This is a genomic window from Stenotrophomonas genospecies 5 (assembly GCF_054473825.1).
The window spans coordinates 2,630,990-2,851,633 of record NZ_JBTMUW010000001.1 but is presented as its reverse complement, the minus strand read 5'-3'; the positions used below and the strand labels follow the sequence as shown (position 1 = coordinate 2,851,633).

The 220,644-nt window shown below is 66.9% G+C and carries 209 protein-coding genes, 1 tRNA gene, 1 pseudogene and 2 riboswitches (2 of these 213 only partly in view); of the genes and pseudogenes, 125 read left to right on the top strand and 86 right to left on the bottom strand.

The genetic code is table 11. From position 1 onward, the window contains the following. Positions 1-506, bottom strand: partial view of a serine hydrolase domain-containing protein gene (locus tag ACX9OW_RS13115; RefSeq protein WP_459062367.1) — the beginning only. Its footprint begins 652 nt before the window's first position; the window shows 506 of its 1,158 coding nt (coding positions 1-506); it begins with the start codon at positions 504-506; its stop codon lies beyond the left edge, outside the window. A 166-nt stretch (positions 507-672) separates the two neighbouring features. Between ACX9OW_RS13115 and ACX9OW_RS13110 the strand changes: the two genes are divergently transcribed. Both ACX9OW_RS13110 and ACX9OW_RS13105 read left to right on the top strand, forming a co-directional pair. Then, positions 673-1,173 (top strand): MarR family winged helix-turn-helix transcriptional regulator, encoded by a 501-nt coding sequence (locus ACX9OW_RS13110; protein WP_128987723.1) that lies wholly within the window; start codon positions 673-675, stop codon positions 1,171-1,173. Further along, positions 1,170-1,904 (top strand): DNA alkylation repair protein, encoded by a 735-nt coding sequence (locus tag ACX9OW_RS13105; RefSeq protein WP_459062366.1) that lies wholly within the window; start codon positions 1,170-1,172, stop codon positions 1,902-1,904. The genes ACX9OW_RS13110 and ACX9OW_RS13105 overlap by 4 nt, the downstream gene beginning before the upstream one ends. A 59-nt stretch (positions 1,905-1,963) precedes the next feature. Here the strand turns inward: ACX9OW_RS13105 and ACX9OW_RS13100 are convergent, their stop codons facing one another. Further along, on the bottom strand, positions 1,964-2,320 hold the full coding sequence (locus tag ACX9OW_RS13100; protein ID WP_065174435.1) for a hypothetical protein: 357 nt from the start codon (positions 2,318-2,320) through the stop codon (positions 1,964-1,966). Positions 2,321-2,777: 457 nt separating this feature from the next. Here ACX9OW_RS13100 and ACX9OW_RS13095 point away from each other — a divergent pair, with 457 nt between their 5' ends. Both ACX9OW_RS13095 and ACX9OW_RS13090 read left to right on the top strand, forming a co-directional pair. Then, positions 2,778-3,038, top strand: a complete 261-nt coding sequence (locus tag ACX9OW_RS13095) for a hypothetical protein (protein ID WP_053515725.1) — start codon at positions 2,778-2,780, stop codon at positions 3,036-3,038. Positions 3,039-3,295: 257 nt separating this feature from the next. After that, positions 3,296-4,369, top strand: coding sequence for a 3-deoxy-7-phosphoheptulonate synthase (locus ACX9OW_RS13090; protein ID WP_053515727.1), 1,074 nt, complete (start codon positions 3,296-3,298; stop codon positions 4,367-4,369). A 197-nt stretch (positions 4,370-4,566) separates the two neighbouring features. Here the strand turns inward: ACX9OW_RS13090 and ACX9OW_RS13085 are convergent, their stop codons facing one another. Continuing rightward, the gene (locus ACX9OW_RS13085; RefSeq protein ID WP_053515730.1) at positions 4,567-5,184 is read right to left on the bottom strand and encodes a trimeric intracellular cation channel family protein; all 618 of its coding nucleotides are present in this window, start codon (positions 5,182-5,184) and stop codon (positions 4,567-4,569) included. A gap of 82 nt (positions 5,185-5,266) precedes the next feature. Next, positions 5,267-5,372: riboswitch (glycine riboswitch) on the bottom strand. A 13-nt stretch (positions 5,373-5,385) separates the two neighbouring features. Continuing rightward, a riboswitch (glycine riboswitch) is annotated at positions 5,386-5,475 on the bottom strand. A 39-nt stretch (positions 5,476-5,514) separates the two neighbouring features. Between ACX9OW_RS13085 and ACX9OW_RS13080 the strand changes: the two genes are divergently transcribed. After that, the gene (locus tag ACX9OW_RS13080) at positions 5,515-5,790 is read left to right on the top strand and encodes a GIY-YIG nuclease family protein (protein WP_053515731.1); all 276 of its coding nucleotides are present in this window, start codon (positions 5,515-5,517) and stop codon (positions 5,788-5,790) included. Between the two features lie 99 nt (positions 5,791-5,889). Here ACX9OW_RS13080 and ACX9OW_RS13075 read toward each other — a convergent pair whose 3' ends face one another. Next, on the bottom strand, positions 5,890-7,170 hold the full coding sequence (locus ACX9OW_RS13075) for an NAD(P)/FAD-dependent oxidoreductase (protein WP_065174438.1): 1,281 nt from the start codon (positions 7,168-7,170) through the stop codon (positions 5,890-5,892). Positions 7,171-7,289: 119 nt separating this feature from the next. Between ACX9OW_RS13075 and ACX9OW_RS13070 the strand changes: the two genes are divergently transcribed. Continuing rightward, positions 7,290-8,084 carry an NYN domain-containing protein gene (locus ACX9OW_RS13070; protein ID WP_253119249.1) on the top strand — a complete coding sequence of 265 codons (795 nt, stop codon included), beginning with the start codon at positions 7,290-7,292 and terminating at the stop codon, positions 8,082-8,084. Positions 8,085-8,191: 107 nt separating this feature from the next. Next, a complete protein-coding gene (locus ACX9OW_RS13065; protein WP_065174440.1) occupies positions 8,192-8,812 on the top strand; it encodes a glutathione S-transferase family protein in 621 nt (206 codons plus the stop codon). 59 nt (positions 8,813-8,871) lie between these two features. Here the strand turns inward: ACX9OW_RS13065 and ACX9OW_RS13060 are convergent, their stop codons facing one another. Continuing rightward, entirely contained in the window at positions 8,872-11,049 is a 2,178-nt protein-coding gene (locus ACX9OW_RS13060; RefSeq protein WP_459062365.1) for a primosomal protein N', read from the bottom strand. Positions 11,050-11,462: 413 nt separating this feature from the next. Between ACX9OW_RS13060 and ACX9OW_RS13055 the strand changes: the two genes are divergently transcribed. The 4 genes from ACX9OW_RS13055 to sppA all read left to right on the top strand — a co-directional run bounded on the left by ACX9OW_RS13055 (position 11,463) and on the right by sppA (position 16,554). After that, entirely contained in the window at positions 11,463-12,470 is a 1,008-nt protein-coding gene (locus ACX9OW_RS13055; RefSeq protein WP_128987728.1) for a hypothetical protein, read from the top strand. Further along, positions 12,463-13,032, top strand: a complete 570-nt coding sequence (locus tag ACX9OW_RS13050; protein WP_459062364.1) for a DUF3106 domain-containing protein — start codon at positions 12,463-12,465, stop codon at positions 13,030-13,032. Before ACX9OW_RS13055 ends, ACX9OW_RS13050 begins: the two co-directional genes overlap by 8 nt. A gap of 125 nt (positions 13,033-13,157) precedes the next feature. Continuing rightward, positions 13,158-14,522 (top strand): MATE family efflux transporter, encoded by a 1,365-nt coding sequence (locus ACX9OW_RS13045; RefSeq protein WP_053515745.1) that lies wholly within the window; start codon positions 13,158-13,160, stop codon positions 14,520-14,522. Between the two features lie 109 nt (positions 14,523-14,631). Next, positions 14,632-16,554, top strand: coding sequence for a signal peptide peptidase SppA (gene sppA, locus ACX9OW_RS13040; RefSeq protein ID WP_053515746.1), 1,923 nt, complete (start codon positions 14,632-14,634; stop codon positions 16,552-16,554). Between the two features lie 100 nt (positions 16,555-16,654). Here sppA and ACX9OW_RS13035 read toward each other — a convergent pair whose 3' ends face one another. After that, positions 16,655-16,867 carry a hypothetical protein gene (locus ACX9OW_RS13035; RefSeq protein WP_459062363.1) on the bottom strand — a complete coding sequence of 71 codons (213 nt, stop codon included), beginning with the start codon at positions 16,865-16,867 and terminating at the stop codon, positions 16,655-16,657. 111 nt (positions 16,868-16,978) lie between these two features. On the opposite strand from ACX9OW_RS13035, the gene ACX9OW_RS13030 reads away from it, so the two are divergent. Next, on the top strand, positions 16,979-17,755 hold the full coding sequence (locus ACX9OW_RS13030; protein WP_065181584.1) for an SDR family oxidoreductase: 777 nt from the start codon (positions 16,979-16,981) through the stop codon (positions 17,753-17,755). 38 nt (positions 17,756-17,793) lie between these two features. Here the strand turns inward: ACX9OW_RS13030 and ACX9OW_RS13025 are convergent, their stop codons facing one another. The 9 genes from ACX9OW_RS13025 to ACX9OW_RS12985 form a co-directional block, all read right to left on the bottom strand. Beyond that, the gene (locus tag ACX9OW_RS13025; RefSeq protein WP_065181585.1) at positions 17,794-18,516 is read right to left on the bottom strand and encodes a hypothetical protein; all 723 of its coding nucleotides are present in this window, start codon (positions 18,514-18,516) and stop codon (positions 17,794-17,796) included. A gap of 25 nt (positions 18,517-18,541) precedes the next feature. Continuing rightward, positions 18,542-19,216, bottom strand: a complete 675-nt coding sequence (locus ACX9OW_RS13020) for a DUF4124 domain-containing protein (protein ID WP_459062362.1) — start codon at positions 19,214-19,216, stop codon at positions 18,542-18,544. Positions 19,217-19,272: 56 nt separating this feature from the next. Beyond that, positions 19,273-19,863 carry a Sua5/YciO/YrdC/YwlC family protein gene (locus ACX9OW_RS13015; protein WP_080375246.1) on the bottom strand — a complete coding sequence of 197 codons (591 nt, stop codon included), beginning with the start codon at positions 19,861-19,863 and terminating at the stop codon, positions 19,273-19,275. Between the two features lie 105 nt (positions 19,864-19,968). Continuing rightward, positions 19,969-22,470, bottom strand: a complete 2,502-nt coding sequence (locus ACX9OW_RS13010; protein WP_180876531.1) for a DNA topoisomerase I — start codon at positions 22,468-22,470, stop codon at positions 19,969-19,971. Between the two features lie 191 nt (positions 22,471-22,661). Next, complete coding sequence (locus tag ACX9OW_RS13005) at positions 22,662-23,594, bottom strand: RDD family protein (protein WP_053517104.1); 933 nt, start codon at positions 23,592-23,594, stop codon at positions 22,662-22,664. 48 nt (positions 23,595-23,642) lie between these two features. After that, entirely contained in the window at positions 23,643-24,380 is a 738-nt protein-coding gene (locus tag ACX9OW_RS13000) for a pilin (protein ID WP_459062361.1), read from the bottom strand. A gap of 39 nt (positions 24,381-24,419) precedes the next feature. After that, complete coding sequence (locus ACX9OW_RS12995) at positions 24,420-24,893, bottom strand: DUF494 family protein (protein ID WP_053517108.1); 474 nt, start codon at positions 24,891-24,893, stop codon at positions 24,420-24,422. A gap of 43 nt (positions 24,894-24,936) precedes the next feature. Further along, positions 24,937-26,064 (bottom strand): DNA-processing protein DprA, encoded by a 1,128-nt coding sequence (gene dprA / locus ACX9OW_RS12990; RefSeq protein ID WP_111186260.1) that lies wholly within the window; start codon positions 26,062-26,064, stop codon positions 24,937-24,939. A gap of 79 nt (positions 26,065-26,143) precedes the next feature. Continuing rightward, positions 26,144-27,274: a LysM peptidoglycan-binding domain-containing protein gene (locus ACX9OW_RS12985; RefSeq protein ID WP_459062360.1), complete on the bottom strand. Its 1,131-nt coding sequence runs from the start codon at positions 27,272-27,274 to the stop codon at positions 26,144-26,146. Between the two features lie 126 nt (positions 27,275-27,400). Here ACX9OW_RS12985 and def point away from each other — a divergent pair, with 126 nt between their 5' ends. The 5 genes from def to ACX9OW_RS12960 all read left to right on the top strand — a co-directional run bounded on the left by def (position 27,401) and on the right by ACX9OW_RS12960 (position 33,437). Next, positions 27,401-27,913, top strand: coding sequence for a peptide deformylase (gene def / locus ACX9OW_RS12980; protein ID WP_053517114.1), 513 nt, complete (start codon positions 27,401-27,403; stop codon positions 27,911-27,913). 121 nt (positions 27,914-28,034) lie between these two features. Further along, a complete protein-coding gene (gene fmt / locus ACX9OW_RS12975) occupies positions 28,035-28,958 on the top strand; it encodes a methionyl-tRNA formyltransferase (RefSeq protein WP_459062359.1) in 924 nt (307 codons plus the stop codon). A 3-nt stretch (positions 28,959-28,961) separates the two neighbouring features. Further along, on the top strand, positions 28,962-30,293 hold the full coding sequence (rsmB, locus tag ACX9OW_RS12970; RefSeq protein WP_445394078.1) for a 16S rRNA (cytosine(967)-C(5))-methyltransferase RsmB: 1,332 nt from the start codon (positions 28,962-28,964) through the stop codon (positions 30,291-30,293). Between the two features lie 22 nt (positions 30,294-30,315). Beyond that, positions 30,316-32,028 carry an ArnT family glycosyltransferase gene (locus ACX9OW_RS12965; protein WP_445394079.1) on the top strand — a complete coding sequence of 571 codons (1,713 nt, stop codon included), beginning with the start codon at positions 30,316-30,318 and terminating at the stop codon, positions 32,026-32,028. Positions 32,029-32,171: 143 nt separating this feature from the next. Next, the gene (locus tag ACX9OW_RS12960; RefSeq protein WP_053517197.1) at positions 32,172-33,437 is read left to right on the top strand and encodes an O-antigen ligase family protein; all 1,266 of its coding nucleotides are present in this window, start codon (positions 32,172-32,174) and stop codon (positions 33,435-33,437) included. Positions 33,438-33,535: 98 nt separating this feature from the next. Here the strand turns inward: ACX9OW_RS12960 and ACX9OW_RS12955 are convergent, their stop codons facing one another. After that, on the bottom strand, positions 33,536-34,342 hold the full coding sequence (locus ACX9OW_RS12955; protein ID WP_053517120.1) for a glycosyltransferase family 2 protein: 807 nt from the start codon (positions 34,340-34,342) through the stop codon (positions 33,536-33,538). Here ACX9OW_RS12955 and ACX9OW_RS12950 point away from each other — a divergent pair. Beyond that, positions 34,341-35,399 carry a CDP-glycerol glycerophosphotransferase family protein gene (locus tag ACX9OW_RS12950; protein ID WP_277381805.1) on the top strand — a complete coding sequence of 353 codons (1,059 nt, stop codon included), beginning with the start codon at positions 34,341-34,343 and terminating at the stop codon, positions 35,397-35,399. The genes ACX9OW_RS12955 and ACX9OW_RS12950 overlap by 2 nt on opposite strands. Positions 35,400-35,499: 100 nt before the next feature. On the opposite strand, the gene ACX9OW_RS12945 is transcribed toward ACX9OW_RS12950, so the two are convergent. The 4 genes from ACX9OW_RS12945 to ACX9OW_RS12930 all read right to left on the bottom strand — a co-directional run bounded on the left by ACX9OW_RS12945 (position 35,500) and on the right by ACX9OW_RS12930 (position 39,726). Continuing rightward, entirely contained in the window at positions 35,500-37,023 is a 1,524-nt protein-coding gene (locus ACX9OW_RS12945; RefSeq protein WP_277381113.1) for a PH domain-containing protein, read from the bottom strand. Further along, positions 37,020-37,520, bottom strand: coding sequence for a PH domain-containing protein (locus tag ACX9OW_RS12940; protein WP_053517123.1), 501 nt, complete (start codon positions 37,518-37,520; stop codon positions 37,020-37,022). The genes ACX9OW_RS12945 and ACX9OW_RS12940 overlap by 4 nt, the downstream gene beginning before the upstream one ends. Before the next feature lie 74 nt (positions 37,521-37,594). After that, positions 37,595-38,731, bottom strand: coding sequence for a GTP cyclohydrolase II RibA (ribA, locus tag ACX9OW_RS12935; RefSeq protein WP_065174455.1), 1,137 nt, complete (start codon positions 38,729-38,731; stop codon positions 37,595-37,597). A gap of 74 nt (positions 38,732-38,805) precedes the next feature. After that, positions 38,806-39,726, bottom strand: coding sequence for a lauroyl acyltransferase (locus ACX9OW_RS12930; RefSeq protein ID WP_065174456.1), 921 nt, complete (start codon positions 39,724-39,726; stop codon positions 38,806-38,808). A gap of 61 nt (positions 39,727-39,787) precedes the next feature. Here ACX9OW_RS12930 and dtd point away from each other — a divergent pair, with 61 nt between their 5' ends. The 4 genes from dtd to ACX9OW_RS12910 all read left to right on the top strand — a co-directional run bounded on the left by dtd (position 39,788) and on the right by ACX9OW_RS12910 (position 43,912). After that, positions 39,788-40,228 carry a D-aminoacyl-tRNA deacylase gene (gene dtd, locus ACX9OW_RS12925; RefSeq protein ID WP_459062481.1) on the top strand — a complete coding sequence of 147 codons (441 nt, stop codon included), beginning with the start codon at positions 39,788-39,790 and terminating at the stop codon, positions 40,226-40,228. Positions 40,229-40,320: 92 nt separating this feature from the next. After that, positions 40,321-42,174 (top strand): RNA polymerase sigma factor RpoD, encoded by a 1,854-nt coding sequence (gene rpoD, locus ACX9OW_RS12920; protein WP_053517130.1) that lies wholly within the window; start codon positions 40,321-40,323, stop codon positions 42,172-42,174. Positions 42,175-42,370: 196 nt separating this feature from the next. Then, the gene (gene yjjJ / locus ACX9OW_RS12915) at positions 42,371-43,771 is read left to right on the top strand and encodes a type II toxin-antitoxin system HipA family toxin YjjJ (RefSeq protein WP_459062358.1); all 1,401 of its coding nucleotides are present in this window, start codon (positions 42,371-42,373) and stop codon (positions 43,769-43,771) included. A gap of 65 nt (positions 43,772-43,836) precedes the next feature. After that, positions 43,837-43,912 (top strand) — tRNA-Ile (locus ACX9OW_RS12910). A gap of 58 nt (positions 43,913-43,970) precedes the next feature. Here ACX9OW_RS12910 and ACX9OW_RS12905 read toward each other — a convergent pair. Next, a complete protein-coding gene (locus ACX9OW_RS12905) occupies positions 43,971-44,189 on the bottom strand; it encodes a hypothetical protein (protein WP_459062357.1) in 219 nt (72 codons plus the stop codon). A 537-nt stretch (positions 44,190-44,726) separates the two neighbouring features. Between ACX9OW_RS12905 and ACX9OW_RS12900 the strand changes: the two genes are divergently transcribed. The 3 genes from ACX9OW_RS12900 (at position 44,727) to ACX9OW_RS12890 (ending at position 47,346) form a co-directional block, all read left to right on the top strand. Beyond that, complete coding sequence (locus tag ACX9OW_RS12900; RefSeq protein WP_459062356.1) at positions 44,727-45,167, top strand: hypothetical protein; 441 nt, start codon at positions 44,727-44,729, stop codon at positions 45,165-45,167. Positions 45,168-45,661: 494 nt separating this feature from the next. Continuing rightward, complete coding sequence (locus ACX9OW_RS12895) at positions 45,662-46,576, top strand: AAA family ATPase (RefSeq protein WP_459062355.1); 915 nt, start codon at positions 45,662-45,664, stop codon at positions 46,574-46,576. Then, the gene (locus ACX9OW_RS12890; protein WP_459062354.1) at positions 46,510-47,346 is read left to right on the top strand and encodes an ATP-dependent nuclease; all 837 of its coding nucleotides are present in this window, start codon (positions 46,510-46,512) and stop codon (positions 47,344-47,346) included. Before ACX9OW_RS12895 ends, ACX9OW_RS12890 begins: the two co-directional genes overlap by 67 nt. Positions 47,347-47,553: 207 nt before the next feature. On the opposite strand, the gene ACX9OW_RS12885 is transcribed toward ACX9OW_RS12890, so the two are convergent. From ACX9OW_RS12885 to ACX9OW_RS12875, 3 genes are all read right to left on the bottom strand, one after another. Then, positions 47,554-48,222, bottom strand: a complete 669-nt coding sequence (locus ACX9OW_RS12885; protein ID WP_459062353.1) for an HAD family hydrolase — start codon at positions 48,220-48,222, stop codon at positions 47,554-47,556. 264 nt (positions 48,223-48,486) lie between these two features. Next, the gene (locus ACX9OW_RS12880; protein WP_196769920.1) at positions 48,487-49,290 is read right to left on the bottom strand and encodes a type I restriction enzyme HsdR N-terminal domain-containing protein; all 804 of its coding nucleotides are present in this window, start codon (positions 49,288-49,290) and stop codon (positions 48,487-48,489) included. 384 nt (positions 49,291-49,674) lie between these two features. After that, the gene (locus tag ACX9OW_RS12875) at positions 49,675-50,610 is read right to left on the bottom strand and encodes a LysR family transcriptional regulator (protein ID WP_459062352.1); all 936 of its coding nucleotides are present in this window, start codon (positions 50,608-50,610) and stop codon (positions 49,675-49,677) included. Positions 50,611-50,709: 99 nt separating this feature from the next. Between ACX9OW_RS12875 and ACX9OW_RS12870 the strand changes: the two genes are divergently transcribed. Both ACX9OW_RS12870 and ACX9OW_RS12865 read left to right on the top strand, forming a co-directional pair. Then, positions 50,710-51,036, top strand: coding sequence for a nuclear transport factor 2 family protein (locus ACX9OW_RS12870; RefSeq protein WP_065174462.1), 327 nt, complete (start codon positions 50,710-50,712; stop codon positions 51,034-51,036). Beyond that, positions 51,033-51,815 carry an SDR family oxidoreductase gene (locus tag ACX9OW_RS12865; RefSeq protein ID WP_414487718.1) on the top strand — a complete coding sequence of 261 codons (783 nt, stop codon included), beginning with the start codon at positions 51,033-51,035 and terminating at the stop codon, positions 51,813-51,815. The genes ACX9OW_RS12870 and ACX9OW_RS12865 overlap by 4 nt, the downstream gene beginning before the upstream one ends. 25 nt (positions 51,816-51,840) lie before the next feature. On the opposite strand, the gene ACX9OW_RS12860 is transcribed toward ACX9OW_RS12865, so the two are convergent. Then, positions 51,841-52,458, bottom strand: coding sequence for a hypothetical protein (locus ACX9OW_RS12860; RefSeq protein ID WP_414487719.1), 618 nt, complete (start codon positions 52,456-52,458; stop codon positions 51,841-51,843). A 178-nt stretch (positions 52,459-52,636) separates the two neighbouring features. Next, entirely contained in the window at positions 52,637-53,029 is a 393-nt protein-coding gene (locus ACX9OW_RS12855; RefSeq protein WP_065174465.1) for a DoxX family protein, read from the bottom strand. A gap of 183 nt (positions 53,030-53,212) precedes the next feature. On the opposite strand from ACX9OW_RS12855, the gene ACX9OW_RS12850 reads away from it, so the two are divergent. Next, complete coding sequence (locus ACX9OW_RS12850; RefSeq protein ID WP_065181602.1) at positions 53,213-53,620, top strand: hypothetical protein; 408 nt, start codon at positions 53,213-53,215, stop codon at positions 53,618-53,620. A 52-nt stretch (positions 53,621-53,672) separates the two neighbouring features. Here ACX9OW_RS12850 and ACX9OW_RS12845 read toward each other — a convergent pair whose 3' ends face one another. The 5 genes from ACX9OW_RS12845 to ACX9OW_RS12825 form a co-directional block, all read right to left on the bottom strand. Continuing rightward, on the bottom strand, positions 53,673-54,428 hold the full coding sequence (locus ACX9OW_RS12845; RefSeq protein ID WP_065181603.1) for an SDR family oxidoreductase: 756 nt from the start codon (positions 54,426-54,428) through the stop codon (positions 53,673-53,675). A gap of 252 nt (positions 54,429-54,680) precedes the next feature. Then, positions 54,681-55,322, bottom strand: a complete 642-nt coding sequence (locus tag ACX9OW_RS12840) for a glutathione S-transferase family protein (protein ID WP_065181604.1) — start codon at positions 55,320-55,322, stop codon at positions 54,681-54,683. Between the two features lie 74 nt (positions 55,323-55,396). Continuing rightward, positions 55,397-55,969 (bottom strand): cysteine hydrolase family protein, encoded by a 573-nt coding sequence (locus tag ACX9OW_RS12835; protein WP_065174468.1) that lies wholly within the window; start codon positions 55,967-55,969, stop codon positions 55,397-55,399. Positions 55,970-55,972: 3 nt separating this feature from the next. Continuing rightward, positions 55,973-56,611, bottom strand: coding sequence for a DUF6766 family protein (locus ACX9OW_RS12830; RefSeq protein WP_459062351.1), 639 nt, complete (start codon positions 56,609-56,611; stop codon positions 55,973-55,975). A 99-nt stretch (positions 56,612-56,710) separates the two neighbouring features. Further along, entirely contained in the window at positions 56,711-56,905 is a 195-nt protein-coding gene (locus tag ACX9OW_RS12825; protein ID WP_053517152.1) for a hypothetical protein, read from the bottom strand. Between the two features lie 157 nt (positions 56,906-57,062). Here ACX9OW_RS12825 and ACX9OW_RS12820 point away from each other — a divergent pair, with 157 nt between their 5' ends. The 3 genes from ACX9OW_RS12820 (at position 57,063) to ACX9OW_RS12810 (ending at position 59,282) form a co-directional block, all read left to right on the top strand. Continuing rightward, positions 57,063-58,226 (top strand): zinc-dependent alcohol dehydrogenase, encoded by a 1,164-nt coding sequence (locus tag ACX9OW_RS12820; protein ID WP_459062350.1) that lies wholly within the window; start codon positions 57,063-57,065, stop codon positions 58,224-58,226. Positions 58,227-58,233: 7 nt separating this feature from the next. Further along, complete coding sequence (locus ACX9OW_RS12815) at positions 58,234-58,728, top strand: hypothetical protein (protein ID WP_459062349.1); 495 nt, start codon at positions 58,234-58,236, stop codon at positions 58,726-58,728. Positions 58,729-58,853: 125 nt separating this feature from the next. Next, positions 58,854-59,282, top strand: a complete 429-nt coding sequence (locus ACX9OW_RS12810; RefSeq protein WP_111186234.1) for a BLUF domain-containing protein — start codon at positions 58,854-58,856, stop codon at positions 59,280-59,282. A gap of 42 nt (positions 59,283-59,324) precedes the next feature. Here ACX9OW_RS12810 and ACX9OW_RS12805 read toward each other — a convergent pair whose 3' ends face one another. Continuing rightward, a complete protein-coding gene (locus tag ACX9OW_RS12805) occupies positions 59,325-59,717 on the bottom strand; it encodes a response regulator (protein ID WP_053517160.1) in 393 nt (130 codons plus the stop codon). 191 nt (positions 59,718-59,908) lie between these two features. Here ACX9OW_RS12805 and ACX9OW_RS12800 point away from each other — a divergent pair, with 191 nt between their 5' ends. From ACX9OW_RS12800 to ACX9OW_RS12785, 4 genes are all read left to right on the top strand, one after another. Next, entirely contained in the window at positions 59,909-60,247 is a 339-nt protein-coding gene (locus ACX9OW_RS12800) for a hypothetical protein (protein WP_459062348.1), read from the top strand. A 252-nt stretch (positions 60,248-60,499) separates the two neighbouring features. Continuing rightward, positions 60,500-60,973, top strand: coding sequence for a BLUF domain-containing protein (locus ACX9OW_RS12795; RefSeq protein WP_459062347.1), 474 nt, complete (start codon positions 60,500-60,502; stop codon positions 60,971-60,973). Then, positions 60,970-61,740, top strand: coding sequence for a DUF72 domain-containing protein (locus ACX9OW_RS12790; RefSeq protein ID WP_164151271.1), 771 nt, complete (start codon positions 60,970-60,972; stop codon positions 61,738-61,740). Before ACX9OW_RS12795 ends, ACX9OW_RS12790 begins: the two co-directional genes overlap by 4 nt. After that, the gene (locus ACX9OW_RS12785) at positions 61,733-62,494 is read left to right on the top strand and encodes a DNA-formamidopyrimidine glycosylase family protein (RefSeq protein WP_164151269.1); all 762 of its coding nucleotides are present in this window, start codon (positions 61,733-61,735) and stop codon (positions 62,492-62,494) included. Before ACX9OW_RS12790 ends, ACX9OW_RS12785 begins: the two co-directional genes overlap by 8 nt. Here the strand turns inward: ACX9OW_RS12785 and ACX9OW_RS12780 are convergent, their stop codons facing one another. Both ACX9OW_RS12780 and ACX9OW_RS12775 read right to left on the bottom strand, forming a co-directional pair. Beyond that, on the bottom strand, positions 62,495-62,773 hold the full coding sequence (locus ACX9OW_RS12780) for a hypothetical protein (protein WP_053517173.1): 279 nt from the start codon (positions 62,771-62,773) through the stop codon (positions 62,495-62,497). It abuts the gene before it with no gap. Between the two features lie 50 nt (positions 62,774-62,823). Beyond that, a complete protein-coding gene (locus ACX9OW_RS12775) occupies positions 62,824-63,321 on the bottom strand; it encodes a YciE/YciF ferroxidase family protein (RefSeq protein WP_065181611.1) in 498 nt (165 codons plus the stop codon). Between the two features lie 458 nt (positions 63,322-63,779). Here ACX9OW_RS12775 and ACX9OW_RS12770 point away from each other — a divergent pair, with 458 nt between their 5' ends. Then, positions 63,780-64,232, top strand: coding sequence for a PA2169 family four-helix-bundle protein (locus ACX9OW_RS12770; RefSeq protein WP_053517176.1), 453 nt, complete (start codon positions 63,780-63,782; stop codon positions 64,230-64,232). A gap of 83 nt (positions 64,233-64,315) precedes the next feature. Here ACX9OW_RS12770 and ACX9OW_RS12765 read toward each other — a convergent pair whose 3' ends face one another. Then, positions 64,316-67,669, bottom strand: a complete 3,354-nt coding sequence (locus tag ACX9OW_RS12765; protein ID WP_459062346.1) for an autotransporter domain-containing protein — start codon at positions 67,667-67,669, stop codon at positions 64,316-64,318. 222 nt (positions 67,670-67,891) lie between these two features. Between ACX9OW_RS12765 and ACX9OW_RS12760 the strand changes: the two genes are divergently transcribed. Continuing rightward, entirely contained in the window at positions 67,892-68,242 is a 351-nt protein-coding gene (locus ACX9OW_RS12760) for a VOC family protein (protein ID WP_111186114.1), read from the top strand. A gap of 10 nt (positions 68,243-68,252) precedes the next feature. Here the strand turns inward: ACX9OW_RS12760 and ACX9OW_RS12755 are convergent, their stop codons facing one another. Continuing rightward, complete coding sequence (locus ACX9OW_RS12755; RefSeq protein ID WP_197572100.1) at positions 68,253-68,540, bottom strand: KGG domain-containing protein; 288 nt, start codon at positions 68,538-68,540, stop codon at positions 68,253-68,255. Positions 68,541-68,744: 204 nt separating this feature from the next. Here ACX9OW_RS12755 and ACX9OW_RS12750 point away from each other — a divergent pair, with 204 nt between their 5' ends. Continuing rightward, positions 68,745-69,638 carry an NAD-dependent epimerase/dehydratase family protein gene (locus tag ACX9OW_RS12750; RefSeq protein WP_053517184.1) on the top strand — a complete coding sequence of 298 codons (894 nt, stop codon included), beginning with the start codon at positions 68,745-68,747 and terminating at the stop codon, positions 69,636-69,638. A gap of 210 nt (positions 69,639-69,848) precedes the next feature. Then, the gene (locus tag ACX9OW_RS12745; protein WP_459062345.1) at positions 69,849-72,383 is read left to right on the top strand and encodes a methyl-accepting chemotaxis protein; all 2,535 of its coding nucleotides are present in this window, start codon (positions 69,849-69,851) and stop codon (positions 72,381-72,383) included. Positions 72,384-72,462: 79 nt separating this feature from the next. Here ACX9OW_RS12745 and ACX9OW_RS12740 read toward each other — a convergent pair whose 3' ends face one another. Further along, complete coding sequence (locus ACX9OW_RS12740; protein ID WP_065174483.1) at positions 72,463-72,849, bottom strand: DUF2628 domain-containing protein; 387 nt, start codon at positions 72,847-72,849, stop codon at positions 72,463-72,465. A 215-nt stretch (positions 72,850-73,064) separates the two neighbouring features. Between ACX9OW_RS12740 and ACX9OW_RS12735 the strand changes: the two genes are divergently transcribed. The 6 genes from ACX9OW_RS12735 (at position 73,065) to hemC (ending at position 79,505) form a co-directional block, all read left to right on the top strand. Next, entirely contained in the window at positions 73,065-73,235 is a 171-nt protein-coding gene (locus tag ACX9OW_RS12735; RefSeq protein ID WP_164972337.1) for a hypothetical protein, read from the top strand. A gap of 383 nt (positions 73,236-73,618) precedes the next feature. Then, the gene (mdoH, locus tag ACX9OW_RS12730) at positions 73,619-75,544 is read left to right on the top strand and encodes a glucans biosynthesis glucosyltransferase MdoH (protein ID WP_459062344.1); all 1,926 of its coding nucleotides are present in this window, start codon (positions 73,619-73,621) and stop codon (positions 75,542-75,544) included. A 50-nt stretch (positions 75,545-75,594) separates the two neighbouring features. Next, on the top strand, positions 75,595-76,254 hold the full coding sequence (locus ACX9OW_RS12725) for an alpha/beta hydrolase (RefSeq protein WP_065174484.1): 660 nt from the start codon (positions 75,595-75,597) through the stop codon (positions 76,252-76,254). 3 nt (positions 76,255-76,257) lie between these two features. After that, entirely contained in the window at positions 76,258-77,301 is a 1,044-nt protein-coding gene (locus ACX9OW_RS12720) for a sensor histidine kinase (RefSeq protein WP_065174485.1), read from the top strand. Positions 77,302-77,311: 10 nt separating this feature from the next. Beyond that, complete coding sequence (locus ACX9OW_RS12715) at positions 77,312-78,043, top strand: LytR/AlgR family response regulator transcription factor (RefSeq protein ID WP_053517196.1); 732 nt, start codon at positions 77,312-77,314, stop codon at positions 78,041-78,043. A 550-nt stretch (positions 78,044-78,593) separates the two neighbouring features. Beyond that, a complete protein-coding gene (gene hemC, locus ACX9OW_RS12710; RefSeq protein ID WP_053520328.1) occupies positions 78,594-79,505 on the top strand; it encodes a hydroxymethylbilane synthase in 912 nt (303 codons plus the stop codon). 68 nt (positions 79,506-79,573) lie between these two features. Here the strand turns inward: hemC and ACX9OW_RS12705 are convergent, their stop codons facing one another. Both ACX9OW_RS12705 and ACX9OW_RS12700 read right to left on the bottom strand, forming a co-directional pair. Beyond that, positions 79,574-80,350, bottom strand: coding sequence for a DUF481 domain-containing protein (locus ACX9OW_RS12705; RefSeq protein ID WP_065175204.1), 777 nt, complete (start codon positions 80,348-80,350; stop codon positions 79,574-79,576). Between the two features lie 106 nt (positions 80,351-80,456). Then, positions 80,457-81,059 (bottom strand): LolA family protein, encoded by a 603-nt coding sequence (locus tag ACX9OW_RS12700; protein ID WP_065175203.1) that lies wholly within the window; start codon positions 81,057-81,059, stop codon positions 80,457-80,459. A gap of 83 nt (positions 81,060-81,142) precedes the next feature. Between ACX9OW_RS12700 and ACX9OW_RS12695 the strand changes: the two genes are divergently transcribed. Together ACX9OW_RS12695 and ACX9OW_RS12690 are read left to right on the top strand one after the other, a co-directional pair. Continuing rightward, positions 81,143-82,114 carry a helix-turn-helix transcriptional regulator gene (locus tag ACX9OW_RS12695; RefSeq protein WP_053520325.1) on the top strand — a complete coding sequence of 324 codons (972 nt, stop codon included), beginning with the start codon at positions 81,143-81,145 and terminating at the stop codon, positions 82,112-82,114. A gap of 25 nt (positions 82,115-82,139) precedes the next feature. Further along, a complete protein-coding gene (locus tag ACX9OW_RS12690; RefSeq protein WP_065175202.1) occupies positions 82,140-82,934 on the top strand; it encodes a MetQ/NlpA family ABC transporter substrate-binding protein in 795 nt (264 codons plus the stop codon). 73 nt (positions 82,935-83,007) lie between these two features. Here ACX9OW_RS12690 and glpK read toward each other — a convergent pair whose 3' ends face one another. The 3 genes from glpK to ACX9OW_RS12675 form a co-directional block, all read right to left on the bottom strand. Further along, positions 83,008-84,504, bottom strand: coding sequence for a glycerol kinase GlpK (gene glpK, locus ACX9OW_RS12685; protein WP_459062343.1), 1,497 nt, complete (start codon positions 84,502-84,504; stop codon positions 83,008-83,010). Between the two features lie 63 nt (positions 84,505-84,567). After that, positions 84,568-86,079, bottom strand: a complete 1,512-nt coding sequence (gene glpD / locus ACX9OW_RS12680; RefSeq protein WP_459062342.1) for a glycerol-3-phosphate dehydrogenase — start codon at positions 86,077-86,079, stop codon at positions 84,568-84,570. A 158-nt stretch (positions 86,080-86,237) separates the two neighbouring features. After that, a complete protein-coding gene (locus ACX9OW_RS12675; RefSeq protein ID WP_053520322.1) occupies positions 86,238-86,873 on the bottom strand; it encodes an OmpW/AlkL family protein in 636 nt (211 codons plus the stop codon). Positions 86,874-87,060: 187 nt separating this feature from the next. Here ACX9OW_RS12675 and ACX9OW_RS12670 point away from each other — a divergent pair, with 187 nt between their 5' ends. The 3 genes from ACX9OW_RS12670 to lpdA all read left to right on the top strand — a co-directional run bounded on the left by ACX9OW_RS12670 (position 87,061) and on the right by lpdA (position 91,372). Further along, a complete protein-coding gene (locus ACX9OW_RS12670; RefSeq protein WP_262101438.1) occupies positions 87,061-87,576 on the top strand; it encodes a DNA-deoxyinosine glycosylase in 516 nt (171 codons plus the stop codon). Between the two features lie 167 nt (positions 87,577-87,743). Continuing rightward, a complete protein-coding gene (gene aceF, locus ACX9OW_RS12665) occupies positions 87,744-89,456 on the top strand; it encodes a dihydrolipoyllysine-residue acetyltransferase (protein ID WP_193396447.1) in 1,713 nt (570 codons plus the stop codon). 107 nt (positions 89,457-89,563) lie between these two features. Further along, positions 89,564-91,372 (top strand): dihydrolipoyl dehydrogenase, encoded by a 1,809-nt coding sequence (gene lpdA, locus ACX9OW_RS12660; RefSeq protein ID WP_459062341.1) that lies wholly within the window; start codon positions 89,564-89,566, stop codon positions 91,370-91,372. Between the two features lie 1,091 nt (positions 91,373-92,463). Here the strand turns inward: lpdA and ACX9OW_RS12655 are convergent. Then, on the bottom strand, positions 92,464-93,282 hold the full coding sequence (locus ACX9OW_RS12655) for a hypothetical protein (protein WP_053518741.1): 819 nt from the start codon (positions 93,280-93,282) through the stop codon (positions 92,464-92,466). Positions 93,283-93,742: 460 nt separating this feature from the next. Here ACX9OW_RS12655 and ACX9OW_RS12650 point away from each other — a divergent pair, with 460 nt between their 5' ends. The 9 genes from ACX9OW_RS12650 to ACX9OW_RS12610 all read left to right on the top strand — a co-directional run bounded on the left by ACX9OW_RS12650 (position 93,743) and on the right by ACX9OW_RS12610 (position 100,943). Continuing rightward, the gene (locus ACX9OW_RS12650) at positions 93,743-94,108 is read left to right on the top strand and encodes a hypothetical protein (protein ID WP_180876808.1); all 366 of its coding nucleotides are present in this window, start codon (positions 93,743-93,745) and stop codon (positions 94,106-94,108) included. Between the two features lie 30 nt (positions 94,109-94,138). Next, positions 94,139-94,939 (top strand): F0F1 ATP synthase subunit A, encoded by an 801-nt coding sequence (gene atpB, locus ACX9OW_RS12645; RefSeq protein ID WP_053518739.1) that lies wholly within the window; start codon positions 94,139-94,141, stop codon positions 94,937-94,939. A 73-nt stretch (positions 94,940-95,012) separates the two neighbouring features. Beyond that, complete coding sequence (gene atpE / locus ACX9OW_RS12640; protein ID WP_005411133.1) at positions 95,013-95,318, top strand: F0F1 ATP synthase subunit C; 306 nt, start codon at positions 95,013-95,015, stop codon at positions 95,316-95,318. 106 nt (positions 95,319-95,424) lie between these two features. Next, positions 95,425-95,895, top strand: coding sequence for a F0F1 ATP synthase subunit B (locus tag ACX9OW_RS12635; protein WP_053518738.1), 471 nt, complete (start codon positions 95,425-95,427; stop codon positions 95,893-95,895). Between the two features lie 2 nt (positions 95,896-95,897). Continuing rightward, positions 95,898-96,425: a F0F1 ATP synthase subunit delta gene (locus tag ACX9OW_RS12630; protein WP_053518737.1), complete on the top strand. Its 528-nt coding sequence runs from the start codon at positions 95,898-95,900 to the stop codon at positions 96,423-96,425. Between the two features lie 44 nt (positions 96,426-96,469). Next, positions 96,470-98,017 carry a F0F1 ATP synthase subunit alpha gene (gene atpA / locus ACX9OW_RS12625; RefSeq protein WP_053518735.1) on the top strand — a complete coding sequence of 516 codons (1,548 nt, stop codon included), beginning with the start codon at positions 96,470-96,472 and terminating at the stop codon, positions 98,015-98,017. Positions 98,018-98,098: 81 nt separating this feature from the next. Continuing rightward, a complete protein-coding gene (atpG, locus tag ACX9OW_RS12620; RefSeq protein ID WP_053518734.1) occupies positions 98,099-98,962 on the top strand; it encodes a F0F1 ATP synthase subunit gamma in 864 nt (287 codons plus the stop codon). Between the two features lie 38 nt (positions 98,963-99,000). After that, positions 99,001-100,407, top strand: coding sequence for a F0F1 ATP synthase subunit beta (atpD, locus tag ACX9OW_RS12615; RefSeq protein WP_049429233.1), 1,407 nt, complete (start codon positions 99,001-99,003; stop codon positions 100,405-100,407). Between the two features lie 113 nt (positions 100,408-100,520). After that, complete coding sequence (locus tag ACX9OW_RS12610) at positions 100,521-100,943, top strand: F0F1 ATP synthase subunit epsilon (protein ID WP_005419509.1); 423 nt, start codon at positions 100,521-100,523, stop codon at positions 100,941-100,943. Positions 100,944-101,010: 67 nt separating this feature from the next. Here ACX9OW_RS12610 and ACX9OW_RS12605 read toward each other — a convergent pair whose 3' ends face one another. Continuing rightward, positions 101,011-101,394 (bottom strand): GtrA family protein, encoded by a 384-nt coding sequence (locus ACX9OW_RS12605; RefSeq protein ID WP_053518733.1) that lies wholly within the window; start codon positions 101,392-101,394, stop codon positions 101,011-101,013. Positions 101,395-101,474: 80 nt separating this feature from the next. Here ACX9OW_RS12605 and glmU point away from each other — a divergent pair, with 80 nt between their 5' ends. Both glmU and ACX9OW_RS12595 read left to right on the top strand, forming a co-directional pair. Next, positions 101,475-102,842 carry a bifunctional UDP-N-acetylglucosamine diphosphorylase/glucosamine-1-phosphate N-acetyltransferase GlmU gene (gene glmU / locus ACX9OW_RS12600; protein ID WP_180876810.1) on the top strand — a complete coding sequence of 456 codons (1,368 nt, stop codon included), beginning with the start codon at positions 101,475-101,477 and terminating at the stop codon, positions 102,840-102,842. Next, positions 102,811-103,362, top strand: coding sequence for a GNAT family N-acetyltransferase (locus ACX9OW_RS12595; protein WP_193396448.1), 552 nt, complete (start codon positions 102,811-102,813; stop codon positions 103,360-103,362). Before glmU ends, ACX9OW_RS12595 begins: the two co-directional genes overlap by 32 nt. A 94-nt stretch (positions 103,363-103,456) precedes the next feature. Here ACX9OW_RS12595 and ACX9OW_RS12590 read toward each other — a convergent pair whose 3' ends face one another. From ACX9OW_RS12590 to ACX9OW_RS12560, 7 genes are all read right to left on the bottom strand, one after another. Beyond that, entirely contained in the window at positions 103,457-104,809 is a 1,353-nt protein-coding gene (locus ACX9OW_RS12590; protein ID WP_053518729.1) for a sensor histidine kinase, read from the bottom strand. Continuing rightward, positions 104,806-106,152 carry a sigma-54-dependent transcriptional regulator gene (locus tag ACX9OW_RS12585; protein ID WP_053518728.1) on the bottom strand — a complete coding sequence of 449 codons (1,347 nt, stop codon included), beginning with the start codon at positions 106,150-106,152 and terminating at the stop codon, positions 104,806-104,808. Before ACX9OW_RS12585 ends, ACX9OW_RS12590 begins: the two co-directional genes overlap by 4 nt. 123 nt (positions 106,153-106,275) lie before the next feature. After that, positions 106,276-106,668 (bottom strand): PDZ domain-containing protein, encoded by a 393-nt coding sequence (locus ACX9OW_RS12580; protein ID WP_459062340.1) that lies wholly within the window; start codon positions 106,666-106,668, stop codon positions 106,276-106,278. A 1-nt stretch (position 106,669) separates the two neighbouring features. Continuing rightward, positions 106,670-107,893, bottom strand: a complete 1,224-nt coding sequence (locus tag ACX9OW_RS12575) for an ABC transporter permease (protein WP_459062339.1) — start codon at positions 107,891-107,893, stop codon at positions 106,670-106,672. Between the two features lie 16 nt (positions 107,894-107,909). Further along, a complete protein-coding gene (locus ACX9OW_RS12570; RefSeq protein WP_053518747.1) occupies positions 107,910-109,214 on the bottom strand; it encodes an ABC transporter permease in 1,305 nt (434 codons plus the stop codon). A gap of 10 nt (positions 109,215-109,224) precedes the next feature. Continuing rightward, a complete protein-coding gene (locus ACX9OW_RS12565) occupies positions 109,225-109,947 on the bottom strand; it encodes an ABC transporter ATP-binding protein (RefSeq protein ID WP_053518723.1) in 723 nt (240 codons plus the stop codon). Between the two features lie 24 nt (positions 109,948-109,971). After that, positions 109,972-111,249: an efflux RND transporter periplasmic adaptor subunit gene (locus ACX9OW_RS12560; protein ID WP_053518722.1), complete on the bottom strand. Its 1,278-nt coding sequence runs from the start codon at positions 111,247-111,249 to the stop codon at positions 109,972-109,974. A gap of 203 nt (positions 111,250-111,452) precedes the next feature. Between ACX9OW_RS12560 and glmS the strand changes: the two genes are divergently transcribed. From glmS to ACX9OW_RS12540, 4 genes are all read left to right on the top strand, one after another. Next, positions 111,453-113,291 (top strand): glutamine--fructose-6-phosphate transaminase (isomerizing), encoded by a 1,839-nt coding sequence (gene glmS, locus ACX9OW_RS12555; protein ID WP_065181785.1) that lies wholly within the window; start codon positions 111,453-111,455, stop codon positions 113,289-113,291. A gap of 250 nt (positions 113,292-113,541) precedes the next feature. Continuing rightward, positions 113,542-114,003: a DUF2846 domain-containing protein gene (locus ACX9OW_RS12550; RefSeq protein ID WP_053518720.1), complete on the top strand. Its 462-nt coding sequence runs from the start codon at positions 113,542-113,544 to the stop codon at positions 114,001-114,003. A gap of 416 nt (positions 114,004-114,419) precedes the next feature. Continuing rightward, positions 114,420-114,851: a CBS domain-containing protein gene (locus tag ACX9OW_RS12545; RefSeq protein WP_053518718.1), complete on the top strand. Its 432-nt coding sequence runs from the start codon at positions 114,420-114,422 to the stop codon at positions 114,849-114,851. 137 nt (positions 114,852-114,988) lie between these two features. Further along, on the top strand, positions 114,989-116,683 hold the full coding sequence (locus ACX9OW_RS12540) for a hypothetical protein (protein ID WP_459062338.1): 1,695 nt from the start codon (positions 114,989-114,991) through the stop codon (positions 116,681-116,683). Between the two features lie 64 nt (positions 116,684-116,747). Here the strand turns inward: ACX9OW_RS12540 and ACX9OW_RS12535 are convergent, their stop codons facing one another. Beyond that, entirely contained in the window at positions 116,748-117,176 is a 429-nt protein-coding gene (locus tag ACX9OW_RS12535; RefSeq protein WP_065175190.1) for a VOC family protein, read from the bottom strand. A gap of 80 nt (positions 117,177-117,256) precedes the next feature. Next, the gene (gene gloA / locus ACX9OW_RS12530; protein ID WP_065175189.1) at positions 117,257-117,775 is read right to left on the bottom strand and encodes a lactoylglutathione lyase; all 519 of its coding nucleotides are present in this window, start codon (positions 117,773-117,775) and stop codon (positions 117,257-117,259) included. Between the two features lie 123 nt (positions 117,776-117,898). Here gloA and ACX9OW_RS12525 point away from each other — a divergent pair, with 123 nt between their 5' ends. After that, a complete protein-coding gene (locus tag ACX9OW_RS12525; RefSeq protein WP_065175188.1) occupies positions 117,899-119,011 on the top strand; it encodes a PLP-dependent cysteine synthase family protein in 1,113 nt (370 codons plus the stop codon). A 98-nt stretch (positions 119,012-119,109) separates the two neighbouring features. Here the strand turns inward: ACX9OW_RS12525 and ACX9OW_RS12520 are convergent, their stop codons facing one another. Continuing rightward, entirely contained in the window at positions 119,110-119,514 is a 405-nt protein-coding gene (locus ACX9OW_RS12520) for a hypothetical protein (RefSeq protein WP_459062337.1), read from the bottom strand. Between the two features lie 169 nt (positions 119,515-119,683). On the opposite strand from ACX9OW_RS12520, the gene ACX9OW_RS12515 reads away from it, so the two are divergent. After that, complete coding sequence (locus tag ACX9OW_RS12515; protein WP_459062336.1) at positions 119,684-121,714, top strand: M3 family metallopeptidase; 2,031 nt, start codon at positions 119,684-119,686, stop codon at positions 121,712-121,714. Between the two features lie 57 nt (positions 121,715-121,771). Here ACX9OW_RS12515 and ACX9OW_RS12510 read toward each other — a convergent pair whose 3' ends face one another. Beyond that, positions 121,772-122,575, bottom strand: coding sequence for an SDR family oxidoreductase (locus ACX9OW_RS12510; protein WP_277381097.1), 804 nt, complete (start codon positions 122,573-122,575; stop codon positions 121,772-121,774). Then, the gene (locus ACX9OW_RS12505) at positions 122,572-123,138 is read right to left on the bottom strand and encodes a DUF1415 domain-containing protein (protein ID WP_164150708.1); all 567 of its coding nucleotides are present in this window, start codon (positions 123,136-123,138) and stop codon (positions 122,572-122,574) included. Before ACX9OW_RS12505 ends, ACX9OW_RS12510 begins: the two co-directional genes overlap by 4 nt. A gap of 193 nt (positions 123,139-123,331) precedes the next feature. On the opposite strand from ACX9OW_RS12505, the gene ACX9OW_RS12500 reads away from it, so the two are divergent. The 3 genes from ACX9OW_RS12500 to ACX9OW_RS12490 all read left to right on the top strand — a co-directional run bounded on the left by ACX9OW_RS12500 (position 123,332) and on the right by ACX9OW_RS12490 (position 127,157). Next, positions 123,332-124,798, top strand: coding sequence for a benzaldehyde dehydrogenase (locus ACX9OW_RS12500; protein ID WP_459062335.1), 1,467 nt, complete (start codon positions 123,332-123,334; stop codon positions 124,796-124,798). Positions 124,799-124,815: 17 nt separating this feature from the next. Next, positions 124,816-125,943, top strand: a complete 1,128-nt coding sequence (locus tag ACX9OW_RS12495; RefSeq protein ID WP_053519821.1) for an NAD(P)-dependent alcohol dehydrogenase — start codon at positions 124,816-124,818, stop codon at positions 125,941-125,943. A gap of 116 nt (positions 125,944-126,059) precedes the next feature. Continuing rightward, positions 126,060-127,157, top strand: a complete 1,098-nt coding sequence (locus tag ACX9OW_RS12490; protein ID WP_459062334.1) for a helix-turn-helix domain-containing protein — start codon at positions 126,060-126,062, stop codon at positions 127,155-127,157. Positions 127,158-127,192: 35 nt separating this feature from the next. Here the strand turns inward: ACX9OW_RS12490 and ACX9OW_RS12485 are convergent, their stop codons facing one another. Next, the gene (locus ACX9OW_RS12485) at positions 127,193-127,675 is read right to left on the bottom strand and encodes a YajQ family cyclic di-GMP-binding protein (RefSeq protein WP_053519819.1); all 483 of its coding nucleotides are present in this window, start codon (positions 127,673-127,675) and stop codon (positions 127,193-127,195) included. 119 nt (positions 127,676-127,794) lie between these two features. On the opposite strand from ACX9OW_RS12485, the gene ACX9OW_RS12480 reads away from it, so the two are divergent. The 3 genes from ACX9OW_RS12480 (at position 127,795) to ACX9OW_RS12470 (ending at position 130,594) form a co-directional block, all read left to right on the top strand. Next, the gene (locus tag ACX9OW_RS12480; RefSeq protein ID WP_065175182.1) at positions 127,795-128,691 is read left to right on the top strand and encodes a DMT family transporter; all 897 of its coding nucleotides are present in this window, start codon (positions 127,795-127,797) and stop codon (positions 128,689-128,691) included. A 209-nt stretch (positions 128,692-128,900) separates the two neighbouring features. Next, a complete protein-coding gene (locus ACX9OW_RS12475; protein ID WP_065181774.1) occupies positions 128,901-129,908 on the top strand; it encodes a methionine ABC transporter ATP-binding protein in 1,008 nt (335 codons plus the stop codon). Next, entirely contained in the window at positions 129,905-130,594 is a 690-nt protein-coding gene (locus ACX9OW_RS12470) for a methionine ABC transporter permease (RefSeq protein ID WP_053519816.1), read from the top strand. The genes ACX9OW_RS12475 and ACX9OW_RS12470 overlap by 4 nt, the downstream gene beginning before the upstream one ends. 84 nt (positions 130,595-130,678) lie before the next feature. On the opposite strand, the gene ACX9OW_RS12465 is transcribed toward ACX9OW_RS12470, so the two are convergent. Further along, the gene (locus ACX9OW_RS12465; RefSeq protein ID WP_053519815.1) at positions 130,679-131,281 is read right to left on the bottom strand and encodes a lipocalin family protein; all 603 of its coding nucleotides are present in this window, start codon (positions 131,279-131,281) and stop codon (positions 130,679-130,681) included. A 128-nt stretch (positions 131,282-131,409) separates the two neighbouring features. Here ACX9OW_RS12465 and ACX9OW_RS12460 point away from each other — a divergent pair, with 128 nt between their 5' ends. Both ACX9OW_RS12460 and ACX9OW_RS12455 read left to right on the top strand, forming a co-directional pair. Further along, positions 131,410-131,730, top strand: coding sequence for a hypothetical protein (locus tag ACX9OW_RS12460; RefSeq protein ID WP_053519814.1), 321 nt, complete (start codon positions 131,410-131,412; stop codon positions 131,728-131,730). Positions 131,731-131,799: 69 nt separating this feature from the next. After that, a complete protein-coding gene (locus tag ACX9OW_RS12455; RefSeq protein ID WP_459062333.1) occupies positions 131,800-133,896 on the top strand; it encodes a prolyl oligopeptidase family serine peptidase in 2,097 nt (698 codons plus the stop codon). Positions 133,897-133,970: 74 nt separating this feature from the next. Here the strand turns inward: ACX9OW_RS12455 and ACX9OW_RS12450 are convergent, their stop codons facing one another. Next, entirely contained in the window at positions 133,971-135,155 is a 1,185-nt protein-coding gene (locus ACX9OW_RS12450) for a pyridoxal phosphate-dependent aminotransferase (RefSeq protein WP_459062332.1), read from the bottom strand. A 146-nt stretch (positions 135,156-135,301) separates the two neighbouring features. After that, positions 135,302-135,367: pseudogene (locus tag ACX9OW_RS12445) on the bottom strand (hypothetical protein); the annotation flags it as partial. On the opposite strand from ACX9OW_RS12445, the gene ACX9OW_RS12440 reads away from it, so the two are divergent. The 8 genes from ACX9OW_RS12440 to hslU all read left to right on the top strand — a co-directional run bounded on the left by ACX9OW_RS12440 (position 135,345) and on the right by hslU (position 142,798). Next, positions 135,345-137,420, top strand: coding sequence for a S9 family peptidase (locus ACX9OW_RS12440; RefSeq protein ID WP_428992939.1), 2,076 nt, complete (start codon positions 135,345-135,347; stop codon positions 137,418-137,420). The pseudogene ACX9OW_RS12445 and the gene ACX9OW_RS12440 overlap by 23 nt on opposite strands. Before the next feature lie 54 nt (positions 137,421-137,474). Further along, positions 137,475-137,897, top strand: coding sequence for a YbaN family protein (locus ACX9OW_RS12435; protein WP_053520181.1), 423 nt, complete (start codon positions 137,475-137,477; stop codon positions 137,895-137,897). A gap of 84 nt (positions 137,898-137,981) precedes the next feature. Beyond that, a complete protein-coding gene (gene lptM, locus ACX9OW_RS12430; RefSeq protein WP_053520180.1) occupies positions 137,982-138,227 on the top strand; it encodes an LPS translocon maturation chaperone LptM in 246 nt (81 codons plus the stop codon). Continuing rightward, positions 138,220-139,071, top strand: coding sequence for a diaminopimelate epimerase (gene dapF / locus ACX9OW_RS12425; protein ID WP_065175178.1), 852 nt, complete (start codon positions 138,220-138,222; stop codon positions 139,069-139,071). Before lptM ends, dapF begins: the two co-directional genes overlap by 8 nt. After that, a complete protein-coding gene (locus ACX9OW_RS12420; RefSeq protein WP_065175177.1) occupies positions 139,068-139,742 on the top strand; it encodes a DUF484 family protein in 675 nt (224 codons plus the stop codon). Before dapF ends, ACX9OW_RS12420 begins: the two co-directional genes overlap by 4 nt. Before the next feature lie 16 nt (positions 139,743-139,758). Continuing rightward, positions 139,759-140,631 (top strand): tyrosine recombinase XerC, encoded by an 873-nt coding sequence (xerC, locus tag ACX9OW_RS12415; RefSeq protein WP_193396463.1) that lies wholly within the window; start codon positions 139,759-139,761, stop codon positions 140,629-140,631. Positions 140,632-140,784: 153 nt separating this feature from the next. Then, positions 140,785-141,336 (top strand): ATP-dependent protease subunit HslV, encoded by a 552-nt coding sequence (gene hslV, locus ACX9OW_RS12410; protein ID WP_053520176.1) that lies wholly within the window; start codon positions 140,785-140,787, stop codon positions 141,334-141,336. An 88-nt stretch (positions 141,337-141,424) separates the two neighbouring features. Continuing rightward, the gene (gene hslU / locus ACX9OW_RS12405) at positions 141,425-142,798 is read left to right on the top strand and encodes an ATP-dependent protease ATPase subunit HslU (protein WP_053520175.1); all 1,374 of its coding nucleotides are present in this window, start codon (positions 141,425-141,427) and stop codon (positions 142,796-142,798) included. A gap of 56 nt (positions 142,799-142,854) precedes the next feature. Here the strand turns inward: hslU and ACX9OW_RS12400 are convergent, their stop codons facing one another. Next, positions 142,855-143,514, bottom strand: a complete 660-nt coding sequence (locus ACX9OW_RS12400; protein ID WP_065175175.1) for a TetR family transcriptional regulator — start codon at positions 143,512-143,514, stop codon at positions 142,855-142,857. 221 nt (positions 143,515-143,735) lie between these two features. Between ACX9OW_RS12400 and smeD the strand changes: the two genes are divergently transcribed. The 3 genes from smeD to smeF all read left to right on the top strand — a co-directional run bounded on the left by smeD (position 143,736) and on the right by smeF (position 149,535). After that, positions 143,736-144,917 carry a multidrug efflux RND transporter periplasmic adaptor subunit SmeD gene (smeD, locus tag ACX9OW_RS12395; RefSeq protein ID WP_065175174.1) on the top strand — a complete coding sequence of 394 codons (1,182 nt, stop codon included), beginning with the start codon at positions 143,736-143,738 and terminating at the stop codon, positions 144,915-144,917. A gap of 12 nt (positions 144,918-144,929) precedes the next feature. Next, a complete protein-coding gene (smeE, locus tag ACX9OW_RS12390; RefSeq protein ID WP_053520172.1) occupies positions 144,930-148,052 on the top strand; it encodes a multidrug efflux RND transporter permease subunit SmeE in 3,123 nt (1,040 codons plus the stop codon). A gap of 97 nt (positions 148,053-148,149) precedes the next feature. Continuing rightward, positions 148,150-149,535: a multidrug efflux RND transporter outer membrane subunit SmeF gene (gene smeF, locus ACX9OW_RS12385; protein WP_164150669.1), complete on the top strand. Its 1,386-nt coding sequence runs from the start codon at positions 148,150-148,152 to the stop codon at positions 149,533-149,535. Positions 149,536-149,631: 96 nt separating this feature from the next. On the opposite strand, the gene ACX9OW_RS12380 is transcribed toward smeF, so the two are convergent. From ACX9OW_RS12380 to ACX9OW_RS12365, 4 genes are all read right to left on the bottom strand, one after another. Next, positions 149,632-150,054 carry a low affinity iron permease family protein gene (locus ACX9OW_RS12380; protein ID WP_111186203.1) on the bottom strand — a complete coding sequence of 141 codons (423 nt, stop codon included), beginning with the start codon at positions 150,052-150,054 and terminating at the stop codon, positions 149,632-149,634. A 69-nt stretch (positions 150,055-150,123) separates the two neighbouring features. Next, a complete protein-coding gene (locus tag ACX9OW_RS12375; RefSeq protein WP_065175172.1) occupies positions 150,124-150,450 on the bottom strand; it encodes a hypothetical protein in 327 nt (108 codons plus the stop codon). Positions 150,451-150,523: 73 nt separating this feature from the next. Next, positions 150,524-150,784 (bottom strand): hypothetical protein, encoded by a 261-nt coding sequence (locus ACX9OW_RS12370; RefSeq protein ID WP_180876838.1) that lies wholly within the window; start codon positions 150,782-150,784, stop codon positions 150,524-150,526. Positions 150,785-150,981: 197 nt separating this feature from the next. Next, positions 150,982-151,434: a nucleoside deaminase gene (locus ACX9OW_RS12365; RefSeq protein WP_459062331.1), complete on the bottom strand. Its 453-nt coding sequence runs from the start codon at positions 151,432-151,434 to the stop codon at positions 150,982-150,984. An 80-nt stretch (positions 151,435-151,514) separates the two neighbouring features. Here ACX9OW_RS12365 and ubiE point away from each other — a divergent pair, with 80 nt between their 5' ends. The 4 genes from ubiE (at position 151,515) to ACX9OW_RS12345 (ending at position 155,896) form a co-directional block, all read left to right on the top strand. Then, positions 151,515-152,276, top strand: a complete 762-nt coding sequence (gene ubiE, locus ACX9OW_RS12360) for a bifunctional demethylmenaquinone methyltransferase/2-methoxy-6-polyprenyl-1,4-benzoquinol methylase UbiE (RefSeq protein WP_053520441.1) — start codon at positions 151,515-151,517, stop codon at positions 152,274-152,276. Positions 152,277-152,523: 247 nt separating this feature from the next. Beyond that, the gene (locus ACX9OW_RS12355) at positions 152,524-154,452 is read left to right on the top strand and encodes a M1 family metallopeptidase (protein WP_459062330.1); all 1,929 of its coding nucleotides are present in this window, start codon (positions 152,524-152,526) and stop codon (positions 154,450-154,452) included. Positions 154,453-154,544: 92 nt separating this feature from the next. Next, positions 154,545-155,276: a hypothetical protein gene (locus ACX9OW_RS12350; RefSeq protein WP_459062329.1), complete on the top strand. Its 732-nt coding sequence runs from the start codon at positions 154,545-154,547 to the stop codon at positions 155,274-155,276. Then, on the top strand, positions 155,276-155,896 hold the full coding sequence (locus ACX9OW_RS12345; protein WP_459062328.1) for an HAD family hydrolase: 621 nt from the start codon (positions 155,276-155,278) through the stop codon (positions 155,894-155,896). The genes ACX9OW_RS12350 and ACX9OW_RS12345 overlap by 1 nt, the downstream gene beginning before the upstream one ends. Before the next feature lie 188 nt (positions 155,897-156,084). Here ACX9OW_RS12345 and ACX9OW_RS12340 read toward each other — a convergent pair whose 3' ends face one another. After that, positions 156,085-157,023, bottom strand: a complete 939-nt coding sequence (locus ACX9OW_RS12340) for a carbohydrate kinase family protein (protein ID WP_053519641.1) — start codon at positions 157,021-157,023, stop codon at positions 156,085-156,087. A 283-nt stretch (positions 157,024-157,306) separates the two neighbouring features. Between ACX9OW_RS12340 and ACX9OW_RS12335 the strand changes: the two genes are divergently transcribed. From ACX9OW_RS12335 to ACX9OW_RS12295, 9 genes are all read left to right on the top strand, one after another. Then, positions 157,307-158,353, top strand: coding sequence for a rod shape-determining protein (locus tag ACX9OW_RS12335; RefSeq protein ID WP_005411077.1), 1,047 nt, complete (start codon positions 157,307-157,309; stop codon positions 158,351-158,353). Positions 158,354-158,474: 121 nt separating this feature from the next. Next, positions 158,475-159,542 (top strand): rod shape-determining protein MreC, encoded by a 1,068-nt coding sequence (gene mreC / locus ACX9OW_RS12330; RefSeq protein WP_065175166.1) that lies wholly within the window; start codon positions 158,475-158,477, stop codon positions 159,540-159,542. Next, positions 159,539-160,024 (top strand): rod shape-determining protein MreD, encoded by a 486-nt coding sequence (gene mreD / locus ACX9OW_RS12325; protein ID WP_053519639.1) that lies wholly within the window; start codon positions 159,539-159,541, stop codon positions 160,022-160,024. The genes mreC and mreD overlap by 4 nt, the downstream gene beginning before the upstream one ends. 3 nt (positions 160,025-160,027) lie before the next feature. After that, a complete protein-coding gene (gene mrdA / locus ACX9OW_RS12320) occupies positions 160,028-162,106 on the top strand; it encodes a penicillin-binding protein 2 (protein ID WP_065175165.1) in 2,079 nt (692 codons plus the stop codon). Continuing rightward, positions 162,103-163,215: a rod shape-determining protein RodA gene (gene rodA / locus ACX9OW_RS12315; RefSeq protein WP_053519637.1), complete on the top strand. Its 1,113-nt coding sequence runs from the start codon at positions 162,103-162,105 to the stop codon at positions 163,213-163,215. The genes mrdA and rodA overlap by 4 nt, the downstream gene beginning before the upstream one ends. 105 nt (positions 163,216-163,320) lie before the next feature. Then, on the top strand, positions 163,321-163,509 hold the full coding sequence (locus ACX9OW_RS12310; protein WP_154582383.1) for a hypothetical protein: 189 nt from the start codon (positions 163,321-163,323) through the stop codon (positions 163,507-163,509). A gap of 235 nt (positions 163,510-163,744) precedes the next feature. Beyond that, positions 163,745-164,890 (top strand): lytic murein transglycosylase B, encoded by a 1,146-nt coding sequence (gene mltB, locus ACX9OW_RS12305; RefSeq protein ID WP_065175164.1) that lies wholly within the window; start codon positions 163,745-163,747, stop codon positions 164,888-164,890. Further along, complete coding sequence (locus tag ACX9OW_RS12300; protein ID WP_253120110.1) at positions 164,887-166,149, top strand: septal ring lytic transglycosylase RlpA family protein; 1,263 nt, start codon at positions 164,887-164,889, stop codon at positions 166,147-166,149. The genes mltB and ACX9OW_RS12300 overlap by 4 nt, the downstream gene beginning before the upstream one ends. A gap of 98 nt (positions 166,150-166,247) precedes the next feature. Continuing rightward, positions 166,248-167,465: a D-alanyl-D-alanine carboxypeptidase family protein gene (locus tag ACX9OW_RS12295; protein WP_053519634.1), complete on the top strand. Its 1,218-nt coding sequence runs from the start codon at positions 166,248-166,250 to the stop codon at positions 167,463-167,465. 95 nt (positions 167,466-167,560) lie between these two features. On the opposite strand, the gene ACX9OW_RS12290 is transcribed toward ACX9OW_RS12295, so the two are convergent. Next, positions 167,561-168,619, bottom strand: coding sequence for a lipid A deacylase LpxR family protein (locus ACX9OW_RS12290; protein WP_262218921.1), 1,059 nt, complete (start codon positions 168,617-168,619; stop codon positions 167,561-167,563). Between the two features lie 277 nt (positions 168,620-168,896). Here ACX9OW_RS12290 and ACX9OW_RS12285 point away from each other — a divergent pair, with 277 nt between their 5' ends. From ACX9OW_RS12285 to gnd, 7 genes are all read left to right on the top strand, one after another. After that, entirely contained in the window at positions 168,897-169,175 is a 279-nt protein-coding gene (locus tag ACX9OW_RS12285; protein ID WP_053519645.1) for a YbeD family protein, read from the top strand. Further along, positions 169,163-169,873: a lipoyl(octanoyl) transferase LipB gene (gene lipB, locus ACX9OW_RS12280; protein ID WP_053519632.1), complete on the top strand. Its 711-nt coding sequence runs from the start codon at positions 169,163-169,165 to the stop codon at positions 169,871-169,873. The genes ACX9OW_RS12285 and lipB overlap by 13 nt, the downstream gene beginning before the upstream one ends. Positions 169,874-169,891: 18 nt before the next feature. Further along, positions 169,892-170,902: a lipoyl synthase gene (lipA, locus tag ACX9OW_RS12275; protein WP_065175161.1), complete on the top strand. Its 1,011-nt coding sequence runs from the start codon at positions 169,892-169,894 to the stop codon at positions 170,900-170,902. A gap of 269 nt (positions 170,903-171,171) precedes the next feature. After that, entirely contained in the window at positions 171,172-173,349 is a 2,178-nt protein-coding gene (locus ACX9OW_RS12270) for a carboxy terminal-processing peptidase (RefSeq protein WP_053519630.1), read from the top strand. A 194-nt stretch (positions 173,350-173,543) separates the two neighbouring features. Next, positions 173,544-174,146: a DUF2242 domain-containing protein gene (locus ACX9OW_RS12265; protein WP_053519316.1), complete on the top strand. Its 603-nt coding sequence runs from the start codon at positions 173,544-173,546 to the stop codon at positions 174,144-174,146. Between the two features lie 17 nt (positions 174,147-174,163). Further along, a complete protein-coding gene (locus ACX9OW_RS12260; protein WP_197600942.1) occupies positions 174,164-175,402 on the top strand; it encodes a hypothetical protein in 1,239 nt (412 codons plus the stop codon). Positions 175,403-175,412: 10 nt separating this feature from the next. Beyond that, positions 175,413-176,318, top strand: a complete 906-nt coding sequence (gene gnd, locus ACX9OW_RS12255; RefSeq protein ID WP_065175159.1) for a phosphogluconate dehydrogenase (NAD(+)-dependent, decarboxylating) — start codon at positions 175,413-175,415, stop codon at positions 176,316-176,318. 56 nt (positions 176,319-176,374) lie between these two features. Here gnd and ACX9OW_RS12250 read toward each other — a convergent pair whose 3' ends face one another. Continuing rightward, positions 176,375-177,418 (bottom strand): oxidoreductase, encoded by a 1,044-nt coding sequence (locus ACX9OW_RS12250; protein WP_459062327.1) that lies wholly within the window; start codon positions 177,416-177,418, stop codon positions 176,375-176,377. Positions 177,419-177,590: 172 nt separating this feature from the next. Between ACX9OW_RS12250 and ACX9OW_RS12245 the strand changes: the two genes are divergently transcribed. The 4 genes from ACX9OW_RS12245 (at position 177,591) to ACX9OW_RS12230 (ending at position 181,956) form a co-directional block, all read left to right on the top strand. After that, a complete protein-coding gene (locus ACX9OW_RS12245; RefSeq protein ID WP_053519307.1) occupies positions 177,591-177,977 on the top strand; it encodes a BON domain-containing protein in 387 nt (128 codons plus the stop codon). 208 nt (positions 177,978-178,185) lie between these two features. Then, on the top strand, positions 178,186-180,003 hold the full coding sequence (locus tag ACX9OW_RS12240) for a sensor histidine kinase (RefSeq protein WP_053519305.1): 1,818 nt from the start codon (positions 178,186-178,188) through the stop codon (positions 180,001-180,003). Beyond that, positions 180,000-180,440, top strand: coding sequence for a response regulator (locus tag ACX9OW_RS12235; protein ID WP_053519303.1), 441 nt, complete (start codon positions 180,000-180,002; stop codon positions 180,438-180,440). The genes ACX9OW_RS12240 and ACX9OW_RS12235 overlap by 4 nt, the downstream gene beginning before the upstream one ends. A gap of 4 nt (positions 180,441-180,444) precedes the next feature. Then, entirely contained in the window at positions 180,445-181,956 is a 1,512-nt protein-coding gene (locus ACX9OW_RS12230; protein ID WP_065175156.1) for an ATP-binding response regulator, read from the top strand. 32 nt (positions 181,957-181,988) lie between these two features. Here the strand turns inward: ACX9OW_RS12230 and ACX9OW_RS12225 are convergent, their stop codons facing one another. After that, complete coding sequence (locus tag ACX9OW_RS12225; RefSeq protein WP_053519299.1) at positions 181,989-182,738, bottom strand: 20S proteasome subunit A/B; 750 nt, start codon at positions 182,736-182,738, stop codon at positions 181,989-181,991. 90 nt (positions 182,739-182,828) lie between these two features. Here ACX9OW_RS12225 and folK point away from each other — a divergent pair, with 90 nt between their 5' ends. Next, entirely contained in the window at positions 182,829-183,314 is a 486-nt protein-coding gene (gene folK, locus ACX9OW_RS12220; protein ID WP_065175155.1) for a 2-amino-4-hydroxy-6-hydroxymethyldihydropteridine diphosphokinase, read from the top strand. Between the two features lie 55 nt (positions 183,315-183,369). Here the strand turns inward: folK and ACX9OW_RS12215 are convergent, their stop codons facing one another. Further along, entirely contained in the window at positions 183,370-184,107 is a 738-nt protein-coding gene (locus ACX9OW_RS12215; protein WP_053519294.1) for a pteridine reductase, read from the bottom strand. Between the two features lie 59 nt (positions 184,108-184,166). Here ACX9OW_RS12215 and ACX9OW_RS12210 point away from each other — a divergent pair, with 59 nt between their 5' ends. Together ACX9OW_RS12210 and ACX9OW_RS12205 are read left to right on the top strand one after the other, a co-directional pair. Continuing rightward, positions 184,167-185,351 carry a class I SAM-dependent methyltransferase gene (locus ACX9OW_RS12210; protein ID WP_128990003.1) on the top strand — a complete coding sequence of 395 codons (1,185 nt, stop codon included), beginning with the start codon at positions 184,167-184,169 and terminating at the stop codon, positions 185,349-185,351. Between the two features lie 11 nt (positions 185,352-185,362). Continuing rightward, positions 185,363-185,737 carry a VanZ family protein gene (locus ACX9OW_RS12205; protein WP_065175153.1) on the top strand — a complete coding sequence of 125 codons (375 nt, stop codon included), beginning with the start codon at positions 185,363-185,365 and terminating at the stop codon, positions 185,735-185,737. A 56-nt stretch (positions 185,738-185,793) separates the two neighbouring features. Here ACX9OW_RS12205 and ACX9OW_RS12200 read toward each other — a convergent pair whose 3' ends face one another. The 3 genes from ACX9OW_RS12200 to ACX9OW_RS12190 all read right to left on the bottom strand — a co-directional run bounded on the left by ACX9OW_RS12200 (position 185,794) and on the right by ACX9OW_RS12190 (position 192,084). Next, positions 185,794-188,151, bottom strand: a complete 2,358-nt coding sequence (locus ACX9OW_RS12200) for a family 20 glycosylhydrolase (RefSeq protein ID WP_459062326.1) — start codon at positions 188,149-188,151, stop codon at positions 185,794-185,796. A 111-nt stretch (positions 188,152-188,262) separates the two neighbouring features. Beyond that, complete coding sequence (locus tag ACX9OW_RS12195; RefSeq protein ID WP_053519286.1) at positions 188,263-190,923, bottom strand: TonB-dependent receptor; 2,661 nt, start codon at positions 190,921-190,923, stop codon at positions 188,263-188,265. 144 nt (positions 190,924-191,067) lie between these two features. Continuing rightward, entirely contained in the window at positions 191,068-192,084 is a 1,017-nt protein-coding gene (locus ACX9OW_RS12190; RefSeq protein ID WP_053519284.1) for a glucokinase family protein, read from the bottom strand. 375 nt (positions 192,085-192,459) lie between these two features. On the opposite strand from ACX9OW_RS12190, the gene ACX9OW_RS12185 reads away from it, so the two are divergent. The 5 genes from ACX9OW_RS12185 to ACX9OW_RS12165 are packed head-to-tail and all read left to right on the top strand — an operon-like array spanning position 192,460 to position 198,104. Continuing rightward, positions 192,460-193,746: a sugar MFS transporter gene (locus ACX9OW_RS12185; protein ID WP_459062325.1), complete on the top strand. Its 1,287-nt coding sequence runs from the start codon at positions 192,460-192,462 to the stop codon at positions 193,744-193,746. A gap of 39 nt (positions 193,747-193,785) precedes the next feature. Continuing rightward, positions 193,786-194,853, top strand: a complete 1,068-nt coding sequence (locus ACX9OW_RS12180) for a LacI family DNA-binding transcriptional regulator (RefSeq protein WP_049466708.1) — start codon at positions 193,786-193,788, stop codon at positions 194,851-194,853. A gap of 7 nt (positions 194,854-194,860) precedes the next feature. Beyond that, on the top strand, positions 194,861-195,889 hold the full coding sequence (locus ACX9OW_RS12175; protein ID WP_053519280.1) for an SIS domain-containing protein: 1,029 nt from the start codon (positions 194,861-194,863) through the stop codon (positions 195,887-195,889). Continuing rightward, positions 195,889-197,037, top strand: coding sequence for an N-acetylglucosamine-6-phosphate deacetylase (gene nagA / locus ACX9OW_RS12170; RefSeq protein ID WP_111186185.1), 1,149 nt, complete (start codon positions 195,889-195,891; stop codon positions 197,035-197,037). The genes ACX9OW_RS12175 and nagA overlap by 1 nt, the downstream gene beginning before the upstream one ends. Continuing rightward, the gene (locus ACX9OW_RS12165) at positions 197,037-198,104 is read left to right on the top strand and encodes an acyltransferase family protein (RefSeq protein WP_459062324.1); all 1,068 of its coding nucleotides are present in this window, start codon (positions 197,037-197,039) and stop codon (positions 198,102-198,104) included. The genes nagA and ACX9OW_RS12165 overlap by 1 nt, the downstream gene beginning before the upstream one ends. A 48-nt stretch (positions 198,105-198,152) precedes the next feature. Here the strand turns inward: ACX9OW_RS12165 and ACX9OW_RS12160 are convergent, their stop codons facing one another. After that, the gene (locus ACX9OW_RS12160) at positions 198,153-198,590 is read right to left on the bottom strand and encodes a hypothetical protein (protein ID WP_053519274.1); all 438 of its coding nucleotides are present in this window, start codon (positions 198,588-198,590) and stop codon (positions 198,153-198,155) included. Between the two features lie 448 nt (positions 198,591-199,038). Here ACX9OW_RS12160 and ACX9OW_RS12155 point away from each other — a divergent pair, with 448 nt between their 5' ends. Continuing rightward, a complete protein-coding gene (locus tag ACX9OW_RS12155) occupies positions 199,039-200,082 on the top strand; it encodes a S41 family peptidase (protein ID WP_459062323.1) in 1,044 nt (347 codons plus the stop codon). 106 nt (positions 200,083-200,188) lie between these two features. Next, positions 200,189-200,623: an SseB family protein gene (locus ACX9OW_RS12150; protein WP_005411035.1), complete on the top strand. Its 435-nt coding sequence runs from the start codon at positions 200,189-200,191 to the stop codon at positions 200,621-200,623. A 207-nt stretch (positions 200,624-200,830) separates the two neighbouring features. Here the strand turns inward: ACX9OW_RS12150 and ACX9OW_RS12145 are convergent, their stop codons facing one another. Both ACX9OW_RS12145 and ACX9OW_RS12140 read right to left on the bottom strand, forming a co-directional pair. Then, positions 200,831-202,051 carry a multifunctional CCA addition/repair protein gene (locus tag ACX9OW_RS12145; protein ID WP_253120440.1) on the bottom strand — a complete coding sequence of 407 codons (1,221 nt, stop codon included), beginning with the start codon at positions 202,049-202,051 and terminating at the stop codon, positions 200,831-200,833. Between the two features lie 37 nt (positions 202,052-202,088). Beyond that, positions 202,089-204,062, bottom strand: coding sequence for a transglycosylase SLT domain-containing protein (locus ACX9OW_RS12140; protein WP_065181802.1), 1,974 nt, complete (start codon positions 204,060-204,062; stop codon positions 202,089-202,091). Positions 204,063-204,225: 163 nt separating this feature from the next. Between ACX9OW_RS12140 and ACX9OW_RS12135 the strand changes: the two genes are divergently transcribed. Both ACX9OW_RS12135 and ACX9OW_RS12130 read left to right on the top strand, forming a co-directional pair. Further along, on the top strand, positions 204,226-204,633 hold the full coding sequence (locus tag ACX9OW_RS12135) for an ExbD/TolR family protein (RefSeq protein WP_053519873.1): 408 nt from the start codon (positions 204,226-204,228) through the stop codon (positions 204,631-204,633). A 296-nt stretch (positions 204,634-204,929) separates the two neighbouring features. After that, positions 204,930-207,791, top strand: coding sequence for a TonB-dependent receptor (locus tag ACX9OW_RS12130; RefSeq protein WP_459062322.1), 2,862 nt, complete (start codon positions 204,930-204,932; stop codon positions 207,789-207,791). Positions 207,792-207,876: 85 nt separating this feature from the next. On the opposite strand, the gene fhuE is transcribed toward ACX9OW_RS12130, so the two are convergent. The 3 genes from fhuE to ACX9OW_RS12115 all read right to left on the bottom strand — a co-directional run bounded on the left by fhuE (position 207,877) and on the right by ACX9OW_RS12115 (position 211,316). Further along, the gene (gene fhuE / locus ACX9OW_RS12125; protein WP_262219064.1) at positions 207,877-210,036 is read right to left on the bottom strand and encodes a ferric-rhodotorulic acid/ferric-coprogen receptor FhuE; all 2,160 of its coding nucleotides are present in this window, start codon (positions 210,034-210,036) and stop codon (positions 207,877-207,879) included. A 199-nt stretch (positions 210,037-210,235) separates the two neighbouring features. After that, positions 210,236-210,805 (bottom strand): M23 family metallopeptidase, encoded by a 570-nt coding sequence (locus ACX9OW_RS12120; protein ID WP_459062321.1) that lies wholly within the window; start codon positions 210,803-210,805, stop codon positions 210,236-210,238. 37 nt (positions 210,806-210,842) lie between these two features. Further along, positions 210,843-211,316 carry an Lrp/AsnC family transcriptional regulator gene (locus ACX9OW_RS12115; protein ID WP_180875850.1) on the bottom strand — a complete coding sequence of 158 codons (474 nt, stop codon included), beginning with the start codon at positions 211,314-211,316 and terminating at the stop codon, positions 210,843-210,845. 72 nt (positions 211,317-211,388) lie between these two features. Between ACX9OW_RS12115 and ACX9OW_RS12110 the strand changes: the two genes are divergently transcribed. Next, positions 211,389-212,264, top strand: coding sequence for an EamA family transporter (locus tag ACX9OW_RS12110; protein ID WP_111186177.1), 876 nt, complete (start codon positions 211,389-211,391; stop codon positions 212,262-212,264). Positions 212,265-212,323: 59 nt separating this feature from the next. Here the strand turns inward: ACX9OW_RS12110 and ACX9OW_RS12105 are convergent, their stop codons facing one another. The 4 genes from ACX9OW_RS12105 to ACX9OW_RS12090 all read right to left on the bottom strand — a co-directional run bounded on the left by ACX9OW_RS12105 (position 212,324) and on the right by ACX9OW_RS12090 (position 215,602). Further along, entirely contained in the window at positions 212,324-213,061 is a 738-nt protein-coding gene (locus tag ACX9OW_RS12105) for an endonuclease/exonuclease/phosphatase family protein (protein WP_180875876.1), read from the bottom strand. A 53-nt stretch (positions 213,062-213,114) separates the two neighbouring features. Continuing rightward, a complete protein-coding gene (locus ACX9OW_RS12100; RefSeq protein WP_180875851.1) occupies positions 213,115-213,942 on the bottom strand; it encodes a thiol:disulfide interchange protein DsbA/DsbL in 828 nt (275 codons plus the stop codon). Positions 213,943-214,048: 106 nt separating this feature from the next. Beyond that, the gene (locus ACX9OW_RS12095; RefSeq protein WP_053519865.1) at positions 214,049-214,696 is read right to left on the bottom strand and encodes a thiol:disulfide interchange protein DsbA/DsbL; all 648 of its coding nucleotides are present in this window, start codon (positions 214,694-214,696) and stop codon (positions 214,049-214,051) included. Positions 214,697-214,801: 105 nt separating this feature from the next. Further along, positions 214,802-215,602, bottom strand: a complete 801-nt coding sequence (locus tag ACX9OW_RS12090) for a c-type cytochrome (protein ID WP_065175142.1) — start codon at positions 215,600-215,602, stop codon at positions 214,802-214,804. A 156-nt stretch (positions 215,603-215,758) separates the two neighbouring features. On the opposite strand from ACX9OW_RS12090, the gene yihA reads away from it, so the two are divergent. Next, the gene (gene yihA / locus ACX9OW_RS12085) at positions 215,759-216,361 is read left to right on the top strand and encodes a ribosome biogenesis GTP-binding protein YihA/YsxC (RefSeq protein ID WP_053519877.1); all 603 of its coding nucleotides are present in this window, start codon (positions 215,759-215,761) and stop codon (positions 216,359-216,361) included. Between the two features lie 67 nt (positions 216,362-216,428). Here the strand turns inward: yihA and ACX9OW_RS12080 are convergent, their stop codons facing one another. From ACX9OW_RS12080 to ACX9OW_RS12070, 3 genes are all read right to left on the bottom strand, one after another. Continuing rightward, entirely contained in the window at positions 216,429-217,400 is a 972-nt protein-coding gene (locus ACX9OW_RS12080; protein WP_459062320.1) for an MBL fold metallo-hydrolase, read from the bottom strand. A gap of 446 nt (positions 217,401-217,846) precedes the next feature. Beyond that, complete coding sequence (locus ACX9OW_RS12075) at positions 217,847-218,671, bottom strand: helix-turn-helix transcriptional regulator (protein WP_065181741.1); 825 nt, start codon at positions 218,669-218,671, stop codon at positions 217,847-217,849. Continuing rightward, positions 218,668-219,372, bottom strand: coding sequence for a VIT1/CCC1 transporter family protein (locus tag ACX9OW_RS12070; RefSeq protein ID WP_065175139.1), 705 nt, complete (start codon positions 219,370-219,372; stop codon positions 218,668-218,670). Before ACX9OW_RS12070 ends, ACX9OW_RS12075 begins: the two co-directional genes overlap by 4 nt. Before the next feature lie 152 nt (positions 219,373-219,524). On the opposite strand from ACX9OW_RS12070, the gene ACX9OW_RS12065 reads away from it, so the two are divergent. Further along, a protein-coding gene (locus tag ACX9OW_RS12065; protein ID WP_065175138.1) for a glutamate--cysteine ligase crosses the window boundary here: on the top strand, positions 219,525-220,644 show its 5' portion. The gene runs 245 nt beyond the window's last position; 1,120 of the gene's 1,365 nt are visible here — the first part of the coding sequence; the start codon lies at positions 219,525-219,527; the stop codon falls past the right edge of the window.

The following is a 220,644-nucleotide window of genomic DNA, read 5'->3' as shown; positions in this document are numbered from 1 at the left end:
GGATCGAAGTGGAATTTCAGTTTTCCGTCCGGCTCCAGGAATGCAAAGTTGGCAAAGCCGCTGGCATGGTTGAGCAGCAGGCGCGGGGTCAGCCGGCGCCAACGTTCGTCGCCGGCCAGCACGGTGTAATCGGCGTACTTCTTCGGCTCGGCCGGATAGTCCGGTAGCGGTCTGTCCAGCGCGCTGGCGATGCTGGCATCCAGATCGATCACCTTGTCCTGTGCAAGCTGCGCGATCAGGTGGCCGAAGGCCATCTTGGTCAGCGATGCCGCATACATCACCGTGTCGGTCTGCAGCGGTTCGCCGGCAGCGTTGCGCTCGCCATAGGCGGCGACGTGCACGACCTTGCCACCGTCGACGACGGCCACTGCCATCCCTCGGGCGTGGGCGACCTGCATCAGGCGCTTGGCTTCGGCATCGATCCGGGCCGGGGAGGGCACGGGAGGGGGAGCGGCCATTACGGCGGCGGGGAACAGCGTCAGCAACAGCAGGACGGCACGGCGCATGCGTGGAACTCCTGGCGGGACGTGGCGCGATGCTACCGCAGCTTCGGCTGCTTGCAGCCCCCTGCGCGAGGAGTGCGCCCGGCCGGGCCCGGCGGCAGGCCCCGTAGGTGTTGCGCTCCATCCCGTCATGAATATGATTAGGCACCTAAACATATTGGAAATCACCGTGCTTGAGGCAAAACATGGCGCCCTTCTGGATGAGGCCCGGCGACGTGGCCACGCCAATGTCGCCCTCCTGCATCTGTGCTTCCAGCTGCTGTCGCTGTCCTCGGCGATCGATCGCGACTGCGCCAGCCGGCTGGCACCGCACGGGCTCAGTGAGGGCCGCTTCATCGTGCTGTTCCTGCTGCACGGTGCCGGCGGCACACTGTCGCCGCATGCGCTGGCCGAGCGCGCCGGCGTCACCCGCGCCACCATCAGCGGCCTGCTCGATGGCCTGCAGCGCGAAGGTCTGCTGCAGCGGCGCAGCGATGCGGACGATGGTCGTCGCCTGCAGATCGTGCTGACCGCGCAGGGCAAGCGCCTGGCCGAAGACCTCTTCAATCAGCACACGCAGTGGATCGCGGGCCTGTTCAACGGCCTGGACACTGCCGAGCAGGTGCAGCTCTCACAGCTGCTGGCCAAGGTGTGGCAGCACACCGGCGGCGGACGGAAGGACCTGCAGTGAGCGCAGCGATCAGCCCGGCGCGAAAGCATCAGCTGGATACCGGGGCAGCCGCCAGCACGCATCTGGCGGAATGTCTGGCCGTGGACTTCGCGGTGTTGCTGCAGACCGTTGCGGTGCTGCCGGAGACTGCCATTCAATGCATGCGCGATGCCGCCAGCAAAGGCATTACCCAGCGCATGATTCTGGCGGCAACGCTGTTGCGTGAGGCCAGGCAGGGTGATCCTGCACAGTGGCAGTCGCATGCATCCGACACCGTGCGCGGCTGGGCCTGCTACCTGATCGGTGGCGATGCCACCGCCTCCCTGCCGGTGAAGCTGGAGAAGATGCGCCCGTTGGCCGATGATCCGCATTTCGGCGTGCGCGAATGGGTGTGGCTGGCGCTGCGCACCGACATCGTTGCCGGGCCACTGCTGGCGCTTGAATGCCTGCAGCCGTGGACGCAGGAACCGTCCGCGCATCTGCGCCGGTTTGCCTGTGAAGCACTGCGTCCCCGTGGCGTCTGGGCGGCGCACATCGCTCTTTTCAAGCAGCATCCCGAACACGCGCATTCGCTGCTGGAGGCACTGGCTGATGATCCCGAACGCTATGTGCAGGATTCCGTCGGCAACTGGCTCAACGATGCCGGGAAGACCCAGCCGCAGTGGCTGCGTGACCTGTGCACACGCTGGCAACGCGAGCGCGACAGCCCTGCCAACGCCTACATCCGCAGGCGCGCACTGCGTTCACTGTGATCCGGCGGGGGCCGGCCCATGACCGGGCCATCGGGCCCGGTCACATTGCGCGGACGCGGCTAGTGGGGCTGCAGGCGTTCGGCCGCATGCGTGGCCAGCCCCAGGGATGCCAGCATCAACCCTTCCATCACCCGGTCGCTCACGTGATGTTCGGGCGCGGCATTCTGGCGGCAGCGTTCGGCGGCCAGCAGCACCTCCTGCACGATGCGCAGGCCGGCCAGTGCGCCATCGGCATCGGCCAGCATCATGCGTCGGCCGTTCGCTGGATGGCGCTCGGGCCAGGGTTGGCCATCGGCGGCCGCACCGCTGCCGATGCGTTGCAGGTGGGCGACCAGACCGTTGGGATCGAACGGCGCCTGATCGGCATTGGCCGGATCGGGGTGGGCACCGGGGAAGGGAACGTGTGGTGTGTTCATGGCGTGTGCTCCGTACAGGACAGACGACACCGCCACCGGAAGAGGTGGCGGACGGTACGTGGCGGCAAAGACCGGGTCACTGATCCGGCGGGCGCAAGCGCCCCCCCGCACCGCCCGCCATGGAACGCGGACGGATTGCCAGCCGGCGCCGCCCAAGGCGACGCCGGCTGACAAGCGTAAACAACATCTCCTCGGGCTTTGCCGACCCGGCCACCCTTTTCCGGTGGCAAACCATCTTGAGCACATGTATCGCATATGCCATTGCCCGTATAACCGCGCATCGATCGCCTGCACGCCCCTTCCGGGCCGAAGGGTGGGAAGCCTGGAAGGAAGATCTCAACGCGGTGGCACCATCGGTCCAGTCGCGACACGATCGATCCGTACACCGGCACATGCGCCGGTCATCCGAACGCGGTAAACAGTGCATTGCCCACGTCTACCCACAGGGAAGTCGATCATGCAGAGCACGCTCCAGGTCACGCTGTTCGGCCCTCCCGGCGACACCCCGGCGTTGCAGTTGCCGGATGTGGACGGGCCCTCGGTGGCGATACCGGAATCGACACTGCGGCGGCTGGTCTCCGATCTCTACACGGCGCGGTCCCTGCTCAACCCCGAGCAGCTGGAGGAGGCGAGGCGGGAGCTGGACCAGGTGCTGGAGCGCTGGGCCGATATCCACGAGGGCCTGCTGCTGGACGTGGAAGTGCATGGCAGCCGCTAGATCGCCGTGCTGCTGAACCGCTTCCCCAGTTGCGGATGAAACATTTTGTGCTGCGCAGAAGCTGTGCTATCAATACACCCCATGAACGCAGCCGCTACCCGCTTTTACTGGTATTACTTTCCGAAGCCACTGGCGGAGGAAGGACTGCGCTCACCCTGAAGAAAGCTTCAGACGCATTCCCGAAAGCCGCCAGCGAACCTGGCGGCTTTTTTCATGCCGCCTCGCTGGGGACCCCCAACGTACCGGAGACCTCCCCCATGCCCCCCCATACCGACGACCTGCGCATCCGCACCATCGAACCGCTCACACCGCCTGCCCAGCTGCTGGCGATGCTGCCGTGTGACGATGAAGCCTCCGACACCGTCAGTGCTTCGCGCGCGGCCCTGCACCAGATCCTGCATGGCCGCGACGATCGCCTGGCGGTCGTGGTCGGCCCGTGTTCGATCCACGATCCGAATGCGGCCATCGAGTACGCACAGCGCTTGAAGCCTCTGCGCGACGCGCTGGCCGGCGAGCTGGAGATCGTGATGCGCGTGTACTTCGAGAAGCCGCGCACCACGGTGGGCTGGAAGGGCCTGATCAATGACCCGGACCTGGACGGCAGCTTCCGGATCGACAAGGGCCTGCGCATTGCCCGCGGCCTGCTGCGCGACATCAACAAGCTGGGCCTGCCGGCCGGCGTTGAATTCCTTGACGTGATCTCGCCGCAGTACATCGCCGACCTGGTGGCATGGGGCGCGATCGGCGCACGCACCACCGAAAGCCAGGTGCACCGCGAACTGGCCTCCGGCCTGTCGTGCCCGGTGGGCTTCAAGAACGGCACCGATGGCAACGTCAAGATCGCGGCCGATGCGGTCGGCGCGGCCTCCAACCCGCATCACTTCCTGTCGGTGACCAAGCAGGGCGGCACCGCCATCGTTTCGACCACCGGCAACCCGGATTGCCATGTGATCCTGCGCGGCGGCAAGCAGCCGAACTATGACGCGGCCAGCGTGGCCGATGCCTGCCAGGCACTGGCCAAGGCCAGGCTGCCGACGCGGCTGATGATCGATGCCAGCCATGCCAACAGCCTGAAAAACCCGGAAAACCAGCCGAAGGTGATCGAAGACATCGCCGTTCAGCTGGAGGACGGCGAACAGCGCATCGTGGGCGTGATGATCGAGAGCCATCTGGTGGGAGGCCGGCAGGAACTGGTGGAAGGCCAGCCGCTGGTCTACGGACAGAGCATCACCGATGGCTGCATCGACTGGGACACCACCGTGACGGTGCTGGAGCGACTGGCTGCGGCCGTGCGCGCCCGTCGCGAAGTGACGGTGTCAGAAGCCGCCTGAGCGCGGCATGTGTGTGGATGGCGGCCTGCGCCTGCGGGGGTGCGGCCGCGATCAGGGCCGGTCGGAGTTGGAGACCGGCCCGTCCGCACCGGCGATGCGCCTGGCGCTGCGCATGAGCGACAGCGCCAGGTCCATCGCCGGGGTGGTGCAGGGCACGAAGGGGAGCGCCGGGCCACGCCCGGCGAACACGCCATCGTTCAATGCACTTCGTCGTGATACACGAACTTCGGCATTTCCCAGCGGTAATGGATCGCCAGCAGGCGCAGGGCGAAGCCGCCCGCCAGGCAGCACAGGATGGCCGTGGCATCGGACACGTTCCAGTGCAGCAGCAGCAGATAGGCGGCGCCGGTCAGCAGCGCGATGATCGCGTACAGCTCCTTCTGGAAGATCAGGGGCACTTCGTTGCACAGAATGTCGCGCAGCACGCCGCCGAACGCGCCGGTCAGCATGCCGGCGATCAGCACGATCGGCGTGGCATGACCGGCCTCGCGTGCGATCGAGCAACCGATCAGGGTGAAGGCGATCAGGCCCAGGCCGTCGAGCACCAGGAAGGTGCGGCGGAAGTGGTGCATCCAGCGTGCGACCCAAGTGGCGATCAGCGCCGCGCACACGGTGAAGCCGAGGTACTCGGGATGTTTGACCCAGCCCAGCGGATAGTGGCCAAGCAGGATGTCGCGCAATGAACCACCGCCGAGCGCGGTAACGCAGGCGATCATGACCACGCCGAACAGATCCATGCGGCGGCGTCCCGCGGACAGTGCGCCGGTCATGGCTTCGGCGGAAATGGCGATCAGGTAGATGATGGACAGCAACATGGAACAGGCTCCGGACGCGATGGGGCCGGCCATGCGCGGACGCCGCCATTGCCTGCGCAATGACGGGATGACGATGACCGGTGCCGCTCCCGCTGTCCTTTTGCCTGAGAGTTCAGTGGCGTAGGCCGCGTGCCCCTTCGGCGGATCGTACCGGGCATGCCCGGTGACCTCTCTCCAGCTCGGCGAGTCGAATGCATGGTTGGTGGGATTCCAGCCCACCGGCCTGAGCGATCATGGGAGCCTGCGCCTTCGGCGGGCGCCAACGCGGCGCCTCTCTCCTGCATTCGCGGGCAGTATATCCGCTGCGGTGCAGCACGGCATAATCCCGGCATGGCCCCGTCCCACCGCCCGTGGTTCCTGTACCTGCTCGAATGCCGCGATGGCAGCTACTACGCTGGCATCAGCACCGACGTGGACGCGCGTTTCGCCGCCCATCGCGCCGGTACGGGGGCGCGCTACACCCGGGCCCGCCCGCCGCTGCGCATCCTGGCCGTGCGCGAGTACCCGGACCGCTCCGCCGCCTCGCGCGCCGAATGGCAGCTCAAACAGCTGCCGCGCGAGCGCAAGCTGGCGTGGTTGCAGGCATTGGATTCCGCATCTTTGTAGCGCCGTGCCCAGGCACGGCGCATCGCAGTCAGTCGCGACGCGACGTGGGGTCAGATCCCTTTCCGCAGGAAGGGGATCAGACCCCGTTGCAGACCTGCGCTACCGTTTCGGCCGGCGGTCATCCTGGTCATCGCCGAAGATGATGCGTGCGCTGCGCTGGTAGCTCCAATACGCCACCGCCCAGTTCAGCAGCACCACGATGCGGTTGCGGAAGCCGATCAGGAAGAACACGTGCGCGGCCAGCCAGAACCACCAGGCCAGCACGCCCGACAGCTGCAGGCGCCCCAGGTGCACGATGGCGGCCATGCGGCCGATGGTGGCCAGGTTGCCGTAGTCCGCGTACTTGAAGGGCCCGGGCTCCGGCCTGCCGTGCAGGCGTGCACGGATGACCTCGGCCACGTACTTGCCCATCTGCTTGGCGGCGGGCGCTACGCCGGGCACGGGCTTGCCGTTGGCCTGGTTCACCGCGGCCAGATCGCCGGCCACGAACAGTTCCGGATGCCCGGGCAGGGTCAGGTCCGGCTGCACCTGCACGCGCCCGGCACGGTCCAGTGGCACGTCCAGCGTGCGCGCCAGCGGCGAGGCGGCCACGCCGGCCGCCCACACCACGGTGCGCGCCGGCACGAACTGGTCACCCAGCGTGAAGCCCTGGCTGTCGATGTTGCTCACCGGCGTTCCGGTCAGCACTTCCACACCCAGCTTTTCCAGCTGCCGGCGCGCCTTCAGCGAGAGCACTTCCGGGAACGAGGACAGCACGCGTGGACCGGCTTCCACCAGGCGCACCTTGGCGCTGGCCGGATCGATGTGGCGGAATTCATTGCGCAGCGTATGGCGTGCAATCTCGGCCAGGGTGCCCGCCAGTTCGACGCCGGTCGGGCCGCCGCCGACGACGGCAAAGCTGAGCCACGCCGCCTTCCTGGCCGGGTCCGGTTCGGCTTCGGCGCGCTCGAACGCCAGCAGCAGCTTGCGGCGCAGGGCAATGGCATCGTCGAGGGTCTTCAGGCCGGGCGCATCATCGGCCCACTGGTCGTTGCCGAAGTAGGCGTGAGTGGCGCCGGTAGCCAGCAGCAGGCTGTCGTAGTCCAGCGTGCTGCCGTCGGCCAGCCGCACCTGGCGGAGCTGCCTGTCGATGGCCACGACCTCACCGAGCCGCACTTCCACGTTGCGCTGGTGGCCGAGGATGTGGCGCAGCGGTGCGGCGATATCCGGCGCTGACAGGCCTGCAGTGGCGACCTGGTACAGCAGCGGCTGGAACAGGTGATGGTTGCGGCGGTCGACCAGGGTGATGCGGATGCGTTCGCGTGCCAGCGCACGGGTGGCCCAGAGGCCGGCAAAACCGCCGCCGACAACGACCAGGTGGGGAACGCGCTCACGACTCATCGACTCACTCCAGGGGGCATGGGGAACCGTCCGGCATCTTCGCACGGCGGCGGCCTGTCACGTCAGCGTGCGCGCGGATCGGCGATACTCGGATTCAGGCAACCGCCAGCGAGAGGCCCATGAGCGAACCGGAAAAGCGCATCGCCCTGTTGATCGACGCCGACAACGCGCCCGCATCGAAGATCGACGAAGTGCTGGCGGAGGTGGCCCGCTACGGCGTGGCCAATGTCCGCCGTGCCTACGGCAACTGGAAGAGCCCACGGCTGAAAGGCTGGGAGGCGGTGCTGCACGAGTACGCGATCCGGCCCATCCAGCAGTTCGCCTACAGCAAGGGCAAGAACGCCTCGGACATGGCCATGGTGATCGATGCGATGGACCTGCTGTACGCGCGCAACCTCGACGGCTTCGCCATCGTCTCCAGCGATGCTGATTTCACTCCAATGGTGATGCGCCTGTTGACCGACGGGGTGAAGGTGTATGGCTTCGGCGAAAAGAAGACGCCGGAACCCTTCGTCAATGCCTGTTCCAAATTCACCTATCTGGAAGCACTGGGCCAGGCCCATTCCAGCGTGCCGGAAGTGGAACAGGGCACGGCAGAGCCGGGAGCCATCGAGCCGGCCATCGGTGAAACGGGCAGCGGCGACGAAGTGCGCCCGCGCAAGAGCGGCGCGGAAATGCGCAGCGATACACGTCTGGTGAAGATGCTGCGCCGCGCTGTGTCCGCCGCGGAAGGCGAGGACGGCTGGTCGCACCTGGGGCCGGTGGGCAGCCAGATCGCCAACCAGGCCTCGTTCGATTCGCGCAACTATGGCTATGGAAAGCTGAGTGATCTGCTGGCGGCGATCGGTCTGTTCGAACTGAAGAAGGATGGCAAGTCGTCCTACGTGCGCGCGCTGCCGAAGAAGAACCGGTAGCGCCGGGCCATGCCCGGCCGACGCCCCCCGCGCATCATTCCGCACGCCCACATGTACGCCGATCGGGCGTATCGTTGCCGCTCGCATTGCCCGCAAGGAATACCCGCATGTTGAAGATCTGGGGCCGTCGCAATTCCAGCAACGTCCGCAAGGTGCTGTGGTGTGCCGAAGAGATCGGCCTGCCCTACGAGTCCATCGAAGTGGGCGGCAGCCACGGTGGCACACAGACGCCGGAATACCTGGCGATGAACCCCAACAGCCTGGTGCCGGTGATCGAGGACCAGGGCCTGCCGCTGTGGGAGTCCAACGCCATCGTGCGCTACCTGAGCGCGCGCTACGCGCTGGGGACACTGTACGCCGAGGATCCGATGGAACGCGCACAGGCCGAGAAATGGATGGACTGGAGCACTTCGCGGATGGCGCCGCTGTACAGCGATCTGATCTGGGGCATCATGCGCACCGCGCCGGCAGACCGCGACGAATCGCGGATCAATGCTGCCATCGTCCGCGCCGCCGATTACCTGGCGATGGCCGACGCGACGCTGGCCACGCAGCCGTGGCTGTCGGGCGCGACATTCGCGATGGGCGACATCCCGTTGGGTTCACTGGTGTACGCCTGGTATGAACTGCCGATCCAGCGTCCGGACCTGCCCCACCTGGCCGAGTGGTACGCCCGGCTGCGTGAGCGACCCGCTTACCAGCGCGGCGTGATGTCACCGCTGACGTAAGCGGGAATCGCGCGCGGTAACGGTAGCGCCGGGCCATGCCCGGCGGATTCTGCTTGCATTCAATACAGATCCGTCGGATCCACATCCAGCGACCAGCGCACCTTGCGGGCTTCCGGCAAGGCATACAGCTGCGGTACCAGCTGCGCCAGCATGCCGTGCAGAGGCGGGCGCTGTGCCGATGACAGCAGCAGCTGCGTGCGCTGGTAGCCGGCCCGGCGCGGCATCGGTGCCGGCATCGGTCCGTACGCCTCCACCAGCGCCTGTTCGCCCAGCAGTCGCCGTGCAGCCAGCAGGAACGCGTTGGCGTGCTCCACCTGCTGCGCTTCGGCACGCATCAGTGCCAGATGCGCGAATGGCGGGAAGCCGGCGGCCTGCCGCTGGTTCAGTTCGGCCTGCGCGAACGGGTGGTAGCCGCCGTTGACCAGCGTCTCCAGCAGGGGATGACCCGGATGGTGGGTCTGCAGCCACACCTCGCCCGGATCGCGGGCGCGCCCGGCGCGGCCGGCGACCTGGATCAACTGCTGCGCGAGTTTCTCGCTGGCGCGGAAATCGGCCGAGAACAGGCCCTCGTCGATGCCGACCACCACCACCAGCGTGAGTCTGGGCAGATCGTGGCCCTTGGCCAGGATCTGCGTGCCGACCAGGATGCCGGCCTGGTCCCCCAGCTTGGCCAGCTGCTGTTCCAGCGCATCGCGGCGGGCGGTGGTGCCGCGGTCGATGCGCACCACCGGGTACTCGGCGAAGGCGGCGGTGAGGTGCTCCTCCAGCCGCTCGGTGCCGATTCCCTGTGGCTGCAGGGCCAGGCTGCCGCAGGCGGGGCAGGCCAGTGGCGCCGGTTGCCGCGCACCGCAGTGATGACACTGCAGGCGACGGCCGCCGCCATGCACGGTCATCGGCGCATCACAGCGCTGGCACGGCGCCGTCCAGCCGCAGTCATGGCACAGCAGTACCGGTGCGTAACCACGCCGGTTCTTGAACACCAGCACCTGCTGGCCGCGCTGCAGGTGCTCGCCGATGCCGGCCAGCACTTCGGCCGAGAGACCGTCCTGCAGGGGACGCTTGCGCACATCCAGGATGCGCACGCGTGGCGGCCGAGCGTCGCCGGCGCGCTGCTTCAGGCGCAGGTGCAGGTAACGACCGGCATAGGCGTTGTGCAGGGTTTCCAGCGACGGTGTCGCGCTGCCCAGCAGCACCGGAACCCCCAGCGCCTTGGCACGCACCAGGGCGAAATCGCGCGCGTGGTAGCGGATGCCGTCCTGCTGCTTGTAGCTGCCGTCATGTTCCTCGTCCACGATCAGCAGGCCGGCCTGCGGCAGCGGCGTGAACACCGCCGAGCGGGTGCCGACGATCACCCGCGCTTCGCCGCGCGAGGCGGCTGCCCAGACGCGCGCGCGCTCGTTGTCGTTCAATCCCGAATGCAGCGCATGCACGGCGATGCCCAGGCGGCCGCGGAAACGCGCCAGGGTCTGCGGCGTCAGTCCGATTTCGGGCACCAGCACCAGCGCCTGCCGGCCTTGGGCCAGGCAGTGGATGATCGCCTGCAGGTAGACCTCGGTCTTGCCGCTGCCGGTCACCCCATCGAGCAGGAAGGGCTGGAACCCCTCCGCGGCGTTGATCGCGGCAACGGCTTCGGCCTGGTCCGGATTGAGGGTCGGGCCGGGCAGCGGTTGCGCGTGCTGTGGCGCCACGCTCAGTGCAACGCGCTCGGCCAGTGCGCGCTTGCCGAGACTGCGCGCCGCGCTGCGCCAGTCCTCCATGCGCGCCCCCAGCACGTCCTCGTCCACGACGGCGTCGGCCAGCAGTTCCGCCAACTGCCGCGGGCGGCTGCCTGCGCGCAGCGTGCCGCGCTGCGCGTGGCCTGCGGCGGTCAGCTGCCAGCCCCAATGATGGGTGTCGGGCAGGGCTTCGCCGTGCCGCAGCGGCCCCGGCAGGGCCGTGCTCAGCACTTCGCCCAGCGGCGCGTGGGTGTATCGGGCCAGCCATTGCAGGCTCTGCCACAGTTCGCCCTGCAGCAGGGGCGCGGGGTCGCACCACGCGAGCGCCTGACGCAGGCCCTGGCCGTCGTCGGCCTGGCCGTGGCCGGCCACCACGCCGATGAGTTCGCGGTTGCCGAACGGCACCTTCACCCGGCAGCCGACCGCCATGTCCGGGGCATCGCCCTGCGGCGACAGATAGTCGAACAGGCGGGGCAGGGGGACGGGCAGGGCGACCTGCAGGGTCGGAATCGGGTCGAGCATCGGGGCAGTGTAACGGGCCGTGTGCACCCGCATGCCGCCCGGAAGGCCCACACGGGGGACGTCGCCGAATCATAAATGTCACCTAAATATCGGTGTCCATTGGAGATTCAGTCTTATCCACACGTTCTGTGGATAACACTGTGCGTTACCGGTCAACGGCTGGGCAGGACGCCGATGGCGACGGCCTCGCCCTTGGGTTGGTCAAAAAATCGCCATACTTTAAAATGTATTAAAATCAATATGTTATGTGTGAAACATTGCTGAAACAGAGTGAATTCAGCGAGATGTCGCGGTTTTGCCGGGCGCCAGCGTGGTGCTGTGCACAACCTGCAGCATGAAGTGCCCACGGACGCAAGTCCTGCCGGGCGCCGATGGCCTGCCGCTATCATGCCGGCAGACCTCTGGAGTGACCGATGACCGCTGTGCCCGCCCCTGTTTCCTCGACCGCGGCCGGTGCGCTGTCGGCGTTTCTGCGTGGCGTAGAGCGCCGTGCCCTGGTAGTGGCGGAGCTGCAATGCGGCGACCCGGCCCGGGCCGAGCAGACCCTGGTGGCGGTGATGCGCGCCTTCTCGGCCGTTGCCAGCGATCTGCCGATGGCACAGTGGCCGACCCGCTTCTGGACCCTGCTGGGGCAGCGGCAGGCACTGCGCGAGCCGGCCCCGGGCCAGTGGCCGCCGGCACTCGCCGCACTGGGCGGCATGGCACCGCTGCCACGGCTGGCCCTGCTGCTGCGGGTGGGCGGCAGCCTGGATGAGAACATCGCCACGCGGGTACTCGATCGTGATGAGGCCGGCTACCAGCAGCTGCTGGCCGATGCCTGCCCGCGTGATGCCCAGGGTCAGCCGGATGCCGTTGCCTGGCGCGGCCTGGCCGAACAGGTGCAGCAGCGCATCCGCGACCTGCCGGCGCAGCGCCTGCAGCAGCTGCAGCAGCCGGCAGCTGCCACCAGCAGCAATCCGCAGGCGCCGACGTCCAGCTGGAGGGCACCGCAGCGCGATGAACGGAGCGCTGCCAGCCCCCGGCGCCGGCGCCCCGATGCCCGACCGCGCTGGCGCGGGCCGGCGATCCTGCTGCTGACGGTGGCAGTACTGCTGGCAGCCGCTCTGGGCTGGCGCCATTGGAGCGGTCGGTCGCTGGTGAGCGATGCGCCGCTGCCGGAGGGGGTGGTTGCCGAGGCCGGCCCGGTCACGGTCGAGGCGCTGCCGCCGAGCACGGTCGCTGCCACGCCGCAGGCGGACAGCGCCCCGGCCAGCGATGACGCAGCAATGCTGGCCGACCGCGATTATCCGTTGCTGGCCGAGGCCGATCTGTATGCCTGGACGGCCGCCGGTGGTCCGCTGCCGGTGGACGAGTCGCAGACCAAGCCGAGCCGGCCAGAGCCGGCCAGCGCAGTGCTGGAAACCGCCGCCGCCGATGAATAAGTCCGTGATCACCAGCCTGCTGCTGGCCATCCCGTTGTCGCTGTCCGCAACGCCCCAGACCCTGAATGTTCCACTGCCACCCGCGCCGGCGGCCACGCCCGCGGTCCCGCCATCGGCGGCACCCACCGCGTTCGTCCAGCTCGACGCGCAGCAGCAGCGGCAGCGCCGCGCCGACTACGCCGCTTGGCGCGCGCTGCCGGAAAGCGAGCGCGAACGCATCCGTCAGGCGGCCACGCGGTTCGCCGCACTGCCGGCCGCACAGCAGGAGCGCCTGCGCTCGCAATTCCAGGCACAGGACCAGGCGTTCCGCGATGGCTGGCGGCTGGGGCCGCAACTGGGCGCGGAGTTTCCCAAGCTGCATGGGCTGTTCGGCTTCCTGCCACCGCAGCAGCGCGACAGTGCACTGGCCGTGCTGCACCAGCTCAGCCCGGCACAGCTGGCGCAGTTGGCGCTGGTGGCCCAGCGCACGCCGCCGCAGGAACGCGATGCGGTGCGCAGCGCGTTCCTCGCCGTACCTGCTGCGGAACGAGACGCCTGGCTCAAGCGCCAGGCCGGCCAGTAAGCGCGCGGTCAAACCCAGCGTTCACGCCATGTCATGGGAATGAACGCACCGCGCGCGTAAGATGACGGCCCGCAACCCGGTGCCTGTGCCCTTCGCGCGCAACCGCAGTTCGCGTCCTGCATCCCATGTCCAACGCAACCTCCACGCCGCGCTTCAGCAAGGAAGTCGGCGCCACCGGTCTGCTCGCCCTGCCGCTCGTGCTCGGGCATGTCTCCACCGGCCTGATCTCCTTCGTCGACAACGTGATTGCCGGTCATCACGCCACCTCAACCCTGGCGGCCGTGACCATCGGCACGGCCCTGCTCTGGCTGCCGATGCTGATTCCGATCGGCACGCTGATCTCGCTGACCGCCTCGGTATCACAGCTGCACGGCGCCGGCCGCGAGCGCGAGATCGGTCCGCTGTTCCGGCAGGCGTTGTGGCTGGCGCTGGGCCTGGGCCTGATCATGTTCACCTTCCTCACGGTGGTGCCGCCGCTGCTGCCCGCCTTCGGCATCGCGCCGGACATCGTGCCCGGCGCAACAGCGTTCCTGCACGCGGTGCGCTGGGGCGGGCCGGCGCTGACGCTGTACTTCTGCATGCGCTATCTCAGCGAGGGCATGCACTGGACGCTGCCGACCATGTTGATCGGCTTCGGCGGCCTGGTGGTGCTGGCGCCGATGGGCTACGTGCTGGCCAACGGCAAGCTGGGCTTCCCGGAGCTGGGTGCCGAGGGCCTGGGCATCGCCTCGGCGGTGATGATGTGGTTGCAGGCAAGCGCATTTGCCCTCTATCTGTGGCGTACCCGGCGATTCGCCCATCTGCAGCTGTTCTCGCACTTCGAGTGGCCGCGCTGGAAGGCGATCTGGGACCTGCTGCGCACCGGTCTGCCGATCGGCATCACCGTGCTGATGGAAGGTGGGTTGTTCATCGTCACCGCGCTGCTGATCGGCCGCCTCGGCGCCAACGAGGCGGCAGCCCACCAGATCGCGATCAACGTGGCGCAGCTGTGCTTCATGATCCCGATGGGCGTGGCCGAGGCCACCACGGTGCGCGTGGGTCATGCAGTGGGGCGGGGTGATGGCTTCGGTGTGCGTCGTGCAGCCTGGGCCGGCTACGCGATCATCATGGGTACACAGACGTTGTCCGCGCTGGTGCTGCTGTTCGGCCACGATGCCATCGTCGGGGTGTACACCAACGATCTGGCGGTGGCCGGCCTGGCCTCCACGCTGCTGCTGTACGCGGCCACCTTCCAGTTCCCGGACGGCATCCAGGTGCTGTCGGCCGGTGCTCTGCGCGGCCTGAAGGACACCCGCGTGCCGATGTTCATCGCCATGTTCGCCTACTGGGGCCTGGGCATGCCGCTCGGCGCCGGGCTCGGCCTGGGGCTGGGCATGGGCCCGCAGGGCATGTGGATCGGCCTGATCGTCGGCCTCACTGCCGCCGCCATCCTGATGGGCTGGCGCCTGCGTCGCAGCAGCCAGCGCATCGGCCAGTCCGCGCTGTCCTGACCCTCCGCCCGTCACCCCGTGACGGGCGATCCCCTGACTTGTGTCCGATGCCGCCTCACACGGCACCGGCTATGCTGTTACCACGGCAAGAAGCCATCCGGAGCGCTCCATGAATCAACCCGTGCCCCCGCTGCCCCAGGCGCGTCGCAATCCCGTCGCCAGTTTCTTCATCGGGCTGTGGGACGTCATGAATTTCACCCGCCGGTTGATCCTCAACCTGGTGTTCTTCGGCCTGCTGTTCCTGCTGCTGGTGGTGTTCGTCATCGCTGCCGGCATGGGCGCCGGCGCCAGCAAATCGCTGCAGGACCGCACGACCCTGGTGATCGCACCGGAAGGGCGCCTGGTCGAGCAGTTCAGCGCCGATCCGGTCAGCCGCGCGCTGGCCAAGGCCGTGGGCGACAACAGCGCCGAAGAGGTCCAGCTGCGTGACCTGGTCCGGGTGATCGAGTCGGCGCGCGAGGACAAGAAGATCGAGCGCGTGGTGCTGGAACTGGACAAGCTGCAGCCCTCCGGCTTCGCCTCGCTGCGTGAAGTCGCCGCCGCGCTGCAGAGCCTGCGCGCGTCCGGCAAGCAGCTGGTGGCCTACAGCGAAAGCATGGGCCAGTCGCAGTACCTGCTGGCTGCGCAGGCCGACGAGGTCTACCTGGATCCGATGGGATCGGTGGTGCTCGAGGGTCTGGGCCGCTACCGCCAGTACTTCCGCTCCGGCCTGCAGGACAAGCTGGGCGTGGACGTGCACCTGTTCAAGGTGGGCGAGTACAAGTCCGCGGCCGAGCCCTATGTGCTTGATGCTGCTTCGCCGGCGGCCAAGGAAGCCGACCTGTACTGGATGAACGACGTGTGGCAGCGCTATCTGGGCGACATCGCCAAGGCGCGCCGGCTGGATCCGGCGCAACTGGCCGCCGGCATCGATACGCTGCCCGAAGGTGTGGCGGCTGCCGGTGGCGATCTGGCCAAGTTCGCCCTGCAGCAGAAGCTGGTGACCGCGCTGAAGACCCGCGAGGAGTTCGAAGACCTGATGATCGAACGCGGCGTGGCCGATGAAGACGCTGAGGGCGGCTTCCGCAATGTCGATTTCGGTCGCTACATGGCCCTGCTCGACGCCCGCCGCAGTCCGGTGGATGCACGCCCGCAGGTGGCCGTGGTGGTTGCCGCCGGCGAGATCAGTGGCGGTGACCTGCCGGCCGGCCGCATCGGTGGTGAGTCCACGTCGGCGCTGCTGCGCGCTGCGCGCGACGACGAGCAGGTCAAGGCCGTGGTGCTGCGCGTGAATTCGCCGGGTGGCGAAGTGTTCGCCTCCGAGCAGATCCGCCGTGAAGTGGTGGCCCTGCAGGCCGCCGGCAAGCCGGTGGTGGTGTCAATGGGTGACCTGGCCGCGTCCGGTGGTTACTGGATCAGCATGAATGCCGATCGCATCTACGCCGATCCCTCGACCATCACCGGTTCGATCGGCATCTTCGGCATGATCCCGAACTTCAGCCGCGCGCTGGACAAGATCGGCGTGCATACCGATGGTGTCGGCACCACGCGCTTCGCCGGTGCGTTCGACGTCACCCGTCCGATGGATCCGGCGGTGGGCCAGGTCATCCAGACGGTCATCAACAAGGGCTACGCCGACTTCACCGGACGTGTCGCCGAAGCACGCAAGAAGCCGGTCGAGGCCATTGATGAGGTGGCCCGTGGCCGTGTCTGGAGTGGCGCGCAGGCAAAGGAACGTGGTCTGGTCGATGCCTTCGGTGGCCTGAAAGACGCCGTGGCCGATGCCGCCAGCCGCGCCAAGCTGGGCGGCGAAGACAAGTTCCGCGTGCGTTACATCGAAAAGGCCGCGACCCCGTTCGCGCAGTTCGTCAGTGGGTTTGCCGGCAGCCGTACTGGTGCCTGGATGCTGTCCGATTCGGGCGTGGCGCGGATGATGCTGGCGCGCACGATGCCGGAAGTGGATACCCAGCTGCGCTTCGTCGAGAACGCCGCGCGCGAAAAGGGTAACGGCGCTCCGGTAAAGACCCTGGCGTACTGCTTCTGCGGGTTCTGAGCACAGCCAGCCACGCGTAGCGTGGATCGACGGAAAACGCCCGGCCCTTGGCCGGGCGTTTTCGTTTGGCGGCGCTCCGCTGACGGCGCCATCGCGGCGATCAGCGCGCTGCGTCGGCTTCCGCGCTGCGCTCGCGCTCGGCGCCATCATCGACGATCTTCTGCACGGCGCGCGCGCGATCGATCGGCTGCTGCGCTGCACGGGCCAGGGCTTGGGGTTCCGGCGGCCGTTCCGGGTCCGGTGCCGGTGGGCGTTGGCAGCCGGCCAGCAATACAGTCGCCGACAGCAGTACGGACAGGATCAGGATGCGCATGGCGGCTCTCCACGACGGGCGTGCGGCCAGTGTGGCACCGCCGGCAGGGGCGTGCCGTGAGCGCGTATCCTTTCTGCATCGGAACACAGCGGGCGCAGCCCGGGAGGACACATGACCCAGCAACGGTGGCGACTGGACGGGCAGACCGCACTGATCACCGGCGCCAGCGCCGGCATCGGCCTGGCCATCGCGCGTGAACTGGCCGGCTTCGGTGCCGACCTGATGATTGTCGGGCGCGACATCGACGCGCTGGAAACCGCGCGCGACGAGCTGGCCGACGCCTATCCCGACCAGCAGGTGCGCGCGCTTGCCGCCGACGTCTCCGACGACGAGGATCGCCGGCAGATCCTGGACTGGGTCGAGGACCATGCCGATGGCCTGCACGTGCTGGTCAACAATGCGGGTGGCAACATCACCCGCGCCGCCATCGACTATACCGAGGACGAGTGGCGCGGCATCTTCGAGACCAATCTGTTCTCGGCGTTTGAACTGTCGCGCTATGCGCATCCGCTGCTGGCACGTCACGCCTCGTCGGCCATCGTCAACGTCGGCAGCGTCTCCGGCCTGACCCATGTGCGCAGTGGCGTGGTGTACGGCATGAGCAAGGCGGCGATGCATCAGATGACCCGCAACCTGGCCGTGGAATGGGCCGAGGACGGCATCCGCGTGAACGCGGTGGCGCCGTGGTACATCCGCACGCGCCGCACCTCCGGGCCGTTGTCCGACCCTGACTACTACGAGGAAGTCATCGATCGCACGCCGATGCGCCGCATCGGTGAGCCGGAGGAAGTCGCCGCGGCCGTGGGCTTCCTGTGCCTGCCGGCGGCGAGTTATGTCACCGGCGAATGCATCGCCGTGGACGGCGGCTTCCTGCGCTACGGGTTCTGACCGTCACCGCGTTGGGCCCGCGCCACGCCGGCAGGTCCTCACCCCGGTACCGGGCAGTCGCTGGCCTCGAGCACGGCCTGCAGACGCTCGCGCTCGCTGCGCGCGGCGTCGAGGTTCTCCGGCGCGGCGAAGCGCTCACGCCCCCGGGCGTCGCGCAGGCGCTGCTGCCAGCTGCCGCAGCGCTGGATCTCGGGAACCTCCTCGCAGCGGTCGCGTACCACTTCGCAGCTGGCGGCATTGGCCGGGGTGACACCGCCAAGACCCTGTACGTCGAGCAGCACGCAGTGCGGTGGCGCCGCCTCGTACTCGTGCAGGTAGCGGCTTCCTTCCTCGCTGCTGCACTGGAAGATCGGCGGCAGCGGTGCCCGTGGCGCGGTGTCGCTGCGGCTTGCCGGGTCCGTCCGCAGCGGCAGCGCTGCGCTGTCCAGAATGGCGTCGCCGCCGCCAGCGGGTTCAACCATGCCCGCTTCCATGATGGTGCGCGCCTGGTCGAGCCGGCGCGGCGTGTCCGCCGCTGCCGGCGGCGGCGCTGACGACGGGGCGAGCTCCATTTCCTGGCCGGCGGGCGGCTCCACGCGCGGTGCCGGAGTCGCTGATGGCTCCGGTACCCGCTGGATCTGCTGCGTGCTGCCTTCGGGGCAGGGCGTGCGCTGCAGGGTAGGAACGTCGCTGCTGCTGAATGTGCAGCGGTAGATCACCATGTCCTCGGCGAACGCGTTTGCGGGCAGCAGCGCCAGAACCAGCCAGAGTGCTCTTCTCATGCGTGCAGCCTACACGGGCAGGGGCTCAACGCCCGCAGTCGCGCGACAGGCGCGCATCGATACCGCGCTGTTCGTTGCTGATCGCGGTGCGCTCGCTCTGCAGCGCGCTGTTGTAGCGGCGGTCCAGCTCCCAGCGGCGATCGCGCAGGCGCGAACAGACTTCCTGCGGCGGCAACGCATGGCAGGCGTCGCGGACCAGGATGTTGCCTGCCGGCACCTGCACGCCGACGCCGACCGCAGGTGGCCGGTAGATCGGTGGACCTCCGGCCGATGCGCCCGTGGCCGGGCGGGGCCCGGGATGGCCTGGCCCGAAATGGCCGCGCGGCGACCAGACCGTGGTCCACAGCGGGACCCAGCGTGGATTGCCTTCGTTGCTGTCGCTGGTGTAACGCTCGCCGTCGGCGGTAACGCATTCGTACATCGGTTGCGGAGGCTGGACGTAGACGTGCCGGACCTCGCGCTCGATCACGGCCGGCGGCGTGCTGGTTGCGGGCGCGGCGTCGCTGCGCACCACCTGCGGCGCCGGATCACGCGGCCGCTGCAGGTCGCGCACTTCCTGGCGGCCGCTGCTGCACGGCGTGTCCTGCAGTGCCACGGCGCCATTGCTGCCGACACAGCGGTAGACACGCACATCGTCGCCGGCGGTGGCGGTCAATGGCAGCAGCAGGCTCAGGCAGAGGGCGGCGCGCAGCGGGCTCATGGAGGCAGCGTGCGGGATCCGGCGGAGCGGCGCAATCCGCGCGTCCACAGGGCGGCTCAGGATCGCAGGACGTTGCCGCTGAGCGCATCGCGGATCGGCGTCGGCTGGGCCAGGCCGCCGGTCGGGCCGTCCAGGATGCCGTCCAGCAGGCGCAGCAGGCGCGGATCCAGTTCCTCGCGGCTGCGTGCCGGTGGCTCGCCGGCCAGGTTGGCGCTGGTGGAGACCAGGGGCCCGCCCCACGCGTGGCACAGTGCCGCCACCAGCGGGTGGGCGCTGATGCGCACCGCGATGCCGCTGTGTTCGCCGGTGATCCAGCCTGGCGCGCGTGACCCGGCAGGAAGAATCCAGGTGTTGGCGCCGGGCCAGCTGGCCAGCACTGCACGCTGACGCTCGTCGGGCAACGCCTGCAGGCGTACCCAGCCTTCCAGCTGCGCCAGCTCGGCGGCCACCAGGATCATGCCTTTCTCGATCGGCCGCTGCTTCAGCCGCAGCACCGTGTGCACCGCCGCTTCGTGCGACGGGTCGCATCCCAGGCCCCAGACCGCTTCGGTGGGATAGGCGATCACGCCGCCGGAGCGCAGCAGGGTGACGGCAGAATCCAGGGTGAGTTCTTTCATGGTGGCGACCGGCCCGGCATGGGCCTTCATTATCCTCCCACCGCGTGCAGATGGGGTGGACCGGCGCCATCGAGGCGGCGGCGGACCGGGTACTGCACTGCCTGCGCCCGGCCCATGGCCGGGCGCTGTCCCACATCAGGCCTTCTTGACGACCTTCTTGGCCGCTTTCTTCGCCGGTGCCTTCTTGGCGGCGACCTTCTTTGCCGGCGCCTTTTTCGCGGCCGCCTTCTTGGCCGGTGCCTTCTTGGCCACTGCCTTCTTCGGCGCGGCTTCCTTCTTCACCGCCGCCTTCTTCGCCGGTGCCTTCTTGGCAGCGGCTTTTTTCGCGCCGAAGCCCTTGCGCACCGGCTTGCCGGTTTCTTCCATCAGCTGCTGCACTTCGGCCAGCGTCAGCGAGGCGGGCTCGCGGTCCTTGGGAATCTTGCCGTTCATCCTGCCGTCGCTGATGTACGGGCCGAAGCGGCCATTCAGCACCTGGATGTCGCTGCCTTCGAATTCCTTGATGATCCGGTTGCGCGCGATCTCTTCCTTCTCTTCGATCAGGAAGACGGCGCGGGCCAAGTCGATGGTGTACGGGTCGTCTTCCTTCTTCAGCGAGGCATAGGTGCTGCCACGCTTGGCGAACGGGCCGAAGCGACCAATGCCGACGCTGACCGGTTCGCCCTTGTCCTCACCCAGCGCGCGCGGCATCAGGAACAGCTCCAGCGCGTCTTCCAGGGTGATGGTGTGCATCGACTGGCCCGGGCGCAGCGAAGCGAACTTCGGCTTCTCCTCGGCATCTTCGGCGGTGCTGCCGATGGCGGCGTACGGCCCGAAGCGACCCAGGCGCACGCTGACCGGCTTGCCGGTCTTCGGGTCGGTGCCAAGCTCGCGCGCACCACTGGCTTCGGCACGATCGACCGATTCCTTCTTGTCCTCGACCAGCTCCTTGAACGGCTCCCAGAAGCGTGACATCAGCGGGATCCACTCTTCCTCGCCGCGCGAGACGGCGTCCAGCTCGTCTTCAAGCCTGGCGGTGAAGTCGTAGTCCACGTACTGGGTGAAGTGGCTGGACAGGAACTTGGACACTGCACGACCGACGTCGGACGGACGGAAGCTGCGACCTTCCATCTCCACGTACTTGCGGAACAGCAGGGTCTGGATGATCGAGGCGTAGGTCGAGGGACGACCGATCCCGTACTCTTCCAGCGCCTTGACCAGTGCCGCCTCGGTGAAGCGGGGCGGCGGCTGGGTGAAGTGCTGCTCGGCCAGGATGCGTTCCAGCGGCACGCGGTCGCCGGGCTTCATCGCCGGCAGCTTGCGGCCTTCGTCCTCGTCTTCGGCGCTCTTGCTGTCCTTGCCTTCCTCATACACGGCCAGGAAGCCGGGCACGACCACGGTGGTGCCACTGGCACGGAAGACGTGTTCGCTGCCGGCCGACAGGTCGACACTGACGGTGTTGAGCGTGGCCGGAATCATCTGGCACGCTACCGCGCGCTTCCAGATCAGTTCGTACAGCCTGCGCTCGTCGTCGGTCAGGAACCGCGACACCTGCGCCGGCGTGCGCAGCGCCGAGGTCGGTCGCACCGCTTCGTGCGCTTCCTGGGCGTTCTTGGACTTGGTCTGGTAGGTGTTGGGCTGGTCCGGCAGCGAACCGATGCCGTAATCGCGGGCGATCACGTCGCGGATTTCCGCCAGCGCATCCTGAGACAGGTTGACCGAGTCGGTACGCATGTAGGAGATCAGGCCGACCGTGCCTTCATCGCCGATTGCCACGCCTTCGTACAGCTTCTGCGCCACCTGCATGGTCTTGCGGGTGGTGAAGCCGAGCTTGCGCGAGGCTTCCTGCTGCAGGGTGGAGGTGGTGAACGGCGGCGCCGGGCGGCGCTTGCGCTCCTTGCTGGCCACGTCGGTGACGTGCAGCGAGCCCTGCGCCGCCTGCTGGATGCGCAGGCGGGCGGCCTCGGCGGTATCGCCGTCGGTGATGGTGAACTGTTCGAACTTCTGTCCGTCCAGCTTCACCAGCTTGGCATTGAAGTGTTGCGACGGGTGCGCGCATTCGGCGGCGATGGACCAGTATTCGCGCGCGATGAAGGCTTCGATCTCTTCCTCGCGCTCGACGATCATGCGCAGTGCCGGGCTCTGCACGCGGCCGGCGGACAGGCCGCGCTGGACCTTGCGCCACAGCACCGGCGACAGGTTGAAGCCGACCAGGTAGTCCAGCGCACGGCGTGCCTGCTGGGCGTCCACCAGATCGCTGGCGATGGCCCGCGGCTGGTTGATCGCTTCCTTGATGGCGCGCGGGGTGATCTCGGTGAAGACCACGCGCTGCATCGGCTTGTCCTTGACCAGCCCGCGCTCCTTCAGGATCTCGGCGATGTGCCAGCTGATCGCCTCGCCTTCGCGGTCCGGGTCGGTCGCCAGCAGGATGTCATCGGCGCCCTTGGCCGCCTTGGCGATCGCATCGACGTGCTTTTCGTTCTTGTCGATCACGTCGTAGTGCATGGCGAACCCGTTGTCCGGATCGACCGCGCCTTCCTTCGGGATCAGATCGCGCACGTGCCCATACGAGGCCAGGACGGTGTAGTCCTTGCCGAGGTATTTGTTGATCGTCTTGGCCTTGGCCGGCGATTCGACGATGAGCAGGTGCTTGGGCATGGCAGCAGTGTCTGTGGGGCGAGCCGCAGGGGAGGGGCCGCTAGGGTGGAGCAAACGGCCGCATTAGTGAAGCGGCCACGGGCAAATCCATAAACTGAACGCCCGGTTGGGTGCCGGGCGTTCAGGTTTCCTTATTAGAGGAATCACGCCCGGACGCTCCATGTCAAGCGCCCAAGCGTGAGGATGGCCGGTCAGGAGGCCATCTTGGCGATGAATCCGATGGCCGCCACCATCAGGACCAGGCCGGCCAGGGCCAGCAGGGCGGTGATGACCAGGACGGCGATGGTGACCACGCCCAGCTCGCGGCGTTGCAGCTGCGGCTGGTCGGTGAAGGCCCAGCGGTCCACCACCAGGGTGTCGCACATCATGTCGTGCAGGCCCTGCTTGCGCTCGGTGAACGCGGCCATCAGGTAGCCGATGCACAGGATCAGGCCGCTCAGCACGGCGGCCCAGTAGCGTCCGAAGGCACGTCCTACGGTCAGCCGGTCACCGTTGCTGCGCACGACCTTGATGCCGACGGCCATCTTGCCCAGGGTGGCACCGCCGCGCGAGGCGTGGAACCAGGTGTAGTACACCATGGAGATCACCAGGTTGAGCAGGCCGCTGACCAGCTGGCCCATGATCTCGATGGCCGACTCGCCGCTGCCGGCGGCCCCCATGCCCGCACCCAGTGCCAGGGCGGAAATGACGCCGATGATCGTGCCGGGGATGAGCAGCACGAAGTAGTCGATCACATAGGCAGCCACGCGCTTCCAGAAGCCTGCGTACACCACTTCGCCGCCCATCACCGGCTGTGCGTGGCCGGCCATGGCTGCGGTGCCCGGCGCGCTGTAGGGCGAACTGCTGAGCGCGCCGGTGCCGGGCAGCGGCGCCGTGCCGTTGTCGATGGCCTGGTAGTCGCTGCGCAGGTCGAAGCCGCCACTGTCAGCGGCCGTGGTGGCGCTGGCCAGGGTCTGCAGGCCGAGCTCGTCGACCACCTGCCGCAGCGCGGCCCATTGCGCCATGCCCTCGCGCCAGACCAGCGTATCCAGTGTCAGCTGGCCGCGCTGGAAGCGCTGGCGGATGTCCTCGACCGGCAGCGGTCCCTGGCGTTGCTGTCCTTCGGCGAAATACCACTCAGTCATTGTGTGTCCCTCCTGGGTCGTCCTTGCTTGGGGTGTAGTGCCGATGGCTCAGCCGCGGCACTGCTGCGGCAGATACTTGTCGTTGCTTTCGCCGCTGCATTCCCAGCGGCCGCTGTCGCGGTCGTATTCCAGCCACAGCAGATCGCCATCGATGGTCTTGCCGGGCGCGGCCAGCGTGGCTTCGATACCGCAATGACCGTTGTTGAAGCGGCCGATGTGGACCGCTGACAGGCCTGCGGCGGAGAAGTCCCCCGGCGCCGGGAAACCGGCATCGTTGGCCCCCGGGCAGCGTCCTTCCTCGTCGGCGAAATGCTGCACCTGGTCCTTCAGTGGCTGCAGTGCGGTCAGCGACGTGGCGACCTTGGAGCGCAGCATGTAGTCGTTGTAGGCAGGCAGCGCGATGGCCGCCAGGATCGCCACGATGGGTACCACCACCAGCAGCAGTGCCCCGCCGATGATGGCGGTCAGGGCGCAGCCGGACAGGCCCTTCTTCGGTGGCGGCAACGCGGCCGCGGGCGCACTGTGGGCATAGGGGGTTGCCGCCGGCAGTACCGGAGGCTGCGGGGCAGGGGGCTGCAGCCCGGGGTCGTCGCGGGCGGCATCGACGGCCGGCACGATCAGGCCGAGCTCATCCACCACGCTGCGCAATGGCTGCCATTGCGGCAGGCCATCGCGCCACACCAGGGTGTCCAGGCTGATCTGATTGTTGCGGAACAGCTCGACCAGCTGTTCTGCCGGCAGCGGGCCTTGCTGCCGGTTGCCTTCTGCATGGAACCACTCGCTCACGGGGCACGCTCCTGAATGCGCTATGCCCCAAGTGTACGGTCAGTGCAGGGGTTCTGGCTCGTCCATGAACATCTGCGTTTCCATCCAGGCGTAAGCCGCCTCGGCGCCGGGCTGGTTGAACAGCACCATCAGCACGACCCATTTCAGATCGTCCAGGTCCAGTTCGTCCTGGTCCAACGCCATCGCCCGGTCCAGCACCAGCTCGCGCTGGTCGGCATCGAGGATGCCGTGCTGCTCCAGGTACAGCAGGAAACCGCGGCATTCCACGTCCAGCTTGTCCAGCTCGGGCCCGTGATAGATGCGCACCGGGCCATCGACCCGCGCCTGGGCCACACTCGGACGCTGTGCCGCCAGGGCATCGAGCCAGTCGAATGCCTTGTTGATCTCGGTAGGGCTGAATCCGGCCTGGATCAGGCCGTTCTGGAGCGAATCGCGGTCACGGATCAGGTCCGCATCTTCGCTGAAATAGTGTTCAAACAGGTACAGCAGTACATCCAGGATGCTCTCTTTCATTGCCCCTCGGCCTGCGTCGCGCGACGCTGTGGAGGTGAAGAAACTAGGGAGTTCGACAGTAGCGGCCGTGTACGCAGACCACGATTCCCGCAAGTTCCATGGCCAGCAGCATGGAGGACACCTGCGGCGCCGTCAATCCACAGCGCGTGATCAGTGAATCCATACTGATTGGGTCAAGGTCCAGGGCCTGCCACAAGCGCTGGTAGTCAGGGTCGCCGACCCAGCGTGCCGGCAGGTCGGCTGGCACTGCCTGTTCAGTGGGGGTGGCCAGCCGCGATTGCAAGGCCGGCAGCTGCTGGCGCAGGGCCGGGGCCAGCAGCTCCAGCACGTCCTCGGGCCGTTCCACCAGGGCAGCTCCCTCGCGGATCAGGCGGTGGCAGCCGGCCGCCCGCGGATTGAGCACCGAGCCGGGCACGGCGCATACCTCGCGACCGGCCTCGGCGGCCAGGCGCGCCGTGATCAGGGCACCGGAGCGGTGCGCCGCCTCGATCACCACGGTGGCCAGGGCCAGCCCGGCCACCAGCCGGTTGCGCGCGGGGAAGTGGCCGGGACGGGCAGCCGTACCGGGCAGGTACTCGCTGAGCACGGCACCCTCGGCGCCGATCCGGGCCTGCAGTGGCGCATGGTGGTCCGGATAGGCACGGTCGGGGCCCGTTCCGATGACGGCAACGGTACTGCCGCCGGCGTCCAGCACCGCAAGGTGGGCGGCCGCATCGATACCGGCCGCCAGCCCACTGGCGACCGCCAGTCCGGCTTCGGCGAAGCTGCCGGCAAAACGCGCCGCCAGTGCCCGACCGGCCGGTGTGGGTGAGCGGCTGCCAACCACCGCCACCGCCGGGCGCCAGGCCAGGCCGGGGTCGCCGGCCACGAACAGCGCCAGCGGCGGGTTGGGGACCTCCGGCAGCAGGGGCGGGAAGGCCGGGTCGGTAACGGCCAGCAGGTGATGGTTGTCGTCCTGCAGCCAGTGCAGGGCGGCTTTCGACCGCTGCGCATCGGGGCGTTCCAGTGCCGCGCACTGCTCCGGGGTGCAGCCATGGGCGCGCCAGCCGGCCACGCCCAGCGCAAGGGCCGCTTCGGCGCTGCCCGCGCCCTGCAGCAGTGCCCGCCGCGGCGCCAGCGCGCCTCCCGCCATCACCAGGCGCACCAGCGCCTCATCTGCCTGCTTGGTCATCCCCCCACTATCGACCGCAGACAACAAAGGCGCCCTAGGGCGCCTTCGCGTGCGGCTGTCAGGGATGTTCCCGGCAACCCTACTTCGTGTCCGGATGCAGCGCGCTGTAGCCCACTCGTACAGGCTTCACGCCCTGCATCACCAGCGCATAGCTGACGTTGTCGAAGGTGCGGAACACCATCGCATGCGCGGCGTACTCGTCGGGCAGCGAGACCCGGCCGGCGCCGGTACTGAGCGAATCATCCATGCGCGAGGACCCCGGGTACTTCATCCGGTGCGCGACGTGGCGGCCCGGCCGCCACAGCGAGAACACGGTGCCGTTGTCCACGCCCTGCGCGCGGCCCGCCGAAATGGCGATCACATCGCGTGGCCCGCCAACGCTGAACATGTCGGTCACCGCGAGCACACGCACGTCCACGCCCTCGACGCCCGCCGCCGGCACATGCGGGACGAACTGCAGGTCGTAGGGCTTCGCCTCGACCGGCACCAGCCGGTCGCCGGCGCGGACTTCACGCCCGCCGCTGTTCTTGTCCAGCACCAGGGTGGACGCCTCGACCTTGCCGCCGGCAACCTGGGTGATGGTGCCCGTGCCGACCTGCATCAGCTCGTAGCCCAGCATCTGGTGCGCACGTCGCGTCGGCGCGTTGTAGGCCCGCCACAGGTTGCCGCTGCCGGGGGTGACCTCGCCATTGGCGGTCAGGTCCTCGGTGGGCTTGGGCACGCCATAGCGCACGGTCGGGCGGACCACGGCCCAGCGCTGCCCGACCTGGGCATCGGCCAGGCGCACGTACACGGCTTCACCACTGCTGGCGCGCAGGCGGTCTTCTTCCAGGCCCGCCACGTAGGGCAGGTGGTCGATGCGGTCGACCACGCTCAGCTGCTTAAGGAACGGCTCGACCTGGGCCAGCGGAATGGCATCGATCGGGGCCTCCTGGCGGGGGCCGGGCTGGGCCGTCACACGGTCCAGGTAGGCCAGGCTCAGCACGTCACCCGGATAGATCAGGTGCGGATTGGCGATCTGCGGGTTGGCCTGCCAGATCTCCGGCCACAGCCAGGGCTTCTGCAGGAAACGCGCGGCGATATCCCACAGCGTGTCCCCTTTTCGGACCACATAGGTATCCGGGTGCCCGCCATTCACTTCCACGGCGGTAGCATAGGCAGCCACGGTCAGCATCGCCGCGGCGACGACCGTACGAAAACGAAGCAACATAGGTGTGAAGCCCTGATTCCCCAACAGGTCCGCGCACTATAGTCCAGAAACCGGGGCGCAAGGCAAGCGTTGCAGCTAGAATCTGCGACGTATGCCGGCGTGCCGGCCCCCTATCCGGAAACTGCCATGGCCCTCCTCCCGATTCTTGAGTTCCCCGATCCGCGCCTGCGTACCAAGGCCGCGTTGATCGACGCCGCCGAAGTGACCACGCCGGCCTTCCAGGAACTGGTCGACAACATGTTCCAGACCATGTACGACGCGCCGGGCATCGGCCTGGCCGCTACCCAGGTGGACGTGCACAAGCGCTTCATGGTCATCGATGTCAGCGAAGAGAAGAACCAGCCGCTGGTGTTCATCAACCCGGAGATCGTCGCCAAGGACGGGGGCCGGGTGTACCAGGAAGGGTGCCTGTCGGTGCCGGGCATCTTCGCCGACGTGACCCGTGCCGACACCATCACCGTGAAGTTCCTTGACCGCAATGGCCAGGAACAGCAGATGGAGGCCGGTGAAGTGCTGGCCACCTGCATCCAGCACGAGATGGATCACCTGGACGGCAAGCTGTTCATCGATTACCTGTCGCCGCTCAAGCGCGAGATGGTCCGCAAGAAGCTGGCCAAGCAGCGCAAGCACGTGGCGTGATCGCCGCTCCGGGCCGCCCGCAGGGGGGGCCCGTGCCCGCGCGCAGCGCGTGGGCTGTACGGCGCCGGCCGACGGCGCCGTTTTCTTTCCTGCACGAATCCATCCTGCAAGTGGGGTAGCCATGAGGATTGTCTTTGCCGGTACGCCGGAATTCGCGGTGTCATCGCTGCGCGCAGCGGCGCGCCACCACGAGGTCGTGGCCGTCTACACCCAGCCTGACCGTCCGTCAGGCCGTGGTCGCGGCCTGGCCCCCTCGCCGGTGAAGCTCGAGGCGGTGGCCCGCGGCATTCCGGTGTACCAGCCCGAATCGCTGAAGGACGAAGCGGCCCAGCAGCAGCTGCGTGACCTGAAGCCGGACCTGATGGTGGTGGTGGCTTACGGCCTGATCCTGCCCAAGGCCGTGCTGGCCATCCCGACCTACGGGTGCTGGAACGTGCACGCTTCGCTGCTGCCGCGATGGCGCGGTGCGGCGCCGATCCAGCGCGCGATCCAGGCAGGTGACGAGACCACGGGCGTGTGCCTGATGCAGATGGAAGCCGGACTGGATACCGGCCCGGTGCTGCTGCACCAGGCGCTGCCGATCGCGGCCACCGATACCGGCGGCCAGCTGCACGACAAGCTGGCCGAGCTGGGTGCGCAGGTGTTGTCCGATGGCCTGGGACTGCTGCGCGCCGGCATCAAGCCGATCGCGCGGCCGCAGCCGGAGCAGGGCGTGACCTACGCACACAAGCTGGACAAGGCCGAGGCGAAGCTGGACTGGGCGCAGGATGCAGCGCTGCTGGCGCGGACCGTACGCGCGTTCAACCCGTGGCCTGTCGCCGAAGCAACGCTGGCCGGCGAGCGCGTGCGCATCCATGGCGCCGTGGCGCAGGCGATGGAGCACGGCCAGGCACCGGGATCGGTACTTGCTGCCGGCCGCGAAGGCATCGACATTGCCTGCGGCCAGGGCGCGCTGCGCCTGCGCGTGCTGCAGCGCGAAGGTGGCAAGGCGATCACTGCCGCCGATTACCTCAACGCCCGTCGCGACCTGCGCGTGGGAGCGTAAGCGGTGACGAAACAGAATGACTTCTCCATCGCCAGGGCGGCGCCGGGTGCAGCCACCCGCATGCTGGCCGCACGCGTGCTGGCCCAGGTGTTCACCCGTGGCCGTTCGCTGAAGGCGGAACTGGCGTGGGCCCTGCCGAAGCTGGCCGACAGCCGTGATCGGGCGTTGCTGGAAGCGCTGTGTTTTGCCGTGCTGCGCCGTCGCAGTACCTATGACGCGGCATTGCAGGCGTGGATGCAGAAGCCGCTCTCGGCGCGCGATGCAGACCTGCGCACGCTGCTGATGGTCGGCTTCGCCCAGCTGGACGTACTGGAACTGCCGGCGCACGCGGCCCTGTCGGCCACCGTCGACGCAGCGCGTGCGCTGGGCCGTGAGCGCCAGGCGGGCCTGGTCAATGCCATCCTGCGCCGCGCCCAGCGTGAGGGATTCCCGGAACAGCCGGCCCGCGATGCATTTCCGTCCTGGCTGGCCGAGGCCATCGAGCGCGACTGGCCGGCGCAGGCCGAGGCGATCTTCAGCGCCAGCCTGCAGCCTGCGCCGCTGTGGCTGCGCGCCAACCGCCAGCACGGTGGCCGCGAGAAAGTCCTGGCCGTGCTGGCCGAGGCCGGTATCGTCGCCGAGCCGAGTCCGCTCAGTGCGGACGCGTTGCGGCTGGCGACGCCGGTCGCTGTCAACCAGCTGCCCGGCTTCGCCGAGGGCGCGCTCTCGGTGCAGGATCTGTCGGCGCAGTGCGCGGCCGATGCGCTGGCGCCGGCCGCCGGGGCGCGGGTACTGGATGCCTGCGCCGCACCGGGCGGCAAGTCGGCGCACCTGCTGGAGCGTGATCCCAGCCTGCGCCTGCTGGCGCTGGACATCGACGCCCGTCGCCTGGCGCGTGCCCGTGACACGTACGCGCGCACGGGTGTCGGTGAGGGCGCACAGACCCTGGCGGCAGACGCCAGCGATCCTGGCGCGTGGTGGGATGGCACGCCGTTCGATGCGATCCTGCTCGATGCGCCCTGTTCGGCCACGGGCGTGATCCGCCGCCAGCCGGATGTGATGTTCCACCGCCGCGCCGAGGACATCGATGCGCTGGTCGGCGTTCAGGCCCGGCTGCTGGAGGCATGCTGGTCGATGCTGCGCCCCGGTGGCGTCCTGCTGTATGCCACGTGCTCGATCCTGCGTGCGGAGAACATCGAGCAGATCCGCGCGTTCCTGAGGTGGCACCCGGATGCGGTGGCGCAGCCGTTGGACGAGGCGTTCGGGCTGGATTGCGAAGGCATTGCACGGCAACGACTGCCCGGTGACAGCGATGCTGACGGATTCTTCTACGCGCGTCTGCTAAAAGCGGTGTGAATCCGCTGCCGTTCAAGTCCTCATGCTGAAAACCCGCGCGTCGCGAGAGACGTGGTTGTTCGTGGTGATGGCCCTGCTGGTGCTGGGGGCTGGACTCGGCCTGCGCGATCCCTGGCCGTCGGATGAGCCGCGCTTCGCGCTCGTCGCCAAGCAGATGGTGGACAGCGGTCACTGGTTGTTCCCGCATCGCGGCCTGGAGCTGTACTCGGACAAGCCGCCGATGCTGATGTGGTGGCAGGCCACGCTCTATCACCTGATCGGCGATTGGCGGCTGGCGTTCCTGCTGCCCTCGCTGATCGCCGCGCTGGGCACGTTGTGGTGCGTGGTCGATCTCGGTGGTCGGCTGTGGACGCGACGCGTCGGCCTGTACGCAGGCTGGGCACTGCTGTTCGCACTGCAGTTCACCTTCCAGGCGAAGAAGGCACAGATCGATCCGCTGGTGGTGCTGTTCATCACCCTGGCCAATTACGGGCTGCTGCGCCACCTGCTGCTGGGCCCGGCATGGCGCTGGTGGTGGCTGGGCTGGTTCTTCGCCGGGATCGGCGTCATCACCAAGGGCGTGGGCGTGATCGCCCTGCTGATGCTCGTTCCAGCCGTGATCGGCTCGGCCCTGCGGTGGAACGGTGTGCGCCTGCATGCGCGCGACCTGCGCTTCTGGCTGGCGCCGCTGGCGTTCCTGCTGGCGGTGGCGCTGTGGCTGCTGCCGATGGTGCTGGCGGCGCTGGCGACCGGGCTGGACGAGTACCGCGCCTACATGGACGACATCCTGTTCCAGCAGACCGCACGGCGTTATGCCCAGTCCTGGGACCACCACCAGCCGTGGTGGTACTTCCTGGCGATCATGCCGTCGATGTGGATTCCCGCGTTCCTGGCACTGCCGTGGGCGATTCCGGCCTGGCGCCGCCGGCTGCGGCGACGCGACGCGCGCTACCTGGTGCTGCTGGGGTGGTGGCTGCTGATCGTGCTGTTCTTCTCGATTCCCGAGGGCAAGCGCGATGTGTACATCCTCCCTGCGCTGCCCATGTTCTGCCTGGCCCTGGCGCCGCTGCTGCCCGGCCTTCTGCGCCGTCGCGACGTGCAGGCACTGCTGGGGCTGTTCACGCTGGCCCTGGCCCTGGGCACGCTGCTGGCAGGCGCACTGGCATTGCTGGGCGAGCCGGGATTCGAGACGAGGCTGGAGCACGAACGTGGTCTGGCACCGGGCGTGATGGACGCGTTGGCCTGGGCGGCGCTGGCGATGGGCGCCTGCGGTGTGGCCAGCCTGTTGCTGTCTGGCCGTGGCCGGCGTCATCTGGCCATGGTGTCGACCCTGGCCACGGTGTGGGTGCTGTACAGCCTGGTGGGCTACCCGCTGTTGAACGATTCGGGTTCGGCGCGGGGCCTGATGCGCCATGTGGGGGAGCGCATCGGCCCGCAGGCCGAGTTGGGCCTGGTGGCCTGGAAGGAACAGAACCTGCTGATGGCCGATCGACCGGCGGCCACGTTCGGCTTCAACACCCCCTGGGATGAACAGCTGCAGGCGGCGACGCGCTGGCAGCGGCTGGTGCCGGCGCGGCGATGGCTGCTTGTGCAGGAGGACGCCCTGTTGCCGTGCGTGGACCGCGACCGGGCCGAACCGGCGGGCGTGGCCAATCGTCGCCGCTGGTGGCTGGTGCCGGCGGAGGCGGTGGTCGCGCCCTGCCAGGCCAGCGATCGCGAGCGCGAACGTGAACGGCGTTTGCAGGAACGGGGATAACGACCTGTGTCCACGCTTGTCCAGACTGCCCAACAGGCGACAAAGGCAGTAAAACAGCACACTGGGAGTGGCCGTTGTGGCCGCCCCCGTTCTTCCCGCACACCCGCAGCGAAACTTCCGACGTGCCAGCTCCACCGGACAACCTGAACCCCGCGGCCGGCGACCTGCCGGGTGCCCCCGTCGGCGGTCGGCAGCGCACGGCGCACTGGCTGGCGCAGATCGGTCTGTTCTGCCTTCCGGCGCTGGTGCTTACCGTGCCGATCAACCTGCTTCCGTATGGCCTGTTGCTGCTGGCCAGCACGCTGCTGGCGCCGGAACTGCTGTGGCGCGCCCGGCACATGGGCGGGCAGCCGGTGAAGGTGCTGACCTGGCTGATGCTCGCGGTGCTGGCACTGGGCCTGCTGTCGGTGCTGCTGTTCGAGCAGGGGCTGCGCGATGTCGACAACCGCTCGCGCTTCGTGGTGATCCCCTGGATCGCCCTGTGGGTCTGCGCGTTGCGCCCGGACCTGCGCTGGCTCTGGCGTGGCGCGCTGGCCGGGCTGCTGGTCACCTTCGCGATGTCGCTGTGGCAGGTACTGCAGGGGGCTCCGCGTGCGGAGCTGTTCACCAATGCCATCGTGCTGGCCGACATCGTGATGGTGCTGATGGTGCTGCTGGTGTTCTGCCGACCTTCGCGACGCTGGTCGCTGGTGATCGTCGGCATGGCGGCCGGCTGTGGAACCATCGTGTTGACCGGCAGCCGTGGCGTGTTCGCGGCGTTGCTGGCTCTGCTGGTGGTGCTCGCGCTGAGCCTGCGCTGGCGGACCGGCACCGCCCGCCTGTCGGTGCTGGCAGGCATGTTGGCGATTGGCGCCACCCTGCTGCTGTCGGTGCCCGAGCTGCGTCACCAGGTGCGGCTGAGCGAGCTGCACAGCGACATGCAGCGCATGGAGCAGGGCGACAGCGACTCTTCCGCCGGTGCCCGCGTGGAGCGTCTGCAGGTTGCCTGGGATACCTTCCTGGACCACCCGCTGGTCGGTGTCGGAATCGGCCACTTCGATGACGCGATGCAGCGTGTGCCGGTCTGCCGCGAGAACCCGGACGAACAGCGCTGCCACCTTGGCCATGCCCATAACGACGTAGCCGAATGGGCCGCCACCCAGGGCATGCCCGGCCTGCTGCTGCTGCTGGCGGTGTATGGCGTTCCGCTGTGGGTGTTCGTGCGCCTGCATCGGCGCAGCGGGCGCAGTACGTTCCGCGGGCCTGCCGCGGCCGGGATCATGATCGTGACCACGTACGTGCTGTGCGGGCTGACCCAGTCGATGTTCGCGCACCAGATGACGGCCAGCTTCTACGTCACCATCGTCGGCCTGCTGGCCGGGTTGTCGATCCTGGAAGGTGCCCGCCACCGCGGGGCCAACGCGGGTTGACGCCCCGCCGCCGGGCATGGCCCGGCGCTACCCCTGCACCGCCATGCCCGGCGCACGCAGGTGCACGGGAGCGGTAGCGCCGGGCCATGCCCGGCGGATCAGGGCTGCGGCGGGTCGGCCACCGCCTGACCGTTGCCGAGCATCCACAGCATGATGGTCTTCTGCCGCACGTAGTTGGCACGCACGTAGGCATAGACCAGGCCGTGCCAACCATCGCGGAAACCGCCGCGGAAAATGAATCCCCGCCAGAAGCGCCAGGCCGGTGCCAGCACCAGCTTGCCCAGGGTGGCGCGCTTGCCGCGTGCGAACTCGTGCTCGGCCATCATCCGCGCGTACTTCTCGGTCTTGGCCAGTTGCTGCTGCAGCGAGCGGTAGGGGTAGTGGATGAGGTCACCGCGCAGGGTGCCGACGCTGCCATCGACGCTGGCGGCCTCGTGGATCTCACGGGTGCCGCGCCAGCCGCCGCGGCGGCGGTCGAACAGGCGCATCACCCGGTCCGGATAGGCGTTGCCGTGGCGCAGGAAGCGGCCGAAATACTCTGAAAGGCGGGCAAAGCGGTAGCCCGCGTGGCCGCTGAATCCCCCCTCGCGGGCCTGTTCGATGGAGGCGCGCAGTTCCGGGCTGATGCGCTCGTCGGCATCCAGGCACACCACCCAGTCATGTGCTGCCTGCTCGACGCAGAACGCCTTCTGGCTGCGGAAGCCATCGAACGGCCGCTGCAGCACGCGGGCACCGGCGGCCTCGGCGATGGCCACGGTGGCGTCGCTGGAATACGAGTCCACCACGATGATCTCGTCGCAGAAGGCCAGCGAGGCCAGGCAGTCGCCGATGCGGCCGGCCTCGTTGAACGCGATAATGCACGCCGAGATGCGAGGCCGTTCGATGGGAGCGGTCGTGGAGGACATGATGGCCGGGTACCTGTTGTTTGCGACGGAGCGCTATGCGCTGCCTATTCTCGCCCCGTTGGCGCAGGCCTTGCACGCGTCCGGGCAGGAGGTGGCTGCCTGGTTCGAAGGTGGCGCCGCCGGCAGCCAGTTGCCGGGCGTGCCCGTGATCGGCCTGAAGCAGGCCCTGGCGATGCGCCCGCGCGCGGTGTACAGCGCGGCCAACTGGGTGCCGACGTTCCTGTCCGGTGCCAAGGTGCAGCTGTTCCATGGCTTCAACGTGGAGAAGCGCGACAGCGCACGTGGCCATTTCCGGGTACGCGGGATGTTCGACCTGTACTGCACCCAGGGCCCGGCCACCACCGCGCCGTTCCGCGACATCGCCGCCCTGCAGGGTCACTTCGCGGTGGCCGAGACCGGCTGGCCGAAGCTGGACCCGCTGTTCCGCGACGATGGTGGCGAAAGCGCCGCGCTGCGCGCAGCGGCGGGCGGTCGTCCGGTGATCCTGTTCGGCTCGACCTTCACCGAGCGGCTCAGCGCCGCCCCGCATCTGCATGCGCAGATCGCTGCCGACATCGCGGTCGGGGAACGCTACTGGCTGCTGACCCTGCACCCGAAGTGCCCGCCGGAGCTGTTCGAGCGTTACCGTGCGCTGGCCGGCGCCAATGCCCGCTTCATCGAACCGGAGCAGGTCATGGCCGCACAGCGCGCCGCTGATGTGCTGGTGTCCGATACGTCTTCGATCGTTTCGGAGTTCATCGTCCAGCACAAGCCGGTGGTGACCTTCCGCAACCGCGTCCCGAAACCGCACATGATCGATTTCGACGTGCCGGCGCAGCTGCCCGTCATGCTGCAGCGCGCGCTGCACCCGGATGCCGTCCTGCAGGCGGAGATCGTGCGCTATGCCGACGCGATCCATCCGTACCGTGACGGCCGCTCCAGTGAGCGGGTGATTGCCGCAACCGAGGATTTCCTGTCCGGCGAGATGGGCGCGCTGCGCCGCAAACCCTTCGGCAGCTGGATGCGTGACCTGCAGATCCGCAGGGATCTGGGCTACTGGGGGCCATCACAGCGGTGATCGGGGGATGTAGAGCCGAGCCCACGCTCGGCTGTGGCAAGCCGAGCATGGGCTCGGCTCTACAGTAGATCCACGCCAGGCGTGGAAGGGCGGCAACGGGTCACCAGCGCAGCTTGCGGCGCGGCAGCGCGGCGGCCAGCTGCGCCATCAGCGCCCGTGCCTGTGCGTGCGGCAGGTAATGCAGCGCCAGGGCCACATCACCATGCGCGCCTGCGGTGTCCAACTGCAGGCTGGCCGTGCCCAGCAGCCTGTCCAGCGGTGAGCGCTGCAGGCGCAGGCCCTGCAGCTTGTCCAGTTCCGCCCAGCGCCACCAGCGCCTCCACCATCCGCCGCGCACCGCGACGTAGCGATCATCCAGATGCCAGCCCATGCGGCCCATCTGCCGATGGGCGACCCAAAGCGCGACCGGCAGCCAGCCCAGCACCAGCAGGCCGGGTGTTCCCCAGCGCCAGTACATCGCGGCGGCCAGCAACGGCACCAGCAGTACGCTGCCCAGGCACAACCGCCACCAGCCGCGCTGCGGCACCGGCTGCCAGTGCGCGGGCGGCCACTGCAGCTGAGGCAGCAGGCGCTGCACCAGATGATCGCAGTCGGCGGCCGGTGCCAGCGGCGCGAGTTCGCGCAGCGCCCGATCTTCCTCGCGGGTGGGGCCGCCGGCAGCGCTGTCAATCTGCAGCTGGCGCCGCCCGAACCAGCGTTGCAGGGTGCCTTCGCGCAGGGTCCAGGCCTGGATGCGCCGGCGCGCCACGCTGCTGCGCGTGCGGCTGAGCAGGCCTGCCGCGACCGTCAGCCGGTGTTCCTGCTCGGTCAGGGTGAAGCCGGCATAGCGCAGCAGGGCCAGCACCACCGACAGCAGGCGCATCAGCAGCCAGCCTGCGACCAGCACCAGCGCGGCCAGGATCAGCAGGCCGGCAAGGCCCTCGTGCAGCTGGCTGGCGTAGCCGAACGCCTCGCGTCCTCCGCTGGAGATCACGCCGTCCAGCGAACGGCGCGGGATCACCTGCAGCAGCGCACCGATGGCGGCGGCGAACAGCACCCAGCCGCGGTTGGACAGCAGGCCAAGCCGGATCACTTCGGCAGTGGACATGCGCAGCAGCACTTCATCGGTCGGGTCGGCGGTGGCAGCCGGTGCGTTGCCAGGCGCCTTTCCGCGCTGCTTCACCAGCTGCTCCAGTGCCAATGCCTGGTCCAACCGCAGCACCCGCATCTCTGCCTCCGGGCGCACGCCGCCGGCCGACTCCAGGCGCAGCTCGGCCACGCCGAACAGCCGGTGCAACGGGTTCTGCCGCACTTCCACGTTGTGGATGCGGGCGAAGGGAATTTCCCGGCGGTTGCGCGCAAGCAGCCCGCTGCGCACGGTGATCGCATCACTGCCGATGCGGTAGCGGTAGCTCAGGTACTGCAGCACCGAGACCACCACCAGCGCGGCGATGGCCAGCAGCGGCATCAGCTGCGCCCACAGCGGGTCGCGGTCGCCGCGCTGGCCGAACACCAGCAGCGCGACCAGCGGCAGGAAGTAGTGCCGCAGCTGCATCAGCAGCACGAACAGCCATGACCAGGGGTGCAGGCGCTGTTCGTCGCCGCCGCGTGGCAGCGGGGGCGGCAGGGGCGGTGGCTGGCTCACAGGGCGTCGGCGTCCTGATCGAGCTGGTGGGCCAGGGTGTCGCGCAGGCGTTCGGCGTCGGCATCATCCAGGCCGCTGACAGTCACGGCACTGAGGCGGGTGCCTGCGGTGTGCACGATCAGCGTCGCCAGGCCGGCACGCCGCTCCAGCGGACCACGGCGCAGATCCAGGTGCTGCACGCGCGAGACCGGTACCTGCGTTTCGGTCTGCCACATCAGGTCCCTGCGCAGGCCCAGGCCCTGTGCGTCCAGGCGCCAGCGTGTGCGGGTCAGGCGGCGATGGCCCAGCCACGCGCCGAACAGGGCGCCGACCAGCAGGCCCGACGCTGCACCCCACAGCCCGGCAGGCAGATCGAAGAACCACCACGCGGCTGCCAGCGGTGCGCCTGGCACGAACAGTCCACCGAATGCGCCTTCCAGCGCAGCCAGGCGTGCGGCGCGGGCCGGCAGCGGCTGCCAGTCGTTGATGGGCACAGCAGGAAGAGGCTGGTCGGTCACACGGGCTCCGTCGGGCGGCAGGGCAGGCGGGGCGGCCGCAGCCGCACCGCGCAGACGGTAGCAGGTCGGGCGCGCTACTGCGCCGCCTGGATCAGTGCATCGACATCGAGCAGATGGCCGGCACGGTCGGCCTTGGTGCGCAGGTAGTGTTCGTTCTCGGCCGTGATCTCGCCAGTGACCGGAATGCAGTCCAGCACTTCGATGCCGGCATTGCGCAGGCGCTGTGCCTTGGTCGGATTGTTGCTGAGCAGGGCCACGCGGCTGATGCCCAGGCCGCGCAGCATCGCCACGGCGCTGCCATAGCGTCGCTCATCGGCGCCGAAGCCCAGTTGTGCATCGGCGTCGATCGTGTCCAGCCCGTCGTGCTGGTAGCCATAGGCGCGCATCTTTGCAGCGATGCCCGTTCCCCGGCCTTCCTGGTCCAGGTACAGCAGCACGCCGCCGCCCAGTTCCTTCAGTTTGCGCAGACCGCGTCGCAGCTGGTCCCCGCAGTCGCACTTGAGCGAACCGAACAGGTCGCCGGTCAGGCACGAGGAGTGCACGCGTACCGGCACCACGGCAGACAGGTCCGGGTCGCCGACGATGATCGCCACCTGGTCGCGTTGTGCAACGCCGCCGCGGAACACCGCGAAGGTGGTCATGCCGACATCGCGCAGCGGTACCGGCGAACGGGCGACCAGCTCATAGTCGTGGGCGGCGTGCGCCGCACCTTCGGCCAGGTCGCACAGGGCGACGTCGGCGGCGCCGTCGAAGGTCGCATCATCCACATCCAGGCGCACCGCGACCATAGCCGGCAGCAGCAGGCCCAGGCGGGCCAGTTCAACCGCGCCGGCATCGAAGGCATCGCCTGCGGTCCAGTGAGCCGGCATCGGCCCGGGCTCGCGCAGGTAGCCCAGCGTCGGCAGGGCGTCGAAGGCGATACCGGCCAGCGGCAGGCGCACACCGTCAGGTGCCTCCACCCCCAGCACGCGGGCGCGGGTCGCCGTCAGGAACAGGTAATGACGCTCGCGCGCTGCGCTGGCAAAGGCGGCAAAGCTGCTGGCGGTGGCGCTGTCCAGCGCGATCACGGCCAGGCGTTGGCCCTGGCCGTCGTGAAGCAGGACCGGGCGACCGGCGCGCAGTTCCGCGACCGCGCGCTCGCAGCGGATCGCGGCCGGGTCGCCGAACAGGGAGGAGGCAGCAGGCATGGCAGGACCGGGGGAGGCGGACATCGCAGTCTCTATGGGGGCGCCGGCGTCGTATTCAACGTGCTGCGGCCGCCGGTCGCAGGGCGGCACGGTGGGACTCAGTGCGGGTGTTCCTCGGTCGCGTAGGGATCATCCTCGCCGCTGCCCGGTGGCCGCAGCGTATAGCGCTTGTAGGTCCACTGGTACTGCGCCGGATCGCGGCGGGCGATGCGTTCGATCCCGGCGTTGAGGGCGGTGGCCGCAGTCTGCGGGTCCGGGTCGGCCACTGCGGGGTCGGCCGGCTCGACGTGCAGGGCGAATTCCATGTCCGGCCCAATGCGCTCGCACCAGCCATACAGGACGATGGCGCCGGTGCGTTCGGCCAGGCGGTTGACCAGGGTCATGGTCAGCGCCGGCACACCGAAGAACGGAACGAACACGCCGTCACCGGCCTTCGGCTGCTGGTCCGGCAGGATGCCGGTGGCGCCACCGTCCTTGAGTACCTTGAACAACTGGCGCACCGCCGGGCCCTCGGCGCGCACCTGCTGCACGTTCTGGCCACCCCGCACCAGCTGCAGGAACGCGTCGCTGGCTTCATCCTCCGGCGGCTTGTAGACGATGGCGATCTGTCCGCGCGAGGCCAGCCACTGGTTCAGCAGCTCCCAGTTGCCGAAGTGCGGCGCGGCCACGATCACGCCCCTGCCGCTGGCCAGCGCCGCGTCATACAGCGCTTCACCGTGACGCTGCTTCAGGTGCAGGCGCAGGTTCTCGGCCGGCGGGCGGCTCCACAGGCGCAGGGTCTCGATGGCCTGCAGGGCGGTGGAGCGCAGCAGATCGCGATGCAGGCGCTCGCGCGCAACGGGGTCCAGATCCGGGTAGGCCAGCTCCAGGTTGCGGCGGGTGACGCGACTCTCACGGGCGTTGAGACGGATCCAGGCCCAGGCCAGGGCCTGCGCGACGCCGCGCAGCAGCGGCCAGGGCAGGCGCGTGAACAGGGTGGTGGCGCGATAGGCCAGCCGGGCTTTGCGTTGCGGGTTCATCCACGCAAGTTTAGCCAAGGGCGCTGCTATCGTGGCCGGCCCCCTGACCGGAAACCCACAGATGCTCGTCCTGATCCAACGCGTCAGCCAGGCCGCCGTCCACGTCGATGGCGACGCCGTCGGCCAGATTGGCCCAGGCCTGCTGGCCCTGGTGGGGATGGAGCCGGGCGACACCGAGCCGCAGCTGCAGCGCATGGCCGAGCGCCTGCTGGGCTACCGGGTGTTTGCCGATGAAGCCGGGAAGATGAACCGCTCGCTGCGCGATACCGGCGGCGGCCTGCTGCTGGTCAGCCAGTTCACCCTGGCGGCCGACACCCGGTCGGGCATGCGCCCCAGCTTCACCACTGCGGCACCGCCGGCCGAGGCTGAACGCGGGTTCAATCGATTTGTCGACATCTGCCGTGAAAATCACGCGCCAGGGGTGGAAACGGGCCGCTTTGGTGCCCATATGATCGTCAGCCTGGTCAATGATGGTCCCGTGACCTTCCTTCTCAGGCCCTGAAGCCGCCGGGACCACCGCCCGGCAGGCGGGGCCCCGGGCTGGTATAATGCTACGTTCCCTATTTCCTACCCAGCCGGTGGCGCGAGCACTACATGGCCAACGAACGTCCTGCCCAATCCGAAATCAAGCAACTGATCAGCAAGGGCCTGGAACAGGGCTACCTGACCTACGCCGAAGTCAATGACCATCTGCCGGACGACATGGTCGATCCGGAACAGATCGAAGACATCATCGGCATGATCAACGGCATGGGCATTGATGTCCATGAAGTTGCGCCGGATGTGGAGACTCTCCTCCTCAACGACGGCAACACCGGCAACCGCGAAGTCGACGACACCGCGGCCGAAGAAGCCGCTGCCGCGCTGAGCGCGCTCGACACCGAAGGTGGCCGTACCACCGACCCGGTGCGCATGTACATGCGCGAAATGGGTACTGTCGAGCTGCTGACCCGCGAAGGCGAAATCGCCATCGCCAAGCGCATCGAAGAAGGCCTGGGCCAGGTGCAGGCCGCACTGGGCCAGTTCCCGGTGTCGGTCGAATCGCTGCTGTCCGATTACGAAGCCCACAAGGAAGGCAAGAAGCGCCTGGCCGAAGTGATCGTCGGCTTCAACGACCTGACCGACGAAGAGCCGGCTCCGCCGGCGGCCGCCGCCGATGACAGCGACGATGCCGACGCCGAAGCCGACGAGGACGAGGACGATGATGTCGACGGCGCCGATGAGGAAGCCGCACCGACCGGTCCGGACCCGGAGGAAGTCGCCGCGCGCATGCAGGCGCTGAGCGATGCCTTCAATGCCTTCAAGAAGGCCGCCGGCAAGGGCGACAAGAAGAACCTGCCGCGCCTGCGCGAAGAGATGTCGGCCGTGTTCGTCACCCTGAAGCTGCCGCTGCCGCTGACCGACGTGCTGACCAAGCAGCTGCGCGACACCATGGCCGAGATCAAGAGCCATGAGCGCCGCGTGCTGAACCTGGCCACCGTCACCGCGCGCATGCCGCGCAAGGATTTCATCCGCTCCTGGGAAGGCAACCAGACCAACCTGGAGTGGGTGGAAGACGCACTGAAGCGCAAGCAGAAGTGGTCGTCGGCGCTGCGTGAGGTGAAGGACCAGATCATTGCCGAACAGCAGGCCACGATCGACATCGAGAAGCTGACCCAGCTGGACCTGGAAGAGCTGAAGGAAATCAGCCGTGCCATGGCCTACGGTGAAGCCAAGGCGCGCAAGGCCAAGAAGGAGATGGTCGAGGCCAACCTGCGCCTGGTGATCTCGATCGCCAAGAAGTACACCAACCGTGGCCTGCAGTTCCTCGACCTGATCCAGGAAGGCAACATCGGCCTGATGAAGGCCGTGGACAAGTTCGAGTACCGCCGCGGCTACAAGTTCTCCACGTATGCGACCTGGTGGATCCGCCAGGCCATCACCCGCTCGATCGCCGACCAGGCGCGCACCATCCGTATCCCGGTGCACATGATCGAGACGATCAACAAGTTGAACCGCATTTCCCGCCAGATGCTCCAGCAGTACGGCCGCGAGGCCACGCCGGAGGAGCTGGCCAAGGAAATGGACATGCCGGAAGACAAGATCCGCAAGGTGATGAAGATCGCCAAGGAGCCGATCTCGATGGAAACCCCGATCGGCGACGACGAGGATTCCCATCTGGGCGACTTCATCGAGGACACCAATGTGGAGTCCCCGATCGAGAACACCACCAACATCAATCTGTCTGAAACCGTGCGTGACGTGCTGGCCGGCCTCACCCCGAGGGAAGCCAAGGTGCTGCGCATGCGCTTCGGCATCGACATGAACACCGACCACACGCTGGAAGAGGTCGGCAAGCAGTTCGACGTGACCCGCGAGCGCATCCGCCAGATCGAAGCAAAGGCGCTGCGCAAGCTGCGTCACCCGAGCCGCTCGGAACAGCTGCGCAGCTTCCTGGATATCGATTGATTCCAGCGGTTGTGTCGTGAACTGGAAAACCCCGCCTCGGCGGGGTTTTCTTTTTTCGTAAATTAATTCGTAATTTAATTCAGGTGGTGAAACGGCGTGGCCCTATGAGAATCAACGGGTTGCTTTGATCTGTGCCTTGCACATCACTTCATCATGTGGCAAGAATACGTAAATTAACTCGTAACGATATCGGCGCATGGCCCGTCCCCGCACTCACCTGGTCAACGACCTGCTGGAGCGCCTGCCCCCCGGGCAGGTGGTGCCGGCGGCCGATCTTCTGGCGGGCCTTGGGATCACTCGCCCGACCCTGGGACGGTTGGTCGCCGACGCGGGAGGCGCGGTCGTGCGGCTGGGCCGCACCCGGGCGACTGCCTACGCCCAGCGCCAGGACACCCCCGCTGGCAGCGAATGGCCTCTCTTCCGCATGCGCGAAGATGGACGTCTGGAAGAGCTGGGGCAGGTCGTGGCACTGCGCGGCGACACCTTTTACGTTCAGACGCAAGGGGATCGTCCAAATCTTGTCCGCCCGCCCGAGGGCGACATCATGGGTTGCTTCCCGGGCCTGCCCTGGTATCTGGATGACCTGAGGCCACAGGGATTCCTGGGAAGAACGTTCGCCCACCGACGCGGACGGGAGCTTGGCCTCCCTGAGGACATCAACCGCTGGCAGCTTGGCGACACCCTTCAGGCGCTGGTGCGCGCAGGTGGCACCGACGTCGGCGATCTGCTGCTGGGCGGCGACGCGGTTGCATCTGCTCTTGCGGCGATGGACACACCGCCGGACCGCGTGCGCAGCGAGGATCGACAGCAGCGCTATCCCGAATGGGCAACTGCTGCGCTGGAAGGCGAAGATGTGGGTTCCTCGCCCGGCGGCGAACAGCCCAAGTTCACCACGACGGTCGAGCACGATGGCGGCCGCTATGCCGCGCTGGTGAAGTTCGCCCTGCCGGGCGCGGGGGAGGCTGCCGAGCGGTGGGCAGACCTGTTGGTCTGCGAGCATCTGGCGCTTGAGGTTCTGCGCGAGGCGGGTGTATCTGCAGCAGAATCGTCGCTCATCCAGACCGACAGCCACACCTTCCTGGAGGTGAAGCGGTTTGACCGCTCGCCGGGCACACTGGGACGGCGTGGATTCGTGTCGCTGTTGGCCCTGTCCTCGGCGTATGTGGGTGACGTAACCATGGATTGGGGGCAGGCGGGTGAGCAGTTGCTGGCGCAGCGGTGGATCCATCAGGAGACCGCAACCGCCCTGTCGCGGCTGCACGCCTTTGGGCAATTGATTGGCAATACCGATATGCATCAGGGCAACGTCGGCTTCCATCTGCTGGATCGCGGGGCGTTGCCGCTTGCCCCTGCCTACGACATGCTGCCGATGTCCCTGGCCCCCTCGCGAACCGGCGTTCTGCGGGCGACAACGCCGCTTCCCCCGGTCGCACCACGGCGCGCAGGCCAATTGGATCACCTGCACTGGGCGGCTCCGCTGGCGGTAGATTTCTGGGAGCGGGTAGCAGCGTCGGGCCTGCTGCGGTCCAAGGTGCTGCTGGAGGTGGCCGGACAGAATGCAGCTCGGGTCCGGGCCATGGGGAACCGTTTCGGCTGAGGCACGCTTCTGCGGCCGGTCGGTGGCGAGAGAAGGCCTGACTCAACTACACTTTCACGTTGCACGGGCCTATAGCTCAACGGTTAGAGCAGAGGACTCATAATCCTTTGGTTCCAGGTTCGAATCCTGGTGGGCCCACCATAAAAAAACAGGCACTTAGGCTTTCGCCCAAGTGCCTCTTTTGTGCCGCCGGGAAAATTCAGCGCCGGCGCGTTGGTTTCACGACCGGCATGTCGTGATCGTAGCGGCCTGTCGTGGTTGGCGACTTGTGACCGGCAGCGTGTTGCTTGTCGCCACGGTTGCCCTTGGTGTCGGTAACGCCCCGGTGTTTGAGGCCATGCATCGAAAACCGCTCGCATTCCTCGATCACGTCCTCGCTTATTGCTACGCGGATGAACCGTTGCCAGGCACTGGACATTGAAGATCGTGCGATAGGACTCCTCGACTGCTCTACCAGCAGAAGCAGCTTCTCAGGTCGGGCAGATATGGCGAAGTTCCGGCCGTCACGGTTCCAAATCGCATTATGCCGCGTCACCAGCGCCTCCCACGCTTTGCTTATTTCGTTGTTCCATTCCGTAATCGACGCACGCGAGTCTTTCCGTCGCTCTCCGTGCACGCCTTGATCGAGGCGGTGAGCGTCAGTCAGCGTGCAGACCTCGATGCCCCCGCAGACGTGCGCTGAATGCCAGCACCATCGCTGGGGCGATGTAGGCGGGACAACTACCCTTTGTGTGAGGCGACCGGGCACCGCGCTCGCGGGCAAAGGCAAGCACCTTGGCGAACGCTTCGGGCGTGGGCATTTTGTGTTCACGGGCCTCCTTCGCCTGTTGCAGTCGGCTGGTACGTTTGAGCAACGGCGTATCGCAGGCTTCGCCCAAGGCGGTGAGGTATCAATGACCGACGCTGCCAAAGCGCCGAGCGAGAGCTCAACGGATGCGGCTGCGATAGCAAAGCTGTGCCCGAACCTGTCGCAGTCGATACCCAGGCATTCGCCACGCCTCCACGATTGATGTTGACGCTTAGGGGCGACGGGTGGGGCGAGTCGGACATTCTGGTGGGATTCGCCGGTGCCGCGGCTTCTGTACTTAAGAAGACGGCAAAGAAGAAGCTGATTCCGGTTGACCATGGCATTACCTTCATCCTCCGGGTTGCAGAAGAATCCGGCGGTCACACACAAGAGCGCAACGCCCTACACATCACGATTGAGCAGCGGACTGTACAGGCAGTTGTTGGCGGCACCGATATCAGCCCACAGGTACTTTTGGATTCGTCCGAGGTTGAGTTCAATGGCCGGCTGGGGCGTGGGATAACAGACCGATTTTGCGCCGACGACAAGTATCAAGGCGCAGGTGGTTCACTGCGTAGCAGGAAACGGCAGGTGGCAAGGCAGCAGTGATATCGGCAAGACCGTTGGGAGACAGGAGAAGCGGCAGCGGGAGATGGGCGACGGTGCCCGGACAGGGGCTGTAACCAAAAGAGTGTTCCACAACCCCATTTCATAGCTTTCCTGAAAAACTTTAAGTAGTAGTGCCTTCTTCTTGGACGCTATTGGATGCCCTCTTGCCTCCATTCTTTGGCGACTGCACGTCTGGCATCCATACGACCGCTCAACTCCTCACCGATCACCCCCATTCGGTGCAGGGATTCGCAGGTGGCCGCATGATCCCTCAGTGCCCCCGACAGCCTCCCTGGCCTGCTGCTGGCCCGTGCGCAGGTAGCGCAGAAAGGCAACCTATGAGGTGCGCAGGTGTGGCGGGGAGACAAGTGCGCACGTCTGCACCCGGACGGTGGAGCAAGTACCCTGGGCTGTTGTTCGTCCGTCAATAAAATGTCGTGGAAGTTGTCAACGATTTGAGGCAGTCTTTGGCGAACCTACAAGCGAGTTCCCAAATGCAGATCGTGACGTTTGAACTGAGCAACTATCGGAGTATTCAGCGCACGGAAAAACTTGCGTTGGGCAATCCGACGGTTATCGTCGGTCCAAACAACGAGGGCAAGAGCAACATCATCCGGGCCATGGTCACCTGCGTGCGATTCCTTTGTGCTTCGCCTCGTGAAACTCTGCTTACCCGAACCTGGGGCTACGATTGGAACAGGGACTTTCCTATATCACTGCAGGCCAAGCAGCCGAAGGGGCAGTCTGTCTTTCACATTGAGTTCCAGCTTGATGAGAAGGAGCGTGCTGAGTTTCGCAAAGTCGTTGGTAGCAAGAACAATGGTCGTCTAAAGATTGAAATCAAGCTTGGGGACAACGCCCCTCCGGCTTTCGATGTGCTAAAGCAGGGGGGGGGTAAGGAATTGATGATCCAACGGGCTCACAAGATTCGTGAGTTCCTGCGGCAGCATTTAAGAATTGAGCACATCCCGGCTGTGCGAACCGCGGATGAGGCTCGAAGGGTTATTCATCAGCTTATTCAGGATGATCTGGCTCAGATCGAAAGCTCTCCAGCGTACAAGCAAGCACTGCATGCAATCACGGTTCTCCAGAAGCCGATTCTCGACCATTTGGGGAAGAGTCTGACAGCGAGTCTCAAAGCTTTTCTTCCCGACATAAAGCGCGTCACCGTTTCCGCTGAGCAGGAGGCGAGACAGCGAGCGCTTAGATCAAGCTACAACATCACGATCGACGACGGTACTGCGACTCTCTTAGATAAGAAGGGAGATGGCGTGCAGAGTTTGGCTGCGCTAGCCTTGATGAAGCATGCAGTTACGCCGCAGCAGGGGGGGGCGCATCTTTGGTGCTGGCAATCGAGGAGCCAGAATCGCATCTTCATCCGAGTGCGATTCATCGACTTCAGGAGGTGATTGCCGACCTGAGCAAAGAGCACCAAGTGATCATCACGACGCATTGTCCGTTGTTCATTGATCGAAAGGACGTGTCAAAGAACATTATCGTTAATGAGAAGCGCGCTAGAGCATCGAAGTCTGTGCAAGAGATTCGAGACGCGCTTGGAGTCCGCGTATCAGACAATCTTAGAAATGCAGAGTTTGTGCTGATCGTCGAGGGGGAGTCAGATCGTCATCTGATCACTTCACTACTGCACCATTGCTCGGCGTCGCTGGGTAAAGCGTTAGACTCAGGAATGCTAGCTGTCGATTCTCTTTCAGGTGCAAGCAATCTGACCTATAAGCTTCAACTCTTGCGCGATTCCATGTGCCGCTGTTTGGTGCTTCTGGATAGGGACAAAGCGGGTGATGAAGCGAAGCGAAAAGCAATCGACGCAGGCTTGATTGCAGCAGCAGACGCGTTCCAGTTGGCTCGTCAAGGGGGCAAGGAGGCGGAGCTTGAGGATTTCATTGATGAGGGTTTGTATGCGGGCCTTCTTAAGAACGAGTACGGCGTCGACCTCAGCAAGCCATCGACCAAAGAGGGTCGTATGAAGTGGTCGGATCGCCTTACCGCGATTGCCGCTCGGCAGGCACACCCTCTCTCAGACATGGATGTAATGTCGATCAAGGTGAAGATCGCCGCTCTGGCCACAGCGGCACCTGCTGTAGCACTCAAGGCGTGGCAACGAGAACCCATCGATGCTGTGATTGCGGAACTGGAGGCCAGGCTCGACCCCCAGCAGTGAGGGTAAGGGTGAGCTTGTAGCTTACAAACTGGCCACAGGTTGGCGGCAACTGTGTTCAGGGTTCGCGAAGGAGTTAAATAAATCAGCGATATGTGGATTCAATGCGATTGATGGTAGGCCCACCAATCGCCCGTCTGGAAGCGTCCGAATCACTCCAGAAGATCTCCGAAAGCGCTGGCCTTCTCATTCTGCGCCGCTGCGCCGCACTTATCGCCAATTGAGAATTTTCATCTTGCTCGCAAGAGCAGCTTCAAGGCGGGTCACGCATTCAGGCTTTGGGTCGATCAGGAAACGTTCTGCAGCAAGCTTCAGAACTGGAAGGTCTGCACGATGGTCGGTATAGGCGACTGCCCAAGGCGGGGCGAATCCTCGTGCAGCAAGCATCGGAATCTTGTTTGGCCCGTAGCAATGTTGATCTTGAACGAGGCCGCCAAGGAACGGGCGGACGGTAGAGGCCACCAGCGGCACCTGCTCGAGTCCCGCATGCCGCAGAAGAGCTGATGCCAAGGCATCAAGGCACCCCGTGGCGATCACTACCTCGTCACCCCGTTCCATGTGCGCCTGTAGGCGTTCTACGCCGGCGGGGAGGAGTACGGACTCACTACCCAACGGAAGGGTTTGAATGAACTCTTCGACCAGAGCCGGAAGCGCATCCGGCTTGCGGCCAATGGTGGAAACCCATACTGCAAATCGGATTGGCCATCTCTGTGTGAACCCGGTCAGCAGGAGCGGGGCAAGTGCGGGCAGGGCGGCAAGCAGCACTGCCATACGCGCTGGGCTACGCCGAAGCAGCCATCTGAAAAATTGGTCTGCCGTGTCCCAGCGGGTCAGGGTGAGATCGAAATCAAATACAACGACTGGCGGTTTTGAGTGCATTGGATTTGAGTTGCGGCGGTTCTGCGCTAGTTCTGGGAAGCATCGCGCGGGCAGATCTGATGGTTGCGGGCAGGCTTCTGGCAACCCGTCTCAATAGGAAAATGCGGCGGGAGCTGAGTGCCTGCAACGGCTTCTTTCATCCCGACCCGCCGGTCAGATGGGCGGCCTCCCTTGAGCGGCCGCCCCCACTAATGACCTCGCCGGCGCGAAAGGGGTATCGCGCCTTGGCATGAAGCTGGGGAAGCGTTGCGCGCTCCCTAGGAGCTAGCCCGTTACTGGCTCTCGCGCAGTGTCGGGCGAAACAGCGTTCTTTGCCTTCGATTTGGCATTCTTGGAGACGGCGCGGCGTATGCGCTGCTGGGCATCCTTCACCTTCTCTCCGTCCAGGACCTCGCGCTTCAGAATCTCATTGTTGAGAAGCTCGACAACTGCTTCCGACTCGATCTTCAGTTCCGGGAACAGACGGCGAAGCTCCCGGCGGATGACAGAAACGACCGGTTCACCGAGAACAACCTGCGCAACCGTGAATTTGTTGAGTACGGAGATGTGCTGGTGATACAGGCCCATTGCGTCAGAGGTGATTCCTTCTCTGCAGAGCAGGAACAATTTTCGCTGGTCTTCTTCGTTCTTCAGGTTGACATCTGCTATGCAGAACGATGAGACGAGTTCGTACTCGATGGGTTGGCCGAACTTGATTCTGTAGAGGCGCCATTCCAGAGCGTTGGTGAGCACGATCCACTCGATGCCCTCGTGGGCACCATAGTTGATGGCCTGGCGTAGATGTGTCTCGTTCAGCGAGATTGCTGCTGCTTTCACTTCGATCAGAACTCTGATCTTGCCATCGATTTTTACCGCCAGGTCGCAGAACGTTCCCCTGATCTGCTGCTCGCTAGTCAGTTCGTTGTACTTGTCGTAACCGAAGATGTCGGCAAGCATGTCCTTGACCAGAGTCACCGTATCGGCTTCAGACACATCCTTGGTCTTGTGGGAAATGGCGACCGAGACCAGCGACCTTACCGTTGTGGGCCACCTGTCCGAGACCTTCTTTGGAATCTTCAGCACATCCATGCTCCTTCCCGTTGTCGTCTGCGGATACTGATGCTTTGACCAGTCCCGCGCAATGGATTGCAAGGGGCCTGGGTACATCTGCTGCCGCCCAGGATGATCCTGCACCGATTCAGTAGCATCTTGAAGAACGGAGTCTGGAATAGGAGCCGGGCACTGCTTCAGGGGCCCCCGAGGATGACGAGATCGTCCTGACGCCTACGGAATGCATCTGCCTGATGAGGGCCGATACGGCTGTGGCCATTAGTCCATTGGGCTTGGTTCGGAGGCAACTCACAGGCCTATTCAAAGCGAATCAAGATGTGAGTCAAAGATCAGGGAGGGGGTCTATTTCTTTGAAATTCAATGAGATGGTCGGATTTTGTGAGTGCTGCGCCCACCCCATCCTCAGCGCAACCGCACCTCTGTCTGCTTCCCTCCATCGAATGGCCCGTGATCCAGAAGACAGTCGATGAAGGCGCCCAGCAGGGCGGGTCGATGCTGCCGGCTCGGGTAGTAGAGGAACAGCCCGGGACGCGAGATCGACCAGTCCGACAGGACCCGGACCAGCCGCCCCTGGGCCAGGAGTTCGCCTACGCCGTCCTGCTCGAAGTGATAGGCAATGCCGAGCCCACCCAGCGCAGCAGCAATGCCGACGTCAGCGTGATTGGTGATGACAGGGCCATCGACGGCTACATCGAGCCGATGCCCCTGCTTCTCGAACTCCCAGCGATAGTGCCTGCCATCCATCTCGAGTCGCCAGTTGATGCACGCGTGCTCGTGCAGCTCGGCCGGCGAGGTGGGGGTGCCTCGACGTGAGAGGTAGTCGGGGGATGCCACCGCCATCATCTTCATGTCGGGAGTGAGGCGGACGGCAACCATGTCCTTTTCGAGCTGGCCGCCGACGCGGATGCCTGCATCAAAGCGGCCCCGGACGATATCGGCCAGCGCATCGTCGACCACGATGTCGAGCACGACATCAGGATGCGCGCGATGGAAGCGCGCAAGCCGTGGGGCGATGACCGTCCTTGCCGCGATGCCCAGCGTGTTGATGCGCAGCGTGCCGCTCATCCGCCCCGTCGCCTCACCGGCATCCGCCACTGCAGCGGCCATCTCCCGGAACAGCGGGGCGATGCGCCTGTAGAGCAGTTCGCCCGTTGCCGAGGGTGCGACGCTGCGTGTGGTGCGATTCAGAAGGCGGGCGCCGATGCGACCTTCGAGCTGGCGGATCGTCTGGCTCAGCGCCGAAGGCGACAGGCCAAGATGCTCTGCGGCTCGCGCAAAACTCTGACGCTCCACGATGGCAACAAAGGCCCTGAGTTCAGCAAAGTCGGATCCGCGCATTATGTACTCGTTTCTAAAGAGCCCATCCGGATTCTAGGATATTCAATAAATTAGCCTGGGTGCGCATCCTACGGGCCATCCACCCGAGGAGACAGAAACGTGAGCGCCTTGACCCTTCCCGAGCCCATTGCGGCGTACTTCGCGGCAGAGCAGAACCCGGACGCCTTGACGCAGTGCTTCACGGCACACGCGGTGATGAAGGACGACGGACATACCTACGTGGGCATCGACGCCATCAAGGCGTTCATGGCCGAGGCAACGGCCCGGTACCACGCGACGAGTGTGCCGTTTGCCATCGAGCGGCAGGACGACATCCACAGGGTGCAGGCCGACGTCACCGGTGACTTTCCCGGCAGCCCGACGGTTCTGACGTACCGCTTTCGACTGGAGCGCGGCCGGATCGCATCGCTGGAGATCACGGCATGAACTTCGACCTCCAACTGAAGGACCTGAGGGCAGTGGTCACAGGAGGAACGCTGGGACTGGGGGCTGCCGTTGTGAAAACCCTGGCGGAGGCCGGAGCGCGCGTGACGACGTCCGCGCGCACCGTTCCCACCCAGACGCGCGAGGGCGTCACCTACGTCGCTGCCGACCTGTCGACCGCGGAAGGCACGGATCACCTTGCGCAGGCCGTCCTCCGGCAGTGGGGAGGTGTGGACATCGTGATCAATGTGCTCGGAGGCTCGAACACGCCCGGTGGTGGCTTCGCTGCCATTAGCGATGCGCACTGGTTCGCCGAGCTGAACCTGAATCTCATGTCCGCGGTGCGCCTGGACCGTGCACTGCTGCCCACGATGCTGCACCAGGGTTCGGGTGTGGTGATCCATGTCAGCTCGATCCAGCGCGTGCTGCCGCTGCCGGAGTCCACCACTGCGTATGCTGCGGCAAAGGGCGCTCTCACCACGTACAGCAAGTCGCTTGCCAGAGAGGTGACACCCAAGGGAGTGCGCGTACTGAGCGTTGCGCCGGGCTGGATCGAGACCGAGGCGTCCGTGGCGTTCGCGGCGAGGATGGCCGCAGAGGCCGGAACGGATTACGAAGGTGGCAGGAAGATCGTGATGGATTGGCTGGGCGGGATTCCGGTGGGTCGACCTGCCAAGCCACAGGAGGTGGCCGACCTGATCGCTTTCCTGGCCTCCCCGCGCTCCGCGTCGATCGCAGGGACGGAGTATCGGATCGATGGGGGTACGGTCCCCACCGTGTGATGAACGGGCTTGGCGTCGGCCACCCTCATTGGATCGCTGATGCGCTCCGGCTGACCGGCCCGGGCGCTGTCGGCAGCCGCTCGAAGGCAACGACCCGGCGCGAGAGCCATGGCCAGAACATCCGCCTGCGCAACAGCAGGCCGCGCACCTCATCCAGGCTTGCATGGAGCAGGCCGATGCGGTGCGCCAGCTCCTCCAGCGTACTGTCGGGCAGGCGCGCGAAGCCCTCCTGCTCGATATGCCAGTTGTCGGCGTACTCGATCAGCTGCACGCAGCGCATCTCCAGATGGATACGAGTGTGGATCACATCCCAGTCGATCAGCTCGTGCGTTGGAATCTGACGCAGCGAGTTGAGCATGTCCATGCCGCAGGTGCGGTGGTAGCGATACAGCTGTGTGTCGCCGGATCGATCCGTGGCCAGCTTCGCCGCCTGCAGGAACTGGAAGAGGGTGATGCCGCACAGTGTCAGCGAGGTGGTGATGCGGCGCTGGGTCTGCGAGCGGGACATCTGCCAGGGCACATAGATGGCAGCGAAGCCGATCACCACTGCCACCATCACCTGTGACCAGTCCGCCCATTCGCCGACCGGCAGGCAGGGACGGCCGATGATCCAGGGGCAGAAGGTATCCACCGTGTCGCTCATGCAGGACCTTGCGCGTTGCCGATCTGGAGCACCACGTAATCACAGGCCCGCCGATGCAGGCAAGGCAGGGGCCCGCAACCGGCGCGGTGTCGGGCGCCGGCGCAGATCGCGAAGGCGGGGGAGCGGTGAAAAACGACACGCTGCCACCCCCGTCAGCCTCAGATGGACGAGGGTGCCCTCATCCGCGACGCCGGCGACCATCGATGCTGTAGCGGCCGGCGCCGGTGCAGGCCAGCAGAATGAAGCCACCGGCGATGCCCATGTTCTTCAGGAACATGATCTGCTGGGTGGGATCGTTGAACTGGTGATGGAAGATGAAGGCGGTCACCAGGCTGAAGGCGGCCAGGACCGCGGCGACCAGACGGGTCTGGAAGCCCAGCAGGATGCACAGGCCGGTAATGATCTCGAATGCGATGGTCGGCCACAGCAGGATGCCGGGCACGCCCATCGTCTCCATGTAGCTCTGTGTGCCGGCCAGGTTGCCGAGTTTGCCAAGGCCGGAGACCAGGAACAGCAGCATCAGCAGTACGCGTGCAACGAGGATGGCAAGGGGAGGCGATGAGTGGTTCACGTCGATATCCTCAGGCGGAGACAGGCAGGGTGGCCGTGCGCGAGGGCACAGGAGATGGGCCGATCGGACTCCAGAGCCGGTGAAGCCCGCGTTGAGAGCATTGCGGGCACAGGGCTGCGGGGTGGGGTCATACGGCGCGTTTCACGCTACCCTGCGCGGGTCCGGCGACGAAGGAGGCACAGGATGGCAGACGATGGCGGCATGACGATTCCAGCGAAGATCCTGTACATCGCAGGCGCCGTGGCTGTGCTGGTGAGCCTGCTGGCGTGGTCGGTGGAGTGGAGCGGGCTGGCCTACGTCTGTCCCTATTGCCGTGTGCAGCGCACGGTCATCGGCGTGCTGGGGGTGCTGACCCTGTTCGCGCGGCCCGGCGGCATCGTCGTGCCCTGGCTCTCCTTCTCCGCGGGAGGCTTCGCGTTCGTGGTGGCGGCGATGCAGCACTTCAACGGCTGGAAGCGCATTTCCTCAGGCAGCTTCAGCTTCAACGCGCAGTGGTACATCGACCCGTGGTTGCTGTCGGGATGCGCGATGCTGATCCTGGTCGCGCAGTTGATGCTGGTGCAGGCGGCCTGCCGGCGCAGCGCGCGCTGAAGCCACCGCCGGCGTCTGCCGGCGGCGGCCTCCATTGCATTCCGTGCCTGCGCTAGGCTGGATTCATCAGTGCGAAGAGCGTGTCGTAGGTGCCATCGCGTTCGGCCCAGCGTCGTGCCTGGTCCGGCTCCAGCAGCAGCTCACCCCGCGGGTGGTCCCCGCGCTCGAGCTTCAGCAGAACCTGCTGCACGTACTCCTGCACGGGCATCGCGCGCGGGTCGGTCGCCTGCGCCTCACCCGTCAGTTCGGTCTGCACGTACGGGGGCGACAGTTCAAGCACCTCCACCGGCAGATGGCGAAGCTGATGACGCAGCGATACCAGCCACGAATGCAGGAACGCCTTGCTGGCGCAGTAGGTCGGGAAGCTGGCCAGTGGCAGGAAGGCGAGCGCAGAACCGGTGGCCATCAAGGTGGCGCTGCGTTGTTGTGTCAGCAACGGCAGGAACGTGGCCACGGTGCGGAGCACCCCCAGGATGTTGGTGTCGATGATGGCTTCGGCATCGAAGTCGTCCCAGTGTCCGCTGGCCAGGTTTTCCGGGCGGGAGATGCCCGCGTTGGCGATGAGCACGTTGAGGCCGGGGAAGCGGGCATGGACGATCTCGGCCAGGTCCGCCAGTGATGCAGGATCGCCCAGCTCCAGCGGCAGGGCGACGAGGCCCGGGCGCTGCTCGCCGATCGCCTGCAGCAGTGCCCGGTCGCGGCCGGTGATGATGACCTGGTTGCCGCGGTCGTGCAGCGCTTCGGCCAATGCACGGCCGATGCCGCGGCTGCCGCCGGTGATGAGGATGGTGTTGCCGGTGAGGTTCATGGGAGTGCCTTTCCAGAGGGTCTTGGGAAAGGCCACGGCGTGATGCATCCACTCCCGCAGGAGCGAAGGGCAGGGCAGTACCGTGGCGCCTGTCGCCCGGGTTTCCTCTGCTGAGGCCCTCCCGGCTGTGGGCGCGTTGGATGACGATAACGCCTGCGGCAGCGCCGTTGCGGGGCTGCGGCGCAGACTGTAGGGCGCAGCCTGGTGAGGCGTCAACCGTGTCGGCGCATCGGGGTCCCGCCCGATGCAGGGCTACCGGCTCTGGAAGACCGCCCGCTGGGCGGCGAATGCGCGCTGGTAGGCAGGGCGTTCCGTGGCCCGCGCCAGGTAGGCGGCCAGCGTCGGATACCCGCCGATCATGCCGCTGCTTTGAAGACGCAGCAGCACCGCCACCATCATCAGGTCGCCAACGCTGAATTCGTCCTCCAGCCAGGTCCTGTCGCCCAACCATGCCGACAGCTGGGACAGCCGTGCGTGCACGCGCTCGTCCAGCATCACCTGCCGCTGCGCATACCAGGGCTGCTCGCGTTCCAGCAGCCATGCCATGGATCGCTCGACGATGGGCGGCTCGACGGTGTTCAGCGCAGCGAACATCCACATGATCGCGCGCATGCGGGCGCTGTCCCCGGCCGGCAGCAGGCCACGATGGCGCTCGGCCAGGTGCAGCAGGATCGCGCCGGATTCGAACAGCACCCGCTCGCCTTCCTGGTAGGTGGGGATCTGCCCGAAGGGGTGGCGCGCCAGATGGGCCGGCTGCTTCATCTCGGCAAAGGACAGCAGCTGGACGTCATAGGCCACGCCCAGTTCTTCCAGTGCCCAGCGCACGCGCATGTCGCGGGCCAGGCCCTGGCCGCGATCGGGCGAGGTGGCGAAGGCAGTGAGGATCGGGGTCATCGGAGGTGCTCCGGCCGGCGGGAGGCCTGCCTTCCCTGTGTCGACGAACGGCAGGACCGGAAATCGACGGTTGCTCAGCGCTGCGCTCGCCGCGGCGAGGACAGCAGCCCGGCAACCGTCTCGATCCGTGCGGCGCCTGAACGCTCCAGCGTCTGCAGTGCCACTCTCCTGCGTGCTGGCAGCGCCGCGGTGGCATCAGCCACCACGGTTACTTCGAACTCCCGCGCGTTGGCATCCAGCGCGGTCGCCAGCACGCAGGAATCGGTCGCCATGCCGGTGAGCCACAGGTGGCGGACCCCCAGTTTGGCCAGCAGGATCGGCAGGGGAGTGGCGAGGAACGCCGAGTGCTTCGGTTTGAGCACGAAATAGTGGTGAGGGGCCGGCGCCAACATGTCCGCGATGCGCGCGGCACTGCCACCGTCCCGCCTGCACTGCTCCACCTGCTGGCGGAAATCCCGTTGCCAGTCGGAGAAGTTGTCGTTGGCATGGATCACCGGCCAGCGGCGGGCATCGCAATGGTCACGCACCCTGCGGATGCGGGTCGCGGCCCGCTCCGCCAGGGGCGCCAGCGCGCCAGCGTCGGGAAAATCGAAGCGGCTGAACATGTCGATGACCAGCAGTGCGGTCGTGGCATTCCGGCGTGGCATGGCTCAGTCTCCGGTCTGCGCATGCGGCGCCTGCACGGGCTTGGACTGCGGGGAATCCTTCTGCCGCAGGAAGATGGTCAGCACGACCAGGGCCAGTACCGCCAGGAATTCGCTTTGCCAGTTCTGCATGGACTCGAACCAGAACGTGCTGCTGGTCAGATGTTCCAGGAAGGACGGTGGGGGAAGCCCCTGCAACTGCTGTTCAACCTGTTCCGCCTTCCAGCTGCCGACGGCATGCAGACTGAAGCTGACCAGGAAGAGCAGTCCGAAAGCGATCGCCAGTGAATGTCCATAGAGCGTCTTCCATAGACCGCCACGCAGCACCGGCCAGGGTGTCGGGCCGGGCTCGATCCGTGCGTGTTCCTGTGCAGGGTCAAGTGGGCGCGATTCCGCAGAGCCGCGCTGGCGCAGGCTGACGGTGAGCAGCACGTACATGCCCATCTGCAGGAATTCGCTTTCCCAGTTCTCGAAGGTGGCACTGATGAAGTGGCCGCTGGCCAGGTAATGCCACAGATCCAGCGGCGCGCGGCCGTGGTGGACCAGCTCTTCGTTGTGCACCTGCAGTCCTGACAGTGCCTGGCCAGCAATGAACAGCACGGTCAGAGCCAGCAGAACCAGTGACAGACCGTTCCGCTTCCACATGCAGCACCTCGCCATGCAGATCCTATGGGGATGCGGTGAGCTTGCGTGGCCGGTCAAGAAACATCCGTGAATCCCGCGCATGCGGTCCGTGAGGCGGACTCAGCGATGGCGCTTTCCGGTGGGGTCCGGATCGAGCCGTTCATAGTCATCCGGGCGCGCCTTGGGGCCATCGCCATCGTCAGGCATGTCGTGCTCCTTCCATCTGGCGTTGTCGTTGCGGCGCTTGTCGGGTGTATGTGCCTTGGCCTGGTCATCGACATCGACGGTGGGGTTGAACGGCAGCTTGTTGCTCATGGCAGTCTTTCCGTAGATGGTGGATGGAGGCTTCAGCGTGCGCGCGTGAGGGTTAACGCAATGGTGCAGCCGAATGAACATCCTGCACACCGTGTGGTCACTCTGGCCGCAGGGGGAGTGCTGCGATCCTGCCGGTCCGTTCCCTTGGAGAAGCACCATGCAGGCACTGACCTATCACGGCCGCAGGGATGTGCGCGTCGAGACAGTTCCCGATCCGGTGCTGGCGCAGGATGACGATCTCATCCTGCGCGTGACCGCGACAGCCATCTGTGGCTCGGACCTGCACCTGTATCGCGGCAAGATCCCGGACCTGCATGATGGCGATGTGCTCGGCCATGAATTCATGGGCATCGTGGAAGAGGTCGGCAGCGGCGTTACCCAGGTGCGCGCCGGTGACCGCGTGGTGATCCCGTTCGTGATCGCCTGCGGTGAGTGCTTCCATTGCCGCCTGGCCGAGTATGCCGCCTGCGAGACCACCAATCCCGGCAAGGGGGCGGCGCTCAACCAGAAAGGCTTGCTGCCTCCTGCAGCGCTGTTCGGCTACAGCCACCTGTACGGGGGCGTGGCCGGGGGGCAGGCTGAATTTGTCCGCGTGCCCAAGGCCAACATCGGCCCGCTGCGGATTCCGGACGGTGTGGCGGACGAGCAGGTCCTGTTCCTGTCCGACATCCTGCCCACCGGCTACCAGGCTGCACTCAACGCCGGCATCAGGCCGGGCTCGACCGTGGCCATCTTCGGAGCGGGTCCAGTCGGCCTGATGAGCGCAGCATGCTGCCGCCTGCTGGGTGCGGAAACCATCTTCATGGTCGACCATCTGTCCTACCGGCTGGACTATGCACGGGATGCCTACGGCGTCATTCCGATCGATTTCAGGGACATTCCGGATCCTGCCGATCACATCCTCAGCCAGACCAGTGGCCGGGGCGTGGATGCCTGCATCGAGGCCGTCGGATTCGAGGCCGAAGGCAGTGCACTGGAAACAGCGCTGACCACCGTCAAGCTGGAAGGCAGCAGTGGCGTGGCGATCCGGCAGTGCATCGCGGCCGCGCGAAGAGGCGGCGTGATCAGCATTCCCGGCGTCTATGCCGGTTTCATCCACGGCTTCCTGCTCGGCGATGCTTTTGACAAGGGCCTGACTTTCAAGATGGGACAGACGCATGTGCAGGGCCTGATGCCGGAACTGCTGGATGCCATCATGGAGGGCCGCCTCGACCCGGGCGACATCATCTCCCACCGCATGCGGCTGGCCGACGCCGCACAGGGCTACGCGATGTTCGATGCCAAGGACGATGACTGCCGCAAGATCGTGCTTACGCCGTGAGGGCAGCATGAGCGCCTCGGCCATCATGGTCCTGTACGTGCTGTGGCTTGCCGCAGGCACGGTGGACTTCCACTTTCATCGCCGCACCGATCTGCCCCACACCTCGGGCCTGCGCGAGAGCACGCTGCATGGGGTGCAGCTGGGGCTTGTGGGGAGTGGCGTGCTGGCCTGGCTGCTGCTGGCCGAAACGCGGGCGCTGGCGCTGTTGCTTACCGTGCTGGCCGCCGCTCATGCGATTGCAGGGTATCTCGATACCGCCAGCGCGGATGGCCGGCGACGCATCAGTCCGGCCGAGCAGCATGTGCACAGCGTGCTGGATGTGGCACCGTGGCTGTTCGTGCTTTGGGTGGCCCATCACGCTGAACCTTCGTGGGCACTGCAATGGCGCCCGGCGCCGGCGCAGGAGTGGGTGCTCACGCTGCTGCCGGCGGTGGTGGTTGTGTTCTCATGGCTGTGGGAGCTGCTGCACTGCCTGCGCTCAGCCCGGTCTCTGTCGCGATGACGCCGCGTTGCGGCCGCCAACACGAGTATGAATGCAGCGGAGTGTGACCGGGTCACGGTACGCGTACACAGGCGGTGAACGGGAGGCACGATAGGCTCGGCGTTTGTGGGAGCAGGAGCCGGAGCGTGCCGAACAGAGCCATCGTCTACATCAGTGAGGCCAGCGAGGGCTTCACGACCGGGAAGCTGGAATCCCTGATGGCCGACGCCGCGCGTTTCAATCGAGGCGCGGGCGTAACCGGTGTGCTGCTGTTTGATGGGCAGCGGTTCCTGCAGTACATGGAAGGCCCACCGGATGGACTGGAGGTGGCCTACTCACGGGTGACGGGTGCCAGCAGCCATGGTGGCATCATCGAGTTGGCCCACGGTCGAGTCGGTCAGCGCCGGTTGCCGTTCTGGCCAATGCGATGCCTGCATACAGAGTCGGACATCCTGCGGGACATCGCCCGGGCGGACTGGACCAGCTTCATCCTGCGCGCTGCCGACGGTCACGAGGATGCAACGGCGATGGAGCGGCTGCTTGCCGTGGTCGAGCCCTACGCCCGCGCGGCCTGAGCCGCCCTCGGCGGAGCGCGTTTCGCTGCTGCACGATCTGGTTCAGCGCTGGCCTCCCGCCGCCGTATCGCTGCAGAGTGTCTGACGGACAGCGCGTTGCAGGCCCTCGATGTGGAACGGCTTGGCGACGAAGGGGGCACGCCGGTGGCGTGCAGGTACCAGCTGGTCGTACACCGCGGAGACGAACAGGTAGGGAATCTTCAGTTCGGCCAGGCGGTCGGCTACCGGAAACACCACGCCATCGCGCAGTTCCACATCCAGTACCGCGCCATCGAACCGTTGACGGTCCAGCAGGCCGAGGGCATCAAACACGCTGTAGGCATGGGTGACGTGGTCGCCACTGTCCTCAAGTGCCTGTTCCATCAGTGCCGCCAGATCGAACTGGTCCTCCACCAGAAGCAGATTGCAGGGAGGCTGGCCGGTCGTGCGAGGCATGAGGTAGGTCTATAGAGCCGTGGGGACGACAGTGTCCGCCGCAGGCCATCAAGGCGATGCGGAGATGATGTGGTGTCGACGCGAAGCCGCGCGTGCCGTGCAGGCAGCGTGCACGGACGGGCCGGCAACGTTGACGATGCCTTGGCGATCACTGTGGATACTGCCGCCGTCCCCGCACGAGGAGTCGCCCAATGAACGCTTCCGGATCCCTGTCTGCGCCCCAGGTGCTGCGCGTGGAAAGCATGCCGCTCGCCTGCGGTGGCATGGCAGTCGTCGTCGAACTTGACGGGGTGCCCTCCCGCGCCTGGATGAAGTCGCTGAAGCGGGCACTGCTGTTGGCAGACGGTCTCGACGGCGCACAGGCCAAGTTCGATGGCCGCTGCGTCTACGTGGTGGGCATGGAGGTCACGCAGCGTCGAGCCGAGCATCGGGTCATGCAGGTGCTGTCCGCTGCGGAGGGTCGGCCGGCCGCTGCCGCGCGCACGTACACGATGCCGCCTGCGGCTCCCTCATCCGTGCTGCAGGCCTGAGCGCGCATCGGCGGCAACGGGCAGGGCGACGGGCTGGAGCACCACTGCAACGAAGCGAAACCGCGATTGCTGTTGCCCGGGTTCCGGTTCTGGTCGGCCCTGGAATGTCTCCCGTGTTGGGCTGCCGTATACCTCATGCCATCTCCTCGAGTGCGGAGTCGACCCCACACTTGAACGCAGCCTCCACGCCGAAGTCACCGGACCTTCGGTGGCCAAGGCTAAGGTAGAGCCAACTGCAACCCTCGGTGCCCCATGCCTCTGCGTGCGATTGCCTATGCGAGCGAAGCCGTTGCCTCATTGAGCGCGGAACGGCTGCGCGGTCTCGTCAACGACGCGGTGGCATTCAATGAAGCAGCGGACATCACCGGCGTGCTTCTGTTCGATGGCCATCGCTTCCTTCAGTATCTGGAGGGGCCACAGCAGGGCGTGGACGCCGCGTGGCGGCGCATCCTCGACAGCAGCAGCCATCAAAGTGTGGTCGAGCTCAACCGCGGTCGTATCGGTCGCCGCCAGTTCTCGCACTGGCGGATGGGTTGGCTGCAGGTGGAGCACACGGCACTCGGCAGGGTGGCCCTGTCCGACTGGACCGGGTTCGTGCGCAGCACGGCCAGCGGAATTCCGACCAGCGCGCTGGACAGGCTGCAGCTGTTGACGGCGCCTCTCCTGCGAGCCGATCAGGGCGGACCGATGATGCAGGCTGCGCCTGCTGATGGGAACGGGTCATGAGCGCTGGGCTGGAACCGCACCCTGCCGGAACGCGGATACGCATCGGTTGCGCAGGATGGTCCCTGTCGGCGGCGGATCGCTCCAGCTTCGGTGGAGGTGACAGTCTGCTGCAGCGCTACGCCACGCGCCTTTCCCTGGTCGAGATCAACTCCTCGTTCTATCGCCCGCACCTGCCCCAGACCTATCGGCGCTGGGCCGCTTCCGTTCCGGACGATTTCCGCTTCACGGTGAAGATGCCGCGTTCCATCTCGCACGAGCAGCGGCTGCGCGGTGCCGGCCCGCTGCTCGACCCGTTCCTGGCTGCGGTGGAAGAACTCGGCAGCCGGTTGGGTGCGCTGCTGTTGCAGTTGCCTCCCAGCCTGGCGTACGAGCCGCAGCACGTCGAACCGTTTCTGCACGATCTGCGTCGGCGCACGCGCAGGCCGGTGGCGTGCGAGCCTCGACATCCGTCCTGGTTCAGTGCCGAGGTGGATGCGCTGCTGGCGGTCAATGACATCGCGCGCGTGGCGGCGGACCCGGCGCGGGTCGCGCAGGCGGGCGAGCCGGGCGGGGCCCGCGGCTGGAGCTATTGGCGATGGCACGGCCAGCCGGATATCTATCGCAGCGCTTATGACGAGACCACACTGGCACGGCTGGCCGGGCTGCTCGGGGACCGCGCGCGTGCCGGCCATTGCGCCTGGATGATCCTGGACAACACGGCGCAGGGCCATGCGGTCAGCAATGCACTGCGATTGCAGGCACTGCTCGGAGAACACGGCCATGCCTGAAGGCCCTTCCATCGTGCTGCTGCGCGAGGCCGCCGAGATGTTCACCGGCCAGATACTGCGACATGTCGGGGGCAACAGCCGGATTGACCTGTCCATGCTTGCAGGGCAGCGCGTACGATCCGTGCGCAGTTGGGGGAAGCACTTCCTGCTGGAGTTCGGCACGCATACCTTGTGGATCCATCTGATGCTATTCGGCAGCTGGCGTATCGATGAGCGCAAGCCTTCGCCTCCGCGCGTATCGCTGAGGTTCGATGCCGGCGAACTGAACCTCTATGCCTGTTCGGTCAAACTCATCGACGGCCCGTTGGAAGAAGCCTACGACTGGCGCACCGATGTGATGAGCGATGCGTGGGACCCCCGGCTCGCGCGCCGCCGCCTGAAAGCGATGCCTGACGTCCTGGTGTGCGACGCACTGCTGGACCAGAACGTTTTTGCCGGCGTTGGCAACATCATCAAGAACGAAGTGCTGTTCCGGATCGGCGTACACCCGGCCACGCGTGTGGGTGACCTGCCGCCGCGCAGGCTGGGATCACTGATCCGCGAAGCCAGGACCTACAGCTACGAGTTTCTGGAATGGAAGCGTCGCCACGAGCTCAAGAGGCACTGGCAGGTGCATGCCAAACGCAGCTGTCCGCGATGTGGCGGCCCCGTCAGCAAGCAGTATCTGGGCAGAACCCGGCGACGCAGCTTTTTCTGTCCCCGCGATCAGGTCCTGTTCGGCGATCCCGGGCCGGCCGGTATCCGCCAGCGGTGATCAACAGGGGGGAGGGAGGGGGGCCTGCCTCTGGCGATGCCGCGCCAACACCTGCCCAAGCAGAGCCGTCGCCAACAGAAGCAGATTGGTCACCACGAAGACGCTGCTGCCCAGCATCAGGCTGTAGAGGGTGAACAGCGCCGAGGCCACCATCTGGCCTGCGAACAACCATCGTGAAAGTGTCTCGGGATGTGGCGAACGCCACTGCTTGACCATCTGCCTGAGCAAGGTGGCGACCAGCACAAGGGTCGCCATCCAGCCGATGATATCCGGATGCATCGGGATCTCCTGTTGCCGCCGCCGTCCCTGGCGGCGTATCGCAGTGGAACTCAGGCGGCCTGTGCTGCCTTGGCGTTGCCACCCCCCTTGGCCAGCAGGGTCAACTTCTCGTCGGTCGACTTTTCTTCGGCCAGTGTTTCCAGCAGCAGGGGGAGCGCGTCCTTGTAGCCCAGCTGCTTGGCCAGCGCGGCGATGGTGCCGTACGACGCAATCTCGTAGTGCTCGACTTTCTGGGCGCCACCGATCAGTGCGGCATCACGCACCGGTCCCTTGTCGATGCTGTCGATGACTTCCTTGCCTTCCTCCACCAGCCCTTCCATCGCTGCACACTTGATGCGCTTGAGACGGATGCCCAGCGTCTCGACCACCTGGTCGATCCGCTCGATCTGGCCCTGGGTTTCCTCCAGATGGGTTTCGAAGGCGGCGGCGAGATCCGGATTCTCGGCCGCACGGGCAAGGCGGGGCAGGGCTTTGGTCAGCTGCTTCTCGGCGCTGTAGATGTCCGAAAGTTCGTGGATGAACAGGTCTTCGGCAGTCTTGATGGCCATGTGCGGCTCCAGTCGGGAAGGAATGATGACCCTAGCGGGCCCGGCGTTGATGCCCGGCGTACATGCGGTGAGCGCGATATCGCTGTCCACCGGCATGGTCCATGCAGGGCCCTCACATGTGCACGCGCGATGCACATGGCGTGCACGTGCCGACGCTGGCGTATGCATCAGGCTGCCAGCGTCCGCATCGACAGGAGAAGACACGATGAACACGCCAGGAAAACCGACGCCGAGCTGGCGACAAGGGAAGGTGCTGCTGGGAGTGCTGGCCGCCGTGCTGGTGATTACCGGGATCATCCTTTTCGTGCCCTGGTAGCGGCGGTCAGGCCGCGTTGAGCGACGTGATGCATGCATCAAACGACGCTCACCCCGGGGCCACATTCCTTTGTCCAAGGTAGTGATGCAGGCAACGCACACCGTTGTCCGTTCCCAACGAATCTGAACTTCAGGAGCAGAACATGAGCACCCAGTCCACCATCGAACATCGTCTCAACGACCTGATCGAGATCGCACGCGACGGCAAGTCGTTCTACGAAGAGGCGGCCACGAAGGTGAAGGATGCCGAGCTGGCGGCACTGTTCACCCGCATTGCCGGCGTCAAGGGCCGCATCGTGTCGGCACTCAGTGGCGCGGTTGCGGCCACCGGTGGCAAGCCCGCAGAGCACGGCACCCTGGTCGGCTCGATGCAGCAGTTCTACGGCAAGGTGCGCGCAGCGTTCGGCGACACCAACTATGGCTACGTGGCCGAGCTGGAAGAATCGGAAGACCGCCTGCTGGCAGCTTTCAAGGACGCGCTGAAGGATGAGGGCCTGCCGCCGGCGGTACGCCAGGAAGTGACCCAACTGCTGCCGGAAGTGCAGGAATGCCACAACGTGATGCGTGCGCGGAAGCACGCGATGAAGGCAGCCTGATCGCGCGGGCTGCATTCTCCGGAGAAAAAAAGGGGCGGCCCCAGGCCGCCCCAATGCTCTTCAGCAGGTAAGTTGAACGTGGATCAGAAGCGCACGGACCAGCGCGCCGTGGCGCCATGGTCACGGCTCTCGCTGCCGAACTGGCCGCTGTAGCCCAGCTCCAGCGACTGCCGCGGGGTCAGCCACGCGGACAGCCCCAGCTCGGCCACGACAGCGCTGTCGGCGATCGGCGCTCCGCTGACGGCGAACGCGCCGCCACCGTTGGCGAAGGCGAGGTTGGCCACCTGGCTGCGGTCGCCGGAGGCCCGGCGATAACCCACCGCGCCACGCAGGTGCAGCCAGCTGTCCTGCTGGAAGGATGCCTTCAGACCCTTGTCGAAGCGCAGCCCGGCGGTCGCCACGGTAGTACGGGTGTCTTCCACTTCGCCCTGCAGTGCGGCGGCGCCGCCCCGCTCGTTGATGCGCTTCAGGTCCACTTCGACGCGGGCAACCTGCAGGTAGGGCTCCAGGCCGCCTTCATCAGAGCCGAAACGGTAGCCGGCTTCGAGGAAAGCCTGGCGGGTACGGGCGTCATAACGGCCGGTGAGCGTGTCGCTGAATCCTGCGAACGCCAGCTCGCGGGTGCTCTCTGCCTCGTGCTTGCTCCAGGCCACGCCACCGCGCAGACCGAAGCCGCCCCAGCTGTGGCTGGCGTAGGCACTGACGTGGGTGTTGTCGATCTTCGACTTGGCACGGCGGTCGCGTTGCTTGACGTCGGTACGGCCGGTGCCGGCCAGCACGCCGGCCTGCCAGCCATCGAACTCGCGGTCAATACCGACCAGCAGGCCGTTGCTGTTGGCGTCGGTGCGCGCGGTTTCGACATCGCCATCGAGCTTGCCGTTGCCGCCGATCGCCTGTACCCACGCACCGGTCGCGTCGCCGGTGCTGCCCGGCGACGCATTGCCCGCACGCCGCGACAAGGCTGCATCACGCACGTAGCGGCTGCTCTCGACCAGCACCAGCGGCGTGGCGGCATGCAGCTCGCCGCTCAGGCCGTCCAGCGCGGCGCCGACCTGGGCGGGGAACAGCTGGGTCAGCGGCCGGGGCAGGCCCTGGTTGATCGCCAGGCCATCGGCTACGCCAGCGACGGCGCGCTGGTTGCGCGTGGTGGCCGCGGTGGCCAGCAGCGCACCCCGGGCCACGTCGATGCGCGCACCATTGGCGCTGTAGGCCAGGCTGAACTGCAGGAACGGCGAGAATGCACTGAAGTCGGTACGGGCGAACTGACCGTTGATGCCACCGTCGGCGCGCAGGATGTTGAACTGCTCACCCAGGTAGTACACGCCCGGTTCGGGCAGCGCGACCAGTGTGCCGTCCAGCGTGGCGGTGCCGGTGACGTGCAGCTGGTCGCTGCGGCCTCCCGGCGCCAGTTCAGACGCGAACACACCGGTAGCGCCCTGCACATAGTCACCGTTGACGGTCAGCGTGCCGATCGAATTGCCCGGCGCGATGATGCCGTCGACCCGGGTGGTGCCCAGGGTGCCGACACCCTTCAGCAGGCCATTGGCGCCTACGGTGGTATTACCGCCGGTCTGCGTACCGTTGAAGGAGATCACGCCGCCATCGACCACCAGGTTGCTGTGGTCCAGCACGCCGCCGGCGCTGACCGTGCTGACGCCGCCGGTGGTGTTCAGGGCGGTGGAGACCAGCGAGCCGTTGAGCAGGAACTGGCCCCCCTTCACCTCCACTGCCGAGGTGAGCGTGTTGGCGCCATTCAATTCCAGGACGCCCTCGTTCACCACCGCACCGTTGAAGCTGTTGTCGCCGCTCAGGCGCAGCCAGCCGATGCCGGACTTGGTCAGCTTGCCGGGGCCACCGATGTCGTTGGTCCAGTCATCCCAGGCCTCGCCTTCCCAGACCTTCAGGCCACCGGCCTTCTGGTTCATCACCACATCGGTGTCCACGCGCAGCGAGCCGAAGCCTTCGATGGCCTTGCGCAGGTCGACCATGCCCCAGCCGTAGATCTCATCGATGCCCGGATCGCCCAGATCGCGGGCGGTCGTCAGCAGCACGTCGCGGACCTGTGCGTTGTCCAGGTAGGGGAAGCGCTCAAACAGCAGCCCGAGGGCGCCGGTGATGTGCGGCGCCGCCATCGAGGTGCCCGTCTTCAGGCCGTAGGTGTACTCGGTGTTCTCGCTGTCGATGATCAGCCGCAGGTACTCGCTGGTTTCCTCGACGCGTCCCTGGATCTCACCGGAGACGATGGTGCTGGCGATGTCGGTGCCCGGGGCGGAGATGCACCAGTTGGCGGCGGCACCGCAGATGCTGGAGCTGTCGTCGAGCACATAGTCGGTTTCGCCATCGTCGGCGACCGGCTGGCGCACGTTGGCCACGGCCAGCCAGTAGGGTTCGATCTCCGGCTTCCAGCGGGGCAGGGCCGCAGTGATGCCCGCGACGGCCCCGCTGCCGTTGCCGGCCGACCACACCTGGATCAGGGTCGACCCGGGGGCAGCGTCGCTGCCTGCGTAGATGCTGCCGTAGACGTCGTAATCCGCGCCAATCGCGGCGTACTGGCGGTCGAGCGCCGCGGCACTCATGTTGCGGGTCGAGATGCCCCAGCTGTGGTTGATGGCGCGCACGCCCTGCGCCTGGATCTGCGCATACATGTCCAGTACGGCGTCGTCGTCCGGGTCGGTGCGGTACACCGCGCGGGGGCGATAGAAACCATCCGGATCCAGGCGCCACTCATAGTAGGTGTCACCGAACACGCGCGCTGCCGTCAGGTCGGCACCGAAGGCCACGCCATGCATGCCGGTGCCGTCGCGGTTGGCGCCGATGGTGCCCAGCACGTGGGTGCCATGATCGGCGTAGCTGAAGCCGTAGGGCAGGCCGGCCGCGATCAGGCGACCGGCGAGCGCCGCCGGCACCCCGGCACCGAGGCCGTAGTAGTTGTAGCCGGGTTGTTCGCCGCGGGTCTGCGCGCAGGCCCCTTCGCCGGCGACGATCCCCGCCGTCGCGCAGTCCGGGCCGATGGTGATGCTGGTGGTGTTGCGGCCGGCGAATTCCGGGTGGGCCAGCGCCGAGCCGGAATCGAACAGCGCCAGGCGTACACCCTGGCCGGTCAGGCCGCGGGCATAGGCATGGTCGGCCCCCATCGCGGCCAAGCCCCAGTCGGCATTGAACTCGTCGCTGTGCCAACTGGCGGCGTCGCCCGCATTGCCCAGGACCGGGGTGGACGTGGCCTGCGCCGAAGCACCGACGGTTGCGTCCGTCCGTGCACCGCCTGGCTGGGCCCACGCCGCCTGCAGCTGGCGCTGCCGTTGCCAGGCATCGAGTGAATCGGAGGCCATCGCCGGCAGGGCGGCTGCCAGCAGCAGGGAGCTGGCCACCGCGAGTGCCAGCGGGCGTTGCAAGGGGGAACGGGAGCGGGACGAACGGCCATGCAGCGGGTGATTCATCAGGCAAACTTCCTTGATTGACGGTCTACCCAGCCGCTAACTGTCCTGGATGCGTTTCACCCCCAGCGATGTGACGGAAATTTTGTTAACGCGTTAATGTTTTGTGACGAAAGCCACACTTTTTTCGCCCTGCCGCATCAGTCTGTACACGCCCCCTGAAGATTGACGGCGTGCCGGCCGGTCGCGCAGTTTCGTTTTTGCCCCTCATTGAACAGGAACGTCATGGCTGTCAGACGCATCGTCGCCAACATCGCCACACCCGATCCGACGCGCGCCGCCGCGTTCTACGGCGGCATCCTCGGCATGCCGGTGGTGATGGATCATGGCTGGATCGTCACCTACGCCGGGCAGCACACTGCGCCTGCGCAGCTCAGCTTCGCCAGCGAGGGTGGGTCGGGAACGCCGGTACCGGACCTGTCGATCGAGGTGGACGATCTGGATGACGTTCTGCAACGGATCCGCAGCGCTGGCATCGACGTCGTGTATGGCCCCGTCGAGGAGCCATGGGGCGTGCGTCGGTTCTTCGTCCGCGACCCGTTCGGGCGCCTGCTGAACCTCCTCAGCCACGGCTGAGGCGCGTCGCTCAGTCCTGCTGACCCGGTTCGTCGCGGCCCTGTGGACCTTGATCGGACTGCTGGCGCTGCTGTTGTGCGCGGGCGTGGCGTGCATGCCCGCCTTCGCGACCGATCGCGGCCATGTGCTGGCGATCGCGGCTGATGGCTTCGCCTCCTTTGCGGCCGGCAATGCGCGCCTCGGCGGGACTGAATTCATGGGCGTTGCCGGAGGCATGGGCGGCGCGCCCACCCTTGGCGGCGATCGCGCGCTGCGTGCGCTGGTCCATCGACGCGAACCCGCGGTTGCTGCTGGCCATAGGGGATCTCTCTCGGCGTGGCGGAGTCTCATGCTTGCCGACGGCAGGCTAACGGTGCGTCCGCGGATGGCGCGTGGCCTTCACGCTGTGCCTGCCTGCTGTTGACGCTGCACTTGCGCAGCGCCGCTATCGCCCTCGACACAGGCCACGCCTAGAATCGGTTCATCCCGGTAGCTCCCGGGCGCTGTTGAGTGAATGGACTCAATGAAGATTCTGTTGACCGGAAGTTCCGGGCGGATCGGACGCGCGATCTTCGGCGCGTTGGCGGCCACCCATGAAGTCATCGGGCTGGACCGCAGCCCGTTCGCCACTACACGCATCATTGCCGACGTCACCAACACGAAGGCACTGGAGCGTGCCGTGCGCGGCGTGGATGCGGTGATCCACACCGCTGCGCTGCATGCACCGCATGTCGGGCTGGTGCCGGACACGGTGTTCCAGCAGATCAACGTGGAGGCGACCGCGCAGCTGCTGCGGCTGGCGCGCGATGCTGGCGTCGGACGCTTCGTGTTGACCAGCACCACCGCCCTGTACGGCCATGCCGTGGTGGCGGGCGGTTGCCGCTGGATCGACGAAGACACTGAACCCCTGCCGAGGACCATCTACCACCGCACCAAGCTGCAGGCCGAGGCGCTGGCCGAAGCCGCGGCATCGGAGGCGTTCGCCGTGCGCGTGCTGCGCATGGGCCGCTGCTTCCCCGAGCCTCCCGAGCGCATGGCGATGTTCCGCCTGCACCGGGGCCTGGATGCACGCGATGTGGCCAGCGCGCATGCCGCGCTGCTGCACAACGGGGGCGCACCGTTCCAGCGCTACATCGCCTGCGCGCCGACCCCCTTCCGGCGCGAGGACTGCCTGGAACTGGCCACCCAGCCACGCCGGGTGCTGGCGCGGCGCGCACCGCAGCTGCTGGCCGAGTTCGAGCGCCGCGGCTGGCCACTGCCGCTGAGCATCGACCGCGTGTACGACGGCAGCCGTGCGGTTGCGGTGCTGGGCTGGCAGCCGCGCTACGGTCCGGACGATGTACTGCAGCAGTACGCGGCAGGCAGCATCGAAGTGCTGCCACGCACGCAGTGGTTGAAGGACCGGGTGGTCGAGTAGGTTCGCCGCACGTATGAGCCATCCCAAACTGAGTGCATTCAGCTTGACGCAGGGCAACGGCTCAACCCCGCCGCGGAACGGCCGCTAACCCGGTGCGCCCTTGCGGTGCCGGGCATCGCCCGGCTCAGACAGGTCGCCGCGCGAGGGATCGCGCACCAGCGCGGCGCCAACGCGGTGCCGGATGTCCTGACCTGCCTTGCGGACCCTCCCATGCCGTCTTCCCGCTCCGCCGCTGCCCGTCGTCCGGGCAGCATCGCCCACAAGCTGATGCTGGGCACCGCTGCCATCGCGCTGTTGTGCTTCGGCCTGACCGCCTTTCTGATCTACCGCCAGGCCAGTGCCAGCCTGATCAACGCGTCGCGGCAGACCATGGCCAGCGAGGCGCATGCCGAAGCGCGCCAGGTTGCGGCCGATCTGGGCACCGCCTTCGCCAGCAACGATGCCATGGTCGAGGCCGTCCTGGCCCAGCGCGCGCGGGGCGACCAGCCTGATCGTGCCAGCCTGGCGGCCGTGCTCGGCGAACAGCTGCGCGCGCACCCGGAGTGGCTGGGCAAGAGCACCATGTGGGAGGCCGATGCCTTCGATGGCAAGGACGCGGAGTTCGTCAACAGCGAGGCCCATGACGCCACCGGTCGCTACATGAGCTACTGGGCCTGGCAGGATGGCAAACCGCAGCAGTCGGTGATGACCGACTACACCGACACCGCCAGCGGTTCCGGTGACTGGTACATGGGGCCGAGCCGCGACAAGCTGCCCAAGGTGAGCGAGCCCTATGCCTATGAGATCGCCGGCCAGCAGGTGCTGATGAGCACCCTGAGCACGCCCATCGTGGAGAACGGCACGTTCCTCGGCGTGTTCACCGTCGATTTCTCGCTGGCGGCGCTGCAGAAGCATCTGGCGACGCTTGCGCCGATGGGAGCAGGCCGCGTTGAACTGCTTTCGCCCAAGGGCGTGGTCCTGGCTTCGGCCGACGCCGCCGAGATCGGCAAGCCGCGCACCGATGCCTTCACCCGCGACATGCTGGCCGGAATCGCGGCCGACAGGACCGTCGAAGCGTTCGAGCCGGATGCCGCCGGCAATGTGCGCCTGTACGTGCCACTGCGGGTTGGCGATGCCCCGCAGCGCTTCGCGCTGGGTGTGGTGGTGCCGCATGCGGTGATCGTGGCCGAGGCTCGCCAGCTGCTGTGGCTGACGCTGCTGGTCGGCGTGCTGGCCGCGCTGACATTGAGCGCCGGCGTCTACCTGCTGCTGCGTCACCTGGCGATCCGGCCGCTGGCGCAGGCGGTACGCATTGCAGGTGACGTGGCGGCGGGCAAGCTGGACACCGCGCTGCCGGCGCGCGGCAACGATGAGGTCGGGCGCCTGCTCGAGGCGATGCAGGGCATGCGGGGACAGCTGCAGGCGGTGATGGCGGCGCAGGCGGAGATGGCACGCCGCCATGATGCGGGCGAGCTCAGTTACCGGATGGACGCGGCGGCCTTCCCGGGGGAGTACGGTCGCATGGTGGCCGACAGCAATCAGCTGGTGGCGTCCAGCAATGCGGTCACCCAGCGGCTGGTGGACGTGATGCAGCGCTACGCGGTGGGCGATCTGAGCGTGGACATGGAGCCGCTGCCGGGCGAGAAGGCGGTGTTCACCGCCGCCATGGCCACCACCAAGAGCAACCTGGCGGCGATCAACGAGCAGATCCAGCAGCTGGCCGCCGCTGCTGCCGCCGGCGACTTTGCCGTGCGTGGTGACAGTGAGCGGTTCGAGCACGATTTCCGCCGCATGGTGACCACGCTGAACGCGATGATGCAGGCCAGCGACCACAACCTCGCGGCGCTTTCCACGCTGCTGCGCGCCATCGCCGCCGGCGACCTCAGTGCACGCATGCAGGGCGACTTCCATGGTGTGTTCGCGGTGATGCGCGACGATGCCAACAGCACCGCGCAACAGCTGACCCATATCGTCGGCCAGATCCAGCAGTCAGCGGCGAGCATCCGCCTGGCGGCCGGCGAGATCGCCGCTGGCAACAGCGATCTGTCGCGTCGCACAGAACTGCAGGCGGCCAACCTGGAAGAAACGGCAGCGTCGATGGAGGAGTTGACCTCCACCGTGCGCCAGAATGCCGATCATGCCCTGCAGGCGAACACGTTGGCCGCATCGGCGGCGGACGTGGCCAGCGAAGGCGGAAAGGTGGTCGGCCAGGTGGTACAGACCATGCAGCAGATCGAAACCTCATCGCAGCGCATCGCCGAGATCATCTCGGTGATCGACGGCATCGCTTTCCAGACCAACATCCTGGCCCTGAACGCCGCCGTTGAGGCCGCGCGTGCGGGCGAGCAGGGACGCGGCTTCGCCGTGGTGGCCAGCGAAGTGCGTGCGCTGGCCCAGCGCTCGGCCGCAGCGGCGAAGGAAATCAAGGGACTGATCGACGCATCGGTGGCCCAGGTCGGCAGCGGTGCGCAGCTGGTGCACCGCGCAGGCAACACCATGCAGGAGATCGTCGGCCAGGTCGGGCGGGTCAACGAGATCATGGCCGAGATCTCGGCCGCCTCGCGCGAGCAGTCGGCCGGCATCGAGCAGGTCAACCAGACCGTGGTGCAGATGGATGAAACCACCCAGCAGAATGCGGCGCTGGTGGAAGAGGCCAGTGCTGCCGCGCGCGCGATGGAAGAGCAGGCCGAGCAGCTTGCGGTGGCGGTGTCCCGCTTCCGGCTGCAGTCGGCCACGGGCACGACGGCCACGCTGCGCGCGGCCTGACGCCGGAAACGAAGACGCCCGGCGGGGGCCGGGCGTCGGTTGCATCCTTGCCGCGCGTCCGTGCGCAGGTCTGAGTGGCTCAGAACATTCCTTCAAACGGGTTCCAGCGGATCCGGCCTTCCACCTTCTCCAGGTAATAGCTGTAGTTGGTGCTGGAGGCGACCAGGACATTGAAGGCGATGAACACCGCGCGGCCGACGATGTCGGGCAGGAACATCGTGATGGCCGCCAGGGCGATGGCGATGCCGATCACCACCAGCGCCTTGCGCCACATGCCCAGGATCAGCAGGTAGATGGGGCCGAAGAACAGGGCAAAGATGTTCAGGTTGATCTTCAGGCGGTCGCCGAAGGACAGGGCCCGCCAGGCCTGCTTGAAGCCGGGCTCCTTGGGCGCGCCGTGCTGGCGGTAGAAGTTGAAGCGGAATTGCCACTTGGGGCTGAAGTGGGTGAGGTCGACGGTATTCATGGGAGGAACGTCCCTGTGAGAAAACGTTTTCATGCTACCGGAAATGCCTATTCAGGATCCAGCGCTGCGTGCCTGGAACGTGACACATGTCCTTTGCAGGCGCAGGCCTCACCGGCTTGCACGTCACCCATCCGCCTTGTTTTTAGGATAGGGTGCGCAGTTCCGCTGCCGCCCGGTTGGACCCGCGCGGCAGCGGGGATGTCCACGGAGGTTGCATGACCACACCCGCTACACCAGAAAACGCACCGGGACCGGTGCTTCTGCCCACACCCGAAGTGGTGCAGGCCCAACAACTGCTCGCCCGCCAGCAACTGGCGGTGGCGATGGACCGTGCGCGCACCGCTGCCCTGCAGGACGCGGCCGGCGTCGTCCTGCAGGACGAGTAACGCGCGCTGCTGAAGTACGATCAATCGCGTTGGCCCCGCCGCCAGCGCGACCGCCGAGGGATGTGCCGCCGCCCGTTTTGCTCGATCCAATTGCGGTCGATCCGGCAGGCCGTCGGCAGCCTCGCCTGCTGTTTGCTGAATGGGGAGAAATCCCGGCGTAGGCCTTCGCACCCGGCTTACATGTAGCGGCCTAGACTGGGCCGCATTTTCGATTCCGCCCCGTTGGAGATCGTGTGGGTTCCGGTAGTGACAGACAGCGACTGCGCGGCCTCAGGCCGACGCAGCCAGGACAAGTGCGGGCGCCGGGAAGGCGCGCCGGGAACCTTCGTGCATGCAGCCTGGCCCGGACGGCCGGCCATGCCGACTGCGCGGAGTAGGCGCCGATGGGGGTGCAGACCATCCATGCGGAGGCGGAATCGGCCGGGCCTGACGCCGGCTGGGCGCTGCTGCCTGCCGAAGTGCCTTTGCCGATGCCCGAGCAGACCCTGCGCGAAGGGCAGCTCAGGGTGCGCCGGCACCGCACCTCGCCACGCCTGATCGGCCTGCGTCGGCTGTACATCCTGGGCGGCACGCTGGTGATGACCGCAGCGGCCACCCGGATGATGTGGCGGGTGTTGTCGGTCAACGGCATCAGCGTGCTCGAAGCCTGCCTGCTGGTGCTGTTCGTGGGCCTGTTCGCCTGGATCGCGCTGTCGTTCGCCAGCGCGGTGGCAGGCTTCCTCACCGCCGTGTTCGACCGTGGCTATCGCCTGGGCATTGATCCGGACAAGCCGCTGCCCACCGTGCACAGCCGCACGGCGCTGCTGATGCCGACCTACAACGAGGATCCGCGCCGGCTGCTGGCCGGCCTGCGTGCGATCTACGAATCGGTGGCGGCCACCGGCCAGCTGGAGCGTTTCGACTTCTTCGTGCTCAGTGACACCCGCCGTGACGATATCGCGCGGGCCGAAGAGCAGGTCTTCGCCGAGCTCCGCGAGCAGGTGCCCGACGGCCGCATGCGGCTGTTCTACCGCCGTCGTGGCGACAACAGCGGCCGCAAGGCGGGCAACATCGCCGACTGGGTGCGCCGTTTCGGCGGGGCCTACCCGCAGATGCTGATCCTGGACGCCGACAGCCTGATGACCGGCGACAGCATCGTGCGCCTGGTGGCCGGCATGGAACACAACGCTGACGTCGGCCTGATCCAGACCCTGCCGTCGGTGATCGGCGGACGCACCCTGTTCGCCCGCATGCAGCAGTTCGGTGGCCGCGTCTACGGGCCGGTGATCGCCCGGGGCGTGGCCTGGTGGCACGGCGCTGAAAGCAACTACTGGGGCCACAACGCCATCATCCGCACCCGTGCCTTCGCCGACCATGCCGGCCTGCCATCGCTGCCTGGGCGCAAGCCGTTCGGCGGCCACGTGCTCAGCCACGACTTCGTCGAAGCCGCGCTGATGCGGCGTGGCGGCTGGGCCGCGCACATGGTGCCGTACCTGGGGGGCAGCTATGAGGAAGGCCCGCCGACCCTGACCGACCTGCTGGTGCGCGACCGCCGCTGGTGCCAGGGCAACCTGCAGCACGGCAAGGTGGTCGGCAGCCGCGGCCTGCACTGGATCAGCCGCATGCACATGCTGATCGGCATCGGCCATTACTTCACTGCGCCCATGTGGGCGATGCTGATGCTGATCGGCATCGCCATCCCGCTGTTCCAGGAAGGCATCGACTTCAATGCCGTGCTGCACCTGGCGCCCGGCGTGTACTGGCGCGCGCAGGACGAGCAGCAGGTGGTGCGCCTGTTCGCCGCCACCATGGCGGTACTGCTGATGCCCAAGGTGCTGGGCTACCTGGCGATGCTGCTGGACCCGGTGGATCGTCGTGGCTGCGGCGGTGCGTTCCGTGCCTTCGTGTCGATGCTGGTGGAGACCGTGCTGGCGGCACTGATGGCGCCGGTGGTCATGTATGTGCAGTCCCGCGGCGTGGCCGAAGTGCTGTCCGGACGCGACTCGGGGTGGGACGCCCAGCAGCGCGACGACGGTGGCATTTCCTGGATGGCGCTGGTGCGCGGTTACGGCGGCCTGGGCCTGTTCGGCGCCTTCATGGGCGTGCTGGCCTGGCTGGTCTCGCCGTCGCTGGCGGCATGGATGGCGCCGGTGGTGATCGGCATGGTGCTGGCCATCCCGGTGGTCGCACTGACCTCGTCGCGCGGTCCCGGTGCGTTCCTGCACCGGCTGGGCCTGCTCGACATCCCCGAGGAGAACATTCCGCCGCCGGTGCTGGTACGCGCCGCGCAGCTGCGCCGGGAAGCGGCCGAACAGCCACCGCTGTACTGATCGCCCCACACCGGCGGCATAATGCGGCTCGCATCTGAAGGAGCCGCAACATGCTGCAAACGGTGGAACAGGAAACCGGCGCCTCGCCGCAGTGGTCGGTGATCTGGCTGCACGGCCTCGGCGCCGATGGCCATGACTTCGCCCCGATCGTTCCGGAGCTGGTGCGTCCGCACTGGCCGGCGCTGCGCTTCGTGTTCCCGCACGCCCCGGTGCGGCCGATCACGATCAACAACGGCGTGCCGATGCGCGGCTGGTACGACATCGTCGGCATGGATTTCCGTTCCCGCGCCGACATGGCCGGCGTGCGCGAATCGGTGGCCCAGGTAGAGGCCCTGATCGCCCGCGAGATCGAGCGGGGCATCACGCCGGAGCAGATCTTCCTGGCCGGCTTCTCGCAGGGGGGCGCGATCATTCTTACCGCCGCGCTGTCGCGCACGGCGCCGCTGGCCGGGCTGATCGCGCTGTCCACCTACCTGCCCGACGCGGACAGCGCCGAGCGCGTGGCTACCGCAGTGGACGTGCCGGTGTTCATGGCCCACGGCAGCGGCGACCCGGTCATTCCGCAGGCGGTAGCCGCACACAGCGCGCAGGCGCTGCGCGCGTTGGGCCTGCAGGTGCAGTGGCACAGCTACCCGATGGCGCACCAGGTCTGTGCCGAGGAGATCGATGCCCTGGGTGACTGGCTGCAGGAACGCCTGGGCGTCGCCTGACCCATGTCACCGGCCAGCACGCCTCCCTGGATGCCGGAACTGTGCCGCCTGCGGCGGCTGGCGGCGATGCTCGGCCTGGCCGAGCTGGTGGTGGTGCTGCTGGCCCTGGCCCCCGATGGCAGCCGTCACTGGACGGTGGGCGAGCTGCTTTCGGCCAGCGGTTTCGCACTCTGGCTGGCGCTGGCGGTGACCGCCAGCCTGTGCATGCTGCGGCAGGCGCTGTCGAGGCTGCCACCGCTGCTGGGCGCCGCTGCGGCGATCGCACTGGCGGCGCTGATCGCCGTGGTCTGCGCGGGCATCATCCACGCGCTGTATGCAGTGCTGGGCGACAGCTTCGCCCGTGGCATCAGCTTCTGGCGCTTCACCCTTGGCAGTGCGGCCACCAGCGCACTGATCAGCGCGCTGGCCCTGCGCTACTTCTACGTGAGCGACCGCTGGGCCGCGCAGGTGCAGGCCAACGCACGTGCACAGGCCGATGCACTGCAGGCCCGGATCCGTCCGCATTTCCTGTTCAACAGCATGAATCTGATCGCCAGTCTGCTGCATCGTGATCCGGCGGTGGCCGAACGCGCCGTGCTGGACCTGTCCGATCTGTTCCGCGCGGCGCTGGGGGCGGGCGATGGAGATTCCACCCTGCAGGCCGAATGCGAGCTGGCCGAGCGTTACCTGTCGATCGAGTCGCTGCGCCTGGGAGAGCGCCTGCAGGTGCATTGGCAGCGTGACGAGCCGCTGCCGTGGGAGCAGCCGCTGCCGCGGCTGGTGTTGCAGCCACTGGTGGAAAACGCGGTGCTGCATGGCATTTCGCGGTTGCCGGAAGGTGGCACCGTCGAGCTGCACGTGGCGCGCGAAGGCAACGAGCTGCACATCCGCGTACGCAATCCCGCTCCCGATCCACAGACGCCGGGGCTGGCCCTGGCACGCGGCGCCGGGCATGCCCAGCACAGCATCGGTCATCGCCTGGCGTGGCGCTTCGGCAGTGCCGCACGGATGACGGCCGGCTGGAGCGAGGGCTACTATGCCTGCCAGGTGACGGTGCCGATCCAGTGAGGGAACGATCGTGAGGGTAGTCATCGCCGATGATGAACCGCTGGCGCGCGAGCGCCTGCGCAGCCTGCTGGCGGCGCAGGAGGGGGTGGACGTGGTGGCCGAGGCCGGTAACGGCGAGCAGGCCCTGCACGCCTGCGCGGAACTGCAGCCGGACCTGGTGCTGCTGGACATCGCGATGCCCGGACTGGATGGGCTGGAAGCGGCCCGTCACCTGGCCAGCTTCGAGCCACGCCCGGCGGTGGTGTTCTGTACGGCCTACGACGCGCATGCCTTGTCGGCATTCGAAGCGGCGGCCATCGACTACCTGATGAAGCCGGTGCGTGCCGAGCGGCTGGCAGCGGCCATCGCGCGCGCGCGGACCTTTCTGGCCGGGCGCGGGGGGCAGCCACAGCACGACGCGGGGCAACAGGCACGCAGCATGCTGTGCGCCCGGCTGCGGGGCAGCCTGCGGCTGATTCCACTGGATGACATCCATTACCTGCAGGCCGAGGAAAAGTACGTGGTGGTGCACCACGCGCGTGGTGAGGACCTGATCGAGGAGTCGCTGAAGTCGCTGGAGGAGGAATTCGCCAGCCGCTTCGTGCGCATCCACCGCAACTGTCTGGTGGCGCGGCACGAACTGGTGGAACTGCGTCGTGGCGTGGGCGGGCAGGTGCAGGCGGTGCTCCGGCATGGCAAGCAGCCGCTGGAGGTCAGCCGCCGCTGTGTGGCGACGCTGAAGCAGGAACTGCGGCATCTGTGAGTGTCCGGCGCGGCCTGCGGCCGCGACTGCTTGCGGGCAACGTCTGAAGCAAGAGCAACAGCAACAGCAACTGCAGGTTGTGTTCGGCTCTGAGTTGTTGCGTGTTGGGTGAGTCGGGATGGGCGGGCGAGACACGCCGTAAACCCATCCATGGGGGCTCGATGGCGCCATCCATGGCGCCAACGGTCCCGCCCGCCCATCCCGACTCACCCTCGCGAATTTCCCGGTGACGGACGGCAAAAGCGTTGGTGATATCGGATGGGAGAGAGGGGTCTGACCCCGAGAGCCGCTGGCTGTTGCTTCTGCTTCTTTCTTTTGATCTTCCGTGGCTGGCGCACACGGAAACTGTCAGAGGCCGGGCGGGGTGGGTTGCGCAGGGGCGTGAGCCGCATGGATGCGGCGACCGAGCTTACATGGACGTACTTGCAGCGGCCCCTGCGCAGCCCATCCCGCCCGGCCAAGCACGGCTGTTGCTTCAGCCTTGTCCCCAGCCAGCCATGAGGGGCTCCGCCGTTGGCCGTATCCGCGCCGAAGGCGCGATAATGACCGGATGGAAACCGTCCGCATCGCCACCCGCAAGAGCCCGCTCGCCCTCTGGCAGAGCGAACACGTCGCCGACCGCCTCCGCCAGGCCCATCCCGGCCTGCACGTGGAGCTGGTCCCGATGAGCACGCGCGGCGATGAAGTGCTCGACCGCTCGCTGGCCGCCATCGGTGGCAAGGGCCTGTTCCTGAAGGAACTGGAGCTGGCCATCCTGCGCGGCGACGCCGACTGCGCCGTGCATTCGCTGAAGGATGTGCCGATGGAACTGGATGCGCCGTTCGTGCTGCCGGCCATGCTGCCCCGTCATGACCCGGCCGACGGCTTCGTCTCCAACCTCTATGCCTCGCTTGATGCGTTGCCCATCGGCGCGCGCGTCGGCACGTCCTCGCTGCGCCGCCAGGCCCAGCTGCGTGCGCTGCGCCCGGACCTGGAACTGCTGGACCTGCGTGGCAACGTCAATACGCGCCTGGCCAAGCTCGACAACGGGGGCTACGACGCCATCGTGCTGGCCGTCGCCGGGCTGGAGCGCCTGGGACTGGGCGATCGGATCGTGCTGCGCCTGCAGCCGCCGCACTGGCTGCCGGCGCCGGCGCAGGGCGCCGTGGCCGTGGAGTGCGACGGCAGCAATGCGCCGCTGATGGCCTTGTTCGCTGCGCTCGATGACGCCGCGACACGCGCCTGCGTGGAAGCGGAGCGGGCAATGAACCGCGCGCTGCATGGCAGCTGCCATGTGCCGGTGGCGGCGATCGCGCAGTGGCAGGGGCAGGACCTGCACCTGCAGGGGCTGGTCGGCAGCGCCAGCGATGGCCGTGCGGTGCGCGCCGAAGGCGTGGGCCCGGCCAGCGACCCGGACGCGCTGGGCCAGCGCGTGGCGCAGAGGCTGCTCGATGGCGGGGCGGGTGAGCTGCTGAACGCCTGACCCGGCCGATTCCCTCGGCCAGGCGCTGCGGAACAGAAACGAAAACGGGCGCCAGGCGCCCGTTTCGCTTATTTGAACTTGTAGACCACGTTCATGGTGGTCAGCGTATCGGTCTTGCGCTTGTCCACCGCGACGTCGCTGTTGTAGCGGGCCTGCCAGCCGGCCTTCAAGGCCAGGTGTTCATTCATGCTCACCGACAGGCCGAAATCGTTCTGGCCGAAGGTGTTGTACGACCCCGATTCGACCAGCAGCGTGTTGACCAGATCGGTGTTCTCGGTAAGCGAGTACTTCATGTCGAACAGGCCACGACCGATCAGCCCGGTACGGGTGCGATCATCCTCGGTGCTGTGGGTGCGGCGCACACCGGGGCCGACCTGGGCATCGAAATAGAAGCGCTCGGTACTCCACAGACGGGTGCCGTAACCCAGACCGAACGAGCTCTGGCGGTCGTAGGTGGCGAAGTCATCGCGCTCGGTACGCACCGTGGCGGTCAGCTGGCGGTGCTCGCCCAGCTGCAGCGCGCTGCCGGCGCTGCCGGTGTAGCGGTTGGCGGTGGTGTTGTTGCGGCGGGTGGTGGTGCCGTCGTCGTTGGTCTCGGTCACCTTGGAGCTGGAACGCAGGCCGAACAGGTCCATGCTGTGCACCCAGTCACCGTCGGTGTAGCGCAGGCGCAGGCGGCCGTTGAAGCTCTCGGTGCTGCTGTTGCCGCGTGCCGAGGCGAAGCCGAGCTCGCCGCCGCTGCCGCTCCAGGGCGAGGACATCGCCGCCAGTTCGGATGCATCCTGCGCGTACGCCAGCGGGGCGCAGAGCAGCAGGGGAATCAGCAGGGACACGCGCAGGGACATCGAGGCTTCTCCGAAGCGGTTAACAACCCGTGATGATACTGGAAGCGTGATGGCCGTCCGCCCCATGGCGCTGGCCGCTTCAGCAGGCGTTGTCACCGCTCCCCATTCAGGGCAGCTCGATGCGGAGGGAGGGGTCGTTGAAGCGCGAATAGCGCAGGCGCAGCTGGAACACCTTGCCGTTGCTGCTGCCGCTGCGCACGATCTGGCGTGGCAGGCCCTGCCCATCCACCCAGTACTCCAGGCGCTCGCCGGGGCCGGCGCCACGCAGCCGGTAGCGGCGGGTCTGGACCCCGTCCAGCGTCTGGCTGCCCAGATCCTCGGCCTGCAGCGCCGCGGGCGCGACGTCGGCCGGCAGCGGCGTCCGCCATTGCTCGAGCAGACCGGGCGGCGTCGGCACCTGGCGGATGGCCCCGTCGGCCTGCAGGAACATCGTGTCACCGATGATGGTCTGTGCACCGGCCGCCGTCTGTACCCGGAATCGGTCCGGGGCCACGAAGTCCATCGCACTGCGGACCGGCTGTGGCGTACCCAGCACTTCCAGTTCCGCGTGGAAGCTGCGCAGGGCGGCGAACCGTTGGCTGGCGGCCAGTACCGCCTGCGCCGGGTCGGCCTGCGGAACGACCGCGTCGCCGCCGGACGGCGCTGGGGGGCGACCACAGGCAGCCAGCAGCAGGCAGGCCAGCAGGGGCAGGGCGGGCAACCGGCGCATGGGAGGGCTTTCGCAGAGGGCGGGGCGCCCACGATAGCCCAAACCCCCCACACAAGACCCGCGACTCGGACATAATCGGGGGCATGGACCGATACGAACGCATCACCGCCCTGCATCGTCTGCTCAAGTCCGCGCGCTATCCGGTGACGGTGGCGACCCTGCAGGACAAGCTCGGTTGTTCCCGTGCCACCGTCTACCGCGACCTGGCGTTCCTGCGCGACGCGCTGATGGCGCCGATCGAGGGCGATGGCGAGGCCGGCTTCCGCTATCACGCCGACGAAAGCGACCGCTTCGAACTGCCCGGCCTCTGGCTCAGCTCGGAGGAGCTGCATGCCCTGCTGGCATCGCAGCACCTGCTGGCCCGTACCGGCGGGGGCGTGCTGTCTTCGGTGCTGGCACCGCTGCAGCAGCGCATCGAAAGCCTGCTGGCCGCGCAGGCGGGGGTCTCCAGCTGGCCGGTGGACCGGGTGCGGGTCATTCCGCATCGCGGCCGCAAATTCGACGAAGGCAGCTTCCGCAGCGTGGCTTCGGCCGTGCTCGAGCGGCGCCAGCTGGGCTTCGAGTACCGCGCCCGTTCCACCGACGAACCGACCAAGCGCACTGTTTCGCCGCAGCGCCTGACCCACTACCGCGACAACTGGTACCTCGATGCGTGGGACCACGACCGCGAGGCCCTCCGCAGCTTCGCGGTGGACCGGATCCACAAGGCGCGGGTGATCGACCACACGGCCCGTGACGTGGCCGACAGCGAACTGGACGAGCAGCTGGGTGCCAGCTACGGCATTTTCTCCGGTGCGCCGAAGGGCTGGGCCACCATCCTGTTCAGCGCCAAGGCTGCGCGCTGGGTCGCCGATGAGCACTGGCATTCCAAGCAGCAGGGCCGTTTCCTGGCCGACGGCCGCTATGAACTGAAAGTGCCTTACAGCGTGTCACGCGAACTGCTGATGGATGTGCTGCATTACGGCTCGGATGCCGAGATCGTCGAACCGACGATGCTGCGCGAGCAGGCCAAGGCACTGCTCGAGCTGGCCCTGAGCAACTACGATAGATCCTGACCTCCCCCCGAGAATCATTCCGCCCATGAAGAAGACCCTGTTGCTGCCCCTGCTCGCCGCTGCGCTGGCCCTGACCGCCTGCGGCAAGTCCGGCGAGCCTTCGCAGAAGCTGGTGGTGGCCGCCACGGCCGTGCCGCACGCCGAAATCCTCGAGGTGGTCAAGCCGATCCTCAAGCAGGAAGGCGTGGAACTGGACGTGCGCGTGTTCAACGACTACGTGCAGCCCAACGACCAGCTGGTGCAGAAGCAGGTGGACGTGAACTACTTCCAGACCGAGCCGTACCTGGACGCCTACAACCGCGACCGCAAGACCGATCTGGTGACGGTGATCGGCGTGCACATCGAGCCGTTCGGCGCATACTCGCGCAAGATCAAGTCGCTGGCCGAACTGCGCGAAGGCGCGGATGTGGTCATCCCGAACGATCCGAGCAACAACAGCCGGGCGCTGATCCTGCTGCACAAGGCCGGTGTGATCGAGCTGAAGGATCCGACCAATGCGCTGGCAACCCAGCGCGACATCGTCTCCAATCCGAAGCAGCTGAAGTTCCGCGAGCTGGATTCGGCGATGCTGCCCCGCGTACTGGATCAGGTGGACCTGGCCCTGATCAACACCAACTATGCATTGGATGCGGGTCTGAACCCGACCCGGGATGCGCTGGCGATCGAGAGCAAGGACTCGCCGTACGTGAACTTCCTGGTGGCCCGGCCCGACAACAAGGATGATGCGCGCGTGCAGAAGCTGGCCAAGGCGCTCACCAGCGCACAGGTGAAGGCGTTCATCGAGACCAAGTACAAGGGTGCCGTGCTGCCGGCGTTCTGATGTTGGGGTAGCGCCGGTCCATGCCCGGCGGATTGGGGATTGATTTGCCGGGCATGGCCCGGTGCTGCCGCCCTCAATCGACGAAGGCCAGGGTGGCGGCGACCGCCTGCTGCCACCCGGCATACAGCGTCTCGCGCCGTGATGCCGGCATCTGCGGCTCGAAACGGCGGTCCAGTCCCCATTGCGCGGCGATCTGTTCGCGGCTTTCCCAGAATCCCACCGCCAGCCCGGCCAGGTAGGCCGCGCCCAGCGCCGTGGTCTCGGTCAGCCGTGGCCGCAGCAGCGGAACGCCCAGAATGTCGGCCTGGAAGCTGGCAAGGAAGTCGTTGCCGATCGCGCCGCCGTCGGCACGCAGCTCGCTCAGGCCGATACCTGCATCGGACTGCATGGCATCGAGTACATCGCGGGTCTGGTAAGCCATTGCTTCCAATGCTGCACGCACGAAGTGCGACCTGCTGGTGCCCCGGGTCAGGCCGAACATCGCTCCACGCACGTCGCTGCGCCAGTAAGGCGCACCCAGGCCCACGAACGCCGGCACCAGATAGACGCCAGCGCTGTCGCCGACCTTCGCGGCCAGCGCCTGGCTGTCGCTGGCCCGATCGATCATGCGCAGGCCGTCGCGCAGCCACTGCACCACCGAGCCGGCGATGAAGATCGACCCCTCCAGTGCGTACTCCACGCGCCCGTCCAGGCCCCAGGCGATGGTGGTCAGCAGGCCATTGTGCGAACGCACGGCCTGCGCTCCGGTGTGCATCAGCATGAAGCAGCCGGTGCCGTAGGTGTTCTTCACCATGCCCGGCTGGAAGCAGGCCTGGCCGAACAGCGCGGCCTGCTGGTCGCCAGCGATACCGGCGATCGGAATCGGGTGGTCGAAGAAGAACTGCGGCCGGGTGTGCGCGTACACCGCGCTGGAGTCACGCACCTGCGGCAGCATGGCGCGCGGAATGTCCAGCAGCGCGAGCAGCTCGTCGTCCCAGTCCAGGGTGTGGATGTTGAACAGCAGCGTGCGTGCGGCGTTGCTGTAGTCCGTCACGTGTGCCTGGCCGCCACTGAGATTCCAGACCAGCCAGCTGTCGATGGTGCCGAACAGCAGTTCGCCACGCTCCGCGCGCTGTTGTGCGCCTTCCACGTGATCGAGGATCCAGCGCACCTTGGTGGCCGAGAAGTAGGCATCGATCAGCAGGCCGGTGCGTTCACGGATCAGCGCTTCGTGCCCCTGCGAGCGCAACCGCTCGCAGATGGCCTGGCTTTGCCGGGACTGCCAGACGATGGCGTTGTGGATCGGCTGGCCCGTGGCGCGTTCCCAGACCACGGTGGTCTCGCGCTGGTTGGTGATGCCCAGTGCGGCGATGTGGCGCGGGTCGATCTGTTCGCGGCTGAGCAGCTCGGTCAGCGTGGCGTAGACGCTGGTGAGGATCTCGCGCGGGTCATGTTCCACCCAACCGGGCTGCGGGAAAATCTGGGCGAACTCACGTTGCGCGCTGCCGACGATGTCGCCGGCGTGATCGAACAGGATCGCGCGCGAACTGGTGGTGCCCTGATCGATGGCCAGCACGTAGCGGGGCGTCATGCGGCGTCTCCGGTAGAGATGGGGAAATCCTACTGCATCGGCAGCGACGGGCCATGCCGGGTGTCACCGCGATCGGCCGGGCATGGCCTGGTGCTGCTGTTCCTCCAACCAGTCCTGCAGGCGTGCCACCTGTGCGGTGTCCAGCCGCAGTCCCAGCTTGCTCCGCCGCCACAGTATGTCCTCGGCGGTATGCGCCCATTCGTGATCGCGCAGGAACACGACCTCATGGGCGTGCAGCCCACCGCCGAAGTGTTCGCCGAGATCGTCCATGCCCTGCACCCCGTGCAGCAGCTCGGTGCTGCGGCTGCCATAGGCCTCGGCCCAGCGCCGCGTAGTGTCCTCAGGCAACCACGGTGCGAGTCTCCGCAGGTGAGAGCGTGCCTGCACGGCATCGCCCCAGTCGCTGCCCGGCAGCGGCGTCCCGGCTGCCGTCCATGCCGGCCCCATCTGCGGCAGGTGGGGCCGCAGCAGATCCAGCGCTTCTTCGGCCAGAACGCGGTAGGTGGTCAGCTTCCCCCCCAGCACGTGCACGGCGGGCGCGCCCTGCACCTGCAACTGCAGGCGATAGTCGCGGCTGAGTCGTGCCGCGCGCGGATCCGGGTCGGCCAGCAGCGGGCGCACGCCGGCAAACTGCCAGACCACCTCCGTCGCCGTGATCGGCTGGCGCAGATAGCGGTTGGCTGCCTCGCACAGGTATGTCACTTCCGAAGGCAGCACGTGGCAGCGCGCCGGATCGCCCTGATAGTCGGTGTCGGTGGTACCCACCAGCAGGTGGTCGTGGGTGAAGGGCAGCAGGAATACGACCCGTCCGTCGGGCTGCTGCAGCAGGCAGGCGCTGTCATCGGGCCAGGGCCGGCGCAGCACGATGTGGCTGCCCTGCACCAGGCGCAGGGCCGGTGTGCCGCTGCGCGCCTGCATGCGTTGCAGCAGGCCTCCGGCCCAGGGACCGGCCGCGTTGGCCACGGCATGTGCATGCACCGTCTGCTGCTGTCCCGCTGCATCGACCAGTACCGCCCGCCAGTGGCCCTGCTCGCCGTGCAGTTCGACGCAGCGGCTGCGGACCTGCACACGGGCACCGCGTTGCGCGGCATCCAGCGCGTTGAGCAGGACCAGGCGTGCATCGTCCACCTGCGCGTCGGCATAGCTGAAGGCCTGGTGCAACGATGGCGACAGCCACGTGCCCAACGGGTCGTGTGGCAGGTGCAGTGCGCGCGAAGCCGGAAACGCTGCGCCGCGATGGCCGAGGTGGTCATACAGCCACAGGCCGAGCCGCAGCATCCAGCGTGGCCGCAGGTGGGGTTCCCAGGGCAGCACGAAGCGCAGCGGCCGGACCAGGCAGGGCGCCTGCCTGCGGAGCACATCGCGTTCGCCGAGCGCCTTGCGCACCAGGCCGAACTCGCCCTGTTCCAGGTAGCGCAGCCCGCCATGGACCAGCTTGCTGCTGGCGCTGGAGGTATGTGACGCAAGATCGTGCTGCTCGCAGAGCAGCACGCGCAGGCCGCGGCCTGCGGCATCGCGCGCGATGCCGGCGCCGTTGATGCCACCTCCGATCACCAGCAGGTCGACGTTGTCCATCACGATCACCGGCCTTCCGTCCTTTGCAGAGTCAAGCCCTGCTCGACGTCCGGAGAAAAGCAGTCGAGCACGGCCCGACTCTACACAGAACGCGGGTGACGGAAACGACGACGGGCCCCGAAGGGCCCGTCGCGTACAGACAGTGAAGCAGGCGGTGCTTAGAAGCGGGCGCCGATACCCACGCCGACAGTCCACGGATCCAGCTTGGCTTCGCCGATCTTCTCGCCACCCACCTTCACGTCCGGGCGGGCGCGCATGTAGCGGGCATCAGCACGGGCGAACCAGGTGGAGTTGATGTTCATGTCGACGCCGACGGTGCCGATCACGCCCTTGGCATCCTTCAGGCGGATGTCGGAGCTGCTGCCGTCAGCCAGCGATTCGTTGCTGAAGGCCGACTGGAAGTAGCCCACGCCCACGAACGGACGGAACACGTTGTCGGCCTGGCCGAAGTGGTACTGGCCGCTCAGTGCGACCGGCTGCTGCTCGACGCTGCCCAGGCGGGTGTTGCCCGGACCCTTGACGCGGTGATCGAACTTGTCGGCAGCGCCCCACAGCTCAACGGCCCAGTTGTCGTTGACGTAGTAGCTGAAGCTGACGGTCGGCGCCGGGCCGCCATCGAGCTTCTTGACGCCGGTGATCGGATCATTCTTCGGCTGCAGCAGCGTGACGCCGCCAACCACGGCAAAATGCTTGCCCGAGGCGGTGTCGGTGGTGCTGCTGTCCTGGGCGAAAGCGGCCGGCGCGAAGGCGGCGGAGGTCAGCAGGGCGAGACTCAGGATACGGATGGAGCGCATGGGGGTATCTCCTAATGTTTCTTGTTTTTGGGCCCCCGGTTGCGGGGCGAGCACACCGTAGTCGCCTCAACATGAATCGAATCCGACGCGCGTTAAAAAATAGTTCGCTCTGTTCAGCGATGAGTTCGAAAAGCCTGTTTTCATGGGGTTTTTGCTCTGGAGGAATGTTCATGCAGTTGCACAAACCGTGAGCGCGCCAACGCTCTGCACCGGCCTGCCCGCGCAGGTGAACACGCGATCGCGCGTGTTGCTGCTTGGTTCGATGCCGGGTGCTGCGTCGCTGCACGCTGGCCAGTACTACGCGCATCCACGCAATCGTTTCTGGCCGCTCATGTCCGATATCTGCGGCTTTGACGCTGGTTTGCCCTATCCGCAACGCATGCGCGCCCTGAACGCCGCCGGTGTCGGGGTGTGGGATGTGATCGGCCGATGCGAGCGCCGGGGCAGCCTGGATGCGGACATCGTGCGTGGCACGGAAGTGGCCAACGCGCTGCCGGAACTGATCGCCCTGCTGCCTGAGCTGCAGCTGATCGGCTGCAATGGTGCTGCGTCGATGCAGGCATTCCAGCGCTGGGTGCTGCCTGTCCTGGGGGAGCCACCGCGTGTGCTGGCGCTGCCCTCGACCAGCCCGGCCAATGCGGCCTGGTCGCTGCAGCGCCTGCGTCAGGCCTGGCAGCCGGTGGCCGATGCACTGGCGACATGAAGCGGACATCGTGCGGACAATACGCTACCCACTGGAGGTGCCTGCGCCCCATGGGCAACAGCGTGTCCCGGCTGCGTGCGTACTGAAAACACCTGTAACGGTTGGCGCTGGCCCCCGCTGGCCGCACAATAGACGTTTCCCTACACCAGATTGCCGGAGTTATCCCCATGGCCGAAATCAAGGAAGCACTTGTCCCCGATATCGGTGACTACAGCGATATCCCGGTAATCGAGGTGCTTGTCGCCGTTGGCGATACGGTCAGGAAGGACCAGGGCCTGGTGACGCTGGAAAGCGACAAGGCGACCATGGAAGTGCCGTCTTCGGTGGCCGGTGTGGTCAAGGAGATCAAGGTCAAGGTGGGTGACACCCTGTCCGAGGGCAAGGTCGTGGCGCTGATCGAAGTGGCGGCAGACGAGGCCGCAGCGCCGGCCGCTCCGGCCCCGGCCCCGGCCAAGGCCGCTGCCCCGGCGGCTGCCACCCAGAGCGCCCCGGCCCCGGCGGCTGCCGCGCCGGCCGCCCCGGCTGCCGGTGGCGGTGCGGTTGAAGCCCGGGTGCCGGACATCGGCGATTACACCGACATCCCGGTCATCGAAGTGCTGGTCGCCGTGGGCGACACCGTCAAGAAGGATCAGGGCCTGGTCACGCTGGAAAGCGACAAGGCGACCATGGAAGTGCCGTCCTCGGTGGCCGGTGTGGTCAAGGAACTGAAGGTCAAGGTGGGGGACACCCTGTCGCAGGGCAATGTGGTGGCCATCATCGAAGCCGAGGGTGCTGCTGCGCCGGCGCCGACCCGCGAAGCGGCTGCGGCGGCCCCGGCCGCTGCCGAGACCGCCACCAAGGTCGAGCCGGTCGCTGTGCCCGCCCAGCCGGACAAGCTGGCGGCTCGTGAGATCGCGTCGGCCGGCGCTCCGTCCAGCCCGCCCGTACAGTTCAACGCCGATGGCGTGCTGCCGGCCAAGGTGCCGTATGCCACCCCGGCGGTGCGCGTGTTCGCCCGCGAGCTGGGCGTGGACCTGCTGCAGATCAGCGGTACCGAGAAGGGCGGGCGCATCACCAAGGGTGACGTGCAGAAATTCGTCAAGGCCGCGCTCAGTGGTGGCGTTCCGGCCGCGGGCGGCACCGCTGCCGCCGCAGGCGGTGGGCTGAACCTGCTGCCGTGGCCGAAGGTCGATTTCAGCAAGTTCGGCGAGACCGAAGTGCAGCCGCTGTCGCGCATCAAGAAGATCTCCGGCGCGAACCTGGCCCGCAACTGGGCGATGATTCCGCACGTCACCCAGTTCGACCAGGCCGACATCACCGATCTGGAAGCACTGCGCGTGGCACTGAACAAGGAGAACGAGAAGGCCGGCATCAAGCTGACCATGCTCGCCTTCCTGATCAAGGCCAGCGCCGCGGCGCTGAAGAAGTTCCCGGAGTTCAACGCCTCGCTGGACGCCAGCGGCGAGAACCTGACCCTGAAGAAGTACTTCAACATCGGGTTCGCTGCCGATACGCCGAACGGCCTGGTCGTGCCGGTGATCCGCGACGTCGACAAGAAGGGCGTGGTGCAGATCGCACAGGAAACCGGCGAGCTGGCCAAGAAGGCGCGCGACGGCAAGCTGGGCCCGGCCGACATGAGTGGCGGCTGCTTCTCGATCAGCTCGCTGGGCGGGATTGGTGGCACCGCGTTCACCCCGATCGTCAATGCGCCGGAAGTGGCCATCCTGGGCGTGTCCAAGTCCTCCATCCAGCCGGTCTGGAATGGCAAGGAATTCGCACCGAAGCTGCTGCTGCCGCTGTCGCTGAGCTACGACCACCGCGTCATCGATGGCGCCCTGGCCGCACGCTTCACCACGTACCTGTCGCAGGTACTGGCCGACATGCGTCGCGTGCTGCTGTAAGGCACCGCTTCGCCCCCACCGTGCGGCCGCTGCCCCCTGGCGCGGCCGCGTGAACAGATGCAGTGACAGCCCGCCGGCCAGCCCGGCCGGGCATGAGGAAAACCACCATGGCCACGATTGAAGTCAAGGTTCCCGACATCGGCGATTACAGCGATGTGCCGGTGATCGAAGTGTTGGTCGCCGTCGGCGACACGGTGAAGAAGGACCAGGGCCTGGTGACCCTGGAGTCGGACAAGGCCACGCTGGAAGTGCCGTCCTCGGCCGCCGGTGTGGTCAAGGAGCTGAAGGTCAAGCTCGGCGATACGCTGTCCGAGGGTGCCGTGGTCGTGGTGCTGGACACCGAAGGAGCCGCCGAGGCCCCGGCCAAGGCGGCCGCACCTGCGCCGGCGGCCGCCGCCCCGGCCAGCAAGCCGCCGGTCACCCCGTCGCATCGCGCGCCGGCCGAACCGGCCGCACCGAAGCCGGCACTGGCCAGCGGCAAGCCGGCCGACATCGAATGCGAGATGGTCGTGCTGGGCTCCGGCCCGGGCGGCTACACCGCCGCGTTCCGCGCAGCCGATGTCGGTCTGGATACGGTACTGGTCGAGCGCTACGCCAGCCTCGGCGGCGTCTGCCTCAACGTCGGCTGCATTCCGTCCAAGGCGCTGCTGCATGCGGCGGCGGTCATCGATGAAGTCGCCCATGCCGGCGATTTCGGCGTGGAGTTCGGCAAGCCGACGATCACGCTGGACAAGCTGCGCCAGTACAAGGAAAAGGTCGTCAACCAGCTGACCAAGGGTCTGGCCGGCATGGCCAAGCAGCGCAAGGTGCGCAACGTGCAGGGTGTCGGTCGGTTCCTGTCGGCCAACGAGCTGGAGATCACCGCCGCTGACGGCAGCACGCAGCTGCTGCGCTTCCAGAAGTGCATCATCGCCGCCGGTTCGCAGGCGGTGAAGCTGCCGAACTTCCCGTGGGACGACAAGCGTGTGATGGATTCCACCGACGCGCTGGAGCTGGCCGAAGTGCCGGGTTCGCTGCTGGTTGTCGGTGGCGGCATCATCGGCCTGGAAATGGCGACCGTGTACGGTGCGCTGGGCAGCAAGGTTACCGTGGTCGAATTCATGGACCAGCTGATGCCGGGCGCCGACAAGGACCTGGTCAAGCCGCTGGCCGACCGCCTGAAGAAGCAGGGCATCGACGTTCACCTGAAGACCAAGGCGTCGGGCGTCACCGCCGATGCCAAGGGCATCACCGTGACCTTCGAGGCGGCCGAGGAAGGGCAGTCGCCGGCGCTGGCGCAGGGGACCTTCGATCGCGTGCTGGTCGCCGTGGGCCGTTCGCCGAATGGCAAGAAGATCGATGCCGAGAAGGCCGGCGTGCAGGTCACCGAGCGTGGCTTCATCCCGGTTGACCGGCAGATGCGTACCAACGTGCCGCACATCTTCGCCATTGGTGACATCGTCGGCAACCCGATGCTGGCCCACAAGGCCACGCACGAGGGCAAGCTGGCGGCTGAAGTGGCGGCCGGCCACAAGAAGGAGTGGGTGGGCCGCGTGATTCCGTCGGTGGCCTACACCAATCCGGAGATCGCCTGGGTGGGCGTGACCGAGACCGAGGCCAAGGCCAAGGGCCTGAAGGTCGGCGTGGCCAAGTTCCCGTGGGCGGCCAGTGGCCGCGCGATCGGCATCGGTCGCACCGAGGGCTTCACCAAGCTGATCTTCGACGAAGAGACCCACCGCATCATCGGGGGCGCGATCGTCGGTGTGCATGCCGGTGACCTGCTGGCCGAGATCGGTCTGGCCATCGAGATGGGCGCGGAAGCCGAAGACATCGGCCACACCATCCATGCCCATCCGACGCTGAGTGAATCGGTGGCGATGGCTTCGGAAATCTACGACGGCACGATCACCGATCTGTACATGCCGAAGAAGAAGTAAGGCGCTTGCGCCGGGCCATGCCCGGTGAAACGGAAAGCCCGGCGAAAGCCGGGTTTTTTGTTGGTGGCTTCTGTGGCTTCGGTGACTGTGGTCGCGAGCTTCCGGGCCGCTGCGCGGGTGGCAGGCATTTGGACACATGTCCCCCGTCGCCCGCCTGCGGCGGTCGCCTCCTCCTTTACTGTGTCCAAACGCCTGCCACCCACGCAGCGGCTCGGTGTACGGACGCTCCAGCAGAGCCAGTTCAACAGACGCGTGGAGGCCTGACACGCGGAGGGAGAGGGGGCTGCGTGCGAAGTAAAGGAGGAGGTGACGGCCGCAGGCCGGCGACGGGGGACATTCGCATGCAGCTCCCTCTCCCTCCAGCGCGCCAGCGATCCTGCGAGTGCGGCCTATGTGATCGCGAGCTTCCGGGCCTCTGCGCAGGCGGCAGGCATTTGGACACATGTCCCCCGTCGTCCGCCTGCGACGGTCGCCTCCTCCTTTACTTTGTCCAAACGCCTGCCACTCACGCAGCGGCTCGGCTTGCGGAGGGTCCAGCCGCAGAGCCACTTCAACAGACGCGTGGAGGCCTGACACTCGGAGGGAGAGGGGGCTGCGTGCGAAGTAAAGGAGGAGGTGACGGCCGCAGGCTGGCGCCGGGGGACATTCGCATGCAGCTCCCTCTCCCTCCAGCGCGCCAGCGATCCTGCGAGTGCGGCCTATGTGATCGCGAGCTTCCGGGCCTCTGCGCAGGCGGCAGGCCTTTCGACACATGTCCCCCGCCGTCCGCCTGCGGCGGTCGCCTCCTCCTTTACTTTGTCCAAACGCCTGCCACTCACGCAGCGGCTCGACTTGCGGACGGTCCAGCCACAGCGCCACTTCATCAGACGCGTGGAGGCCTGACACGCGGAGGGAGAGGGGGCTGCGTGCGAAGTAAAGGAGGAGGTGACGGCCGCAGGTCGGCGCCGGGGGACATTCGCATGCAGCCCCCTCTCCCTCCAGCGCTTCGACCATGCCGCTTTTACCCCGGCAGGACAAAGCAGCACAAAAAAACGCGGCCCCCGATGTTCCGGAGGCCGCGCCAGGAGAGAGTGCGATGGAAGGGGCAGGAATCAGAACACGAAGCTGACGCCGGCCACCGGGCCCTTGAATTCCTGCTTCAGACCGATGGTGCCGTCGCTGCCCTTCTTGTCCGCATCCAGCTTGAACCAGTCGTAGCCGGCGAACAGGCCGAAGTTCTTGGTCAGGCGGTAATCGACGATGGCATTGGCGCGGCTCAGGTCACCCTTGTAGTCGTCGAAGCTGCCCCAGCGGGTGTTGAGGTACTGACCCTGCAGGGTGATCATCCACTTCTCGGACGGGGTGAAGCTCAGGCGTGCACCGACCACCGGTGCCACACCGTCGGTCTTCTCGTCCAGGAACTGGCCTTCATACACGGTGCCCAGGTCCGCATAGCCCTTGGTGCTGACCTTGGCGTACTCCGCACCCAGCTGCAGGCCCAGATCGAAGGTGTCGGTGTCGACAACGGAGTAGTCGTAGACCAGGCTGGCCACCTGGTACTTCAGCTCGGCCTTGACGAAGCTGTCAGCCGGCACGTTGACGCCGCCGAAGGAGATGTCCTGGCCCAGCGTCTCGCGCCGGTCCTTGTCGTACTTGAAGTAGTTGAACAGGAAGCGCTGGCGGTCGCTGAGGCGGAACATACCGTCTACCCGCGGTTCCCATTCCTTGCCGCCGAGCTTGAAATCTTCCGAGAAACCGACGTCCTGGCCGGCGACAGTGGTGTTGCCGCGCAGCGTGTTGTCCGAATCGATGTTCATCGCACCCAGGCGCAGGGCGAAACGGTCATCGCCTTCGGCGGCATGGGCGGCGCTGGCGAACGATGCGCCGGCGGCAAGCAGGGAGAGGGCGAGCAGGGTGGGGACGGAGCGCATCGAAGAGTCCTTGCAGTGGTTCATCAGAATGAAGCCCACTGTGCAGGACGCGCTCGTCCACCATGCGTGAACGTATGGTCGATGGCGTGTGCACGGTTCAGCGCTGTCACGACCATGAAAAAGGATGGCCCCGGAGCCGGGCTTCGGGGCCATCGTGGACCTGCGGGGCGAAGCGTCGACGAGGTTGCTGCAGGCAGGTCGGAAGGTCGGACCGGCAAGGTCGCGGAAAGTTCCCAGGCGTGCGACCAAAGTTCAATACGCTGCACTGCAGCATCATGTGGACGTCATTGTCCCTTGGGCGGCACGCAAAAATGTAACCGTTACCGCAACTTGCGCCCTTCCGGGATGAACAGGCAGCGGTTGTCTCGCAAATTGTCCCATTGCTATAATTTGGCGGCTCGATGAGGCCCCCCTGCTGTAGCCGCCTCAACCCTCCACTTGCAACCACGCGGGACGTCCTGTGCTGAACTCCGTTGAAGCGGGTCGGCGACTGATGCTGCGCGCCGCGGTCTACCCGCTGGCCGCAGTGGCTGTCCTGGCCCTGGCCTTCCTGCTGGTAGGGCCGAAGTACGCGCTCGGTGCCCTGGCATCCGGCGTGGCGATCTCGGCCGGTGGCTGGGTCGCGGCACGGATGGCGCTGGGCGGGGGTGCCCTGGCTGCGGGGTCGGCAATGGCACGGCTGATCATTGCGATCGTGGCGAAGTGGGTAGTCGTTTTCGGCGTCCTGCTGGTGGGGTTCCTGGTCTTCAAGCTGCCTGCATTGGCGCTGTTGGCCGGTATCGCCGTCGGCTTGATGTTCCAGGTCCTGGCGATGGCCAGGCGTTGACAGAATTCAATTAACTAAGGTTCCGGACACATGGCGGGCGAGGCTCTAACCCCTACCAGCTACATCCAGCATCACCTGCAGAACCTGACCGCACCGGTCGGCAACGGCGACGGGATGTTCTGGCATATCCACGTCGATACCTTCCTCACCGCGGTCCTGATGGGCCTGGTGATTGTGGTCGCCTTCTGGCTGGGCACCCGCAAGGCCACGGCTGGCGTGCCGGGCAAGTGGCAGGCCTTCGTGGAGATCTGCCTGGAGTTCGTCGACCGCCAGGCCAAGGACACCTACCACGGCAAGAGCAAGCTGGTCACGCCGATCGCCATCACGATCTTCTTCTGGATCCTGATGATGAACCTCATCAAGATGATCCCGGCCGACTTCATCGCCAAGCCGCTGGAGCTGGCGGGCATCCATTACTGGAAGCCGGTGCCGACCGCCGACGTCAATGCCACCCTGGGCATGGCCATCAGCGTGTTCTTCCTGATGCTGTTCTTCGCGCTGAAGTCCAAGGGACTGGGCGGCTTCATCAAGGAGTTCCTGACGGCTCCGTTCGGCAAGTGGATGATGCCGTTCAACCTGATCCTCAACATCGTCGAGTGGCTGAGCAAGCCGATCTCCCTGGCGATGCGACTGTTCGGCAACATGTTCGGCGGCGAAATCGTGTTCCTGCTGATCTGGGTGCTGGGTGGTGCCGGTTTCTTCGGCGCCATTGCCGGTGGTGCGTTCGGCCTCGGCTGGATGCTGTTCCACCTGCTGGTGATCCCGCTGCAGGCCTTCATCTTCATGATGCTGTCGATCGTGTACCTGAGCCTGTCGGAAGACGCTCACTGAGTTTCAAGCTTCAACGCGTTTCAACCTTCATCCGTTTCATCACCCTTAGCAACTTAAGTTCCTGGAGATAACCATGTACTTCGCCGTCCTGACCAACTTCGCGCAGATTCAGAGCTCCACCGCCCTCGCCGTCGGCATCATGATCGGCCTGGCCGCGCTGGGCGCCGGTCTGGGTCTGGCCATCATGGCTGGTAAGTTCCTGGAGTCGGCCGCCCGCCAGCCGGAACTGATCCCGGTCCTGCAGGTCCGCATGTTCATCACCGCCGGCCTGATCGACGCCGCGTTCATCATCTCGGTCGCCGTCGGCCTGCTGCTGGCCTTCGCCAACCCGCTGTCGGCCGCCTTCGCCGGTGCCGTCACCAAGGCTCTGGCCGGCTGATACAGCGGTTTGAGACGACCGGGTGCTGATGCACCCGGTTTCGGATGAAGGCCGGATGCGCCGCCCCGGCGGCGCGTCCACCCCGAAACCAGCGATCGAGCTAACCATGAATATCAATTTCACCCTTCTTGCGCAGGCGCTCGCCTTCGCTGGTCTGATCTGGATCATCGCGACCAAGATCTGGCCGCCGCTGATGAACGCGATCGAAGAGCGCCAGCAGAAGATTGCTGAAGGCCTCGCTGCTGCCGACCGCAGCCAGAAAGATCTGGCCCAGGCGCAGGAGAAGGTCAACGAAGCGCTGAAGGAAGCCCGCACCAAGGCCAACGAGATCATCGACCAGGCCCACGCGCGCGCCAACCAGATCGTCGACGCAGCCCGTACCGAAGCGATCACCGAAGCCACCCGTCAGAAGGAACTGGCCCAGGCTGAGATCGACGCCGCCGCCAACCGTGCCCGTGAAGATCTGCGCAAGCAGGTGTCCGCGCTGGCCGTGACCGGTGCCGAAAAGCTGCTCAAGCGCGAAATCGACGCCAACGCCCACAAGGCGCTGCTCGACGAGCTGGCCTCGGAGATCTAAGGATGAGCCAGGCCCTCACGCTTGCCCGCCCGTACGCCCGCGCCGCGTTCGCGACCGCGCGCGACGAAGGCGCGTTCGCGCCGTGGTCGGACGCCCTGGCGTTCTCCGCCCACGTCGCCGCCGACCCGCGCGTGGCGGCCCTGCTCGCCAACCCGGAGCTCGGTCGTGACGACGCTGTCGCCCTGCTGGCGCCGGCGACCCACGGCGAAAGCTTCTCGCGCTTCCTGGCCATCCTGGCCGAATCGCATCGTCTGCCGCTGCTGCCGGAGATCTCCGGCATGTTCGACGCCCTGCGCGCCGAAGCCGAGCACGTGGTCAAGGCCACCGTGACCTCGGCCGCCGAACTGTCGGCCGGCGAGCTGGACGCGATCAAGGTCGCGCTGCGCAAGCGCTTCAACCGCGAGGTCGATGTGACCACTGCGGTCGATGCCTCGCTGATCGGCGGCGCCGTGATCGACGCCGGCGACGTGGTCATCGATGGTTCGCTGAAGGGCAAGCTGGCCCGCCTGCAGACCGCGCTCGCTAACTGAATTCATTTAACGTCCGGCCCCGCTGCCGGCACTAGGACTTGACGATGGCAACCACGCTCAACCCCTCCGAAATCAGCGAACTGATCAAGAACCGCATCGAGAAGGTCAAGCTGGCCGCGGAATCGCGCAACGAAGGCACCGTGACCAGCGTGTCCGACGGCATCGTGCGCATCTTCGGTCTGGCCGACGTGATGCAGGGCGAAATGATCGAACTGCCGAACAACACCTTCGCCCTGGCCCTGAACCTGGAGCGCGACTCGGTCGGCGCCGTGGTCCTGGGTGACTACGAGCACCTGCGCGAAGGCGACGTCGCCAAGACCACCGGCCGCATCCTGGAAGTGCCGGTCGGTCCGGAACTGCTGGGCCGCGTCGTCAACGCGCTCGGCGAGCCGATCGACGGCAAGGGCCCGCTGGGCACCGACGTGACCGCTCCGGTGGAGCGTGTTGCTCCGGGCGTGATCTGGCGCAAGTCGGTCGACCAGCCGGTGCAGACCGGTTACAAGTCGGTCGACTCGATGATCCCGATCGGCCGTGGCCAGCGCGAGCTGATCATCGGTGACCGCCAGACCGGCAAGACCGCCATGGCGATCGACGCGGTGATCAACCAGAAGGGCACCGGCATCAAGTGCGTGTACGTTGCGATCGGCCAGAAGGCATCGACCATCGCCAACATCGTGCGCAAGCTGGAAGAAAACGGCGCCCTGGCCCACACCATCGTCGTGGCCGCCACCGCGTCCGAATCGGCTGCGATGCAGTACATCAGCGCCTACTCGGGCTGCACCATGGGTGAGTACTTCATGGACCGCGGCGAAGACGCGCTGATCGTGTACGACGATCTGTCCAAGCAGGCCGTTGCCTACCGCCAGATCTCGCTGCTGCTGAAGCGCCCGCCGGGCCGTGAAGCCTACCCGGGCGACGTGTTCTACCTGCACTCGCGCCTGCTGGAACGCGCTGCCCGCGTGTCCGAGGAGTACGTCGAGAAGTTCACCGAAGGCAAGGTCACCGGCAAGACCGGTTCGCTGACCGCGCTGCCGATCATCGAAACCCAGGCCGGCGACGTGTCCGCCTTCGTTCCGACCAACGTGATCTCGATCACCGACGGCCAGATCTTCCTGGAAACCGACCTGTTCAACGCCGGCATCCGCCCGGCCGTGAACGCCGGTATCTCGGTGTCGCGCGTCGGTGGTTCGGCGCAGACCAAGATCATCAAGAAGCTGTCGGGCGGCATCCGCATCTCGCTTGCCCAGTACCGTGAGCTGGCTGCGTTCGCGCAGTTCGCTTCGGATCTGGACGAAGCCACCCGCAAGCAGCTGGAACGTGGCCAGCGCGTCACCGAGCTGATGAAGCAGAAGCAGTACGCGCCGATGTCGATCGCCAACCAGGCGCTGTCGATCTACGCCGTCAACGAGGGTTACCTCGACGACGTGCCGGTCAACAAGCTGCTGGCGTTCGAAGAGGGCCTGCACGCCCACTTCGCCAACACCCAGGGCGAGCTGATCAACAAGGTCAACGCCACCGGTGGCTGGGACAACGATATCGAAGGTGCCTTCAAGAAGGGCATCGCCGACTTCAAGACCACCGGCAGCTGGTAACAGCGCATGGGGAACGGGGCCTGGCCCCGTTCCGCCGTTGAACAACGCGGGGCATCAGCCCCGCGCCACGGGAAACAAGAGATGGCAAGCGGACGCGAAATCAAAACCAAGATCAAGAGCGTGCAGAACACCCGCAAGGTGACGCGCGCCCTGGAGATGGTCTCGGCCTCCAAGATCCGCAAGGCGCAGGATCGGATGAAGACCTCGCGTCCGTACGCGCAGGCGATGAAGCAGGTGATCGGCCACCTGGCGCAGGCCAGCACCGATTACCAGCATCCGTTCCTGGTCGAGCGCGAGCAGGTCAAGCGGGTCGGTTTCATCGTGATCTCCTCCGATCGCGGCCTGGCCGGCGGCCTGAACAACAACCTGTTCCGCAAGATGCTGGGCGAAGCCAAGGCATGGCAGGACAAGGGTGCGGAAGTGGATCTGGTGACCATCGGCCAGAAGGCATCGACCTTCTTCCGCCGCGTCAAGGTCAACATGGTCGGCAGCGTGACCCACATCGGCGACGTGCCGAAGCTGGAATCGCTGATCGGTGTGATCAAGGTCATGCTCGACGCCTTCACTGAAGGCAAGGTCGACCGCGTGTACCTGGTCTACAACCGCTTCGTGAACACCATGACGCAGAAGGCCAGCTTCGATCAGCTGCTGCCGCTGCCGGCGGCCGAGAAGCAGGTCGCGCACCACGACTGGGATTACCTGTACGAACCCGATGCCGCGACCGTGCTCGAGCACGTGATGACGCGTTACATCGAGTCGCTGGTGTACCAGGCATTGCTGGAAAACGTCGCCTCCGAACATGCCGCACGCATGGTCGCGATGAAGGCGGCGAGCGACAACGCCAACAAGCTGATCGGTACGCTGCAGCTCGTCTACAACAAGGCGCGCCAGGCAGCGATCACCCAGGAAATCTCCGAAATCGTCGGCGGCGCGGCAGCAGTCTGACCGCGTTCGTTCAAAGCACACATTTAGAGGATGCAGCAATGAGTCAGGGCAAGATCGTTCAGATCATCGGCGCGGTCGTCGACGTCGAATTCCCGCGTGAGTCGGTGCCGAAGGTGTACGACGCACTGAAGGTCGACAACACCGAAATCACCCTTGAAGTCCAGCAGCAGCTGGGCGACGGCGTGGTGCGTACCATCGCCCTCGGTTCCACCGATGGCCTGAAGCGCAACCTGGTCGCCACCAACACCGGTCGTGGCATCTCGGTGCCGGTCGGCGCCGGCACCCTGGGCCGCATCATGGACGTGCTGGGCCGTCCGATCGACGAAGCCGGCCCGGTCGCTGCCAGCGACAACTGGGAAATCCACCGTGCGGCACCGTCGTACGAAGACCAGTCCCCGGCCACCGAGCTGCTGGAAACCGGCATCAAGGTCATCGACCTGATGTGCCCGTTCGCCAAGGGCGGCAAGGTCGGCCTGTTCGGCGGCGCCGGCGTCGGCAAGACCGTCAACATGATGGAACTGATCAACAACATCGCCAAGGCGCACAGCGGTCTGTCCGTGTTCGCCGGCGTGGGTGAGCGTACCCGTGAGGGCAACGACTTCTACCACGAAATGAAGGACTCCAACGTCCTCGACAAGGTGGCGATGGTGTACGGCCAGATGAACGAGCCGCCGGGCAACCGCCTGCGCGTCGCGCTGACCGGCCTGACCATGGCCGAGTACTTCCGCGACGAGAAGGACGAGAACGGCAAGGGCAAGGACGTGCTGCTGTTCGTCGACAACATCTACCGCTACACCCTGGCCGGTACCGAAGTGTCGGCACTGCTGGGTCGTATGCCGTCCGCCGTGGGTTACCAGCCGACCCTGGCCGAGGAAATGGGCGTCCTGCAGGAGCGCATCACCTCGACCAAGAACGGTTCGATCACCTCGATCCAGGCCGTCTACGTTCCCGCGGACGACCTGACCGACCCGTCGCCGGCGACCACCTTCGCCCACCTGGACTCGACCGTGACCCTGTCGCGTTCGATCGCCTCGCTGGGTATCTACCCGGCCGTCGATCCGCTGGACTCCACCAGCCGCCAGATGGACCCGCTGGTCATCGGCCACGAGCACTACGACACCGCCCAGCGCGTCCAGCAGACCCTGCAGAAGTACAAGGAACTGAAGGACATCATCGCCATCCTGGGCATGGACGAACTGTCCGAAGAAGACAAGCAGGCCGTGTCGCGCGCCCGCAAGATCGAGCGCTTCTTCAGCCAGCCGTTCCACGTGGCCGAAGTGTTCACCGGTTCGCCGGGCAAGTACGTGCCGCTGAAGGACACCATCCGTGGCTTCAAGGCCATCGTCGATGGCGAGTACGACCACCTGCCGGAGCAGGCGTTCTACATGGTCGGCGGCATCGAAGAAGCGGTCGAGAAGGCCAAGAAGATGGCCGAGAAGGCCTGATCCGGGAGGGGCGGGAGCGATCCTGCCCCACCTGACGCCGGCGCCGGGCAGCCGCCCGGGCCGGTGGACCTCCACGGTGGCATCGCGCCACCGCGAACAGCGAAGAGATTTGCATGAGCACGATCCGTTGCGACATCGTCAGCGCCGAGCAGGAAATCTTCCGTGGCGAAGCGACCCTGGTCGTGGCCACCGGTGAGCTGGGTGAACTGGGCATCGCGCCCAAGCACGCACCGCTGATCACCCGCCTGAAGCCGGGCAAGGTGGTGGTGACCACGCCGAACGGCGAGCAGCTGGATTTCGCCATTTCCGGCGGCATCCTGGAGGTTCAGCCGCAGGTGGTGACCGTGCTGGCCGACACCGCGATCCGCGCGCAGGACATCGACGAAGCCTCGGTCCGCAAGGCCAAGGAAGAAGCCGAGCGCATCCTGGCCAACCGTGGTGAAGCCATGGAAGTGGCCGAAGCCCAGCAGAAGCTGGCCGAAGCCGTGGTCCAGTTGCAGGCGCTGGAGCGCCTGCGCAAGAACCTCAAGCACTGAGGCTCGCCACACCCACAGGAACGCCGGCCTCGTGCCGGCGTTTTTGTTTGTGCGCCATCACCGCCGGTCAGCGGTAGACCACGTGGCGCATCAGCAGGAACGACACCGCCGCCAGTCCGCCCTCGACCAGCGGCTTGGCCAGCCACGCGTAGCGCAGGCCCAGAGCCTGGTCGACCAGGCTGACCAGCAGCGTGCTGGCCGCCGTCAGCAGCAGCCACAGCGCGCAGAAGCGCGCAAAGCGCTTCCAGCCCAGCTTGTGCGTGCCCGGCTCGGCGAACGTGTAGCGACCGTTGAGCCAGAAGCCCAGCAGCATCCCCGCCAGCCGGCCCGTGACGTTGGCCGGTGCAACCGGCAACCCCAGTGCGGTGGCCGCCACGAAGACCACCCAGTCGACCAGCAGCTGCACGAGCCCGATGACGAGGTAGGTGCTTCCCTGGCGGATGAGGCTCATCGGCATGCTGAAGAAGGAGGGGCATCCATGTTAACGGGCCACGCTCTAGAATCGGTGTCATCGAACCACGGATTCCCCCCATGACCCAACCCCTGCACGTGATCATCCTGGCCGCAGGTGCCGGCAAGCGCATGAAGTCGGTGCTGCCGAAGGTGCTGCAGCCGATCGCCGGGCAGCCGATGCTCGCGCATGTCATCGCTGCCGCCCGCGAGCTGGACCCCGCTGCGATCCACGTGGTGTACGGCCATGGTGGCGAGGCAGTGCGGCGCCACTTCGCCGACCAGACCGACCTGCAATGGGCCGAGCAGGCACAGCAGCTGGGGACCGGCCACGCGGTCGCGCAGGCGATGCCGCAGGTGCCCGACGCCGCGCAGGTGCTGGTGCTGTACGGCGATGTGCCGTTGATCCGCGCGCAGACGCTGCGCGACCTGCTGGCGCAGCCGGGCCGGCTGGCCGTGCTTGTGGCCGATGTCGATGACCCGACCGGTTATGGCCGCGTGCTGCGCGACGCCGAGGGCCGGGTCGGCGCCATCGTCGAACAGAAGGACGCCAGCGATGACCAGCTGCGCGTGCGCACGATCAATACCGGCATCATCACCGCCGAATCGACCGCGCTGCGCCGGTGGCTCTCGCAGCTGTCCAACAGCAACGCGCAGGGCGAGTACTACCTGACCGACGTATTTGCCTTTGCAGCCCGTGAGTTCACCCCGGCCGAGATGGCACTGGTGGCCGACGTGCAGGAAGCAGAAGGGGCGAACGATCCCTGGCAGCTGGCGCAGCTCGAGCGCGCGTGGCAGCGCCGCGCAGTACGTGCGCTGTGCGCGCAGGGCGCGCGCGTGCTGGACCCGTCACGGCTGGATATCCGCGGCAGCGTGACGGTCGGCAGCGATGTGCTCATCGATGTCGATGTCATTCTCGAGGGCAATGTGGTGCTGGGAGATGGCGTGACCATCGGCCCGTTCAATCGACTCAAGGACGTGACGCTCGGGCCGGGCACCGAAGTGCGCGCGCACTGCGACCTGGAAGGCGTGGTCACCGAAGGTGCCGCATCGGTCGGTCCGTTCGCCCGGTTGCGCCCGGGCACCGTGCTCGCCGATGGCGTCCACGTAGGCAACTTCGTGGAGACCAAGAAAGTGACCCTCGGCGTGGGCAGCAAGGCCAACCACCTGACCTATCTGGGCGATGCGGTGATCGGCAGCAAGGTGAACATCGGCGCCGGCACCATCACCTGCAACTACGACGGCGTGAACAAGTCGACCACGACCATCGGCGACAATGCCTTCATCGGTTCCAACAGCTCGCTGGTGGCGCCGGTGCTGATCGGCGAGGGCGCCACCATCGCCGCCGGTTCGGTCATCACCCGCACCGCGCCGGACGGCAAGCTGACGCTGGCACGCGCACGGCAGGAAACCATCGATGGCTGGAAGCGGCCGGTCAAGAAATCCTGAGCCACGGGTTCCGCATGCCGACGAGCTCGGCGTGCTGCCGGCGATCGAACAGCGTGCCGGCGAACTGCTGAAGGGCCACGAAGCCTATCCGGTGTTCGCCGGCCACGGCCTGGATCTGCAGGCGCTGCGGGACGGCCTCCGGCGCGGCCAGCTGTGGGTGGTGGATGACGCCGACGGCGGCGGCATCGCCGGTTACCTGCTGGCAGGCGGGCTGTGCGGCGAATTCCATGTGCTGCAGATGGATGTGGACCCGACGCATGCGCGTCGTGGCCATGGTCGTGCTTTGCTGCGGCACGCGTTGGCATTGGCCAGGACCCAGGGCTATCGCTCTGCGGTGCTGACCACGCTGGCAGACGTGCCGTGGAATGCGCCGTTCTATGCCGGCGAGGGATTCGTGGGGCTTGCGCAGGAGGAATGGGGTGACGGGCTGCAGGCCGTGATGGCGGAGGAAGCCGCATTGGGGTTTCCGATGCATCTACGGGTGGCGATGCGGCGTGTCCTGTCTTCGATGGATGGCTGAAGGTCGTTCCGGGGTGCCTTCGCCAATGATGTCGGGCAGCGCCGGGTCATGCCCGGCGGGCGGAGCGGCCGCTTCCGCTTCCCGGAGCGTCACCTCACCCCGCCGGCAACAGGATCGAAACACACAACCCACCCTCACTGCGGTTCTGCAGCGACACCCGTCCACCGTGCGCCTCCACGATCTCCCGGGTCAGCGCCAGTCCCAGCCCGGTACCGTTGCGCTTGGTCGAATAGAACGGCATCAACGCATTCTGCAGTACCTGCTCGTTCATGCCTTTGCCGCGATCAAGCACATCCAGACGCAGCCACTGGGGCAGGCGGGTCAACTGCACCTGCACGTCATCGTTGGGCGGATCGGCTTCCGCGCAGGCTTCGTGCGCGTTCTTCAGCAGGTTCAGCAGTGCCTGCCCGAACTGCGCGATATCGATGCGGCTGCTCATCTCCTCGTCCGGCTCCTGCTCCATGCCGAACGGAATCTGCTGGCGCAGGCTGGACAGGAACGGGGCCCAGTGCACGGTCTGCAGCTGGGGCTGTGGCAGCTTGGCGAAGCGTGCGTATCCGCGGATGAATCCCTCCAGGTGGCGGGCGCGATCTTCGATGGTGGTGAAGATCTCCGGCAGGCGGTCGAACCGCTCACGCTTGACCAGTTCCCCTCCGGAATGCGCCAGCGAGGCAATCGGTGCCAGCGAATTGTTCAGCTCGTGGCTGATCACCCGGATCACCTTCTTCCAGGTCTGGACTTCCTGCCTGCGCAGCTCGGCGGTGAGCAGACGCACCAGCAGCAGATCATGGGGCCGTCCATTGAGATGGAACGCGCGCCGCGACAGGTGGTAGACCTGCTCGTCATCCTCGTCGCCGTCCTCGCCTTCGGCCTGCACCGCGAACAGGCTGTCGCCGCCGCGGGCGATGGCGTCGCGCAGTTCCACCGGCACCTGCTCCAGCACCTCCTCCAGGCGCTGGCCCTCCAGCTTCCAGCCACCATGCAGCAGCTTGCGCGCAGCCAGGTTGGAGAACACCACACGGGCGATGCCATCACCGCCTGATGCGATCAGCAGCATCGCCACGGGTGTGTTCTGCACCATCGTGTCCAGCAGCAGTTCGCGTTGCACCAGACCCTGGCGCTGCTCGCGCAGCACGTCGCCCAGCTCGCGATGTGCCTTCACCAGGTCACCCAGTTCGTCGTTGCCTTCCCAGTGAACGCCGAAGTTGTACTCGCCATCGCGGTAGCTGCTGGTGGTGCCGGACAACGCACGCATCAGCGAGCGGACCGGTGCGGTGGCGCGGCGCAGCGCCCACCACATCAGGGCAAGCAGGATCACCGTGGATACGATGGCCACCGCCCAGCCGTGGTCGAGCCAGTAGGCCAGCAGCCAGGGCAGCGCGGCAGCCAGCGCCAGCACCGGCAGCAGGCGCAGGAACAGGCGGAAGGTGAACGAGCGTCGCTTCATTCGCGCGGAATGCCGTGGCGGTCCATGCGCCGGTACAGTGCCTGGCGGCTGAGACCGAGTTCGGCGGCCGCCTGCGCGATGACCCCATGATTGCGCGCCAGTACCTCCTCGATGCGCGTGCGGTCCGGATCGTTGCCGGCGCTCGGCGCCGGGCGTGGCGCAGCCGGAGCGCGTGGCAGGTTGAGATCGGTCACTTCGATGCGGTTGCCGGTGGCCAGCAGCTCGGCGCGCTGGATCACGTTGCGCAGTTCGCGCACGTTGCCCGGCCACGGGTGCCGTTGCAACGCGGCAGCGGCGGCGCTGGACAACGGCTTGCCGCCCGCCAGGAAGCGTTCGGCCAGCGGCAGGATGTCGCCGGGCCGCTCGGCCAGCGGCGGCAGCACCAGCTCCACGGTGTTGAGGCGGTAGTACAGGTCCTCGCGGAACGTGCCGTCGCGGATCATCGCCGGCAGGTCGGCATTGGTGGCGCTGACCACGCGTACCTTGACCTGGCGTTCGCGGTTGGAGCCCAAGCGCTCGAAGCGACCGGTCTCCAGCACGCGCAGCAGCTTCATCTGCCCGCCCAGCGACAGGTTGCCGATCTCATCCAGGAACAGGGTGCCTCCATCGGCCGCCTCGAACTTGCCTTCGCGCGCCTTGTTGGCACCGGTGTAGGCACCTGCCTCGGCGCCGAACAGCTCGGCTTCGATCAGCTCCGACGGCAGCGCACCACAGTTGACCGTGACGAACGGTCCCTTTGCCACCAGCGAATTGGCCTGGATGATCTGCGCGATCTTCTCCTTGCCGGCGCCATTGGGTCCGGTGATCAGTACCGGCAGTTCGGAGCGTGCGACCTGGCAGGCCAGGGTGATCACGCGTTCACTGGCAGGATCGGCGAAGACGGCACCACTGAGGTCGTACTTCTGTTCCAGCGCGGTGCGCTGGCGCTGCTCGCGTTCGCGCCGACGGTCCAGTTCGCGACGTGCTTCGGACAGTTCCAGCAGGTTGTTGACCGTGGTCAGCAGCTTGCGGTCGTCCCAGGGCTTGGCCAGGTAATCGGCCGCGCCGGCCTTGACCAGGTCCACCGCGCTGCTCAGATGGGTCCAGGCGGTCAGCAGGATCACCGGCAGGTCGGGGTGGCGTGCGCGGATCTGTGCGAACAGAGCCTCACCTTCCTCGCCGGAGGTGGTGTCCTCGCTGAAGTTCATGTCCTGGATCACCAGGTCCACCGGCTGCGATTCGAGCAGGGCCAGGCCTTCGGCCGGGCTCTGTGCCTGCAGCGTGTCGATGTCGTGCAGGGAGAACAGCACGTCCAGCGCGGTGCCCACGCTGGCGTTGTCGTCGATGATGAGGATCGCGGGCATGGACCGGTTCTGGAAAAAGGGATGGGCAGCGCCGGAGAGAGCTGTAGGTTCCAGGGCGCCGGCAGGAGCCGGCGCCACCCATCAAGCATAGCTAAAAGCTGCCGCCCTGCAGCCGGTGCCGGATCACCGTCGTGGCGGCGGCGGAGCCGGCGGCGCTGGTGGTGCGGTGGGCGGTGACAGCAGGGGCCGCCAGCCAGCCAGGGACACCGGCACGGTCAGCGTCTTTCCATCGCGCTGCAGCAGCAGCCGTACGCTGGATGCGTCGGTGGCCTGCATCGCGGCTGTCAGCTGGTCGACCTGCTGCACGGCGGTATCGTCCACGCGCAGGATGCGGTCGCCACGGCGCACGCCGAAGCGCGCCTCCGGATGCGCCGCATCGACCCGCACGTGGCCGCCCGAGGAAGCCAGCGCCACATGGGCGCCGTCGTCCTGCCAGCTCATGGTCTGCTGGTTGCTGCTGCCGGCAAGGGCCGGCAGCGGCAGCATCAGCATCATCGCCAGGAAAGGTGCGCGCATGTCAGGCCCCCCGCGTGGCGACGGCCGGAGGCACGGCGGCCGCCCGGCGCGCAGGGCCGAACACGGCGATCTGGCCCAGTGCCCACAGCAGCACCGCACCCAGCGGCAGGTACAGCAGCGGCATGCGAGGCAGCTCGTACATGTTCATCAACCACAGATTGATGGCGTAGGCCGCCAGCATGCCCAGCACGATGCCCAGCGAGGCCAGCAGGAAGTTCTCGGTCTGGAAGTACCGCAGCACCTGGCCGCGGGTGGCACCGAGCGCACGGCGGATGCCGATCTGCTTGCTGCGCTGCTGCACCCAGAAGCTGGCCAGGCCGACGATGCCCAGCGCGGTCACCACCAGCAGGGCGATGCATACGGTGACCAGCAGCCCGACCATCGCCCGGTCGTTCTTGAAGTAGTCGTTGCGCTGGTCCTCATAGCTGAGCTTCTCGCGCACCAGGCGGTTGGGATCGTTGCGTTCCAGAGCCGCCAGGGCACCCTTCAGCACTTCATCGCGGCGTTCGGGCGTGGTGCGCAGCATGTACGGGCCGCCGCTGGCGAAGTCGGTGCGCACCGGCAGGATCATCGACAGGGTGGTGTTGTTGTTCCAGTCCGTCGGCGGCGCGAGGTGGGCAACCACGCCCACCACGTGCAGCGCCTGCCGACCCATGTAGAAGGTCTTGCCCAGCGGGTTCTGGCCCGGGAACATCTTCTCGGCCACGGACTGGTTGAGGATCACCGCCGATGCCTTGTCCGGCGTGGTGCTGGCCGACTTGCGTGCGTCCTCGAAGTCGATGTACTCGCCGGGCAGGAAGTCACGGCCGGCCACCAGCTGCAGGCCCAGGGTGGACAACGCGCCTTCGTTGAACATGTACAGCGTCGCCGAGGTCGTCGGCCGTTCCTGGTCGCGCTCGCGCGAGATGCTGGTATTGGACGAGCTGGGGCGGAACGGCAGCTGGTTGACCTTGGTCACGCTGGTCGCACCGGGAACGGCGCGCAGCGCGGCCAGGTCTTCCTGGGTACGCGCCATGGCATTGGTCTGGGTACCGATGCCACTGGTACGGACGATCACCAGTTCGTTCTCGGCCAGGCCGCTGGGCTGGGTGATCTTCTCCACGCGCTGGCTGACCAGGAACAACGCATTGCAGACGATGGCGCAGGTCAGCGCGATTTCCAGCACGATCAGGGCAGCGGCGGTCTTGTGCCGGCGCAGTGTGCTGAGGATGGGGCGGATATCCATGGCAGTGTCCTTGTGCTTACTGCGACTTGAGCTGGATGGCGGGGGTGACCTGCATGGCACGCCAGGCCGGAAGGAATCCGGCGGCCAGGCTGGCCAGCAGGGTCAGGCCGAGGGCGAGCAGCAGCATGCTGCCGTCCAGATGGGCCAGCTGGGCGTACTCCACCGGCTGCCTGCGCACTGCGGCCAGACCGATCAGGGCCAGGCCGATGCCGAGCACACCGCCGACCACACCGATGGCACCGGCTTCGACCAGGCACTGCAGGAAGATCTGCCCACGGCTGGCACCCAGCGCACGCCGCACGCCGATCTCACCGCTGCGGCGCAGGAACTTGGCCAGCAGCAGACCGACCGTATTGACCAGGCACACGCCCAGGAAGCCCAGCGCCAGCCACATCTGCAGGCGCACGTCGCTGGGCACCGCACCGTTGAAGTCCAGCCACTCCATGACGCTGCGCACACGCACGTTGGCGGGACGCTCGAAGCGGCCTGCAGCGCGCTGCTGGTCGGAGTAGTTCACCAGATAGCGGCGGTAGTCATCGACCTTGCCCGGCTCCAGCTCGACCCAGTACTGGATCCAGGTGCAGGCCGCACTGAGCGAGTGGCTGTCGCCGCCCGGGCCGCCGTCGCGGAAGCAGTTCATGTTGCCGTTGTTGCCGAAATCCAGATCCATGGCAGTGGAGAACGGCACCAGCAGGTCCTCGTCCTTGCCGTAGGAACCGGTGGTCAGGTCGAAGAACTGCGGTTCGGGATTCCATTCCTTCATCACGCCGATCACGCGCAGCGACTGGCTGTTCACGCGGATCTCGCGGCCCACGCTGTTGGCGCCCTGGAACAGCTTTTCATTGATGGCCTTGGACAGCACCACCACGCGGCTGTGTGCATCGTCGTCGCTGGCAGACCAGGCGCGGCCGTACTGCATCGGCACGTTGAACATCGGGAAGAAGTCCGCCGAGGTCCAGCGCGTATCCACCGAGAACGGCTTGAGGGTGCTGCCCTCCGGCTCGACGATGGCACTGCCGCCACTCATCATCGCCTGGTGCACGGCGCGCTTCTCGCGCAGCAGGGCTTCGGCGTCGAACCGCGTCATCTGGCCTTCCGGCTCCTCGTCCGTCAGGTAGCCGGAGCGCGGCCGCGGATCGAGCTGCGCGTAGAACAGGCGGTCGCTCTTCTCCGGAATCGGATCGCCGGACAGGACATGGAACACGGTCAGAGTGGTCATCGAGGCACCGATGCCCAGTGCGATGGCCACCACCATCAGCGCGGTCAGTACCTTGTTGCGGCGGAAGCTGCGTACCGCCAGTCGAGCGTAGTAGGCGAACATGGGCATGCCCTCACTCGTTGACGGCGACGATGCGGCGCGGGGTGGCCAGCACCGGCTCGCGCACCAGGTCGGTGACCTGGCCATCGACGATGTGCACGTTGCGCTGCGCACGCGCGGCCAGTTCCGGATCATGGGTGACCATGACGATGGTGGTGCCGGCCGCGTTGATTTCCTCCAGCAGCTCCATCACGCCACGTGCCATCTGCGTATCCAGGTTGCCGGTCGGTTCGTCGGCCAGCAGCAGGCGCGGGCTGCCGGCGAGGGCACGGGCAATCGCCGCGCGCTGCTGCTGGCCGCCGGACAGTTCGTTCGGGTAGTGCTTCATGCGTGAGCCCAGGCCGACCTGGGTCAGCGCCTTCTCGATGCGCTCACGGCGCTCGCCGGCACTCATCTTGCGGTAGCGAAGCGGCACGTCGACGTTGTCGAACAGGTTCAGGTCCGGAATCAGGTTGAAGCCCTGGAAGATGAAGCCGATCTTCTGGTTGCGCAGGCGGCTGCGCGCATCATCACCGAGCTGGCTGACATCCTCGCCATCAAGCAGGTAGGTGCCGCTGGTGAAGGTCTCCAGCAGGCCGGCGATGTTGAGGAAGGTGGTCTTGCCGGAGCCGGAGGGACCGGTGACGGCGACGAACTCGCCCTCCTTGACCTGCAGTTCCAGCGAGCGCAGTGCATGGGTTTCCACCTGTTCAGTGCGGAAGACCTTGGCGACCGAACGCATTTCGAGCATGTACATGGGGTGTCCTCTCTCCAGGATGTATCAGTTGACGGAGACGCGTTCGGCGTCCTTGAACAGGTCGCTGCCGGAGACCACGATACGGTCGCCCGGCTGCACACCCGACTTGATTTCCACTTCGCCCAGGCTGCTGACGCCCAGTTCCACCGGACGGCGCACCGCCGTGCGGCCATCCATCACGTAGGCCACGCCGTTGCCCTGTTCGACGAACGGGCCGCGCTCGACCTTCAGCACGTTCTTGCGGGTATCCAGCAGCACCCGGACCGACATGCGCTGGCTTTGGCGCAGGCCTTCGGGCTGCTTGTCGGCGAAGCGCACGCGGGCATTGACCTCGCCGTTCACCACTTCCGGCGACACCGCGCTGATCTCGCCCGGGAACGGCTGGCCGTTGCCGCCGGTGAGCTGTGCGGGCATGCCGATGGCCAGATCACGAGCGAAGCTTTCCGGAACCTTGATCTCGACTTCGAACTTGGACAGGTCCACCACGCCCAGCACCGGCGCATTGGCCGCCAGGTTGGTGGACTGGGTGGCCTGTACCTGGCCCACCTGGCCATCGAACGGCGCGCGCAGGGTCAGCGCATCGACCTGGCGCTGCACTTCGGCCACCACCGCCTTCTGGCGATCGGCCAGCAACCGCTTGTTGCGTGCATCCAGGTCGGCGCCCTGGCTCTGCAGGCGGGCATCGGTGGTGGCGTTGGCAAGGCTGATGTCGGCCTTCTTCAGGCTGTCCTGGGCCTTGGCCAGGTCGATCTGCGGCACCGCACCGCCGTCGAAGCCGCGCTGGTAGCGTTGCAGGTCGCGATCGGCAGCCTGGCGCTCGATGGTGGCCTGATCGGTTTCCTTGCGCGATTTGGCGCGGGCCAGCGTTGCGTCCAGCGCGGCGCGGCTGGCCTCGGCTTCCAGGCCAGCCAGGGTGGCCTGTTCCTGGGCCAGCTTGCTGCGCAGTTCCGGGCTGTCGATGATGGCCAGCTCCTGTCCCTTCTTGACCACGTCGCCGGCCACGACCTTCAGGTCCACGGTACCGGCGGAGATCGCATACAGCACCGGGCTGTTGGCGGCGATCACACGGCCGTCGGCAGCGATGTCACGCACCAGGTCGCCACGTTGCACTTCGGCGATGCGCACCCGGCTGCTGTCGAACGAGCGGCTGGCGTTTGCCCAGGCGTACACGGCCCAGCCGATGCCGGCGAGCAGGGCGATGCTGCCCAGTGCCGGCCAACGGTAGCGATGCCAGGCGGCGGCGGTCGGGCGGGCCGGGGTGGAGGAAACGATCTGGTCCTGGGCGGAAGTGTCGCGGATCATCGGGTTCGTGCCTGACGGTGGTGATCCATACCAAGCACGTTGCGTGCCAACTTTATTTCCTTTCCTATCAATAAGTTGCAATTCGAGTGGCGGTGTCCGGGTGTCCGCGGACACCTGTGCGGACACATTCATTAAGCGGACAGGAGGGGGAAACCGGACACGCACGCTAGAATGCCGCGACCGTCTTCAAGGAAATGCGTGACATGTGTGGAATCGTGGGAGCGATCGCTGATCGCGACGTGGTGCCGGTGCTGATCGAAGGTCTGAAGCGACTGGAGTACCGCGGCTACGATTCTTCAGGCATCGCGGTGATCGACGCGACCGATCGCCCTGACGTGCACCGCGTCCGCCGCACCGGCCGGGTCGCCGAGATGGCCGCTGCCGCCGCCGCCGAGGGGTTCAATGCGCAGCTGGGTATCGGCCATACGCGTTGGGCCACCCATGGCGGCGTCACCGAGGCCAATGCGCATCCGCACATCAGCCAGGGCGTGGCCCTGGTCCACAACGGCATCATCGAGAACCATGAAGAACAGCGCGAGCGGCTGCGCGCGCTGGGCTACACCTTCGAGTCGCAGACCGACACCGAAGTGATCGCCCACCTGATCCATCATCATCTGCAGAGCGGTGACGATCTGCTGGTGGCGCTGCAGCGCACCGTGAAGGAACTGACCGGCGCCTATGCGCTGGCCGTGGTCAGCCGCGCCGAGCCGGAACGCTTCGTCTGCGCACGCATGGGCTGCCCGCTGCTGGTCGGCCTGGGCGAGGGCGAGAATTTCGTTGCCTCCGATGTCTCGGCGGTGATCTCGGCCACCCGCAAGGTGATCTTCCTGGAGGAGGGCGACACGGCCGAGGTGCGCCGCGAGGGTGTGCGCATCTTCGACGAGCACGATCATCCGGTACAGCGCGAGGTGCACCTGTCCGACGTGTCGCTGGCCTCGCTGGAACTTGGCCCTTACCGCCATTTCATGCAGAAGGAAATCCACGAGCAGCCGCGCGCGCTGGGTGACACCATCGAGGCGGCGATCGACGCCGGTGGCTTCCCGGCCGAGCTGTTCGGCAGGAATGCCGAGGCGGTGCTGGCGGGCATCGAAGGCGTGCAGATCCTGGCGTGCGGCACCAGCTACTACGCCGGCCTGACCGCGCGCTACTGGATCGAGTCCATCGCCGGCCTGCCGTGCAGCGTGGAGATCGCCAGCGAGTACCGCTACCGCGCGGCGTATGCGAACCCGAAGCACCTGGTGGTGACGATCTCCCAGTCCGGCGAAACGCTGGACACGATGGAGGCGCTGAAGTACGCCAAGTCGCTCGGCCACCAGCACACGCTGTCGATCTGCAACGTGCCGGAAAGCGCGATTCCACGCGCCAGTGAACTGGTCTGCTATACCCGTGCCGGGGCCGAGATCGGCGTGGCTTCGACCAAGGCGTTCACTACCCAGCTGGCCGCGCTGTTCCAGCTGACCGTGGTGCTGGGCAAGCTGCATGGGCGCGTCGATGCCGCACAGGAAGCCGACTATCTGGAGCAGCTGCGCTTCCTGCCGGGCAGCGTGCAGCACGCGTTGAACCTGGAGCCGCAGATCGCGGCCTGGGCCGAGCGCTTCGCGCGCAAATCCAACGCGCTGTTCCTGGGCCGTGGACTGCACTATCCGATCGCACTGGAAGGTTCGCTCAAGCTCAAGGAGATCTCCTACATCCATGCCGAGGCGTATCCGGCGGGCGAGCTCAAGCACGGTCCGCTGGCGCTGGTGGACGAGGACATGCCGGTGGTGGTGATCGCCCCCAACGACAGCCTGCTGGAGAAGGTGAAGTCGAACATGCAGGAAGTCCGCGCGCGGGGAGGCGAGCTGTTCGTGTTCGCCGACCAGGACAGCAACTTCTCCGAAAGCGAAGGCGTGCATGTGATCCGTACGCCGCGCCACGCGGGTGTGCTCAGTCCGGTGGTGCATACCATTCCGGTGCAGCTGCTGGCCTACCACACCGCACTGGCGCGTGGCACCGACGTGGACAAGCCGCGCAACCTGGCCAAGAGCGTGACGGTGGAGTAAGGCTTGGCCGATCTGCTGGCAGTACCGACGAGGGCGGCCCGATGGGCCGCCCTTTTTTCATGCCGGCATGGCATTCTCTGCGTCCGAACCCGCGCATCACGGAGGACGCCTGTGCAGGCGGCCATGCGACGATCCATGCCCTGCACAGTGATGCCGGAGCTTCATTTCACTATTGGCAGTGCACACCCGCAAAGGGTGTGCCTGGCCATGTCCATTCCGCGCGCGATGGCGCGCATTACAGGGGCTGTAGATGAAAAAGCTGCATGGAGTCGCGTTGGCGGTGGCAATCAGTGCGCTGTCCGGTTGCGCGAGCGTTCCGATGACCGAGAAGAGCGTGGTGGACACGGCCAAGACCTTCCCGGCACCGCAGGACGGCAAGTCCGGGGTGTATGTGTTCCGCAACAGTTTCGTCGGCAAGGCACTGAAGAAGGACGTGCTGATCGATGGGCAGTGCCTGGGCGAAACCGCCGACAAGGTGTTCTTCTATACCCAGGTTGCCGGTGACCAGGAACATGTGATCTCCACCGAGTCGGAGTTCTCGCCCAACGACCTCAAGCTGTTTACCGAAGCCGGTCGCAACTACTTCATCCAGCAGTCGATCAAGATGGGCGTGTTCGTTGGCGGCGCGAAGCTGACCGTTGTTCCGGAAGCGGAAGGCCGCAGCCAGGTGATGCAGCTGAAGATGGCCCAGAACGGGCGTTGCTCGAAGTAACCCCGGTGGCCGGCGGGAGGCTGCGCCTTTCGCCGGCCCACCCGAAGTGGGACGGCGCAGGGCCGTTCTGTCCGTGCCCGGCCGCGGAAGATCAATCTTGAGTGCGCGGAGCCGCCGGTGTTCAGCCTCGGTTTCAGCGGCGGTGCCATTCTCTGGATCGTCGGTGGGTTCCCACGACGAACTGTCCCATCGGTGCCGGTAGTGGCCGTGGTCGGCAGTCGTAGAATCGATCCGACCGAGATACGGGTTGCGCTGCCGGACCCGCCTCGTTGGCGTTGCAGCACGTGGTCTGCCGGTCCGGTCCAGGAGCGCGCAGCCGGTGCGCCAGACGTGCGCTGAAAGGTCTGTTCCCGGGGAGGGGGCGTATCGGAAGAGCACACTTTTTTGACTTCAGTGACCTGCACCAGGAAACAAGAATGAACGTCCGCGAACTCCTGCAATCCAAGAAAGAAGCTGTCATCACCATCGATGCGGAAGACACCATCGGTGCCGCCGCCCACAAGATGAGCGCGAACAGGATCGCTGCCCTGGTGGTGATGAAGGATGATGCGCCGGTCGGCATCATCTCCGAGAAAGACATCGTGCGTACCCTGGCTGACGATGGCCCGCAGGCCGGCCGCCGGGTGATTTCCACCCTGCCGTCCACGGGACTGGAAGGCATCGCACCGGAGGCCACCCTGAAGCAGGCTATGTCGTTGATGACGTACTCGCGGCGCCGTCATCTGATGGTCACCGATGGCACGCGCCTGGTCGGCATCCTCAGCCTGGGCGACATCGTGAAGAATCTGCTGGGCGAGCTGGAGCTGGAAAAGGCCGTGCTGCAGGACATCTACATGGCCGCGCATTGACGCTGCAACAGAAGCCTCGCTGGTAGCAGAACAACGGCCGGGTGCGGATGCACCTGGCCGTTCTCCTGTGCGCGCTTTGATTCGGCTAGTCTGATCAGGCGTGAACGTGCACGTTGCAGACAGCGAGAGGAAATGGAATGTTCCAGAATGCGAGAAGGGAATTACTGGGCCCGCTGCACAGCCTGCTGAAGCGGCCGCTGGAGTTCCGCGCGGTGGACAGCATTGAAAAGCATCTGCGCCGGTTGCTTGAAACACGCCCGGACTACGACGCCCTGTGTGAGCTTGCGCGCTGGTACGACGCGCAGCGGGCTGCCGTATTGCCGCTGTTGCCGGCACTGCATGCGAAGTTGCAGGATCAGCTCTCCATCATCCTGCCTGCCGGTGCCTGTGTAGAGCGCATCGCGACCAGCGTGCGGCACGGGCAGGGCGGCGCCGAGCCGTTCCCGCAATGTGCGCAGGCATCGGCGCAGATCCAGCTGGAGCGCCTCTCCGACCTGTTGGAGCTTGCCCAGTGCGGAGCGGGCGATCCATCGCAGGACGACGTTGTATGCCAGACCCTGCAGGTCATGCTGCTGAGCGAGGCGCTTGCGCTGGTGCTTTCCGGATTGGCGTGCGCCTCCCGGCAGAGTGACGGATCGCTGCTGCTTGAACCCGGCGATGACCATAGCCTGGGTCTGCTGAAGCAGGTCTGGTTCGCGCGGTGGCTGGACAGCAACAGCGAGATGGCGTTGATGGTCCGTATTGCCGAGTGCTCCGCTCAGGCCGCAGGTCGTTCCACGCAACTGGATGAGTTGCTGACCCATGCGGTACTGGACCGGGCACTGACCGTTACCTGGGCGTTTCTGGAATCGGATGCCACCTCGCACAGAAGCATGGCCTTTGCCCATGACGCTGCTCGTCTGGTCGTTTTCATGCTTTCCCGCCATGGAGCAGGAGAGATGTTCATTGGACGAGCACAGCTGCGCGAAGCGGACCTGGATGATGTCCTGCAGACCATCCTGGCGTGGCAGTCAAAAGGATTGAGAACCGATTGGATGGTGGTGCCGGGGCCGACGGGCTACATGCTGGCCGGTGGCTGGGACAAGGCGCTGCGCTGTGTGCTGGTGCAGTTCGCGCAGTCGACCGGTGAGACCGAGCTGCTGCGCAGGCTGATCGGCGGTGATGGATTCGAACGGAACTACATCCGAAGCCGCCTGGAACGCCAGCTGATCCAGCCGCAGCGCTATTCCGTCCACGAGGGAATCCAGAAGCACCATGTATTGAAGGATCCGCCAGCCGATCTGGATGTGGAATACATCCTTCACGACTCGCTGTTGCAGCATCACTACTTCATTCAGGCCAAGCACGCCGCCAGGGGCGAGGTGGGGTATCTGGACAGCGTGGTAGCGGCGCTGCAGAAGGATCTCAGCGATGGCCTGCGGCAGCTGCGAGGGGCCAAGGCCTGCCTGGAAGATGGCCGGCTGGAGCCCCTGTGGGCGTCACGCGGGTTGTCGGGCGTGACCGCCGCCAACAGCAGTTTCCTGCTGGTCCACAACATCGCGCATGTTGACCTGCAGGTGACCCACGATGGTATCGCGCTTTATGACTGGCGCACGCTGCGGAATCTACTGGATGACGCGGCCGTCACTGTCAGAAGGCCTGGGGAGCCGGAGGTCCTTCGGCGCGCTGCTTCACCACTGAGCGTCTCCAATCCAATGGATGTGGTGCAGACGTTGCTGTCCGAACACGGCATCTATGCGGGAGCCGGACAGGCCGCGTGGGCACCCTTGGCGGTCACCAGTTCGATGGAGCTGGTGGCCGGCCGTGTGCATATGCGCGCATTGGGGATCTGAGGGCGCCGCGCGCATCCAAGCGGACACCGCGTCGGCACCGGGTAGCTCCGATCGCAGCCAGGGCCTAGAACGTCACCTTGACCGATTCCGCGCTGTAGTTCGCCGGGCCGTGGTAGACCACCTCGATGTTGTTGCCATCCGGATCCAGCACGAACGCCCCGTAGTAGCCCGGATGGTAGGGACGCTCGCCCGGCGCGCCGTTGTCGGTGCCGCCGGCGGCGATCGCGGCGGTGTGGAAGGCATCCACGGTGGCGGCATCGCGGGCCTGGAAGGCCAGGTGGTGGCGACCGGTCAACTGGCCGGCCGCAGCCTCGCTGCTGGCGCTGGAAATGAACAGCTCGTCGGCCCAGAAGTAGTCATCGCCTTCGCCGGCGATCGGGATGCCGATGGTGTCGAACACCGCCTGGTAGAAGCGGCGGCTGGCGGCCAGATCACGCACCACCAGCTGGATGTGGTCGATCAGGCGACCACGGTGCAGTTCCATCGTTTCCATACGAACCTCGCAAAAAAAGGGGACGGAGTCGGTAGCGCCGGGCATGGCCCGGCGCTACCGGAATTGTGCCCCTTTCCGGGTCAGGCGTTGGCGATGATCTCGACCCAGTAGCCGTCCGGGTCCTTGATGAAGGCCAGGTTCTTCATGCGGCCGTCGGTCAGGCGCTTCTGGAAGGTGACGCCGAGGGCCTCGAAGCGCTGGCAGGCGGCCTCGATGTCCGGCACCGACACGCAGATGTGGCCGAAGCCGCGCGGGTCGCTGTTGCCGTCGTGGTAGGCCGCGCCGTCCTGGTTCTCGGTGCCGTGGTTGTGGGTCAGTTCCAGCACGCCCGGAAGGCCGGCCATCCACCGGCGGCGCTGGCTGTCGTCTTCCGGTACCAGCGCGCCAGCCGGCACGTAAGCCAGGAAGTACAGGCTGAACTGGGCCTCCGGGAAGTCACGCTTGTCGATCAGCTGGTAGCCGAGAACGCGGGTGTAGAAGTCCAGCGAGGCAGTGATGTCCTTGACCCGCAGCATGGTGTGGTTGAACACGAAGCCGGTGGTTTCGGCCGGGGCCTGGGCGGCGACGCCGGGAACATCGCGCAGGGCGGGAATGGTCATGGGGAGTCCTTCAGACAGGGCCGTTGCCGGCCGGATGGCCTCATTCTACCGGCCAGCACCTGACGGCACCGCGACGTACAATGGCCGGATCGCACCGTTCCGTCCTGACAACGATTGCCCGCCATGTCGCAGCGTGAATGGGTGGCCGCCGCCATCCGCAAGATCGAAGCCGATTTCAACCGGTCCGCCGATACCCACCTGATCCCGATGGCGCTGCCCGGGTTCGAAGGCATCGATGTCTACCTGAAGGATGAATCCAGCCACCCCACCGGCAGCCTCAAGCACCGCTTGGCGCGTTCGCTGTTCCTGTACGCGCTGGCCAACGGCTGGCTGCGCGAAGGGCGGCCGGTGATCGAGGCGTCGAGCGGCTCGACCGCGGTGTCCGAAGCGTATTTCGCACGCCTGCTGGGGCTGCCCTTCATCGCGGTGATTCCGGCCACGACCTCGCCGGAAAAGATCGCTGCCATCGAATTCCATGGTGGCCGCTGCCACCTGGTCGAGCGCGCCTGTGATCTCAACTGCGAATCGGAACGGCTGGCGCGCGAAACCGGCGGTCACTTCATGGACCAGTTCACCTACGCCGAACGGGCCACTGACTGGCGCGCCAACAACAACATCGCCGAGTCCATCTTCAAGCAGATGGCCGAAGAGCCCAGCCCGGTACCCGAGTGGATCGTGTGCAGCCCAGGCACCGGCGGCACTGCGGCCACGCTGGGCCGCTACGTCAGCTACCGTCGGCACGACACCCGCATCCTCTGCGCGGATCCGGAGATCTCGGTGTTCTTCGAGGGCTACCAGGCGGCGGTGGCGGGCGAGCAGCAGTGGCGTGACCTGACCTGCAGCGGTGGCTCCCGTGTGGAAGGCATCGGCCGACCGCGGGTGGAGCCGAGCTTCATTCCAACCAGCGTCGATGCGATGGTGAAGGTGCCGGATGCATTGAGCCTGGCAGCCATGCGCCACGTCAGCCGGCAGCTCGGTCGGCGCGTGGGAGGCTCCACCGGCACCAACTTCATCGGTGTGCTGCAGGCGGCGCAGTGGATGCGCGAAGCCGGCCGCCACGGCAGCATCGTCAGCATCCTGTGCGACAGTGGCGAGCGCTACGCGCAGAGCTATTACGACCCGGCGTGGTACGCACGACAGGGCATCGATGTGGACGGTGCCGATGCGCAGCTGGCCGCGGCCGTGGCGGGTCAGGGCCTGCCTGCGCTGCCGTGCTGCAGCCTGGAAGCGCTGTAAGCCTGCGGTGCCTCCGCCGGGCATGGCCCGGCGCTACCAGAGCCCGTCGATCCCGGCAGCGCCGGGCCACGCCCGGCGAGCGCAGCGGCGCATCCCGATCAGTATCCCGCCGCAGTGAACGCGTCGAGCACCACATCGCGCAGCGCATCAGGCAGCGCCTCGATGTCCATCGCGCGATCATCCAGGTGCAGCCGTGGGTCCAGGCTGCTGATGCGGTCCTGGGCCAGCGCCTGCAGCCACAGCAGCACGCAGATCACGAACTCGCGCTCGTGCCCCGGGTGCAGGTGGCGGGCACCGCGTTCGATCACCTCGAACGGGTACCACTCCTGCTCATCGTTGAGGATGCCGCCCTGCTGCATGAGCACCTGCAGCTGCTGCAGATGGCGCGGGGCATCATCGCCGGGATCGCACAATGTGGCGATCCAGGACAACTCCTCCGCGCTGGCAGACAGCGCCAGCGACCGGACCGGCAACGCGGTCGCAACCTGAGCCAGACCTTCCATGTGGGGCCTCTATCGGCATGTTCCGCTGCGGACTCCCCCGCAGCCAGAGCTTCCGCGCGACACCGTAAGGCCGACGTGAATGATCGGCAGGCACCCCTTGTCTGCGGCCCCGGCCAGCGCCATATCCACTGGGCTGCCCGCCCCTCGGGCCCGTAACTGGAGATCTGCCGTGACCGCTGCCAACCCCCTGCTCGATTTCTCCGGCCTGCCGCGCTTCGAGGCGATCCGCCCCGAGCACGTGGCGCCGGCGCTGGACGTGCTGCTGGCCGAGGCCGAGGCCGCCGTCAACGCAGCCGAGCAGGTGCAGCCGGTCCGCTGGGACACCTTCGTGGTCCCGCTGGACGATGCCACCGAGCGGCTGTGGCGCGCCTGGGGCCTGGTCGGCCACCTGCAGGGCGTGGTCAATACGCCGGAACTGCGCGAGGCCTACAACAGCAACCTGCCGCGGGTGACCCGCTTCGCCAGTGCGCTGGGCCAGAACCTGGCGCTGTACCGCCAGTACCAGGCACTGGCCACCGGCCCGGAGGCGGGGACCTTCGATGAGGCCAGGCGCAAGGTGCTGGACAATACGCTGCGCGACTTCCGCCTGGGGGGCGCGGAGCTGGCGCCGGACGCCCAGCAGCGGTTCGCCGCGATCAAGGAAGAACTGTCGGCGCTGTCCGCGAAGTTCTCGCAGAATGTGCTGGACGCCACCGATGCGTGGTCGTTGATCGTGGAAGACGAAGCACGCCTGGCCGGCGTGCCGGACGACGTGAAGGCTGCCGCGCGTGCGGCAGCGGCGAACGATGGCAGGGACGGTTGGAAGTTGACGCTGCAGATGCCGTGTTATCTGCCGGTACAGACCTGGGCCGAAGATCGTGACCTGCGCGAGATCCTGTACCGGGCCAGCGCGCAGCGCGCTTCCGAATTCGGCGATGACGCGTTGGACAACAGCGGCAACATCGACCGCATCCTGGCCCTGCGGGCTGAACTGGCCGCACTGCTCGGCTTTGATTCCTACGCCGACTACTCGGTGGCCACCAAGATGGCGCAGGACCCGGCCGAAGTGCTGGGCTTCCTGCGTGACCTGGCGTCGCGCGCCAAGCCGTTCGCGGCCAGGGACCGTGCCGAACTGGAGCAGTTCGCGCGTGACCACCTGGGCATCGACAGCCTGCAGGCCTGGGACCTGGCGTTCGCGGCCGACCGCCTGAAGCAGGCGCGCTACAGCTATTCCGAGCAGGAGGTGAAACAGTACTTCACCGAGCCGAAGGTGCTGGGTGGATTGTTCTCGGTGATCGAGCAGCTGTATGGCCTGCGCGTGCAGGAGGACAGCGCGCCGGTCTGGCACGAGGACGTACGCTTCTTCCGCCTGGTCGATGCGCAGGACGCGCTGGTAGGCCAGTTCTATCTGGATCTGTACGCCCGTGAGGGCAAGCGCGGCGGTGCGTGGATGGACGATTGCCGCAACCGGCGCGAGCGTGCCGATGGCAGCGTGCAGACGCCGCTGGTGTACCTGGTGTGCAACTTCGGTCGCGGCGCCAACGGCAGGCCGGCTACGTTCAGCCACAATGAAGTGACCACGCTGTTCCATGAAATGGGCCATGGCCTGCACCAGCTGCTGACCCGGATTGGTGAGCTGGGCGTGGCCGGCATCAATGGCGTGGAATGGGATGCGGTGGAGCTCCCCAGCCAGTTCATGGAGAACTTCTGCTGGGAATGGGACCACCTGCAGCGCATGACTGCGCACGTGGAGACGGGTGAACCGCTGCCACGTGCGCTGTATGAGCGCATGCTGGCCGCGCGCAATTTCCACAGCGGCATGGCGACTGTCCGCCAGCTGGAGTTCGGTCTGTTCGACATGCTGCTGCACAGCCAGTTCGAGCCCACGCAGGACAGTGTGCTGGCACTGCTGGAGCGCGTGCGCGGCGAAGTGGCGGTGAATCATCCGCCAGCCTGGAACCGCTTCCCGCATCAGTTCAGCCACATCTTCGCCGGTGGCTATGCGGCCGGCTACTACAGTTACAAATGGGCCGAGGTGCTCAGTGCCGATGCCTATGCGGCGTTCGAGGAAGCACCGCAGGCATTGGCCGCGACCGGTGCACGTTTCCGCGACGAGATCCTCTCGCGCGGGGGCAGCCGTCCAGCGGCCGAGAACTTCAAGGCCTTCCGTGGCCGTGCGCCGCAGATCGATGCGCTGCTGCGCCATTCGGGCATGGCCTGATCCCACGTCGGCTGTGAGGGGTGCCCCCCATGGCGGGCACCCCTCGACGGGCATCGGTCACTCGGCGTAGATCATCCTGCGGGTCATGCCGCCGTCGACGATGAAATCCTGGCCGGTGGTGAATCCGGACAGCGGCGACAACAGGTACACCGCCAGCGCGCCGATGTCTTCCGGGCGGCCGACGCGGCCGACCGGATGCTGTGCGTGGTCGATGGCCGAATACTCGGGCGCATGGCGCCGGGAGGGCGCCTGCCACTCGCTGGTGCCGATCCAGCCCGGACTGATGCTGTTCACCCGTACCGCCGGTCCGGCGCTGATTGCCAGCGCGTGGGTGAATGCCACCAGTCCGCCCTTGGCCGCGGCATAGGCTTCGCTATGGGCTTCGGACTGCCGGGCGCGGGTCGAGGCGATGTTGATGATGGCGCCGGCGCCACCGGATGACAGTGCCGGCAGGGCATGCCGGCTGCACAGGAAAGCGCCATGCAGCGATGACAGGCGGCGCTGCCATTCGTCCCACGCCATGTCCTGCAGCGGAGTACCGTGCGCACCGGCGATGCCGGCATTGTTGACCAGGCCATCGATGCCGCCAAACCGCTGCACCGCCGTGGCGATGAACGCGCGCACGCTGGCTTCGTCGGTGATGTCCAGGGGCTGGAACGCCGCATCGTCATCGCGATGCCATTCGGCCAGGCAGGCGTGGCCGGCTTCCGTATCCAGATCACCGATCAGCACGCGGCCGCCGGCACCGAGCACGGCCTGGGCGATGCCGCGGCCGATGCCATTGGCGCCACCGGTGACCAGCACCACCTTGCCCGCCAGCGGCGCGGCAGGCCAGGCAGCGATCGGCGGAACCGCGCTCATGACAGGTCTTCGCCACGCAGGCGGCGATGCCAGCCGTCCACGCCGATGCGGTCCAGCGTCTGGATGTTGCGCTCGACGATCACGTCCGGATCGGGGAAGGCGTCCACCGCGCGTGCCACGCTGTCCTCGCGCAGCAGGTGCAGCGTGGGATAGGGCGCGCGGTTGGTGTAATTGCTGGCGTCGTTGGCGGCCACGCCTTCGAACTGGTAGTCCGGATGGAAGCTGGCCACCTGCAGGATGCCCTGCAGATCGAGCGCCTCGATCGCCGCGTCGGCGTTGTCGAGGAAGTCGTTGTAGTCCAGGAAATCCGTCAGCACCTGCGGGTGCACGATCAGGGTGGTGTCGATCTGCTCGGCCGGCGTGTCCCGCAGCAGCACCAGTTCCTCGGCCAGCTGTTCGACCAGTGCTTCGGGGGTGGTGGCATCACTGAGCACGAAGCGGACCTGGTCCTTCACATATACGGCCTTGGCGAACGGACACAGGTTCAGGCCGATGACGATGCGCTCCAGCCACAGGCGGGTGGCGGCGATCGGGTCGTCGGTGGGCAGGGCGGTATCGGTCATGGCGGGCACATCGGCGGGCGAGGTCGCCATTGTAGGCAGTGTGCCGCCGCTGCGCTGTTCACTGTCCAGGAACTGGACAGTCGCCATGCTGCAAATCCCCGCCGATTCAAGCCTTTGCAGGCCACCGGCAGATGGCCGATTGCCTGCTGCGGGCGGTAGGCGTGGAATGGACGCACGACACAGGAGGACACCCATGACTGCATCTTCTCCGTGGCTGCCGGACGCCCTTTGGGCCGGCGCCCTCTTCGACGGCCGGTGGCAGGCGGCCGCGCAACGGCAGCCGGTGATCGAGCCGGCCACCGGTAACACGCTCGGCCAGATCGGCCTGGCCGACCCGGCGCAGGTGGCGCGCTCGGCGGCGGCCGCTGCGCAGGCGCAGCAGGCGTGGGCGGCGGCTCCGTACGAACAGCGCGCTGAAGTGCTGCGCAAAGCGGCACGCCTGGCCGAAGAACACATCGACACCCTGGTCGAATGGCTGGTACGCGAAAGCGGCTCCACCCGCCTGAAGGCAGGTTTTGAGGCCAAGGTGACCATCAAGGCACTGCACGAGGCTGCGGCGCTGCCGTCGCGCAGCACCGGCGAGATTCTGCCTTCCGAGCCGGGCCGGCTGAATCTGGCGCGGCGCCGACCGCTGGGTGTGGTGGGGGTCATCTCGCCTTTCAACTTCCCGCTGTATCTGGCCATGCGCGCGGTGGCGCCGGCCATCGCGCTGGGCAACGCGGTGGTACTCAAACCTGACCCGCGCACAGCGGTGTGCGGCGGGGCGGTGATCGCACGCCTGTTCGAGCAGGCCGGCCTGCCGGCAGGCGTTCTGCACATGCTGCCCGGTGATGGCGCGGCCGGCGCTGCGCTGACCAGCGATCCGCACGTGGCGATGATCCAGTTCACCGGCTCCACCGCCGCCGGGCGCAAGGTCGGAGAGGCGGCGGGCAAGCATCTGAAGAAGGTCTCGTTGGAGCTGGGCGGCAAGAACTCGTTGATCATCCTCGATGATGCCGACCTCGACCTGGCGGTGGCCAACACCGCGTGGGGGGTCTACCTGCATCAGGGCCAGATCTGCATGGCGACCGGCCGCGTGCTGGTGCAGCGGAAGATCCACTCCGCTTTCCTGCAGAAGCTGGTGGCCAAGGCCAATTCATTGAAGGTGGGCGATCCGGCGCGCGAAGACGTGGCGATCGGTCCGCTGATCAATGCCGGCCAGCGCGACCACGCCACGCGCGTGGTCGAGCAGGCAGTGCAGGCCGGTGCCTCGCTGGAGGCCGGAGGTACCTATCGCGATCTGTTCTTCGCGCCGACCGTGCTTGGCAACGTCGCTGCTGACAATCCGGCGTTCAACGAAGAAATCTTCGCGCCGGTGGCGGTGGTGGTGCCGTTCGACGATGACGACGATGCCGTGGGCCTGGCCAACGACAGCGAGTACGGCCTGTCGATGGCCATCGTTTCCAGCAATGTCGGCCGCGCACTGAAGCTCGGTGAGCGCCTGCGCACCGGACTGCTGCACATAAACGATCAGACCGTGAACGACGAGGTGATCAATCCCTTTGGCGGTGTCGGAGCATCCGGCAATGGCACCAGTATCGGCGGCCCCGCCAACTGGGAGGAGTTCACGCAGTGGCAGTGGTTGACCGTCAAGGGCGAGGCGCCCGCTTACCCGATCTGATCGAAGGAGCCATCACGATGAACGACAATACGGCAACACGCGAGATCACCGCCGCAGTGGTCCGCGGCAAGGAACAACCCTTCGTCATCGAGCAGGCCCGGCTGCGCGGCCCGCAGGAGGATGAGGTCCTGGTGAAGGTGGTAGCCACCGGCCTGTGCCACACCGACCTGATCGTGCGCGATCAGTACTACCCGGTGCCGTTGCCCGCGGTGCTGGGTCACGAAGGCGCCGGCGTCGTGGAGGCGGTCGGCCCCAACGTAAAGGAACTGAAAGCAGGGGATCACGTGGTGCTGACCTATGGCGCCTGCGGCCACTGCAATCCGTGCCGGGGCGGTCATGGCGCCTACTGCAGGGATTTCTTCGCGCTGAACTTCGGGGGCGATGATGGCCACGGCCATACCGCCATCACCGATGCGCAGGGTCAGCCGTTGCACGACCATTTCTTCGCGCAATCTTCGTTTGCCACCTATGCGCTGGCGCGCGAGATCAATGCGATCAAAGTGCCCGACGATGCGCCTCTGGAACTGCTGGGCCCGCTGGGCTGCGGCATCCAGACCGGTGCCGGCGCGGTACTCAATTCGCTGAAGGTACGCTCGGGCAGCAGTTTTGCCAGCTACGGTGCCGGCGCAGTCGGTCTGAGTGCGGTGATGGCGGCCAAGGTGGCCGGTGCCACGACCATCATCGCCATCGATGTGGTGCCGTCGCGCCTGGCACTCGCGCTGGAGCTGGGCGCCACCCACGTGGTCAACAGCCGCGAGACCGATGTGGTCGAGGCCGTGCGCGCCATCACCGGCGGTGGCGCCGATTTCGCGCTGGAATCGACCGGTCGCCCGGAGGTGCTCTCTGCCGGTATCGAGGCCTTGGGGGGCTTGGGCATGATGGGCGTGGTCGGTGCACCAAAGCTGGGCACGACCGCCAGTTTCGACGTGAACAACCTGCTGCTGGGTGGCCGCAGCATCCGTGGCATCGTGGAAGGCGACAGTGTGCCGCAGGTGTTCATTCCGCAGCTGGTCACGCTGTTCCAGCAGGGCCGCTTCCCGTTCGACAGGCTGGTGAAGTTCTACCCGCTGGAGCAGATCAACCAGGCGGCCGAGGACAGCACCCGGGGCATCACCCTGAAGCCGATCCTGCGCATCGCGGCGTGATCTGAAGGCAGGGCTGCAGGGCTTCGCCCTGCACCTGCCGGATGGGCGGCAACCGCAGGCCAATACCTCATCGGAGCGTAACGTGGCGTTGCCGCTGGCGGGTGTACGCTGCGCCAATGATCGCAACCTCCGTCGGGCAACAGCAGCTGGTAGCGGCACGCGCGGCCTTTGCCGAGGGCGACGCGCGTTCATTGAGCGTGTTGCCGCAGCCGTTGCAGCAGTCGTGGATTCGCTCGCGCGCGGCTGGCCTGCAGCCCGGGCAGGAACCGGTCTACCTGCCGCTGCAGAGCGATGGCCGGCATCTGCCACAGCGCGACGACCGTCGCCTGGCACGCTGCGTGCAACCGGAGCTGGAACAGCTGTGGGCCGCTTTCGGCGGACGTGGCTGGACGATGTTCTGCGCCAACCGCGAGGGCATGGTGATCGCGCAGCAGGCGCATGGCCTGGAAGACTCGCCCCTGCTGCGGCCGATCCAGGTCGGGCGGCGGCTGGGCGAAAGCGAGATCGGCACCACCGCGCCGGCGGTCAGCCTGGCCGACGACCTGCCAGCGCTGGTGCGCGGCAATGAACATTACCTGCAGCGTTTCGCTCCGGTGTTCTGCCTCAGTGAACCCCTGCACGATCTCGACGGGCGGGTATGCGGAGTGATCGATATCACCGGGCTGGGTGAGCGCGATCCTTCGCTGCTGCAGGGCTATTTCCGGCAGGCCGCACTGGCCAGCGAGAATCGCCTGTTCCACACGCTTGCCGATGTGCACCTGCTGGCGCTGCAGCATGATCCGCGCTGGCTGGCGTCACCCTTGCAGGGGCTGCTGGCGGTGCAGGAGGATGGCCAGCTGCGCGCCGCCAACCGTGTGGCCCGGCGTCTGTTGGGCCTGCCGCGGCGCGGGCCACTGCCGTTGCTGGATATTGCAGCGGTGTTTGCCGGCGCCAGTGCCGCACAGCGGCGGCGCCTGCTGCAGCCGGGGGCGCCGCATCGGGTCCGGTTGGGCGAGGGCAGTGCGGTCTACCTGCAGCATCTGCAGGCGCCGCGCAATGTCGCTGGCAACAGCGTGCGACGGTCTTCACCGGCGACGATGGCGGCGCCGGCGCTGCGCGATCAGCAGCGTGAAGCGGCGCGCCGGGCGGCGCAGGCGGCGGACGGCAATCTCAGTCTGGCCGCACGCCAGCTGGGCATCTCGCGCACCACGCTGTACAAGCTGCTGCGTGATTGATCGAGCGCGGTGCCGGGCCACGCCCGGCGGAGCAGTCAGTCGCGGAAATTGTTGAACTGCAGCGGCAGCTCGAACTTGCCGGCCTTCAGTACTGCGATCGCGTCCTGCAGATCGTCGCGCTTCTTGCCCTGCACGCGCAGCTTGTCGCCATTGATCTGGCTCTCCACCTTCAGCTTGGCGTCCTTCAGTGCGGCGGCGATCTTCTTGGCCACCTTCTGCTCGATGCCCTGCTTGACGGTGATCTTCTGCCGCGCCTGCGCCAGATTGGTCTCGATGTCGCCGAACTCCAGGCTCAGCACGTCGATGCCGCGCGCTGCCAGACGCGCACGCAGGATGTCGTTCATCTGCTTGAGCTGGAACTCGGTCGGCGCGAACTGGTTGATGACATCGCCATCACGCTCGAACTTGGCGTCCACGCCCTTGAAATCGAAGCGGGTGCTCAGTTCGCGGTTGGCCTGGTCGATGGCGTTGGTCAGCTCGTGGGTGTCGACTTCGGAGACGACGTCGAAGGAAGGCATGGGCGATGCTCCGCAGAATTCAGTGCGGACATTCTATCGCGCCGGCCAGCCTGCCCGCTTTCCGTGGCGCTGGGCATCGCTGCAACGGCATCCCGCCGCCGGCTCGGCGATAATGGGCCATGAACGTGCAACGCTCCCCCTCGCGCGCGGTGGCCTGGATGGTCGCCGCGGTCGCCTGCTTCTCCCTGATGGACGCCGGCATGAAGCAGCTGGCGGCCAGCTATCCCACCCTGCAGGTGACCTTCCTGCGCGGCGCGGCGTCGTTGCCGTTCGTGCTGGTCTGGGTGCTGGTCAGCGCGGGCCCGCGTTCGCTGGTGCCACGTCGCTGGGGCCTGCATCTGCTGCGTGGCGCGCTGGGCATGGCGATGATCGGCTGCTTCGTGTTCGCGTTGCGCGATCTGCCACTGTCCACCGCCTACACCATCTACTTCGTCGCGCCGCTGCTGATCGCGGCCCTGTCGGTGCCGCTGCTGGGCGAACGGGTCGGACCGCGTCGCTGGGTGGCCATCGGCATCGGCCTGGTCGGCGTGCTGGTGGTGCTGCGGCCCGGCGTGGATGGCTTCATCTCGGTGCCGGGCCTGATGGTGCTGGCCGCGGCCACCGCCTACGCCGTTGCGGCGATCACGGTCAGCCTGCTGACCCGTACCGACACCTCGCAGTCGATGGTGGTCTGGTTCCTGGTCATCATGGCGATCGGCGCGGGCCTGCTGGCGATTCCCGGCTGGAGGCCGCTGCTGCTGGCGCACGCGCCGCTGATCGCAGGCATGGGGCTGGCCGGTGCGCTGGGTCAGATCGCCCTGACCAAGGCCTTCCAGCTGGGCGAGGCATCCATGATCGCGCCCCTGGAGTACAGCGGCCTGGTCTGGGTGATCGGATGGGATCTGGCTTTCTGGGGGCAGTTGCCGGACGGCTACACCTGGGTGGGGGCGGCAATCATCGTGGCGTCGGGCCTGTACCTGCTGCACCGCGAGCGGGTGAACCGCCAGCAGCCGCCGAAGCCGCTGGATCATCCTTGAACCGGTTTGGCCGGGGAGCGGGGTCGGAGCCCCTGCGGGGATCCGACCCCGGGGTCAGATCCCCACAGGGGCTCTGACCCCGGAATCCGCGCCGGAGCAGGCGTCTTAGAACCAAAAGGAATAACATTCTGGCCCATGGCGCGGGCGCGCGACCGCCGGCGCTGGTAGGCTGCACGCCCCCTTCTGTCGCCTGCCGGTGAGCCGCTCCCGTGATCGAGTTCCAGCGCCTGCACAAATCCTATGCCGTTGCCGGCCGCGCGGTCAGCGCGCTGCAACCGCTGGACCTGACCATCGAGGCCGGCGAGGTCTTCGGTATCATCGGTCATTCCGGTGCCGGCAAATCGACGCTGATCCGCATGATCAACCGTCTGGAAGAGCCTTCCGGTGGCCGATTGCTGATCGGAGGCGAGGACATCACCGCGCTGGATGCCGACGGCCTGCGCTCGCTGCGCCGGCGAATCGGCATGATCTTCCAGCACTTCAACCTGCTGTCCTCGCGCACGGTGGCGGGCAACGTCGCCTTCCCGCTGGAGCTGGCCGGTACACCGAAGGCGGAGATCGACAGCCGGGTGGCCGAGCTGCTGCAGACCGTCGGCCTGCAGGCACACGCACAGAAGTACCCGGCCCAGCTGTCCGGAGGCCAGAAGCAGCGCGTGGGCATCGCCCGTGCCTTGGCCACCCGCCCGCAGATCCTGCTGTGCGACGAGGCCACCAGTGCTCTCGACCCGCAGACCACCGCGTCGGTGCTGGCGCTGCTGTCGAAGATCAACCGCGAGCTGGGCCTGACCATCGTGCTGATCACCCACGAGATGGATGTGATCCGCCGCGTCTGCGACCGGGTGGCGGTGCTCGATGCCGGCCAGCTGGTGGAGACCGGTCCGGTCACCCAGGTGTTCCTGCATCCGCAGCATCCCACCACCCGCCGTTTCGTCAGCGAATCGGAGCATGTGGACGAAGGAACGCTGCACCGTGATTTCGACGCCGTGAGTGGGCGCATCGTGCGCTTGACCTTCCTCGGTGGCGATACCTACGAACCCCTGCTGGGCAGCATCGCGCGCCAGACCGGGGTCGATTACAACATCCTGTCCGGGCGTATCGACCGGATCAAGGACACACCGTATGGCCAACTGGTCGTGGCCCTGGTCGGTGGCGATCACGCCGCCGCGCAGGCCGCGTTCGTGGCCGCTGGCGTGCATGTCGAGGAACTGCGTCGATGATCATTGCTGCTGCGGACGGATTCTTCCGCCACCTGGATGCCGGCAAGTGGGCCGATATCGGCCAGGCCACCATCGACACTCTGCTGATGCTGGCCGGTTCGCTGCCCTTGACCCTGGCCATCGGGCTGCCGCTGGGCGTGCTGCTGTACCTGTTCGGTGCGCCGCAGATGAAGCGTCGTCCGTTCGCCTATGGCGTGCTGGCGCTGGTGGTCAACCTGCTGCGCTCGGTGCCCTTCATCATCCTGATGATCGTGCTGATTCCGGTGACGCTGTTCATGATGGGGACGTCGCTGGGTGTTCGCGGTGCGATCGTGCCCTTGGTGATCGGCGCCGCACCGTTCTATGCGCGGCTTGTGGAAACCGCGCTGCGCGAAGTGGACCGTGGGGTGATCGAGGCGACCCAGGCGATGGGCGCAACCACCTGGCAGCTGGTCACCCGTGTGCTGCTGCCGGAAGCGCGGCCGGGCCTGATCGCAGGTGCCACGGTCACGACCGTTGCGCTGATCGGCTTCACCGCCATGGGCGGTGCGATCGGCTCGGGCGGCCTGGGCGATCTGGCGTTCCGTGATGGCTACCAGCGTTCGCACACCGACGTCGCCCTGGTGACCGTGGTGCTGCTGCTGGTGCTGGTGCAGCTGCTGCAGATGCTCGGCGACCGTCTGGTCGCACATTACACCCGCAGGTAACCGGCACGTCCGCCGGGCATGGCCCGGCGCTACCCCGCCACGCGGACGTTCCAGTAGCGCCGGGCCATGCCCGGCGGCGTCGTCTCACCGCGCGTTGGGCACTTCATAGCCCAGTTTGCCGACCTGGTCCGGGCGCTGCGGCACCCGCTTGAGCTTGTCGGTATTCACTCCGTACTCGTCGCGCAGGCGCTCGGCCAGCTCCTTGTACAGCGTCTTGTCCATGTCAGGCCGACGGGCAAAGATCCACGCCATCTCGCGGCCCGGATAGCCGATCAGTGCCCAGGAGTAATCCGGCGCCACTTCCAGAACGCGCGAATGGGTCGGCACCACGCGGTAGAACCAGGTCCGCCAGCCATGGTTGCCGCTGTCCGGGTCGACGCTGGCACGGGCGCGGATCTCCTGTTGCGGTTCGCTGAAGCCGTTGCGGTAGCGGTAGGTGATGGCAACCTTGTGATCGTCGCGCAGCGCGTACTCGTTGACGCTGGCAACGTGACCGCGCTCGACGAAGTTCGGCACGCGGCCGATCACGTACCAGGTGCCCATGAAACGTTGCAGGTCGATCGGCGCGTTCGGATCGGGGGCGCGGGGCGCCGCGGCACGCGGCGACGGCGGATCGCTGGCAGCCAGCGCCGGGCCCGCCAGGGACAGGGCCAGCAGCACGGCGCAGAGCGGGCGGATCGAAGTCATGCGGGAGCGGGCTCCAGTGGGCTTGCACGCGCATGGTCGACTGTGTGCACGCGGTCCGTCAATGGTGTCGCAGCGTATGAGAAGGCCCTTGCCCAAGCTGTGTTGCATTGTCCACCGGAGAAACCCGCATGAGCGCACGCCTCACACGCCGCCCCTCGACTGAACGCGTCAGCGAACGCGCCGATCCGCGCCTGCTGCGGGGTGTACAGCACCTGGCACTGGCCGGCGTCGCACTGGTCCTGGTGTGGCCGGCCGCCCGTGGCAGCAGTGCCTGGCTGGGTTGGCTGCCCCTGTGGCTGATCGGCATGCCGCTGGTGGCCTGGTGGGCGTTGCTGCGCTGCCCATTGCCGTCGCTGCGGCGGCGGTCGTCGCGTCGTACCGGTGGACAGGCGCGCCGCCGGAGGGCAGCCGGCGCGCGCGGCCGGCGCGGCGCGACGGCGGCCGCCTGACCTTCGACACGGGGGGCGGTGTCCGGATCCGTGCTAGCGTTCCACGGCTTATGACTGCCTGGAGCTGCAATGTCACGACTCGCTTCCGCCTGCCTGCTGGCTGGCATGATGACCGCTGCCTCGGTGGGGACCGCCGTGGCTGCTGAAGATACCGACCGTTATGCCTGGCTGGAGGACGTCACCGGCGACAAGCCGCTGTCCTGGGTCAAGGAGCAGAACGCCAAGGCCGAGGCGCGCCTGGCGCAGACTCCGGCCTTCAGGCAGATGGAGGCCAGCATCCGTGAGGTGCTCGATTCGGATGCCAAGATTCCCGGCGTGCAGAAGATCGGCGACTACTACTACAACTTCTGGAAGGACAAGCAGCACGAACGTGGCCTGTGGCGGCGCACCACCCTGGCCGAGTACCGCAAGGCCTCGCCGCAGTGGGAAACCGTGCTTGACCTGGACGCACTGAACAAGGCCGAGGGCGAGAACTGGGTCTGGCACGGCGCCGACTGCCTGCGCCCGGACTACAGCCGCTGCCTGATCGCGCTGTCACGCGGCGGCGCGGATGCCGATGTCACCCGCGAGTTCGATCTGTCGACGAAGCGCTGGATCGAGGATGGCTTCTTCCGTCCCGAGTCGAAGGGCGGCCTGAACTGGATCGATCGCGATACCGTGTTCGTCTACACCGATTTCGGTGCCGGCACCATGACCACCTCCGGCTACCCGCGCGTGGCCAAGCTGTGGAAGCGTGGGACGCCGATGTCGTCGGCCAGCGTGGTGTACGAAGGCAAGCCGGAGGACATGTACATCGCGGCGATGCACGATGACACCCCGGGCTTCGAGCGCAACCTGGTCAGCCGCACGCTGGCGTTCTACAACAATGAGGTCTACCTGCGCGGCGACGATGGCACGCTGACCAAGATCGATGCGCCGAACTCCGCCGAGAAGGGCCTGCACAAGCAGTGGCTGACCCTGGAGCTGCGCGACGCCTGGACCGTGGGCGGCAGGACCTACGCGTCCGGCTCGCTGCTGGCGACCCGGCTCGATGACTTCCTGGCCGGCAAGCGTGACTTCGAGGTCCTGTTCACCCCGACCGCGACCACCTCGCTGGCCGGTGCGACCTGGACCAAGAACCACCTGGTCCTGAACGTGCTGGACGATGTGAAGAATCGCCTGTCCGTGCTGACCCCGGGCGCCAATGGCTGGCAGAAGAGCGCGTTTGTCGGCGCGCCGGCATTCGGCACTCTGGCCGTGGGCGCAGTGGACAGCGACGACAGCGATGCGGTCTGGCTGACCGCCACCGACTATCTGACGCCGACCACCCTGGCGTTGGCCGAGATCGGCAAGGCACCGGAAACGCTGAAGACCATGCCGGCCTTCTTCAATGCCGAGGGCAAGGTGATCGAGCAGCACTTCGCCACCAGCAAGGATGGCACCCGTGTGCCGTACTTCGTGGTGCATGCCAAGGACATGAAGCTGGACGGCTCCAATCCGACCCTGCTGTACGGCTACGGCGGTTTCGAGATTTCGCTGACACCCGGCTATTCCGGTGGCATGGGCCGCGCCTGGCTGGAGAGGGGCGGTGTGTACGTGGTCGCCAACATCCGTGGTGGCGGTGAGTACGGCCCACGCTGGCACCAGGCGGCGCTGAAGCAGAATCGTCACAAGGCCTACGAGGACATGGCCGCGGTGGCACAGGATCTGGTCAAGCGCAGGATCACCAGTGCCAGGCACCTGGGCGTGCAGGGCGGCAGCAACGGCGGCCTGCTGACCGGCAACATGCTGACGCAGTACCCGGAGCTGTTCGGTGCGGTGGTGGTGCAGGTTCCGCTGCTGGACATGAAGCGCTACAGCCACCTGCTGGCCGGCGCGTCGTGGATGGCCGAGTACGGCAACCCCGATACCAGCGACTGGGAGTTCATCAAGACCTTCTCGCCGTACCACCTGTTCGACGCGAAGAAGAACTACCCGCCGGTGCTGTTCACCACCTCCACCCGCGATGACCGCGTGCACCCGGCCCATGCCCGCAAGATGGCGGCGAAGATGATCGACGCTGGCAAGGATGTGACCTACTACGAGAACATCGAAGGTGGTCATGGCGGCGCAGCCAACAACGCGCAGGCCGCGCACATGGCGGCCCTGGCCTACAGCTTCCTGTGGGAGCGCCTGGGCGGTAAATGACGAAATGAAAAACGCCGCCCCCGGGCGGCGTTTTTCATGGGCGGCGCTGCGCGCTCGCCGGGCATGGGCCGGCGCTACCGGAAATGTTGCAGCCCGCGCGCGATGCGCTCCACCGCTTCCTGCAGCCGCGGGATTTCCTGGGTATAGGCCAGGCGCACATGCTGGTTGGCGCGGTGGAAGCCGAAATCCAGGCCCGGGGTGAAGGCCACATGCTCGGTTTCGAGGAAGTGCGCGCAGAACGCCTGGGCATCATCGGTGAACGCACTGACATCGGCATACAGATAAAACGCGCCCTGCGGCTCCACCTCGATGCGGAAGCCCAGCTCGCGCAGCGCCGGCAGCAGGAAATCGCGACGCCGGCCGAAGGCCTCCCGTCGCTGTTCGAAGATCGCCATCGATTCATCGGTGAAACAGGCCAGGGCTGCATGCTGGGCGATGCTCGACGCACTGATGTACAGGTTCTGCGCCAGCTTCTCCAGTTCGGGCACCGCTGCGGGCGGCGCCACCAGCCAGCCCAGGCGCCAGCCGGTCATGCCGAAGTACTTCGAGAAACTGTTCAGCACGAACGCGCTGTCATCGACCTGCAATACGCTGGCCGCGTCCACGCCGTAGGTCAGGCCGTGATAGATCTCGTCCACCACCAGGTGCCCGCCGCGTGCGTGCAGTGCGCGTGACAGCGCCGCAAGTTCATCGGCCGACAGCACCGTGCCGGTGGGGTTGGCCGGCGAGGCGACGAGTGCGCCGACGCTGTCCGTGTTCCAGTGCTGTTGCACCAGCGAGGGTGTGAGCTGGTAGGCGGTCTGTGGACCGACCGGGACCAGCTGTGCGGCACCTTCCACCAGGCGCAGGAAATGCCGGTTGCAGGGATAGCCGGGATCGGCCAGCAGCCAGTGCCGGCCCGGGTCGACCAGCAGGCTGCTGGCCAGCAGCAGCGCGCCGGAGCCGCCAGGAGTGACCAGGATGCGTTCCGGATCCACATCCAGCCGGTAACGGCTGCGATAGAAACCGCTGATCGCCTGGCGCAGCGCAGGCAGGCCGCGTGCGGCGGTGTAGCGCGTGTGCCCGGCGGCCAGGGCCGCCTGGCCGGCACGCACCACCGGCGCGGCCGTGGTGAAGTCCGGTTCGCCGATCTCCAGGTGGATGACATCGTGGCCGGCCTGTTCCAGCGCCTGCGCGCGGGCCAGCAGGGACATCACGTGGAACGGAGCGATTTCATGGCTGCGCCGGCTGTAGACCGGCGGGTGGGGCAGGGTACTCATGCGCCCATGGTACGCCGACCGCTGCCAGCGGACCCGCACCGTGACGACCTGCAGGGTTGTGGTGCCGACGGGATTGGGGTCAGATCGCTGTTCGGGGAAAGGGAACCGATCCCGTCGAAGACCATTGCATTGAAGCGCCTGGAGCCTTATCTCATGAAGTCCACCCTCTGCCTGTTGCTCGCCAGCCTGATGACCAGCACCGCTACCGCCGCCCCCCTGCCTGTTCCGCCGGACGCCGCCCGGCATCCGCACGAGGTCAAGGCCCCGTTCGGCGCGACCCGCAACGACGACTATTACTGGCTGCGTGACGACAAGCGCGCGAACAAGGACATGCTGGCCTACCTGCAGGCCGAGAACGCCTATGCCGACCAGGTGCTGGCGCCATTGAAGCCGCTGGAAGACGCGCTGTACAAGGAAATCGTCGGCCGCATCAAGCAGGATGATTCCAGCGTGCCGGCGCGCGAGCGCGGCTACTGGTACTACAGCCGCTTCGAGACCGGGCAGGACTACCCGATCCACGCACGCCGCAAGGGCAGCATGGATGCCGCCGAAGAAGTGCTGCTGGACGTCAACGCAATGGCCGCCGGCAAGGGCTACTTCAATGTCGGCTCGATGGAAGTCAGCCAGGACAACCAGCTGCTGGCCTGGGCCGACGATGACGTGGGCCGTCGCCAGTACACGATCCGCTTCAAGGACCTGCGGACCGGGCAGGTGCTGCCCGACGTGATCACCGGCAGTTCCGGCGACCTGGTCTGGGCCGACGACAACCGCACCGTGCTGTACGTCGAGAACGATCCGGAAACGCTGCTGACCGTGCGCGTGAAGAAGCACGTGCTGGGCACCCCGGCCAGCGCCGACACCGTCGTCTACGAAGAGAAGGACGACAGCTTCTACATGGGCATCGGCCGCACCCGCGACGACCGCTTCATCACCATCGGCGTGCACAGTACCGTGTCGTCGGAAGAGCGCTACGCGCCGGCCAGCGACCCGACCACGTTCACCGTGCTGGCGCCACGCCAGCGCGACGTCGAGTACGACGCCGACCACTACGATGGCCGCTGGGTGATACGTACCAACGACAGTGCAAAGAACTTCAAACTGGTCACCGCACCGACCGATGCCACCTCGCGCGCGCAGTGGAAGGACTGGATCGCGCATGACGATGCGGTGTTCATCGAAGGCTTCGAGCTGTTTGATGGCTTCACCGCCATTGCCGAGCGCTCCGAAGGCCTGGAGCGCATCCGCCTGCTGTTCAAGGATGGCCGCAGCGACTACGTGAAGGCCGATGAGCCGGCGTACTCGATGGGCCTGGGCGACAACACCGAGGCCGATACGCCATGGCTGCGCTACGTCTACACCTCGATGACCACCCCGACCACCGTGTTCGAGCTGAACACCGCCACCGGCGAGCGCCGCCAGCTGAAGGTGCAGCCGGTGATCGGCTATGACGCATCGAAGTACGAAACCGAACGCGTCTGGATCACTGCGCGCGATGGCGTGAAGGTGCCGGTGTCGCTGGTCTACCGCAAGGGCTACCAGAAGGACGGCAAGGGCGCGCTGTTCCAGTACGCCTACGGCAGCTACGGCATGTCGATGGACCCGTACTTCAACCAGACGGCAGTGAGCCTGCTCGATCGCGGCGTGGTGTATGCCATCGCCCACATCCGCGGTGGCCAGGAGATGGGCCGCGACTGGTACGAGAACGGCAAGCTGCTGCACAAGCAGAACACCTTCAACGACTTCATCGACGTTACCCGTGGACTGGTGGCGCAGGGCTGGGCGGCGAAGGATCGCGTGGCCGCGTCCGGTGGCAGTGCCGGTGGCCTGCTGATGGGGGCGGTGGCCAACCAGGCGCCGCAGGACTACCGGGTGATGGTGGCGCAGGTGCCGTTCGTGGACGTGGTCACCACCATGCTGGATCCGACCATCCCGCTGACCACCAACGAGTACGACGAGTGGGGCAACCCGGAGCAGAAGCAGTACTACGACTACATGCTCTCCTACTCGCCCTACGACAATGTCAGGAAGCAGGATTATCCGGCGCTGTTCGTCGGTACCGGCCTGTGGGATTCGCAGGTGCAGTACTGGGAACCGGCCAAGTGGGTGGCCAGGCTGCGCGACGACAACACTGGCCATTACCCGATCCTGTTCCGCACCAACATGGAGGCCGGCCATGGCGGCAAGTCGGGTCGCTTCCAGCGTTACCGCGAGCTGTCCGAATCGTATGCCTTCGTGCTGCAGCAGCTGGGTATCGCAGCACCGTGATTGCGGCGGGGTGCCGGGCGTTGCCGGGCACCCCGAACCGTTATCCTTGCGAGCATGAGCCTGCCTGAACCGCCTGCCGCCCAGGACGCAGCCCCGACCCGCCGGCCGGTGCGTTTCCGCTGGGCATGGTGGCTGCTCGCCTATGTCAGTCTCGGCACCGGCATCGTCGGCATCTTCGTGCCGGGGCTGCCGACAACCGTATTCATCCTGATCTCGGCATGGGCCGCCTCGCGCGGCTCCGAGCGGCTGCATGCCTGGCTGCTGCAGCATCCGCGCTTCGGGCCGGCCATCAGCAACTGGCAGGCGCATGGCGCGGTCAGCCGCTACGGCAAATGGATGGCCACGATCACCATGGCGGTCTGCGCCGGGATCATGCTGTGGTGCGTGCCGATCGCCTGGGTGAAGTGGTTCTCCATCGGCAGCATGACCGTGGTGGCGATCTGGCTGTGGACGCGGCCGCTGCCGCCGCAGGACTGACCCTTCCGCCGGGCATGGCCCGGCGCTGCCATGGGGGCCGTACCCTCCACCAACCGCTCAGCCGGCAGTGGCTATACTCGGGGCATGAAGATTCCCCATCGAAACGCCATCCTGATTCCGCTGGCAGCGGCCTCGCTGCTGTTCCTGTCCGCCTGCGGCAACAAGGGCCCGCTGGTGCTGCCGCAGAAGCCGGTGCCGGTGGAAGAGACCGTCGAGCCGGCCACCGATGCCGACGGCGAAGCCACCCCGCCTGCCACCCAGGACACGGGTGACGGCAGTCCGTCGGTGACCCCGGACCCGGTGAAGAAGGTGGACGACGGGAATGAGTAAGACCGGTTCCACCGCGCTGCGTTTCAGCAAGATGCACGGCGCGGGTAACGATTTCGTAGTGATCGACCTGCGCGACGGCACCGCGCCGCCCACGCCACAGCTGGCCGCGCGCCTGGCCGACCGCCACACCGGCGTGGGCTGCGACCAGATCCTGACCATCGAGGCCCCGCGCGTCGAAGGCTCGGTCGCCTCGTACCGGATCTGGAACGCCGATGGCTCCAATTCCGAGCAGTGCGGCAACGGCGCGCGCTGCATCGCGGCCTGGCTGGTGCGCGAGGGCAGTGCCCAGGGCGATGCATTCGTCATCGACAGCCCACTGGCCAGCCATGCGGTGCAGGTGCTGGGCCAGGGCCAGTATGCGGTGACCATGGGCGTACCCGCATTCGAACCTGCCAGCGTGCCGCTGGTCGGCTTTGCCCACCCGCGCGAGGAGTATCTGCTGCCGCTGCAGGGCGAGAGCGTGCGGTTTGCTGCGGTGTCGATGGGCAATCCGCATGCCGTGATCGAGGTGGGCCTGATCGATGCGGCGCCGGTCGAGCGCGTCGGCGCGCTGCTGCAGCAGCATGCCTCGTTCCCGAAGTCGGTGAACGTGGGTTTCACCCAGGTCATCGCGCCGGACCATGCGCGGTTGCGCGTGTTCGAGCGGGGCGTCGGCGAGACCCTCGCCTGCGGCAGCGGCGCCTGTGCAGCCGCAGTCACCCTCATGCAGCGCGGTCGCCTGCAGCGCGATGCACGCATCAGCCTGCCCGGCGGCGAACTGCGCATCCAGTGGCCGGGCGAGGGGCAGCCCGTGGTGATGGCCGGCCCCACCGCATTCGTCTTCGAAGGGGAGTGGATCGCATGACTGAGACCGTCGACAAGCTCGGGGCCCATGAAGTCGCTGCCTGGTTGCGGCGCCATCCGGCCTTCCTCAAGCAGTTCCCGGACCTGGCGCTGACCCTGGTGGTGCCGCGCGATGACGGCCCGACCGCATCGCTGGCCAGCTACCAGCTGGAGCTGCTGCGGGAAAAGAACCGCGAGCTGGCGCGACGGTTGGCCGATCTGGGCGCGACCGCCCAGGTCAACGAACGGCTGGCGGTGCGCACCCACCAGCTGACGCTGGCACTGATGAAGCAGGGCAGTGCCGCCGATACCCTGCGTGCGATGGCCGCCTCGCTGCAGGAGGATTTTGCGGGTGATCTGGTGCGGCTGGTCGTGCACGTGCCGGTGGCCGGGCTGGAACAGGCCGAATGGCTGCAGGTCATCGCGGCCGACGATCCACGCCTGGGCCCCTTCCGTGATTGCCTGAAGGACGGTGAGCCGATCTGCGGCCGCCTGCAGCCGGAAAAGAACGCGGTGCTGTATGGCGCGCGCAGTGAGGAGGTGCAGACCACCGCCCTGCTGCCGCTGCCGGGTGTCGGCCTGATCGCGGTCGGCAGCCATGACCCGAACCGCTTCTACCCGGGCATGGGCACGCTGTTCCTGCGCATGATGGGCGAGGCCCTGGCCACCGGCCTCAAGCGCTTCCAGGACTGAGCGGAGCGCGGCGGCGATGAGCGCGGTCATGGCGTTCCTGCAGCACCTGCAGGTGGAACGGCGGATGTCGGCGCATACGCTGGACGCCTACCGTCGCGACCTGGATGCGCTGGCGGCATGGGCCGAGCCGCGGGGCGTGCCGGTGGAGGCGCTGGATGCTGACGCCGTGCGACAGTTCGTCGCCGATGAACATCGCCGGGGCCTGTCGGCCAAGAGCCTGCAGCGGCGGCTGTCTGCCTGCCGCAGCTTTTATGCGTGGCTGCTCAGGCATGGCCGCATCGAGGTCAGTCCAGCGGCCACCCTGAAGGCACCGCGAGCGCCGCGCAGGCTGCCGCAGGTGCTCGACGCCGATGAAGCCGTGCAACTGGTCGAACTGGAACCGGAAGGCGAGCTGGGGCGACGCGACCGCGCGCTGCTGGAGCTGTTCTATTCCTCCGGCCTGCGCCTGAGCGAGGTCTGCGCATTGACCTGGCGTGACCTGGATTTTGCCAGCGGACTGGTCAACGTGATGGGCAAAGGCAACCGCCAGCGTCGGGTACCGTTCGGCAGGCCGGCGCGCGAGGCACTGCTTGCGTGGCGCAGCGAAAGCGGCGGCGCCCCGGCCACCCCGGTGTTTCCGGGCCGCAACGGGCCGATCAGCCAGCGCGCGGTGCAGATCCGCATCCGCCAGCTGGCGCAGCGGCAAGGGCTGTTCAAGCACGTGCATCCGCACATGCTGCGGCACAGCTTCGCCAGCCACATCCTCGAGTCGTCCGGCGACCTGCGCGGCGTGCAGGAACTGCTGGGGCACGCCGACATCGCCACCACGCAGATCTACACCCATCTGGATTTCCAGCACCTGGCCAAGGTCTACGACGCTGCGCATCCGCGCGCCAAGCGCCGCCGGTAGCGCCAATCCACGCCCGGCGGGAGTGGTAGCGCCGGGCCGTGCCCGGCGGATACGGCGGCCGCTGGCGCCCGAGCCCTGAACGGCAGCCATCCGCGCAGGCTTGATCGGCCCCGGCGCTGTCCCCATGTCCCGGGAACAGCTATCGGAGGCCGCATGGACCCCAGTCAGAACCCCAACGTTTTCCACGCCACCACCATCGTCTGCGTGCGTCGCGGCGAGCATGTGGCCATTGCCGGCGACGGCCAGGTCACGCTCGGCCACACCGTGATGAAGGGCAATGCGCGCAAGGTGCGCCGGCTGGGTCGCGATGGCCAGGTGCTGGCCGGTTTCGCCGGCGCGGCCGCCGATGCCTTCACCCTGTTCGAGCTGTTCGAGGCCAAGCTGGAAAAGCACGGCCAGCTGCAGCGTGCCGCCGTCGAGCTGGCCAAGGACTGGCGCACCGAGCGTCGCCTGGGCAAGCTGGAAGCACTGTTGGCCGTGGCCGACAAGGAAACCTCGCTGATCATCAGCGGTACCGGCGACGTGATCGAGCCGGAAGACGGCATCATCGCCATCGGTTCCGGCGGTTCCTACGCGCTGTCGGCGGCCCGCGCGCTGATGGCGCACACGGCGCTGGATGCGCGCACCATCGCCAGTGAAGCGATCAACATCGCGGGCGACATCTGCATCTACACCAACCGCAACGTGGTGGTCGAGGAGCTGTGACGCTCCCTGATCCGCCGGGCATGGCCCGGCGCTACCGGCCGGGCCGTCTGGTTCCGGTGTCATCGACAACGCATTCGTGAGCCCATCCATGTCGAAGATCGAAGTTTCCTCCGCCACCATGACGCCGCGCGAGATCGTGCAGGAGCTGGACCGGCACATCGTTGGCCAGCATGACGCCAAGCGCGCCGTGGCCATCGCCCTGCGCAACCGCTGGCGCCGCATGCAGCTGCCGGCCGAGCTGCGCAACGAGGTCATGCCGAAGAACATCCTGATGATCGGCCCGACCGGCGTCGGCAAGACCGAGATCGCGCGTCGCCTGGCCACGCTGGCCAATGCGCCGTTCGTGAAGGTCGAAGCGACCCGTTTCACCGAGGTCGGCTACGTCGGCAAGGACGTCGAACAGATCATCCGCGATCTGGCCGATACCGCGGTCAAGCTGTACCGCGAGCAGGCCAAGGTGCGCGTGCGCACCCAGGCCGAAGAACGTGCCGAAGACCGCATTCTCGATGCGCTGCTGCCACGCCGCAGCGGCGGCATCGGTTTCGACCCGGAAGTGGCGCGCAACGAGCCGTCGGCACAGGACAACGAAACCCGCATCAAGTTCCGCAAGATGCTGCGCAATGGTGAGCTGGACGAGCGCGAGATTGAACTGGATCTGGCCGCCAACGTCAGCATGGACATCATGACGCCGCCGGGCATGGAGGAGATGGGCCAGCAGCTGAAGTCCATGTTCGCCAATCTCGGCGGTGGTGCCAAGGCGCACAAGCGCACCTTGACCATCAAGGCGGCACGCCCGCTGCTGCTGGAGGAAGAAGCCGGCAAGCTGGTCAACGAGGACGATATCCGCACTGCGGCGATCGAAGCCTGCGAGCAGCATGGCATCGTCTTCATCGACGAGATCGACAAGGTTGCCAAGCGCGGTGACAACGTGGGTGGTGGCGACGTCTCGCGTGAAGGCGTGCAGCGCGATCTGCTGCCGCTGGTGGAAGGCTCGAACGTGTCGACCAAGTACGGCACGATCAAGACCGACCATATCCTGTTCATCGCTTCCGGTGCTTTCCACCTGGCCAAGCCGAGCGATCTGATTCCGGAGCTGCAGGGTCGTTTCCCGATCCGCGTGGAACTGGGCGCGCTGAGCAAGGGTGATTTCGTGCGCATCCTGACCGAGCCGAAGGCGGCGCTGACCAAGCAGTACGAAGCGCTGCTGGCCACCGAAGGCGTCAAGGTCAGCTTCACTGCCGACGCCATCGACCGCCTGGCCGAGATCGCCTTCCAGGTGAACGAGCGCCAGGAGAACATCGGTGCCCGCCGCCTGCATACGGTACTGGAGCGCCTGCTGGATTCGCTCAGCTACGAAGCGCCTGACCGCGATGGCGAGACCCTGGCCATCGACAGCGCTTACGTCGATGCGCATCTGGGTGAACTGGTGCAGGATCCCGACCTGAGCCGCTACATCCTGTAACGCAGAAGGCCGCCGAAAGGCGGCCTTCTTGTTTGAGCGATCCGACCCCTGTGCGCTCAGGCCTCCGGCAACGGCGCAGGTACGGTGCCCGGCTCGAACACGCCTTCCTTCACGTAGGCGGCCAGGGTCATGTCCAGCGCGAGCATGCCGTCGCGCTGGAGATCCATCAGATCCGGCTCGACCATCGCGCCGTGCAGCACCCCCAGCACGGTCGCGTGCAGCATGCGCGCGGCGATCTTCGGGTCGGCGCCTTCGCGCAGCTGGCCCAGCGCCTGCGCGCGTCGCAGCGCACGCTCCATCCGGTCCAGCGCGTCGCGGAAACCGGCCTGCTGGAGTTCGGTCAGCACCTTGGTATCGGCCGAAGCATCGCTGCGCAGCATGATCTCCATGGTCTTGCGCAGGCGCTCGTCTTCGGACAGCTCGATGAAGGAATGGATCATCACCGCGCGCAGATCATGCACCGGCGTATCGCGCTGCTCGGTGGAGGTGCGCTCCAGTTCCTGCATGAAAGGCAGGTGCACCCGTTCGATGATCGCGGCCAGCACCTCGCCCTTGTTCTTGAAGTGCCAGTACACGGCGCCGCGGGTATAGCCGGCGCGGGCACCGATCATCTCCAGCGTGGTACGGGCCACGCCATGTTCATGGAAGCAGGCTTCGGCGGCGTCAAGGATGCCTTCCCGGGTTGCCTGGGTGTCCTCTTTGGTCTTGCGGGCCATGGGTACGAGTACGGGTGAAACGTGGCTGAATTGTACCTGTTTACAAACAAACAAGCATGTATGTATATTTCACCTCCATCGTTCCCGTCGTGTACGTGGCTGTCCTGTTCCGGCACCCATGCCTGCCCGGGTGGGCGTTGTACGTGAGGCCTCAACCCTTTCCCGGGAGGTGTCCGCCGTATCAGCGCCTGCTGAGATTCTTCCTTCCAAGAGCCTTCCCCATGTTGCTGAGCCGAATCCGACCCTTTGCGCTGTCGCTGGCCATCGCCACGACCGTGGCCGCCTGTGGCGGCGAACCCCAGGCCCCCGAACAGGGGCCCGGCCAGGTCAGCGTGGTCACGCTGAAGTCCGAGACCGTGGGCCTGACCCGCGAGTTGCCGGGCCGGACCAATGCCTTCCTGGTGGCCGAAGTCCGTCCGCAGGTCAGCGGCATCGTGGCCAAGCGCCTGTTTACCGAGGGCGGCATGGTCAAGGCCGGCGAGCCGTTGTACCAGTTGGATGACGCCAGCTACCGCGCCCAGGCCAACAGTGCCCGCGCACAGCTGGCCCGCGCCGAAGCCACGGCCAACGCCGCGCGCCTGAGTGCCAAGCGCATCACCGAGCTGGCCAAGGTCGATGCGGTCAGCCAGCAGGATCTGGAAAACGCCGTAGCCGCGCAGAAGCAGGCCGAGGCCGACGTCGGCGCCGCCCGGGCTTCGCTGGATTCGGCCAACGTCACGCTGGGCTACGCCCGCATCACCGCGCCCATCAGCGGCCGCATCGGCAAGTCCAGCGTCACCCAGGGTGCGCTGGTGAACGCCGGCCAGGCCGACGCCCTGGCCACAGTGCAGCAGCTGGATCCGATCTATGTCGACCTCACCCAGTCCTCGGCCGAGCTGCTGCAGCTGCGCCGCGAGCTGGCCGCCGGCCGCCTGCAGGACAACCAGCAGACGCCGGTCAGCATCCTGCTGGAAGACGGCAGCGCTTTCGAGCACAAGGGCACGCTGGAGTTCTCCGAAGTCAGCGTCGATCCAGCCACCGGCAGCTTCGGCCTGCGGGTCAAGGTGGAAAACCCCGATGGCCTGCTGATGCCGGGCATGTACGTGCGCGCAGTGATCGGTGGCGGCGTGCGCAGCGACGCCGTGCTGGTGCCGATGCAGGGCATCGCCCGCGATGCCAAGGGTGACACCACGGCGATGGTGGTCGGCAAGGACAGCAAGGTCGAAGTCCGCCCGGTCAAGGTCAGCCGCACCATCGGCGACAAGTGGCTGGTCGAGGATGGCCTGAAGCCCGGCGACAAGGTCATCGTCGAAGGCCTGCAGAAGATCGGCCCCGGCATGCCGGTCAACGCCACCGAAAAGGGCGCCGCACCGGCCAAGCCGGCCGCTGCCCCGCCTGCGGCTCCGGCCGGCGACGCGAAGTAAGCGGAGAATTCCATGGCACGCTTTTTCATTGATCGACCCATCTTCGCGTGGGTCATCGCCATCATCATCATGCTCGCCGGCGGCCTGGCCCTGTTCAAGCTGCCGGTCTCGATGTATCCCAACGTCGCTCCGCCGGCGGTGGAAATCAGCGCCACCTACCCGGGTGCCTCGGCCAAAGTGGTCGAAGACTCGGTGACGCAGATCATCGAGCAGAACATGAAGGGGCTTGATGGCCTGATCTACTTCTCCTCCAACAGCTCGGCCAACGGCCAGGCGACCATCACCCTGACCTTCGAGAGCGGTACCAATCCGGACATCGCGCAGGTGCAGGTGCAGAACAAGCTGCAGCTGGCCATGCCGCTGCTGCCGCAGGAAGTGCAGCGGCAGGGCATCAACGTGGCCAAGTCCAGCTCGGGCTTCCTGAACGTGATCGCCTTCGTCTCCGAAGACGGCAGCATGGATGCCAACGACATCGCCGATTACGTCGGCTCCAATGTCGTCGATCGCCTGAGCCGAGTCCCGGGCGTGGGCAACATCCAGGTCTTCGGCGGCAAGTACGCCATGCGCATCTGGCTGGACCCGAACAAGCTGCATACCTATGGCCTGTCGGTGCCGGAAGTGACCGCAGCGATCCAGGCACAGAACGCACAGGTGGCGATCGGCCAGCTGGGCGGCGCGCCCTCGGTCAAGGGCCAGCAGCTCAACGCCACGATCAATGCGCAGTCGCGCCTGCAGACGCCGGAGCAGTTCCGCAACATCGTCGTGCGCGGCGCGCAGGACGGTGCCGAACTGCGCCTGGGTGATGTCGCCCGCGTCGAGCTGGGCGCGGAGTCCTACGACTTCGTCACCCGCTACAACGGCCAGCCGGCCAGCGGCCTGGCCGTCACCCTGGCCACCGGCGCCAATGCGCTCGACACCGCCGCGGGCGTGGATGCTGCGCTGGACGACCTGAAGAACTTCTTCCCGGCCGGCCTGAAGGCCGAGATTCCGTACGACACCACGCCGTTCGTACGCGTGTCGATCAAGGGCGTCGTGCAGACCCTGATCGAAGCGATCGTGCTGGTGTTCGTGGTGATGTACCTGTTCCTGCAGAACTTCCGCGCCACCCTGATCCCGACCATCGCCGTGCCGGTGGTGCTGCTGGGCACGTTCGGTGTACTGGCGATGCTCGGCTTCTCGGTGAACATGCTGACCATGTTCGCGATGGTGCTGGCGATCGGCCTGCTGGTGGACGACGCCATCGTGGTGGTGGAGAACGTCGAGCGCATCATGTCCGAGGAGGGCCTGTCGCCGCTGGAGGCCACCCGCAAGTCGATGGGCCAGATCACCGGTGCACTGGTCGGCATCGGCCTGGTGCTGTCGGCGGTCTTCGTGCCGATGGCCTTCATGAGTGGCTCCACCGGCGTGATCTACCGGCAGTTCTCGGCCACGATCGTTTCGGCGATGGCGCTGTCGGTGCTGGTCGCGATCGTACTGACCCCGGCGCTGTGCGCCACCCTGCTCAAGCCGCTGAAGAAGGGCGAGCATCATGTCGCCCACCGCGGCCTGGCCGGTCGCTTCTTCAACGGCTTCAACCGGGGTTTCGACCGCACCAGCGAAAGCTACCAGCGTGGTGTACGCGGCATCCTGAACCGTCCGTGGCGTTTCATGGGCATCGTCGCCGCGCTGTTCGTACTGATGGCGGTTCTGTTCGTGCGCCTGCCCAGCTCGTTCCTGCCCAATGAAGACCAGGGCGTGCTGATGGCGCTGGTGCAGGCCCCGGTCGGCGCCACCCAGGAACGTACCCTGGAATCGATCGCGGCACTGGAGAATCACTTCCTGGAGAACGAGAAGGCGGCGGTCGAGTCGGTGTTCTCGGTGCAGGGCTTCAGCTTCGCCGGCATGGGCCAGAACGCGGGCATGGCCTTCGTCAAGCTGAAGGACTGGAGCGAGCGCGACGCCGACAACGGCGTGATGCCGATCACCGGCCGCGCCATGGCTGCGCTGGGTGGGATCAAGGACGCCTTCATCTTCGCCTTCCCGCCGCCGGCGATCCCGGAGCTGGGTACCGCTTCGGGCTACACCTTCTTCCTGAAGGACAACAGCGGCCAGGGCCACGATGCGCTGGTGGCCGCGCGTGACCAGCTGCTCGGCCTGGCGGCCGGCAGCAAGAAGCTGGCCAACGTCCGCCCGAACGGCCAGGAAGACACGCCGCAGTTCCGCATCGACATTGATGTGGCCAAGGCAACGTCGCTGGGGCTGTCGATCGCCCAGGTCAATACCACCCTGGCCACCGCATGGGGCAGCGCGTACATCGATGATTTCGTCGATCGTGGCCGCGTCAAGCGTGTGTTCGTGCAGGCCGACCAGCCGTTCCGCATGGTGCCGGAGGACTTCGATCTCTGGTCGGTGAAGAACGACAAGGGCGAGATGGTTCCGTTCAGCGCCTTCGCCAGCAAGCACTGGGACTACGGCTCGCCGCGCCTGGAGCGCTACAACGGCGTGTCGGCAATGGAAATCCAGGGCGAACCGGCCCCGGGAGTCGCCTCCGGTGACGCCATGGCCGAGATCGAGCAGCTGGCCAAGCAGCTGCCGGCGGGCTTCGGCATCGAGTGGACCGCGATGTCCTATCAGGAACGCCAGGCCGGCTCGCAGACCCCGCTGCTGTACACGCTGTCGCTGATGATCGTGTTCCTGTGCCTGGCCGCGATGTACGAAAGCTGGAGTGTTCCGACCGCCGTGCTGCTGGCCGCCCCGCTGGGTATCCTCGGCGCGGTGCTGGCCAACACCTTCAAGGGCCTGGAGCGCGACATCTACTTCCAGGTGGCAATGCTGACCACGGTGGGCCTGACCAGCAAGAACGCGATCCTGATCGTCGAGTTCGCCAAGGAAAACCTGGAGAAGGGGGCCGGCCTGATCGAATCGATCATGCATGCCGTGCGCGATCGCCTGCGTCCCATCGTGATGACCTCGCTTGCATTCGGCATGGGCGTGGTGCCGCTGGCGATCTCCACCGGTGCCGGTTCCGGCGCCAAGCAGGCCATCGGCATCGGCGTGCTGGGCGGCATGATCGTCGGCACCGCGCTGGGCGTGTTCTTCGTGCCGCTGTTCTTCGTGGTGGTGCAGCGCGTGTTCAAACGCAGGACCGCCGAGTGATGGAATCCGGCAGCGCCGGGCCATGCCCGGCGGATGCCTTACCACGTAGCTGCCGGGAACGGCCCGGCGCTACCACCGTGACCCCCAAGGTGTCGCCATGAAATTCTCTTCTCTTGCTGTATCCCTGGCCGCCGTGCTCACGGTCGCCGGCTGCTCCACCCTCGCGCCGAAGGACACGGCCGTTGCCCCGGCGATTCCTGCGCAGTGGCCGGCAGAGGCCACGCAGGGCCAGGTTGCCGATGTGGCCACGCTGGGCTGGCGTGACTTCTTCACCGATCCACGCCTGCAGCAGGTGATCGGCCAGGCGCTGGACAACAACCGCGACCTGCGTGTGGCCGTGCTCAATGTCGAGCGCGCACGCGGCCAGTACCGGGTGCAGCGCGCCGACCGGGTGCCGGGTGTGGCCATCACCGGGCAGATGGAGCGCACAGGTACGGATGCGGGAGTCACCGAGCAGTTCACTGCCGGCGTCGGTGTTGCCGAATTCGAGCTGGACCTGTTCGGCCGCGTGCGCAACCTCAGCGAAGCAGCCCTGCAGCAGTACTTTGCCATCGCCGCCAACCGCCGTAATGCACAGCTGAGCCTGGTGGCCGAGACGGCAACGGCGTGGCTGACCTACGGCGCCGACAGCCAGCAGCTGAAGATCGCCGAAGCGACGCTGAAGACCTATGAGGATTCGCTGCGCCTGGCAGAAGCACGCCATGAACGTGGCGGCAGTTCAGCACTGGAACTGACCCAGACCCGCACCCTGGTCGAAACCGCGCGCACCGATGCCGCACGCCTGCGCGGCCAGCTCGCGCAGGACCGCAATGCCCTGGCGCTGCTGGCCGGTGGCCAGGTCGACCCGGCTCTGCTGCCGGATGGCATCGAGCCGCAGTTGCTGGCACTGGCCCCACCACCGGCCGGCCTGCCCAGCGACGTGCTGCTGCTGCGCCCGGACATCATGGCGGCCGAACACCAGTTGCTGGCCGCCAACGCCAACATCGGCGCTGCCCGCGCAGCGTTCTTCCCGAGCATTTCGCTGACAGGCAGCATCGGCAGCGGATCGAACGAACTGTCGAACCTCTTCGACAGCGGCACGCGCGTGTGGAGCTTCCTGCCGAAGATCACCCTGCCGATCTTCCAGGGCGGCCGTTTGCGTGCCAATCTCGACATCGCCAATGCAGATCGTGACATTGCACTGGCGCAGTACGAGAAGGCGATCCAGAACGGCTTCCGCGAAGCGGCGGATGCGTTGGCGATGAACGTAAGCCTGGATGAGCAGGTCAGCGCCCAGCAGCGTCTGGTCGACGCGGCCGAGCAGGCCAACCGGCTGTCGCAGGCACGCTATGACGCCGGCCTGGACAGCTTCGTCAGCCTGCTCGACGCGCGTCGTACGGCCTACAGCGCGCAGCAGACGCGGCTGCAGGCGCAACTGGCCCAGCAGGCCAACCGCATCACCCTGTACAAGGTGCTGGGCGGCGGCTGGCACGAACGCAGCTGACGGGACGCGCCGGGCATGGCCCGGCGTGGATTCTGGTAGCGCCGGGTCATACCCGGCGGCGCTTCGATCAGGCGTTCGCGGGTCGTCGCGTCAGGGCTACACCGCTTCATCATCACGGCGCACCGTGTGGCAGGCCCGCACACGGGCCAGCGCGTCGCCGGCTTCGCGTGCCATCCGCTCATACTCGGCGCGGATCTCTTCCAGCCGCTGTTCGTCCAGTTCTTCCAGATCCAGCAGCTCGTTGTTGGCTTCCGCGGTGGCCCGGATCAGTTCGTCCAGCTTGATCTGCATCGCCGCCGTATCGGCGTTCTGCGTGTGCTGGATCAGGAAGACCATCAGGAAGGTGATGATGGTGGTGCCGGTGTTGATGACCAGCTGCCAGGTGTCGTTGAAACCGAACACCGGGCCGGAGATGCCCCACACCACCACGATGGCTACTGCGACCAGAAAGGTCCACGGAGAGCCGGTGGCGGCCGCGGCCTTCTTGGCGATGGTATTGAACAGGTTTCTTGCTTTCATCGTCGTCGTCCCGCTGGGATGACGTGATGATCGGCGCGTGGCCGTGCAGCCCGCGTGCAGCAGGCCTGCTCAGGCGCGCAGCCGCGGTGCGTCCTGCAGGCGCACGCGGCTGGCCTGGTAGACGTGCTGCCAGCAGCGGTCAACGAACTCGCGGGCCTGTGCTTCGCTCAGCCGCGGCATGATCTGCAGCGCATACTGGGTCTGGAACATCTCGTCACGCTGCTCGTTGCTGGCGCGCGGCTGGGTGATCAGCGAATCGCAGGCGAACTTGATCCAGGGTACGTAGGAACCGAACGAATTATGAGGCAGCGCACCGTCGGCATGCTGGCGGCGCCAGTGCTCGAGTTCCGCATCGACGTCGATGACCGGGGGAATGGCAGGGACTTCAGTGTGCATGTCGATCCAATCGGTTGAGGTGGACGTGGAGTGGGGGAATCGCAGTGTTGCCTGATCACCGGTGGAAGCGGTGTCATCGCAATGTGGAAACAGCGTTGCGATTGCCGATCAGTTGGGCGTGCTCGACCACGCCGAGGTCTTCAGCGATGTCCGCCATCGCGTTGCACAGGCGGACGTGGTCGCGTGGATGGTCGCGCACCAGTTCCAGCTGCATGCTCTGATAAGCGGTCCAGAACAGGGCACCGCGCCGATGCAACCGATATTGGCCCCGCAGGCGGGCGCGGATTCCGTCAAGGATCAGATTGGGCGTGGGGCTTGCAGCGTGCGCGCACATGGCTGGCTCCGCCGGGGTAGGGGGTCCCGGTAACCCCACCGTAGGCGTGCCGGAGCGGTGGGGTGTTACCGCGGCGTGTGCATGCGTGCCGACGGAGTGCGCAGCGCGTCACATCGAACGCCGCAGACGCTGACTGCACAAGGGCCTGCCGCGGATGAAGCATTCATTAAACGCGGGCTGGGGTCAGTCCACGGCACTCATTCGCCGATGTCTTCGTTCCAGATCTCGGGATATTGCGCAATGAAGCTCCCGAGCAGGTCGACGCATTCCTGGCTGTCGAGGTCGATCACAGTGACGCCGTTTTCGCGCAGCCAGTCGATGCCGCCCTGGAACGTGCGGGACTCGCCGACCACCACGGTGCCGATGTTGAACTGGCGCACCAGTCCCGAGCAGTACCAGCACGGGGCCAGGGTGGTCACCATGATCGTGTCGCGGTAGCGACGCTGGCGCCCGGCCTTGCGGAAGGCGTCGGTCTCGCCGTGCACGGAGGGATCGCCTTCCTGCACCCGGCGGTTGTGGCCGCAGCCGAGCAGGCGACCGTCGTTGTGGTACAGCGCCGCGCCGATCGGCACGCCGCCCTCGGCCAGGCCCTGGCGGGCTTCGGCGATGGCGGTCTGCAGCAGGGCCTGGTAATCAGGTGTGGTGATCATGCGGGGCTCCGGAAGGTCATGGGCTGCCATGATAAGGCGCCGTTCCCCCGCAGCGGCCCTGGCGGTGCGATAATCGGGGCATGAGCGAATCCCCCTACAAATCCGGTACCACCCATTTCGGGTTCCGCGACGTCGCCGCCAAGGACAAGCAGAAGCTGGTCGGGCAGGTGTTCACCTCGGTCGCGCGCAACTACGACCTGATGAACGACCTGATGAGCCTGGGCGTGCACCGGGCGTGGAAGCGTTACTACGTGGCGACCGCGCAGGTGAAGCCCGGTGACCGCGTGCTTGACCTCGCGGGGGGCACTGGCGACATTGCCGCCCTGCTGAAGGAGCGCGTCGGCGCCGAAGGTTCGGTGGTTCTGGGCGACATCAATGCCGGCATGCTGTCGGTGGGCCGTGATCGCCTCACCAACCGCGGCCTGGTGCTGGGCCTGGACTACGTCCAGTGCAATGCCGAGGCCCTGCCGTTCCCGGACAACAGCTTCGACCTGGTCACCATCGCCTTCGGCCTGCGCAACGTGACCGACAAGGATGCCGGCCTGCGCGAGATGTACCGCGTGCTCAAGGTCGGCGGCCAGGCGCGTGTGCTGGAGTTCTCCGAGGTCACCGCCGACTGGTTCAAGCCGATCTACGACTTCCACTCGTTCAAGATCCTGCCGAAGCTGGGCAAGCTGTTCGCCAATGATTCGGACAGCTATCAGTACCTGGCCGAGAGCATCCGCAAGCATCCGCCGCAGGACGAGCTGAAGGCCATGATGGGCGAGGCCGGTTTCGAGCGCTGCCACTACAAGAACCTGACCGGCGGCATCGTGTCGATCCACTCCGGCTACAAGCTGTAAGCCTTGCCCTTGGTGGGTGCCAACCTTGGTTGGCACTCGGCCGCTGCGGTCATCCGCTCTGGTAGGTGCCGACCTTGGTCGGCACGGGCCTGCCACATGCGTTGATGGATCCGTGCCAACCAAGGTTGGCACCTACCCAGGGCGCCGCCGCAGGATCGGCCTTGGCCGCCTTACCCCGCACCGCGCAACGCCTGCGGGGCCGGAGGGAGGTACCATTGGGGTTTGCTCCCCGTAACGGTCCCGATTCATGCGCAATCCGCTGATGCTCCTTCCGTTGGCCGTGGCCCTGGCCGCCGGCTGCTCCCAGGAGGCGGCCGCGCCCGCCGCCGCCCCGACTGCCGAAAAGGCCCCCGCCGCTCCCGTGAACGCCGAGAACCGCAGCCACGACGAAAGCTCGTACGCCGAGCCGGACAAGGTCGTCATCAAGGACATCGCGCTGGACCTGAAGCTGGACTTCGACCAGAAGCAGATCGGCGGTACCGCGACCTACACCCTGGAATGGAAGCAGAAGGACGCCACGCAGCTGGTGCTCGACACCCGCGAGCTGACCGTGTCCAAGGTCGAAGCCGTTGCCGCTGACGGCGCGCGCAGCCCGCTGAAGTTCGAGCTGGCGGCGGCCGACAAGGTGTTCGGCAGCAAGCTGACCATCGAGGCCCCGCAGCAGCCGTCCAAGGTCGAGGTGACCTACTACACCGCGCCGACCGCCTCGGGCCTGCAGTGGCTGGCGCCGTCGATGACCGAAGGCAAGAAGCTGCCCTTCATGTTCAGCCAGTCGCAGGCCATCCATGCCCGTTCCTGGGTGCCGCTGCAGGACACCCCGAGCGTGCGCTTCACCTACAGCGCGCACGTGGTCTCGCGCCCGGACGTCATGGTGCTGATGAGCGCCGACAACGACCCCAAGGCCGCGCGTGATGGTGACTACACCTTCAAGATGCCGCAGCCGATCCCGTCCTACCTGCTGGCGATCGCCGCCGGCGACCTGGTGTTCGAGCCGATCTCCGGCCGCTCCGGCGTCTGGGCCGAACCGACCATGGTCGGCAAGGCGGCCAAGGAATTCGAGGACACCGAGAAGATGATCGGTGCCGCCGAGAAGCTGTACGGCGAGTACCGCTGGGGCCGTTACGACATGCTGGTGCTGCCGCCGTCGTTCCCGTTCGGCGGCATGGAGAACCCGCGCCTGACCTTCGCCACCCCGACCGTGATCGTCGGCGACAAATCGCTGGTTTCGCTGGTCGCCCACGAACTGGCGCACAGCTGGTCGGGCAACCTGGTGACCAACGCCAGCTGGAAGGACATCTGGCTCAACGAGGGCTTCACCACCTACGTCCAGGGCCGCATCACCGAAGCGCTGTATGGCAAGGAGATGGCCGAAATGGAGCGGCAGATCGACCAGACCGATCTGCTGGCGGAAGTGAAGGACATGAGCCCCGCCGACCAGGCGCTGGCGCTGCCGCCGCTGAACGAGCGTGACCCCGATGAAGCCCTGAGCCAGGTGGCCTACGTCAAGGGTTCCTGGTTCCTGGAGTTCCTGGAACAGCGGTTCGGCCGCGAGACCTTCGATCCGTTCCTGCGCGGCTGGTTCGATGACCACGCCTTCCAGAGCGCGAATACCGACCAGTTCGTCGAGTACCTGAAGAAGAACCTGCTGCCGAAGAACCCGTCGGCAGTGACGGAAGCCGAACTGAAGGCATGGCTGGACGAGCCGGGCATCCCGGCGTTCGCGGCCAAGGCGCAGTCGCGCAACTTCAGCAGCGTCGATACCGCGCGCATCGCCTTCACCAGCGCCGGCACCGTGCCCAGCAGCCAGGTCATCGCTGACTGGAGCACCCAGGAGTGGGTGCGCTTCATCGACGGACTGGGCACGACCCAGCCGCTGGACACGCTGGCCACGCTGGACAAGGCCTTCCACTTCACGGGCACGCCGAATGGCGAGATCGCCATGCGCTGGTATCCGCTGGCCATCCGCAGCGGCTACGAGCCGGCCAATGAGGCCGCGGCGGCATTCATCGAGCGTGTCGGCCGTCGCAAGCTGATCCTGCCGATCTACGCCGAACTGGTGAAGACGCCGAAGGGGCTGGAGCTGGCCAAGCAGGCCTTCGAGAAGGCCAAGCCGGGCTACCATCCGATCACCACTGCCTCGGTCCAGGACATGCTGGCCAAGGCCGAAGCCAAGTAAGAACAAGCGCCGGGCACTGCCCGGCGCTTTTTTTGTAGAGTCGAGCCATGCTCGACTTTGCAAGCATGCGAAAAACACGAAGGACCTTTGCCATGAAACGACTGATCCTGCTCACCGCCTGCACCCTGGCCCTGGCCGCCTGCAGCAATCCCGAAGAAGAGCGCAAGGCGCAGGAGGCCGCTGCCGCTGCCGTGCAGGCCCAGAAGGAAGCCAAGGCCGAGGACTTGGCCAGGCAGTACGACATGGCCGTCGCCGCGCAGGACTGGGAGCGCGCGCGACTGCATGGCGCCGCGCTGCTGGATGAGTACAAGGACACGGCCGCCGCCGAGCGCATCGCCGCAGGCTTCGACGAGGTCAAGGCCAAGGGCGATGCCGCGCGCGACCTGCGCCGCATGCAGGCGCTGTGGCAGTACAACCAGATACCGGTCGGCAACAAGGGCAACCAGATTTCGGCGCAGATCTACAGCAAGGAACGGGTGGACGTGGATGGCAGCGGCGCAAAGCCGGTGCAGCTGGTGTTCCGCGATCACCCGGAGTGGAAGCGGCACGCCTACCTGGTGCTGCAGGCGGGCGATTTCCGCTGCCCGAAGTGCATGGTGAAGGTGACCGTGGACGACGGCAAGCCGGTGTCGATGGCCGCCTGGCGGCCGCAGACCGATGAGGCGATTGCGCTGTTCATCACCGACCAGAAGGCGCTGTGGAAGCTGGCGCGCAAGGGCAAGTCGATCAGCATCGAGTTCCCGGTCAAGGCCGGCGGCACCCGCACGGCGGTGTTCGAGACCGGGGGCGTGGACGCAAGCCGCATGCCGTCGTGGTGGCAGTGATGATCGCGACGGGCAGCGCAGTGCACGCGTTGTCCGCGATCCGGCACTGGGTGTTCGACATGGACGGCACGCTGACCGTCGCCGTGCATGATTTTGCCGCGATCCGCCGCGCACTGGAGATCGCCGCCGAGGAAGACATCCTCGACCATATCGCGGCGCTGCCTGACGCATCGGCTCAGGCCAAGCGTGAGTGGTTGCTGGACCATGAGCGCGCGCTGGCCGAGGACGCGCTGCCCGCGCCGGGCGCGGTGACGCTGCTGCGCGCGCTGGCGGCCGCCGGGTGCCGGCTGGGCATCCTGACCCGTAACGACCATGCGCTGGCGAAGCTGACGCTGGAGGCGATCGGGGTCGGGGCGTTGTTCGACGATGCCGACATCGTCGGCCGTGATGAAGCGGTGCCCAAGCCCTCGCCGGATGGCCTGCAGCAGCACCTGCGGCGTTGGGGCGTTGCAGCGACGGAGGCGGTGATGGTTGGCGACCACGCCTACGACCTGGAGTGCGGCCGTGCCGCAGGCACGCACACCGTGCTGGTCAATCTGCCGGAGAACCCATGGCCGGGCCGCGCCGATTGGCACTTCGCCGATTGCCGCGCCCTGTTGGCGGCCTGGCAGGGCGCATGACCGTGTAGAGCCGAGCCCACGCTCGGCTGCTCTGCGGTCAGATCGCGCTGGCGCGCGCAAGCCGAGCATGGGCTCGGCTCTACAGACAGCAGGCAACGTGTCGGTCGGAAGTTCCGGTGGTGCCGGCCGCTGGCCGGCAGTGTCGACCCAGGTCGACACCCACCGAGCAGATGCGCGGGCAGTTCGGTTTACGCGCCCAGCGCGTAACCGAACTGCTGCTTGAACTGCTCGTTGAACTCATCGAAGGTGAAGCGCTGGTTCTGGGTGCCCGGGTGCTCGACCTTCAGTGCGCCCATCAGGTTGCCCATGCGGCCGATGGTCAGCCAGTCGTAGCCCTTCTGGATGCCGTAGATCAGGCCCGCGCGGAAGGCATCGCCGCAGCCGGTCGGATCGACCACACGGCGCTCGTGCGCCGGCGGGATGTCGTAGCTCTTGTCCGGCGTGTGGATGACCGCGCCCTTCGGGCCGCGGGTGGTGATGTAGGCCTGCACGCGGCTGACGATTTCCTTCTCGTCCCAGCCGGTGCGTTCCTGCAGCAGGTTCGACTCGTAGTCGTTGACCACCACGTAGTCGGCCTGCTCGATGAACTGGCGCAGCTCCGGTCCGTTGAACAGCGGCATGGCCTGGCCCGGGTCGAAGATGAACGGGATGCCGTCCTCGTGGAACTCCAGCGCGTTCTGGATCATGCCTTCGCGGCCGTCCGGGCCGACCAGGCCCAGGGTCACGCCCGGCACGCCACGCACGTGGTTCTCGTAGGAACGCATCATCGCGCCCGGGTGGAAGGCGGTGATCTGGTTGTTGTCGTGGTCGGTGGTGATGAAGGCCTGCGGGGTGAACAGCTCATCGATCACGCGCACGCGCGACAGGTCGATGCCCAGGCCATCGAAGTACTCGCGGTACGGGCCGAAGTCCGAGCCGACCGTGCCCATCGGGATCGGGTGGCCGCCCAGCAGATGCAGGTTGTAGGCGATGTTGCCGGCGCAGCCGCCGAACTCGCGGCGCATCCGCGGGACCAGGAACGACACGTTCAGGATGTGCACCTTGTCCGGCAGGATGTGATTCTTGAACTGGTCCGGAAACACCATGATGGTGTCGAAGGCAAGAGAACCACAGATCAGAGCGGACATCGATGTAAGCCTATGCGGTGAATTTTGGGGTGGGCCTGCCCGCTTCGACGGGCAAGCAAACGGCGCCCTTGGGCGCCCGACGGCGCAAAGGTTACCCGCTGGTGCCGCTCAGGGCCAGAAGCGGGTGATGCCGGATCAGGCCCAAAGCCTGTGAAGACGCGGGTTCAGCTGGATTTTTCCTTGCTCGGCGGCAGGCGGGTTGCTAGGCTTGTCGGCCTCGATTTCTGCCCATTTTTTCGCCATCCCGCGGCGGGCACGACACCCCTCAGGACTCCTTCCTCAGATGTTCAAGAAACTCCGTGGCATGTTCTCCAATGACCTGTCCATCGACCTGGGCACGGCCAACACCCTCATCTACGTGCGCGGGCAGGGGATCGTGCTGAATGAGCCTTCGGTCGTGGCCGTGCGCCAGGACCGTGCCATCGGTGGCACCCGCTCGGTGGCAGCCGTCGGTGCCGAGGCCAAGCAGATGCTGGGCCGTACCCCGGGCCACATCACCACCATCCGCCCGATGAAGGATGGCGTCATCGCCGACTTCACCTATACCGAGGCGATGCTCAAGCACTTCATCAAGAAGGTGCACAAGTCCCGCGTGCTGCGCCCGAGTCCGCGCGTGCTGGTCTGTGTGCCGGCCGGCTCGACCCAGGTCGAGCGTCGTGCGATCAAGGAATCGGCCGAGGAAGCCGGTGCCCGCGACGTGTACCTGATCGAAGAGCCGATGGCCGCTGCGATCGGCGCCGGCATGCCGGTCACCGAAGCCCGTGGCTCGATGGTCATCGATATCGGCGGTGGCACCACCGAAGTGGCGGTCATCTCCCTCAACGGCATCGTCTATTCGGCCTCCGTCCGCATCGGTGGCGACCGCTTCGACGAGTCGATCACCAACTACGTGCGCCGCAACCACGGCATGCTGATCGGTGAAGCCACGGCCGAGCGCATCAAGGTGGAGCTGGGCTGTGCCTACCCGCAGGCAGAGGTGCAGGAGCTGGAGATTTCCGGCCGCAACCTCGCCGAGGGCGTGCCGAAGATGATCAAGATCAGCTCCAACGAAGTGCTCGAAGCCCTGCACGAACCCCTGTCGGGCATCGTCAGCGCGGTCAAGCTGGCCCTGGAGCAGACGCCGCCGGAACTGTGCGCCGACGTCGCCGAGCGCGGCATCGTGCTGACCGGTGGTGGCGCCCTGCTGCGTGACCTGGATCGCCTGATCTCCGAGGAGACCGGCCTGCACGTGCAGGTGGCCGACGATCCGCTGACCTGCGTGGCCCGCGGCGGTGGTCGTGCGCTGGAGCTGGTCGACATGCACGGCAACGAGTTCTTTGCGCCGGAATAAGCTGTCCCGGCCGTTCCTGCCCGCAGCGCCCCTCCGGGGTGCGGCCCGTCGCGTTGGCGGGCCGGCACCGGCGGGGCGTCCGCGTGTTTCCCCTCCGCCTTCTGCCAGTTGAATCGTTGCCGTGCCGCCCTACGCCGGTCCTCCCGTTGCTTCCCGATCCGGTGATGCCGCCAGCCCGCTGCGGCTGCTGGCCTATCTCGCGCTGGCCATCACCCTGATCGTCCTCGACGACCAGGCCGGCTGGCTGGCGCGCCTGCGTGAACAGGCCAACACCCTGGTGCAGCCGGTCTGGGCCCTGGCAGGCCTGCCGGGCAAGCTGGGCAGCCAGGTCAAGGACAACGCGGCCAGCCACAGCCAGCTGGTCAGCGAGAACCGCGAGCTGCGCAACCAGCTGCTGCTGGCCAACGCCCGCCTGACCCGTCTGCAGACCGCTGCGCTGGACAATGCCCAGCTGCGCGAACTGTTGAACGTGGCCGAGCGCAGCGGACTGGACGTGCAGTTGGCGCCGATCCTCGATATCGACCTGGATCCGGTGAAACAGCGTCTGGTACTCGATGCAGGCAGCCGCGAGGGAGTGCATGTCGGCCAGGCGGTGATCGACGCCGGTGGGCTGATGGGCCAGGTGATCAGCGTTACCGGCGGCACCTCCACCGTGCTGCTGCTGACCGACCCCGACCATGCCGTGCCGGTGACCGTGGCCCGCAACGGTGTCCGCCTGATCGTCTACGGTCGCGGCGATACGCTGGAACTGCGCGACATCCCGCTCAGTGCCGGGGTGGAAGTGGGCGATGAGATCGTCACCTCCGGTCTCGGTGGCCGTTTCCCGGCCGGTTTCCCGGTCGGCACCATCACCGCGCTGCGCCCGGATGACACCCATGCCTTCCTGGTCGGTGAGCTGAAGCCGGCCGCACAGCTCGACCGCGGCCGCGATGTGCTGCTGCTGCGCCCGGGCGCAGCGATCCGCATCCCGCCGGAAGTACGCCTGCAGCTGGAGGACACCGCGCCGGGCGGGCCAGCCAATGCGGCTACCGTGCCGGTCCCGGCAATTCCGGCAGCAGCACCGGCAGCAGCACCGGCAGACACCCGCGCAGGGCAGCCGTCGGCGCCGGCCGTCACTCCGGCGTCTTCGACCGCCCCGGATCCGCAGCCGGCAGCCGGACCGGCCGCCGCCGCAGAGGTCCAGCGATGAGCCGCCTGCGCGACAATCCCTGGGTGCTGCCGGCCAGTCTGGTGGTGGCCCTGCTGCTGGGCCTGCTGCCGCTGCCGGCCCTGCTGCAGCCGCTGCGCCCGTACTGGCTGGCGCTGGTGCTGGCGTACTGGGTGATCGAAACGCCCGAGCGCGTTGGTCTCGGCATCGCATTCGCCAGTGGCGTGGTCGCCGACCTGCTGTATGGCGGGGTGCTGGGTGAACAAGCGCTGCGCCTGGTGATGCTGGCCTTCATCCTGCAGCGCTTCCGCGCCCGCATCCGCTTCTTCCCGATGTCCCAGCAGATGCTCGCCATTGGTGGCCTGCTGTTCAACGACCGCATCGTCAGCGCGCTGGTGCACATCGTGGTGGATGAGCCGACGCTGCCGTGGTCGTACTGGTGGGCGCCGCTGCTGGGCATGGGCCTGTGGCCGCTGGTATTCGTGCTGCTGGACGCGGTGCGTTTCGGCAAGCGCGGGCGTTGAGCCATGATTCCGCGCCGCCAGGTCAAGAACCCGCACGCCGAAGCCGAGCAGTTCCGCCGTCGTGCGGCGCTGGGTTTCCTGGGGGTGCTGGTCTGCCTGCTTGGGCTGGGGGGCTGGTACTTCAAGCTGCAGGTGCTGGACCACGACATCTACGCCACCCGTTCGGAAGCCAACCGCATCAAGCCGCGGCCGGTGGTGCCGGGGCGCGGCATGATCTACGACCGCAACGGCCGCCTGCTGGCCGAGAACGTGCCGGCTTTCCGCCTGGACGTGACCCCGGACAAGGTCAAGGACATGGATGCCACGCTGGAAGGACTGGCAAAGATCATCGAGATCAGTCCGGAAGAGCTGGAGGCGTTCAACAAGTCGCGCAAGGCGCGCCGGAAGTTCCTGCCGGTCACGCTCAAGCTGCGCATGACCGACGATGAGATGGCACGCTTCGCCGTCGATCGCTGGCGCTTCCCGGGTGTCGAGCTGGAGCCCTACCTGACCCGTCGTTATCCGTACGGCGATCTGTTCGCGCATATCATCGGCTACGTCGGTCGTGTCGATGACAAGGATCTGGAGATCCTTGGCGAGGGCAATGCCGCGTTGACCCACATCGGCAAGTCGGGCCTGGAGCGCTATTACGAGCAGCAGCTGCGCGGCAAGGTCGGTTACGAGCAGGTGGAGACCAACGTGCAGGGCCGTGCGATCCGCACCATCGGCCGCGTTGCCGCGCAGTCCGGTGTCGACCTGCGCCTGTCGATCGACGCCGACCTGCAGCGGGCGATGGTTGCCGCCTTCGGCGACCAGGAAGGCTCGGCGGTCGCGATGGACCCGCGCACGGGCGAGGTCCTGGCGATGGTCAGCCTGCCATCGTACGACCCGAACCTGTTCGTCAACGGCATCTCCCACGCCGATTTCAAAGCGTTGAACGACAATCCATCGCGCCCGCAGTTCAACCGCCTTGTACTGGGCGGTGTGGCCCCCGGCTCGACGCTCAAGCCGCTGATCGCACTGGCCGGTCTGGACGCCGGTGTGCGCCGCCCGGAAGACAAGATCCTGTCCACCGGCATGTTCTACCTGCCCGGCACCAGCCGCGGCTGGGGCGATGCCAACCGTGGCGGCCATGGCTGGACCGACCTGCGCAAGTCGATCTCAAATTCGGTCAATACCTATTACTACCGGCTGGCGCTGGACCTGGGCATCGAGCGTTTCGACCATTACATGGACTATTACGGTTTCGGCCAGCCGACCGGCATCGACCTGACCGGCGAGATCGGCGGCATCCTGCCGTCACCGGCGTACAAGCGGAAGACCCGCAAGGAAGCGTGGTACCCCGGCGATACGGTCAACATCAGCATCGGCCAGGGCGACTGGAAGGTCACCCCGCTGCAGCTGGCGCGGGGCGTCAGCGGTCTGGCCAGCGGGCAGCTGCGCACGCCGCACCTGGTCATCCAGCAGCGCGAAGGGTTCGACAGCGAGTGGACCGGGGTGCCGGCACGCGACAGCAAGCCGGTCAGCCCCAATCCGAACAACGTGCAGGCCGTGCGCGAAGGCATGATGGCGACCATGCAGCCCGGCGGCAGCGGCTGGCGGGTGGCGGTCGGGGCGCCGTACGTGATGGCCGGCAAGACCGGCACCGCGCAGGTGGTCAGCCGCCGTGGCACGGCAGCGGTGAATCCAAAGAGCCTGCCGATGCACCTGCGCCACCGTGCGCTGTTCGTTGGCTTCGCGCCGGCTGATCAGCCGGTGATCGCATTGGCGATCGCGGTGGAAGGCGGCGGTTACGGCGGCTCGGCAGCTGCGCCGATCGCACGCAAGGTGTTCGATGCCTGGCTGCTGGGCAAGATGCCCGATGGCATCCAACCGCTGGACAGCGAACGCGGCACCACCGCCATCGGTGCGACCGCTTTCGACAACGAGGACGTGGGCGCCCGCCAGGCGGGGGATGCTGCCGCCGCACAGGTCGGTGAGCATCCGGTGCTGATCGGCGCTGCGGTCCCGCAGCCCCAGCCGCAGCCGGGAACACCCGCTGCGCCGGCACCGGCACTGCCTGCCGCGCCGCGTCCACCGGCGGCTGCGGAGGCGACGCGATGAAGGCCTTCCTGCGATGGGCCGGGGACATGCTGCGGCGCTTCTTCAGCACGCTGGACTGGGTGCTGTGCCTTGCCCTGGGCGCGCTGATGATGATCGGCCTGGCCACGCTGAAGAGTGCAGGCGGCGACAGCCTGGTAATGGCGCAGGGCGCCCGCTTCGCCGTGGGCATGGCCGCGCTGTGGGCCATCTCGCGGGTACCGATCCTGCGCATCCGTTCGGCGACGCCGATGATCTACGCGATCTCGATGATCCCGTTGCTGGCGGTGTTCGTGCTCGGTACCGGCAAATACGGCCGGCAGTGGCTGGACCTGAAGTTCTTCTACCTGCAGCCGGCTGAACTGCTGAAGGTGAGCCTGCCGATGATGGTGGCCTGGTACCTGCACCGGGTGCCCTTGCCACCACGCATCAATACGGTGCTGGTGTCGCTGGTCATCATCGGCGTGCCGACCGGTCTGGTGATGCTGCAGCCGGACTTCGGCACGGGCGTGCTGATCGCCGCCAGCGGCGTGTTCGTGCTGCTGCTGGCCGGGTTGCCATGGTGGTGGGTGGGGCTGGGCGTGGGCGGCGTGGCCGCGGTTGCGCCGCTGGCCTGGTTCTGGCTGCTGCGGCCCTACCAGAAGGACCGCATCATGATGTTCCTCGACCCGGAAATGGATGCGCTGGGCGCGGGCTGGAACATCATCCAGTCGAAGATCGCGATCGGTTCCGGCGGGTTCGACGGCAAGGGCTGGGGCGAAGGCTCGCAGTCGCACCTGAACTTCATTCCCGAGCAGACCACCGACTTTGCATTCTCGGTGTTGAGCGAGGAATTCGGCTGGATCGGCGTGGCCGTCGTGCTGGCGCTGTACCTGGTGGTGATCGGGCGCTGCCTGTGGATTGCCAGCCAGTCGCGCGACTCCTATTCGCGGCTGCTGGCCGGTGCCACCGGCCTGGCGTTCTTTGTCTACGTGCTGGTCAATGGCGGAATGATCTCGGGTCTGTTGCCGGTGGTGGGCGTACCGATGCCGTTGATCAGCTATGGCGGTACGTCGGCCGTCTCGCTGCTGGCCGGCTTCGGGCTGGTGATGGCGGTGCGCAGCCACAATCCCGTGCACGGCGGCTACGGCTAGCACCTCCGGGAGCGCGCGGCCGACGCGGGTTGCTGCACCTCTGCGGTTTCGGGCAAGGCCGGGGCCGTCCAACGCTTGCGCAACGCCCTTCATGGAAGCGTTCCCATGACGACGCGCAACAGCAGGTCCGCTGACCAAAGCCCTAAAAAAACGTTATCTAGTTCACACTTTTACGCTGCGTTGATTTTGATCAATGGACTTGTCGCAATCGGCCTGCACAATGGCGGCCCGTTCGGCACGGCGCGCCGTCTATCGTTGCAGCGCGAGGGGGCGTCGGGCGGGAAGCAGTACTGATCCAACGGATACAGGGCGCGCGGGGTACTGCCACTGGGGAGCGGCAGCCGCGCGCGTATCGACCGGATCCGGTCGCCGGTTGCGTCTGCGGGGATGGGGACGCAACCGGCAACCTCTCAACTGAATACGATGGATCGCTCACATCGTTTTCACAATTTCGACTGCTTGCAAGCAAATCGTTGTGATTCATGGTGTTAGGGGTTTTAATTCATCCATGACCTGCTAACCTGCGACGATGATTCGACGCACTCTGGCCTGCATGCTTACCCTCGGCCTGGTCGCCTGCGCGACCCAGCCGACATCTCCACCGTCTTCACCGCAGGCCAGCAGTACGCCGCGCCATCCGGCCACCAAGCCCAAGGGACCGGCCGAGGCCGCGCCGGAAGCCACCGCCGCCACCGCGCCGCCGGTCGATCTCACGCCGGTTCCGTTCGAGACTGCGCGCGCCACCTTCATCGCCGATACCGCCAAGCGTTACGGACTCCAGCCCGACGAGATCCGTCGCGTGCTCGACCAGGCGCAGGTGCGCCAGCCGATCATCGCCGCGATGTCGCGCCCTGCCGAACGGGTCAAACCCTGGAACGAATACCGGCCGATGTTCATCAGCAAGGCGCGCATCGAGGGGGGCCGTGCCTTCCTCGCCGAACACCGCGCCGAGCTGGATCGCGTGCAGCAGCGCACCGGTGTTCCGGCCGAGGTGATCGTGGCGATCATCGGCGTGGAGACCAGCTATGGCAGGAATGCCGGCAACCACCGCGTGCTCGATGCGCTGTACACGCTGGCCTTCTACTACCCGCGCAGCGGCGATCCGGAGAAGCTGGAACGCGAGGTGCGCCGCGAGCTGTTCTTCCGTGATGAACTGGCCAAGCTGTTTGAACTGGGCCGCGAGGAGAAACTCGACATCACCACGCTCAAGGGCAGCTATGCCGGTGCGATGGGCATGGGCCAGTTCATGCCGTCCAGCTACCTGGACTATGCCGTGGATGGCAACGGCGACGGTCGCCGTGACCTGTTCAACAGCTACGACGACGTGTTTTCCTCCATTGCCAACTACTTCGTGAAGAAGGGAGGCTGGGTCCGGGGCGGGCAGGTGGCCGTGCCGGCGACACTCGCTCCGGGGCGCGAGGAATTCAATCCGACCGAGTGGGCACCGACCTGGTCCCTGGCCGATCTGGCCCAGCGTGGCTATCAGCCTGCCGCACCGGTACAGCCGGGTGCGACGGCCACTCCGGTTACGCTCGAGGGCAGCACCGGCAAGCAGTACTGGCTGGGCTTCCAGAACTACTACGCGATCACCCGCTACAACCTCTCGAAGATGTATGCGATGGCCGTGTTCCAGTTGTCGCAGGCCATTGCCGGACAGGAGCTGCCCCCGGCATGAACATCAGATGGCTGGTCCCTGGATTGATCGTCCTCGCGCTGGCCGCCTGCAGCAGCGCGCCGAAGAAGCCGGCCACCGCCGGCCACGGTGGGACGCCTTCCGGTACGGTGGTGCAGGGCAGGGGCACGCGCCCGGCGCATTGTCCGGAGGGATCGCCCTATGCGGCGGCCAAGGAAGACCCGAACACGCGGGGCAACTACACCGCCGGCGGCCTGTACCGGCCGGGCGTGAAAGACAGCACGCCGAGCTACATTCCGAACGTGGCCTGCATTCCCGAGCCGGAAGTGACGGCTGAAACACGTTCGGCCATCGGCAACAAGTCGCCGTACGTGGTGCTGGGCAAGTCGTACAAGGTGCTCGACGATACCCGCGATTATGTCGAGCGCGGTACGGCGTCGTACTACGGCGCCAAGTTCCATGGCCGCCTGACCTCGAACCGGGAGGTCTACGACATGTACCAGTTCACCGCTGCGCACAAGACGCTGCCGCTGCCCAGCTTCGCCCGCGTGACCAATCTGGACAACGGCGAGTCGGTGATCGTGCGGGTCAATGACCGGGGCCCGTTCCACGATGGCCGCGTGGTCGATCTGAGCTATGCCGCTGCGGTACGCCTGGGCATCACCCAGCGCGGAACCGGCAATGTGGAGGTGCGCGCGCTGCAGCCGGGTGAGGGCAATCTGCTGGCGCAGAAGCCGTCGCGCCGCGAGCGCCGGGCGGCCGAAGCCGCCGCCGCTGCCGGTGCGGCGACGACGATGGCGAGCACTGTCGCCACGCGCCCGGCGGCCGACAGCGACATCGACCGCCTGGTCAAACGCCTGCCTGCCGATGCGGTGCCGACGCGGGGCCAGCCGGCCACCACGCAGGCGGTGGTCAGCACGCCGCCGGACGTGGCGGTCAGCAGCCTGCCGCCGAGTGCAGTGGGCGTCCGCACTGCGGCACCTGCCGCTGCGCCGGCGAGGGTCGCCGCCACGGCGCCGCGCGCTTCCGCGGCACCGGCCAGCAGCCCCACGCTGTCGCAGCAGGTGGTGGGTGCGGTGATGGTGCAGGTGGCCAGCTTCTCCAACCGTGACAATGCCAATCGTGCGATGGGCCAGCTCAATGCGGCCGGCATCGTCGGCGCGACCATCAGCGACATCGCCGCCGGTGGCCGCACGCTCTTCCGTCTGCGCGTACCCGCCAGCGACCATGCCAGTGCCGCGGAACTTGTCGGCCGCATCGCCGGTCTGGGCCTTGGATCGCCGCAGATCGTCAAGGATTGATCCCGCCCGGGTCGGTGCTGCCGGCCCGGGCCCCCCCGGCCTACAATGGCCATTCTGTTCCCCCTCCATTCCCGGCCGTCCCTGGAGCCCGCTGTCCAATGAATTTCCGTTCCGCCGCCACCGCCCTGGCCGCCACCCTGGTGGTGGGCCTGGCTTCTGCCCAGACGCCGCTGCCGACCCCGGCCGCACCCGCACCTGCCGCCGCTGCGGCTCCGGCCACCGTGGCCACGCCACCGGCCCCGGTGCCGAGCGTGTCCAAGGCCTGGATCCTGATGGACTACGCCACCGGCCAGGTGCTGGCGGGCGAGAACATCCACGAGCAGCTGGCGCCGGCCAGCATCACCAAGGTGATGACCTCCTACGTGATCGCCGCCGAGGTCAAGAACGGCAAGGTCCGTGCGGATGACCAGGTGATGATGAGCGAGCGCGCCTGGCGCGAAGGCGGTGCGGGTACCGACGGCAGCTACAGCGGCTTCCCGGTGAACCAGACCGCGCGCCTGGAAGACATGGAAAAGGGCATGGCCATCCAGTCCGGCAACGATGCCGCGATCGCCCTGGCCGAGCACGTGGCGGGCAGCGAGGAAGCCTTCGCCTCGCTGATGAACAGCTACGCCGCCAAGATCGGCATGAAGAACTCGCACTTCGTCAACGCCCACGGCCTGACCGCCGCGGGCCACCACAGCACCGCCTATGACCTGGCGTTGCTGGGACGGGCGATGGTGCGTGATTACCCGGAAACCTACGCGTACAACAAGATCAAGGAATTCCAGGTCGGCAACATCAAGCAGCCCAACCGCAACCTGCTGTTGTGGCGCGACGGCAGTGTCGATGGCATCAAGACCGGGCACACCTCCGAGGCGGGCTACTGCCTGATGAGTTCGGCGCAGCGCGGCGACCAGCGCCTGATCGCGGTGGTGCTGGGCGGCGCCTCCGAGAAGCAGCGCGCCGATGACAGCCTGGCGCTGTTGAACTGGGGCTTCCGCTTCTTCGAAACGCACCGCCTGTATGAGCCGGGCAAGGCCGTCGCCGAGCACAAGGTGTGGAAGGGCACCAGTGACAAGGTGCAGCTGGGCGTGGCGCAGCCGATGCTGGTCAGCGTGCCGCGTGGCCGCTACAACGATCTGAAGCCGAGCATCGATGTGCCCAAGACCCTGGAAGCGCCGTTCACGGCCGGCCAGCAGATCGGCACGGTGAAGGTGAGCCTGGATGGCAAGGTGGTGGCCGAAGCACCGCTGGTGGCGGTGGCTGCCGTCGAGCAGGCCGGTTTCTTCAAGCGCCTGTGGGACAGCTTCTGGATGTGGTGGGAATCGGAATGATGCGCAGCGCCGTGCGCTGACATGAAAAGGAAAAGGCCGGCGCATGCCGGCCTTTTCCGTTGCAGCCAATGTGCGGACCAGATGTCCGCACTGTTCTAGAGCGAACGGCTGATGGTGAAGCTGCCGAACACCGGTGCCTCGCGCTGGCCGTTGAACTCGCGGGTGCTGTGGTAGCGCGCCGCCGCGAACTTCCAGCGACCGCGCATCACCGCGATTCCGTAGCCGCCGTAGGCCACGATGTGGCGCTTGTCGACGCTGTGGCTGTTGCGGAAGGTGTTGCCGTCCAGGGTGATGTTGCGGATCACCCAGGCGGCATCGCTGGTGGCGAACAGGTGCCATGACCAGCCGCTCGGCCTGCCACCGCGGGTCGGCGCGGTGTTCTCGCCGGCAGGACGCAGCGGCGTGCTGCCGAAGTCATCCGGCAGTTTCCAGCCGAAGCGCACCTCGCCACCGATGTTGGCCTTGGTCGCCAGGTTGCCGACCGAGCCGCCGTAGTGGCTGATCGCGTCCCAGCCCCAGCCGCCCGCGTTGATGCTGGCGTCGCCCGGCCAACGACGCATCCGCTCATGGGTCAGCATCACCAGCGGCTCGTTGTGCAGTTGGTTGTCCCAGCCCTGGAATTTCTCGTCGCCCAGCACCTCATGCACGGCGTTCTGCACCTGCTTGCCCTGGGCCCACGGACCGACAACGCCCAGCGTCAGCTGGGTGGTCTGCAGCCGATCACCACTGCGCGCGTTGTAGCCGAAGCTGGCGATCAGCACGCCCGCATAGGGGCGGTCATCCTTGATCAGGTCCTTCCGGGTGAAGTCGGTCGGGGTGAAGATGCCCTGGGCGATGCTGAAGATCATGTTCTGCTGTTCGAACCGGCCCGGGTGCAGGCGCTCCAGATAGCCGTTGACCCAGCGCGCCAGGCGCGGCAGGCAGGGATCGTCCGTGTAATCGACGAGGTTCGGTGATACGAAGGTCAGTTCGGCGCCGTTGGTATACCCCTGGTCCTGGTGGCGGCCGCCGAACAGGTCGTTGTCAACGCGGAAATTGATCTGCGGCGGGTGCTCACGCATGGCATCGGGGCCGCATTGTTCGGCGGCCTGCGCGGCAAGGGGGAGGGCGGCGGCCAGGAGGCCGGACAGCCCGAAGGCTGCGACGCTACGCATGGATGGAATGCTCATGGGGAAAGGGGTGGTCGTCTGTCGTTATATGCAACGACACGGTACCCCGGCCCGCGTGACGGTACGAGCGCGTCCCGGTCACTTGTCTGTTCCGAAAACGACATTGTCTCGTGACGACAACCGGCGCCGGGGGGGGGCTTGTCGCGCGCCCGCGGCAGGAAGCTGAATGGGAATTCAGGTGCAACGCAGCGGCCTGCCGGTGTCCGCGTTGACCTGGATGAATACTCTTGGGTTTGTTGCCCTGCGGCCCGATAATGGGTCCATGGAAATCAAGTCCGACAACCCCGACCACGGCTTCCAGTTCCCCGGCCAGTTCGAGCTCAGCGCCATGGGCCCGGCCAACCGCGGCCTGGAGCATGAGCTTCCTCGACTGCTGCAGGCCGAAGGCCTCGACGTCGTGAACGAGCGCATCAGCTGGAAGCATTCGTCCAATGGCAAGTACGTGTCGGTCCGGCTGGTGTTCAAGGCCGAGACCCGCGAACAGTACGACGCCGCCCATCGGGCGCTGCGCGATCACCCGGAAGTGAAGTGGACGCTGTAGCCGACAGCTGCCCGGCCGACGCCGCTCCGGAAAACCGCCCGCCGCGTCCGGCGCTGGTGCGCGACCTTGGCCGCCAGGCCTATGAGCCGGTCTGGCGGGCGATGCAGCGCTTCACCGATCAGCGCGCTGACGAGACGACCGACGAGCTGTGGGTGGTGGAACACGATCCGGTGTTCACCCTCGGCCAGGCCGGCAAGGACGAGCATGTGCTGGCCCCGGGGGCGATCCCGGTGCTGCACGTGGACCGCGGCGGCCAGGTCACCTACCACGGGCCGGGGCAGATCGTGATCTACCCGCTGCTGCGCCTGCCGCGTCTGGGCATCGGCGTGCGCGACTACGTGTGCCGCATCGAGCAGGCCATCATCGATACGTTGGCCGAATGGAACATCGGTGCCGAACGCCGCGAAGGTGCCCCGGGCGTCTACGTTGGCAATGCCAAGATTGCCGCGCTGGGCATCCGCGTGCGCCGTGGCTGCACCTTCCATGGCCTGGCCTTCAACGTGGCCATGGACCTGGAACCCTTCCACCGCATCAACCCCTGTGGTTATCAGGGGCTGCAGGTGACCTCGGTGGTAGACTTGGGCGGGCCGTCCGGGATGGATGCCGTCAAGACGGTGCTGCTGGAACAGCTGGCCCGCCAGTTCGGCCTGCGGCTGCAGCACGTGCCCGAACTGCCTGATCTCTCTGCGGCCGCGTGACCGCTCCCCGGAACTGCCATGACTGAAACCACTGCCCGCACCATTCCCCTGCAGATCGTGCAGGGCGACATTCCGACCGCCGCACCGTTGCAGGCCGGCGTCAAGCAACTGGGCGGGGACAAGATCAACCGTTCGCCGGTTCAGTTCGCCGATGCACCGGTGCTGCGCAAGCCCTCCTGGATCCGCGTGCGCATTCCCTCGGGCAATGCGGTCCAGAACCTGAAGGCCAAGCTGCGCGAGAACCGCCTGGTGACGGTCTGCGAGGAAGCCAGCTGCCCGAACATCCATGAGTGCTTCGGCCACGGTACGGCGACCTTCATGATCCTGGGCGAGGTCTGCACCCGCCGCTGCTCGTTCTGCGACGTCGCCCACGGCCGGCCCAAGCCGCCGGATGCCAACGAGCCGGCCAGCCTCGGCCAGACGGTGGCCGACATGGGCCTGAAGTATGTGGTGGTGACCAGTGTCGACCGCGATGACCTGCGCGACGGCGGTGCCCAGCACTTCGTCGACTGCATCACCGCCATCCGTGAGAAGTCGCCGGGTACCCGCATCGAAGTGCTGACCCCGGACTTCCGCGGCAAGGGCCGCATGGAGCGCGCGCTGGACATCCTCGCGCAGAACCCGCCGGACGTGTTCAACCACAACATCGAGACCGTGCCGGACCTGTACCGCAACGTGCGCCCGGGCGCGGACTACCAGTGGTCGCTGACGCTGCTGAAGAACTTCAAGGCCCAGCACCCGCAGGTGCCGACCAAGAGCGGCATCATGCTGGGTCTGGGCGAGGACTTCGAGCAGATCAAGGCGACGATGCGTGACCTGCGTGCCCACGACGTGGACATGATCACCATCGGCCAGTACCTGCAGCCGACCGCGCACCATCACCCGGTGCTGAAGTACTGGACGCCCGAGGATTACAAGGCGCTGGAAGACTACGGGTATGAGCTGGGCTTCAGCCACGTCGCCTCCGGCCCCATGGTGCGCTCTTCGTACCACGCCGACGTGCAGGCCAAGGGCGCCGGAGTCTCCTGACCGGTAGCGCCGGGCCATGCCCGGCGGTTCTTTCCCGCTGCGCTCGTCGGGCATGGCCCGGCGCTACCGATGGGCGTGCCTACCACCTTGGTGGGCGCGGACCATTGGTCCGCACGCCTTCGCCTGCATTCACAATTTGCTACACCGGCCCCGCTAGGCTGGTTTTCCACCGGATGCGGACGGGTGACAAACCCGGCAACTTTCGGCACTGTCGTGATGTCTGAACACCACGCAGTCTCCCCCTTGGCAAGGCGCCTTCGAGCACGTTCATGAAATTCAAAGCCCCCGCATTCCTGATGGCCCTGGCGCTGGTAGCGCCGCTGGCGCTGTCGGCCAAGGCCGATTCGCCGGCGCTGCCGGCTGCGGCGACCGCCGATCAGGTGACCACCTCCAAGCTGGTGTACGGCCTGTTGTCCGACAGCCGGTACGCCTACCGTCCGCGTGCGCTCGATGAAGCCACCTCCAAGGATGTGTTCAAGCGTTACCTGGAGACCCTGGACGGCGGCAAGCAGTACTTCACCCAGGCCGATGTGGCGCGCTTCGCACCCTTCGAGGCGAACATCGCCAATGCCATCCGTGGCGGTGAACTTGAGCCGGCCTTCCAGGTCTTCGCGGTGTACAAACAGCGCGTAGGCGAGCGCGTGGCTTACGCACGCAAGCTGCTCAGGCAGGAGCCGGACTTCACCACCGACGAGCGCTTTGAGTACGACCGCAAGAAGGTGCCGTGGGCGGCCAGCAATGCCGAGCTGGATGAACTGTGGCGCAAGTCGGTCAAGAATGACTGGCTGCGCCTGAAGCTGGCCGGCAAGAAGCCGGACGACATCCGCAAGACGCTCGACAAGCGCTACGCGACGCTGGAGAAGTCGGTCAACGAGCTGAAGGGCGAGGATGTCTTCCAGTTCTTCCTCAACGCCTACACCAGTGCGGTCGATCCGCACACCGACTACTTCACTCCGCGTACCGCCGAGAACTTCAACCAGGCGATGTCGCTGTCGCTGGAAGGCATCGGTGCGCAGCTGCAGCGCCAGGACGACATGGTGGTGATCCGCGAGATCATCGCCGGCGGACCGGCCTCCGTGGATGGCACCCTGAAGCCGGGTGACCGCATCGTCGGCGTCGGTCAGGGCAAGTCGGGCGTGGTCGAGGATGTGATCGGCTGGCGCATCGACGATGTCGTGGCCAAGATCCGCGGTGCCAAGGATACCCAGGTCAAGCTGGAGTTCATCCCGGCCGAGGAGGGCGCCGATGGCAAGCATCACACCCTGGTCCTGACCCGGCAGAAGGTGCGCCTGGCCGAGCAGGCCGCCAAGGGTGAAACCATGACCATTCCGGCCGCCAATGGCGAGCCGGCGCGGAAGATCGGCGTGATCAAGCTGCCGACCTTCTACCAGGACTTCGAGGGCCGCCGCCGCAATGCCGCCGATTATGCGTCGGCCACGCGCGATGTGGCCAAGCTGCTGGCGGGCTTCAAGAACGACAAGCTCGACGGCGTCGTGCTGGACCTGCGCAACAACGGTGGTGGCTCGCTGGACGAGGCGATCGAACTGACCGGGCTGTTCATCGAACAGGGCCCCGTGGTGCAGGTGCGTGAATCGGGCGGCCGCATCACCGTCAACAGCGACCGCAATCAGGGCGTGGCGTGGGACGGCCCGCTGGCCGTGCTGGTCAACCGTGGTTCGGCCTCGGCGTCGGAAATCTTCGCCGGTGCCATCCAGGACTACGGCCGCGGCCTGGTGATCGGCGAGACCACCTTCGGCAAGGGCACCGTGCAGAACATCGTCGACCTTGATCGCTGGCCGAGCGGCGAAACGCAGCGCTTCGGCCAGGTCAAGCTGACCATCGCCCAGTTCTTCCGCATCAGCGGCAGCAGCACCCAGCACAAGGGCGTGGTGCCGGACCTGGCGTTCCCCGCCAGCGTCGATGCCACCGAGTTCGGCGAAAGCACCTACGACAATGCCCTGCCGTGGACCCGCATCGCCGCGGTGCCGCATACGCAGTACGGCAACTTCGCGCCGCTGCTGCCGAAGCTGGAAACCCGCCACGAGGCACGCATCGCCACCGACAAGGAATTCGTGTGGTGGAACGAGGATGTCGAGCAGTTCCGTGCCGAAGCGGCGAAGAAGTATGTCTCGCTCAATGAAGCGACGCGTCGTGCCGAGCGGGAACGCCAGGACACCCAGCGCAAGGAGCGCCAGATCATGCGCAAGGAGCTGGGCCTGGCCCTGGATCCGCTGGCCGATGACAGCAGCGATGACGGCCTGACCGGCAACGAGCGCGATATCGTCAAGGATGCCGCCCGTGAGAAGGCCGCCGAGAAGCGACCGGACCCGCTGCTGCGTGAATCCGCTGCGATCCTGGCCGATGCGGTGAATCTGCTGGCCAATGATCGCCCGCTGTCGGCGCAGGTGCTGCCGCAGTCCACCGGGGCCGGTCGCTGGGCCGACTGAGCCACGCGTGACATGAAGTACCCCACGGGGCCGGCAATGCCGGCCCCGTCTGCGTTGACGGGCAGCGCCGGGTCATGCCCGGCGCTGCCGGTGCATGAACCGGGAGCAACAACCTGCGCCGCCAGCGGTGCTGTCGACCTGCCGCACACGGGGGCGGGACTACCCTAGCAGCTACCTTTCTCGCAGGAGTTCCCATGCGGGTCTCCCCTCTGTGCAGCGTTGCCGTCGGTATTGCCAGTGCCCTGATCCTGTCGGCCTGCGGTGGCCGCGCCGCCGACAGCACCGTGCTGCGCGAGTCCTTCGATTCCGGCGACACCTTCTCCCGGACGGTCGACAGCCGCCCGGCCGATGCCTGTGAAGCGGCGCGACGGGCCCTGCTCAGCCAGGGCTATGCGATCGCCCGCGTCGATGACGCGCAGGTGGAGGGGAGCAAGAACTTCCAGCCCCGCGAGGACGATCACGAGCAACTGGTACTCCGCATCTCCTGCGCGCCGCGTGGCAGCCAGTCGCTGGTGTTCGTCAGCGCGGTGCAGGACCGCTATGCGTTGAAGAAGAGCCCGACCTCGGCCAGCGTGGGCGTGGGCGCGCTGGGTTCGGTGTCGCTGCCGTTCGGCAGCAATGACGATTCCCTGGTGAAGGTCGCCAGCAGCACCATCACCGATGCCGACTTCTACCGCCGGTTCTTCCAGCGCCTGCAGCAGTACCTGCCGGCCGCCCCCGGTGAGGCGCCGCCGGTTCCGGAACGGCTGCCCGCTCCCCCCGTATCGGAGCCGGCGGCGGCGACGGATCAGGGTTGAGCGTGCGGCGTGGGTTGATGGTCATGGCCCTGCTGCTGGCTTCGCCGGCAGGCAGCGCGGCGGCGGCCGCGGACTGCACGCAGGGCCTGCTGCAGCGGCTGGGCTGGCGGTTTGAAGTGGCTGCGGTCAGTGCGCCGCAGATCCAGGGTGGCCCGGTGTGCACCCGGGCATCGCTGGTCGAGGCGCAGGCCGCGGGTGATCTGCGTGTGCGATGGCCGAAGACGCTGGACGGGGCGCAGCGCGAGGCGCTGCTGCAGCAGCTGCTGGAGGATCCTGCCACGGTCTGTGCCTATGCCTTCGAACTGGGCGCGGCGACCCGGCGGGCCGCCACGTCGTTGCAGGGCAACCCGCAGTTCCGCTTCTCCGGCGCACAGCTGGGCTGGATCGGCTTCGGGATGCAGGGCGCACGGGCGCAGGGGTGGCAACGCGTGCGCAGCTTCGGCCGCGGCTACGTTCCCGTGGATGGCAACAGCCGCGCGCTGCAGGCGTTCTACGGCGGTGCGGTGCGTGCCGAATGCGGTGTCGGCCGCCAGGTCGCGCAGCTGGCAACGCAGCGTGAGCTGTATGGCGATGCTGCGTTCGACGCGGAGTTCACCGCAGGCGAACTGTCGATCGGCACCTTCATCGCGCTGCACGGCACCGACAGTGTCCTGCTCGGTGCGCATGCGGGCGACTTCCTTGCCGACGGCAAAGCCGTGCGCACCTCGGCGAGGGGACGTCAGGCCTTCGCGGGCCTGCCCGGCTTCATCGAACACGTGTACGACAAGAGCACGCTGGACGATCTGAGCAACCAGGCCGAGAACTTCGTCGTTGTCGACGTCGGGCCGGATGCAGCACAGGCGCTTGCCCGCCACGGAGGCCTGGCCTGGTACGACCAGCGCAACGCCGAGCTGTGGCAACTGGCGCAGGGGCTGCCGCGGGTGGGGCGGCGCTATTTCGAGCGGCTCCTGTTCGAACGCGACCCCGGACTGCGGGCGCGCCTTCCAGCGCGCTACCACGCCCGCCTGGCACGCATGGACCAGGTGCTGGACGATCCGTTCTACCAGCAGTTCGTGATCTACGTGCATCCGCGCGGTATACGTCCTATCGGCTACCACATCGCCCGGCTGCTCGACCGCAATCCACGAACGCCGTTTTCGATCGACCTGGCGGTGCACAATCTGCATACCACGCTCTACCGGCGTTGGCGCGAGGCGCAGCTGCGCCACTGTGCGTCAACCGGCAGGCCAGGCAGCCTGACCCTAGACCCCAACTGAAGGTGAAACAATGGATATTGCAATGATCGGCCTTGGCCGCATGGGCGCCAACATGGCCCAGCGCCTGCATCGCGGCGGCCACCGCGTGGTCGGCTACGACCCGGGCGAAGGCGCCCGCCAGCGCGCCGCGGAGGCCGGCATCGAAGTAGTCGATTCGCTGGCCGCCGCGGTCGCCGCGCTGCCGGTGCCGCGCGTGCTGTGGTTGATGGTGCCGGCGGGCGAAACGGTCGACCAGACGCTCGGCCAGCTGACCCCGCACCTGGCCGAGGGTGACATCGTCATTGACGGCGGAAACTCCAATTACCAGGACTCGATCCGCCGCGCCAAGGCGCTGGCCGAGGACGACCTGGGCTACGTCGACTGCGGCACCAGCGGCGGCATCTGGGGCCTGCAGGAGGGCTACAGCCTGATGGTCGGCGGTGAGGCGAAGGTGGTGGAGCAGGTTGCGCCGCTGCTGCGCACACTGGCGCCGGCGGAGGATCGGGGTTGGGCACGCGTCGGTCCTCCCGGTGCGGGCCATTTCACCAAGATGGTCCACAACGGCATCGAGTACGGAATGATGCAGGCCTACGCCGAAGGCTTCGCACTGATGGAACGCAAGCAGGACATGGAGCTGGACCTGGCGCAGGTTGCCGAGGTCTGGCGCCATGGCAGCGTGGTGCGTTCGTGGTTGCTGGACCTGAGTGCCGAGGCGCTCAAGCGCAATCCGTCGCTGGATGGCATCGCCCCCTACGTGGAGGATTCCGGTGAAGGCCGCTGGACCGTGGCCGAAGCGATCGCGCTGGATGTGCCGGCGCCGGTGATCACGCTCTCGCTGCTGGAACGCCTGCGGTCGCGCGAGTCGAATTCGTTCACTGACCGCCTGCTGTCGGCGATGCGCAACGAGTTCGGTGGGCACGCGATCAAGAAGTCGTAAGCGCCAGGACCGGAGCCCTTCGGCGCTGCCGTGGGGTTCCGGGCCGCGGACCGCGATCAGTTCAGTGCGATGCGCCGGGCCTCGCGCGCGCTGTCCCTGCCAGCCTGCAGCAAGCGCATTACCTGCAGCGCCTGCAATGGGCTGACCGTGGGTTCACCGTCACCCTGCATCGCCGCAGCGAACTGGGCGTACAGGCGGCGATAGTCGCCCGGCAGGTTGTCGACCGTGCTGCGCTGCACGTTGTCCTCGGCATCGCAGTACACCCGCTCGCCGTGACGCGGGTCGATGCCCCAGCCCGGCGCGCCCGGCGCAACGCCGCGGCGCAGCTGTGCTTCCTGCACGTCCAGGCCCTGCTTGATCCAGCTGGCGCGGCTGCCGTGCACAGCGAACCGGGGCGTCGGTGCCGCCACCAGCGAACCGGCATGAAGGATCGCGCGGTGCCTCGGGTAATGCAGCACCGCATGGAAGTAATCGATGCCACTGCCGCCTTCGCGCTGCACCGCCAGGTCTGCGTCGATCGCCTGCGGCCAGCCGAACAGCACCAGCATCTGATCCAGCAGATGCGGTGCAAGGTCATACCACAGGCCACTGCCAGGCCCCTCCTGCTCCCGCCAGCGCTCGCGCACGTGCGGGCGGTAGCGATCAAAATGCGCATGGCATTCGGCGACTTCGCCGAGCGCACCTTCGGCCAGCAAGGCCTGCAGCGTCAGGAAATCGGCGTCGAAACGGCGATTCTGGAACACCGTGACGATGCGGTCTGCATCGCGCGCCGCCGCCAGCACGGCTTCGGCTTCGGCCACGTCCAGTGCGAAGGGTTTGTCCACCAGCACATGCTTGCCAGCGGCCAGCGCTGCCATCGCCAATGGCGCGTGCTGGTCATTCGGCGTGGCAATCACCACCGCGTCCACCGCCGGATCGTCGAACACGTCCTGCGGTGCCGCGCGCACGTGTACATCGCTGAACGTGCGCAGCAGCAGGTCGCGCTGCGAACTGACCACGCTGTGCAGGGTCAGTCCCGGGGTGTGCTGGATCAGCGGCGCGTGGAAAACGCGGCCGGCAAGGCCGTACCCGATCAGGGCCAGTTGCAGGTCAGGGCGCATGGCAGTGCTCCGCGCAGATCAGGCATGCAGGGTAAACGACGGGGGCCAGGATCCAAAGCTGAACGGTTGCGTTGAAAACCGGCGCGATTCACGGCGGCGTGACCGTAGCGCCACGCCTGCTGCACGGCGCTGCGGCCACACTGACCCCACATTCCGCAGGAGGTAACACACGATGAACAACCCGACCCGTACGCTGATTGCTTCGGCCCTCACCCTGGGCCTGGCGCTGTCCTCCTCGGCTGCATTCGCCAAGGATCCGGCAGCCAAGAGTCCGCCTGCCACCGATCATTCGGCGATGACCCACGCCGATCGCCACGACTCCAACGAGCCGGTGACCGACACCTGGATCACCACCAAGGTGAAGGCCGACCTGCTGGCCAGCAGCAATGTGCCGGGCACCGAGGTCAAGGTGGAAACCGTGAATGGCGTCGTCAGCCTCAGCGGCACGGTGGCGACCCAGGCCGAGCATGACAAGGCCGTCACTACGGCCAAGGGCATCAAGGGCGTCACCCGCGTTGATGCCAGCGCGCTGAAGGTCAACGCGGCGGCCAAGCGCTGATCCCGTGCGCCGCCCCGCCGGGGCGCCGCAGTACAGCTGCATGACGGTGGAGCCGGGCCAGCCCCGGCTCCACCCATGATGTTTTCTGGAGCGTTCAGCTGCCGGGGCCAGACGTTCCAGAGGTGTGACCGCCTGCGCTATATTGCCGGTTCCGCCGCAGCTGGGCCTGTCCGGGCCCATCCCTCTGCGGCCGTGCTGATGAGGAACTATGGCGCTGGTGTTCAGTGACGACATCTGGGATCGCTGGCGATTGCCGGCCTTGGCGCTGGCCGCCGCCGCGATCATCGTCGTGCCGTGGTTGACCCAGCGCAAGCTTCAGCGTGAGAACGAAGAAGCCATGGCCTGGGTGACGCATACGCAGGCGGTTGGCGTGGCGCTCCAACAGTTGCAGGCCGATGTGCGCGATGTCGAGTCGGCGGCGTTGACGCTGTCCAAGGGCGTGGACGCGCCCGGTCTGCGCGAGCGCATGGCCAAGGCCAACGAGATTCCCGGCCGACTCGCAGAGCTGGGCCGGATGACACGCGATAATCCTGAGCAGCTGATCCGCATCGGTCGCATCGAGTCCATGCTGGAAGGGCGGCTGGCGGTGGCGCGCGCGCTGGCCAAGGCCGAACCGAACAGTGACCAGCGCGCGCTGGTACAGGACCTGAGCACCCGTTACCCGATCCGCAGCGTGGTTGAAGAGCTGCAGAACAGCGAGCAGGCGCTGCTGGCCGAGCGGGCCGAACAGGCTGCGCGGCAGCGCAGGCAGACCGAATTCGTCTCGTGGAGCTCGCTGGTGGTACAGCTGGCGCTGCTCGGCCTGGTGCTCTGGCTGCTGCAGCGGCAGATCGGTCGCCGCCTGCAGGCCGAACGGCAGTCGCTGCGCTCGGCCGCGCGCGCTGCCTCAGTACTGCAGACCGTGCGTGAGCCGATCGTGCTGCTCGACCGCGAGCTGCGCGTGCAGCTGCACAATCCGGCCTTTGCCGAGTTGTACGGTCTGCAGGACGAACGTGCCGATGGCCTGCTGCTGGATGACGTCGGCGACGGCGCCTGGCGGGACGCCGTCGTGCGCCAGCGCCTGGTCGATGTGCTGCTGCGCGGTCGCGAGCTGTGGGACTTCGAGCACGAACAGCGCACCTCCGAGGGCGTGGTGCGCTACATGCTGCTCAACGCGCGGCGCATGCCGCTGCCGGATACCGACGATGAAGTGGTGTTGCTGACCGTCAGCGATGTCACCGTGCAGCGCGCCGTGCAGTCGCGTGTGGAGGAACTGAACCGCCAGCTGGAAGGCAAGGTGGCGCAGGTCTCGGAGGTCAATCGCGAGCTGGAAGCATTCAGCTATTCGGTGTCGCATGACCTGCGCGCGCCGCTGCGCCACGTTGCCGGCTTCTCCGACAAGCTGTCGCGCCACCTGGGCGAGAGCGCCGACGAGAAGAGCCTGCATTACCTTGGGGTGATCTCCAGCTCGGCGCGGCGCATGGCGACGCTGATCGACGATCTGCTGGTCTATTCGCGGCTGGGGCGCGCAGCGATGCGCCAGCAGGCAGTGGACATGCAGTCGCTGGTGTCCGATACCCGCGCGATGCTCGATTCCAACCTGCAGGCCGAGGCTGAAAGCAGTGGCCAGGTCCATCACGTCGAATGGAACATCGCACCGCTGCCGATCGTGGTGGCCGATGAGAACATGATGCGCCAGGTGTGGCTGAACCTGCTCGGCAACGCGGTCAAGTATTCCAGCAACCGCGAACCGGCGAAGATCCGCGTGGATTACCAGCCGCAGCCTGATGGCGGCCATCAGTTCACGGTCAGCGACAATGGTGCAGGCTTTGACATGGCCTATGCCGGAAAGCTGTTCGGCGTGTTCCAGCGCCTGCACAAGGCCAGTGATTACCCCGGTACCGGCATCGGCCTGGCCAGCGTACGCCGCGTGCTGACCCGTCATGGAGGCCGGGTCTGGGCCGAAGCCGAGCCGGACGCCGGCGCAACCTTCCACTTCTACCTGCCTCCCGCGCTCGACGCGGACAAACAAGGTCCCTCCGCATGACGACTCTGCGCACCATCCTTCTTGCCGAAGACAGCCCGGCCGATGCCGAGATGGCGATCGACGCCCTGCAGGAAGCCCGCCTGGCCAATCCCATCGTGCACGTCGAGGACGGCGTGGAGGTCATGGACTACCTGCTGCGGCGCGGTACCTTCGCCAGCCGCGAGGAGGGCCTGCCGGCGGTGCTGCTGCTGGACATCAAGATGCCGCGCATGGACGGCCTGGAAGTGCTGCGGCAGATCCGTGAGCACGAGGAGCTCAAGCGCCTTCCCGTGGTGATCCTGTCGTCCTCGCGCGAAGAGAGCGATCTGGCCCGCAGCTGGGACATGGGCGTGAACGCCTACGTGGTCAAGCCGGTGGACGTGGACCAGTTCTTCGGTGCCGTGCAGACCCTGGGCAAGTTCTGGGCACTGATCAACCAGGCACCGGAACTCGAGTAAGCCCATGCCCCTGACCGGTCCCTCCCTCGGGGCACTGCGCATCCTGCTGGTGGAGGATTCGCCTGAAGACGCCGAGCTGATGTCCGAACAGATGCTGGATGCGGGCCTGGAAGCCCGCTTCGAGCGCGTTGAGAGCGAGGCGGAACTGCGCCAGGCGCTGGCCTCCTTCCAGCCGGATATCGTGCTGTCCGACCTGAGCATGCCTGGTTTCTCCGGCGACGATGCCTTGCGCATCGTGCGCGAGACGGCGCCGGATGTTCCCTTCATCTTCGTCTCGGGCACGATGGGTGAGGAGAATGCAGTGGCGGCGCTGCAGAAGGGCGCCAACGACTACATCATCAAGCACCAGCCGGCGCGCCTGCCGTCGGCGGTGGCCCGTGCGATCCGCGAGGCGCGCAGCGCGGTGGAGCGTTCGCGCGTGGAGACCGAGCTGATGCGCGCGCAACGGCTGGAAAGCCTTTCGCTGCTCGCCGCTGGCCTCAGCCACGACCTGCGCAACATCCTGCAGCCGCTGCTGATCATGCCGGACCTGCTGAAGGCGCGTACCGATGATCCGCAGCTGCACCACCTTGCGGATGTGATCGCCGAGTGCGGCCGCCGCGGTCATGAAATGGCGGAATCGATGTTGTCGTTCGTCCGTGGCTCGCGCAAGCCCAGCGAACGCGTGCAGATCGACGGCCTGTTCGACGCGGTGGCGCTGCTGCTGCGCAGCAACGTGCCCGATGCGGTGCGCCTGCACCTGCAGGTGGAAGACGAGGGCCTTGCGGTCGATGCGAACTACACCGAGCTGCAGCAGGTGCTGTTGAACCTGGCACTCAATGCAATCCAGGCGATGCCCAGCGGCGGCCGCCTGAGCCTGACCGCAAGCCATGCCGGCGAGCGCGACGGTGTGGACTGGATGCGCATCGCCGTGGCCGACGAAGGCATCGGCATGGATGCCGATACGCTCTCGCATCTGTTCAATCCCTTCTTCACCACCAAGGCGGACGGTACCGGCCTGGGCCTGATTTCCTGCAAGCGCATCGTCGAAGGTGCTGGCGGCAGCATCACGGTCACCAGCCAGCCCGGGCAGGGCACCTGTTTCGAGCTGCGCCTGCCGATGCGTGACGCCATCGAGAGCGGCGAGCCGATCGAGCAGCTGGTGGCACTGGGCAGTGGCCAGTCGATCCTGGTGGTCGATGGCGAAGCCACGCGCCTGTCGCTGCTGGGCAATGCGCTGTCCAGCCAGGGATATCAGCTGCAGCTGGCTTCCGATGGACCGGCGGCGTTGCGCTGGATGCAGCAGGAGGCGATGCCGGCGCTGGTGATCGCCGATGCCGGCTCCAAACTGCTGCCGGCCAGCCAGCTGCTGGGCGAAATGGCCGGACTGGGTTACCGGGGGCCGGCGCTGGTGCTGGAAGACGCGTCAGTGGACGTTCCGGCCGATGCATTCCCTGATGGCATCGAGGTGCATGTGCTGCGCAAGCCGTTGCAGATGCAGCAGGTGTTCCGCGCTGTGGCAGAGGCACTGGGCTGAATCTGCGTCGCCGGGCATGGCCCGGCGGCAGGTCACGCCGGCCGTTCCGGGGTTTCCCACGGGAAGCGTGGCAGGCTGTCCACGGCCTGTTCCAGCCGCCGTGACCAGTTCTGGTGGATGTCCGCGTACAGGGGCGAGTCCGCGCCCAGCCGCAGCTGCTGGGCGATCCGCAGCTCGCCGTCGCGCAGCAATGCCAGATCGATCGGCAGCCCGACCGAGAGGTTGGAACGGATGGTCGAATCCAGCGACACGATCGCCGTGCGCGCGGCGTCCTCAAGGCGCGTGGCAGGGCTGAGGATGCGGTCGAGGATCGGCTTGCCATACTTGGACTCGCCGATCTGCAGGTAGGGGGTCTCCGGCGAGGCGGCGATGGCATTGCCCAGCGGGTAGATCATGTACAGGCCGGGGCGTTCGCCGGCGACCTGGCCGCCGAAGATCAGCGTGGCCTGGGTGTTGACGCCGTCATGGCCGTGCTCGCTGTGGCCGCCGTGCACCTGGCTGTCCACCAGCAGGCGACCGACATAGGCCGCCGCTTCGAACAGATGGGTCATGTCGCGCAGGTTGGGCGTGCGCCGCTCGCCGGCGTCCCGGGTCAGGCGCGAGACCAGCAACTGGGTGGTGGCCAGGTTGCCAGCCGCCATCAACACGTAGGCCGCCTGGCCGGGATACTCGAACACGTGCAGCTTGCGGTGCACGCGCACATCGTCCAGCGAGGCATTGGTCCGGGTGTCGGCGGCGAAGACCAGGCCCTGGTCCACCTCGATTCCAACGCAATAGGTCATGTCGGTGCCCTATCATGTGCGTCCCGGATTGTAGGCAGGCCGCCGTGACGACGGCATGCCCACGCCCCCCAGACCCGTCACCTGAACCGCATGACCACCGTGCTCCTCAGCCTGGGCAGCAACGTCCAGCCCCGCCGCCATCTCCACGCCGCGGTGGCGGCCCTGCGCGAGCGTTTCGGCGCGTTGCAGGTGTCTCCGGCCTACCGCACGGCCGCGGTCGGCTTCGATGGCCCGGCCTTCCTCAACAATGGCGTGCTGATCCAGACCGATCTGCCGCTGCAGGCGCTGGATGATTGGCTGCACGCACTGGAAGACGCCCACGGTCGTGATCGCAGTGGTCCGCGCTTCTCCGACCGCACCCTGGACATCGACGTGGTGTTCTACGGCAACCACATCGTGGAAGGCCCGGGCCATCTGCGCATTCCGCGCCCCGAGCTGAAGCACGCCTTCGTGCTGAAGCCGCTGGCGGACATCGCGCCAGACTTCATCGACCCGGTCAGCGGCCTGGCCCTGGCGGCGCTGTGGCGCGCACACGCTCAGTTTGGCGAGGCATTCGAGGTGGTTGACCTGGAATGAGGGCCGCTGCGCTCGCCTACGTAGATCGGTAGCGCCGGGCCATGCCCGGCGGACTTCAACTCACCGTGCGTCCGCCATCCACGCGCAGGGTGTGGCCGGTGACGAAGCTGGCTTCAGCCACCAGCCAGTACACCGCCTCGGCGATCTCCTCCACCGTGCCGGTGCGTGCCAGCGGCGTGCGCGCCAGCAGGGCCTCGCGGGCGAAATCGTCCTTTCCCTGCTCGGGCCACAGGATCGCACCGGGGGCGACCGCATTGACCCGCACTTTCGGCGCCAGTTCCAGCGCCAGTGACCGGGTGGCCATCTCCAGTGCGGCCTTGGCCATGGTGTAGGCCACATGGTCGCGCATCGGGTCGGTGCCGTGCAGATCGGTCAGATTGACGATGCAGCCCTGCTGGCGGCGCAGGTACGGCGCGGCCGCCTGTGACAGCAGCAGCGGTGCACGCGCATTGACCGCGTACAGCTCATCCATCGCTTCGGCGGTCACCTGGCCGAGCGGGGTGGGGAAGAAGTTGGACGCGTTGTTGACCAGCGCATCGAGGCGGCCGAAGTGGGCCACGGCCTGCTCGACCAGATCGGGCAGGGCGCCGGCATCGCGCAGGTCGGCCTGCAGGGCCAGCACACTGCCCGGACGGACGTTGTCCAGGTCGAAGGCGGCCTGCTGCAGCTCGGCGCTGGACGTGTTGGCATGCAGCACCACCGACCAGCCACAGGCGTGGAACTGGCGTGCGATGGCGGCGCCGATCCGGCGCGCGCTGCCGGTGATCAGGGCCACGGGGGCGGTTTCGCTCATCGAGGGTCCTCCAAGGCTCGGCTATCCTGTGCACCATTGTCACCGCATTCGAAGACGCCATGCAGCCTACCTTCCCTCTGCCCGATGCCGACGCCCTGGCCCACAGCGACCAGCTGGCCGCCGCACTGCGCGCTGAAATCCTCGCCCAGGGGGGCGCGATGCCGTTTTCCCGCTTCATGGAACTGTGCCTGTACGCACCCGGGTGGGGCTATTACAGCGCCGGTTCCAGCAAGTTCGGTGGCGGTGGTGACTTCACCACCGCGCCCGAGCTGGGTGGCCTGTTCGCCGGCAGCGTGGCCAATGCGCTGGCGCCGGTGTTCGCCCAGCTCGGTGCGCAGTCGCGGATGCTGGAACTGGGTGGCGGCACCGGTGCCTTCGCCGAAGCCGTGCTGCTGCGGCTGGCCGAGCTGGATGCGGTGCCTTCGCGTTATGCCATCCTTGAACCCAGTGCCGACCTGCGCCAGCGCCAGCAGCAGCGCCTGCAACAGGCGCTGCCGGCAGAGCTGGCCACGCGCGTGGACTGGATCGAGCGTCCGTTCGAAGAGGACTGGGAAGGTGTGGTGTTCGCCAACGAGGTGATCGACGCACTTCCGACCCCGCGCTTCCTGATCAGGGACGGCGAGGTCTACGAGGAGACCGTGGAACTGGACGCGGAGGGCAACTTCATCCGTGGCGCGCAGCCGGCCGATATTCTGCTCAACGGCGCCGTGCGCCACATCGAACGCTATCTCGAAAGGCCCTTCGCCGACGGATACCGCTCAGAGGTGCTGCCGCAGCTGCCGTACTGGCTGCAGGCAGTGGCTGGCGGCCTGCAACGTGGCGCGATGCTGTTCATCGACTACGGCTACAGCCGCAGCGAGTTCTACCAGCACGATCGCGACGACGGCACGGTGCGCGCCTTCTACCGCCACCACGTGCATAACGACGTGCATCGCTGGCCGGGCCTGCAGGACATCACGGCCTCGGTGGACTTCACCGCGATGGCCGAAGCGGGCCTGCACGGTGGCTTCGAGCTGGCGGGGTACTGCAGCCAGGCCAGCTTCCTGATCGGCAATGGCCTGGACCAGGTGCTGAGCCTGGCCGAGGAGCGTACCGATGAAGTGGGGCGCATCCAGCTGCGCGACCAGGTGAAGAAGCTGACCCTGCCGACCGGCATGGGCGAGCGCTTCCAGGCGATCGGCCTGCAGCGTGGAATCGACTTCGAGCCGGCGTTCGCGCTGGGCGATCTGAGCTGGCGCCTGTGAGCGCGACGCGCATGATCAAGCCGCTGCGGCGGCCGCGTCTATGGACTGCGCTGTGGGTGCTGGCCGTGCTGTTTGTGATCGTGGTCTGCCTGATTCCCCCGCCACCGATTCCCGTGCCGGAGAACGGCGACAAGGTCGAGCATTTCCTGGCGTACTTCATTCTGTCCGGCAGTGCCGTGCAGCTGTTCCGGCAAGGACGTCCGCTGCTGTGGGTCGGGCTGGGCCTGGTGCTGATGGGAATCGGGATCGAGTTCGCACAGGGGGCGCTGACACGCGACCGCATGGCCGACCCGATGGACGCCCTCGCCAACACGGTTGGCGTTCTTGCCGGATTGGGCCTCGCGCTGACCCCGCTGCGCGACCTCCTGCTGCGCTGGCGGGGCTGACACGCCTTCCCTGGTTGAAGTGGAACCGGGCATGGCCCGGCTCCACAGCCTTCCGGTTACTTCTGCAGCGTCACTTCGTCCAGCACCCACATCGCCGGGCGGGTATCACCGGTGAAGTTGATGCACAGATCGTCGGTGCCGTGCGTGCCCTTCGGCAGCGTCGCACGCAGGCTCACGAAGCCATCGGCATCGGGCGTGGCCGGCAGCGGGACTTCGGCCAGCACCTTGCCCGTGCAGCTGCCCCGGCGGATCAGCATCTCGCCGTGCGCGCGCCTGGCCTTCTCGAAGCGACGGTTCGGCTCGTCATGCGCCAGCTGGAAGTAGTAGGGGATGCGACCGGCGCGCACCTCCACGCTGCCGATGCCGTCCAGCTGCGCCTGTGGCCAGCGCCAGCAGGGCTGGAAGATGTCCACGTTGAAGACCGCGCGTGCGCCCTCGCGCGGGCCATCGTCTTCCAGGCGCAGCACCAGGCCCTTGTTGCCAACGCAGCTGAGCAGTTCGTCGCTGCGGCGGGCGAGCAGCGATTGCGGAGTGAACGCGGCTACGGTGGGCTCTGCGGCCAGCATCCGGCCCTGGTAGAACGCTGCGGCCTGTACCGTGGCGGGCACCTTCGCGGTCAGCGGCTGCTGGTACAGCGGCGACTGCGCGGTCACCGGCTGGCCATCGGTGCTGTAGCGCACCTCGTAGCCCAGTGGGTTGGCCAGCGACACCGTCACCGTGCCTGCGGCGCGATCATCCTGGTACTCCACGCCCACTTCGAACGGCGTCTGTGCATAGGCGAGTCCCCATGCGCGGTAGCGCTGCAGCTGTGACGGCAGGCGTGCCAGGAAGTCGCGGAGGTCACGCTTCCCGGGCGGGCTCCAGCCGGTCTCGGCCACCGCCGCCAGGCGTGGGAACAGGTTGTGCTGCAGCCGCGCATAGCTGCGGGTGTGCTCGGTGAACATGTTCGCCTGCAGGCCGAGGATGTGTCCGCGCTTGTCGGCGGGCAGTTCGTCCGGCACCGGCTCGAAGTTGTAGAGCTTGCCGAGGTTGACCTGCGTGGGGCGGCCCGGCGGTTCATTGGGCGAGGCGGTCTGCAGGTAGTCCAGGTACAGGTAGCCGACCGGCGACATGATCACGTCATGGCCGGCGCTGGCAGCGGCCAGGCCGCCTTCGGTACCGCGCCAGGACATCACCGTAGCCTGGGGGGGCAGCCCGCCCTCGAGAATTTCGTCCCAGCCGATCAGGCGCCGGTCGTGTTCCTCCAGGAATGTCTCCAGGCGCTTGATGATGTGGCTCTGCATGGCCATCTCATCCTTGATGCCCAGCTCGCGCATGCGCTGCTGAACCTGCGCGGACGCCTCCCACTGGTCCTTTACGGCCTCGTCGCCACCCACGTGCACGTACTTCGCCGGGAACAGTGCGATCACCTCCTCCAGCACGTTCTCCAGGAAGGTCACGGTGCTGTCTTCCACGTTGAAGAGGTTGGGGAACACGCCCCATTCGCTGATCGGCTTCAGCGGCGTGCTGATCGAGCCCAGCTCCGGATAGGCGGCGATCGCGGCCGTGGCATGGCCCGGCACGTCGATTTCCGGAATCACCTGGATATGCAGCTTGGCTGCATAGGAAATCACTTCACGGATCTGCTCCTGCGTGTAGAAACCGCAGTACGGGTATTCCTGCTTGGTCACCGGATCGATGCCGCCATCGCCTGCGGGCAGGCGGCAGCTGCCGACCTCGGTCAGCTTCGGGTAGCGCTTGATCTCCATGCGCCAGCCCTGGTCATCGGTCAGGTGCCAATGGAAGGTGTTGAGCTTGTGCGCGGACATCGCATCAAGCACGCGCTTGATCTCGTCCAGGCTCTGGAAATGCCGCGCCGAGTCGAGCATGAAACCCCGCCAGGGGAAACGCGGCGCATCCTGGATCTGCACGGCCGGCAGCGCGCCCTGGCTGCCGCCGGTGGCCAGCTGGGCCAGCGTGGTGGCGCCGTAGAACAGGCCGGTCTCGTTGCCGGCCTGCACCAGCACGCCCTGCGCGGTGCTCTCCAGCGTGTAGCTCTCGCCGCTGTCGCGGAAGGTGGGAACGATCTGGAAGCGGATGCCGCCGGCCTTGGCCGCAGCCTTGCCGGTAGCCAGCACCAGGCGCGGGCCACCGCTGCGCGCCAGCAGGTCGGCGAACTGGGTGGCGACCCGCTGTGCGGCCTCGCCGTCTGCGTACAGCGCGGTCGTGGCGGACACAGTGATGCCACTGCCCTGGCCGGGCTGCACGCTGGCGGGGGCGGGAATCAGCATCAGGCTGTTGGCGCGCAGCTGCGGGCCAGGAGCTTCAGCGGCGGGCACCGGATCGGCGGCGAAGGCCGGCAGGGCCGGCAGCAGGGCAAACAGGCTGCCCAGCAGCAGTGCGCCGTGCATCCTGGCGCGGAAGGGCTTGACCATCGGAACGACTCCTTGGAACGGTGCGATGAACGCTATACATGAAAAACGCCGGGCCCGGAATGACCCAGGCCCGGCGTGCGTGCACGACTCGGCGATGACGCGGCCGATGGATCAGTACTTGAAGCGGAAGTTGAGGTAGTACTGGCGGCCGTTGCTGTAGAACGACGTCGGAATGGCCGCGGTCTGGTAGTACTTGTAGGTCGGGTTGTTGAGGTTCAGCGCATCCAGGCTGATGCTCAGCCAGTCGGTGGCCTTGTAGCTCAGCGAGGCCGACAGCGTGCCGAAATCATCCTGGTAGTACGGGTTGGTGCCCGACAGGCTGATCAGGAACGACGAGCGGTGCGTGTAGCTGACGCGTGCCCCGAAACGCTCGTTCTCGAAGTAGGCCCCCACGTTGTAGGTGTTCTTCGAGGTACCCAGCAGGTTGTGCGAACCGTCGGACCAAGTGTGGGCCGTGGTGCCGTTGGCGTAGGTGTAGTTGGCGTTGATGCCGAAGTACTCGCCGATCGGCTGCTCATAGGCCACTTCCACGCCGGTGACCTTGCCGTCGGCATTGATCGGGGTGGAGATCTGGTAGGTCTCGAGCTGGTTGGTCAGTTCGCTGTACAGCTGGCGCGAGACCACGTCGAAGGCGATGTAGTCCTTCATGTCCATGTGGTACGCACCGACCGACAGCAGGCCGCGCGGCATGAAGTACCACTCCAGGTTGGCGTCGAAGTTCGTGGACAGGGTCGGCTTCAGGTTCGGGTTGCCACCGCCGCCGGTCTTGTTCAGGTCCGAACCCCACGACGAAGCGCCCAGGGCCGAGTAATCCGGCAGGGTCTGGGTCTGCGACGCGGCCACGCGCAGCACCAGCCTGTCGTCCAGGTCGAACTTGATGTTGGCGCTGGGCAGGACGCGGTTGCGCTTGTTCTGGAAGGCGGTGCGCTCCCACATGCCGAACAGGCTGCTCACATCGGCATCGGCGGCATTGCTGACCGCGTTGTAGGTGTCGATGTCCTGCTTGATGTTGACGTAGCGCAGGCCGACGTTGCCGCTCCACCAGTCGCCGCTGAAGTTGGCCTGCACGTAGCCGGCGAAGTTCTTCTCCTTCACCTTCCACTCGGCACCGTAGTTGTGGCGGCCGGTGGGGCCATCGTTGCCGGCCAGCCAGGTGGAGTTGTTGATGATCGCGTTCTTCAGTGCATCCGGCGTGTAGTACCAGATGTTGCGCGGGAAGGTGCCGCCGACATCACCGGCGAAGCCGCTGGGATAGTTGGCGGTGGCGCTGCCCTGCAGTGCGGACCAGATGTCACCCGGGGTCGCACCTTCCGGCGAGAGCGCTTCGCGTTCGTGGTCGGCGAAACGCACGCCGAAGTCCACGGAGTTCAGCACGCCGGTGCCGAAATACTGGCTGAAGTCCAGCGTGGCCCAGTCTTCCTTGTCTTCGGCGCGGACCAGCTGGTTGCCCCACGTGCCGAAACTGGTGACGCCGCTGGGGCTGATGTCGCCGCCGATGTTCCAGTCCACCGGCGAACCGGCGCCGTGCGTTGCCCAGCTGGCACCGCCGCCCTGGCCAAGCGTGACTTCAGCAATGAACTGGCGCGGGGTTTCACCGGTGCCCTTGGTGGTACCGGCCTGGAACTTCATGTCCAGGGTGTCGTTGATCTGCCAGTCGGCGTCGAACGTGACGTAGTTGGTCTTGGCCGTGGCTTCACGGTAGATCATGTCGTAGACACCGTAGTTGGTGCCCGGGACGCCCGCGTAGGTGGCATTGCTCAGCACGCCGTCGGTCACGGTGTAGCCCGGGTTCGGCGCCTGCGACTTGGCGAAGTTGCCGCCCCACAGCATGAAATTGCGGTTGTAGTTGTTGGCTTCCAGCTTGGAGGAGAAGCCGCTCAGCGACAGGTTCAGCGTATCGGTCGGCTTGAACTGGATGGTCACCAGCCCGCCCTTGCGTTCGCGGGTCTGTTCGAACAGGGTCGAACCCAGCAGGCCGGGGACGGCCACGCCGATCAGGTCCGGATTGGTGAGGGCCACCGGATCATCGGCGCCGATCCGGGTGAAACCGCCCGGGATTTCCTGCGCCTCGCGGCGGAGCTCGCGCTTCTGGTAGAAGGCCTGCAGCATCACGCCGAAGTTGTTGGCGTCATTCTTGTAGTTGAACAGCGCCGAGTACTGCGGGTCGGTCGACTTGGCCTGGTCCGAACGGACCGCACCTACCGAGGCTTCCGCACTGAAGGGCTTGGCGAACTCCAGCGGCTTGCGCGTGATGATGTTGACGGTACCGGTGGTGCCGCCATCCTGCAGCTTGGCCTGCGAGGACTTGTTCACTTCCACCGAGCTCACCAGCTCGGAGGGCAGCAGCGAGTAGCTGACGCTGCGGCCGACGTTGTTGCCCTGGCTGAGCACGAACCAGTCGGCCGAGCCGACGGTGTGGCCGTTGATCAGGGTCTGGGTCAGGCTCGGGCTGGTGCCACGCAGGCTGACGCGGTCGGCTTCATCGAAGCCGCCTTCGTCGGCGCTGGACGAACTGATGTTGACGCCGGGCAGGCGCTGCAGGGTGTCGGCCACATTGTGCGCCGGCAGCTTGCCGACGTCTTCGGCGGTCACCACTTCCACGCGCGCGTTGGCTTCGCGCTTGGTATCCAGCGACTTCTCCATCGAGCCACGGATGCCGGTGACGGTCACGGTGTCCAGGTCGGTTGCGGTCGGCGCAGCCTGCTGGGCATGTGCGCTGAAAGCGAGGCAGCTGACGATGGCGGCCGAAAGCAGGGTCTTGCGGGTGTTCATGATGTCTCTCCTCATCACTCGATTGGGTGCCGGCGGCGGTGTTCGGTTGCGGTTGCGTTGACGTGCGCGGGGGCGGCGGCGATGTCCCGTGCATTGGCGTGCCACGTACTGCGTGCTGCGATTGCGTTGAAGCCTGTTGCGGTGTCAGGCGGCCGACTGCTGCAGGTACCAGCTGGCAGCACCGACCACGCCCAGCTGGCCGTGCTCGACCACTTTCACCGGGATGCGTGCCAGTGCTTCGCCCATCGGCCCCTTCTGCAGGTAGCGCTCGACGAAGGTGCTGGTGCGCAGGTACTCGCGGATCTGCGGCAGGATGCCGCCGGCCAGATAGACGCCCCCATGGGCGCCGTAGAACAGGGCCATGTCGCCGATGGTGCTGCCGAGCAGGCCGCAGAACACATCCAGCGCCTTGCGTGCGTGCGCATCAGTGCCGGCCATCGCCGCGGCGGTGACCGCGTCCGGACTGGCCAGGGTGGGCTGCTGTCCCTGCAGGGCGCACACCGCGCGGTACAGGTTCATCAGGCCGGGGCCGGAGATTGCGTGCTCGATCGACACGTGAGCGCGCTCGCGCTGCATGTGGCGGACGATGGCCATTTCCAGTTCGGTGCTGGCGGCCAGCGTCGGTTGCCCGGCTTCGGTAGCCAGCACGACCGGGCCATGGGCGGTCGGGATCCACAGTGCCGCACCCAGGCCCGTACCCGGACCGACCACCAGGGTCGGTCCGCGCGGGGCGCTTTCCGGCCCACACAGGTGCAGGACGCCGCTGGCGTCGACCTGTGCCGCGGCATAGGCCACCGCTTCGAAGTCGTTGACGATGTGGACCTGCTGTACGCCGACGTCGGCCTCGATCTGCCGCGCGGACAGCGGCCAGGGCACGTTGGCAGTGATGACCGTCCCGTCTTCGCGCGCATAACCGGCCGTGGCCACCACGCAATGCGCCGGGCGCGGGCCGTCGCCCAGGAAGTCGGACAGGATCGCACTCAGGCCGGCGTGGTCGGCATTGCGATACTTGCGGTATTCCAGCACCTGCACCGGATGGGCGGCATCGCCGCTGGCCTGGACCCGGGCGACACGCACATGGGTGCCGCCGACGTCGGCGGCCAGGAACGAGGGCGCGACGCGGGACAGGACATGGGCCGGGGCGGGATGGCTGGCGGTCACGCGGGCTCCTGCTGAAGAGGGGGCCGGATCCGAGGGTGAGGCCGGCTGTTGGGCGGAGTCTGTAACCCCGCTGACAACGATGTCAACGAGTTCGTGACACTTTCGTTGCTGCGGCGCAACGAATGGGGTGTGCGGTAAACGTTTCCATGGCGTGAACAGCGCCTTCACGCCGTAGCCCTTGCTGCACGGGGCTCAACGGCTCCAGCGCATTCAGCACGCGACCGTGCGCGGCGGTTGCGCGATGCAGCATGGCCTGCGCTGCCCCGCGCAGGGAAGTTGACAAACCGCCGTTGTCCATCGAAAGAATGTGACAACGTTGTTCCCAGCCACTCTCCGACGCCGCGTTCTGCGACCGTCGCCGCAGGAGCCCTCCTGATGTCCGCCGTCCCCGCTGCAAGCGCGCGCCCGAACGTGGCCACCTCCATCGCCATCGTCGGCGTCCTGTTCTTCCTGATCGGTTTCTTCACCTGGCTCAACGGCCCGCTGATCACCTTCGTCAAGCTGGCCTTCGAGCTCAGCGAGGTCGGCGCCTTCCTGGTGCTGATGGTGTTCTACCTGTCCTATTTCTTCCTGGCCCTGCCGTCGTCGTGGATCCTGCGGCGCACCGGCATGAAGAAGGGCCTCAGCCTGAGCCTGCTGGTGATGGCCGGCGGCGCGGCACTCTTCGGTGAATTCGCGACGCAGCGCTGGTACCCCGGCGCGCTGGGCGGGCTGTTCGTGATCGGCAGCGGCCTGGCCCTGCTGCAGACGGCGATCAATCCCTACATCTCCATCCTCGGCCCGATCGAGACCGCAGCGCGTCGCATCGCGCTGATGGGCATCTGCAACAAGATCGCCGGCATGCTGGCGCCGGTGCTGATCGGCACCCTGGTGCTGCATGGCATCGGTGACCTGGACAAGCAGGTACAGGCGGCCGACGCGGTCACCAAGGTGGCCCTGCTCAATGAGTTCGCCGCCAAGATCCATGCGCCGTACCTGGCGATGGCCGGCCTGCTGGTGCTGCTGGCCGTCGCCGTATTGTTCTCGCCGCTGCCGGAGATCAAGTCCTCCGAGGCCAACGCCACCCCGATGGCCGCCGGCGCAGCCGAGCGCAGCAGCATCTTCCAGTTCCCGCACCTGTGGCTGGGCGTGCTCTGCCTGTTCGTGTATGTCGGCGTGGAAGTGATGGCCGGTGATGCCATCGGTACCTATGGCCACGGCTTCGACCTGCCGCTGGACCAGACCAAGATGTTCACCTCGTTGACCCTGGCGGCGATGCTGGCTGGCTACGTGGTGGGCCTGCTGCTGATTCCCCGGGTGGTTTCGCAGTCGCGCTACCTGACCGTTTCGGCGGTACTGGGCGTGGTGTTCTGCCTCGGTGCTTGGGTCACCCACGGCTACGTTTCGGTGGCCTTCGTGGCCCTGCTGGGCTTTGCCAACGCAATGATGTGGCCGGCCATCTTCCCGCTGGCGATCCGTGGCCTGGGCCGTTTCACCGAGACCGGCTCGGCGCTGCTGGTGATGGGTATCGCCGGTGGCGCGATCATTCCGCAGTTGTTCGCCGTGCTCAAGCAGCACATCGATTTCCAGCTGGTGTTCGTGCTGCTGATGGTGCCGTGCTACCTGTACATCCTGTTCTACTCGGTCATCGGCCACCGCGCCGGCCTGCCGCAGGAGCGCTGATAGGCGATGATGGACGGCAGCCAACCCCAGGGAAAACCCATGCGCAGAGCGACCATCAAGGACGTCGCGGAGAAGGCCAAGGTCTCTCTGAAGACCGTCTCGCGGGTGATCAACAACGAGCCCTCCGTGATGCAGGCCACCCGTGCGCGGGTGCTGCGGGCGATCGCCGAGCTCGACTACGAGCCCGATCCGTCCGCGCGCAACCTGCGCAGCGGGACCACTTTCGTGATCGGGCTGGTCTACGACAACCCCAACCCGTACCACATCATCGGCGTGCAGAACGGCGTGCTGGCCGCGTGCCGGGAGACCGGCTTCGGCCTGCAGATCCACCCCTGCGACTCGAGCTCGCCCCTGTTGGCCGATGAACTGGCCGACTGGGTACAGCGCTCGCGCCTGGCCGGCCTGGTGCTGACCGCACCGATGTCCGAGCGCCGAGATCTGGTGCAGGCGCTGACCGCACGCGGCATCAAGCTGGTGCGCATCATCGCGGCGACCGAGGACCCGGCGGACGGAGCCTGCGTGTTCGTCGACGACCGCGAAGCGGCCTACGAGATCACCGAGCATCTGATCCAGCTGGGCCATCAGCGCATCGGCTTCCTGTGGGGTGGCAGCTCGCACCGCTCTTCCGGCGAACGCTATGCCGGCTACGAAGCGGCGCTGAAGGACTACGGCATGACCGTGGACAAGCATCTTGTGGTGCAGGGCGACTACACCTTCGACGACGGTTTCCGGGGCGCGCGCCGCCTGCTGGCGCTGCGCGAACCGCCCACCGCCATCTTCGGTTCCAACGATGAAATCGCTGCGGGCGTGCTGGCCGCTGCCAAATCGGCGGGGATGAACGTGCCCTACGACCTGTCCATTGCCGGCTTCGAGGACAGCCCGTTCTCGCGCCAGTCCTGGCCGCCGTTGACCACCGCCAAGCAGGCCACCGAGGACATCGCACGCCACGCCGCGCGCCTGCTGATCGCGCAGCTGCGCAGCGATGCCTATGACGACGCGCCTGCACCGCTGCACAACCAGGGCTTCGTGCCGCAGCTGGTAGTGCGCGGGTCGACTGCGCCGATGCGTCCCGCCGGCGCCCGCCCACTCCCTTCCGATCCTGCCTGAGCCCGCCATGTCGCTGTCCGACCCCACCTCCACCCTGATGTTCGCCGAAGCCGCTGAAGCGGCCGACGTCGTCGCCCGCCAGTTCTCGCGCAACCACGCCACGATGGAGACGCTGGCTGCCAGCCTGCGCGCCGCGCCACCCCCGTTCGTGGTCACCTGCGCGCGCGGCAGCTCCGATCATGCCGCCACCTACGGCAAGTACCTGCTGGAAACCCAGCTGGGCCTGGTGGTCGCCTCCGCCTCGCCGTCGGTGGGCTCGGTGTATGCCGCGCCGCTGCAGCTGCGCGGTGCACTGTTCATCGTCATCTCGCAGTCGGGCAAGAGTCCGGATCTGCTGCGCAATGCCGAAGCGGCCAAGGCCGCCGGTGCGCGCGTGGTCGCACTGGTCAATGTCGAGGATTCGCCGTTGGCGCAGCTGGCCGACACGGTGATTCCGCTGCATGCGGGCCCGGAGAAGAGTGTGGCCGCGACCAAGAGCTACCTGGCGTCGCTTGCGGCACTGCTGCAGCTGGCCACGTACTGGAAGCAGGACAGTGGCCTGCGCGCTGCGCTGGAGCTGCTGCCTGATGCGTTGCGCGAGGCATGGCAGTGCGATTGGACGGCGCTGGCCGATGGCCTGGTGGACGCCACCAACCTGTTCGTGCTCGGGCGTGGGCTTGGGCTTGGCGCGGCGCAGGAAGCGGCGCTGAAGTTCAAGGAAACCTGCAGTCTGCATGCCGAGGCCTACAGCTCGGCCGAGGTCAAGCATGGCCCGATGGCGCTGGTCGGCCGCGGTTTCCCGGTGCTGGCTTTCGCCCAGCCCGATGAGACCGGCGCGGGCACACGTGCCGTGGTGGAGGAGTTCTCAGCGCGTGGTGCGCAGGTATGGATGGCCGGCGCCGCAGGCAACCTGCCGGTGGCTGCCGCGCCGCATCCGTTGTGCGCTCCGCTGCTCACCGTGCAGAGTTTCTACCGTGCGATCAATGCGCTGGCGCTGCGCCGCGGGTTCAACCCGGACCTGCCGCCGCATCTGAACAAGGTCACGGAGACCGTGTGATGGCAACCGTGCTGCGCAATGCCCGCATCCTGGTCGGGGATGATTTCCGCGATGACCTGGCAGTGCTCATCGAGGACGGGAAGATCAGCGCGCTGCTCCCCGATGCCGCGCCGCAGGTGGGCCAGGCGGCCGAGCAGGTCGATCTCGGCGGCGGCTGGCTGCTGCCGGGTTTCATCGACGTGCAGGTCAATGGCGGTGGCGGCGCGCTTTTCAACAACACGCCGGACGTGGCGGCCCTGCGCACCATCGCGCAGGCGCACCGCCGTTTCGGCACCACCGCGATGCTGCCGACGCTGATCAGTGATGACGTGGCGGTGATGCGCGAGGCGATCGCCGCCTTGCGCGAAGCCATCGCTCAAGGCGTACCCGGTGTCATCGGCATCCATCTGGAAGGGCCGTACATCGCCCCGGCACGGAAGGGGACCCACGACGCCAGCAAGTTCCGCGTGCCCGATGCGGAGGAGATCGCGCTAGCCGCCTCGCTGGACAATGGCGTGACCCTGCTCACCCTTGCGCCGGAACGGGTACCGCTGGAGTCGATCCGCGCGCTGGTGGAGCGCGGGGTGATCGTCGCGGCTGGACATACCGCGGGAACGTACGAAGAGATCCGCGCCGGCCTGGATGCCGGTGTGCGCGGCTTCACCCATCTGTACAACGCGATGTCGCCGCTGCAGGGCCGGGAGCCGGGTGCGGTGGGTGCCGCGCTGGAAGATCGCGACAGCTGGATCGGCATCATCGTCGACGGCGTGCACGTGCATCCGGCCAGCCTGCGGGTAGCGCTGGCGGCCAAGCCACGCGGTCGCCTGCTGCTGGTGACCGATGCGATGCCGCCGGTCGGCGCCGATGATCCCAGCTATGTGCTGTATGGCGAGACCATCACTGCCGTCGATGGGGTGGTGCGCAACGCAGCTGGCGCGCTGGCCGGCTCGGCACTGGACATGGCCACGGCCGTGCGCAACACCGTGCAGATGCTCGGCCAGCCGCTTGCCGAAGCGGCGCGCATGGCCTCGACCTATCCGGCGCAGTTCCTCAATGTGGACGACCGGCTGGGCCACATCGCCGAGGGTTACCAGGCCGACCTGGTGCTGCTGGACGATGCCCTGCAGGTGCGGGGCACCTGGATTGCCGGACAGTACGAGGCCGCCTGATGAGTGCTGCGCCGTCAGCGCGCCTGGGCTCGATCGACGCCCTGCGCGGCATCACCGTGGCGGCGATGCTGCTGGTCAACAACCCGGGCGACTGGAGTGCGGTGTTCGCACCGCTGCGTCATTCGGACTGGCATGGCTGCACGCCCACCGATCTGGTGTTCCCGTTCTTCCTGTTCCTGGTGGGCGTGTCGATGGCCTTCAGCGTGGCACCGCGCGCGCTCGATGCTTCGAAGCGACCCACACTGGCGCGTGGCGTGCTGGAGCGCGCGTTGCGCATCCTGCTAGCCGGCGCGTTGTTGCATCTGCTGATCTGGTGGGCGCTGGATACGCATCACTTCCGCATCTGGGGCGTGCTGCAACGCATCGCGGTGTGTGCGGCGCTGGTTGGCCTGCTGGCGGTGTATGCGCGGCTGCACGTGCAGGTCGGGGTGCTTGTCGGGCTGCTGGTGGGCTATACCGTGCTGCTGCTCGGCCTCGGTGATCTGTCGCCATGGACCAACCCGGCCAGCCGTCTGGATACCTCGCTGTTCGCCCCGTGGATCTACCAGTGGCACGCCGATACCGGGCTTGGGCATGACCCGGAAGGGCTGCTGAGCACGCTGGGCGCGCTGGCCAGCACCACCCTGGGCCTGCTGGCCGGCGCACTGCTGCGCAGAGGTCGCGCTGTGGCGCTGGCAGGATTGGGCGCCGCAACGGCAGTGCTGGGCCTGCTGCTTGCCATTGTGCTGCCGTTGAACAAGCAGCTGTGGACGCCCAGCTACGTGCTGTGGACCGGAGGTCTTGCGGCGCTGGCCCTGTGGCTGGCGCATGTGCTGATCGACCAGAAGGGCTGGCCCGCGTGGGGCCGTCGTTTTGGGGTCAACGCGATCACCGCGTACCTGGGGGCCTCGGTGATGTCGGTGGCATTGTTGGCAACCGGCGCCTGGGGCTGGGTCTGGCAGCAGCTGGCGGCGGCGATGCCGGGTGCGCTGGAGCTGGCGTCGATGCTGCAGGCCCTGGCCTTCGTCACCCTGTGGTGGGGCGTCGCGTGGTGGCTGGACCGGCGCAGGATCTATCTCAAGATCTGACAGCGCCGGGGTATGGACGCACCTGCGGTGGAGCAGGGCCAGCTCGGCTCATTGCTTGCCGGGGACTGCCGCTGCGGGCTCCACCAGCGCCCCCGCGTGATCGGCCAGCACCTGTACCGCGTGCAGCAGCCCTTCTTCCACCTGCGGCGGGCAGTGCGCTCGGGCATCGTCCATCTCCCGCGCCGCCTGCGCGGCCAGCAGCAGTCCTGCGCAGGAAGACACTGCGGCCAGGCAGCGCGTAGCGCCGGCCAGGTCACGCGCCCTCGCTTCCGTGATCCGCGTTTCGGGCCAAGGTTGGCCGTTGGCACCGTCGCCGCGCGCGATGCTCCGTAACCGGGCGAAGAATGCAGGCTGCGGCACGTTCTCGTGGGCTGCGGCCAGCGCATCTTCCAGGATGTCGGCGGCAGCGGCGGGCAGCCGCAGCCCAGGCAGGGCATCACCCAGCAGCGCGTGCAGGCGGGGATGGGTGGGATGGGGCAGGGTCATGGTGGCAACCTCACAGGCAAGGCCACCTGCGGGGCGCAGGGTGGCGGGCGGTGCGGGTTGGCGTGCCGGTGAAGCTTTTCAACGGAGAAAAAGCCGGCGGATCCGGAGATCCCCACGCACCGCCCGCCGCAGAACGACGGAGGGTGCACTATTCGGGCCCGCGATGTTGTCGCAGGCCCGCCGTTGAAAAGCTTCATTCGGGACGCCAATCCCGGCCAGCACAGGGGCGCTGGCAGATGCCACCGTCGCGCGGTCCACAGCGCGATGACATGGGCAAAGTTGCAATGTGTGTGTCCGTATCGCCCATCTGTCGCGTGACCGGAGCGCCGTGTCGGCATCGCGCAATGCCTGCGCTGCCAGCCAGTCCAGATGCGACAACCTGCGCGATGGCCGTGCCGATCATCAACCCGCTATGCTGGGCGCCTGACTCAACGGCAAGGAACGTCGTATGCAGATCTGCAACGGAGTGCGGCGCGCGGGTGCGACGGTGGTCGTGCTGTGGGCTGCGCAGACGATGGCCGCAACGGCCTCGGTATCCGCGGTTGAACTGCCCTCACCGGAGGCGCAGGTGCAGATGCTGCAGCTGCTGGAGGCGCGCGCGCTGTATCGCGACCGTGTCGATTGGGCCGGTGTACGCGCGACGCTGGCCGCCGCAACCGATGATGCTGGCCGGCGCCAATTGCTGGATGACGCCGCTACCCGCAGCACGGGCGGCCATGGCCGCTGGATTCCGCCCAGCCTGCAACGCCAGCGTTCCGGGCGTGCGCAACGCTTGAAGGCCGGCCAGGATGCGGCGTCGCCAATGCCGTGGCAGGCCGATGCGCGCGTCGGTGTACTGCAGGTGAGCCCGTTCCTGGACGATCCTCAGGCGGGCGAGCAGGCACGGTATGACGCGCGAACAACCTACGCGCTGGCGCTGCAGCACCGCATCGTGGCCCTGGATGACGGCACGCGGTGCGGCTGGGTGGTCGATCTGTCCGGCAATGGCGGCGGCAACATGTGGCCCATGCTGCTGGGCCTGCTGCCGTTGTTGCAGGGCACCCCGGATAAGGAAGGGGCCGTGATCGGCGGCTTCCGCAGCGCCGAAGGGCAACGGCCGTGGCGACAACGCGACGGAGAGGTCCTGGATGGCGCGAATTCGCGGCTTCGCTCGCGCCAGGCGGCCTATGCGCTGCGCGGCGGTCCCGCACCGGTCGCGGTGGTGTTCGGCCCCCGTACTGCCAGTTCGGGCGAGGCCGTGGCGCTGGCCTTCCGCGGCCAGCCCGGCAGCCGCAGTTTCGGCCAGCCCAGTGCAGGCTATTCCACCGGCAATCAACCCGTGCCCCTGGTGGATGGCAGCATGCTGCTGCTGACCGTCAATATCATGACCGACCGCCAGGGGCAGGGTGACGGTCGCCAGCTGCAGCCGGATCAGCCCACCGCCCCCGGAGCGTCCGGTCTGCAGGCCGCGCAGGACTGGCTGCTGGCCCAGCCCGCCTGCTCGGGGCGTTGATCTGCACGCAGGAAGGTGAGCCGTGGGAGGCGCCGCTGACACCGGTTCATCGCTCGAGGGCCCGGCCTGTTAAAGTCTCTCCTGCAATCACGTAGCGGAAGCGACCATGGACCACGACACCCCGTTCGAACCCCTCAACGACCTCGAGGTGCGCCTGCTGCAGGCCCAGGATGGCACGCTGACTGCGTCGCAGTTCCTCGATGGGCTGCTGACCTCGACGGCGTTCGTGCTGCTGGACAAGGCCATCGGCGAAGACGGCGCATGGGACGAGAGCATCTCGCCCCTGGTGCTGACCAGCGAGAGTGGCGAGCCGATGTTCGCGGTGTTCACTGCCCCCGAGCGTGCCGGCCTGTGGCACGAACAGCTGCCGCAGTTCGCGCATGCCATGCCGATCGCGGTGCATGCGCTGCTGGCCGGAATCGGCGACGGTGTCGGCCTGGTGCTGAACCCCGGCCTGGACGTGGGCATGGAGATGATTCCCGATGCCGTGGCGCAGTTGAAGCAGCGCGCTGCTGCGATCACGCGGGGCATGGCGCACTGACCCACCGATGCCGGTGGTAGATCCGGATGCGCTCACATGTGGTGTCGCATAAGGACCGGGATTGCCGCTGAGAAGTGATTCGACGATCACTTTGAGGTTTTCATCGACAGAGAATTGGCATTGCAGTGCGTGAGTCTCGGCGTGGGGTCTTCCAGCCAAACGCCTGGCATGGACCAGCTTCAAGGCACCTCAGCCCCCACTCCAGCGTCAGCGTGCCGCCGCAATCGCCTTCACCCGCGCCCTGGCCAATGCTTCACCAATCGCCGGGCCTTTCAGGTGCGTCGTATCCAGATCCCGTGCCTGTACCGATAGCGCCGCCTGATGCAGACGCTTGAGCGTTTCGCCCTGCGGGTAGTCACTGTCCTCGAATCCCAGCCGTCCGCGCTTGTCGGCCTCGCAGCACAGGGCGATGCGCGCGATGCGTTCGGGCCGGCGCAGCGCGTCGCAGCGACCGAGCAGTTCCAGCACGGTGGCATCGCGGAGCTCGTCGATGCGGTGCACGTTCAAGTGCTCGCGGCAGACCGCTTCCGCCAGCTGCTGGTGTTCGGCCGGGACCTTCAAGCGGGCGCACAGCGCCTTCAGCGGCGTAATGCCGCGCTGCTCGTGCATGATGTGGCGCGGCCATTCCTCCGGCGGGGTGAGGCCCTTGCCGAGATCGTGGGTGAGCGCGGCGAAGCCGACCAGGTCATCGCCCGGGGCCAGTCCCGCTGCCATGTCACTGACCATCTCCTGGTGCAGGCCGGTGTCGATTTCCGGATGGAACTCGGCACGCTGCGGAACGCCATACAGCGCTTCCAGCTCGGGCAGGACCGGGCCCAGTGCGTGCGCCTCGTGCAGGGTGCGCAGGAACGCCGAAGGCCGTTCGCTTGCCAGCGCCCTTCGTAGTTCCTGCCAGACGCGCTCTGGTACCAGCGCGTCGAGCTCACCGCTGGCAGCGACCTCGCGCATCAGCGCCATGGTTTCGGGGGCAACGGTGAACCCCAGCGGGGCAAAGCGGGCCATGAAGCGGGCCGCGCGCAGCACGCGCAATGGATCTTCAACGAAGGCAGGACCGACGTGGCGCAGCACGCGCTGCTCGATGTCACGCACGCCGCCGTAAGGATCGACCAGAGCACCGCTGTCTTCGTCGCAGGCAATGGCATTGATGGTGAAGTCGCGGCGCTGCAGGTCCTCTTCCAGCGTGACCGCCGGATCGGCATCGACCACGAAACCGCGATAACCGCGGCCAGATTTGCGCTCGGTGCGGGCCAGAGCGTATTCCTCACCGGTCTGCGGATGCAGGAACACCGGGAAGTCCCGCCCCACGGCGCTGAAGCCCTGCGCTTCCATCTGCGCGGGCGTGGCACCGACCACCACCCAGTCGCGGTCGCCGGCGGGACGCTGCAGCAGGCGGTCGCGCACGGCGCCGCCGACAAGATAGATCTTCATGGCGGGGATGATGGCATGCCCGGCGCGCAGAGCCGAATCAGTCGCCGCCCTGACCCGCGTCCGCCGGACAGCTGAAGCTCTTGCGCTTGTCGACCAGGCGTCCCATCAGGCGGTCGCTCAGCGGCAGGGCGTCACCGTTGAGGCGCCAGTCGTAGATCACGCTGAAGGCCAGCACGCGCGCGACGTACTCGCGCGTTTCCTTGTAGCTGATCGTCTCGATCCACAGGTCGGGATCGAAACCGGGGCGCTGGCTCTGCCAGCGTGCCGTCGGCGTCGGACCGGCGTTGTAGGCGGCGATGGTCACATAGGGCAGGCCGTCGTACTTGTTCATCAGCTGGCGCAGGTAGGCGGTGCCGATGGCGATGTTGGTGTCGGGGTCGTAGAGGCTGTCGGCACCGCCGTAGCCGGTCAGGCCGATGGACTTTGCCACGGCGGCACCGGTGGCCGGCAGCACCTGCATCAGGCCCATCGCATTGGCAGGCGAGCGCGCGCGCGGAGTGAAGATGCTTTCGGCGCGGATTTCCGCAGCGACCCAGGCCGGATCGATGGCATTGCGCGCCGATTCGCGGCGGATCGTGGCGTCATGGTGCAGGGGGAAGCGCAGATCGTACAGGCGCTGTTCCTGCGGCTGCTTGCCGAGGGAGAACACCGCGCGGTCGAACCAGCCGTTGTCCTGGGCCACCCGCACGGCCAGTCGGCGCTGGGTGTCATCGAAGCGCGACAGCGCGCTGTTCCATTCGGCCACCGCCCAGCCGGCGCGATCGATCTGGAACAACGCCACTGCGCGCTGGATGGCAGGATCGCGAGCCACTGCGGCCTTGGCCTGTTCGCTGTCGTTGGGTTTCCACGGGCACAGCGTGTAGCCCTGCTGCAGTTTGTCGGCCGCGAGGAAGCCGTGGAAGGTGGGCGTGCGCGCGGCCTCCCGGAACAGCGACTGTGCCTGCTGTGCCTGCCCGGTCTTCTCCAGCATGCGTCCTTCGTAATAGCGCCAGCGTGGATCGTTGCGCTGTTTCGGCCCCATCTTGCGGATTGCTGCCAGGGTCGCCGGCCAGTCGCCACGCGACATCGCTTCGCGCACGCGCCATTCATGCAGGCGCTCGTCGTAGGCGGCGTCGGGGACTGCATTGAGGCGCCGCGCGGAATCAGGCAGGTAGGAGGCAACCGTCCACAACGCGATCTGGTAGCGCACCTGGGCCTGCTGCTCGGCACTCAGGCCCAGGGCCTGCGCGTACTGCGGCAGCTGCTGCTCGGTGGCATCCGGATCGGCCTTGGCCAGCTTGACCAGACCGTCGGTGGCGATGCGCCGGCTGCGATCGTTGCGCGGCCAGTTCAGTGCGCTGGCATTGGGCTTGTCGACGAACGCAGCATAGGTGTTGGCCAGCGCCAGGTCGGCAGCCGGCAGTCCGCGCGCGGCGCTGCGCATCACCGCCGGCTGCTGCGCGTCGGCGGCCGCGTCGATGCGCTCCCAGCGCAGTGCGTCGCTCAGGCCCCCCTGGGCCTGCAGCACGGCGAACACCGCATCGCAGCCGTCGGGCAGCGACTTGCCGTTCCGGCGCCACAGCTCCTGGGCGTCGCTGATCCATTGCGGATCCACGCCGCTGGTCACCTGTCGCGCGGTCAACTGCGCACAGCGCAGGCCGAGATTGTCGGTAGGGGCCCAGTTGGCGAGCAGGGTGGGCCAGTCCTGCCGGCGTGCCACCGAAGGCAGCCACACGCTGCGGAAGGTGGTGGCCACGGCCTGGCCCTCGTAACGCTTGAGGAAGGCCTGCGCCTGCGCGGTGTCGACCGTGTCGATGTTGCGCCGCAGATTGGCGTACTCCAGCCAGCCATAGGCCGGATGGCGGCTGAGCGCGGCGGCCTGGCCGGGATCGAACTGGCCGCGTTCGGCAGCTGCGATGGCGGCTTTGAGCTGCGCGTTCTGGGCATCGAGGGACTGGGCACCGGCGCAGCCGATCAGCAGCAGGGAGGCCAGCGGGAGCAGGGACAGGGCGGTCGAAGAGCGTCGGGTCATGGCGCCAGCATAGCGGGCACTGGCTGAATTCAGTTTCGCATCGCGTGCACGCCAGACAAAGGCAACGGCGGCTGAATGCAGGTGCATGCAGCCTCTGCCGCAACGGCGGGATGCCGGCGTAACGTCAGAGCCGGGCGAACCGCCCGGCTGCAGGGAGCGGCACATGGCGTTCAGTAGCGCAGGAAGGAATGGCCCGCTGGCGGAGATCAATGTCACGCCATTGGTGGATGTGATGCTGGTGCTGTTGATCATCTTCATCGTGACCGCACCGATCGTGGCCCGGCCGATCGCAGTGCAGTTGCCGCAGGCGACCGATCGCGTGGTCGCCCGGCCGGACCCGCCGCCGCCGATCGAACTGCGTCTGGATGCAGCCAACCAGCTCAGCTGGAACGGCCAGCCTCTGGCCATTGCCGATCTGCAGTCGCGCCTGCAGGCGCAGGCGGGTAAGTACGCCGGCAACCTGCCGGAGCTGCGCATCGCGACCGATCCGGCGGCCGAGTACGAAGGGATGGCACGGATCCTGGCGGCGGCCGAGGCCACCGGCATGGAGCGCATTGCGTTCGTGCGCTGAGCAGCGGACGAGGGGCTGTCGATGCACAGCCCCTCCACCAAGAGTGCTTTGGAGCACTCCGCGGATGCCGGCACCTGCTGTCGCAACAGGCGCGTGGTCAGCGCGCCAAGGCTGGAACACGACACACAATCTGTCGCTATCTGATGCGATTGCCCGTCAATCGCGTCAAGCCCGCGTGAAAGGGTGTCGGTCATCACGCCGTGATTTTGACTACTTGTTTACAAAGGAGACGCTGCCGCCATGCAGGAGGGGCGTACGGCAGCCAATGTCCCGACATTCCTTTGGAGAGAGAGCGAATGAATCACCTGCACCACCGCCCCCTGGCGGTTGCCGTCGCCCTGTGCGTGACTGCCCTGGCACCGCTGGGCGCCGCCGCACAGTCCACCACCAACCTGGACGCGGTCGAAGTCACCGGTACCCGCATCAAGCGCGCTGAAGTGGAGGGCCAGGTTCCGATCCAGACCCTGACGCGCGGCGACATCGAGCGCACCGGCCTGAGTTCGATCGGCGAAGTGCTGCAGCAGCTCACCGGCTCCGGTTCGGCGCTCAATGCCAAGTTCAATTCGTCCGGCAACTTCGGCTTCCCCCCGGATGGCAGCGGCGTCGGTGCGGGTTCGGCGCAGGTCGATCTGCGCCACCTGGGGGCCAAGCGCGTGCTGGTGCTGGTCGATGGCATCCGCTGGGTCAATGAGTCATCGGCGTCGGGTGTCGGCGCCGCGACCGATCTCAATACCATTCCGCTGGCCATCGTCGAGCGCATCGAAGTGCTGGAAGACGGCGCGTCGTCGCTGTATGGCTCCGATGCCATCGCCGGCGTGGTCAACATCATCACCCGCCGTGATTTCGATGGCGGCCAGGTGACCCTGAACTACGGCGAATACAGCAAGGGCGACGGCACGCAGAAGGGCGTGGACCTGGCCTGGGGCAAGAGCGGTGATCGCTTCAGTCTGTTCCTCGGCGCCAGCTGGACCAAGCAGGATCCGGTGTATGCGAAGGACCGTGAACAGTCGCGCTTCCCGATTCCCGGTACCGGCCTGGCCTTCGGCAGCGGTGCCATTCCGCAGGGCCGCTTCGCCTTCGTCGACCCCAACACGGGCGCGCAGCAGAACATCGTGCCCAACACCGGCGTGAGCAATCCACGCTATGACGGCAGTGCCGGCTGCAACCGCACTGACGACTACCACTGCTTCACCAGCGCTGACCGTTTCAACTTCGCCGAGTACAACATGGTGCTGACGCCGTCGGAGCGGAAGGGCCTCTTCGGTCAGTTCCGCTTTGACATCACCGACAACGTGCAGTGGTACGTCAAGGCACTGGGCAACCGTCGCGAGTCGACCAGCCAGGCTGGCCCCGAGCCGCTGTTCTTCGGCCCCGATGGCGCCACCGGCAATCCGCTGGCCGACAACATCACCATCTCGGCGCTCAATCCCTACAACCCGTTCGGCTTCGACCTGGTGTCGTCCGGCAACATGAGCCTGGTCGGCCGCCGCCCGGTGGAAGGTGGCGCGCGCGTGTTCGAGCAGGAGGTCAACACCACGTACTTCGCCACCGGCCTGGTCGGCAACTTCCAGGCGGCCGACCGCAGCTGGTTCTGGGACGTCAACGGCATGTACAGCAAGAACAAGGCCGAACAGACCAACTACGGCAGCTACAACATCTACAACGTCAACCTGGCGCTGGGCGATCCTGCCGCATGTGCGGCGACGCCGGGCTGCGTGCCGCTGAACATCTTCGGCGGTGCCGGTTCCATCACCCCGGACATGCTGCGCTGGATCCAGCCGGTGGTACGCGACCGCAGCCAGAACGAGCTGAGTCTGTTCACCGCCAATCTGTCCAGCGATCTGTTCAACCTGCCGGCCGGCCCGCTGTCCTTCGCCACCGGTTACGAGTACCGCAAGTACGAAGGCTGGTACCAGCCCGACCCGTTGACGGTGATCGGTCACTACAACGGCGTGCCGTCGCAGCCGACCTCCGGCTCGTACGACGTCAATGAAGCCTACCTGGAACTGAGCGTGCCGATCTTCGCCGATTCGGCACTGGGCAAGAAGCTCGACCTGAGTCTGGCAGGCCGCTACTCGGATTACTCCACCTTCGGTGGTGAGTTCACGCCCAAGTACGGCCTGCGCTGGCAGGTGACCGATGACTTCGTGCTGCGCACCACCTATGCCGAAGGCTTCCGCGCGCCGTCGATCGGCGAACTGTACGGCTCGGCCGCGCGCGCGGACCTGCAGCTGTTCGATCCGTGCTCGATCGGCCTGGGCGGCACGCCGCCGCGTGGCAGCGCCGCCAACTGTGCCGCGCTGGGCGTGCCGGCCGGCTTCCAGCAGGCCAACTCGCAGATCTCGGTGACCACCGGCGGCAACCGCGAGCTGGAACCGGAGCGTTCACGCAGCTTCAGTGCCGGATTCGTCTGGAGCCCGTGGTTCGGCAACAACACCTCCTGGTCGGAGCGCTTCGACGTGGAAGTGACGTTCTACCGCCACAACATCGATGGCGCGATCCAGGCGATCAACGCGCAGACCCAGCTGGACCTGTGTGTGGATACGCTGGATCCGGTGTACTGCGATGGCATCACCCGTGCCAGCACCGGCGCGGTCAGCAGCTTCAACAACCGACTGACCAACCTGGGTTCGATCAAGACCGATGGCTGGGACGTGGACCTGTTCTGGACCCTGCCGCAGACCTCGATCGGCCAGTTCAAGCTGGGCTGGAAGAACACCTTCGTCGGTCGTTACGAGGCCACCGGTGCGGCCGGCCAGCGGCAGCCACAGAAGCCGGGCGTGGAAGTGGCCGACAGCTCGATTCCGGAATGGACCAGCAACGCCAGCATCGGCTGGACACTGGACAACTGGAGCGCGAACTGGACGGTGCGGCACATCTCCGAGTTGACCGAAGACTGTGGCGACGCCGTGGCGTTCCCGGTGTGCAGCAACCAGGTGGCGGGCACCAACACGCTCTCGGCGACCACCTTCCATGATCTGCAGGTGGGTTACAGGATCGACTGGATGAAGGGACTGCAGCTGACCGCTGGCCTGAACAACGTGTTCGACAAGGATCCCCCGATCTGCCTGTCGTGCTCGCTGAACGGCTATGACGCGTCGACCTATGACATTCCGCGTGGCCGCTACTGGTACATGCGCGCGGACCTGCGGTTCTGATGTGATGAGGGGCAGCGCCGGACACTCCGGCGCTGCCTTGCGGGTGTAGCGCCGAGCCCATGCCCGGCTGATTCCCTGCAGTTGATCAGAACGACCAGGTGAACGTCAGCGAGCCGTTGCGGCCATCGCCGTACGCACCGTAGCCGTTGATCTGCGAGAGGTACTGCTTGTCCAGCAGGTTGTTGAGGTTGGCCTGCACGCTGAACTCCGGCGAGATGCGGTAGCGCACGAAGGCGCTGACCAGGGCATAGCCGTTCTGCTCGATGCGGCCGTAGGCCGGCACCGCATAGTAGATGCGGTTCTGCCAGTTTGCCCCACCGCCGACCGTCAGTGCCTGCAGCGACTGCGGCGTGTAGCTGGTGAACAGCTTCAGCGCGGTCTGCGGCAGGTTGGTGTTGATGTCGGCATCGTTGGCATCCTTGGCCACGTAACGCGAGGCACCGAAGGTCGCGTTCCAGCCCGGGGCCAGCTCGCCGTTCAGTTCGAATTCGAAGCCGCGGCTGACCGTGCCGCGCGCGGCGCGGTAGGCGAATTCGTTCTGGCTGCCCTGCACCGGCTCACCGGTGGCCTGGCCGACGTTGTCCTGCTCGATGCGGAACACTGCCAGCGAAGCATTGAGGCGGTTGTCGAACCAGGCGCCCTTGACGCCCACTTCGTAGCTCTTGCCATCGACCGGATCGAGGTAGCTGCCGTTGCGGTCCTTCAGTGTCTGCGGCTGGAAGATCTCGGTATAGGCGGCGTAGGTGGAGAAGGTATCGTTGATGTCCAATACCAGGCCGGCATAGGGCGTGGTGACCTTGTGCGAGCGGTCCGCACCTTCGCCTTCACTCTTCCAGTCGGTGTAGCGTGCGCCGACGATGAGCTTCAGCGGGTCGGCCAGCGACAGGCGCGTGGCCATGTAACCGGCCTTCTGGGTGATGGTGCCTTCGCTGGCCAGCGCCAGCGGGTTCCAGTTCGGCTCGGAGATGTCGCCGGTCCAGCCAAGGTAGCTGGTGAACGGGTCCCAGCTCTGGCCGGGGCCGCCAATCTGGTAGTCGCCGTAGTTGGCGTACTCGCGCTTGTTGTAGCTCAGGCCGGCCATGAACTGGTGCTCGCGGCCGAACAGCCGGAACGGGCCGTCGATATAGCCATCGACCGCGTTGACCTTGCGCTCGGTGTTGTAGAAGCCGGCCGACGGCGAAATGCCGGTGCCGGTGGTCCTGTCGAAGAACGAGGCACCACTGGTCCAGTCGTTGTAGGCCGGGTAGAACAGCTTGTCGTCGGCCTTGGTCTCATCGTGGGTCGCACCGACCTTGAACTTCCAGCCATTGCTGAAGGCGTGCTGCAGGGTGGCGAACGCACGCTTGCTGGTGGTGTCCCAGTAGGTCCAGTTCGGACTGGCGTTGAACGATTCGTCGTAGCCGGTGGCCGAGCCGTCGGAGAACAGCATCGGGAAGCCGCCCCAGGTCGCACCATTGGCGCGCTTCTGCTGGTAGTCATAGCCCACGCTCAACTGCGTGTCCGGAGTCAGGTCGGCGTCGATCACCGCGTAGCCCAGCGTCTTGTGCTGGTTATAGCGGTCCATCTGCGCGTCGGTGTCGAGGTAGCTGCCGATCACCCGGCCACGCACGGTGCCGCTGGTGTTCAGCGCGCTGCCCACGTCCACGGTGGTACGGGTACGGCCCCAGCTGCCGACGTTCACCGATACGCTGCCGGCCAGCTCGGCGCTGTCGGCATGCTTGCGGATCAGGTTCACCGAGGCGGACGGGTTGCCTGCGCCACTGAGCAGGCCGGTAGCGCCGCGCACCACCTCCACGCGGTCATACAGGGCGAGGTCCAGGCCGGAATCGCCGTAGCTCCAGTTCTGCACCATCTGCGTGGGCAGGCCATCGAACTGGTAACTGTCGATGTAGAAGCCGCGCGCATAGAACTCGGTGCGCTCGCTGTCCGATTGCGTGCTGGTCACACCGGTAGTGTTGGCCAGCACGTCGATGATGTCGTCCAGGTTCTGATCTTCGATGCGCTGATGGCTGATGATGCTGACCGACTGCGGAATCTCGCGCGGCGTCAGGTCGAAGCGGGTACCGGCCGAGGTGCGGCGCACCGAGTAGCCCTCCGCGCGCTCGCCCTTGACCACCACCTTGTCGAGGGTGGTCGCATCGGTGGCAGTTTCTGCGAAGGCGGTCGGGGCGATGGCGCAGAGTGCGGCGAGCACGGCAACGGACAGCCGCTGAGGCTGCGGGATACGGAATGCAGGACGGTTCATGGGATTCCTGGACGAGCATGCGCGTTCGGCCGACATCCAGGAGGCGAGGCGCTAAGGGTAGGGGAAAGGCGGGCGCGCCTTCCTGGCGACGCTGCAATCGAAAGGAATGTTAATACGAACTATTCCTATTTACAAATCATGAACAGGGGCGCGCGGGCAGGATCGTCCGGCTGCTGTGGGAAGACCGCCGTCCGGCGGCTTAGCGGCGCAGCAGTGGCAGAGGATCCCGTGCGCCGTCTGCGCCGTAGATGCCCCAGTGCAGGTGCGGCGGGGTGCCCTTGGCGTTGCCGCTGTCGCCGACGTGGCCGAGCAGATCGCCCGCGGCTACGACCTGGCCGCGGGTGAGGCCTGCGGCCCAGCTCTCCAGATGGGCGTAGTAGTAGCGCTCGCGGCCGGGGCCGATCACCCAGACCTGACGGCCGCCCAGGCCGCCTTCCCGCACCTCGGCAACCACGCCCGGGGTCGCGCTGCGGACCGGGGTACCCCGCGCGGCGAAGATGTCGATGCCGGCATGGCTGCGGTCGCGCCCTCGCGGCGCGCCGAAGGTATCGGCGATCTGGCCCGGCCGCACGCCGTCCACCGGTACCGGCAGCTCGGTGGCCGGTGGCATCCGGGCCAATGACCACAGCATCTTCGGCGCTTCGGCCCAGCGGCTGTTCCAGACGGACAGGGCGGCAACGACGGTGACGACCAGCAGGAACGCACGCAGCAGCCAACGGCGCAGCAGGCGGGCGGAAGACGTGGAGGGTGTGCGGGGCGAAGGATTCATGCCGCGCCAGTATGGCGCGGTGGGTGTCGAGGCCGGTTCATTCCAGGGGGACTTCGAAACTGCGCTTCAGCGTGGACAGTGCCACCGCGGTGCGGAATCGTTCGATGTTGTCGTCGCCACCGAACAGCCGCTCGCTGATGGCGTCGTATTCCTCCATCGAGGTGGCCGAAAGCACCAGCAGGAAATCGCCGTCACCGGTGATGGCATAGCACTGCTGCACCGCCGGGTCGTCCTGCACGCGCTGCTTGAACGGCGCCACGCGATCACGCTGCTCGCTGACCATGCGCACCTCGACGATGAGGGTCAGCGGTCGGCCGATCCGCGCCGCCGCCACCACGGCCACATTGGCCGCGATCACACCGCTGTCCTGCAGACGCCTGACCCGCCGCTGCACCGCCGGCGTCGACAGGTGCACGGCTTCGGCGATCTCCCGCTGTGGCAGCGTGTTGTCCCGCTGCAGCAGGGTGAGGATGGCGCGGTCGAAGCTGTCCAGCACGGGGGCAGTGGCCATGGTGAGCAGAAGTTGCATGGACGGGCCGGTAATTGAGCCAAGTGCTCGCCGTCGACGCAATAGACTGGACGCATGCAGACTTCACGATTCGCGCCGATGTTGCCGGCGCTGGCGGTGCTCGGCTCGGTAACGGCGCTGTCCGTTGGCACGTCCTATGCAAAGCACCTGTTCCCGCTGATCGGCGCGCAGGGCACCAGCGCGCTGCGCGTGGGCTTCTCCGCACTGTTGCTGCTGCTGTTCTGGCGACCCTGGCGCTGGAAGACCCGCCGCGCGGATGCGATCACCATCCTGCGCTACGGGCTCACGCTGGGCCTGATGAACCTGCTGTTCTACATGGCCATCCGCACGATCCCGTTCGGCATCGCGGTGGCCATCGAGTTCACCGGGCCGTTGACCGTGGCGATGCTGTCGTCACGGCGCCCGATCGATTTCCTGTGGGTGGGATGCGCAGTGGTCGGCCTGCTCCTGCTGTTGCCGCTGGGCGGTGCGGCGGCACTGGACCCGGTGGGCGTGCTGTATGCACTGGGTGCGGCGGCGTGCTGGGGCCTGTACATCGTGTTCGGCAAGCGCGCCGGCCACCTGCATGCAGGCCATTCGGTGTCGCTGGGCCTGCTGGCGGCGTCGCTGGTGGTGGTGCCGGTCGGGGTGATCCATGCCGGCGCGGCCCTGCTCGATCCGAAGATCCTGCTGGCGGGCCTGCTGGTGGCACTGGTGTCCAGTGCGATTCCGATGTCGCTGGAGATGGTGGCGCTCAAGCGCCTGCCGAAGGAAACCTTCGGCATCCTGATCAGCATGGAGCCGGCGGTGGCCGCGCTGTGGGCGATGCTGTTGCTGCACGAACACCTGCATGGACTGCAGTGGCTGGCGATCGGCTGCACCGTGGTGGCTTCGGTGGGGAGCACGATGACGGCGCGGCGGTCGAAGGCGCCGGCGATGCAGGCGGGGTAGCGCCGGGCCATGCCCGGCGGATGGGGTTCCGTTCGCCGGGCATGGCCCGGCGCTACCGATCAGCGCAGGGCGCTGGCCGGTACGTCGATGGCCATGGCCAGCGCCAGATGGTCCGAGAAGGCCGCCGGTACGGCTTCGACCGCGCGGGTCTGCAGGCTGCTGCTGACCAGGATGTGGTCGATGGCGCGGTCCGGGCGCCAGCTGGGGAACGTCGGCACGATGCAGCCTGGAGGCTGCAGCCGGGTCTTCTGGTACAGCACCTGCATTTCCGGCCGTTCGGCCAGGCAGTTGAAGTCACCCATCAGCACGGCATTGGGGTGGTCGGACAGCAGCTCGGCGATGAAACCGAGCTGTGCCATTCGCGAGCCGGCACCCAGCGAGAGGTGGGCCACGGCCACGGCCAGGCCGTCCCTGCCATCACCGAACCTGGCCAGCAGCACGCCACGCCCGCCGATGCGGCCGGGCAGGGCGTGGTCCTGCACCTCCACCGGCTCCAGTTTGCTCAGCAGGCCGTTGGCACTGGATGCCACCCCGCCCATGCGCCGGTTCGGCTGGTGGCTCCAGTAGTTGAAGCCGGCACGCTGGGCCAGGTAGTGAGTCTGGTTGGTGAAGCCCGAACGCAGGCTGCCAGGATCGGCTTCCTGCAGGCCAACGATGTCGTGCCCACGCGCCAGTGTGGCAATCGCATCAAGACTGCTGCGCTTGCGACCCGCCGGCAGCGCATGTGACCAGCTGCGGGTCACATAGTCGCTGTAGCGGCGGGTACTGGAGCCGGCCTGGATGTTGGCCGTCAGCAGACGCAGGGTCCGTGTAGAGGGGGAATTCACGGCCGGGGACAGCTTCTCTTGGATCAGTGAGCCTGGGCCGCACCGCGCTCGCGGGCGATCAGGTGGTCGGCGATGCGCAGCATGTCCGGGAAGCTCTTGCCCTTCACCAGGTACTTGCCGTTGACGATGATCGACGGGGTGCCGCTGATCTGGCTGCGCTGCGCGAACTGCTTGGCCGAGTTGGTCTTGGCATTCACCGCGAAACTGCCCATGGTGGCGGCGAACTGCTTCGGATCGACGCCGTAGCCGGCGTAGAACTTGGCGATGTCCTCGACCGAATCACGGCCGCGTTCGCCCTTCAGGGTCTTCTGCGAGTGGATGGCGGCGTACAGCGCCTCGTGGGTCTTCTCCTGCACGCCCAGCGTCTGCGCGGCATAGAAGGCACGGGCGTAGTCGTCCCAGGTGCCGCCGAACATGGCGGGCACGTAGACGAAGTTCACGTCGCCCGGCAGACCGGCCTTCCACGGGCCGACCAGCGGCTGGAAGGCGGCGCAGGCCGGGCAGACGTAGCCGAAGATCTCGACCACTTCGACCTTTCCGGCAACCGGCTGGAAGGGCTGGCCGTTCGGAATTTCCTGGTAGTCCTCACCGGCCACCGGCGCCGGACCGGTCAGTGCGGTGGTGGTCGGGGCCGGAGCGGCCGCCGGAGCGGCTTCGGCGGCCTTCTCGCCTTCGGCTGCCGGGGCCGCGCCTGCGCTGTCAGCGGCCGGTGCCGCAGCGGGCTCGGTGCTGGCTGGGGCGGTGGTCGGCTCGGCCGGGGCGGCGGAGGTGTTGGCGGTGCCGTCGTCGGCCTTGCAGGCCGCCAGGATCGGCAGCAGCGCTGCGAGTGCGAGGGCGTAGCGGATCTTCATGGAAGCGTCTCCAGCATCTGGAATGGTGGGGCCGGCGGCGGGCGCCGGCCAGGGGGAAATGATGACACGCGGAGGCGACAGCGCCGTGTCGGGAGTGGGCGTTGGTTCAGCGGCCGCGGTTGGCGCGGACCTGGGCGATCAGCGCCGAGGCAATGCGCAGCTGGTCGTCGAAGCTGTTACCGCGGACCAGATACTGGCCGTTGATGATCAGCGCCGGGGTGCCGGGGATGCGGGTGCGCTGGGCAAATGCCCGCGCCGCGTCGACTTTCTTCTGCACGGCGTCGCCCCGCAGGGCCTGGGTGTAACGCTCGGGCGCCACGCCGTACGCCTTGTAGAAGGTGGCGAGCTCATCGGCCGAGACATTCTGCATCGGCAGGGTGCCCTGCTCGTGCAGAGCCTTGAACACGGCCGCATGGCTGCGCTTGGCGACGCCGACTTCTTCGGCGGCGTAATAGGCCAGCGCCCAGGCATCCCAGGCGCCCCCGAACGCCGCAGGCACCGGAGTGAAGCGAACATCCGCCGGCAGCTTGGCCGCCCAGGCTTCCAGCTGCGGTTCGAAACGCGCGCAGTGCGGGCAGGTGTAGCCGAACACCTCGACCACTTCGATCTTGCCGGCGAGCGGCTGGAACGGACCGGCCTGGGCGATGCGCTCGTAGTCGCGACCTTCGACCAGCGGGGCTGCGGCAGGGGCGGCACTGGCGGCCATCGGCAGCAGCACCAGCAGGGACAACAGCAGGCGGGGAATCAACCTCATCGACACGCATCTCCGTTGAAAAAGCAACGCCGGCGCAGTCGCCGGCGTGAAGGAAACATACCGCAGGCGCGGGCCGCGGTGGCGGCCCGGGCCGACCAGTGGCGGTCAGGGGGCGGCGGCCGGTCGTGCCGGCGTGGCTTCGGTGGCCACGTCGTCGGCCCGGTTGTGCAGGCCCTGCAGGTAGCTGGACAGCGCCTGCACTTCCTGTTCGGTCAGCTTCTGTGCCACCGCGGCCATGATCTGGAAGTGTGCCTTGTCGGTTTCGTTGGTCTGCCCGGCCTGGTACTCCTGCAGGCGGCGCGCGACATAGCTGGCGTGCTGGCCACCGATATGCGGGTAGGCCGGGCCCGGGTTGCCGGCGCCGCTGGGGCCGTGACAGGCCATGCAGGCCGGCAGCCCGCGCGACGCGTCGCCGCCGCGGTACAGCTGCTGGCCGATCTGGTAGAACTTCATGCCCTTGTAGGGGCCTTCGGTCACCGCGGTGTCGTCGGCGATGCCGGCGGTGGCCTTCTGCGTGGCGAAGAACGCGCCGATGTCGCGCATGTCCTGCGGGGTGAGGTTCTGCACGAACGGCACCATCGCCACTGCCGCACCGGAGCTGCGCTGGCCGTTGGCGATCAGGGCCATCTGCTGGGCGACATAGCGCTCGCTCTGGCCGGCGATGGACGGGTACATCTCGACCGTGGAATTGCCGTCGGCACCATGGCAGGCCGCGCAGGCCGCAGCCTTGCCCTGGCCAGCCTTGGCATCGCCCCAGGTCGTCTTGCTGAAATCCACCTCCAGCGAGGCGGTGTTGATCGGCCCGTTGTCGGGCAGCGGGGTCAACGTGGTCTGCGCGAACGCAGCGGCGGCAACAACGACAGCAGTGGCAAGGGCGGATACGGCAAGAACGCGAGCGTGGCGCATGCTAAAGCTCCGTATGGACCGGGCCGGGCGGTGGCCGCCGGCATCGCCCGGATTATCAACGGCGTTTCCACGCACGGTCAACGAAGCAGTGCAGCAAAATCCCCGCTGGGGCCATCGGCACGGGCGCGCGGCGCCGCAACATGCGATCCTATGCGCATGTCATTGCTCCTTGAACGCGCCCGTTACCACCTCTCGGCCCACAACGCGCGGCAGCTGCCGCCCGACGAAGGGGCCGAAGTGGCCTTCGCCGGCCGCTCCAACGCCGGCAAGTCCAGCGCCCTCAATGCGTTGACCCGGCAGAATGCCCTGGCCCGCGTCTCCAAGACCCCCGGCCGCACGCAGCAGCTGGTGTTCTTCCAGATCACCCCGGAAGCAAGCCTGGTCGACCTTCCCGGCTACGGCTACGCCAAGGTGCCGCTGGAGCTGCAGGCGCACTGGCAGGCCTTCATCGACCGGTACTTCCGTACCCGGGAGGCACTGAAGGGGCTGGTGGTGGTGATGGACATCCGCCACCCGCTGAAGGACTACGACCGCCAGATGCTGTCTTACGCCGTACAGCGCGGCCTGCCGGCGCATGCGCTGCTGACCAAGGCCGACAAGCTGGGCCGCGGCCAGCAGATGCAGACGCTGCAGAAGGTGCGCAAGGAACTGCAGTCGGCCTACGGCGACAGCGTCAGCGTGCAGGTGTTTTCCGGTGAGGACCGCACCGGCGTGGACGAAGCCCGTGCCGTGATCGGTGGCTGGCTGGGCCTGGAATAACCTCTCGCCCGCCGGGCATGGCCCGGCGCTACCGGATCGGTGGGGGCCGACCTTGGTCGGCACACCCTCACAATGGCGAATACTCCGCCGGCACCCAGGCATAGGCCTGGCCGTCCCTGCGCACGTGGCCCAGGCCCGGGAAAGGCAGATGCGCACCCGCCACCCACCACGCCCCGGCGGTGGCCTGCTGCAACAGACTGCGGCGGCTGGCCGTGGCCGCCTTGCGGTCCGAATCGGCCTCGAACGCGGCTTCCGGGTGGGCGAACTGCACCGCGTGGAAGTGCAGCACGTCGCCCCACACCAGCAGTGACTGGCCCTGGCTGTCGAACCGGTAAGAGACGTGGCCGGGGGTGTGGCCATGGGTATCCATCGCCAGGGCACCGCCGGGGAGGGCATCGCCTGGCTGGAAGGTACGCAGGTGGCCGCTGGCCTGATAAGGCGCCACGGCGGTTCGGGCGAGCGGGAAGGCAAAGCGCACGCCCTCCGGTGCGGTGGTTTCGCTGGCCGGGTTGAGCCAGTAGTCCGCGTCGGCCCTGGACAGCCACACCGTCGCGTTCGGATAGGCCGGCCTGCCCTGCGCGTCGAGCACGCCGCACAGATGGTCGGGGTGGGCGTGGGTCAGCAGGATGTCGTCCACCTCGGCGGGATCCACGCCTGCGGCACGCAGGTTGCCCAGTACCTGGCCCAGGCCGGGACCGAAGCACTGTGCGGTGCCCGTGTCGACCAGGGTGAGGTGATTGCCCTGGCGGATCAGGTAAGCATTGACTGCGGTCTGGAGGCCCTTGCTGTCTTCGGGGACATAGCGGCCTTCCAGCAGGCGGGTGACCAGCGTCGGCGGCACGTCGACCACTTCCTGCCGGCCGAGTGCGACCACGCCATCGAACAGGGCGGTGACCTGCAGGGTGCCGATGCGGTGGTGATAGACGCCGGGCATCTGCCGGGTGGGTGCGGGTGAGGTGGCTTCGGCGAGTGCGGTCAGCGGCAGCGCAGCCAGGGCCAGCAGCAGGGCGCCGCGCAGCGGCAGGTGATGCAGGGTCATGAGGGTTCTCGATGGAGGAAGGGCGGTTCCGTTGCGGCTAGCGTGCCGTGGCCGGCGTGCGCGCGGCGCTCAAACCGCTGCGCGGAATGCTCAGGGAAGGGAGTGTGCTGGCAGGGCTGCGCCCCGCACCCGCAGAGGCAACGGCCGAAGCAACAGCCGAAGCAACGGCAACAGCGGGCTGTCCGTGGGATGGCGGGGTGGGTCCGGCTGCGGGGGACGCCGTAAATACGTCCCTGTAGGCTCGGTCGCGCCATCCATGGCGCTCACGCCCCCGCAACCGGACCCACCCCGCCTTCGACAGTTTTGCACGATCTGTCGGATCTGACCCCGGAATTTCATTCGATATCTGACAGAGGTGTCGACCAAGGTCGACACCTACCAACAGCCGCCGGAATCTGTCGAAGGCGGCGCACTGTGGGTGCAGGGCGCAGCCCTGCCTGACCCCCTCAGATGTCTGTAGGAGCCAGTCCGTACTGCTCGGCGAAGCGCTTGCTGAAACTGGCCGCGGAACGGTAGCCGGCGCGTGCGGCCACGGTCTTCAGCGGCAGGTCGGTGGTGTACAGCAACTGCATGGCGTGGGCCAGTCGTGCCTCGGTCAGCAGCTGGCGCAGGCTGGTACGCTCGGCCGCCAGCCGACGACGCAGGGTGGCGCCGCTCAGGGCGAACTGCTCCTCCAGATCACGCGATTGCCAGTCGCGCGCAGGTTCAGCGGCGACGCGATCCCGTATCTGCTCACCCAGCGTCGGTGCCGTGGGCAGCAGCAGGTTGCCGTGGCCCTGCCGGCACAGGGTCAGCACCATCGAGGCCAGGGCCAGCCGGGCGTCGCTGTAATGGCCATCCTGCAGCGATTGCCGCCAGCGGCGCAGCACGGCGCCATGTTCGGCTAGCGACAACCGCGCCATCGACGGACCGGCGCTGGGCAGTTCCTCGTTCCACAGTGTCCGCGCCGCGGCCAGCACTTCCGCACACAGCGGCACGATGGCGCTGAGGTAACGGCCGCTGCGCGGGTCTGGACGGTTGACCACGTCGATGCGGCAACGCTGGGTCAGCAGCAGTATGTCGCCGGGCGCGAACTCCAGCGTCTGGTGTGCGGTACGTACCTGCTTGCGTCCTTCCAGCAGGATCGCGAACTGCGGTTGCGGGATCTCCACCGAGCTGGCGCCATGCTCGCGCCGTGCGGTGATGCAGGCATAACCCTCGGCGCGATCACAGCCGGCCAGCGAAGACATCTCGGCCAGCAGCGCCGTTGCGGCGGGCAGCATCGTGGTCATGTCACGTGGGCTCCCAGCAGCCGGCCGACGCCGGCGGCTGCAGCCATTGCCAGTGCGCCCCAGAACATGACGCGCAGGGCGCCGCGCAGGGCAGGCGCACCTCCGGCGCGGGCCGCCATCGCGCCGGTCACGCACAGGCCCAGCAGGGTGCTGGCGGTGGTCACCCCTGCCACGGAGTCGGCCGGCGCCAGCAGTGCGGTCAGCACCGGCAGGGCCGCCCCACAGGTGAAGGCTGCGGCGGAGGCCAGTGCGGCCTGCAGCGGCCGGGCGCGCAGGGTATCGGTGATGCCCAGTTCGTCGCGAGCGTGCGCACCGAGGGCATCGTGGGCAGTGAGCTGTTCGGCCACCTGCCGCGCCAGCGCCGGGGCCAGGCCGCGATGGCGGTAGATGGCGGCCAGCTCTTCCAGCTCGCTGTGCGGATCATCCTGCAGTTCGCGCTTCTCCATCGCCAGGTCGGCGCCTTCGGTGTCGGCCTGGGTCTGCACCGAGACGTACTCGCCGGCGGCCATCGACATCGCCCCTGCGACCGTGCCCGCCAGGCCGGTGGCCAGCAGGGTGCTGGCCGATGCGCCACTGGCGGCAACGCCGACCACCAGCCCTGCCACTGAAACGATGCCGTCGTTGGCGCCGAGCACGGCGGCGCGCAGCCAGCCGACGCGGTCGGCCCTGTGTCGTTCCGGATGGCGCGAATGACGGGTCATGCCTTGCAGTGTACGAGGGTCAAGAGGTCGTCGGTAGGATGCTGAAACCTGTCTCCGTCGCATGCTGCGACGGGGCGCCACGCTATAGTGCGCCCTTGCGATGGAAGGCTCCCAGCCCCACATCCCCCGTCACCGTACAGCGAGTCTTCCCCTTGTCGAGCCCCAGCCACGTCGCCGATACGCCCATTACCGACCGCTCGCAGCTGGTGGAGGTGATCGCCTCCGGCGAAAAGCCCCGCGCGCAGTGGCGCATCGGCACCGAGCACGAGAAGTTCGGCTTCCGCCTGGACGACCTGCGACCGCCGGCCTTTGAAGGCGAGCGTGGCATCGAGGCCCTGCTCAACGGCCTGGTCCGTTTCGGCTGGGAACCCGTGCAGGAAAACGGCAACACCATCGCCCTGCTGCGCGATGGCGCGTCGGTGACGCTGGAACCGGCCGGCCAGCTGGAACTGTCCGGCGCGGCGCTGGAGACCATCCACCAGACCTGCGTGGAGACCGGTACCCATCTGAACGAAGTGGCGCAGGTGGCCGGCGAGCTCCAGCTGGGCTTCCTGGGCATGGGCTTCCAGCCGAAGTGGGCGCGCGATGAGATGCCGTGGATGCCGAAGGGCCGCTACAGGATCATGCGCGCGTACATGCCCAAGGTCGGTTCGCTCGGCCTGGACATGATGACCCGCACCTGCACGGTGCAGGTCAACCTGGACTACGCCAGCGAAGCGGACATGGTGAAAAAGTTCCGCGTTTCGCTGGCACTGCAGCCGATCGCCACCGCGCTGTTCGCCGACTCGCCGTTCACCGAAGGCAAGCCGAACGGCTACCTGAGCTATCGATCGCACATCTGGACCGACACCGACGCCGACCGCACCGGCATGCTCGACTTCGTGTTCGAGGATGGCTTCGGCTATGAGCGTTACGTCGATTACCTGCTGGACGTGCCGATGTACTTCTCCTACCGCGATGGCATCTACCACGATGCCAGCGGGCAGAGCTTCCGCGATTTCATGCAGGGCCGGTTGCCGGTGCTGCCGGGCGAGTTGCCGACCCTGCGCGACTGGTCGGACCACACGACCACGGCGTTCCCGGAAGTGCGCCTGAAGAAGTATCTGGAGATGCGGGGCGCCGATGGCGGTCCGTGGAGCCGCCTGTGCGCCCTGCCGGCGTTCTGGGTCGGCCTGCTGTACGACGACACCGCGCTGGATGCGGCCTGGGATCTGGTGCGTGACTTCACCCTGGCCGAGCGCCATGTCCTGCGCGACGGCGTGCCGAAGCATG

Excerpts from the sequence above, each read along its gene's own strand:
- ACX9OW_RS12560 (WP_053518722.1), bottom strand. The coding sequence starts at position 111,249 with ATGATCCGCGACACTTCCGCCCAGGACCAGATCGTTTCCTCCACCCCG.
- ACX9OW_RS12985 (WP_459062360.1), bottom strand. The coding sequence starts at position 27,274 with ATGTTGCTTCGTTTTCGTACGGTCGTCGCCGCGGCGATGCTGACCGTG.
- ACX9OW_RS12340 (WP_053519641.1), bottom strand. The coding sequence starts at position 157,023 with ATGTCCGCTCTGATCTGTGGTTCTCTTGCCTTCGACACCATCATGGTG.
- ACX9OW_RS12100 (WP_180875851.1), bottom strand. The coding sequence starts at position 213,942 with ATGAAGATCCGCTACGCCCTCGCACTCGCAGCGCTGCTGCCGATCCTG.
- ACX9OW_RS12655 (WP_053518741.1), bottom strand. The coding sequence starts at position 93,282 with ATGCGCTCCGTCCCCACCCTGCTCGCCCTCTCCCTGCTTGCCGCCGGC.
- ACX9OW_RS12500 (WP_459062335.1), top strand. The coding sequence starts at position 123,332 with ATGACTGCATCTTCTCCGTGGCTGCCGGACGCCCTTTGGGCCGGCGCC.
- hslV (WP_053520176.1), top strand. The coding sequence starts at position 140,785 with ATGGACCCCAGTCAGAACCCCAACGTTTTCCACGCCACCACCATCGTC.
- ACX9OW_RS12790 (WP_164151271.1), top strand. The coding sequence starts at position 60,970 with ATGAGCGCTGGGCTGGAACCGCACCCTGCCGGAACGCGGATACGCATC.
- ACX9OW_RS12765 (WP_459062346.1), bottom strand. The coding sequence starts at position 67,669 with ATGAATCACCCGCTGCATGGCCGTTCGTCCCGCTCCCGTTCCCCCTTG.
- ACX9OW_RS12750 (WP_053517184.1), top strand. The coding sequence starts at position 68,745 with ATGAAGATTCTGTTGACCGGAAGTTCCGGGCGGATCGGACGCGCGATC.
- lptM (WP_053520180.1), top strand. The coding sequence starts at position 137,982 with ATGAAGATTCCCCATCGAAACGCCATCCTGATTCCGCTGGCAGCGGCC.
- smeD (WP_065175174.1), top strand. The coding sequence starts at position 143,736 with ATGTTGCTGAGCCGAATCCGACCCTTTGCGCTGTCGCTGGCCATCGCC.
- ACX9OW_RS12145 (WP_253120440.1), bottom strand. The coding sequence starts at position 202,051 with ATGAAGATCTATCTTGTCGGCGGCGCCGTGCGCGACCGCCTGCTGCAG.
- ACX9OW_RS12285 (WP_053519645.1), top strand. The coding sequence starts at position 168,897 with ATGGAAATCAAGTCCGACAACCCCGACCACGGCTTCCAGTTCCCCGGC.
- lipA (WP_065175161.1), top strand. The coding sequence starts at position 169,892 with ATGACTGAAACCACTGCCCGCACCATTCCCCTGCAGATCGTGCAGGGC.
- ACX9OW_RS12195 (WP_053519286.1), bottom strand. The coding sequence starts at position 190,923 with ATGAACACCCGCAAGACCCTGCTTTCGGCCGCCATCGTCAGCTGCCTC.
- ACX9OW_RS12485 (WP_053519819.1), bottom strand. The coding sequence starts at position 127,675 with ATGCCTTCCTTCGACGTCGTCTCCGAAGTCGACACCCACGAGCTGACC.
- ACX9OW_RS12180 (WP_049466708.1), top strand. The coding sequence starts at position 193,786 with ATGCGCAGAGCGACCATCAAGGACGTCGCGGAGAAGGCCAAGGTCTCT.
- ACX9OW_RS12725 (WP_065174484.1), top strand. The coding sequence starts at position 75,595 with ATGCTGCAAACGGTGGAACAGGAAACCGGCGCCTCGCCGCAGTGGTCG.
- ACX9OW_RS12775 (WP_065181611.1), bottom strand. The coding sequence starts at position 63,321 with ATGGCCATCAAGACTGCCGAAGACCTGTTCATCCACGAACTTTCGGAC.
- ACX9OW_RS13035 (WP_459062363.1), bottom strand. The coding sequence starts at position 16,867 with ATGCGCATCCTGATCCTGTCCGTACTGCTGTCGGCGACTGTATTGCTG.
- ACX9OW_RS12370 (WP_180876838.1), bottom strand. The coding sequence starts at position 150,784 with ATGTGCGCGCACGCTGCAAGCCCCACGCCCAATCTGATCCTTGACGGA.
- ACX9OW_RS12235 (WP_053519303.1), top strand. The coding sequence starts at position 180,000 with ATGACGACTCTGCGCACCATCCTTCTTGCCGAAGACAGCCCGGCCGAT.
- atpB (WP_053518739.1), top strand. The coding sequence starts at position 94,139 with ATGGCGGGCGAGGCTCTAACCCCTACCAGCTACATCCAGCATCACCTG.
- ACX9OW_RS12675 (WP_053520322.1), bottom strand. The coding sequence starts at position 86,873 with ATGCGCTCCATCCGTATCCTGAGTCTCGCCCTGCTGACCTCCGCCGCC.
- ACX9OW_RS12930 (WP_065174456.1), bottom strand. The coding sequence starts at position 39,726 with ATGAACCCGCAACGCAAAGCCCGGCTGGCCTATCGCGCCACCACCCTG.
- ACX9OW_RS12510 (WP_277381097.1), bottom strand. The coding sequence starts at position 122,575 with ATGAGCGCGGTTCCGCCGATCGCTGCCTGGCCTGCCGCGCCGCTGGCG.
- ACX9OW_RS12780 (WP_053517173.1), bottom strand. The coding sequence starts at position 62,773 with ATGCATCCGGATATCATCGGCTGGATGGCGACCCTTGTGCTGGTCGCC.
- ACX9OW_RS12690 (WP_065175202.1), top strand. The coding sequence starts at position 82,140 with ATGAAGAAGACCCTGTTGCTGCCCCTGCTCGCCGCTGCGCTGGCCCTG.
- ACX9OW_RS13070 (WP_253119249.1), top strand. The coding sequence starts at position 7,290 with ATGAGCGAACCGGAAAAGCGCATCGCCCTGTTGATCGACGCCGACAAC.
- ACX9OW_RS12720 (WP_065174485.1), top strand. The coding sequence starts at position 76,258 with ATGTCACCGGCCAGCACGCCTCCCTGGATGCCGGAACTGTGCCGCCTG.
- ACX9OW_RS12850 (WP_065181602.1), top strand. The coding sequence starts at position 53,213 with ATGGCAGACGATGGCGGCATGACGATTCCAGCGAAGATCCTGTACATC.
- ACX9OW_RS12160 (WP_053519274.1), bottom strand. The coding sequence starts at position 198,590 with ATGACCCTGCCCCATCCCACCCATCCCCGCCTGCACGCGCTGCTGGGT.
- ACX9OW_RS13090 (WP_053515727.1), top strand. The coding sequence starts at position 3,296 with ATGCCCCCCCATACCGACGACCTGCGCATCCGCACCATCGAACCGCTC.
- ACX9OW_RS12230 (WP_065175156.1), top strand. The coding sequence starts at position 180,445 with ATGCCCCTGACCGGTCCCTCCCTCGGGGCACTGCGCATCCTGCTGGTG.
- atpD (WP_049429233.1), top strand. The coding sequence starts at position 99,001 with ATGAGTCAGGGCAAGATCGTTCAGATCATCGGCGCGGTCGTCGACGTC.
- ACX9OW_RS12965 (WP_445394079.1), top strand. The coding sequence starts at position 30,316 with ATGCTGAAAACCCGCGCGTCGCGAGAGACGTGGTTGTTCGTGGTGATG.
- ACX9OW_RS12345 (WP_459062328.1), top strand. The coding sequence starts at position 155,276 with ATGATCGCGACGGGCAGCGCAGTGCACGCGTTGTCCGCGATCCGGCAC.
- ACX9OW_RS12865 (WP_414487718.1), top strand. The coding sequence starts at position 51,033 with ATGAACTTCGACCTCCAACTGAAGGACCTGAGGGCAGTGGTCACAGGA.
- ACX9OW_RS13100 (WP_065174435.1), bottom strand. The coding sequence starts at position 2,320 with ATGAACACACCACACGTTCCCTTCCCCGGTGCCCACCCCGATCCGGCC.
- ACX9OW_RS12450 (WP_459062332.1), bottom strand. The coding sequence starts at position 135,155 with ATGAGTACCCTGCCCCACCCGCCGGTCTACAGCCGGCGCAGCCATGAA.
- ACX9OW_RS13015 (WP_080375246.1), bottom strand. The coding sequence starts at position 19,863 with ATGAAGGCCCATGCCGGGCCGGTCGCCACCATGAAAGAACTCACCCTG.
- glpK (WP_459062343.1), bottom strand. The coding sequence starts at position 84,504 with ATGACGCCCCGCTACGTGCTGGCCATCGATCAGGGCACCACCAGTTCG.
- mrdA (WP_065175165.1), top strand. The coding sequence starts at position 160,028 with ATGATTCCGCGCCGCCAGGTCAAGAACCCGCACGCCGAAGCCGAGCAG.
- ACX9OW_RS12080 (WP_459062320.1), bottom strand. The coding sequence starts at position 217,400 with ATGACCCTGCATCACCTGCCGCTGCGCGGCGCCCTGCTGCTGGCCCTG.
- ACX9OW_RS12300 (WP_253120110.1), top strand. The coding sequence starts at position 164,887 with ATGAACATCAGATGGCTGGTCCCTGGATTGATCGTCCTCGCGCTGGCC.
- ACX9OW_RS12805 (WP_053517160.1), bottom strand. The coding sequence starts at position 59,717 with ATGCCTCGCACGACCGGCCAGCCTCCCTGCAATCTGCTTCTGGTGGAG.
- ACX9OW_RS13060 (WP_459062365.1), bottom strand. The coding sequence starts at position 11,049 with ATGCTCGACCCGATTCCGACCCTGCAGGTCGCCCTGCCCGTCCCCCTG.
- smeF (WP_164150669.1), top strand. The coding sequence starts at position 148,150 with ATGAAATTCTCTTCTCTTGCTGTATCCCTGGCCGCCGTGCTCACGGTC.
- ACX9OW_RS12155 (WP_459062323.1), top strand. The coding sequence starts at position 199,039 with ATGCAGATCTGCAACGGAGTGCGGCGCGCGGGTGCGACGGTGGTCGTG.
- ACX9OW_RS12455 (WP_459062333.1), top strand. The coding sequence starts at position 131,800 with ATGTCACGACTCGCTTCCGCCTGCCTGCTGGCTGGCATGATGACCGCT.
- mreD (WP_053519639.1), top strand. The coding sequence starts at position 159,539 with ATGAGCCGCCTGCGCGACAATCCCTGGGTGCTGCCGGCCAGTCTGGTG.
- ACX9OW_RS12610 (WP_005419509.1), top strand. The coding sequence starts at position 100,521 with ATGAGCACGATCCGTTGCGACATCGTCAGCGCCGAGCAGGAAATCTTC.
- ACX9OW_RS12380 (WP_111186203.1), bottom strand. The coding sequence starts at position 150,054 with ATGAAAGCAAGAAACCTGTTCAATACCATCGCCAAGAAGGCCGCGGCC.
- ACX9OW_RS12815 (WP_459062349.1), top strand. The coding sequence starts at position 58,234 with ATGAGCGCCTCGGCCATCATGGTCCTGTACGTGCTGTGGCTTGCCGCA.
- ACX9OW_RS13010 (WP_180876531.1), bottom strand. The coding sequence starts at position 22,470 with ATGCCCAAGCACCTGCTCATCGTCGAATCGCCGGCCAAGGCCAAGACG.
- ACX9OW_RS12200 (WP_459062326.1), bottom strand. The coding sequence starts at position 188,151 with ATGGTCAAGCCCTTCCGCGCCAGGATGCACGGCGCACTGCTGCTGGGC.
- ACX9OW_RS12215 (WP_053519294.1), bottom strand. The coding sequence starts at position 184,107 with ATGAGCGAAACCGCCCCCGTGGCCCTGATCACCGGCAGCGCGCGCCGG.
- ACX9OW_RS12480 (WP_065175182.1), top strand. The coding sequence starts at position 127,795 with ATGAACGTGCAACGCTCCCCCTCGCGCGCGGTGGCCTGGATGGTCGCC.
- ACX9OW_RS12400 (WP_065175175.1), bottom strand. The coding sequence starts at position 143,514 with ATGGCCCGCAAGACCAAAGAGGACACCCAGGCAACCCGGGAAGGCATC.
- ACX9OW_RS12465 (WP_053519815.1), bottom strand. The coding sequence starts at position 131,281 with ATGACTTCGATCCGCCCGCTCTGCGCCGTGCTGCTGGCCCTGTCCCTG.
- ACX9OW_RS13065 (WP_065174440.1), top strand. The coding sequence starts at position 8,192 with ATGTTGAAGATCTGGGGCCGTCGCAATTCCAGCAACGTCCGCAAGGTG.
- ACX9OW_RS12795 (WP_459062347.1), top strand. The coding sequence starts at position 60,500 with ATGCCTCTGCGTGCGATTGCCTATGCGAGCGAAGCCGTTGCCTCATTG.
- ACX9OW_RS12245 (WP_053519307.1), top strand. The coding sequence starts at position 177,591 with ATGAACAACCCGACCCGTACGCTGATTGCTTCGGCCCTCACCCTGGGC.
- ACX9OW_RS12520 (WP_459062337.1), bottom strand. The coding sequence starts at position 119,514 with ATGGAAGGTCTGGCTCAGGTTGCGACCGCGTTGCCGGTCCGGTCGCTG.
- mdoH (WP_459062344.1), top strand. The coding sequence starts at position 73,619 with ATGGGGGTGCAGACCATCCATGCGGAGGCGGAATCGGCCGGGCCTGAC.
- ACX9OW_RS13075 (WP_065174438.1), bottom strand. The coding sequence starts at position 7,170 with ATGAGTCGTGAGCGCGTTCCCCACCTGGTCGTTGTCGGCGGCGGTTTT.
- ACX9OW_RS12150 (WP_005411035.1), top strand. The coding sequence starts at position 200,189 with ATGGACCACGACACCCCGTTCGAACCCCTCAACGACCTCGAGGTGCGC.
- ubiE (WP_053520441.1), top strand. The coding sequence starts at position 151,515 with ATGAGCGAATCCCCCTACAAATCCGGTACCACCCATTTCGGGTTCCGC.
- ACX9OW_RS13085 (WP_053515730.1), bottom strand. The coding sequence starts at position 5,184 with ATGTTGCTGTCCATCATCTACCTGATCGCCATTTCCGCCGAAGCCATG.
- glmU (WP_180876810.1), top strand. The coding sequence starts at position 101,475 with ATGACCCAACCCCTGCACGTGATCATCCTGGCCGCAGGTGCCGGCAAG.
- ACX9OW_RS12735 (WP_164972337.1), top strand. The coding sequence starts at position 73,065 with ATGACCACACCCGCTACACCAGAAAACGCACCGGGACCGGTGCTTCTG.
- ACX9OW_RS12590 (WP_053518729.1), bottom strand. The coding sequence starts at position 104,809 with ATGAAGCGACGCTCGTTCACCTTCCGCCTGTTCCTGCGCCTGCTGCCG.
- ACX9OW_RS12135 (WP_053519873.1), top strand. The coding sequence starts at position 204,226 with ATGGCGTTCAGTAGCGCAGGAAGGAATGGCCCGCTGGCGGAGATCAAT.
- ACX9OW_RS12570 (WP_053518747.1), bottom strand. The coding sequence starts at position 109,214 with ATGTTCGCCTACTACGCTCGACTGGCGGTACGCAGCTTCCGCCGCAAC.
- ACX9OW_RS12210 (WP_128990003.1), top strand. The coding sequence starts at position 184,167 with ATGCAGCCTACCTTCCCTCTGCCCGATGCCGACGCCCTGGCCCACAGC.
- lpdA (WP_459062341.1), top strand. The coding sequence starts at position 89,564 with ATGGCCACGATTGAAGTCAAGGTTCCCGACATCGGCGATTACAGCGAT.
- ACX9OW_RS12070 (WP_065175139.1), bottom strand. The coding sequence starts at position 219,372 with ATGACCCGTCATTCGCGCCATCCGGAACGACACAGGGCCGACCGCGTC.
- ACX9OW_RS12605 (WP_053518733.1), bottom strand. The coding sequence starts at position 101,394 with ATGAGCCTCATCCGCCAGGGAAGCACCTACCTCGTCATCGGGCTCGTG.
- ACX9OW_RS13030 (WP_065181584.1), top strand. The coding sequence starts at position 16,979 with ATGACCCAGCAACGGTGGCGACTGGACGGGCAGACCGCACTGATCACC.
- sppA (WP_053515746.1), top strand. The coding sequence starts at position 14,632 with ATGAATCAACCCGTGCCCCCGCTGCCCCAGGCGCGTCGCAATCCCGTC.
- ACX9OW_RS12525 (WP_065175188.1), top strand. The coding sequence starts at position 117,899 with ATGTCGCAGCGTGAATGGGTGGCCGCCGCCATCCGCAAGATCGAAGCC.
- fmt (WP_459062359.1), top strand. The coding sequence starts at position 28,035 with ATGAGGATTGTCTTTGCCGGTACGCCGGAATTCGCGGTGTCATCGCTG.
- hemC (WP_053520328.1), top strand. The coding sequence starts at position 78,594 with ATGGAAACCGTCCGCATCGCCACCCGCAAGAGCCCGCTCGCCCTCTGG.
- def (WP_053517114.1), top strand. The coding sequence starts at position 27,401 with ATGGCCCTCCTCCCGATTCTTGAGTTCCCCGATCCGCGCCTGCGTACC.
- ACX9OW_RS12595 (WP_193396448.1), top strand. The coding sequence starts at position 102,811 with ATGGCTGGAAGCGGCCGGTCAAGAAATCCTGAGCCACGGGTTCCGCAT.
- ACX9OW_RS12175 (WP_053519280.1), top strand. The coding sequence starts at position 194,861 with ATGTCGCTGTCCGACCCCACCTCCACCCTGATGTTCGCCGAAGCCGCT.
- ACX9OW_RS12075 (WP_065181741.1), bottom strand. The coding sequence starts at position 218,671 with ATGACCACGATGCTGCCCGCCGCAACGGCGCTGCTGGCCGAGATGTCT.
- ACX9OW_RS12140 (WP_065181802.1), bottom strand. The coding sequence starts at position 204,062 with ATGACCCGACGCTCTTCGACCGCCCTGTCCCTGCTCCCGCTGGCCTCC.
- ACX9OW_RS12310 (WP_154582383.1), top strand. The coding sequence starts at position 163,321 with ATGACGACGCGCAACAGCAGGTCCGCTGACCAAAGCCCTAAAAAAACG.
- ACX9OW_RS12585 (WP_053518728.1), bottom strand. The coding sequence starts at position 106,152 with ATGCCCGCGATCCTCATCATCGACGACAACGCCAGCGTGGGCACCGCG.
- ACX9OW_RS12860 (WP_414487719.1), bottom strand. The coding sequence starts at position 52,458 with ATGAGCGACACGGTGGATACCTTCTGCCCCTGGATCATCGGCCGTCCC.
- ACX9OW_RS12785 (WP_164151269.1), top strand. The coding sequence starts at position 61,733 with ATGCCTGAAGGCCCTTCCATCGTGCTGCTGCGCGAGGCCGCCGAGATG.
- ACX9OW_RS12755 (WP_197572100.1), bottom strand. The coding sequence starts at position 68,540 with ATGGCCAGCAGCAACCGCGGGTTCGCGTCGATGGACCAGCGCACGCAG.
- ACX9OW_RS12885 (WP_459062353.1), bottom strand. The coding sequence starts at position 48,222 with ATGCACTCAAAACCGCCAGTCGTTGTATTTGATTTCGATCTCACCCTG.
- ACX9OW_RS12895 (WP_459062355.1), top strand. The coding sequence starts at position 45,662 with ATGCAGATCGTGACGTTTGAACTGAGCAACTATCGGAGTATTCAGCGC.
- glmS (WP_065181785.1), top strand. The coding sequence starts at position 111,453 with ATGTGTGGAATCGTGGGAGCGATCGCTGATCGCGACGTGGTGCCGGTG.
- folK (WP_065175155.1), top strand. The coding sequence starts at position 182,829 with ATGACCACCGTGCTCCTCAGCCTGGGCAGCAACGTCCAGCCCCGCCGC.
- ACX9OW_RS12550 (WP_053518720.1), top strand. The coding sequence starts at position 113,542 with ATGAAAAAGCTGCATGGAGTCGCGTTGGCGGTGGCAATCAGTGCGCTG.
- ACX9OW_RS13055 (WP_128987728.1), top strand. The coding sequence starts at position 11,463 with ATGACCGCTGTGCCCGCCCCTGTTTCCTCGACCGCGGCCGGTGCGCTG.
- ACX9OW_RS12875 (WP_459062352.1), bottom strand. The coding sequence starts at position 50,610 with ATGCGCGGATCCGACTTTGCTGAACTCAGGGCCTTTGTTGCCATCGTG.
- ACX9OW_RS12635 (WP_053518738.1), top strand. The coding sequence starts at position 95,425 with ATGAATATCAATTTCACCCTTCTTGCGCAGGCGCTCGCCTTCGCTGGT.
- ACX9OW_RS12440 (WP_428992939.1), top strand. The coding sequence starts at position 135,345 with ATGACCAGCACCGCTACCGCCGCCCCCCTGCCTGTTCCGCCGGACGCC.
- atpG (WP_053518734.1), top strand. The coding sequence starts at position 98,099 with ATGGCAAGCGGACGCGAAATCAAAACCAAGATCAAGAGCGTGCAGAAC.
- ACX9OW_RS12495 (WP_053519821.1), top strand. The coding sequence starts at position 124,816 with ATGAACGACAATACGGCAACACGCGAGATCACCGCCGCAGTGGTCCGC.
- ACX9OW_RS12185 (WP_459062325.1), top strand. The coding sequence starts at position 192,460 with ATGTCCGCCGTCCCCGCTGCAAGCGCGCGCCCGAACGTGGCCACCTCC.
- ACX9OW_RS12090 (WP_065175142.1), bottom strand. The coding sequence starts at position 215,602 with ATGCGCCACGCTCGCGTTCTTGCCGTATCCGCCCTTGCCACTGCTGTC.
- ACX9OW_RS13095 (WP_053515725.1), top strand. The coding sequence starts at position 2,778 with ATGCAGAGCACGCTCCAGGTCACGCTGTTCGGCCCTCCCGGCGACACC.
- glpD (WP_459062342.1), bottom strand. The coding sequence starts at position 86,079 with ATGGACAACGTCGACCTGCTGGTGATCGGAGGTGGCATCAACGGCGCC.
- ACX9OW_RS12270 (WP_053519630.1), top strand. The coding sequence starts at position 171,172 with ATGAAATTCAAAGCCCCCGCATTCCTGATGGCCCTGGCGCTGGTAGCG.
- ACX9OW_RS12470 (WP_053519816.1), top strand. The coding sequence starts at position 129,905 with ATGATCATTGCTGCTGCGGACGGATTCTTCCGCCACCTGGATGCCGGC.
- xerC (WP_193396463.1), top strand. The coding sequence starts at position 139,759 with ATGAGCGCGGTCATGGCGTTCCTGCAGCACCTGCAGGTGGAACGGCGG.
- ACX9OW_RS12825 (WP_053517152.1), bottom strand. The coding sequence starts at position 56,905 with ATGAGCAACAAGCTGCCGTTCAACCCCACCGTCGATGTCGATGACCAG.
- yihA (WP_053519877.1), top strand. The coding sequence starts at position 215,759 with ATGTCATTGCTCCTTGAACGCGCCCGTTACCACCTCTCGGCCCACAAC.
- ACX9OW_RS12950 (WP_277381805.1), top strand. The coding sequence starts at position 34,341 with ATGATGGCCGGGTACCTGTTGTTTGCGACGGAGCGCTATGCGCTGCCT.
- ACX9OW_RS12365 (WP_459062331.1), bottom strand. The coding sequence starts at position 151,434 with ATGATCACCACACCTGATTACCAGGCCCTGCTGCAGACCGCCATCGCC.
- ACX9OW_RS12705 (WP_065175204.1), bottom strand. The coding sequence starts at position 80,350 with ATGTCCCTGCGCGTGTCCCTGCTGATTCCCCTGCTGCTCTGCGCCCCG.
- gloA (WP_065175189.1), bottom strand. The coding sequence starts at position 117,775 with ATGACCATTCCCGCCCTGCGCGATGTTCCCGGCGTCGCCGCCCAGGCC.
- ACX9OW_RS12580 (WP_459062340.1), bottom strand. The coding sequence starts at position 106,668 with ATGCGCGCACCTTTCCTGGCGATGATGCTGATGCTGCCGCTGCCGGCC.
- ACX9OW_RS13080 (WP_053515731.1), top strand. The coding sequence starts at position 5,515 with ATGGCCCCGTCCCACCGCCCGTGGTTCCTGTACCTGCTCGAATGCCGC.
- ACX9OW_RS13050 (WP_459062364.1), top strand. The coding sequence starts at position 12,463 with ATGAATAAGTCCGTGATCACCAGCCTGCTGCTGGCCATCCCGTTGTCG.
- ACX9OW_RS12250 (WP_459062327.1), bottom strand. The coding sequence starts at position 177,418 with ATGCGCCCTGACCTGCAACTGGCCCTGATCGGGTACGGCCTTGCCGGC.
- gnd (WP_065175159.1), top strand. The coding sequence starts at position 175,413 with ATGGATATTGCAATGATCGGCCTTGGCCGCATGGGCGCCAACATGGCC.
- atpA (WP_053518735.1), top strand. The coding sequence starts at position 96,470 with ATGGCAACCACGCTCAACCCCTCCGAAATCAGCGAACTGATCAAGAAC.
- ACX9OW_RS12820 (WP_459062350.1), top strand. The coding sequence starts at position 57,063 with ATGCAGGCACTGACCTATCACGGCCGCAGGGATGTGCGCGTCGAGACA.
- ACX9OW_RS12355 (WP_459062330.1), top strand. The coding sequence starts at position 152,524 with ATGCGCAATCCGCTGATGCTCCTTCCGTTGGCCGTGGCCCTGGCCGCC.
- ACX9OW_RS12995 (WP_053517108.1), bottom strand. The coding sequence starts at position 24,893 with ATGAAAGAGAGCATCCTGGATGTACTGCTGTACCTGTTTGAACACTAT.
- dapF (WP_065175178.1), top strand. The coding sequence starts at position 138,220 with ATGAGTAAGACCGGTTCCACCGCGCTGCGTTTCAGCAAGATGCACGGC.
- ACX9OW_RS12260 (WP_197600942.1), top strand. The coding sequence starts at position 174,164 with ATGGTCATGGCCCTGCTGCTGGCTTCGCCGGCAGGCAGCGCGGCGGCG.
- ribA (WP_065174455.1), bottom strand. The coding sequence starts at position 38,731 with ATGTCCGCCTCCCCCGGTCCTGCCATGCCTGCTGCCTCCTCCCTGTTC.
- ACX9OW_RS12745 (WP_459062345.1), top strand. The coding sequence starts at position 69,849 with ATGCCGTCTTCCCGCTCCGCCGCTGCCCGTCGTCCGGGCAGCATCGCC.
- ACX9OW_RS12955 (WP_053517120.1), bottom strand. The coding sequence starts at position 34,342 with ATGTCCTCCACGACCGCTCCCATCGAACGGCCTCGCATCTCGGCGTGC.
- ACX9OW_RS12695 (WP_053520325.1), top strand. The coding sequence starts at position 81,143 with ATGGACCGATACGAACGCATCACCGCCCTGCATCGTCTGCTCAAGTCC.
- ACX9OW_RS12845 (WP_065181603.1), bottom strand. The coding sequence starts at position 54,428 with ATGAACCTCACCGGCAACACCATCCTCATCACCGGCGGCAGCCGCGGC.
- ACX9OW_RS12225 (WP_053519299.1), bottom strand. The coding sequence starts at position 182,738 with ATGACCTATTGCGTTGGAATCGAGGTGGACCAGGGCCTGGTCTTCGCC.
- ACX9OW_RS12880 (WP_196769920.1), bottom strand. The coding sequence starts at position 49,290 with ATGGATGTGCTGAAGATTCCAAAGAAGGTCTCGGACAGGTGGCCCACA.
- ACX9OW_RS12240 (WP_053519305.1), top strand. The coding sequence starts at position 178,186 with ATGGCGCTGGTGTTCAGTGACGACATCTGGGATCGCTGGCGATTGCCG.
- ACX9OW_RS12350 (WP_459062329.1), top strand. The coding sequence starts at position 154,545 with ATGAAACGACTGATCCTGCTCACCGCCTGCACCCTGGCCCTGGCCGCC.
- ACX9OW_RS12800 (WP_459062348.1), top strand. The coding sequence starts at position 59,909 with ATGAACGCTTCCGGATCCCTGTCTGCGCCCCAGGTGCTGCGCGTGGAA.
- ACX9OW_RS12095 (WP_053519865.1), bottom strand. The coding sequence starts at position 214,696 with ATGAGGTTGATTCCCCGCCTGCTGTTGTCCCTGCTGGTGCTGCTGCCG.
- ACX9OW_RS13045 (WP_053515745.1), top strand. The coding sequence starts at position 13,158 with ATGTCCAACGCAACCTCCACGCCGCGCTTCAGCAAGGAAGTCGGCGCC.
- ACX9OW_RS12830 (WP_459062351.1), bottom strand. The coding sequence starts at position 56,611 with ATGTGGAAGCGGAACGGTCTGTCACTGGTTCTGCTGGCTCTGACCGTG.
- mltB (WP_065175164.1), top strand. The coding sequence starts at position 163,745 with ATGATTCGACGCACTCTGGCCTGCATGCTTACCCTCGGCCTGGTCGCC.
- ACX9OW_RS12265 (WP_053519316.1), top strand. The coding sequence starts at position 173,544 with ATGCGGGTCTCCCCTCTGTGCAGCGTTGCCGTCGGTATTGCCAGTGCC.
- dtd (WP_459062481.1), top strand. The coding sequence starts at position 39,788 with ATGCTCGTCCTGATCCAACGCGTCAGCCAGGCCGCCGTCCACGTCGAT.
- ACX9OW_RS12540 (WP_459062338.1), top strand. The coding sequence starts at position 114,989 with ATGTTCCAGAATGCGAGAAGGGAATTACTGGGCCCGCTGCACAGCCTG.
- hslU (WP_053520175.1), top strand. The coding sequence starts at position 141,425 with ATGTCGAAGATCGAAGTTTCCTCCGCCACCATGACGCCGCGCGAGATC.
- ACX9OW_RS13020 (WP_459062362.1), bottom strand. The coding sequence starts at position 19,216 with ATGAGCCCGCTGCGCGCCGCCCTCTGCCTGAGCCTGCTGCTGCCATTG.
- smeE (WP_053520172.1), top strand. The coding sequence starts at position 144,930 with ATGGCACGCTTTTTCATTGATCGACCCATCTTCGCGTGGGTCATCGCC.
- ACX9OW_RS12505 (WP_164150708.1), bottom strand. The coding sequence starts at position 123,138 with ATGACCGATACCGCCCTGCCCACCGACGACCCGATCGCCGCCACCCGC.
- ACX9OW_RS12770 (WP_053517176.1), top strand. The coding sequence starts at position 63,780 with ATGAGCACCCAGTCCACCATCGAACATCGTCTCAACGACCTGATCGAG.
- ACX9OW_RS12335 (WP_005411077.1), top strand. The coding sequence starts at position 157,307 with ATGTTCAAGAAACTCCGTGGCATGTTCTCCAATGACCTGTCCATCGAC.
- ACX9OW_RS12460 (WP_053519814.1), top strand. The coding sequence starts at position 131,410 with ATGAGCGCACGCCTCACACGCCGCCCCTCGACTGAACGCGTCAGCGAA.
- ACX9OW_RS12565 (WP_053518723.1), bottom strand. The coding sequence starts at position 109,947 with ATGTACATGCTCGAAATGCGTTCGGTCGCCAAGGTCTTCCGCACTGAA.
- ACX9OW_RS12110 (WP_111186177.1), top strand. The coding sequence starts at position 211,389 with ATGCAGACTTCACGATTCGCGCCGATGTTGCCGGCGCTGGCGGTGCTC.
- ACX9OW_RS12760 (WP_111186114.1), top strand. The coding sequence starts at position 67,892 with ATGGCTGTCAGACGCATCGTCGCCAACATCGCCACACCCGATCCGACG.
- ACX9OW_RS13025 (WP_065181585.1), bottom strand. The coding sequence starts at position 18,516 with ATGAGAAGAGCACTCTGGCTGGTTCTGGCGCTGCTGCCCGCAAACGCG.
- ACX9OW_RS12905 (WP_459062357.1), bottom strand. The coding sequence starts at position 44,189 with ATGTCCAGTGCCTGGCAACGGTTCATCCGCGTAGCAATAAGCGAGGAC.
- ACX9OW_RS12420 (WP_065175177.1), top strand. The coding sequence starts at position 139,068 with ATGACTGAGACCGTCGACAAGCTCGGGGCCCATGAAGTCGCTGCCTGG.
- fhuE (WP_262219064.1), bottom strand. The coding sequence starts at position 210,036 with ATGAACCGTCCTGCATTCCGTATCCCGCAGCCTCAGCGGCTGTCCGTT.
- ACX9OW_RS12165 (WP_459062324.1), top strand. The coding sequence starts at position 197,037 with ATGAGTGCTGCGCCGTCAGCGCGCCTGGGCTCGATCGACGCCCTGCGC.
- rpoD (WP_053517130.1), top strand. The coding sequence starts at position 40,321 with ATGGCCAACGAACGTCCTGCCCAATCCGAAATCAAGCAACTGATCAGC.
- ACX9OW_RS12290 (WP_262218921.1), bottom strand. The coding sequence starts at position 168,619 with ATGCGTAGCGTCGCAGCCTTCGGGCTGTCCGGCCTCCTGGCCGCCGCC.
- ACX9OW_RS12130 (WP_459062322.1), top strand. The coding sequence starts at position 204,930 with ATGAATCACCTGCACCACCGCCCCCTGGCGGTTGCCGTCGCCCTGTGC.
- ACX9OW_RS12840 (WP_065181604.1), bottom strand. The coding sequence starts at position 55,322 with ATGACCCCGATCCTCACTGCCTTCGCCACCTCGCCCGATCGCGGCCAG.
- ACX9OW_RS12700 (WP_065175203.1), bottom strand. The coding sequence starts at position 81,059 with ATGCGCCGGTTGCCCGCCCTGCCCCTGCTGGCCTGCCTGCTGCTGGCT.
- ACX9OW_RS12535 (WP_065175190.1), bottom strand. The coding sequence starts at position 117,176 with ATGGAAACGATGGAACTGCACCGTGGTCGCCTGATCGACCACATCCAG.
- ACX9OW_RS12575 (WP_459062339.1), bottom strand. The coding sequence starts at position 107,893 with ATGGATATCCGCCCCATCCTCAGCACACTGCGCCGGCACAAGACCGCC.
- ACX9OW_RS12120 (WP_459062321.1), bottom strand. The coding sequence starts at position 210,805 with ATGAATCCTTCGCCCCGCACACCCTCCACGTCTTCCGCCCGCCTGCTG.
- ACX9OW_RS12545 (WP_053518718.1), top strand. The coding sequence starts at position 114,420 with ATGAACGTCCGCGAACTCCTGCAATCCAAGAAAGAAGCTGTCATCACC.
- ACX9OW_RS12115 (WP_180875850.1), bottom strand. The coding sequence starts at position 211,316 with ATGGCCACTGCCCCCGTGCTGGACAGCTTCGACCGCGCCATCCTCACC.
- ACX9OW_RS12835 (WP_065174468.1), bottom strand. The coding sequence starts at position 55,969 with ATGCCACGCCGGAATGCCACGACCGCACTGCTGGTCATCGACATGTTC.
- ACX9OW_RS13005 (WP_053517104.1), bottom strand. The coding sequence starts at position 23,594 with ATGACTGAGTGGTATTTCGCCGAAGGACAGCAACGCCAGGGACCGCTG.
- ACX9OW_RS12490 (WP_459062334.1), top strand. The coding sequence starts at position 126,060 with ATGATCGCAACCTCCGTCGGGCAACAGCAGCTGGTAGCGGCACGCGCG.
- nagA (WP_111186185.1), top strand. The coding sequence starts at position 195,889 with ATGGCAACCGTGCTGCGCAATGCCCGCATCCTGGTCGGGGATGATTTC.
- yjjJ (WP_459062358.1), top strand. The coding sequence starts at position 42,371 with ATGGCCCGTCCCCGCACTCACCTGGTCAACGACCTGCTGGAGCGCCTG.
- ACX9OW_RS12375 (WP_065175172.1), bottom strand. The coding sequence starts at position 150,450 with ATGCACACTGAAGTCCCTGCCATTCCCCCGGTCATCGACGTCGATGCG.
- ACX9OW_RS12205 (WP_065175153.1), top strand. The coding sequence starts at position 185,363 with ATGATCAAGCCGCTGCGGCGGCCGCGTCTATGGACTGCGCTGTGGGTG.
- ACX9OW_RS12295 (WP_053519634.1), top strand. The coding sequence starts at position 166,248 with ATGAATTTCCGTTCCGCCGCCACCGCCCTGGCCGCCACCCTGGTGGTG.
- aceF (WP_193396447.1), top strand. The coding sequence starts at position 87,744 with ATGGCCGAAATCAAGGAAGCACTTGTCCCCGATATCGGTGACTACAGC.
- ACX9OW_RS12630 (WP_053518737.1), top strand. The coding sequence starts at position 95,898 with ATGAGCCAGGCCCTCACGCTTGCCCGCCCGTACGCCCGCGCCGCGTTC.
- ACX9OW_RS12740 (WP_065174483.1), bottom strand. The coding sequence starts at position 72,849 with ATGAATACCGTCGACCTCACCCACTTCAGCCCCAAGTGGCAATTCCGC.
- atpE (WP_005411133.1), top strand. The coding sequence starts at position 95,013 with ATGTACTTCGCCGTCCTGACCAACTTCGCGCAGATTCAGAGCTCCACC.
- ACX9OW_RS12435 (WP_053520181.1), top strand. The coding sequence starts at position 137,475 with ATGAGCCTGCCTGAACCGCCTGCCGCCCAGGACGCAGCCCCGACCCGC.
- rodA (WP_053519637.1), top strand. The coding sequence starts at position 162,103 with ATGAAGGCCTTCCTGCGATGGGCCGGGGACATGCTGCGGCGCTTCTTC.
- dprA (WP_111186260.1), bottom strand. The coding sequence starts at position 26,064 with ATGACCAAGCAGGCAGATGAGGCGCTGGTGCGCCTGGTGATGGCGGGA.